The organism is Cereibacter ovatus (assembly GCF_900207575.1).
GTDB classification, from domain to species: domain Bacteria; phylum Pseudomonadota; class Alphaproteobacteria; order Rhodobacterales; family Rhodobacteraceae; genus Cereibacter_A; species Cereibacter_A ovatus.
This window is the reverse complement of the sequence record NZ_OAOQ01000002.1, coordinates 114,587-336,865: the sequence shown is the minus strand read 5'-3', so window position 1 is coordinate 336,865 and position 222,279 is coordinate 114,587. Positions and strand designations below refer to the sequence as shown.

Annotated in this window: 233 protein-coding genes, 3 tRNA genes, 1 other RNA gene, 1 pseudogene and 2 riboswitches (1 of these 240 running past the window's edge); of the genes and pseudogenes, 72 read left to right on the top strand and 166 right to left on the bottom strand. The window is 66.6% G+C overall.

Translation table 11 applies throughout. The annotated features are described in order from the left end of the window. The 4 genes in view from CRO07_RS03885 to dapF are tightly spaced (at most 30 nt apart) and all read right to left on the bottom strand, a layout consistent with a single transcriptional unit that may run on beyond the window. Positions 1-944, bottom strand: partial view of a murein hydrolase activator EnvC family protein gene (locus CRO07_RS03885; protein WP_097029365.1) — the 5' portion only. It extends 169 nt beyond the left edge of the window; 944 of the gene's 1,113 nt are visible here — the first part of the coding sequence; it begins with the start codon at positions 942-944; its stop codon lies beyond the left edge, outside the window. Further along, positions 941-2,461, bottom strand: a complete 1,521-nt coding sequence (gene gpmI, locus CRO07_RS03880; RefSeq protein WP_097029364.1) for a 2,3-bisphosphoglycerate-independent phosphoglycerate mutase — start codon at positions 2,459-2,461, stop codon at positions 941-943. Before gpmI ends, CRO07_RS03885 begins: the two co-directional genes overlap by 4 nt. A 30-nt stretch (positions 2,462-2,491) precedes the next feature. Then, positions 2,492-3,769 carry a tRNA (N(6)-L-threonylcarbamoyladenosine(37)-C(2))-methylthiotransferase MtaB gene (gene mtaB / locus CRO07_RS03875; protein WP_097029363.1) on the bottom strand — a complete coding sequence of 426 codons (1,278 nt, stop codon included), beginning with the start codon at positions 3,767-3,769 and terminating at the stop codon, positions 2,492-2,494. Further along, positions 3,766-4,602 carry a diaminopimelate epimerase gene (gene dapF / locus CRO07_RS03870; protein ID WP_097029362.1) on the bottom strand — a complete coding sequence of 279 codons (837 nt, stop codon included), beginning with the start codon at positions 4,600-4,602 and terminating at the stop codon, positions 3,766-3,768. Before dapF ends, mtaB begins: the two co-directional genes overlap by 4 nt. A gap of 145 nt (positions 4,603-4,747) precedes the next feature. Between dapF and CRO07_RS03865 the strand changes: the two genes are divergently transcribed. Further along, positions 4,748-4,822 (top strand) — tRNA-Lys (locus CRO07_RS03865). 376 nt (positions 4,823-5,198) lie between these two features. Further along, positions 5,199-5,291: pseudogene (locus CRO07_RS19570) on the top strand (transposase domain-containing protein); the annotation flags it as partial. A gap of 188 nt (positions 5,292-5,479) precedes the next feature. Here the strand turns inward: CRO07_RS19570 and CRO07_RS03860 are convergent. Next, the gene (locus CRO07_RS03860; RefSeq protein ID WP_097029361.1) at positions 5,480-5,737 is read right to left on the bottom strand and encodes a hypothetical protein; all 258 of its coding nucleotides are present in this window, start codon (positions 5,735-5,737) and stop codon (positions 5,480-5,482) included. A gap of 280 nt (positions 5,738-6,017) precedes the next feature. Here CRO07_RS03860 and CRO07_RS03855 point away from each other — a divergent pair, with 280 nt between their 5' ends. Then, on the top strand, positions 6,018-6,299 hold the full coding sequence (locus tag CRO07_RS03855; protein ID WP_204839982.1) for a hypothetical protein: 282 nt from the start codon (positions 6,018-6,020) through the stop codon (positions 6,297-6,299). Further along, positions 6,296-6,607: a hypothetical protein gene (locus tag CRO07_RS03850; protein ID WP_097029359.1), complete on the top strand. Its 312-nt coding sequence runs from the start codon at positions 6,296-6,298 to the stop codon at positions 6,605-6,607. Before CRO07_RS03855 ends, CRO07_RS03850 begins: the two co-directional genes overlap by 4 nt. Positions 6,608-6,713: 106 nt before the next feature. Here the strand turns inward: CRO07_RS03850 and CRO07_RS03845 are convergent. From CRO07_RS03845 to proS, 6 genes are all read right to left on the bottom strand, one after another. Further along, positions 6,714-6,789, bottom strand: a tRNA-Thr gene (locus CRO07_RS03845). 395 nt (positions 6,790-7,184) lie between these two features. Further along, positions 7,185-9,500, bottom strand: coding sequence for a Tex family protein (locus CRO07_RS03840; protein ID WP_097029358.1), 2,316 nt, complete (start codon positions 9,498-9,500; stop codon positions 7,185-7,187). A gap of 58 nt (positions 9,501-9,558) precedes the next feature. After that, entirely contained in the window at positions 9,559-9,948 is a 390-nt protein-coding gene (locus CRO07_RS03835) for a cytochrome C (RefSeq protein WP_097029357.1), read from the bottom strand. Positions 9,949-10,013: 65 nt separating this feature from the next. Beyond that, positions 10,014-10,688: an ABC transporter ATP-binding protein gene (locus CRO07_RS03830; RefSeq protein WP_097029356.1), complete on the bottom strand. Its 675-nt coding sequence runs from the start codon at positions 10,686-10,688 to the stop codon at positions 10,014-10,016. Continuing rightward, a complete protein-coding gene (locus CRO07_RS03825) occupies positions 10,681-11,967 on the bottom strand; it encodes a lipoprotein-releasing ABC transporter permease subunit (RefSeq protein ID WP_097029355.1) in 1,287 nt (428 codons plus the stop codon). Before CRO07_RS03825 ends, CRO07_RS03830 begins: the two co-directional genes overlap by 8 nt. Before the next feature lie 150 nt (positions 11,968-12,117). Continuing rightward, the gene (gene proS, locus CRO07_RS03820) at positions 12,118-13,455 is read right to left on the bottom strand and encodes a proline--tRNA ligase (RefSeq protein WP_097029354.1); all 1,338 of its coding nucleotides are present in this window, start codon (positions 13,453-13,455) and stop codon (positions 12,118-12,120) included. A 162-nt stretch (positions 13,456-13,617) separates the two neighbouring features. Between proS and CRO07_RS03815 the strand changes: the two genes are divergently transcribed. The 10 genes from CRO07_RS03815 to cobD all read left to right on the top strand — a co-directional run bounded on the left by CRO07_RS03815 (position 13,618) and on the right by cobD (position 23,961). Beyond that, positions 13,618-14,691, top strand: coding sequence for an AI-2E family transporter (locus tag CRO07_RS03815; protein ID WP_097029480.1), 1,074 nt, complete (start codon positions 13,618-13,620; stop codon positions 14,689-14,691). After that, positions 14,688-15,368 (top strand): DnaA/Hda family protein, encoded by a 681-nt coding sequence (locus CRO07_RS03810; RefSeq protein ID WP_097029353.1) that lies wholly within the window; start codon positions 14,688-14,690, stop codon positions 15,366-15,368. The genes CRO07_RS03815 and CRO07_RS03810 overlap by 4 nt, the downstream gene beginning before the upstream one ends. Before the next feature lie 55 nt (positions 15,369-15,423). Next, positions 15,424-17,610 (top strand): RNA degradosome polyphosphate kinase, encoded by a 2,187-nt coding sequence (locus CRO07_RS03805; protein ID WP_097029352.1) that lies wholly within the window; start codon positions 15,424-15,426, stop codon positions 17,608-17,610. A gap of 61 nt (positions 17,611-17,671) precedes the next feature. After that, positions 17,672-19,213 carry a Ppx/GppA family phosphatase gene (locus CRO07_RS03800; RefSeq protein WP_097029351.1) on the top strand — a complete coding sequence of 514 codons (1,542 nt, stop codon included), beginning with the start codon at positions 17,672-17,674 and terminating at the stop codon, positions 19,211-19,213. Next, positions 19,210-19,686 carry a GNAT family N-acetyltransferase gene (locus CRO07_RS03795; RefSeq protein ID WP_097029350.1) on the top strand — a complete coding sequence of 159 codons (477 nt, stop codon included), beginning with the start codon at positions 19,210-19,212 and terminating at the stop codon, positions 19,684-19,686. Before CRO07_RS03800 ends, CRO07_RS03795 begins: the two co-directional genes overlap by 4 nt. Before the next feature lie 31 nt (positions 19,687-19,717). Then, on the top strand, positions 19,718-20,401 hold the full coding sequence (locus CRO07_RS03790) for a molecular chaperone DjiA (RefSeq protein WP_097029349.1): 684 nt from the start codon (positions 19,718-19,720) through the stop codon (positions 20,399-20,401). 1 nt (position 20,402) lies between these two features. Next, a complete protein-coding gene (locus CRO07_RS03785; RefSeq protein WP_097029348.1) occupies positions 20,403-21,422 on the top strand; it encodes an endonuclease/exonuclease/phosphatase family protein in 1,020 nt (339 codons plus the stop codon). A gap of 41 nt (positions 21,423-21,463) precedes the next feature. Continuing rightward, a riboswitch (cobalamin riboswitch) is annotated at positions 21,464-21,665 on the top strand. 65 nt (positions 21,666-21,730) lie between these two features. Then, positions 21,731-22,114, top strand: a complete 384-nt coding sequence (locus tag CRO07_RS03780; RefSeq protein ID WP_097029347.1) for a hypothetical protein — start codon at positions 21,731-21,733, stop codon at positions 22,112-22,114. Further along, positions 22,114-22,956, top strand: coding sequence for a propanediol utilization protein (locus CRO07_RS03775; protein ID WP_097029346.1), 843 nt, complete (start codon positions 22,114-22,116; stop codon positions 22,954-22,956). The genes CRO07_RS03780 and CRO07_RS03775 overlap by 1 nt, the downstream gene beginning before the upstream one ends. 12 nt (positions 22,957-22,968) lie before the next feature. Beyond that, on the top strand, positions 22,969-23,961 hold the full coding sequence (gene cobD / locus CRO07_RS03770; RefSeq protein WP_097029345.1) for a threonine-phosphate decarboxylase CobD: 993 nt from the start codon (positions 22,969-22,971) through the stop codon (positions 23,959-23,961). Here cobD and pqqE read toward each other — a convergent pair. The 13 genes from pqqE to CRO07_RS03705 all read right to left on the bottom strand — a co-directional run bounded on the left by pqqE (position 23,925) and on the right by CRO07_RS03705 (position 34,548). Then, on the bottom strand, positions 23,925-25,061 hold the full coding sequence (gene pqqE, locus CRO07_RS03765; RefSeq protein WP_097029344.1) for a pyrroloquinoline quinone biosynthesis protein PqqE: 1,137 nt from the start codon (positions 25,059-25,061) through the stop codon (positions 23,925-23,927). The genes cobD and pqqE overlap by 37 nt on opposite strands. Next, positions 25,061-25,357: a pyrroloquinoline quinone biosynthesis peptide chaperone PqqD gene (gene pqqD, locus CRO07_RS03760; RefSeq protein WP_097029343.1), complete on the bottom strand. Its 297-nt coding sequence runs from the start codon at positions 25,355-25,357 to the stop codon at positions 25,061-25,063. The genes pqqE and pqqD overlap by 1 nt, the downstream gene beginning before the upstream one ends. Beyond that, positions 25,354-26,121, bottom strand: coding sequence for a pyrroloquinoline-quinone synthase PqqC (pqqC, locus tag CRO07_RS03755; RefSeq protein ID WP_097029342.1), 768 nt, complete (start codon positions 26,119-26,121; stop codon positions 25,354-25,356). The genes pqqD and pqqC overlap by 4 nt, the downstream gene beginning before the upstream one ends. Beyond that, a complete protein-coding gene (gene pqqB / locus CRO07_RS03750) occupies positions 26,118-27,020 on the bottom strand; it encodes a pyrroloquinoline quinone biosynthesis protein PqqB (protein ID WP_097029341.1) in 903 nt (300 codons plus the stop codon). Before pqqB ends, pqqC begins: the two co-directional genes overlap by 4 nt. Before the next feature lie 17 nt (positions 27,021-27,037). Next, positions 27,038-27,118, bottom strand: coding sequence for a pyrroloquinoline quinone precursor peptide PqqA (gene pqqA / locus CRO07_RS03745; RefSeq protein WP_002720979.1), 81 nt, complete (start codon positions 27,116-27,118; stop codon positions 27,038-27,040). 102 nt (positions 27,119-27,220) lie between these two features. Next, the gene (locus tag CRO07_RS03740) at positions 27,221-28,225 is read right to left on the bottom strand and encodes a LysR family transcriptional regulator (RefSeq protein ID WP_097029340.1); all 1,005 of its coding nucleotides are present in this window, start codon (positions 28,223-28,225) and stop codon (positions 27,221-27,223) included. Positions 28,226-28,388: 163 nt separating this feature from the next. Continuing rightward, on the bottom strand, positions 28,389-29,099 hold the full coding sequence (locus CRO07_RS03735; RefSeq protein WP_097029339.1) for a NapC/NirT family cytochrome c: 711 nt from the start codon (positions 29,097-29,099) through the stop codon (positions 28,389-28,391). A gap of 22 nt (positions 29,100-29,121) precedes the next feature. Continuing rightward, positions 29,122-29,568 (bottom strand): nitrate reductase cytochrome c-type subunit, encoded by a 447-nt coding sequence (locus CRO07_RS03730; RefSeq protein ID WP_097029338.1) that lies wholly within the window; start codon positions 29,566-29,568, stop codon positions 29,122-29,124. 21 nt (positions 29,569-29,589) lie between these two features. Further along, the gene (napH, locus tag CRO07_RS03725) at positions 29,590-30,501 is read right to left on the bottom strand and encodes a quinol dehydrogenase ferredoxin subunit NapH (protein ID WP_097029337.1); all 912 of its coding nucleotides are present in this window, start codon (positions 30,499-30,501) and stop codon (positions 29,590-29,592) included. Next, entirely contained in the window at positions 30,498-31,292 is a 795-nt protein-coding gene (napG, locus tag CRO07_RS03720) for a ferredoxin-type protein NapG (protein ID WP_097029336.1), read from the bottom strand. The genes napH and napG overlap by 4 nt, the downstream gene beginning before the upstream one ends. A gap of 1 nt (position 31,293) precedes the next feature. After that, positions 31,294-33,783: a nitrate reductase catalytic subunit NapA gene (gene napA / locus CRO07_RS03715; RefSeq protein WP_097029335.1), complete on the bottom strand. Its 2,490-nt coding sequence runs from the start codon at positions 33,781-33,783 to the stop codon at positions 31,294-31,296. Positions 33,784-33,796: 13 nt separating this feature from the next. Then, a complete protein-coding gene (locus CRO07_RS03710) occupies positions 33,797-34,057 on the bottom strand; it encodes a chaperone NapD (RefSeq protein WP_097029334.1) in 261 nt (86 codons plus the stop codon). Next, positions 34,051-34,548 (bottom strand): ferredoxin-type protein NapF, encoded by a 498-nt coding sequence (locus CRO07_RS03705; RefSeq protein WP_097029333.1) that lies wholly within the window; start codon positions 34,546-34,548, stop codon positions 34,051-34,053. The genes CRO07_RS03710 and CRO07_RS03705 overlap by 7 nt, the downstream gene beginning before the upstream one ends. Positions 34,549-34,957: 409 nt before the next feature. Here CRO07_RS03705 and CRO07_RS03700 point away from each other — a divergent pair, with 409 nt between their 5' ends. Further along, a complete protein-coding gene (locus CRO07_RS03700; protein ID WP_097029332.1) occupies positions 34,958-36,403 on the top strand; it encodes a cobyric acid synthase in 1,446 nt (481 codons plus the stop codon). A gap of 67 nt (positions 36,404-36,470) precedes the next feature. Continuing rightward, on the top strand, positions 36,471-36,836 hold the full coding sequence (locus CRO07_RS03695; protein WP_097029331.1) for an AAA+ family ATPase: 366 nt from the start codon (positions 36,471-36,473) through the stop codon (positions 36,834-36,836). Here CRO07_RS03695 and gltX read toward each other — a convergent pair. Beyond that, entirely contained in the window at positions 36,833-38,161 is a 1,329-nt protein-coding gene (gene gltX, locus CRO07_RS03690) for a glutamate--tRNA ligase (protein WP_097029330.1), read from the bottom strand. The two genes, CRO07_RS03695 and gltX, sit on opposite strands and share 4 nt — an antisense overlap. A 163-nt stretch (positions 38,162-38,324) precedes the next feature. Between gltX and CRO07_RS03685 the strand changes: the two genes are divergently transcribed. Next, positions 38,325-38,735 carry a metallopeptidase family protein gene (locus CRO07_RS03685; protein ID WP_097029329.1) on the top strand — a complete coding sequence of 137 codons (411 nt, stop codon included), beginning with the start codon at positions 38,325-38,327 and terminating at the stop codon, positions 38,733-38,735. A gap of 219 nt (positions 38,736-38,954) precedes the next feature. Here CRO07_RS03685 and CRO07_RS03680 read toward each other — a convergent pair whose 3' ends face one another. The 14 genes from CRO07_RS03680 to CRO07_RS03615 form a co-directional block, all read right to left on the bottom strand. After that, positions 38,955-39,671, bottom strand: a complete 717-nt coding sequence (locus CRO07_RS03680; RefSeq protein ID WP_097029328.1) for an ABC transporter permease — start codon at positions 39,669-39,671, stop codon at positions 38,955-38,957. Beyond that, entirely contained in the window at positions 39,668-40,351 is a 684-nt protein-coding gene (locus tag CRO07_RS03675; protein ID WP_097029327.1) for an ABC transporter ATP-binding protein, read from the bottom strand. The genes CRO07_RS03680 and CRO07_RS03675 overlap by 4 nt, the downstream gene beginning before the upstream one ends. Then, positions 40,348-41,274: an ABC transporter substrate-binding protein gene (locus CRO07_RS03670; RefSeq protein WP_097029326.1), complete on the bottom strand. Its 927-nt coding sequence runs from the start codon at positions 41,272-41,274 to the stop codon at positions 40,348-40,350. Before CRO07_RS03670 ends, CRO07_RS03675 begins: the two co-directional genes overlap by 4 nt. Next, on the bottom strand, positions 41,271-42,074 hold the full coding sequence (gene thiD / locus CRO07_RS03665; RefSeq protein ID WP_097029479.1) for a bifunctional hydroxymethylpyrimidine kinase/phosphomethylpyrimidine kinase: 804 nt from the start codon (positions 42,072-42,074) through the stop codon (positions 41,271-41,273). Before thiD ends, CRO07_RS03670 begins: the two co-directional genes overlap by 4 nt. Beyond that, entirely contained in the window at positions 42,071-42,682 is a 612-nt protein-coding gene (gene thiE / locus CRO07_RS03660; RefSeq protein ID WP_097029325.1) for a thiamine phosphate synthase, read from the bottom strand. The genes thiD and thiE overlap by 4 nt, the downstream gene beginning before the upstream one ends. Beyond that, positions 42,679-43,467, bottom strand: a complete 789-nt coding sequence (thiM, locus tag CRO07_RS03655) for a hydroxyethylthiazole kinase (RefSeq protein WP_097029324.1) — start codon at positions 43,465-43,467, stop codon at positions 42,679-42,681. Before thiM ends, thiE begins: the two co-directional genes overlap by 4 nt. Positions 43,468-43,511: 44 nt before the next feature. Then, positions 43,512-43,609, bottom strand: a riboswitch (TPP riboswitch). A gap of 50 nt (positions 43,610-43,659) precedes the next feature. After that, complete coding sequence (locus CRO07_RS03650; RefSeq protein ID WP_407919619.1) at positions 43,660-44,109, bottom strand: transglycosylase SLT domain-containing protein; 450 nt, start codon at positions 44,107-44,109, stop codon at positions 43,660-43,662. Positions 44,110-44,223: 114 nt separating this feature from the next. Then, positions 44,224-45,210: a UDP-glucose 4-epimerase GalE gene (gene galE, locus CRO07_RS03645; RefSeq protein ID WP_097029322.1), complete on the bottom strand. Its 987-nt coding sequence runs from the start codon at positions 45,208-45,210 to the stop codon at positions 44,224-44,226. Further along, positions 45,203-46,525 (bottom strand): UDP-glucose dehydrogenase family protein, encoded by a 1,323-nt coding sequence (locus tag CRO07_RS03640; protein ID WP_097029321.1) that lies wholly within the window; start codon positions 46,523-46,525, stop codon positions 45,203-45,205. The genes galE and CRO07_RS03640 overlap by 8 nt, the downstream gene beginning before the upstream one ends. 65 nt (positions 46,526-46,590) lie before the next feature. Further along, a complete protein-coding gene (locus tag CRO07_RS03635) occupies positions 46,591-47,502 on the bottom strand; it encodes a DMT family transporter (RefSeq protein WP_235840922.1) in 912 nt (303 codons plus the stop codon). A gap of 42 nt (positions 47,503-47,544) precedes the next feature. After that, positions 47,545-48,147: a LysE/ArgO family amino acid transporter gene (locus tag CRO07_RS03630; protein WP_097029320.1), complete on the bottom strand. Its 603-nt coding sequence runs from the start codon at positions 48,145-48,147 to the stop codon at positions 47,545-47,547. Positions 48,148-48,157: 10 nt separating this feature from the next. Continuing rightward, positions 48,158-48,904 carry a YebC/PmpR family DNA-binding transcriptional regulator gene (locus CRO07_RS03625; RefSeq protein WP_097029319.1) on the bottom strand — a complete coding sequence of 249 codons (747 nt, stop codon included), beginning with the start codon at positions 48,902-48,904 and terminating at the stop codon, positions 48,158-48,160. Between the two features lie 74 nt (positions 48,905-48,978). Next, positions 48,979-50,757: an SLC13 family permease gene (locus tag CRO07_RS03620; RefSeq protein WP_176504478.1), complete on the bottom strand. Its 1,779-nt coding sequence runs from the start codon at positions 50,755-50,757 to the stop codon at positions 48,979-48,981. 137 nt (positions 50,758-50,894) lie between these two features. Then, positions 50,895-51,704, bottom strand: coding sequence for a TIGR00282 family metallophosphoesterase (locus tag CRO07_RS03615; RefSeq protein ID WP_097029317.1), 810 nt, complete (start codon positions 51,702-51,704; stop codon positions 50,895-50,897). An 86-nt stretch (positions 51,705-51,790) separates the two neighbouring features. Between CRO07_RS03615 and CRO07_RS03610 the strand changes: the two genes are divergently transcribed. Next, positions 51,791-54,190 (top strand): ligase-associated DNA damage response DEXH box helicase, encoded by a 2,400-nt coding sequence (locus CRO07_RS03610; RefSeq protein ID WP_097029316.1) that lies wholly within the window; start codon positions 51,791-51,793, stop codon positions 54,188-54,190. Between the two features lie 138 nt (positions 54,191-54,328). Then, positions 54,329-55,021: a ligase-associated DNA damage response endonuclease PdeM gene (pdeM, locus tag CRO07_RS03605; RefSeq protein WP_097029315.1), complete on the top strand. Its 693-nt coding sequence runs from the start codon at positions 54,329-54,331 to the stop codon at positions 55,019-55,021. On the opposite strand, the gene CRO07_RS03600 is transcribed toward pdeM, so the two are convergent. The 15 genes from CRO07_RS03600 to ybgC all read right to left on the bottom strand — a co-directional run bounded on the left by CRO07_RS03600 (position 54,985) and on the right by ybgC (position 69,287). Continuing rightward, positions 54,985-55,701 carry a LytTR family DNA-binding domain-containing protein gene (locus CRO07_RS03600; RefSeq protein ID WP_097029477.1) on the bottom strand — a complete coding sequence of 239 codons (717 nt, stop codon included), beginning with the start codon at positions 55,699-55,701 and terminating at the stop codon, positions 54,985-54,987. The two genes, pdeM and CRO07_RS03600, sit on opposite strands and share 37 nt — an antisense overlap. 110 nt (positions 55,702-55,811) lie before the next feature. Continuing rightward, on the bottom strand, positions 55,812-56,702 hold the full coding sequence (gene folD / locus CRO07_RS03595) for a bifunctional methylenetetrahydrofolate dehydrogenase/methenyltetrahydrofolate cyclohydrolase FolD (protein WP_097029314.1): 891 nt from the start codon (positions 56,700-56,702) through the stop codon (positions 55,812-55,814). Then, complete coding sequence (locus CRO07_RS03590; protein ID WP_097029313.1) at positions 56,699-57,016, bottom strand: chorismate mutase; 318 nt, start codon at positions 57,014-57,016, stop codon at positions 56,699-56,701. Before CRO07_RS03590 ends, folD begins: the two co-directional genes overlap by 4 nt. A gap of 75 nt (positions 57,017-57,091) precedes the next feature. Further along, complete coding sequence (locus CRO07_RS03585) at positions 57,092-58,765, bottom strand: formate--tetrahydrofolate ligase (RefSeq protein WP_097029312.1); 1,674 nt, start codon at positions 58,763-58,765, stop codon at positions 57,092-57,094. 75 nt (positions 58,766-58,840) lie between these two features. Further along, the gene (locus CRO07_RS03580; RefSeq protein WP_097029311.1) at positions 58,841-59,470 is read right to left on the bottom strand and encodes a hypothetical protein; all 630 of its coding nucleotides are present in this window, start codon (positions 59,468-59,470) and stop codon (positions 58,841-58,843) included. A gap of 55 nt (positions 59,471-59,525) precedes the next feature. Next, positions 59,526-60,335 (bottom strand): methyltransferase domain-containing protein, encoded by an 810-nt coding sequence (locus CRO07_RS03575; RefSeq protein WP_097029310.1) that lies wholly within the window; start codon positions 60,333-60,335, stop codon positions 59,526-59,528. Beyond that, positions 60,310-62,211, bottom strand: coding sequence for an ATP-dependent zinc metalloprotease FtsH (gene ftsH / locus CRO07_RS03570; protein WP_097029309.1), 1,902 nt, complete (start codon positions 62,209-62,211; stop codon positions 60,310-60,312). The genes CRO07_RS03575 and ftsH overlap by 26 nt, the downstream gene beginning before the upstream one ends. 77 nt (positions 62,212-62,288) lie before the next feature. Further along, positions 62,289-63,512, bottom strand: coding sequence for a tRNA lysidine(34) synthetase TilS (gene tilS / locus CRO07_RS03565; RefSeq protein WP_097029308.1), 1,224 nt, complete (start codon positions 63,510-63,512; stop codon positions 62,289-62,291). After that, positions 63,512-64,336, bottom strand: a complete 825-nt coding sequence (gene ybgF, locus CRO07_RS03560; RefSeq protein ID WP_097029307.1) for a tol-pal system protein YbgF — start codon at positions 64,334-64,336, stop codon at positions 63,512-63,514. Before ybgF ends, tilS begins: the two co-directional genes overlap by 1 nt. Positions 64,337-64,340: 4 nt before the next feature. Beyond that, a complete protein-coding gene (gene pal / locus CRO07_RS03555; RefSeq protein WP_097029306.1) occupies positions 64,341-64,883 on the bottom strand; it encodes a peptidoglycan-associated lipoprotein Pal in 543 nt (180 codons plus the stop codon). An 82-nt stretch (positions 64,884-64,965) separates the two neighbouring features. Then, complete coding sequence (gene tolB / locus CRO07_RS03550; protein ID WP_097029305.1) at positions 64,966-66,297, bottom strand: Tol-Pal system beta propeller repeat protein TolB; 1,332 nt, start codon at positions 66,295-66,297, stop codon at positions 64,966-64,968. 69 nt (positions 66,298-66,366) lie between these two features. Then, positions 66,367-67,602, bottom strand: a complete 1,236-nt coding sequence (locus CRO07_RS03545; protein ID WP_097029304.1) for a cell envelope biogenesis protein TolA — start codon at positions 67,600-67,602, stop codon at positions 66,367-66,369. A 10-nt stretch (positions 67,603-67,612) separates the two neighbouring features. Further along, positions 67,613-68,083, bottom strand: coding sequence for a protein TolR (gene tolR / locus CRO07_RS03540; protein ID WP_097029303.1), 471 nt, complete (start codon positions 68,081-68,083; stop codon positions 67,613-67,615). Positions 68,084-68,086: 3 nt separating this feature from the next. Continuing rightward, a complete protein-coding gene (tolQ, locus tag CRO07_RS03535) occupies positions 68,087-68,785 on the bottom strand; it encodes a protein TolQ (RefSeq protein WP_097029302.1) in 699 nt (232 codons plus the stop codon). A 112-nt stretch (positions 68,786-68,897) separates the two neighbouring features. Beyond that, positions 68,898-69,287, bottom strand: coding sequence for a tol-pal system-associated acyl-CoA thioesterase (gene ybgC, locus CRO07_RS03530; RefSeq protein WP_097029301.1), 390 nt, complete (start codon positions 69,285-69,287; stop codon positions 68,898-68,900). 288 nt (positions 69,288-69,575) lie between these two features. Here ybgC and CRO07_RS03525 point away from each other — a divergent pair, with 288 nt between their 5' ends. The 5 genes from CRO07_RS03525 (at position 69,576) to CRO07_RS03505 (ending at position 73,812) form a co-directional block, all read left to right on the top strand. After that, positions 69,576-69,848 (top strand): hypothetical protein, encoded by a 273-nt coding sequence (locus CRO07_RS03525; protein WP_235840921.1) that lies wholly within the window; start codon positions 69,576-69,578, stop codon positions 69,846-69,848. A 306-nt stretch (positions 69,849-70,154) separates the two neighbouring features. Next, positions 70,155-71,282 carry a DNA polymerase III subunit delta' gene (locus CRO07_RS03520; RefSeq protein WP_097029299.1) on the top strand — a complete coding sequence of 376 codons (1,128 nt, stop codon included), beginning with the start codon at positions 70,155-70,157 and terminating at the stop codon, positions 71,280-71,282. Between the two features lie 3 nt (positions 71,283-71,285). After that, positions 71,286-72,080: a TatD family hydrolase gene (locus CRO07_RS03515; protein WP_097029298.1), complete on the top strand. Its 795-nt coding sequence runs from the start codon at positions 71,286-71,288 to the stop codon at positions 72,078-72,080. Continuing rightward, positions 72,080-72,877, top strand: a complete 798-nt coding sequence (locus CRO07_RS03510; RefSeq protein ID WP_097029297.1) for an MBL fold metallo-hydrolase — start codon at positions 72,080-72,082, stop codon at positions 72,875-72,877. Before CRO07_RS03515 ends, CRO07_RS03510 begins: the two co-directional genes overlap by 1 nt. Further along, entirely contained in the window at positions 72,874-73,812 is a 939-nt protein-coding gene (locus tag CRO07_RS03505) for an AEC family transporter (RefSeq protein ID WP_097029296.1), read from the top strand. Before CRO07_RS03510 ends, CRO07_RS03505 begins: the two co-directional genes overlap by 4 nt. On the opposite strand, the gene CRO07_RS03500 is transcribed toward CRO07_RS03505, so the two are convergent. The 3 genes from CRO07_RS03500 to hemC all read right to left on the bottom strand — a co-directional run bounded on the left by CRO07_RS03500 (position 73,797) and on the right by hemC (position 78,445). Next, positions 73,797-76,469, bottom strand: coding sequence for a DUF2339 domain-containing protein (locus tag CRO07_RS03500; protein ID WP_097029295.1), 2,673 nt, complete (start codon positions 76,467-76,469; stop codon positions 73,797-73,799). The two genes, CRO07_RS03505 and CRO07_RS03500, sit on opposite strands and share 16 nt — an antisense overlap. A gap of 79 nt (positions 76,470-76,548) precedes the next feature. Continuing rightward, positions 76,549-77,310, bottom strand: coding sequence for a BUD32 family EKC/KEOPS complex subunit (locus CRO07_RS03495; RefSeq protein WP_097029294.1), 762 nt, complete (start codon positions 77,308-77,310; stop codon positions 76,549-76,551). 202 nt (positions 77,311-77,512) lie between these two features. Continuing rightward, positions 77,513-78,445 carry a hydroxymethylbilane synthase gene (gene hemC, locus CRO07_RS03490; protein ID WP_176504477.1) on the bottom strand — a complete coding sequence of 311 codons (933 nt, stop codon included), beginning with the start codon at positions 78,443-78,445 and terminating at the stop codon, positions 77,513-77,515. Positions 78,446-78,557: 112 nt separating this feature from the next. Here hemC and hemE point away from each other — a divergent pair, with 112 nt between their 5' ends. Together hemE and CRO07_RS03480 are read left to right on the top strand one after the other, a co-directional pair. Beyond that, entirely contained in the window at positions 78,558-79,589 is a 1,032-nt protein-coding gene (hemE, locus tag CRO07_RS03485) for a uroporphyrinogen decarboxylase (protein ID WP_097029293.1), read from the top strand. Positions 79,590-79,685: 96 nt separating this feature from the next. Beyond that, entirely contained in the window at positions 79,686-80,282 is a 597-nt protein-coding gene (locus tag CRO07_RS03480) for a hypothetical protein (protein ID WP_176504476.1), read from the top strand. A 19-nt stretch (positions 80,283-80,301) separates the two neighbouring features. Here CRO07_RS03480 and hemF read toward each other — a convergent pair whose 3' ends face one another. Next, a complete protein-coding gene (gene hemF / locus CRO07_RS03475; protein WP_097029291.1) occupies positions 80,302-81,174 on the bottom strand; it encodes an oxygen-dependent coproporphyrinogen oxidase in 873 nt (290 codons plus the stop codon). Between the two features lie 98 nt (positions 81,175-81,272). On the opposite strand from hemF, the gene CRO07_RS03470 reads away from it, so the two are divergent. Continuing rightward, the gene (locus CRO07_RS03470) at positions 81,273-81,686 is read left to right on the top strand and encodes a hypothetical protein (RefSeq protein ID WP_097029290.1); all 414 of its coding nucleotides are present in this window, start codon (positions 81,273-81,275) and stop codon (positions 81,684-81,686) included. Here CRO07_RS03470 and CRO07_RS03465 read toward each other — a convergent pair. The 4 genes from CRO07_RS03465 to clpS all read right to left on the bottom strand — a co-directional run bounded on the left by CRO07_RS03465 (position 81,683) and on the right by clpS (position 85,786). Further along, complete coding sequence (locus CRO07_RS03465) at positions 81,683-82,492, bottom strand: SDR family NAD(P)-dependent oxidoreductase (RefSeq protein ID WP_097029289.1); 810 nt, start codon at positions 82,490-82,492, stop codon at positions 81,683-81,685. The two genes, CRO07_RS03470 and CRO07_RS03465, sit on opposite strands and share 4 nt — an antisense overlap. A 12-nt stretch (positions 82,493-82,504) precedes the next feature. Then, positions 82,505-83,506, bottom strand: a complete 1,002-nt coding sequence (locus CRO07_RS03460) for a class I SAM-dependent methyltransferase (protein ID WP_097029288.1) — start codon at positions 83,504-83,506, stop codon at positions 82,505-82,507. Between the two features lie 284 nt (positions 83,507-83,790). Beyond that, positions 83,791-85,194 carry a hypothetical protein gene (locus tag CRO07_RS18370; RefSeq protein WP_204839981.1) on the bottom strand — a complete coding sequence of 468 codons (1,404 nt, stop codon included), beginning with the start codon at positions 85,192-85,194 and terminating at the stop codon, positions 83,791-83,793. 271 nt (positions 85,195-85,465) lie between these two features. Continuing rightward, positions 85,466-85,786, bottom strand: coding sequence for an ATP-dependent Clp protease adapter ClpS (gene clpS / locus CRO07_RS03450; RefSeq protein ID WP_407919618.1), 321 nt, complete (start codon positions 85,784-85,786; stop codon positions 85,466-85,468). A gap of 193 nt (positions 85,787-85,979) precedes the next feature. Between clpS and CRO07_RS03445 the strand changes: the two genes are divergently transcribed. Next, on the top strand, positions 85,980-86,693 hold the full coding sequence (locus CRO07_RS03445; protein WP_097029287.1) for an HAD family hydrolase: 714 nt from the start codon (positions 85,980-85,982) through the stop codon (positions 86,691-86,693). A gap of 181 nt (positions 86,694-86,874) precedes the next feature. Further along, on the top strand, positions 86,875-88,302 hold the full coding sequence (locus tag CRO07_RS03440; RefSeq protein ID WP_097029286.1) for a serine hydrolase: 1,428 nt from the start codon (positions 86,875-86,877) through the stop codon (positions 88,300-88,302). A 142-nt stretch (positions 88,303-88,444) separates the two neighbouring features. Here the strand turns inward: CRO07_RS03440 and ccoS are convergent, their stop codons facing one another. The 8 genes from ccoS to ccoN form a co-directional block, all read right to left on the bottom strand. Then, the gene (ccoS, locus tag CRO07_RS03435; RefSeq protein WP_097029285.1) at positions 88,445-88,603 is read right to left on the bottom strand and encodes a cbb3-type cytochrome oxidase assembly protein CcoS; all 159 of its coding nucleotides are present in this window, start codon (positions 88,601-88,603) and stop codon (positions 88,445-88,447) included. Then, positions 88,603-90,816 carry a heavy metal translocating P-type ATPase gene (locus CRO07_RS03430; protein ID WP_097029284.1) on the bottom strand — a complete coding sequence of 738 codons (2,214 nt, stop codon included), beginning with the start codon at positions 90,814-90,816 and terminating at the stop codon, positions 88,603-88,605. The genes ccoS and CRO07_RS03430 overlap by 1 nt, the downstream gene beginning before the upstream one ends. A 4-nt stretch (positions 90,817-90,820) precedes the next feature. Continuing rightward, complete coding sequence (locus CRO07_RS03425) at positions 90,821-91,279, bottom strand: FixH family protein (RefSeq protein ID WP_097029283.1); 459 nt, start codon at positions 91,277-91,279, stop codon at positions 90,821-90,823. A 1-nt stretch (position 91,280) separates the two neighbouring features. Beyond that, the gene (ccoG, locus tag CRO07_RS03420; protein ID WP_097029282.1) at positions 91,281-92,714 is read right to left on the bottom strand and encodes a cytochrome c oxidase accessory protein CcoG; all 1,434 of its coding nucleotides are present in this window, start codon (positions 92,712-92,714) and stop codon (positions 91,281-91,283) included. A gap of 226 nt (positions 92,715-92,940) precedes the next feature. Next, on the bottom strand, positions 92,941-93,819 hold the full coding sequence (ccoP, locus tag CRO07_RS03415) for a cytochrome-c oxidase, cbb3-type subunit III (RefSeq protein WP_097029281.1): 879 nt from the start codon (positions 93,817-93,819) through the stop codon (positions 92,941-92,943). Beyond that, a complete protein-coding gene (locus tag CRO07_RS03410) occupies positions 93,816-94,019 on the bottom strand; it encodes a cbb3-type cytochrome c oxidase subunit 3 (RefSeq protein WP_097029280.1) in 204 nt (67 codons plus the stop codon). The genes ccoP and CRO07_RS03410 overlap by 4 nt, the downstream gene beginning before the upstream one ends. A gap of 10 nt (positions 94,020-94,029) precedes the next feature. After that, the gene (gene ccoO / locus CRO07_RS03405; RefSeq protein ID WP_097029279.1) at positions 94,030-94,755 is read right to left on the bottom strand and encodes a cytochrome-c oxidase, cbb3-type subunit II; all 726 of its coding nucleotides are present in this window, start codon (positions 94,753-94,755) and stop codon (positions 94,030-94,032) included. A gap of 13 nt (positions 94,756-94,768) precedes the next feature. Beyond that, entirely contained in the window at positions 94,769-96,376 is a 1,608-nt protein-coding gene (gene ccoN, locus CRO07_RS03400; RefSeq protein WP_097029278.1) for a cytochrome-c oxidase, cbb3-type subunit I, read from the bottom strand. Between the two features lie 194 nt (positions 96,377-96,570). On the opposite strand from ccoN, the gene CRO07_RS03395 reads away from it, so the two are divergent. After that, a complete protein-coding gene (locus CRO07_RS03395) occupies positions 96,571-97,419 on the top strand; it encodes a universal stress protein (RefSeq protein ID WP_097029277.1) in 849 nt (282 codons plus the stop codon). Between the two features lie 76 nt (positions 97,420-97,495). Here the strand turns inward: CRO07_RS03395 and fnrL are convergent, their stop codons facing one another. After that, on the bottom strand, positions 97,496-98,242 hold the full coding sequence (gene fnrL / locus CRO07_RS03390; RefSeq protein WP_097029276.1) for a transcriptional regulator FnrL: 747 nt from the start codon (positions 98,240-98,242) through the stop codon (positions 97,496-97,498). A gap of 62 nt (positions 98,243-98,304) precedes the next feature. On the opposite strand from fnrL, the gene hemN reads away from it, so the two are divergent. After that, the gene (gene hemN, locus CRO07_RS03385; protein ID WP_097029275.1) at positions 98,305-99,660 is read left to right on the top strand and encodes an oxygen-independent coproporphyrinogen III oxidase; all 1,356 of its coding nucleotides are present in this window, start codon (positions 98,305-98,307) and stop codon (positions 99,658-99,660) included. On the opposite strand, the gene CRO07_RS03380 is transcribed toward hemN, so the two are convergent. The 6 genes from CRO07_RS03380 to CRO07_RS03355 all read right to left on the bottom strand — a co-directional run bounded on the left by CRO07_RS03380 (position 99,621) and on the right by CRO07_RS03355 (position 107,300). Continuing rightward, on the bottom strand, positions 99,621-100,868 hold the full coding sequence (locus CRO07_RS03380; RefSeq protein WP_097029274.1) for a glycosyltransferase: 1,248 nt from the start codon (positions 100,866-100,868) through the stop codon (positions 99,621-99,623). The two genes, hemN and CRO07_RS03380, sit on opposite strands and share 40 nt — an antisense overlap. Beyond that, positions 100,865-102,466: an ABC transporter ATP-binding protein gene (locus tag CRO07_RS03375; protein ID WP_097029273.1), complete on the bottom strand. Its 1,602-nt coding sequence runs from the start codon at positions 102,464-102,466 to the stop codon at positions 100,865-100,867. The genes CRO07_RS03380 and CRO07_RS03375 overlap by 4 nt, the downstream gene beginning before the upstream one ends. Continuing rightward, positions 102,463-103,569, bottom strand: a complete 1,107-nt coding sequence (locus CRO07_RS03370; protein ID WP_097029272.1) for an ABC transporter permease — start codon at positions 103,567-103,569, stop codon at positions 102,463-102,465. The genes CRO07_RS03375 and CRO07_RS03370 overlap by 4 nt, the downstream gene beginning before the upstream one ends. A 1-nt stretch (position 103,570) precedes the next feature. Next, positions 103,571-104,659: a microcin C ABC transporter permease YejB gene (locus CRO07_RS03365; RefSeq protein ID WP_097029271.1), complete on the bottom strand. Its 1,089-nt coding sequence runs from the start codon at positions 104,657-104,659 to the stop codon at positions 103,571-103,573. A gap of 16 nt (positions 104,660-104,675) precedes the next feature. After that, complete coding sequence (locus CRO07_RS03360) at positions 104,676-106,616, bottom strand: extracellular solute-binding protein (RefSeq protein WP_097029474.1); 1,941 nt, start codon at positions 106,614-106,616, stop codon at positions 104,676-104,678. Between the two features lie 156 nt (positions 106,617-106,772). Continuing rightward, positions 106,773-107,300, bottom strand: a complete 528-nt coding sequence (locus tag CRO07_RS03355; RefSeq protein WP_097029270.1) for a c-type cytochrome — start codon at positions 107,298-107,300, stop codon at positions 106,773-106,775. 120 nt (positions 107,301-107,420) lie between these two features. Here CRO07_RS03355 and CRO07_RS03350 point away from each other — a divergent pair, with 120 nt between their 5' ends. Then, positions 107,421-108,254, top strand: a complete 834-nt coding sequence (locus tag CRO07_RS03350; RefSeq protein WP_097029269.1) for a prephenate dehydratase — start codon at positions 107,421-107,423, stop codon at positions 108,252-108,254. Between the two features lie 137 nt (positions 108,255-108,391). Here the strand turns inward: CRO07_RS03350 and CRO07_RS03345 are convergent, their stop codons facing one another. The 3 genes from CRO07_RS03345 to nudC form a co-directional block, all read right to left on the bottom strand. Beyond that, positions 108,392-109,549, bottom strand: coding sequence for a hypothetical protein (locus CRO07_RS03345; RefSeq protein ID WP_141400039.1), 1,158 nt, complete (start codon positions 109,547-109,549; stop codon positions 108,392-108,394). 121 nt (positions 109,550-109,670) lie between these two features. Further along, positions 109,671-110,144, bottom strand: coding sequence for an SRPBCC family protein (locus tag CRO07_RS03340; protein ID WP_097029267.1), 474 nt, complete (start codon positions 110,142-110,144; stop codon positions 109,671-109,673). A gap of 42 nt (positions 110,145-110,186) precedes the next feature. Further along, positions 110,187-111,137: an NAD(+) diphosphatase gene (nudC, locus tag CRO07_RS03335; RefSeq protein ID WP_097029266.1), complete on the bottom strand. Its 951-nt coding sequence runs from the start codon at positions 111,135-111,137 to the stop codon at positions 110,187-110,189. 157 nt (positions 111,138-111,294) lie between these two features. Between nudC and ffs the strand changes: the two genes are divergently transcribed. Beyond that, an RNA gene (gene ffs / locus CRO07_RS03330) (signal recognition particle sRNA small type) lies at positions 111,295-111,393 on the top strand. Positions 111,394-111,447: 54 nt separating this feature from the next. Here ffs and CRO07_RS03325 read toward each other — a convergent pair. Beyond that, positions 111,448-113,583 carry a capsular polysaccharide biosynthesis protein gene (locus CRO07_RS03325; RefSeq protein ID WP_097029265.1) on the bottom strand — a complete coding sequence of 712 codons (2,136 nt, stop codon included), beginning with the start codon at positions 113,581-113,583 and terminating at the stop codon, positions 111,448-111,450. 169 nt (positions 113,584-113,752) lie between these two features. Here CRO07_RS03325 and CRO07_RS03320 point away from each other — a divergent pair, with 169 nt between their 5' ends. The 3 genes from CRO07_RS03320 to recR are packed head-to-tail and all read left to right on the top strand — an operon-like array spanning position 113,753 to position 116,451. After that, positions 113,753-115,492, top strand: a complete 1,740-nt coding sequence (locus CRO07_RS03320; RefSeq protein ID WP_097029264.1) for a DNA polymerase III subunit gamma/tau — start codon at positions 113,753-113,755, stop codon at positions 115,490-115,492. A 13-nt stretch (positions 115,493-115,505) separates the two neighbouring features. Beyond that, on the top strand, positions 115,506-115,850 hold the full coding sequence (locus CRO07_RS03315; protein ID WP_097029263.1) for a YbaB/EbfC family nucleoid-associated protein: 345 nt from the start codon (positions 115,506-115,508) through the stop codon (positions 115,848-115,850). A gap of 1 nt (position 115,851) precedes the next feature. Beyond that, positions 115,852-116,451, top strand: coding sequence for a recombination mediator RecR (gene recR / locus CRO07_RS03310; RefSeq protein WP_097029262.1), 600 nt, complete (start codon positions 115,852-115,854; stop codon positions 116,449-116,451). A 384-nt stretch (positions 116,452-116,835) separates the two neighbouring features. Here the strand turns inward: recR and CRO07_RS03305 are convergent, their stop codons facing one another. Next, positions 116,836-117,597 (bottom strand): DUF1013 domain-containing protein, encoded by a 762-nt coding sequence (locus CRO07_RS03305; RefSeq protein ID WP_097029261.1) that lies wholly within the window; start codon positions 117,595-117,597, stop codon positions 116,836-116,838. A 120-nt stretch (positions 117,598-117,717) separates the two neighbouring features. Here CRO07_RS03305 and CRO07_RS03300 point away from each other — a divergent pair, with 120 nt between their 5' ends. After that, the gene (locus CRO07_RS03300; RefSeq protein ID WP_097029260.1) at positions 117,718-118,350 is read left to right on the top strand and encodes a ribonuclease T2 family protein; all 633 of its coding nucleotides are present in this window, start codon (positions 117,718-117,720) and stop codon (positions 118,348-118,350) included. Between the two features lie 252 nt (positions 118,351-118,602). Here the strand turns inward: CRO07_RS03300 and CRO07_RS03295 are convergent, their stop codons facing one another. Further along, entirely contained in the window at positions 118,603-119,589 is a 987-nt protein-coding gene (locus CRO07_RS03295) for an NAD(P)H-quinone oxidoreductase (RefSeq protein WP_097029259.1), read from the bottom strand. Positions 119,590-119,599: 10 nt separating this feature from the next. Further along, on the bottom strand, positions 119,600-120,289 hold the full coding sequence (locus CRO07_RS03290; protein WP_097029258.1) for a COQ9 family protein: 690 nt from the start codon (positions 120,287-120,289) through the stop codon (positions 119,600-119,602). 110 nt (positions 120,290-120,399) lie between these two features. Between CRO07_RS03290 and rpsU the strand changes: the two genes are divergently transcribed. From rpsU to CRO07_RS03270, 4 genes are all read left to right on the top strand, one after another. Further along, on the top strand, positions 120,400-120,606 hold the full coding sequence (gene rpsU / locus CRO07_RS03285; RefSeq protein WP_002720900.1) for a 30S ribosomal protein S21: 207 nt from the start codon (positions 120,400-120,402) through the stop codon (positions 120,604-120,606). A 200-nt stretch (positions 120,607-120,806) separates the two neighbouring features. Then, the gene (locus CRO07_RS03280; protein ID WP_097029257.1) at positions 120,807-121,505 is read left to right on the top strand and encodes a phosphatidylserine decarboxylase; all 699 of its coding nucleotides are present in this window, start codon (positions 120,807-120,809) and stop codon (positions 121,503-121,505) included. A gap of 36 nt (positions 121,506-121,541) precedes the next feature. Continuing rightward, complete coding sequence (gene pssA / locus CRO07_RS03275) at positions 121,542-122,243, top strand: CDP-diacylglycerol--serine O-phosphatidyltransferase (RefSeq protein ID WP_235840920.1); 702 nt, start codon at positions 121,542-121,544, stop codon at positions 122,241-122,243. 26 nt (positions 122,244-122,269) lie between these two features. Next, positions 122,270-122,884 (top strand): class I SAM-dependent methyltransferase, encoded by a 615-nt coding sequence (locus CRO07_RS03270; protein WP_097029255.1) that lies wholly within the window; start codon positions 122,270-122,272, stop codon positions 122,882-122,884. Positions 122,885-122,923: 39 nt separating this feature from the next. On the opposite strand, the gene CRO07_RS03265 is transcribed toward CRO07_RS03270, so the two are convergent. Both CRO07_RS03265 and mscL read right to left on the bottom strand, forming a co-directional pair. Then, positions 122,924-123,382, bottom strand: coding sequence for an Lrp/AsnC family transcriptional regulator (locus CRO07_RS03265; protein ID WP_097029254.1), 459 nt, complete (start codon positions 123,380-123,382; stop codon positions 122,924-122,926). A 263-nt stretch (positions 123,383-123,645) separates the two neighbouring features. Continuing rightward, entirely contained in the window at positions 123,646-124,089 is a 444-nt protein-coding gene (gene mscL / locus CRO07_RS03260) for a large conductance mechanosensitive channel protein MscL (RefSeq protein WP_097029253.1), read from the bottom strand. A gap of 114 nt (positions 124,090-124,203) precedes the next feature. Here mscL and CRO07_RS03255 point away from each other — a divergent pair, with 114 nt between their 5' ends. Then, complete coding sequence (locus CRO07_RS03255) at positions 124,204-124,899, top strand: glutathione S-transferase N-terminal domain-containing protein (protein WP_097029252.1); 696 nt, start codon at positions 124,204-124,206, stop codon at positions 124,897-124,899. A 72-nt stretch (positions 124,900-124,971) separates the two neighbouring features. On the opposite strand, the gene CRO07_RS03250 is transcribed toward CRO07_RS03255, so the two are convergent. Continuing rightward, positions 124,972-125,526: a TlpA family protein disulfide reductase gene (locus tag CRO07_RS03250; RefSeq protein WP_097029251.1), complete on the bottom strand. Its 555-nt coding sequence runs from the start codon at positions 125,524-125,526 to the stop codon at positions 124,972-124,974. Positions 125,527-125,548: 22 nt separating this feature from the next. Here CRO07_RS03250 and argH point away from each other — a divergent pair, with 22 nt between their 5' ends. The 6 genes from argH to CRO07_RS03220 are packed head-to-tail and all read left to right on the top strand — an operon-like array spanning position 125,549 to position 131,450. Beyond that, positions 125,549-126,964: an argininosuccinate lyase gene (gene argH / locus CRO07_RS03245; RefSeq protein WP_097029250.1), complete on the top strand. Its 1,416-nt coding sequence runs from the start codon at positions 125,549-125,551 to the stop codon at positions 126,962-126,964. After that, positions 126,961-127,113 carry an argininosuccinate lyase gene (locus tag CRO07_RS03240; RefSeq protein WP_097029249.1) on the top strand — a complete coding sequence of 51 codons (153 nt, stop codon included), beginning with the start codon at positions 126,961-126,963 and terminating at the stop codon, positions 127,111-127,113. The genes argH and CRO07_RS03240 overlap by 4 nt, the downstream gene beginning before the upstream one ends. 2 nt (positions 127,114-127,115) lie before the next feature. Next, complete coding sequence (locus CRO07_RS03235; protein ID WP_097029248.1) at positions 127,116-127,328, top strand: hypothetical protein; 213 nt, start codon at positions 127,116-127,118, stop codon at positions 127,326-127,328. Position 127,329: 1 nt separating this feature from the next. After that, positions 127,330-127,647: a DUF2834 domain-containing protein gene (locus tag CRO07_RS03230; RefSeq protein WP_097029247.1), complete on the top strand. Its 318-nt coding sequence runs from the start codon at positions 127,330-127,332 to the stop codon at positions 127,645-127,647. A gap of 19 nt (positions 127,648-127,666) precedes the next feature. Further along, positions 127,667-128,932 carry a diaminopimelate decarboxylase gene (gene lysA / locus CRO07_RS03225; protein ID WP_097029246.1) on the top strand — a complete coding sequence of 422 codons (1,266 nt, stop codon included), beginning with the start codon at positions 127,667-127,669 and terminating at the stop codon, positions 128,930-128,932. A 28-nt stretch (positions 128,933-128,960) separates the two neighbouring features. Further along, the gene (locus CRO07_RS03220) at positions 128,961-131,450 is read left to right on the top strand and encodes a TIGR02302 family protein (RefSeq protein WP_097029245.1); all 2,490 of its coding nucleotides are present in this window, start codon (positions 128,961-128,963) and stop codon (positions 131,448-131,450) included. Positions 131,451-131,658: 208 nt separating this feature from the next. Here the strand turns inward: CRO07_RS03220 and CRO07_RS03215 are convergent, their stop codons facing one another. Next, a complete protein-coding gene (locus CRO07_RS03215; RefSeq protein ID WP_097029244.1) occupies positions 131,659-132,696 on the bottom strand; it encodes a zinc-ribbon domain-containing protein in 1,038 nt (345 codons plus the stop codon). A gap of 164 nt (positions 132,697-132,860) precedes the next feature. Here CRO07_RS03215 and CRO07_RS03210 point away from each other — a divergent pair, with 164 nt between their 5' ends. From CRO07_RS03210 to CRO07_RS03200, 3 genes are read left to right on the top strand one after another with little or no spacing between them, the layout of a single operon-like run. Then, positions 132,861-133,532: a cell division ATP-binding protein FtsE gene (locus tag CRO07_RS03210; protein ID WP_097029243.1), complete on the top strand. Its 672-nt coding sequence runs from the start codon at positions 132,861-132,863 to the stop codon at positions 133,530-133,532. Next, positions 133,529-134,431 (top strand): cell division protein FtsX, encoded by a 903-nt coding sequence (locus CRO07_RS03205; RefSeq protein WP_097029242.1) that lies wholly within the window; start codon positions 133,529-133,531, stop codon positions 134,429-134,431. Before CRO07_RS03210 ends, CRO07_RS03205 begins: the two co-directional genes overlap by 4 nt. Continuing rightward, positions 134,431-135,159 carry a lysophospholipid acyltransferase family protein gene (locus CRO07_RS03200; RefSeq protein ID WP_097029241.1) on the top strand — a complete coding sequence of 243 codons (729 nt, stop codon included), beginning with the start codon at positions 134,431-134,433 and terminating at the stop codon, positions 135,157-135,159. Before CRO07_RS03205 ends, CRO07_RS03200 begins: the two co-directional genes overlap by 1 nt. An 85-nt stretch (positions 135,160-135,244) precedes the next feature. Here CRO07_RS03200 and CRO07_RS03195 read toward each other — a convergent pair whose 3' ends face one another. From CRO07_RS03195 to mobA, 3 genes are read right to left on the bottom strand one after another with little or no spacing between them, the layout of a single operon-like run. Beyond that, positions 135,245-135,832 carry a GNAT family N-acetyltransferase gene (locus CRO07_RS03195; RefSeq protein ID WP_097029240.1) on the bottom strand — a complete coding sequence of 196 codons (588 nt, stop codon included), beginning with the start codon at positions 135,830-135,832 and terminating at the stop codon, positions 135,245-135,247. Further along, positions 135,829-137,190 carry a molybdopterin-guanine dinucleotide biosynthesis protein MobB gene (locus CRO07_RS03190; protein ID WP_097029239.1) on the bottom strand — a complete coding sequence of 454 codons (1,362 nt, stop codon included), beginning with the start codon at positions 137,188-137,190 and terminating at the stop codon, positions 135,829-135,831. The genes CRO07_RS03195 and CRO07_RS03190 overlap by 4 nt, the downstream gene beginning before the upstream one ends. Further along, a complete protein-coding gene (gene mobA / locus CRO07_RS03185; protein ID WP_097029238.1) occupies positions 137,187-137,768 on the bottom strand; it encodes a molybdenum cofactor guanylyltransferase MobA in 582 nt (193 codons plus the stop codon). The genes CRO07_RS03190 and mobA overlap by 4 nt, the downstream gene beginning before the upstream one ends. Positions 137,769-137,859: 91 nt before the next feature. Between mobA and CRO07_RS03180 the strand changes: the two genes are divergently transcribed. Beyond that, complete coding sequence (locus CRO07_RS03180) at positions 137,860-138,567, top strand: AzlC family ABC transporter permease (protein WP_097029237.1); 708 nt, start codon at positions 137,860-137,862, stop codon at positions 138,565-138,567. Continuing rightward, on the top strand, positions 138,564-138,893 hold the full coding sequence (locus CRO07_RS03175; protein WP_097029236.1) for an AzlD domain-containing protein: 330 nt from the start codon (positions 138,564-138,566) through the stop codon (positions 138,891-138,893). Before CRO07_RS03180 ends, CRO07_RS03175 begins: the two co-directional genes overlap by 4 nt. Here the strand turns inward: CRO07_RS03175 and CRO07_RS03170 are convergent. The 4 genes from CRO07_RS03170 to CRO07_RS03155 all read right to left on the bottom strand — a co-directional run bounded on the left by CRO07_RS03170 (position 138,890) and on the right by CRO07_RS03155 (position 142,510). Continuing rightward, the gene (locus CRO07_RS03170) at positions 138,890-139,504 is read right to left on the bottom strand and encodes a hypothetical protein (protein WP_097029473.1); all 615 of its coding nucleotides are present in this window, start codon (positions 139,502-139,504) and stop codon (positions 138,890-138,892) included. The two genes, CRO07_RS03175 and CRO07_RS03170, sit on opposite strands and share 4 nt — an antisense overlap. A gap of 33 nt (positions 139,505-139,537) precedes the next feature. Beyond that, positions 139,538-139,723: an aa3-type cytochrome c oxidase subunit IV gene (locus tag CRO07_RS03165; protein WP_097029235.1), complete on the bottom strand. Its 186-nt coding sequence runs from the start codon at positions 139,721-139,723 to the stop codon at positions 139,538-139,540. A gap of 67 nt (positions 139,724-139,790) precedes the next feature. Then, positions 139,791-140,825, bottom strand: coding sequence for an MBL fold metallo-hydrolase (locus CRO07_RS03160; protein WP_097029234.1), 1,035 nt, complete (start codon positions 140,823-140,825; stop codon positions 139,791-139,793). Further along, a complete protein-coding gene (locus CRO07_RS03155) occupies positions 140,822-142,510 on the bottom strand; it encodes an acyl-CoA dehydrogenase (RefSeq protein ID WP_097029233.1) in 1,689 nt (562 codons plus the stop codon). Before CRO07_RS03155 ends, CRO07_RS03160 begins: the two co-directional genes overlap by 4 nt. Before the next feature lie 105 nt (positions 142,511-142,615). On the opposite strand from CRO07_RS03155, the gene CRO07_RS03150 reads away from it, so the two are divergent. Continuing rightward, positions 142,616-143,554 (top strand): L-threonylcarbamoyladenylate synthase, encoded by a 939-nt coding sequence (locus CRO07_RS03150; RefSeq protein ID WP_097029232.1) that lies wholly within the window; start codon positions 142,616-142,618, stop codon positions 143,552-143,554. Here the strand turns inward: CRO07_RS03150 and CRO07_RS03145 are convergent. After that, entirely contained in the window at positions 143,551-144,129 is a 579-nt protein-coding gene (locus CRO07_RS03145; RefSeq protein WP_097029472.1) for a DNA-3-methyladenine glycosylase I, read from the bottom strand. The two genes, CRO07_RS03150 and CRO07_RS03145, sit on opposite strands and share 4 nt — an antisense overlap. An 84-nt stretch (positions 144,130-144,213) precedes the next feature. Between CRO07_RS03145 and CRO07_RS03140 the strand changes: the two genes are divergently transcribed. The 3 genes from CRO07_RS03140 (at position 144,214) to phbB (ending at position 147,154) form a co-directional block, all read left to right on the top strand. Then, positions 144,214-145,041: an EAL domain-containing protein gene (locus tag CRO07_RS03140; RefSeq protein ID WP_097029231.1), complete on the top strand. Its 828-nt coding sequence runs from the start codon at positions 144,214-144,216 to the stop codon at positions 145,039-145,041. A 113-nt stretch (positions 145,042-145,154) separates the two neighbouring features. Continuing rightward, a complete protein-coding gene (locus tag CRO07_RS03135; RefSeq protein WP_097029230.1) occupies positions 145,155-146,330 on the top strand; it encodes an acetyl-CoA C-acetyltransferase in 1,176 nt (391 codons plus the stop codon). A gap of 98 nt (positions 146,331-146,428) precedes the next feature. After that, on the top strand, positions 146,429-147,154 hold the full coding sequence (gene phbB / locus CRO07_RS03130) for an acetoacetyl-CoA reductase (RefSeq protein ID WP_097029229.1): 726 nt from the start codon (positions 146,429-146,431) through the stop codon (positions 147,152-147,154). A gap of 123 nt (positions 147,155-147,277) precedes the next feature. On the opposite strand, the gene CRO07_RS03125 is transcribed toward phbB, so the two are convergent. From CRO07_RS03125 to CRO07_RS03115, 3 genes are all read right to left on the bottom strand, one after another. Next, positions 147,278-147,445, bottom strand: coding sequence for a YdcH family protein (locus CRO07_RS03125; protein WP_097029228.1), 168 nt, complete (start codon positions 147,443-147,445; stop codon positions 147,278-147,280). A 98-nt stretch (positions 147,446-147,543) separates the two neighbouring features. Continuing rightward, positions 147,544-148,305, bottom strand: a complete 762-nt coding sequence (locus tag CRO07_RS03120) for a tRNA1(Val) (adenine(37)-N6)-methyltransferase (RefSeq protein ID WP_097029227.1) — start codon at positions 148,303-148,305, stop codon at positions 147,544-147,546. Continuing rightward, positions 148,305-148,520 (bottom strand): putative signal transducing protein, encoded by a 216-nt coding sequence (locus tag CRO07_RS03115; protein ID WP_097029226.1) that lies wholly within the window; start codon positions 148,518-148,520, stop codon positions 148,305-148,307. Before CRO07_RS03115 ends, CRO07_RS03120 begins: the two co-directional genes overlap by 1 nt. Before the next feature lie 54 nt (positions 148,521-148,574). On the opposite strand from CRO07_RS03115, the gene CRO07_RS03110 reads away from it, so the two are divergent. Continuing rightward, positions 148,575-149,576, top strand: coding sequence for a polyprenyl synthetase family protein (locus tag CRO07_RS03110; protein ID WP_097029225.1), 1,002 nt, complete (start codon positions 148,575-148,577; stop codon positions 149,574-149,576). A 76-nt stretch (positions 149,577-149,652) separates the two neighbouring features. On the opposite strand, the gene CRO07_RS03105 is transcribed toward CRO07_RS03110, so the two are convergent. From CRO07_RS03105 to CRO07_RS03095, 3 genes are all read right to left on the bottom strand, one after another. Next, the gene (locus CRO07_RS03105; RefSeq protein WP_097029224.1) at positions 149,653-150,489 is read right to left on the bottom strand and encodes a 4-(cytidine 5'-diphospho)-2-C-methyl-D-erythritol kinase; all 837 of its coding nucleotides are present in this window, start codon (positions 150,487-150,489) and stop codon (positions 149,653-149,655) included. Then, positions 150,482-152,182, bottom strand: a complete 1,701-nt coding sequence (locus tag CRO07_RS03100) for a tetratricopeptide repeat protein (RefSeq protein ID WP_097029223.1) — start codon at positions 152,180-152,182, stop codon at positions 150,482-150,484. Before CRO07_RS03100 ends, CRO07_RS03105 begins: the two co-directional genes overlap by 8 nt. A 96-nt stretch (positions 152,183-152,278) precedes the next feature. Next, positions 152,279-153,934 (bottom strand): electron transfer flavoprotein-ubiquinone oxidoreductase, encoded by a 1,656-nt coding sequence (locus tag CRO07_RS03095; RefSeq protein ID WP_097029222.1) that lies wholly within the window; start codon positions 153,932-153,934, stop codon positions 152,279-152,281. 281 nt (positions 153,935-154,215) lie between these two features. Here CRO07_RS03095 and greA point away from each other — a divergent pair, with 281 nt between their 5' ends. Beyond that, positions 154,216-154,686, top strand: a complete 471-nt coding sequence (gene greA, locus CRO07_RS03090) for a transcription elongation factor GreA (RefSeq protein WP_176504475.1) — start codon at positions 154,216-154,218, stop codon at positions 154,684-154,686. Between the two features lie 10 nt (positions 154,687-154,696). Further along, complete coding sequence (locus CRO07_RS03085) at positions 154,697-155,671, top strand: hypothetical protein (protein ID WP_097029220.1); 975 nt, start codon at positions 154,697-154,699, stop codon at positions 155,669-155,671. 128 nt (positions 155,672-155,799) lie between these two features. On the opposite strand, the gene CRO07_RS03080 is transcribed toward CRO07_RS03085, so the two are convergent. From CRO07_RS03080 to CRO07_RS03070, 3 genes are all read right to left on the bottom strand, one after another. Beyond that, entirely contained in the window at positions 155,800-156,387 is a 588-nt protein-coding gene (locus CRO07_RS03080) for a Hint domain-containing protein (protein WP_097029219.1), read from the bottom strand. A 69-nt stretch (positions 156,388-156,456) separates the two neighbouring features. Then, positions 156,457-156,771, bottom strand: coding sequence for a DMT family transporter (locus CRO07_RS03075; protein ID WP_097029218.1), 315 nt, complete (start codon positions 156,769-156,771; stop codon positions 156,457-156,459). Next, a complete protein-coding gene (locus CRO07_RS03070) occupies positions 156,768-157,727 on the bottom strand; it encodes an acetyl-CoA carboxylase carboxyltransferase subunit alpha (protein ID WP_097029217.1) in 960 nt (319 codons plus the stop codon). Before CRO07_RS03070 ends, CRO07_RS03075 begins: the two co-directional genes overlap by 4 nt. 231 nt (positions 157,728-157,958) lie before the next feature. Here CRO07_RS03070 and CRO07_RS03065 point away from each other — a divergent pair, with 231 nt between their 5' ends. Next, on the top strand, positions 157,959-158,423 hold the full coding sequence (locus CRO07_RS03065; protein WP_097029216.1) for an AraC family transcriptional regulator: 465 nt from the start codon (positions 157,959-157,961) through the stop codon (positions 158,421-158,423). 216 nt (positions 158,424-158,639) lie between these two features. Here CRO07_RS03065 and CRO07_RS03060 read toward each other — a convergent pair whose 3' ends face one another. After that, positions 158,640-159,596, bottom strand: a complete 957-nt coding sequence (locus tag CRO07_RS03060) for an L-malyl-CoA/beta-methylmalyl-CoA lyase (RefSeq protein WP_097029215.1) — start codon at positions 159,594-159,596, stop codon at positions 158,640-158,642. A gap of 268 nt (positions 159,597-159,864) precedes the next feature. Here CRO07_RS03060 and dgcN point away from each other — a divergent pair, with 268 nt between their 5' ends. The 3 genes from dgcN to CRO07_RS03045 all read left to right on the top strand — a co-directional run bounded on the left by dgcN (position 159,865) and on the right by CRO07_RS03045 (position 162,764). Then, the gene (dgcN, locus tag CRO07_RS03055; RefSeq protein WP_097029214.1) at positions 159,865-160,866 is read left to right on the top strand and encodes an N-acetyltransferase DgcN; all 1,002 of its coding nucleotides are present in this window, start codon (positions 159,865-159,867) and stop codon (positions 160,864-160,866) included. A gap of 72 nt (positions 160,867-160,938) precedes the next feature. Then, complete coding sequence (gene dgcA / locus CRO07_RS03050) at positions 160,939-161,901, top strand: N-acetyl-D-Glu racemase DgcA (protein ID WP_097029213.1); 963 nt, start codon at positions 160,939-160,941, stop codon at positions 161,899-161,901. A 2-nt stretch (positions 161,902-161,903) separates the two neighbouring features. Next, entirely contained in the window at positions 161,904-162,764 is an 861-nt protein-coding gene (locus tag CRO07_RS03045) for a D-amino-acid transaminase (protein ID WP_097029212.1), read from the top strand. 68 nt (positions 162,765-162,832) lie between these two features. On the opposite strand, the gene CRO07_RS03040 is transcribed toward CRO07_RS03045, so the two are convergent. Next, on the bottom strand, positions 162,833-163,570 hold the full coding sequence (locus tag CRO07_RS03040; RefSeq protein ID WP_097029211.1) for an N-formylglutamate amidohydrolase: 738 nt from the start codon (positions 163,568-163,570) through the stop codon (positions 162,833-162,835). A gap of 143 nt (positions 163,571-163,713) precedes the next feature. Between CRO07_RS03040 and pyk the strand changes: the two genes are divergently transcribed. From pyk to pheT, 8 genes are all read left to right on the top strand, one after another. Then, a complete protein-coding gene (gene pyk / locus CRO07_RS03035) occupies positions 163,714-165,159 on the top strand; it encodes a pyruvate kinase (protein WP_097029210.1) in 1,446 nt (481 codons plus the stop codon). A gap of 34 nt (positions 165,160-165,193) precedes the next feature. Then, a complete protein-coding gene (locus CRO07_RS03030) occupies positions 165,194-165,418 on the top strand; it encodes a hypothetical protein (RefSeq protein ID WP_097029209.1) in 225 nt (74 codons plus the stop codon). Positions 165,419-165,530: 112 nt separating this feature from the next. Next, positions 165,531-165,731, top strand: coding sequence for a 50S ribosomal protein L35 (gene rpmI / locus CRO07_RS03025; protein WP_096784616.1), 201 nt, complete (start codon positions 165,531-165,533; stop codon positions 165,729-165,731). A 12-nt stretch (positions 165,732-165,743) separates the two neighbouring features. Beyond that, a complete protein-coding gene (rplT, locus tag CRO07_RS03020) occupies positions 165,744-166,106 on the top strand; it encodes a 50S ribosomal protein L20 (RefSeq protein ID WP_097029208.1) in 363 nt (120 codons plus the stop codon). A gap of 409 nt (positions 166,107-166,515) precedes the next feature. Next, positions 166,516-166,980: a type I restriction endonuclease subunit R, EcoR124 family gene (locus CRO07_RS03015; RefSeq protein WP_097029207.1), complete on the top strand. Its 465-nt coding sequence runs from the start codon at positions 166,516-166,518 to the stop codon at positions 166,978-166,980. 282 nt (positions 166,981-167,262) lie between these two features. Further along, positions 167,263-168,345 carry a phenylalanine--tRNA ligase subunit alpha gene (gene pheS, locus CRO07_RS03010; RefSeq protein WP_097029206.1) on the top strand — a complete coding sequence of 361 codons (1,083 nt, stop codon included), beginning with the start codon at positions 167,263-167,265 and terminating at the stop codon, positions 168,343-168,345. 33 nt (positions 168,346-168,378) lie between these two features. Beyond that, on the top strand, positions 168,379-169,095 hold the full coding sequence (locus tag CRO07_RS03005) for a hypothetical protein (protein ID WP_097029205.1): 717 nt from the start codon (positions 168,379-168,381) through the stop codon (positions 169,093-169,095). A 308-nt stretch (positions 169,096-169,403) separates the two neighbouring features. Beyond that, complete coding sequence (gene pheT, locus CRO07_RS03000) at positions 169,404-171,821, top strand: phenylalanine--tRNA ligase subunit beta (protein WP_097029204.1); 2,418 nt, start codon at positions 169,404-169,406, stop codon at positions 171,819-171,821. A gap of 84 nt (positions 171,822-171,905) precedes the next feature. Here the strand turns inward: pheT and CRO07_RS02995 are convergent, their stop codons facing one another. The 59 genes from CRO07_RS02995 to tuf (CRO07_RS02705) all read right to left on the bottom strand — a co-directional run. Next, positions 171,906-172,562 (bottom strand): DUF1523 family protein, encoded by a 657-nt coding sequence (locus CRO07_RS02995; RefSeq protein WP_097029203.1) that lies wholly within the window; start codon positions 172,560-172,562, stop codon positions 171,906-171,908. A gap of 7 nt (positions 172,563-172,569) precedes the next feature. After that, positions 172,570-172,839, bottom strand: a complete 270-nt coding sequence (locus tag CRO07_RS02990) for a hypothetical protein (protein ID WP_097029202.1) — start codon at positions 172,837-172,839, stop codon at positions 172,570-172,572. A gap of 104 nt (positions 172,840-172,943) precedes the next feature. Then, complete coding sequence (panC, locus tag CRO07_RS02985) at positions 172,944-173,792, bottom strand: pantoate--beta-alanine ligase (RefSeq protein ID WP_097029201.1); 849 nt, start codon at positions 173,790-173,792, stop codon at positions 172,944-172,946. Between the two features lie 55 nt (positions 173,793-173,847). Next, positions 173,848-174,681 (bottom strand): 3-methyl-2-oxobutanoate hydroxymethyltransferase, encoded by an 834-nt coding sequence (gene panB / locus CRO07_RS02980; protein WP_097029200.1) that lies wholly within the window; start codon positions 174,679-174,681, stop codon positions 173,848-173,850. 94 nt (positions 174,682-174,775) lie between these two features. After that, positions 174,776-175,543, bottom strand: coding sequence for a L,D-transpeptidase (locus CRO07_RS02975; RefSeq protein WP_176504474.1), 768 nt, complete (start codon positions 175,541-175,543; stop codon positions 174,776-174,778). 232 nt (positions 175,544-175,775) lie between these two features. Continuing rightward, positions 175,776-176,981: a M24 family metallopeptidase gene (locus CRO07_RS02970; protein ID WP_097029199.1), complete on the bottom strand. Its 1,206-nt coding sequence runs from the start codon at positions 176,979-176,981 to the stop codon at positions 175,776-175,778. Between the two features lie 326 nt (positions 176,982-177,307). Next, entirely contained in the window at positions 177,308-177,676 is a 369-nt protein-coding gene (locus CRO07_RS02965) for a 2Fe-2S iron-sulfur cluster-binding protein (RefSeq protein WP_097029198.1), read from the bottom strand. 209 nt (positions 177,677-177,885) lie between these two features. Further along, positions 177,886-178,674 (bottom strand): amino acid ABC transporter ATP-binding protein, encoded by a 789-nt coding sequence (locus CRO07_RS02960; RefSeq protein ID WP_097029197.1) that lies wholly within the window; start codon positions 178,672-178,674, stop codon positions 177,886-177,888. A 3-nt stretch (positions 178,675-178,677) separates the two neighbouring features. Next, on the bottom strand, positions 178,678-180,012 hold the full coding sequence (locus CRO07_RS02955; RefSeq protein ID WP_097029196.1) for an amino acid ABC transporter permease: 1,335 nt from the start codon (positions 180,010-180,012) through the stop codon (positions 178,678-178,680). Position 180,013: 1 nt separating this feature from the next. Further along, positions 180,014-181,276, bottom strand: a complete 1,263-nt coding sequence (locus tag CRO07_RS02950; RefSeq protein WP_097029195.1) for an amino acid ABC transporter permease — start codon at positions 181,274-181,276, stop codon at positions 180,014-180,016. 148 nt (positions 181,277-181,424) lie between these two features. Continuing rightward, a complete protein-coding gene (locus CRO07_RS02945) occupies positions 181,425-182,441 on the bottom strand; it encodes an amino acid ABC transporter substrate-binding protein (RefSeq protein WP_097029194.1) in 1,017 nt (338 codons plus the stop codon). A gap of 234 nt (positions 182,442-182,675) precedes the next feature. Beyond that, positions 182,676-183,383, bottom strand: a complete 708-nt coding sequence (locus tag CRO07_RS02940; RefSeq protein ID WP_097029193.1) for an ATP12 family chaperone protein — start codon at positions 183,381-183,383, stop codon at positions 182,676-182,678. Continuing rightward, a complete protein-coding gene (locus CRO07_RS02935) occupies positions 183,383-184,420 on the bottom strand; it encodes an RluA family pseudouridine synthase (RefSeq protein ID WP_097029192.1) in 1,038 nt (345 codons plus the stop codon). The genes CRO07_RS02940 and CRO07_RS02935 overlap by 1 nt, the downstream gene beginning before the upstream one ends. Next, the gene (crcB, locus tag CRO07_RS02930; RefSeq protein ID WP_097029191.1) at positions 184,417-184,794 is read right to left on the bottom strand and encodes a fluoride efflux transporter CrcB; all 378 of its coding nucleotides are present in this window, start codon (positions 184,792-184,794) and stop codon (positions 184,417-184,419) included. Before crcB ends, CRO07_RS02935 begins: the two co-directional genes overlap by 4 nt. Before the next feature lie 31 nt (positions 184,795-184,825). Next, positions 184,826-186,136, bottom strand: coding sequence for a replication-associated recombination protein A (locus tag CRO07_RS02925; RefSeq protein WP_097029190.1), 1,311 nt, complete (start codon positions 186,134-186,136; stop codon positions 184,826-184,828). A 29-nt stretch (positions 186,137-186,165) separates the two neighbouring features. Further along, positions 186,166-187,554, bottom strand: coding sequence for a Do family serine endopeptidase (locus CRO07_RS02920; RefSeq protein WP_097029189.1), 1,389 nt, complete (start codon positions 187,552-187,554; stop codon positions 186,166-186,168). A gap of 57 nt (positions 187,555-187,611) precedes the next feature. Beyond that, entirely contained in the window at positions 187,612-188,223 is a 612-nt protein-coding gene (locus CRO07_RS02915; protein ID WP_097029188.1) for an autoinducer binding domain-containing protein, read from the bottom strand. A gap of 265 nt (positions 188,224-188,488) precedes the next feature. Then, on the bottom strand, positions 188,489-188,908 hold the full coding sequence (gene rplQ, locus CRO07_RS02910) for a 50S ribosomal protein L17 (protein WP_097029187.1): 420 nt from the start codon (positions 188,906-188,908) through the stop codon (positions 188,489-188,491). A gap of 106 nt (positions 188,909-189,014) precedes the next feature. After that, positions 189,015-190,031, bottom strand: a complete 1,017-nt coding sequence (locus tag CRO07_RS02905; protein ID WP_097029186.1) for a DNA-directed RNA polymerase subunit alpha — start codon at positions 190,029-190,031, stop codon at positions 189,015-189,017. Between the two features lie 114 nt (positions 190,032-190,145). Next, positions 190,146-190,535 carry a 30S ribosomal protein S11 gene (gene rpsK, locus CRO07_RS02900; RefSeq protein WP_097029185.1) on the bottom strand — a complete coding sequence of 130 codons (390 nt, stop codon included), beginning with the start codon at positions 190,533-190,535 and terminating at the stop codon, positions 190,146-190,148. Between the two features lie 13 nt (positions 190,536-190,548). After that, positions 190,549-190,917 carry a 30S ribosomal protein S13 gene (rpsM, locus tag CRO07_RS02895; RefSeq protein ID WP_097029184.1) on the bottom strand — a complete coding sequence of 123 codons (369 nt, stop codon included), beginning with the start codon at positions 190,915-190,917 and terminating at the stop codon, positions 190,549-190,551. Positions 190,918-191,098: 181 nt separating this feature from the next. Beyond that, positions 191,099-191,749, bottom strand: coding sequence for an adenylate kinase (locus CRO07_RS02890; protein WP_097029183.1), 651 nt, complete (start codon positions 191,747-191,749; stop codon positions 191,099-191,101). Positions 191,750-191,759: 10 nt separating this feature from the next. After that, positions 191,760-193,118: a preprotein translocase subunit SecY gene (gene secY, locus CRO07_RS02885; protein WP_097029182.1), complete on the bottom strand. Its 1,359-nt coding sequence runs from the start codon at positions 193,116-193,118 to the stop codon at positions 191,760-191,762. Positions 193,119-193,217: 99 nt separating this feature from the next. Further along, a complete protein-coding gene (gene rplO / locus CRO07_RS02880) occupies positions 193,218-193,700 on the bottom strand; it encodes a 50S ribosomal protein L15 (protein ID WP_097029181.1) in 483 nt (160 codons plus the stop codon). Positions 193,701-193,883: 183 nt separating this feature from the next. Then, positions 193,884-194,072, bottom strand: a complete 189-nt coding sequence (gene rpmD / locus CRO07_RS02875; RefSeq protein ID WP_097029180.1) for a 50S ribosomal protein L30 — start codon at positions 194,070-194,072, stop codon at positions 193,884-193,886. Between the two features lie 12 nt (positions 194,073-194,084). Further along, on the bottom strand, positions 194,085-194,651 hold the full coding sequence (rpsE, locus tag CRO07_RS02870) for a 30S ribosomal protein S5 (RefSeq protein ID WP_097029179.1): 567 nt from the start codon (positions 194,649-194,651) through the stop codon (positions 194,085-194,087). Positions 194,652-194,662: 11 nt separating this feature from the next. Next, the gene (rplR, locus tag CRO07_RS02865) at positions 194,663-195,022 is read right to left on the bottom strand and encodes a 50S ribosomal protein L18 (RefSeq protein ID WP_097029178.1); all 360 of its coding nucleotides are present in this window, start codon (positions 195,020-195,022) and stop codon (positions 194,663-194,665) included. Positions 195,023-195,033: 11 nt separating this feature from the next. Beyond that, positions 195,034-195,567, bottom strand: a complete 534-nt coding sequence (rplF, locus tag CRO07_RS02860; protein WP_097029177.1) for a 50S ribosomal protein L6 — start codon at positions 195,565-195,567, stop codon at positions 195,034-195,036. A gap of 10 nt (positions 195,568-195,577) precedes the next feature. Beyond that, positions 195,578-195,976 (bottom strand): 30S ribosomal protein S8, encoded by a 399-nt coding sequence (gene rpsH / locus CRO07_RS02855; RefSeq protein WP_097029176.1) that lies wholly within the window; start codon positions 195,974-195,976, stop codon positions 195,578-195,580. Positions 195,977-195,988: 12 nt separating this feature from the next. After that, a complete protein-coding gene (gene rpsN / locus CRO07_RS02850; protein ID WP_097029175.1) occupies positions 195,989-196,294 on the bottom strand; it encodes a 30S ribosomal protein S14 in 306 nt (101 codons plus the stop codon). Between the two features lie 17 nt (positions 196,295-196,311). Beyond that, positions 196,312-196,872 carry a 50S ribosomal protein L5 gene (gene rplE / locus CRO07_RS02845; protein WP_097029174.1) on the bottom strand — a complete coding sequence of 187 codons (561 nt, stop codon included), beginning with the start codon at positions 196,870-196,872 and terminating at the stop codon, positions 196,312-196,314. After that, positions 196,872-197,177 carry a 50S ribosomal protein L24 gene (gene rplX, locus CRO07_RS02840; RefSeq protein ID WP_097029173.1) on the bottom strand — a complete coding sequence of 102 codons (306 nt, stop codon included), beginning with the start codon at positions 197,175-197,177 and terminating at the stop codon, positions 196,872-196,874. Before rplX ends, rplE begins: the two co-directional genes overlap by 1 nt. Next, on the bottom strand, positions 197,177-197,545 hold the full coding sequence (gene rplN, locus CRO07_RS02835; protein ID WP_002722508.1) for a 50S ribosomal protein L14: 369 nt from the start codon (positions 197,543-197,545) through the stop codon (positions 197,177-197,179). The genes rplX and rplN overlap by 1 nt, the downstream gene beginning before the upstream one ends. A 72-nt stretch (positions 197,546-197,617) precedes the next feature. Further along, a complete protein-coding gene (gene rpsQ / locus CRO07_RS02830; protein ID WP_097029172.1) occupies positions 197,618-197,860 on the bottom strand; it encodes a 30S ribosomal protein S17 in 243 nt (80 codons plus the stop codon). Between the two features lie 14 nt (positions 197,861-197,874). Further along, positions 197,875-198,081, bottom strand: a complete 207-nt coding sequence (rpmC, locus tag CRO07_RS02825; protein ID WP_097029171.1) for a 50S ribosomal protein L29 — start codon at positions 198,079-198,081, stop codon at positions 197,875-197,877. A 232-nt stretch (positions 198,082-198,313) separates the two neighbouring features. Continuing rightward, positions 198,314-198,727 carry a 50S ribosomal protein L16 gene (rplP, locus tag CRO07_RS02820; RefSeq protein WP_097029170.1) on the bottom strand — a complete coding sequence of 138 codons (414 nt, stop codon included), beginning with the start codon at positions 198,725-198,727 and terminating at the stop codon, positions 198,314-198,316. A 12-nt stretch (positions 198,728-198,739) separates the two neighbouring features. Next, positions 198,740-199,456, bottom strand: a complete 717-nt coding sequence (gene rpsC / locus CRO07_RS02815) for a 30S ribosomal protein S3 (protein ID WP_097029169.1) — start codon at positions 199,454-199,456, stop codon at positions 198,740-198,742. Then, positions 199,456-199,836, bottom strand: a complete 381-nt coding sequence (gene rplV, locus CRO07_RS02810) for a 50S ribosomal protein L22 (RefSeq protein WP_097029168.1) — start codon at positions 199,834-199,836, stop codon at positions 199,456-199,458. Before rplV ends, rpsC begins: the two co-directional genes overlap by 1 nt. 3 nt (positions 199,837-199,839) lie before the next feature. Further along, positions 199,840-200,118 (bottom strand): 30S ribosomal protein S19, encoded by a 279-nt coding sequence (gene rpsS / locus CRO07_RS02805; RefSeq protein WP_096784574.1) that lies wholly within the window; start codon positions 200,116-200,118, stop codon positions 199,840-199,842. Between the two features lie 3 nt (positions 200,119-200,121). After that, positions 200,122-200,961 carry a 50S ribosomal protein L2 gene (gene rplB, locus CRO07_RS02800; RefSeq protein WP_097029167.1) on the bottom strand — a complete coding sequence of 280 codons (840 nt, stop codon included), beginning with the start codon at positions 200,959-200,961 and terminating at the stop codon, positions 200,122-200,124. Positions 200,962-201,083: 122 nt separating this feature from the next. After that, the gene (locus CRO07_RS02795) at positions 201,084-201,380 is read right to left on the bottom strand and encodes a 50S ribosomal protein L23 (protein WP_097029166.1); all 297 of its coding nucleotides are present in this window, start codon (positions 201,378-201,380) and stop codon (positions 201,084-201,086) included. After that, positions 201,377-201,997: a 50S ribosomal protein L4 gene (gene rplD / locus CRO07_RS02790; protein WP_097029165.1), complete on the bottom strand. Its 621-nt coding sequence runs from the start codon at positions 201,995-201,997 to the stop codon at positions 201,377-201,379. Before rplD ends, CRO07_RS02795 begins: the two co-directional genes overlap by 4 nt. Continuing rightward, on the bottom strand, positions 201,987-202,703 hold the full coding sequence (rplC, locus tag CRO07_RS02785; RefSeq protein ID WP_097029164.1) for a 50S ribosomal protein L3: 717 nt from the start codon (positions 202,701-202,703) through the stop codon (positions 201,987-201,989). The genes rplD and rplC overlap by 11 nt, the downstream gene beginning before the upstream one ends. A gap of 13 nt (positions 202,704-202,716) precedes the next feature. Beyond that, positions 202,717-203,025 (bottom strand): 30S ribosomal protein S10, encoded by a 309-nt coding sequence (rpsJ, locus tag CRO07_RS02780; RefSeq protein WP_002722490.1) that lies wholly within the window; start codon positions 203,023-203,025, stop codon positions 202,717-202,719. Between the two features lie 68 nt (positions 203,026-203,093). Beyond that, positions 203,094-204,269: an elongation factor Tu gene (tuf, locus tag CRO07_RS02775; RefSeq protein WP_097029153.1), complete on the bottom strand. Its 1,176-nt coding sequence runs from the start codon at positions 204,267-204,269 to the stop codon at positions 203,094-203,096. A gap of 74 nt (positions 204,270-204,343) precedes the next feature. Beyond that, on the bottom strand, positions 204,344-206,461 hold the full coding sequence (gene fusA / locus CRO07_RS02770) for an elongation factor G (RefSeq protein ID WP_097029163.1): 2,118 nt from the start codon (positions 206,459-206,461) through the stop codon (positions 204,344-204,346). A gap of 24 nt (positions 206,462-206,485) precedes the next feature. Next, complete coding sequence (gene rpsG, locus CRO07_RS02765) at positions 206,486-206,956, bottom strand: 30S ribosomal protein S7 (protein ID WP_002722484.1); 471 nt, start codon at positions 206,954-206,956, stop codon at positions 206,486-206,488. Between the two features lie 12 nt (positions 206,957-206,968). Then, positions 206,969-207,340 (bottom strand): 30S ribosomal protein S12, encoded by a 372-nt coding sequence (gene rpsL / locus CRO07_RS02760; RefSeq protein WP_002722481.1) that lies wholly within the window; start codon positions 207,338-207,340, stop codon positions 206,969-206,971. A gap of 212 nt (positions 207,341-207,552) precedes the next feature. Further along, positions 207,553-208,479 (bottom strand): DMT family transporter, encoded by a 927-nt coding sequence (locus tag CRO07_RS02755; protein ID WP_097029162.1) that lies wholly within the window; start codon positions 208,477-208,479, stop codon positions 207,553-207,555. Positions 208,480-208,746: 267 nt separating this feature from the next. After that, positions 208,747-212,994, bottom strand: coding sequence for a DNA-directed RNA polymerase subunit beta' (gene rpoC / locus CRO07_RS02750; protein ID WP_097029161.1), 4,248 nt, complete (start codon positions 212,992-212,994; stop codon positions 208,747-208,749). 78 nt (positions 212,995-213,072) lie between these two features. Beyond that, a complete protein-coding gene (gene rpoB, locus CRO07_RS02745) occupies positions 213,073-217,206 on the bottom strand; it encodes a DNA-directed RNA polymerase subunit beta (RefSeq protein WP_097029160.1) in 4,134 nt (1,377 codons plus the stop codon). A gap of 244 nt (positions 217,207-217,450) precedes the next feature. Further along, on the bottom strand, positions 217,451-217,825 hold the full coding sequence (gene rplL / locus CRO07_RS02740) for a 50S ribosomal protein L7/L12 (protein WP_097029159.1): 375 nt from the start codon (positions 217,823-217,825) through the stop codon (positions 217,451-217,453). 69 nt (positions 217,826-217,894) lie between these two features. Continuing rightward, positions 217,895-218,410: a 50S ribosomal protein L10 gene (gene rplJ / locus CRO07_RS02735; protein ID WP_097029158.1), complete on the bottom strand. Its 516-nt coding sequence runs from the start codon at positions 218,408-218,410 to the stop codon at positions 217,895-217,897. 239 nt (positions 218,411-218,649) lie between these two features. Then, positions 218,650-219,348, bottom strand: coding sequence for a 50S ribosomal protein L1 (gene rplA / locus CRO07_RS02730; RefSeq protein WP_097029157.1), 699 nt, complete (start codon positions 219,346-219,348; stop codon positions 218,650-218,652). Positions 219,349-219,351: 3 nt separating this feature from the next. Beyond that, the gene (gene rplK, locus CRO07_RS02725) at positions 219,352-219,804 is read right to left on the bottom strand and encodes a 50S ribosomal protein L11 (protein ID WP_097029156.1); all 453 of its coding nucleotides are present in this window, start codon (positions 219,802-219,804) and stop codon (positions 219,352-219,354) included. A gap of 93 nt (positions 219,805-219,897) precedes the next feature. Next, positions 219,898-220,434 (bottom strand): transcription termination/antitermination protein NusG, encoded by a 537-nt coding sequence (gene nusG / locus CRO07_RS02720; RefSeq protein ID WP_097029155.1) that lies wholly within the window; start codon positions 220,432-220,434, stop codon positions 219,898-219,900. 160 nt (positions 220,435-220,594) lie between these two features. Beyond that, on the bottom strand, positions 220,595-220,789 hold the full coding sequence (gene secE, locus CRO07_RS02715) for a preprotein translocase subunit SecE (RefSeq protein ID WP_097029154.1): 195 nt from the start codon (positions 220,787-220,789) through the stop codon (positions 220,595-220,597). Positions 220,790-220,876: 87 nt separating this feature from the next. Beyond that, a tRNA-Trp gene (locus tag CRO07_RS02710) sits at positions 220,877-220,952 on the bottom strand. A 151-nt stretch (positions 220,953-221,103) separates the two neighbouring features. Continuing rightward, positions 221,104-222,279 (bottom strand): elongation factor Tu (tuf, locus tag CRO07_RS02705; protein WP_097029153.1); only part of this gene is annotated, 1,176 nt, incomplete at its 5' end.

Here is a 222,279-nt window from a genome sequence, read left to right as displayed (position 1 = left end):
GAAACGACCTCGCCCGTCTCACCATAGACGGTCCCCAGCCCCGCCAATACAAGCAGATAGCCGGCGCCGGGTTCAAGGATCATCACATTTCCGTAGTCAAGCAGCGGCCCGCGATAGCGGATCGTCGCCGGCCATGGCGCCGTCACCAGCGCCTGCGGCCGCGTCACCACCACCATGCCCGGACGGCGCACGCCGGCGGCGTCGGCCTCGTTTGCGCGGTGCAGGATCGTGCCCAGCACCGGCAGCGGCAACCGGCCCCGCGCGCCTTCGAAATCCGGTGCCGGCGCGGTGCCGGGGGCGACCGCCGCCAACCCGACGGCGAAAGCCTCCAGCGTGTCGGCGCTTTCCAGCAGACCCTTCAGCACTTCGGGATCGTCGGTGAAGCGGCGCGGCAGATCGACCCGATCCGAGATCGCCTGCGACAGTGCTGTGCGCGCCTGTTGCGCAACCGCCAGCCCCTCGGCCAGCGTCTTGCCGGCGGCGGCCTGCAACTCGCGCAGTTCGCGCATTTCCTGCACCTGCTGGCGCAGCGACTCGGCCTGCGCCAGCAGCGCCGGCGTCACCTCGCTCAGGATCATGCCCGACCGCGCGGTGCCCAAGGGCCCCGCCGGATGCATCAGAAGCAGCGGTCCCGGCCGGGCATCCATCCGCGCCAGCACCCCCAGAAGCTGCGAGACCTCATCCCGTTTGGCTTCCAGCAGCAGTTCCAGCGTCGACTGGCGAATCGCCGCCTGCCGCAGATTTTCGCGCAGCGCCTCAAGCCCCTTTTCATAGGCGCGGATCGTGATGGTCAGCGCGGCCACCCGATCGCGGGCGCCCTCGGCCTTCTGGATTTCGGCCACCGCGTCCTGAAGATCGCGTGCCGCCTGCGCCGCTTCCTCGGCCACGGTGAAGGCATGCACCGGGGCGGCCAGCAGCATCGCAAGGGCAAGCGTGCGGATCATGCCTCGATCAGGCTTTGGCCCGTCATCTCCTCGGGCTGGGGCAGACCCATCAGATGCAGCAGCGTCGGCGCCAGATCGGCCAGCCGGCCGGCGCGCAGCCGTGCCCCCGCGGGGCCGTTGAACAGGATCACCGGCACCGGATTGGTGGTGTGGGCGGTATGCGGGCCGCCGGTTTCCGGGTCCACCATCGTCTCGCAATTGCCATGGTCGGCGGTCACGATCATCGCGCCGCCCGCCGCCTGAACCGCCGCCGTCGCACGGGCAAGGCCGCGGTCGACCTCGGCGCAGGCGGCCATCGCGGCGGCCAGATCGCCGGTATGGCCCACCATGTCGGGATTGGCATAGTTCACCACGATCAGATCATACCCCTGCCCGATCGCCTGCACGAGATGTTCGGTCACATCGGGCGCCGACATCTCGGGTTGCAGGTCATAGGTCGCCACCTTGGGCGAGGCCGCCATATAGCGATCTTCCGCCGGTTCCGGCACCTCTTTGCCGCCGTTCAGGAAGAAGGTGACATGGGGATATTTCTCGGTCTCGGCGATGCGGAACTGCCGCAGGCCCTGTTTGGCCACCCATTCGCCCAGCGTGTTGCGGATCACCTGCTTGGGATAGGCGGTGGACATGAAGGCATCATGGGCCGCCGAATAATCGACCATGCCAAGAAAGGTCGACCATGCCGGCCGCGTGCCGGCGTCATAATCGGCAAAGCCGGGCTGACCCAGACCCGACAGGATCTCGCGCGCACGGTCAGCGCGGAAGTTCAGGCAGAAGAAGCCGTCGTCATCCCGCGCACCGGCATAATCGCCCACCACGGTGGGGGCGATGAATTCATCCGTCTCGCCCCGGGCCAGCGCCTCGGCCACGGCCGAGGCTGCATCGGCGGCATGGCCGCCGCGGGCATGCAGCATCGCATCGCTGGCGCGCTGCACCCGATCCCAGCGTTTGTCGCGGTCCATCGCCCAGTAGCGGCCGATCACGGTGCCGATGCGGGCGCCCGCGGGCAGGTCGCGCAGCAACTGGCCCATGAAGTCGCCGGCCGAGGTCGGCGCCACGTCGCGGCCGTCGGTGATCGCATGGATCACCACCGGCACGCCTTCGGCCGCGATCACCCTGACCGCCGCGATCAGGTGCTGGATGTGGCCATGCACCCCGCCGTCCGAGACGACCCCCATCAGATGTGCCGTGCCGCCCGCAGCCTTCACCTTGGCGATGAAGTCGCGCAGCGCCGGGTTCTGCGCAAAGGTGCCCTCCTCGATCGCCAGATCGATGGCACCAAGATCCATCGCCACCACCCGGCCCGCGCCGATATTGGTGTGACCCACCTCGGAATTGCCCATCTGCCCGCGCGGCAGGCCCACATCGGGGCCATGGGTGATCAGCGTCGCGTTGGGGCAGGTCGCCATCAGCCGATCAAAACACGGCGTATCGGCCAGCGCCACGGCATTGGCCTCGCGGGTTTCGCGAAGGCCCCAGCCGTCAAGAATGCAGAGAACGACGGGTTTCGGTGCGGACATGACAGGGCCTTTCACTGATCTGGCGGGGTTTTACGCCGCAAGGCCCGCCTCGGCAACCACGCCGGTCAGCCGGCCTTCGGCATGGCCGGTGATGGTGGCGGAAATGATCCGACCCTCGGGCAGGTCATGGGCAAAACCGACCTCGGTGAACTGCTCGGTCCGGCCCATGCGCGGGCCTTCCATCAGGACGGGGTGGGTCAGGCCCTGTTGCGCCTGAAGATGTGCCGACAGCCGCAGATCGCCCGCAGCGCGCAGCCGCGCCGCACGCGCGCGGATCACCGGGCCGGCAAGCTGCGGCATCCGGGCCGCCGGCGTGCCCGCACGGGCCGAGAACGGGAACACATGCAGGAAGGTCAGCCCGCAATCATCCACCAGCCGCACCGAGTTTTCAAACGCCGCTTCGGTTTCGGTCGGAAAACCCGCGATGATGTCGGCGCCAAGGACCAGATCGGGGCGCAGGCGCCGTGCCTCGTCGCAGAAACGGATGGCGTCATCGCGCAGGTGGCGGCGCTTCATCCGCTTCAGGATCAGATCGTCGCCATGTTGCAGGCTCAGGTGCAGATGCGGCATCAGCCGCGGCTCGGTCGCGATGGCCTGCATCAGCGCGGGGTCCGCCTCGATCGAATCGATGGAGCTGATCCGCAGACGCGCCAGATCCGGCACCAGCCGCAGGATGCGCAGCACCAGATCGCCCAGCCGCGGCGCGGCCGGAAGATCGGCCCCCCAAGAGGTCAGGTCCACCCCGGTCAGCACCACCTCGGCGAATCCCTTGTCCACCAGCCGCTTGATCTGATCGACCACCACCCCCGCAGGGACGGACCGCGAATTGCCCCGGCCATAGGGGATGATGCAAAAGGTGCAGCGGTGATCGCAGCCGTTCTGAACCTGCACATAGGCGCGATGGCGGCCAAAGCCGTCGATCAGATGGCCGGCCGTCTCGCGCACCGACAGGATGTCATCGACCTGCACCCGTTCGGTCTGGCCGATCAGGTCAGGGGTCATCGCGGCCCATGTGGCGGGCTGCATCTTTTCGGTATTGCCGATCACCCGATCCACCTCGGGCATGGCCGCGAAGGTGGCGGGTTCGGTCTGCGCCGCGCAGCCGGTGACGATGATGGTGGCCTGCGGATTGTCGCGACGCAGGCGGCGGATCTCTTGCTTGGCCTTGCGCACCGCCTCGGCCGTCACGGCGCAGGTGTTCACCACCACCGCATTGTCCACCCCCGCCGCGGCGGCAAGTTCCCTCATCGCCTCGGTTTCATAGGCGTTCAGCCGGCAGCCCAGCGTGGAAAAGACCGGCGCGCTCATGCCTGTGCCATCATCGCGGGGGAAAGACGCCCCTCAAACACAGTGGCCACCGGGCCGGACAGCCAGACGCCATCCTTGCGCCAGTCCACTTCCAGCCTGCCGCCGTCCATCTCCAGCGTGACGCGGCGGCCGGTCAGCCCCCGTTCGGCCGCCGCCACCGCCGTGGCGCAGGCGCCCGATCCGCAGGCCAGCGTGATGCCTGCCCCCCTCTCCCACACCCGCAGGCGCAGGCGGTCGGGGGCGACAAGGCTGGCAAATTCCACGTTGGTGCGCTGGGGAAACAACGGGTGATGCTCGATTTCGGGGCCGCGGGCGGCAAGGTCCACCGCCTCGGCATCGGGCACGAAGAAGATGCAATGCGGATTACCCATGCCCACCGCCGCCGGATCGCCGGCAAGTGGCAGATGGGCCGGGTCCACCGCTTCGGCCAGCGGGATCTCGGACCACAGCCGTTGCGGCGCGCCCATGTTCACCGACACAAGGCCATCCGCGCCCCGCACCGCATGAAGCCGCCCCCGCGCCGTCACCAACGAGACCGCATCGCGCCCAAGGCCCCGCATCACCAGATCGCAGACGCAGCGCGTGGCATTCCCGCAGGCCCCCGCGCGCGATCCGTCCGAGTTCCAGAAATCCAGTTCGAAATCGGCCTCTCCGCTGTCGCGGATCTCGGCCAACTGATCGAACCCCACACCGCGGTTGCGATCGCCCAAGGCCCGCGCCAGCGCAGGCGTCGTCACCGCCCCGCGCCCGCGCGAGTCGATCACCACAAAGTCGTTGCCGGCCCCATGCATCTTCAGGAAGCCAAGCCCAGTGAGTGTGCCCATGTCCATCATGCCGCACCCTATACGACGATCCTGATGTTTTTGCCAGAGCAGGCGAATTTTCTGCGCGATTGGCCCTTGACCCCCCGCAGCCGAGTGCGTAGAGAGCGGCGCAGTCAGGAACGACAGTGACAAACGGTCGATCTGGCGCTGGTGAGGGCGGGTAGCTCAGTGGTAGAGCAGCTGACTTTTAATCAGCTGGTCGTGGGTTCGATACCCACCCCGCTCACCATCTTCTCTATGCTTTACAAGCAGTTGAGGTCGGGCACCCGGTGAAGCCGCCGGAGCAGGCCGCTTTGGGGGACAGCTGGGGGACAAAGCGCCGCCGCTGCGTCAGGCTTCAATCTGGCGGAAGAGAACGCTCCGCAGCAGAATGAACCGAGATTCGGCAGGGAGTATATTATTGGCTCAGGCTTGGGATCACGCAGAAGCCCTCCTGCGGCGCGCTTCGAAATCGGTCAAGATCATACGGGTCACCGGCACGGTCCTCGGATCGCTTCTGCTTGGCGTCGGACAGTTCTTCAAGTCTAGCGTCGTGTGTGTCGCCGACGGTCCGTCCCCCTGCGTGCCGGCATGGGTGGTGGACTCCGCCTATCTGGCATTCTGGTTATCTGAAATCCACCCTCGAAGCCATCGCCGCCGGCCATCCGCAAGGCCGGCTGGACGAGTTGCTCCCGTGGAATTACCAGCCGTCAACCTGAAAACCGGGTGGCCGTCCAACGACGCTTACGATCCGGCTCGCTATGGCCGACTTGATCAGCGCCACGGCGAACGGGAGCGAGGTTCGGGCCAGCAGGATCGCTTGCGCCGAGCCATTCGTCACTCGCTTCCGCGAGGGTGCCAAAACGACATGACGTGAAGGCGGGCCGCTGAGCCCGCCCTTGACGCTTCATCCGGCCGCGCATGCCTGCCGAAGTCGCACCAGTGCTCGGGCAGCCTCCACCGGGTTGTCCGACACGCGCGCCTTGGCCACTTCCACCTCGATCTCCAGCCGCTCGAAGATGGGCAGATAGACCGGATCACGCACCGCCAGCTGCGCGGCCAGCCCCCGCCATGCCTCGATCCGAGCGGTGCTGATGAACCCGCCTGCCCAAGCCTGAGGCTGGAGGCTTGGCTGTCTTGAAGCCGGTTTGCTCGCGGTCGTCATGCTGTCTCTCCTTCTCCAGGTCGCAACCACTGGTGGATCCACGTCCGATGTCTGGACTGCGGGTCCAGCCCAGTCCGTTCCACGCCGCGCTTGCTCAACAACTTCAAGAGCTTCTCGGGCGTGGTTCATCCCGTGGATGGCGTGACTTTGTGTCTCTTTGAGGGCGCCGACGGCTTGCGGGTCGACCGCGACATCGACCACTGCGAAAATGCCTCCCACATCGCCGGGCGCAGCATCCGCCTTGACGTCCTCAGGCCGACAACCCGCCGCGGTCAAGGCGGTGGAACTGGCGCTTGATGGCGACGGGGCGGCGCTGCGCCTTTGCTTGGAGCGTATCGCCCCGCCCCGGCGTGACGCCCCCGTGACCTTCGACTTGCCCCGCATGGAAACCGCCCGCGACGCGGCAACGGCTGCTGGCGCGGTGCTGGAAGCGGTGGCGGAAGGTGAACTAACCCCAACCGAAGGGGCGCATATTATGGAGCTGGTAGAAACCTTCCGGCGCACCCTGGAAACAAGCGAACTAGAAGCCCGCGTGGCGGCACTGGAAGGGGGCGCGACATGACCTTGGGGCGGCGGCTTTCACGGCTGGAAGGCAAGCGGGGCGCTGCTGCGGTAGGGCCTTCCGTGATTTTCCTTTGCGAAGCCGAATCCGGTGAACCCTTGGCCGCGATGCTGATGGGCGGCGGCACGCTGACCCGCGAAGATGGGGAAACGGTGGAAGCCTTCACGGCTCGGGCCAACGCGGGTGGAGCTGGCGCGGTTTTTCTGCCCGACAATGGCCGCGACGCGCTTGCAACCGGCAAAGCACCGCGCTGGGCATCCGGGGCGCTGGTAGAGAAGGCTTTGCGAGAAAAACACGCCCCCGACTGACCCGCCCGAAAGCTTAAGCAAGGCCCAAAGGGTGGATAATTGGGGGGATACACCGAACCCAATATTCTGTTTTGCTCATTTAAAACAGAAGCTTACTTTAGAATTATGGTGCCGCACAAGGGACTCGAACCCCCGACCCATCGCTTACGAAGCGATTGCTCTACCAGCTGAGCTAGTGCGGCGCCGCGGTTCTCATAAACGCTCGGGGCGATCCGCGCAAGGGCCGAAACGCACGCGTGGTTCGGCAAGGCGATGGGCGGCCGAATGTCAGCACGCGCGATCTGGGGGCCACACCGCGGCCCTTGGCCGACGCCGGCCCAGTGGCCTTGCGCCGCCTGATGAACGTGGCTGGCGCCGTGTGACCCCTGCCATCCGCAGGCTGCACACGTTCCGCACACAACACGCGGAACGCCTCGGCCGACCTGCCAGACCCGGGGAAATTGCCCAACCGCAGGGCGTCACATGCCCCATGGCCCGCACATCGCCGCCAACACAGCCGCCGGAAGGGCTCTGGACCGCCACGGGGGGGGCTGCGAACCCACCGCCAAGATTTCCCCGTCGCGGTGTCTGCGCCGTCTCAGGGGCGGCGCAGCCCCTTTAGCGCATCAGCGAAAGCGTTGCCTGCGCTTTCGCGCGGGGCGGCCGACCGGGGCGCGGGCTTGGCGCCCTTGCGGGAAGGCTCGGCGGTGCGGCGCTCGGCGGCCTCGGCACGGGCATCGGCGCTGTCCTTGCGCATGGTCAGGCCGATGCGCTTGCGCGCCACGTCCACCTCGACCACGCGCACCTTCACCACATCGCCCGCCTTCACCACCTCGTGCGGGTCTTTCACGAAACGGTCTGCCAACTGGCTGACATGCACCAGCCCGTCCTGATGCACGCCAATGTCGACGAAAGCGCCAAAGGCCGCGACGTTGGTCACGGTGCCTTCCAGCAGCATCCCCGGTTTCAGATCCGAGATCTGGTCGACGCCTTCGGTGAAGGTCGCGGTCTTGAAGGTCGGGCGCGGGTCGCGGCCGGGCTTTTCCAGTTCCGCAAGGATGTCCTTCACCGTCGGCAGGCCGAAACGGTCGTCGGTAAACTCGGCCGGGTCCAGCGCACGCAGCCGGTGCGGCTCGGCCATCAGGCTGCGCAGGTCGCGCCCGCAGGCGGCGACGATCCGGCGGGCCACGTCATAGGCTTCGGGATGGACGCTTGATGCATCCAGCGGCTCGGCCCCGTTCGGGATGCGCAGGAAGCCGGCCGCCTGTTCGAACGCGCGGGGGCCAAGGCGCGGCACCTTCAGCAGATCGCGGCGCTTCGCAAAGGGGCCATTGGCGTTTCTGTGCGTGACGATCGCCTCGGCCAGCCCCGGCCCCACGCCCGAGACACGCGCCAAGAGCGGCGCCGAGGCGGTGTTCAGATCCACGCCCACCGCGTTCACCGCATCCTCGACCACCGCTTCCAGCGAGCGCCCCAGCCGGTGCTGATCGACGTCATGCTGATACTGGCCGACGCCGATCGATTTCGGTTCGATCTTCACCAGTTCGGCCAAGGGGTCTTGCAACCGCCGGGCGATCGACACCGCGCCACGCAAGGACACATCCAGATCGGGAAATTCCGCCGCCGCCAGCGCACTGGCCGAATAGACCGAGGCGCCGGCCTCGCTGACGATCACCTTCACGGGCTTGGGCGCATCCCCCGGCAGCGCGGCCAGCAGATCGGCCACCATCTTTTCGCTTTCACGGCTGGCGGTGCCGTTGCCGATGGCGATCAGCGTGACGCCATGGGCCCGGATCAGCTTCATCAACTCGATCTGCGCGCCGCGCAGGTCATTCTTGGGCTGGAACGGATAGACCGTCGATGTCGCCAGCAGCTTGCCCGTCGCATCCACCACCGCCACCTTGCAGCCGGTGCGGATGCCCGGATCGATCCCCATCGTGACCTTGCCACCGGCGGGCGCGGCCAGCAGCAGGTCACGCAGGTTGCGCGCGAAAACCCCGATCGCCTCGGCCTCGGCCCGGTCGCGCAACTCGGCCATCAGATCCAGCGTCAACGAGGTTTTCAGCTTCACCCGCCACGCCCACGAAGCCGCCTCGCGCAGCCAGAGATCGCCCGGCCCCCGGCCCGCGGCCTGAAGCGCCATGCCGGCCATCCGCTCGGCCGGGCTGTCGCCTCGGGGGGCGTCGGCGTCCACTTCCAGATCCAGCGTCAGGAAGCCTTCGTTCCGGCCGCGCAGCATCGCCAGAACCCGGTGGCCGGCGGCGGTGGCCCAGCCCTCGGAATGGGCGAAGTAATCCGAGAACTTGGCCCCCTCGGCCTCTTTCCCCTCGACCACCTTTGCGGCGATGCGGCCCACCTGCTTCATATGGGCGCGCAGCCGGCCCAGCAGGTCGGCATTTTCCGACAGCCCCTCGGCAATGATATCCCGCGCGCCGTCCAGCGCGGCCTTCACATCCGGCACGGCATCCGAAAGAAACGCCGCCGCCAGATCGGCGGGCACCGCGGCACGGTCGGCCAGGATCGCCTCGGCCAGCGGGCCAAGGCCGTTTTCCCGCGCGATCATCGCCTTGGTGCGGCGCTTGGGCTTGTAGGGCAGGTAGATGTCTTCCAGTTCGGCCTTGGTCACGGCCTTCGCGACCTGCGCTTCCAGTTCGGGCGTCAGCTTCCCCTGATCGCGGATCGAGCCAAGGATCGTCTCGCGCCGGGCCTCAAGCTCGCGCAGATAGGCCAACCTTTCCGACAGGGTGCGCAACTGCGTATCGTCCAGCCCCCCCGTCACCTCTTTGCGGTAGCGTGCGACGAAGGGCACCGTCGCGCCACCATCCAGCAGATCGATGGCGGCGGAAACCTGATCGGGGCGGGCCCCGATCTCGGCGGCGATCAACAAGGGGATGCGGCGGAGGGCTTGGGTCATGGCAGTCCGGCAGTCGTGAAACGGGAAACCGGACCCTAACGTGACCGCAGACCGAAGGCTAGCGTTGCAGCGTGCGCAGATATTGTTCCAGTTGCACCAGCCGGATCGGCGTCGGCGTCAGGATGCCGTCGCCGCCGTCATAGGGCACCACTTCGCTGTCCAACAGCACGGCAAATTCCGGCATGACGCGCCCGCCGGGCTTGGCATAGCCCCAGATCTGCGCCATCACCCGCGTGCCCGGAAAGGCCCCCTTGTTGCGGGCCGCAAGCGTCGTCAGATCGGCCGGCTTCTGGTCCAGCGTGTCGGCCATGTCGCCGTCGCCCCGCCCGCCATCGCCATGACAGCCCGCGCAAAGCGCCGTGAAATCGGCCCGCGCGGAGGGAATGTCGGGCTGGGCCACACAGGCCGCAAGCGGCAGCAAAAGCCCCAGAACAGCCGCAGATTTCATGGCAACCTCCCTTTTTGTCGACAGAACCACCCCGCCCAGCGGCGGGCCTTGACGCAGATCATGCCTCAGACGACGCGGCCGGCCTCCAGCCGCACCACCCGGTCCATCCGCGCGGCCAGATCCAGATTGTGCGTGGCGATCAGCGCCGAAAGCCCGGTGTGACGCACCAGATCCATCAGCACCCCGAACACCTGATCCGAGGTGCCGGGATCAAGGTTCCCCGTCGGCTCGTCGGCCAAAAGCAGCCGCGGCCCGTTCGCCAGCGCCCGACAGAAGGCCACGCGCTGCTGCTCGCCCCCCGACAGCGCGGCAGGCCGATGCCCCGCCCGCGCGCCCACGCCGACCCGCTCCAGCAGATCGCGCGCCCGCGCCTCGGCCGCGCGCCGGGGGGTGCCATTGGCCAACTGCGGCAGAACCACATTCTCCAACGCGGTGAACTCGGGCAGCAGATGGTGGAACTGATAGATGAACCCCACATCGCGCCGCCGCGCCTCGGTCCGGGCACGGTCGCCAAGCCCGCCCATGGCGGCACCGCCGATCTCGACCACCCCCGCATCAGGTGTATCCAGCAATCCCGCGATATGCAGCAGCGTCGATTTCCCCGCCCCCGAGGGCGCGACCAGCGCCACCACCTCGCCGGCAGCCACCGACAGCGTGGCCCCGCGCAACACCGCGACCTCGCCGGGCTTGCCGCGGTTGTAGGCCTTCGTCAGCCCCCGAAGCCCCAGCATCTCACTCATAGCGCAGGGCCTCGACCGGGTTCATCCGCGCCGCCCGCCGGGCCGGCACCAGCGTGACAACGAAAGACAGCCCCAAGGACAGCGCCACCGCCGACACCACATCCTGAACCTGCAACTTCGCCGGCAGCGCATAGATGCCGCGGATCGACGGATCCCAGACCCCGCCCCCCGCAACATAGTTCACCGCCGAAAAGATCGGATCGATATAGATCGCGAACAGACAGCCCAGCACCACACCGATCGCCGTCCCGATCAACCCGGTCGAGGCCCCGCACAGGAAGAACACCCGCAGGATCGACCCCTCGGTCAACCCCATCGTGCGCAGGATGCCGATGTCGCGGCCCTTGTTCTTCACCAGCATGATCAACCCCGAGATGATGTTCATCGACGCGATCAACACCAGAATCGACAGGATCACGAACATCACATTGTCCTCGATATCCAGCGCCCGCAGGAATGCCCCCGCCGAATCCCGCCAGGTCCAGACCATCGCGCCCGCCCCCGCCGCAGCCATCAGCACCGGCCCCAGATCGTCGACCCTCTCGGGCGCGGCCACCATCACCTCGATCTCGTCGGCCCGACCCTCGCGGTTGAAATAGCTCTGCGCCTCGGCCAGCGGCATGTAGACCCGCGTCCGATCGATGTCATAGCGGCCCGCGGTAAAGACATAGACCACCTCATAGGCCGAGACCCGGGGCGAGGTGCCGAACGCGGTCTTCACCCCATCGGGCGAGATCAGCCGGATACGGTCGCCGACCGTCACCCCCAACTCCTGCGCAACCCCCGATCCGATGGCGATCCCCTCGCCAAACCGGCCAATGTCGCCATAGGCATCCGCCCCGACCCCGACCCGCGGGATCGATGCCAGATCCTCCGACCGCATCCCGAACACCTCGACCCCGGTCGAGGCCCCGCGCCCGGCGGCCATCACCTGCCCCTTCACGACCGGCGCCGCCCGAACCACCCCCGGCACCTGCCGCAACCGCACAGCCACCGCGTCATAATCCTCAAATCCGCGCAGAAGCTGCCCGGTCTCGGCCACCCGCCCTGCGGAATAGACCGAGACATGCGCATTCGCCCCCAGAATCGTGTCGACAAACTCGGCCCGGAACCCCGCCCGCACCGCCAGCGTCGCAATCAGCGCAAAGACCGCCAGCGTGATCCCGATCAGACTGATCCAAGTCATCACCGACACGCCCCCCTCGGCGCGGCGCGCCCGCAGATAGCGCCAGGCGATCATCCATTCGAACGCGGCAAACGGTCTGGTCCGGCTCGCCATGATCCCTGCCCTTCCCCTCCGGCCGCCTCTCGGACAGATCCGGCAAACCCCGATTCGGGCGATGCCATCGCCCTTTCATTCTGGCTCAAATATCCTCGGGGGGTCCGGGGGGCAGACAGCCCCCCGGCGCCGGCCCGGGGTTCCGCCGCCTCAGATCTGCGCGTAGATCTGCGCCAGCCGGTCCACCGCCGCCCCCGCTGACAGCTCCTCGCTCTCGCCGGTGCGCCGGCAGGTCAGCTCGACCTTGCCCGAGGCGATGCCGCGCGGGCCGACGGTGATCCGCCACGGCAGGCCGATCAGATCCATCGTGGCGAATTTCGCCCCCGCCCGCTCGTCGCGGTCGTCGTAAAGCGGCTCCAGCCCCTTGGCCGACAGCTCGCGATACAGCGCCTCGCAAGCCGGATCGGTGGAACTGTCGCCCTGCTTCAGGTTCACGATCCCGACGTGGAAGGGCGTGACACCTTCGGGCCAGATGATCCCCTTGTCGTCGTGGCTGGCCTCGATGATCGCGCCCAGCAGCCGCGACACCCCGATCCCGTGCGACCCCATGTGGACAGGCACGCGGGCCCCGTCGGCGGTGACCACGGTGGCCCCCATCGGTTCCGAATACTTGGTGCCGAAATAGAAGATCTGGCCCACCTCGATCCCGCGCGAGCTCCGCCGACGGTCTTCGGGGATGGCGTTGAAGATCGCCTCGTCATGGGTCTCGTCGGTGCGGGCATAGGGCGTCGTCCATTCCTTGACGATCGCCTCGCATTCCTCGCGGTTGTCATAGTCCACCACGCGGTCGCCGAACTTCAGATCGGTGATCGCGGCGTCATAGAACACTTCCGACTCGCCGGTGGACGCCAGCACAAGGAACTCGTGCGTGTTGTCGCCGCCGATCGGCCCCGAGGCCGCGCGCATCGGAATTGCCTGAAGCCCCATCCGTTCATAGGTCCGCAGATAGCTGACCATGTGGCGATTATAGGCATGGATCGCGCTGTCGAAATCCAGATCGAAGTTATAGCCGTCCTTCATCAGGAACTCGCGCCCCCGCATCACGCCAAAGCGCGGGCGGATCTCGTCGCGGAACTTCCACTGGATGTGATACAGTGTCAGCGGCAGATCCTTGTAGCTGTTCACATGGCTGCGGAAGATGTCGGTGATCATCTCCTCGTTCGTCGGGCCATACAGCATCTCGCGCTTGTGGCGGTCGGTGATGCGCAGCATCTCTTCGCCGTAATCGTCATAGCGCCCCGACTCGCGCCACAGGTCCGCCGGTTGCAGCGTCGGCATCAGCAGCGGGATGTGACCGGCGCGGATCTGTTCCTCATGCACGATCTGTTCGATGCGCTTGAGCACCTTGAAGCCCATGGGCAGCCAGGAATAGATCCCCGCCGCCTGTTGCTTGATCATGCCGGCACGCAGCATGTAACGGTGGCTGACGATCTGCGCCTCTGACGGGTTCTCTTTCAGGACGGGCAGGAAATAGCGGCTCAGGCGCATCGGGGGCCCCTTGTCTTGGCTGTTTGCCAAGCGGTTTAGGATAGGCGGCGGGGGCAGGCAAGCGCCGCCCGCGCCGCGCCGCGCGTTTCCGCCCGGCTTTCCCTTGCAAGGGGCCGCCCCATGGGCCATTTCTGCGGAAAGCAACCAGAGTTCGACAGCACAATGGCCCTTCCTGTCCGCGAACAAGCCAAATGGTGGGGCCTTTCGGCCTTCATCTTCCTGATCGCGCTCTGGACTCTCGGAGACGTGATCCTGCCCTTCATCGTGGGCGGGGCCATCGCCTATTTCCTTGACCCGGTGGCCGACCGGCTGGAGAGGGCGGGCCTCAGCCGGGTTGGCGCGACGGCGGTGATCTCGGTCGTGATGCTGCTGGTGGTGGTGCTGCTGGTGCTGGCGGTGATCCCGACGCTGGTCAGCCAGACCACGGCGCTGATCAACGCGGCGCCGACGATCTTCCGCCAGCTTCACACCTTCCTTCTGGAACATTTCCCCGACCTTGCCGACGAAACCAGCACGGTGCGCCAGACACTGGTGTCCATCGGCGACACGATCAAGCAGCGCGGCGGAGAGCTGGCCAACACGGTCCTGATCTCGGCCTATGGCATCATCAACGCGGTGATCTTCATGGTCGTGGTGCCGGTGGTCAGCTTTTACCTGCTGCTGGACTGGGATCATATGGTGGCCAAGGTCGACAGCTGGCTGCCGCGCGACCATCTGCCCACGATCCGCCGCCTTGCCCGCGAAATCGATCAGGTGCTGGCGGGCTTCGTGCGCGGCCAGATGTCGGTCTGCCTTGTGCTGGGCACCTTCTATGCGGTGGCGCTGATGGCGGTGGGGTTGCAGTTCGGCCTTGTGGTCGGCGCCATTGCCGGCGCGATCACCTTCATCCCTTACGTCGGCGCGCTGATCGGCGGCGCGCTGGCCATCGGGCTGGCGCTGTTCCAGTTCTGGGGCGACTGGCTGTCCATCGGGCTGGTGGCCGGCGTGTTTGCGCTGGGCCAGTTCCTTGAAGGCAATGTCATCACCCCGCGGCTTGTCGGCGGCTCGGTCGGGCTGCATCCGTTGTGGCTTCTGTTCGCGCTGTCGGCCTTCGGATCGCTGTTCGGCTTCGTGGGCATGCTGGTTGCGGTGCCGGTCGCGGCCGCCATCGGCGTCTTTGCCCGCTTCGGTATCCGGCAATACACCGGATCGCGGCTGTATCGCGGCACCCACATCATCACCGAGGACGATCGGTGAAGGGTCAGCTTGCCTTCGATCTGGCCGTGCGCCCGGCGCTGCGCCGCGAGGATTTCTTTGTCTCGCCCGCCAATGCGCTGGCGCTGGCCAGCCTTGACGGCTGGCGCGGCTGGCCGCGCGGCAAGATGGTGCTGGTGGGGCCGTCGGGGTCCGGCAAGACGCATCTGGCCCATGTCTGGGCCGCGCAGACCGGCGCCGATCTGATCCCGGCCGAGGCGCTGGCCGCGACCGATCTGCCCCGTCTGGCGGCCAATGGCGCGGTTGCGGTCGAGGATGCCGACACCATCGCCGGCGACGCCGCCGCCGAAGAGGCGCTGTTTCACCTTCACAACCTGCTGATCGAGTTGGGGGGCGTCCTGCTGATCACGGCGGCCAGCCCGCCGCGCGACTGGGGGCTGTGCCTGCCCGATCTGAAAAGCCGGATGCAGGCCGCCGCCGTCACCCGGCTTGACCCGCCCGACGACGCGCTGTTGTCGGCCATGCTGGTCAAGTTGTTCGCCGATCGCCAGATCGCGGTGCCGCCGACGCTGATCCCGTGGCTGGTGGCGCGGATGGACCGTTCCTGCGACGCTGCCCGCGCGCTGGTGGCGGCGCTGGATGCGCGCTCGCTGGCCGAAAGGCGGCCGATCTCTCGGCAGATGGCGGCCGATCTGCTTGGCGCGTCCGAGAGTGAATGATTGTCATGAACCCATCACAGAAAGCGGGCAAAGCGACCCGACCGAGGCACAGAGCATGACCCCCGCAGATTTCCTGAAATCCCCCTTCCCCGAACCCGTCGCCCTTCCCGACGACGAAATCCACGGCCCGCAGCGGTTCTTCAACCGCGAACTCAGCTGGCTGGCCTTCAACTGGCGCGTGCTGGACGAGGCGTCGAACCCAAGGGTTCCGCTGCTGGAACGGCTTCGCTTCCTGTCGATCTCGGCCACCAACCTTGACGAGTTCTACACCGTCCGCGTGGCGGGCCTTCGGGCGCTGGTGCGGGGCGGCAACCCGATCCCGTCCGAGGATGGCCGCACCCCCGCCGATCAGCTGAAGCTGATCAATGCCGACGCGCGGCGGCTGATGCAGACCCAGCAAAGCGTCTGGAACCGGCTGAAGCGCGAGATGGAGGGTCAGGGGATCTCGATCCTGACCCGGTCAAAGCTGGCGGCGCGCGATCTGAAATTCCTTGAGGAACACTTTATCTCGAAGGTGTTTCCGGTCCTGTCGCCGTTGGCGATCGACCCAGCCCATCCCTTCCCCTTCATCCCCAACACCGGCTTCTGCCTTGGGCTGGAACTGGAACGGGTGTCGGACCGGCGCCAGTTGCAGGCGCTGCTGCCGATCCCGCAGCAGATCCGGCGCTTCATCGAACTGCCCGCAAAACCGGGCGAGCTTCGGTTCCTGCCGCTCGAGGAATTGCTGCTGCTGCATCTGGGGATGCTGTTCCCCGGCTATACCGAGCGCGGCCATTGCGCCTTCCGCGTGCTGCGCGACAGCGATCTGGAAGTCGAGGACGAAGCCGAGGATCTGGTGCGCGAGTTCGAAACCGCGCTGAAGCGCCGCCGCCGCGGCGAGGTGATCCGGATGAAGATCTCGGCCGGCGCGCCGCAGGAACTTCATGCCCTGATCATGGATGAACTTGGCGTCACCTCGGACGAGGTGATCGAGGTGCGCGGCGTGATCGGCATCGCGGATCTGAAGGAACTGGTGATCTCGTCGCGGCCCGATCTGCTGTGGCCGCCGTTCGCGCCGCGGGTGCCCGAACGGCTGGGCGACCACGAAGGCGACATGTTTTCGGCGATCCGGCAAAAGGACATCCTGCTGCATCACCCCTATGAAACCTTCGATCTGGTGATCCGCTTTCTGCAACAGGCGGCCAGCGATCCGAACGTGCTGGCGATCAAGCAGACGCTTTACCGCACAAGCTGGGACAGCCCGATCGTCAGCGCGCTCTGCGAGGCCGCCGAGGCCGGAAAGTCGGTCACCGCACTGGTCGAACTGAAAGCCCGCTTCGACGAGGCCGCGAACATCCGCCAGAGCCGCCGGCTGGAACGGGCGGGCGCGCATGTCGTCTATGGCTTCATGCATCTGAAAACCCACGCCAAGATTTCCACCGTGGTCCGGCGCGAGGGCGACACTCTGGTGACCTATACCCACTATGGCACCGGCAACTATCACCCGATCACGGCGCGGATCTACACCGACCTGTCGTTCTTCACCTGCGATCCGGCGCTGGGGCGCGATGCCACCAAGATCTTCAACTATCTGTCGGGCTATGTGCAGCCGGCGGGGCTGGAAAACGTGGCCATCGCCCCCGTCACCCTGCGCGGCCGCCTGAACGAACTGATCGCAGCCGAAGCAGATCACGCCCGCGCCGGCCGCCCGGCGGAAATCTGGCTGAAGGTCAATTCGATCATCGACCCCGAGTTGATCGACGCGCTTTATGCCGCCAGTCAGGCCGGGGTCAGGGTCAACCTGATCGTGCGCGGCATCTGCGGCCTGCGGCCCGGCGTGAAGGGGCTGTCAGAAAACATCCGGGTGAAATCGGTCGTGGGCCGCTTTCTGGAACACAGCCGGATCGTCTGTTTCGGCAATGGCGCGGGGCTGCCGTCCAAGAAAGCGCGGGTGTTCTTTTCCTCGGCCGACTGGATGGGGCGCAACATGGACCGCCGGGTGGAAACGCTGGTCGAGGCGCTGAACCCCACCGTCAAGGCGCAGATCATCGGCCAGATCATGGCCGCAAACCTTGCCGACGAGGCGCAAAGCTGGCTTTTGCAACCCGACGGCCGCTATCTGCGCCCCTTGGGCGGCCCCGACGAACCCCTGTTCTCGTGCCACGAGTTCTTCATGGAAAACCCATCGCTTTCCGGGCGCGGCACGGCGGGGGCCAAGGATGTCCAGCGGCTTGACATGCTGCGCGATGAGGGGCTGGCTTGACCGTTGACGCGGTGCCGCGCAAAGCCCTTCGCCCCGCGCCCCTTGCAGGAGAGATGATGCCGTGACCGATGCCGCGGACAGCCATGACGAGTTCGGCCCCTTCGGCAGGCCCCTGTTCGAAGACCCCTCGGCCCGCGCCTTGTCGCGCGTCGGCGTGGTGGATGTGGGATCGAACTCGGTCCGGATGGTGGTCTTTGACGGCGCGGCCCGCAGCCCGGCGTATTTCTTCAACGAAAAGATCATGTGCGGGCTGGGGCTGGGGCTGGCCGAAACCAACCTGCTGAACCCCCGCGGGCGCGAACGCGCCCTGGCCGCGCTGAAACGCTTTGCGCTGCTGGCGCGCGGCATGAAGGTCTCGCCCATGACCTGCGTGGCGACAGCGGCCGTGCGCGAGGCCGAGGACGGCCCCGCCTTCCATGCCGAAGTCCTGCGCGAAACCGGCCTGCGGCTGTGGGTGATCGACGGCGACGAGGAAGCCCGGCTGTCGGCGCAGGGCGTGCTGCTGGGCTGGCCCGACGCGCGCGGCATCGTCTGCGACATCGGCGGCAACTCGATGGAGCTGGCCCGGATCGGCGGCGGCAAGGTCGGCGCACGCGAGACATCGCCCCTTGGGCCGTTCCGGCTGCAACAGGTCAAGGGCGGCAAGAAAGAGCGGCAGGCCCATATCGCCAAGATCATCGAAGGGCTGAAGGCCCGGATTCAGCCCGACCGCGACCGGATCTATCTGGTGGGCGGATCCTGGCGGGTGATCGCGCGGCTGGACATGGAACGGCGCAGCTATCCGCTGACGGTGCTGCATGAATACCGGATGCAACCGAAAAGCCTGCTGGAAACGCTGGACTGGATCGAGACCAGCGATCTGGCCGCGCTGCGGGTGCGCACCGGCACATCGCCGGAACGGATGGAACTGGTGCCGCTGGCCACCGAAGTGCTGCGCGAACTGGTGCGCATCTTCAAACCGAAAGAGATCGACGTTTCGGCCTATGGCATCCGCGAGGGGCTGCTTTACGAACAGATGCCGCCCCGCCTGCGCGCCCGCGATCCGCTGATCGAAGCCGCACGGGTGGCCGAGGCGACCTCGGCCCGGGTGCCCGGTTTCGGCAAGAAGCTCTATCAGTTCCTGTCGCCGCTGTTCCGCGATACGACACCCGAACGCGAACGGCTGATCAAGGCCGCCTGTCTGCTGCATGACACCACATGGCGCGCCCATCCCGACTACCGGGCCGAACTGTGCTTTGACAATGCCACACGGGCCAACCTTGGCGGGCTGGACCATCCGGGGCGGGTGTTTCTGGGGCTGGCGCTGTTGCACCGCTACAAGAACTCTCGCTCGGGGTCGCGGCTGGAACCCTTGTTCCGGCTGCTGACCGAAGACCAGATGCGCGATGCCGAGGTGCTGGGCAAGGCGATGCGGTTCGGCTCGATGTTCTCGATCGAAGACCCTTCGGCGGCGGGCAGCCTGAAGCTGATGCCGAAGAAGAAGGTGCTGGAACTGACCCTGACCCCCGAAGGCGCGGCGCTTTACGGCGAGGTGGCACAGGCGCGGTTCAAGTCGCTGGCCCTTGCACTGGGGGCCATGCCGCAGGTCAGGACCGCCGCATGATCCGCCCCGCCACCCCCGAGGATGTGCCCGCGCTGCTGGCGATCTGGAACGCGGAAATCCGCGAGACGCTGGTGACCTTCAACTGGATTGAAAAGACCGCCGACGAGATGCGCGAGATGATCGCCACCCGCCCCGCTTTCCTTGTCGCGGACGAAGGCGCGGGGCCGTTGGGCTTCGCCACCTACACCCAGTTCCGCGGCGGCGTCGGCTATCGCCACACGATGGAACATACGATCATCCTCGGGCCTGCGGCACGCGGTCGCGGGGTCGGCCGGGCGCTGATCTCAGCCATCGAGGATCACGCCCGCGCCGGCGGCGCCCATTCGCTGTTTGCAGGCGTCAGCGCGGCCAATCCCGAAGGCCGCGCCTTCCATGCCGCGGTGGGTTTTGCGGAAGTGGCGGTGCTGCCGCAGGTGGGGCGCAAGGCGGGACAGTGGCTTGACCTTGTGCTGATGCAGAAATTCCTCTCCTGACAGCGGGTTCCCGGGGGGCTATGCTGGCCCCATGTCGATCTGGAGCCGCATCACCGCCGCCGTGTCGGCCCTTGCCACCGGCGAAGGGCTGTCGGTCGTGCTGGACCGCCTGCGCGCCCGGCCCGAACGCTCGGTCGCGTTCACCATTGCGGTGATCGCGCTGGGGGCCAAGATGGCCAAGGCCGACGGACAGGTGACCCGCGACGAGGTGGCGGCCTTTCGCCAGATCTTTGCCATCCCGCCCGGCGAAGAAGCGAACGCCGCCCGCGTGTTCAACCTTGCCCGGCAGGATGTGGCGGGCTTTGACGCTTATGCCCGCAAGATCAAGGGCATGTTCAAGGGCGACGACCGCATCCTTGTCGATCTGCTGGAAGGGCTGTTTCATATCTCGGTCGCGGACGGCCACTATCACCCGCGCGAGGATGCCTTTCTGACCGAGGTCGCACGCATCTTCGGCGTGGGCGATCGCTGCTTTCGCGCGTTGCGCGCCCGGTTCGTCGACACCGCCCCCCGCGATCCTTACGACGTGCTGGGCGTGGCGGCGGATGCCCCGCTGCCCGAGGTGCGCCGGGCCTGGAAACAGGCGGTGCGCAACTGTCACCCCGACCGGATGGTGGCCCGAGGCGTCCCCGAGGAAGCCGTCAGGCTGGCCGAGCGGCGCCTGATCGACATCAACCGCGCGTGGGAAGAAATCAGCGCGAAACAGGCAGCGTAAGATGGCCGCGCGGTTCCGAATCGCAACCTACAACATCGAATGGTTCAACAGCCTGTTTGACGACCGCGGCCGGCTGCTGCCCGACAACGAACTGTCAGGCCGCTATGAGATCACCCGCCGCGACCAGATCGAATCGCTGGGCATCGTCTTCACCGCGATGGATGCCGACGCGATCATGGTGATCGAGGCCCCCAATCAGGGCTCGCGCCGATCGACCGTCAAGGCACTGGAGTCCTTCGCGAAAGCCTTCGAGTTGCGCACCAGCCGCGCCGTCATGGGCTTTGCCAACCCGACCGATCAGGAAATCGCGCTGCTTTATGATCCCGCCCGGATCGAGGCCCGCCACGATCCCTGGCACTCGGCCAGGGCGCCCCGCTTCGACGAGACGTTCCGCTTCGACATCGACGTGGATGCCACCCCCGAATTGATCAGCTTTTCCAAGCCGCCGCTGGAACTCGCCATCCGGGCCGAGGGCCATCCGCTGCGCATGATCGGGGTTCATGCCAAGTCCAAGGCCCCGCGCGGCGCCCGCAGCCCGTCCGAGATGGCCCGGGCCGGCATTCAGAACCGGCGCCAGCAACTGGCCGAATGTGTCTGGCTGCGGCGCCGGGTCGACACGCATCTGGCGCGGCATCAAAGCCTGATCGTGATGGGCGATTTCAACGATGGCCCCGGTCTGGACGAATATGAAAAGCTGTTCGGTCATTCCGGGGTCGAAATCGTTCTGGGCGCCGATGTCCCGCCCGACATGCGCCTGCACGAACCGCACGCCCGGATGGCCCTGACGCAGAAGGTGGGCATCACCCCCAGCACCGCCCGTTTCTGGCTGGCCCCCGACCAGCAGTATTTCGAGGCGCTGCTGGATTTCATCATGGTCTCGCCCGATCTTGCGGCCAAGGCGCCGCACTGGCGGATCTGGCATCCGCTGAACGATCCGAACTGCCTGCGCACGCCCGAGTTGCAGCAGGCGCTGCTTTCGGCCTCGGACCATTTTCCGGTAACGCTCGACATCGACCTGTAGCCCTGCGGCGCGGCGGGACTTGCGCGGCGACAGGGAAAGCCCGATGCTGACCGCGACGGTTCCCGGATCCAGATCCGGGTGAAAAGGGAATGTGGTGCGGGCCCCGGCCCAAAGCCACGACTGCCCCCGCAACTGTAGGCGGTAAGTGCGTCCCATCATGCCCACTGGCACAGGACAGGCCGGGAAGGGCGGGACAAGCGATGACCCGCAAGTCAGGAGACCTGCCGTCATATGTTGACCCCGGGCAGGGTGTCCCGGCGCAAGGGGCTGTCCCTGCGCCTGCCTGCCTTCGCTGCGCGGAGGGCGCGATGATCGTGACGAAGAATGGCCGGACCTACAGTTGCACCCTGTGCCGGCACCGCGGCGAGCCATGCCGCGAAGGGCTTGCGGTGCTGGACCATCTCGGGCGCTCGGTGACGACGGCCGGTGCGCTGCTTCAACCGGGATTCGAGATGCAGGGCTGTGTCCGCCTGTCGGGCTGCGACCGGGCCTGCACCGCGCTGTTCCGGCTGACGCCGGACCGGCTGCACCTGTTCTGCGACATGGAGCCGTCGGACTGGTCGCCCGATCTGGTGGACATGGCCGACCTGTTGCTGGGCGCAGGCGGCAGCGGGCGCCCGGCGCGGGCGCGGCCGGAACCGGCGGCGATGGTCGTGGCGCAATCGGCCCGGTCAGCGGCGGGGTTGCATTGATGCGGCTTGACCGGCTGACCGCGGCCGCGGCCCGCCCCGGCCCGACCGTGCGGGTCGCGGGCCATCTGGGCGAGTTGCTTCAGGGCCGCCTTGGCCCCGACGGCCCGCTGGCGCTTGTCACCCTGCCCTGCCCCAGTCTGGCCGCCGAAGTGCATTGGCACGCGGGCCGGTTGGCGCTGCATCAGCCGGGGGCACGGCTCTTGACGCTGCCGGTGCTGCGCCGGCTGTGCGCAGCGGCGGGGGTATCCCCGCACGGGCGGTTCCGGCTGACGGCCGACATGCCGCCGGGGGGCGGCGCGGGGGCCTCGACCGCGGCGCGGGTGGCGGTGCTGCGCGCGGCGGGCGTGACCGACGAGGACCGGATCGCCCGCGCCTGCCTTGACAGCGAGGGCGCCAGCGACCCGCTGATGTTCACCGATCCCGGCCGGATGCTCTGGGCATCGCGCATGGGGCGGGTGCTGGACCGGCTGCCGCCGCTGCCGCGGATGGACATCGTCGGCGGCTTTCTGGGCCCGGCCTGCCGCACCGATCCCGCCGACCTGCGCTTTCCCGACATTTCCGATCTGGTGGCCGACTGGCGCGGGGCCAATCTGGCGCGGCTGGCGGTTCTTGCCTCGGAATCGGCGGCGCGCTGCCTTGCGCTGCGGGGCCCGGCCCATGACCCGACGCCTGCGCTGGCCGCGCGGCTGGGTGCGCTTGGCTGGGCGATCGGCCATACCGGGCCGGCGCGGGCGCTGATCTTTCCGCCCGGTCAGGCCCCCTTGCCTGCCGAGGGGATGTTGCGCGCGGCGGGCTTTTCGCTCATCACCCGGTTCGGGATAGGTGGACCTTCCCCCGCCTGAACAGAGGACGACATGCGCGATCACGGTGGCAATCTCGATGCGGCGGCGGCCCTCTTTGGCGGCGCGCCCGACGACTGGCTTGACCTGTCGACCGGGATCAACCGCCGCCCCTATCCGATGCCCGCGCTGCCTGCCCGCGCGCTGACCGCCCTGCCCGATGCCGCGGCGCTGGCGGCGCTGACACAGGCCGCCCGCACCGCCTATCGGACCGCAGCGCCGATGCTGGCCGTCGCCGGGGCGCAGGCGGCGATCCAGTTGGTGCCGCGGCTGGCCGCGCCCGGCATGGCGCGCGTGCTGGGGCCGACCTACAACGAACACGCCGCCAGCCTGCGCGCCGCCGGCTGGCGCGTCGAAGAGGTTGCCGACCTGCCCGCACTGGCTGGCGCCGACCTCGCGGTGGTGGTCAATCCGAACAACCCCGACGGACGCCGGCATGAACCCGACGCGCTGAAGGCGCTGCTGCCACGGGTGGGCCGGCTGCTGGTCGATGAAAGCTTCGCCGATCCGGTGCCCGCGCTGTCGCTGACCCCCGAGGCGGGGCTGCCCGGCCTGCTGGTGCTGCGGTCGTTCGGCAAGTTCTATGGGCTGGCGGGGCTGCGGCTGGGCTTCGTTCTGGGCAGCCCAGCCGACATCGACCGGCTGACGGGACTGGCGGGGCCTTGGGCGGTCTCGGGGCCTGCGCTTGTGGCCGGGGCGGTGGCGCTGGCCGACAGAGCCTGGGTCCGGGACACCACCGCCCGGCTTGAAGCCGAGACCCTGCGCCTTGACGCCATCGCCGCCCGCGCCGGCTGGACCCTTGCCGGCGGCGCGCATCTGTTCCGGCTTTACGCCACGCCCGACGCCACCGCCGCGCAGGACCACCTAGCCCGTGCAAGGATCTGGAGCCGGATCTTCCCATGGTCCGACCGGCTGATCCGCCTTGGCCTGCCGGGCGAGGAACCGGAATGGCACCGGCTTGACTCCGCCCTTCAGGCCTCAGGCACCCCGCCCGAGAAGTTGCGGTAAAGGAACCGATCCCCCCCCGTCGCTGCCTCGGTATCCGCCAGCGCAAAGACCTGCGCATGAAGCGGCGACAGCGCGCAGGCCGGGTCGGTCGCCGCGGCATCGCCCGCCAGTGCGAAAGCCTGACAGCGGCAGCCGCCGAAATCCTCTTCGGCATGGGCGCAGCTTCGGCACGGCTCTTTCATCCAGGCCGTGCCGCGATAGCGGTTCAGCGCCTCGGATCGGTGCCAGATCTCGGCCAGCGGCGCCTCGCGCACCGAATCGAACCGCAGGCCGGTGATGGTTTCGGCCGCATGGCAGGGCAGCACCTTGCCCGAGGGCGAGATATTGAAGAACTGCCGCCCCCAGCCCCCCATGCAGGTCTTGGGCCGCACCGCGTAATAGTCGGGGATCACATAATCGATCGCCAGCACCCCGGACAGGCGCGCCTGTGCCTGTTCGACCACCCGTGTCGCTTCGTCCAGTTGCGCGACCGAGGGCATCAGCGCCGCGCGGTTCTTCAGCGCCCAGCCGTAATACTGCACATGGGCCACCTCAAGCCGCTGCGCCCCCATCGCCACCGCCATGTCGACGATCTCGGGCAGTTGGTGCAGGTTCTGGCGATGCATCACCGCATTCAGCGTCAGCGCAAGCCCCGCCGCACGCACCCATTCCGCCGCCTGCACCTTCTTTGCGTGGCCGTCGCGAAAGCCGCCCACCCGGTCGGCAACCGCCGCCGTCGCACCCTGCACGCTGATCTGGACATGCGCCAGCCCCGCTTCGGCCAGTGCCGCGACCCTGGCTTCGGTCAGCATCACCGCCGAGGTGATCAGGTTGGTATAAAGCCCCACCCCGTCGGCATGGGCCACCAGATCCACCAGATCCTTGCGCACCAAGGGCTCGCCGCCCGAAAAGTGGATCTGCAACACCCCCAGCGCCGCCAGCTCGCCCATCACGCGCTGCCATTCGGCGGTGGACAGTTCGCGGCTGGCCTGCTCCATCTCGACCGGGTTCGAGCAATAGGGGCATTGCAACGGGCAGCGATGCGTCAGTTCCGCCAGCACCGCCATCGGGATGCTGTAGGCGGTGGGGGTCTCGGTGTCGGGAAGGGCGCGATCTTCCATCAAGCGACCTGTCTGTCGGTCAGAAAGCCCCGGTCGGACAGGTCTTGCAGCAGGTCCAGCACCTCGCGCGCGATCACGCCGGGGGGGGCCACATATTTCGCCTCAAGCGTGGCGGCGATGCTGGCGATGCTGGCCTGCCCATCGCAAAGCTGAAGGATCTCGACGCAGATATCGTCGGGCGTCATCACCTTTTCCGGCACCAGCAGCATCCAGCGCCCGCGCAGGCCGTCAAAGCGCAGCCTGGCGTGCCGGGCAAGGCTCACGCGGCTGTCGGGGATCAGGACCGCGCGGCTCATCGCATCTCCTCGGGGACGAAGGCGCCGGGGGGGATGTGGCCCAGAACATAGGCATGGTGCAGCGCGTCAAGCTGGGTCCACAGCACCTGGGTCTTGAAGATCAGGGCGTTACAGACCGCCTCGCGCGTTTCGGGGGTGGTTGCATGCGCACGCACATAGCGCAGCGCATAATCGGCATCGCGCGGCGCCTGTGTCAGGCGGCGCTGGAAATAGGCCATCACGCCGGGATTGACGAAATCGTAATGCGCCAGCATCCCCGCGATCCGTTCACGGTGGATGTTCGGCGCGAACAGTTCCGTCAGACACGAGGCGATCGCCTCGAGCGGGGTTTGGTCGCGCACGAAATGCACATAGGCATCCACCGCAAACCGGGTCGCCGGCAGGATGCCTTCGGTCTTTTCCACATAGCCGCGGTCAAGGCCCAGCGCGTCGGTCAGGATCAGCCAGCGTTCAATCCCGCCCTCGGTCGTTTCAGACCCGTCGTGGTCTTCCAGCCGGTGGCGCCATTCGATCCGCGTCGCCCGGTCGCGAAACCGCGAGATCACCACCGCATCCTTCACCGGGATCGAGCATTGGTAATAATAGCGGTTCAGCGCCCAGGCCTGCACCTGCCCCTTGGTCAGCTGCCCGCCATGCAGCAGATGGTGGAACGGGTGGCGGTCGTGATAGCGCGCGGCACCGATTTCGCGCAGGCGGTCTTCCAGCGCATCGGCGCTGTCCAGCGGGCGGGCAGGCGACAGCATCGGGGTCAGGTCAAGGCTCATGCGACAAACTCCGTTCCGGGGATGGGCACGCACCAGCCGGCGCGTTCGACCTCTGCTCTTTCCAGGGAACCCGGGATCAGCACCGGGTTCGAATTGTTGATATGGACGAACACCTTGCGCGCGATGCCCAGGGGTTCCAGCGCCGCCATCGCGCCATCCGGCCCCGAGATCGAGATATGCCCCATCCGCCGCCCGGTCTTTTGTGACAGCCCGGTGCGGATCATCTCGTCATCCGACCAGAGCGTGCCGTCAAAGAACACCAGATCCGCCCCCCGCAGCCGCTGGGCCAGCGCCGGCGTCACCTCGGCGCAGCCCGGCAGGATGAAGGCATGGCGCCCCCCGGCCGACAGATGCAGACCCAGCGTGTCGCCCTCGGCCGCACCTGCGTCCTCGCGGTAAAGCGCGGGCTTGCCGGGGACGGTGAAAGCCCGGACCGTCAACCCCGAAGGCGCCCCGTCCGGCAGCGCCGGCTGGAACGGCACCTCGGGCGCCATGGGCAGGCGCGGCACCAGATCCGCGCGCAGCACGTCAAAGATCGGGTTGGCGGTCAGAACCGCCAGCACGTCGGCATGGGCATGAAGGGCAAAGGGCCAGCCTTCGCGCAGGGTCAGAAGGCCCGCCACGGCATCCACCTCGGCGTTGGTCAGGATCACGCCGGCGATGGGCGAATGGCGCAGGCCGTGCCGTGGTTGCAGCGCCGGTGTATCCAGGATCTGCTGGCGCAGATCGGGCGAGGCGTTGACAAGGAACCAGTTTTCCCCGTCGGCGCTGGCAGCCAGCGCGCATTGGCCGTTGCGCAGCGCAGGCGTGGTGCGGGCGGTTCGGCAGCCTGCGCAGTTGCAGTTCCACTGCGGCAGGCCGCCACCTGCTGCGGAGCCGAGGACAATGATCCGAAGCATCGCAGCAGGCCCCAGGATCACTTGCGCTTGGCGCAGGAATACATGTTGATTTCCATGCCGACCGGGGTCTCGTCGTAACGCGGGGTCTTCCAGGCCATCGGTATCCTCCTCTGTTGCGATGGGGCCGTTTGCAAGCGGCTGTCTTGAAGTATCGGGGGCGCGGCAAAAGGTCGCCACCTATCCTTGCTGATAGGCCCAGCCTATGGGCGGGCCAGCAGCGGCGGCAGCGGCGCGATCGGCGGCAGGCGGATCTCGCGGCCGGCGGCTTGCAGCGCGGCGATCGCCGCCGCGTGGCGGCCCGAACGGTGCTGGGCCGGCTGGATCAGCGCCACGATGCGCCGCGGCTCGATCCCGGCATGGTAAAGCCGCAGCCCCGGTGCGGCGCCCACCGACAAGGCCGGCACGATGCAGACGCCAAGACCCGCGCGCACCATCGACAGCGCGGTTTCAAAACTGCGGACGCGGGCGGTCATGCGGTTCTGCGGCAGCATCTCGGCGAACCAGCTTTCGATGCGGCGGCTGTGCTGGCTGCCGAAAGCGATCTGGATCGAGGCGTTCAGGATCGCCTGATGATCGTCGGACAGGTCCGACAGCCGCGCCACCTTGCCCAGATCCAGCGCCTCGGGCACGGCCAGCACGGTGGGATCGGACATGATCGGGATCTGGATAAAGCCGGTGCTGGCCTCTGCGATCGAGTTCGCCGCCAGAAGCCCGATGTCGACACGGCGGGAATACAGCATTTCCAGCACATCGGCCGGGGCACCTTCCAGCAGATCGCATTCAGTGGTGCCATCCAGATCCATATGGCGCAGCGCCTCGGGCAGGATGGTGCGCAGAAGCGATTCCACCCCCGCAAGGCGCAAGGGATGCCGTGCCCCGCTGACATAGGCGGCCAGCGTATCTTCCAGCTCCTGCATCCCGCGCAGGACCGGCTCGGCCTTGCGCAGCATCAGGATTCCGGCCTCGGTCAGGATCATCCGGTTCGAGCGGCGGGTGAACAGGGCCACCCCCAGCGACTGTTCCAGCCCGATGATCTGCTGCGACAAGGACGGCTGCGCGATGCCAAGGATCTTCGCAGCCCCGGTCAGCGATTGCGACTGCGCCACCGCCCAGAAGGCGCGCAGCTTGCGCAGCGTCAGTTCCGGCCCCGCCTGCGCAACAAGGCGCAGGTCCGGCCCATCCGCGGCGCGTTCCGGCTTTGGCATGTCAGACCCCCCCCGTAGGCAGCCAAGCCTGACAGCAGAACGCCGCGCCGTCATCTCAGCCAAAGGGAGGACAGGCCGGACCGGAAACACCGGTGAACGAAAAAGGGCGGCGCCCCCGCACCGCCCCCACCCCTCTTGTCGATGGCCGGCCGGTCAGCAGGCGTCAGTCAAGCCGGGTTTCGCCCACAAAGGCCGAGACCGCCGCCACCTCTGGCTGGCTTGCGCGCGGGATCACGCCGCGGTTTTCCAGATCGGTGACCACCTCGCGATAGCGGTCGAGATAGTTCGCCGGCAGGTCATGCGCGATGCCCTGATGGCAGTCGATGCAGGTCTTGCCGCCGTCGATGGCCGTCTGGTGATCGGCCGCGGCGCGGTTTTCCTGAAGCGTAAAGTCCATGAAACCGAAGTTGTGACAGTTGCGGCATTCGTGGCTGTCGTTCGACTTCATCCGCGCCCATTCGTTGGCGGCAAGATCGATGCGCTTTTCGTTGAACTTCTGCTCGGTCCAGATCGACTGGGTGACGAAGTGGCCGTAAAGTTCCTTTGATGCCTTGATCTTGCGCAGCATCTTCGGGCCCCACTCTTTCGGAACATGGCAATCGGGGCAGGTCGCCCGCACGCCGGATGCGTTGTTCTGGTGGATGGTGCCCTGATACTCGGCATAGACGTTGTCCTTCATCTCGTGACACGAGATGCAGAACTGTTCGTTGTTGGTCATTTCCAGCGCGGTGTGAAAGCCGCCCCAGAACAGCACGCCGGCAGCGAAGCCGCCGAAGGCCAGAACGCCGACCGAGATCACCCCCGAGGGCGAGGCCAGAAACCGCCAGATCCGGCGCGGAAGGCCCGGTCGGGCGGCAGTGTCAGTGCGTTTCATCGTCGCTCTCCCCTGCCGCGCCTTATTGCCCAAGCGAGTGGAAAAGGTTTTCCACCAGCGCCGGCGCATCGGCCTGCGGAACATGGCACTGGTTGCAGAACCAGCGACGCGAGGCGACGTTTTCGGTCTGGATGCCGTCGCGGTCGGTGTAATGGGTCATCGACAGCGTCGGCGCGCCACGGTTGCCGGCGTTCTTCCAATCGTGGCAGGCAAGGCATTCGTTGGCCCTCATGTCGATCTGATACTTGTCGATCGAATGCGGGATCAGCGGCGGCTGAAGCCGGTAGTTGCGCACGAACCGCTGCTTTTCCTGATGGAACACCGGCTCGACATCCAGTTCCACGTCGGGCTGCACGCCGCGCAGCGACTTGACGCCCGCGCCGGTTTCGGCCGCCGACTGGGCAAGGGCAAGGCCGGCGACAACAATGGCCGGAAGGGCCAGGGCGCCAAGGAAGGCAAGCTTTTTCATGGCTGGGGTCTCCGTGTGATCTTATGCAGCGCGGCGCTGACGGGCCGGCGAAGGGGTGGGGTCTGCCCGGCCCGGCGCGGGGTGGGCGTCGAAACGGTGGGTGAAGCGAAAGACGTCCTGGGCACAGACGTCGATGCAGCGCCCGCAATTGGTGCAGTCGGGCGACAGGATCAGCGGCGTTTCGGCCGTGGTCCCGCGCAGGGCAGGCGTGATGACCGCCATCTCGGGGCAGACGGCGAAACAGTCCATGCAGTCGTCGCAAGCGGCGCGGTTGGCGGCCGAGACACGCAGCACCGATTTCTGCCCCACCAGCCCGTAGAAGGCACCGACCGGGCACAGCCGGCCGCACCAGCCGCGCCGGGCCAGCAGGAGGTCGAACAGGAACACCGCCCCGATCAGCGCCCAGCCCGCGGTCATGCCGAACACAATCCCGCGTTGCAGCATGGTGACCGGGTTCACCAGTTCCCAGGCAATCGTGCCGGTCAGGGCCGATACGGCAAGCACCGTGCCAAGCAGCCACAGCCGGGTGGACGCCTTGGGTTGCCAGCCCTTGGGCAGGCCCAGCCGGGCATGAAGCCAATGCGCGGCATCCGTCACCGGATTGACCGGGCAGACCCACGAACAATAGACCCGCCCGCCCACCAGCGCATAGACCGCCAGCACGATCAGCGCGCCGGTCAGCGCGGTCAGTTCCGGCCAGTGCCCGGCCACCATTCCCTGCAACAGGATCAGCGGATCGGTCAGCGGCAGCACGTCAAAGGTCATCGAACCGGCAAGGTCGCCCTTGACCCACCAGATCCCCGCCCATGGCCCCAGAAGGAAAATGCCCAGAAAGACCGCCTGCGACAGCCGCCGCAGGATCAGCCAGCGATGGGCGCCCAGCCAGCCCTTGCGTCTGACGGCATCCCGGCCGGGGGTCAACTTGTCGGTCATTGTCCTGTCCCCGGCAGTTTCATCAGGGGGGCGAAATCCGGGGCCTCTTCGGGCAGCCGGTCCGGCAGGTCGATGATGCCTTCGACCACCGGGCCGCCCTTGCGTTCCATCTCTTCCCAGCCCAGCCGATAGTGTTCGGCAGCCTTGCCGCGGGCCAGTCGGATCGGCAGCACCTTGATCGTGGCTTCGGGCAGGACGCAGGCCTGTTCGCACTTGCCGCAGCCGGTGCAGTGTTCGGCATGAACGGTGGGCAGAAAGATCGCGTGATGCCCCGAGCGTTCGTTGTGCATCCGGTCCAGCGTGATCGCCTTGTCGATCGCCGGGCAGACGCGATAGCAGACATCGCAGCGCAGCCCCAGCGCGTTCAGGCAGTTTTCCTGATCCACCAGCACCGCCACGCCCATCTTCGCATCGTCGATATCGGTCAGCGCCGGGTCCAGCGCGCCGGTCGGGCAGGCTTTCACGCAGGGAATGTCGTCGCACATCTCGCAGGGGATCTGACGGGCGGTGAAAAAGGGCGTGCCGGTGGCCGCCCCCTCGCCCAGATCGGCCAGCGACAGCGTGTCATAGGGACAGTCGCGCACACACAGGCCGCAGCGGATGCAGGCGGCCAGAAAGTCGGGCTCGTCCAGCGCCCCCGGCGGGCGCAGGGCCTCGGCCGGAAGCGCCCTTGCATCGCGGGCGTAAAGCGCCAGAAGGCTGCCCGCCACCGCGCAGCCGGCCGCCGCCCGTGCCGCATCCGTCAGGAAGCGGCGGCGGTCGATCGGCGGGGCGGGGCGGCGGGGGGCCATGTCAGACGCGCTCCACCTTGCAGGCGCATTTCTTGAAGTCGGCCTCTTTCGAGATCGGGCAGGTCGCATCCAGCGTCAGCTGGTTCACCAGCTGATGTTCGTCGAACCACGGGATGAAGATCATGCCCTTCGGCATCTTGTTGCGGCCGCGTGTCTCGACCCGGCTCAGCATCCGGCCGCGGCGGGTGGTGATCGCGATTTCCTGACCGCGCTTCAGGCCGCGCTCTGCCGCATCTTCGGGGTGCATGAAGGTCACCGCCGACGGGAACGCCTTGTGCAGTTCCGGCACCCGCCGCGTCATCGAGCCAGAGTGCCAGTGTTCCAGCACCCGGCCGGTGCCAAGCCACAGGTCATATTCGGCATCCGGAACCTCGGCCGGCGGCTCGTAGGGGGCGAAGATGATCTTGGCCTTGCCGTCCTTGTTGCCGTAGAAGCGCACGCCCTCGCCGGCCTTCACATAGGGGTCATAGCCCTCGCGGAAGCGGTACAGCGTTTCCTTGCCGTCCACGACCGGCCAGCGCAGGCCGCGGGCCTGATGATAGGTCTGGAACTCGGCCAGATCGTGGCCATGGTCGCGGCCGAAGATGGCGTATTCCTCGAACAGGCCCTTTTGCAGATAGAAGCCAAAGTGCCGGCTTTCGTCGTTCTCGAAGCCTTCGGCGGTCTCGGTCACCGGGAAGCGGTTCACCACGCCATTGGCATAAAGCACGTCAAAAAGCGTGCGCCCGCGCAGTTCGGGCTTCTGGTCCAGAAGCTCGGCCGGCCAGACCTCGTCGGTGGTGAAGCGTTTTGAAAACTCGACAAGCTGCCACAGGTCGGACTTCGCCTCGCCCGGGGCCTGCACCTGCTGGCGCCAGAACTGGGTGCGGCGTTCGGCGTTGCCATAGGCGCCTTCCTTTTCCACCCACATCGCGGTGGGCAGGATCAGGTCGGCGGCCAGTGCGGTCACGGTCGGATAGGGATCGGACACGACGATGAAGTTTTCCGGGTTGCGATAGCCCGGCCAGCCTTCCTCGTTCATGTTGGGCGCGGCCTGCATGTTGTTGTTGCACTGCACCCAGTAGGCGTTGATCTTGCCGTCTTTCAGCATCCGGTTCTGAAGCACCGCATGGGCGCCGACCTTTTCGGGGATGGTGCCCGCGGGCAGGCCCCAGATGTCTTCGGCATGGTGGCGGTGTTCGGGGTTCGTCACCACCATGTCCGCCGGCAGCCGGTGCGAGAACGTGCCCACCTCGCGCGCGGTGCCACAGGCCGAGGGCTGCCCCGTCAGCGAGAACGGCGAATTGCCCGGCTCCGCGATCTTTCCGACCAGAAGGTGGACGTTGTAGCAGTTCGAGTTCACCCAAGAGCCACGGGTGTGCTGGTTGAAGCCCATGGTCCAAAGCGACATGACCTTGCGGTTCGGGTCGGCATATTGCTTGGCCAGCCGTTCCAGCTTTTCAGCCGGCACACCCGACAGCGCGGCGACCTTTTCCAGCGTGTAATCCGCGACGGCGGCCTTGAACTCCTCGAAGGTGATCGGCTCCATGTCGCCGGTGGTCTTGGGGTCCACACCTTCTTCCAGCGCATGGGTCGGGCGCAGGCCATAGCCGATGTCGGTCTTGGTCTTGAAGAACGTCGTGTGCTTGTTGACGAAATCCCAGTTCACCGCATCGGTCTGGATGATGTGGTTCGCGATATAGTTCAGGATCGCAAGGTCGGTCTGGGGCGTGAACACCATGCCGTTGTCGGCCAGCTCGAACGAGCGGTGTTCATAGGTCGACAGCACATGCACCTCGCAGCCCGGTCTGGTCAGGCGCGTGTCGGTCATGCGCGACCACAGGATCGGGTGCATCTCGGCCATGTTCGACCCCCAGAGCACGAAGGTGTCCGCGGCCTCGAGATCGTCATAGCAGCCCATCGGCTCGTCGATGCCGAAGGTGCGCATGAAGCCCGCGACGGCCGAGGCCATGCAGTGCCGCGCGTTGGGATCAAGGTTGTTCGACCGGAACCCCGCCTTCATCAGCTTCGCGGCGGCGTAGCCTTCCCAGATCGTCCACTGACCCGAGCCGAACATGCCGATGGCCTCGGGGCCCTTGGCCTTCAGCGTGGCCTTCCACTTCTCGGCCATGATGTCGAACGCCTCGTCCCACGACACCGGGACAAATTCGCCGTTCTTGTCATAAACGCCATTGGTCTTGCGCAGAAGCGGCGTGGTCAGCCGGTCCTGACCATACATGATCTTGGACAGGAAATAGCCCTTGATGCAGTTCAGCCCGCGGTTCACCGGCGCTTCGGGGTCGCCCTGCGTCGCCACCACGCGGCCCTCTTTCACGCCCACCAGCACCGAACAACCGGTGCCGCAGAACCGGCAGGCGGCCTTGTCCCAGCGCAGTTCGCTGTCGGGCGCGGCGGCGGCGACGGGGGCGGCAAGCGGGATACCGGCGGCCGAGGCCGTCGCCGCGGCGGCGGTCGCCTTCAGGAAGCTGCGGCGCGAGGATGTAAGGGTCATCTGGGATCTCCCGTCAGGAAAGGGTGGCGGGCGCGTCATCGGCGAGCGCCTCGAAATGGTGGTAGGCAAGGGTCACGCCCAGCACGCCGGGGATCTGGTGCAGATCCATGATCTGATCCGAGGCGCGGCGCGTGGCGGTATCCTCGATGGTGACGACGATCCGGCCCGGCTCATGGGCATGAACGGCGCCGCCCTCGGTCGCATCGATGGCCGCGATCACCGCCGGCGTCAGTTCGGGCAGCGTCTGGACGAGACAGCCGCAGATGTTCAGCATGGCCGGATCTCCGAAGTGAGGGGGGAAAGGCTGATCGCCCCGGCGGGACATGGCGCGACGCAGGCGCCGCAGCCGGTGCAGGTCTCGGGGTCGATCACCGGGCGGGCGCGGCCGCCGATCATCGGGCGAAAGCGGATCGCGGCGGCATCGCAGAAATCCTCGCAGGCGCGGCACTGGATGCCATTTGCGTCAAGGCAGGCGGGGCCTGCCTCGGCCCGCCATGGCCATGGCGCCCCCGGCATCAGCGCCCCGGTCGGGCAGGCGCGGGTGCAATCGCCGCAGAAGGTGCAGCCGCCCTCGCGCATGTCCACCACCGGCAACCCTTCGCCGTCGCACAGGATGATCGCCGCACCGCAGGCCCGGGCGCAGTCGCCGCAGCCGGTGCAGGCTTCGCCAAAGGCAAGCCCTGCCAGCGCCCCCGGCGGGCGCGGAACGGCGGTTGCGGTGAATCGGCCGCGCAGAAGATCGCGGCGGGCGGAGGGATCGGTCATCGGACTGGCTGGATAAGGTTCTGGCGTCTTGTCCATTTAGTAAGGGTCAGTTAGCCTGCGACGCGCCGCCGCAACCTTGATCTGCATCAAGGCAACGGTTCAAAGTTGAACGATTCCAGAAGCGATCATTTAACCCTATATTTTCCTGTTTTTTTATCGCCATGGTTGCAACACAGGGACTCAGTCGGCCATGACGCAAGAACCACAGCCGGACCGCCAATCCGGGTGAAATCCCGCCAGCGCGCGGCAAACGATTCTGTCGGAAAAGGAGCCCTGGGCGGCGCTGTGCCGGCAGAACGCCCCCCTTTTTGCAGACCGCCCGCTCTTGGCAAATCGCGGCATAACGGCCAGAACCGCCCCACCGACAGGAGCGCGCGATGAACCGACACCAGCACAAGGGGCACCAGCCATGCCGGCACTGATGATCCAGGGAACCGGCTCGGATGTGGGCAAATCGCTGCTGGTGGCGGGGCTGTGCCGGGCGGCGTTGCGGCGGGGGCTGTCGGTAGCCCCGTTCAAGCCGCAGAACATGTCGAACAATGCCGCCGTAACCGCCGACGGCGGCGAGATCGGCCGCGCGCAGGCGCTTCAGGCCCGCGCCGCGGGGCTGGAGCCGCTGACCGACATGAACCCGGTGCTGCTGAAACCCGAAAGCGATCAGGGATCGCAGGTGATCGTGCAGGGCCGGCGCGTGGGCACGCTGAAGGCGCGCGACTGGTTCGACCGCAAGCCCGCACTGATGGCGCCGGTGCTGGACAGCTTCGCCCGGCTGACGGCCGCGCACGATCTGGTGATCGTGGAAGGCGCCGGCAGCCCGGCCGAGGTCAACCTGCGGACGGGCGACATTGCCAACATGGGCTTTGCACGGGCAGCGGATGTGCCGGTGGTGCTGGCCGGCGACATCGACCGTGGCGGCGTAATCGCGCAGATCGTCGGTACCAGGGCGGTGATCGACCCCGAGGATGCAGCGATGGTCGCGGGCTTTCTGGTCAACAAGTTCCGCGGCGACGTCCGCCTGTTCGACGACGGCTATCGCCTGATCGAGACGCATACCGGCTGGCGCGGCTTTGGCGTGGTGCCGTTCTTTCCGCAGGCGGCGCTGCTTCCGGCCGAGGATGCCCTGGACATGAAGACCCCCACCCGGACCGGGCCGGTCACGGTGGCGTGGCTGGCGTTTTCGCGCGTGGCGAATTTCGACGATCTTGATCCGCTGAAGCAGGAACCGGGGCTGACGGTGGTCATGGTGCGCCCCGGCCAGCCGATCCCGGCCAATGCCGCGCTGGTGATCCTGCCCGGCACCAAATCCACCCGCGGCGATCTGGCCTTTCTGCGGTCGCAGGGCTGGGATGTGGATCTGATCGCGCATCACCGCCGCGGCGGGCGCATTCTGGGGATCTGTGGGGGATATCAGATGCTTGGCCGCAGCGTGGCCGATCCTCTGGGCCTTGAAGGAGAGCCGGGCGTGACCCGGGGCCTTGGCCTTCTGGATGTGGAAACCGTGATGACCCCCGACAAGCGGCTGACACGGATCGCGGCCCGCCATGCGGCGACGGCCGAGGCGATCGAAGGCTATGAGATCCACATAGGCGCCACCGACGGCCCCGACTGCGCCCGCCCTTTCGCCCATGTCGAGGGCCGCCCCGAGGGCGCAAGTTCGCCCGATGGCCGCGTGACGGGCAGCTACCTGCACGGCATGTTCACCTCGGACGGGTTTCGCGCGGCCTTCTTGCGGGCGCTGGGGGCACAGGCGTCGGGGCTGGCCTATGGTGCGGGGGTGGAGGCGGTGCTGGACGCCCTTGCCGACCATCTTGAGGCGCATCTGGATGTGGCGGGATTGCTGGCGCTTGCGCGGTAGGCGCGGGCACTGGCTCTGCGTGCAATCGCCTCTAGGTGAAACGCGGGGGCGGGCTTATATTCGCGGCATGAGATCCTTGGCCGCCCCCCTTGCCCTGTGTCTGTTGCTGTCCCCCGCGCTGGCGCAGGAGGCCCCACCCGACGAATCGGGCGATGTCGAGGATGGATTCAGCCTGCTGGGCGAAGGTATGAACCTGCTGCTGCGCGGCCTGATCGACGAGATGGAACCGGCGATGCGCGACATGGGCGACGCCATGGCCGAACTTCAACCCGCGCTGCGCGATCTGCTGGCGCAGGTCGACGATCTGCGCAACTATCAGGCGCCGGAACGGCTGCCGAATGGCGATATCCTGATCCGGCGCAAGCCCGACGCGCCGCCCCTGCCGGCCCCGCCCCCAAAGGCGGCGCCAGAGGCGCCGGCGATCGACCTTTAACCCTGCTTCGCCCGAACCGTCTGCAACAACGGCATGACATCGGCCATCTCGGGGCCATGCGCCTGCCCGGTCAGCGCCTTGCGCAGCGGCATGAACAAACCCTTGCCCTTGCGGCCCGTCGCGTCCTTGACCGCGGCGGTCCATTGGCCCCAGGTCTCGGAGGTGAACGGCGGCGCAGGCAGCAGCGCCATGGCCTGCGCGATGAACTCGGCATCCTCGGGGTCGATCTGCGGCTCGGCTCCATCGCGGAACAGGGTCCACCAGCCGGCCAGATCGTCCAGCACGCCGATATTGTCCTTGGCCACCCGCCAGAAGGCTTCGGCCAGCGCATCCGGCACCCCCAGCGCGGCAATGCGCCGGGCGACGGTTTCGAACGGCAGGCCCTGAACGAAGTGGCGGGTCAGCGGGAACAGATCCTCGGCGTCGAACTTGGTCGGCGCGGCGCCGAAGGTCGAGACATCGAACCCGGCCAGCAGTTCATCATGCGTGCGGGCCAGTTCCACCGGCTGCGACGAGCCAAGCCGCGCCATCAGCGACAAAAGCGCCATCGGTTCCACCCCGCGGGCGCGCAGATCGCGCAGGCTGAGCGTGCCAAGCCGCTTGGACAGCGCCTCGCCCTGCGGGCCGGTCAACAGCGAGTGATGGGCGAACGACGGCGGCGTGCCCCCCAGCGCCTGCATGATCTGGATCTGGGTGGCGGTGTTCGTCACATGGTCGGCGCCCCGGACGATGAAGGTCACGCCCATGTCGATGTCATCGACCGACGAGGCGAAGGTGTAAAGCACCTGCCCGTCGGCGCGGATCAGCACCGGGTCGGACACGCTGGCGGCATCGATCGAGATCGGGCCAAGGATGCCGTCCGTCCATTCGATGCGCTGCTGATCCAGCAGGAAGCGCCAGTAACCGCCACGCTCGGCACGCAGGCGGGCGCGATCCTCGTCCGACAGGTTCAGCGCCGCGCGGTCATAGACCGGGGGCTTGCCCATGTTGAGCAGCTTCTTGCGCTTCAGGTCGAGATCGGTCGGGCTTTCGAAACATTCATAGAAGCGGCCGGCGCGGCGCAGATCCTCGGCGGCCTCGGCATAGCGGTCGAGGCGGTCGGACTGTTTCTCGATCCGGTCCCAGGTCAGGCCGAGCCATTCGAGATCCTCCATGATCCCGTCGGCATATTCCTGTTTCGAACGTTCGCGGTCGGTGTCGTCGAGCCGCAGAATGAAGGTGCCGCCGGATTTGCGGGCGATCATCCAGTTCATCAGCGCGGTGCGCAGGTTGCCCACATGGATGTAGCCGGTGGGCGAGGGAGCGAAGCGGGTTACGGTGGTCATCGGCGGATCTCCTGCTGGGGTTGCTGTTTCACACGGGCGACGAATTGTCCAGTTCGGGCAGCGGGGCCGGCCGCCGGGGCGCTGCCCCGGACCCCGGGATATTTGGGCCAGAATGAAGGGGGGAGGGTCTGGGATGTGGTGGCGGGCGTGATAGGATGGGGGCATGACACAGGTGGCTGACGGCGCTTGCGCCCCCGATCTTGATCTGCTGGAACGGCTTGCGCGCGAGGCGGTGGCAGGGTTGCCGGACGGTTGCCGCGCATTGGCGGCGGCGGTGGTGTTGCGGATCGCGGACATGCCGCCGGACGAAATTCTGGACGAGATGGGGATCGAGGATCCCTATGATCTGACGGGGCTTTACGAGGGGGTTCCGCTGACCGAGCGGTCGGTGTCGGACCCGCCCGTGCAGCCGGCTGCGATCTGGCTGTTCCGGCGGCCGATCCTGGAGGAGTGGATCGACCGTGGCGATGTCACCCTGGCCGAGTTGGTGACGCATGTCATGGTGCATGAGCTGGCGCATCATTTCGGCTGGTCGGACGAGGATATCACCGCCATCGATCCGTGGTGGGAGTAACCGGGGCGGAGGGGCTGCGGCGATCCGCGCTTTTACGCGACCCTGGCCGGGGCCGGCATGTCATCGCCGCAAGAAAATGCACGGGTGCAGGTGCCCCTGTCGTGTTCGTCGTCTGACAGGCCAGGGACGGTGCGTGCCCTGGAGAGCGCGGGACCGGAGTGATCGTTAAGGAGTTGAACGCCCCCCCGCGGGGGCTGTTTCGGGCGCGACCGGGCGCGGTCACATCTCGAGCCGGCGCAGGGCTGCATCGACGGCGGCGCGAAGTCCCAAGGTCAGCACCGCCAGCACGGCGAGGGCTGCGAACATCAGGTCGGTCTTCATCCGGGCATTCGATACCAGCATCAAATGGCCAAGCCCGGCCGAGGCCCCGACCCATTCGCCGATCACCGCGCCGATCGGGGCATAGACCGCGGCGATCCGCAGGGCGGCGCCCAGATGGGGCAATGCGTGGGGCAGGCGCAGCCAGATCAGCGTGTCGAGCCGCGAGGCCCGCGCCAGCCGGGCCAGGTCGAGGGCTGCGGCCGGGGTGGCGGTCAGCCCGTCGTGCAGCGCCGAGGCCACCGGGAAGACCACGATCAGCACCACGACCGCGACTTTCGCGCCCATACCATAGCCGAGCCACAGCGTCAGGATCGGCGCCAGCGCGAAGACCGGCACCGACTGGCTGGCAACCAGCACGGGGCGCAGCAGGCGGCTGGCCCAGTGCGACAGCGTCATGGCCAGCGCCGCCGCCACGCCCGCCACACAGCCAAGCACCAGCCCGGCCGCGATCTCGGCCGCGGTCACCCCGGCGTTGGCGGACAGCATCGCGGCATTGGCCAGCGCCGCCTCGGCCACCGCGCGGGGGCCGGGCAGGATGAAGGCGGGCACGCCCGTCAGGCTGACGATAGCCTGCCAAAGCCCGATCAGCGCCACGGCCGAGACCAGCGCCTTCATGCCGCAAGCCGCGTCATCAGCGCCTCGTGGGCCGCGGCAAGGCCGGGGCTTGTCAGGGCGCGGGGCGGGGCGGCGGGTGGCAGGGGCATCGGCTCCAGCCGCCCCTCGGCCAGCAGGTGAACGTGATCGCCCAGCCGCAGTGCCTCGGACGGGTCATGCGTCACCAGAAGGACCGCCCGACCCGCCAGCCTTTCGCGCGCCAGATCCTGCATCCGGCGCCGGGTGCCGGCATCCAGCGCCGAGAACGGCTCGTCCAGCAGCGCAAGCGGGGCATCTTCCATCAGCGCGCGGGCCAGTGCCACACGCTGGCGCTGGCCGCCGGACAGGCTGTCGGGACGGCGGTCCGCCATCCCGTCGAGACCGACGGTGTCCAGCAGCGCCCGCGCCCGGGGGGCATCCGGGGCCGTGCCGGCAAGCCGTTGGCCAAGAAGCACATTTCCCAGCACCGACAGCCGCGGTTGCAGCAGATCGTCCTGCGCCATCCAGGCCACCCGCGGCGGCGCCGTCACCCGGCCGTCGAACCGGGTGCCGGTGGGCAGGCCCGCAAGCAGCCGCAGGATCGTGCTTTTTCCCGCCCCCGAGGGGCCAAGCAGGCAGGTCCAGCCCGGGGGCAGATCCAGCCGCACATCGAACAGCACCCGGCCATCCAGCATGGCGCGGCCCCTGATGCCGAAGCTCACCGGGTCAGATCCACCGCGATCTCGGCCACCGCGGGGGCGGCAGGGATCAGCCCCACCTGCTGCATGTAGCGGCCGAAGGCGTCATAGCGCGCCGGGTCCAGTGCGGCGGGATGGGCGGCGAAATGGGGCAGCGTGTCGCCCCATGCCGCTGCGTTCAACGTGTCGTCGACCTCGGGCGACCAGCCGCGGAAGGTCTGCCACGATTCGGCGGGATGGGCAGCGATATGGGCGGCGGCGCGTTCAGTCACGGCAAGGAAGGTCGCGACGGTATCGCGGTTCATCCGCTGTGGATTGGCGACATAGATCAGTTCATCATAGGCCGGCACGCCGTTTTCCTCGGGCAGGAAGCAGCGGCCTTCGCTGCCGGTGGCGGCGATCTGGTGCGGCTCGAAGTTGCGGAAGGCACCAGCGACGGCATCGACCTGACCGGCGGCAAGGGCGGGCGTCAGGGCAAAGTTCACGTTGACAAATTCGACCTCGGACGGCTGGACACCGTTGGTGCGCAGCATGGTGTGCAGCAGCGCCTCTTCGATCCCCGCGACCGAAAAACCCACCTTGCGGCCCTTCAGATCAGACAGCGCCTGCACCGGGCCATCCGCCTTCGCCATCACGCAATACAGCGGATTTTCGACCAGCGTGCCGACGCGCACCAGCGGCAGGCCTTCGGCATGTTGCAGGTAAAGCTGCGGCTGATAGGTGATCGCAAGGTCCGCCGCGCCGGCCGCGACCAGCTTCGGCGGATCGGCGGGATCGGCAGGGGGGATGATCTCGACCGTCAGCCCCGCCTCGGCAAACCAGCCCATTTGCTGGGCCACGATGATCGGCCCATGGTCGGGGTTCACGAACCAGTCCAGCACAAGGCGCAACGGTTCCGCCGCCGCAGGGCCGGGCAACAGCAGGGCAAGCAAGGCAAGGCGTTTCATCGGCGACTCCTGAGCATGGGGAAATGGTCGGTCGGGCCGTGGCCGTGGCCGACGGACAGCCCGTCGGCGGCGGCGATGGCGGCCGAGACATAGGCCTTGGCGGCACGGCAGGCGGCCAAGGCGTCGCCGGTCAGCGCCAGATGGGTGGCGATGGCCGACGACAGCGTGCAGCCGGTGCCGTGGGTGTTGCGGGTGTCGGTGCGGGGTGCCTCCAGCCATTCGGCGCGCGCACTGTCCAGAAACAGGTCGGGGCAATCGGCACCGGCCAGATGGCCGCCCTTCAGGAACACCGCGCGGGGGCCAAGGGCCAGCAAAGCGCGGGCCTGACGCTCCATCTCGGCGCGGTCGCGGGCCTCGGGGCAGGCCAGCAGGTCGGCAGCCTCGGGCAGGTTCGGGGTGACGATGGCGGCCAGCGGCAGCAGCCTTTCCCGCAGCGCGGCCACGGCCTCGGCCGCCAGCAGCCGGTCGCCGCCCTTGGCGACCATCACCGGGTCAAGCACCACCGGCTGCGCACGGCCGGCAAGTTCGGCCTGAACCGTGGCGGTGATCTCGGCGGTGCCCAGCATCCCGATCTTGACCGCATCCACCCGGATGTCATCGAACACCGCACGGATCTGGGCCGCGACAAAGGCGGGCGGGATCAGTTCCACCCCGCTGACGCCGCGGGTGTTCTGCGCCGTCAGCGCAGTCAGCGCCGCCATGGCATAGCCGCCGTTGGCGCTGATCGCCTTGAGGTCGGCCTGAATCCCGGCGCCGCCCGAAGGGTCGGACCCGGCAATCGACAGGATGTTGGGGATCATGCCGCCCCCCATTCCGCGGCCAGCGCCTGCGCCGCCGCCTCTGGATCGGGCGCGGCACCGATGGCCGAGACCACCGCCAGCCCCGAGGCCCCTGCCCGCTTCACCGCCGCCGCATCGCCCGCGCCAAGCCCCCCGATGGCCACCGCAGGCACCGGCGAGGCCGCAACCAGCCGCGCCAGCCCGTCAAAGCCGATCGGCGGCGCATGGTCGGGCTTGGACGCGGTGGCCCGCACCGGCCCGATGCCGACATAATCCACGATGCCCAGCGGCAGCCGCTCGACCTGATCCAGCGCCTCGACCGACAGACCCAGCAGGCGGTCCGGCCCGATCAGGCGCCGCGCCTCGGTCACCGCCAGATCGCCCTGCCCCACATGCAGCCCCGCCGCGTCAGAGGCGAGCGCGACCGTGACCCGGTCATTCACGATCAGCGGCACGCCGGACGGAGCCAGCGCCGCCACCAGCCGGCGCGCCACCGGGATCAGATCGGCATCCGTCGCGTGCTTGTCGCGCAACTGCACCAGCGTGGCCCCGCCCCGCACCGCAGCCAGAACCAGCGCCTCCAGCCCCGCGGCCCCGTCGGGCGTCACGAAATAAAGCGAAAGGTTCATGCCGCCTCCACCCGCGCGCCAAGGGTCAGGTCGTCGGGCGTCATGGCGTGCAGCGCATCGATGAAGGCCGTCTGAAAGCTGGCCGGGCCGCGGGCTGCGCGGGCCGCAATCTCGCCGGCCAGACCGAAACAGGCCAGCGCGGCCACCGTCGCCTCAAGCCGCGGTTGACCCGCGACAAAGGCGCCGACCACCCCGGTCAGCGAACATCCCAGCGCCGTGACCTTCGGCATCAGCGGATGGCCGTTGGCGATGCGGAAGGCCCGCGCGCCATCGGTGACATAATCGACCGGCCCGGTGACCGCGACCACCGCACCCGAGGTCTGCGCCAGACGGCGGGCGGCATCTTCGGCCGCGGCGACGGGATCGGCGCTGTCGGCGCCTTTGCCGCGCGCCGCCGCCCCCGCCAGCGCAAGGATTTCCGAGGCGTTGCCACGGATCACGCCGGGTCGCAGCGCCAGCAGCCGGGCGCCGATGTCGCGCCGGAACGCCGTCGCCCCCACCGCCACCGGATCAAGAACCCACGGCACGCCCGCACGCGCCGCGCCTTCGGCGGCCGCCAGCATCCCTTCGACCCAGCGCGGATCGGGCGTGCCGATGTTGATCGTCAGCGCCTGCGCGATGGCGGCAAATTCCGCCGCTTCCTCGGGGTCATGCACCATCGCAGGCGAGGCACCCGCCGCCAGCAGCACATTCGCCATGACATTCATCGCAACGAAATTGGTGATGCATTGCACCAGCGGCGCCGTCCGCCGCATGGTTGCAAGATAGGCTCCGCCGTCGTCCATCGCTCTCCTTCCGCGGGGGCAGGACGACGGCATGACCCCATGGGGGAAAATGCATCGCGACTTCCTCCGCCAGCATGACCTGGTTCAGGTTCAAAGGGTGCTTCTCAGCCCGGGAATGCCCCGGACGCCCCTGTCACTGACGGAAAGCTAGCGCAAAGTCGCAGCGCGGCGCAAGGCCCGCCGCGCCATGGATCAGCGCAGGCCGGTTTCTTCCAGAAGACCCATGCGCTTGGCTTCGTAGTAATAGCCGCTGCGATACCAGCGGATCGCCTGATCCTCGTTCCCGCGCGCGACCAGCCATGCCCCGCGCAGATATTTGCCGCCATAGGTCAGGTTGGTCCGGGGATCGAGCAGGCTTTCCGGCGCACCGCGATGGCCCATCGTTTTGGCGGTCTGCGGGTTGATCTGCATCAGACCGAAATAAGGCCCGTTGCGCGCGCCGGGATTGTAGCCGCTTTCGTGCCGCACCACGCGATGCAGCAGCGATTCCGGCACCTGATGCAGGCGGGCATAGTCGCTGACCATCCGCATCACCTCGGGTTGGCCTGCCGGCGCGGGGCGTGCGGTGGGTTTCTCGGCACTGCCGCAGGCCGCAACCGCCAGCCCGAGTGCCAGAAAAACGGCGCGCGTCATCCCCATCAGTCCGTCCCCATCGTTCTGCCGTCTCTGCGGCCTGTCAATTCCGCGCGAACGCTGCCAGAGCGCGCAGGGCCGGGAAAGCCCCCTGCGCAGCGATGGGCAGAAACCCGCGCATCATCAGCGGGTGAACGGCGCCGCCTGATGCCAGCGCCACGCATCGGCGATCATGTGCGGCAGGGTCGAGCGGTCAGGCTCCCATCCCAGTTCGCGGATGGCGCGTTCCGATCCGCAGACCAGTGCCGCCGCATCGCCGGGGCGGCGGTCGCCATAGACGATCGGCACCTCGCGGTTGGTGACGGCGCGCGACTGCTCGATCACCTCGCGCACCGAAAATCCGCGCCCGGTGCCAAGGCAGAACACCCGGTTGTCGCCCCCGTCCAGCAGCCGGTTCAGGCCCAGAACATGCGCCTGCGCCAGATCCATCACATGGACATAATCGCGGATGCAGGTGCCGTCGCGCGTGGGATAGTCGGTGCCGAACACCGTCAACGCTGACCGCCTGCCCGCCACCGCATCCAGCATCAGCGGGATCAGGTGGGTTTCGGGGTCGTGCTGTTCGCCCACCTCGGCGTCAGGATCGGCGCCGGCGACGTTGAAATAGCGAAAGATCGTGTGGTTCAGACCGAAGGCCGCACCGAAATTGGTCAGCATCTCCTCGATCGCACGTTTCGAGGCGCCATAGGCGTTGATCGGCCGCTGCGGCGTGTCTTCATCCAGCACCACGCCGTCCTGATCGCCATAGGTGGCGCAAGTCGATGAAAAGACGAAGTTCTTCACCCCATGCGCAACGGTCGCCTCCAACAGGTTCAGCGCGCCGTTCACGTTCACCCGCCAGTAGGTCGCCGGATCGCGCATCGATTCGCCCACCAGCGACAGCGCCGCGAAATGCATCACCGCCACCGGGCGCCATTCCTCCAGTGCGGCGTCGATGGTCGCGCGCTCCATCAGGTCGCCGCGGTGCAGGGGGCCGAACTTCACCGCCTGTTCCCAGCCGGTGGACAGGTTGTCGAAGGTCACGGGCTCGAACCCTGCATGCCGCAACACCTTGCAGGCATGCGCGCCGATATAGCCCGCGCCACCCGTCACCAGAACCCGATCAGCCATTCACCTCTCCTTGGCGGCCAACGCCGACGTAGGCGACAAAGCCGGCCTTCGCCGCATCGGCCGGGGCATAGACGTTGCGCAGATCGGCAAGCCGGGGCTCGGCCATGATGCGGGCCAGCCGGGGCAGATCCAGTGCGCGGAACTCATTCCATTCGGTCAGGATGACCAGCGCATGGGCGCCGTCGGCCGCGGCATAGGCATCGTCCAGCCAGTCCACGCCGGGCAGCAGATGTTCGCCCTCGCGCCGGCCCTCGGGGTCGACCACGCGGACCTTCGCGCCCGCCCCCACCAGCGCCGGCACGATGGTCAGCGAGGGCGCATCACGCATGTCGTCGGTGTTGGGCTTGAAGGTGACGCCAAGGACCGCGATCGTCCGGTCGCGCAAAGTGCCGCCGCACAGATCCTCGATCTTGTCGATCATGCGGCGCTTGATATCGTCATTGACCTTGATGACGGTCTCGACGACCTGGATGGGCGAGGCATGTTCCTGCCCCATGCGGGCCAGGGCCTTGGTATCCTTCGGGAAACACGACCCGCCATAGCCGGGGCCGGCATGAAGGAACTTGTTGCCGATCCGGCCGTCAAGGCCCATGCCCTTCGACACCGCCTTGATGTCGGCGCCCACACGTTCGCACAGGGCGGCGATCTCGTTGATGAAGGTGATCTTGGTGGCAAGGAAGGCGTTGGCGGCGTATTTGATCATCTCGGCGCTTTCCAGCCCGGTGTAGACCACGGGAAAATCGCGCAGGAACAGCGGGCGGTAGATTTCGGCCATGACCTGCTTCGCGCGGTCGGTTTCAAGGCCCACCACCACGCGGTCGGGGCGCATGAAATCATCGATGGCCGCGCCTTCGCGCAGGAATTCGGGGTTCGAGGCCACATCGAAATCCGCCGCAGGATTGGTGGCGCGGATCACCTCGGCCACCTTGCGGTTGGTGCCGATGGGAACAGTCGATTTCGTCACCACCACGGCGTAATGATCCAGCGCACCGGCGATTTCCTCGGCGGCGGCCATGACATAGGTCAGATCGGCGTGCCCGTCGCCGCGCCGGGTGGGCGTGCCCACGGCGATGAACACCGCCTCGGCGCCAGCCAGCGCCTGCGCCAGATCCAGCGTGAAGGACAGCCGCCCCGCCGCCACATTGCGCGCCATCAGCGCATCAAGCCCGGGTTCGAAGATCGGAACGATCCCGGCGTTCAGTTTGGCAATTTTCGCGGGGTCTTTGTCGACGCAGACCACCTCGTGCCCGAAGTCCGAGAAGCAGACCCCCGAGACAAGGCCCACATAGCCCGTGCCGATCATTGCAATCTTCATGGCGGATGCCTTCCTTTCAACCCCGACCTGACTATGCAGGCCGGTTCATGCTGTCAAATTCAACTCTAACCATTCTGGATGACGGCAGAGCTTCGCTGCCGCCGAAGAACCGATTCGCGCCATGTGATGAAGCTGATCGCGCCGATGATGACCGCGCCCCCCAGCAGAACGAACGGGTCAACCCCCTCGGAGAACACAAGCGCGCCCAGCAGCGTGGCCCAGACCAGTTGCAGGAAGGTCACCGGCTGCGTGACCGCCAGCGGCGCCGACGCAAAGGCGCGCGTCATGCAGTAATGGCCAAGCGTGGCAAAGGCCGCGACAAGCGCCAGCCACGCCAATGGCACAGGCCCGACCGGCACCCAGACCAGCAGCGCGAAGGGCAGAAGGCCGATGGTCACCGACAGCGACAGCATACCCACGATGGCCCCCGCCCCGGCCAGATCCGACAGGCGGCGCGCGAACAGATAGCTGCCGGCGAAGAAGGCCGCCGCCCCCAGTTGCGCCAGATGGCCGGGGGCCAGATCGCGCAGGCCGGGGCGCAGCACGATCAGCGCGCCCACCAGCGCCACAAGGATCGCCGCGATGCGCCGGAACGCCAGCCGCTCACCGAAAAACAGCGCCGCCCCCAGCGTCACCAGCACCGGGTTCAGGTAGCCGATGGCCGTCACCTCGGCCACCGGGATGCGGGCCATGGCATAAAACCAGCAGATCACCGCCGCGGTATGCACCGCCCCCCGCAACCCGAACAGCCCAAGCGTGCCCGCGGGCAGACCGCGCCGCAGCAGCTGCACCAGCATCGGCAGCAGGAACAGCACGCCGAAGGCAAAACGGATGAAGGCGCCCTGCGCCGCCGGCAACTCGGTCCCCAGATGGCGCACGATGCCATTCACTGCGACGAAACTCAGCCCCGATCCCAGCATCCAAAGGACGCCCTCCAGCGTGCGGGTCCGGCTTTGCTCGTCGGGTGTGGGGGCCATGGCGTCAATCAATCCGATCCGGGTCACCGCCGCAAGGGCGGATCAGCCCAGCACCAGCCCCACGGCCAGCGCCCACATCGTCAAACCCACCCCCACCTCAAGCACCACCCAGGCCTGCGGCCGGGCGAACAGCGGCGCCAGCAGCCGCGCGCCAAACCCCAGCGCCGAAAAGAACGCAACCGAGGCGGTGGCCGCCCCGATCCCGAACGCGGCCTGATGCGGGGCATGACGGGCCGAGATCGAGCCCAGCAGAACCACCGTATCCAGCCAGACATGCGGATTGGCCCAGGTGAACAGAAGGGCGGTGGCCAGCGTCCGGCCCAGCGGCGCGGACTGGCCTGCGGCGGGGCGAAGCGCCTCGCCCCCTTTCAGCGCCGCGCGAAACCGCAAAGCGCCATAGACGAACAGGAACGCCGCCCCCAGCCAGCGCAGCGCCGGGGCCACCCCCGGCAGCACCGCCGAGACCGCGCCGAAGCCCACAACCCCCAGCCCGATCAGCGCCGCATCCGATAGCGCACACACCGCGACAACCGCAGCCACATGTTCACGCCGCAGACCCTGACGCAGAACGAAAGCGTTCTGCGCCCCGATGGCCAGGATCAGGCTAAGGCCAAGCAGAAACCCGGCAACAAGGGCCGTGCCCATCGGTCAGCCGTCAGGCGTCAAGCTTTGCCGCCACATCCTCGGGGATGTCGAAATTCGCCGTCACGGTCTGCACGTCGTCGTCTTCCTCCAGCGCATCGATCAGCTTCATCAGCTTCGTCGCGGTTTCCAGATCGACATTGGTGCGGTTCTGCGGCTTCCAGACCAGCTTGGCTTCATCGCTTTCGCCCAGCACCTTTTCCAGCGCCTCGCTGACCTCGTTCAGGCTGGTGTCGGCACAGTAGATCCAGTGGCCGTCCTCGTCGGATTCCACATCGTCGGCGCCCGCTTCCAGCGCGGCCATCATCACCGTGTCGGCATCGCCGGCGGCGGGCTTGTAGGTGATCTCGCCCACGCGGTCGAACATGAAGCTGACCGAGCCGGTGGTGCCAAGGTTGCCGCCGAACTTGGTAAAGTAGCTGCGGACGTTGGACGCGGTTCGGTTCACGTTGTCGGTCATCGTCTCGACGATGATCGCGATCCCGTTCGGGCCATAGCCCTCATAGCGGATTTCCGAATAATCCTCGGCATCGCCGCCCTGCGATTTCTTGATCGCACGCTCGATCACGTCCTTGGGCATCGACACGGCCTTGGCCGCCTTCACCGCCAGTCGCAGGCGCGGGTTCTTGTCGGGGTCGGGGTCACCCATCTTTGCGGCGACGGTGATCTCCTTCGCCAGCTTCGAGAACATCTTCGAGCGCAGCTTGTCCTGCTTGCCCTTGCGATGCTGGATGTTCGCCCATTTGGAATGGCCCGCCATGACCCTCTCCGATCCTGTGATATGGGGCGCCTATAGCCCACGGCCCCGGGGGGCCGCAAGCCCGCGTGCCCGCGTCAGAACGGGAAGAACAGCGGGATCAGCAGGCTCATCGCCACCATCATCACGATGTTCAGCGGCACGCCGATCCGCAGGAAATCGGTAAAGCGATAGCCGCCGGGGCCATAGACCAGCGTGTTGGTCTGATAACCGATGGGCGTGGCGAAACTGGCCGAGGCGCCAAACATCACCGCCACGACGAAGGGCCGCGGGTCCACCCCCAGCGACTGGGCCAGCCCGATCACGATGGGGGTCAGGATCACCGCCACGGCGTTGTTGCTGACCACCTCGGTCAGGATCGAGGTCAGGCCATAGACCACGAAGATCAGCGCGAAGGGCGGCAGCCCCTCCATGATCGGGCGCGCCACATCGACGATCATCTGCACCGCGCCGGAATGGTCCAGCCCGGCACCCACCGCCAACATGCCGAAGATCATCGCCAGCAGACGGCCCTCGACATAGCCGAAGGCTTCGTCGGGGTCGATGCAGCGGGTGACAAGGATGATCGCCACGCCGATCATCGACAGGATCACGATCGGCGCCAGATCCAGCGCCGACAGCACCACCACCCCGGCCAGCACCGCCAGCACGATGGGCGCATGACGCCGCCGGTAGGCGCGGTCGGACGGGGTCGAAATGTCGACCACCTGCATTTCCGAGGCCAGCCGGTGAATGTCGGCCTGCGCCCCTTCCAGAAGCAGCGTGTCGCCGACCTGCACCACCAGATCGTCAAGCTGCCGGCCGATGTTCTGGTTTCTGCGATGCGCCGCCAGCACATAGACGCCATAGCGCCGCCGCAGCCGCATCGAACCCAGCGAGCGTCCCACCATGAAGCAGCCCGGGGTGATCAGCACCTCGACCACCTGGGTCTGAACCGAGGACAGCTTGTCGACCAGCCGCAACTCCTTGTTGGCTTGCAGGCTGAGAACCTCGGACATCGGGGTGCGCAGCACGATGCGGTCGCCGGCTTCCAGCACCACCTCGGACAGGGCACGCCGAAGCGAGGTGTCGCCCCGCAGCACGTCGATCACCCGCAGGCTGTCACGCTTGAAGATATCCACATCCTCGACCCGGCGGCCGATCAGCGTGGACCCTTCGGGCACCGCCACTTCGGTAAAGAACTTCATCCGGCTGCGGTCGGTCAGCATCATGCCCATGCTGTCACGGTCGGGAAGCACCCTGCCGGCGAAAAGCCACAGGTAAAGCAACCCGATCCCCGACATGACAAGGCCAAGCGGCGTGATTTCAAAGATCGAGAACGGCTCAAGCCCCGCGGTCCGCGCCACCCCATCCACCAGCAGGTTGGTCGAGGTGCCGATCAGCGTCACCGTGCCGCCGAAAATCGACAGATAGCTCAGCGGGATCATGATCTTGGACGCCGAGATCTTCATCTGCCGCGCGATCTGCATGAAGACCGGGATCATCACCACCACGATGGGCGTGTTGTTCATGAAGGCCGACATGCCGACGATGGTTACCGACAGCACAGCCAGCGTCCGCGCCGGACGCTCGGCCACATGGCGGATCGCGAACTGCGTCACCCAGTCCAGCGCGCCGGTGCGCACCAGACCACCGACGATGATGAACATGGAGGCGATGGTCCAGGGCGCGTTGTTCGACAACACCCCCAGCGCATCGCCCTGCGGCAGGATGCCCAGCACCAGCATCAGCGCCGCGCCCGCGATCGCCGTCACCTCGACCGCGAAGGTCTCGCGGACGAAAAGCACCAGCATCCCCAGCACGATGGCCAGCGCGGCATAGGCCTGAAGCGGTTCCGACAATTCAAGGCCGAACATCATCTCTCCCGTGGCGTCTTCGGGCCTGAATACGGCCCTTTCGGGCGAACTCAAAGGGAATGCTGGGCTTTCCGCCACGATCACGCGGAACGAATGTCCTTAATCGGGCAAAAATCCCGGAACAGGCGTTCGCCCGGTCAGGGGCGCTGCTCTTGCAGGCGTCCACCAAGACGCACCGGCACCACCCGTTCGGCAAGGCCGGTGCGGTCGTTGGTCTCGACATAGACCCCCGACAGGGTGGCTGGACCCGACGCAGGCTCGAACCGGGTCTTGGGCATCTGGGTGATGAAGCGGCGCATCGGCTCGGATTTCTCCATGCCGATCACCGAATCGTAATCGCCGCACATGCCGGCATCGGTCAGATAGGCGGTGCCGCCGTTCAGGATCTGCGCATCGGCGGTGGGAATATGGGTATGGGTGCCGACGACAAGGCTTGCCCGCCCGTCGCACCAATGGCCCATCGCCATCTTCTCGCTTGTCGCCTCGCAATGCATGTCGACGATGGCGGCCTGCACCGAACCGCCCAGCGGCGAGCCCTTCAGCACACCGTCCACGACCGAGAACGGATCGTCGAACGGCCGCTTCATGAACACCTGCCCCAGCGCCTGCACCACCAGCACGCGGCGACCGCCCACGGTGAAGATCCGCGCGCCCTTGCCCGGCGCGGTCTTGGCATAGTTCAGCGGCCGCACGATCCGCGGCTCGGTCTCGATGAACTGAAGCATTTCCTTCTGGTCGAAGGCATGATCGCCCAGCGTCACGCAATCGGCCCCGGCGGCCAGCAGCTTCTTTGCATGGTCGGCGGTCAGGCCGGCCCCGCTCGAGGCGTTCTCGCCGTTGACCACGACGAAATCCAGACCCCATTCCGCACGCAGGGCCGGCAGCCGTTCGGCCACCACCTGACGCCCCGCGCGTCCCATCACATCGCCAAGAAAGAGCAGTTTCATGCCCCCAGCGTTAGGGCCGCCCCGCCCCGAGGGCAAGGGGGAATGCGCCCCTTTCCCAGCCCCCGCCGCCACCCTATCCTTGGCGGATGAGCCGTCTGCCACCCCCCCTTGCCGACTGGATCGCCGCGCGCGGATGGCGGCTGCATCCGCATCAACAGGCGATGCTGGACCGCGCGGACGAACCGTCCCTGCTGCTGGTGGCGCCCACCGGCTGCGGCAAGACGCTTGCAGGATTCCTGCCGACACTGGCCGAACTGGGGCCAAAACCGGGGCCGGGCTTGCACACTTTGTACATTTCGCCACTGAAGGCGCTGGCGGCCGACATCCGCCGCAACCTTGGCGCCCCGATCGAGGGCGCCGGCCTTGCGATCCGGGTCGAGGACCGCACCGGCGACACCGGCGCCCACATCCGCCGCCGCCAGCGCGCCGATCCGCCGCACATCCTGCTGACCACGCCGGAAAGCCTTGCGCTGCTGCTGTCCTGGCCCGATGCGCCGCGGATCTTCGCCGGGCTGCAACGGGTGATCGTCGACGAGATCCACGCGCTGGCCGAGTCAAAGCGCGGCGATCAGCTGATGCTGTGCCTTGCGCGGCTGGAACGGCTGGCGCCCGGCCTGCGGCGGGTGGGGCTGTCGGCTACGGTGGAAGACCCGCCCGCGCTGGGGCGGTTTCTGGCGTGCCACCCGCAGCCCTGCGCGGTGCTGACCGCCGACCCCGGCCCCGATCCCGACATCGCCATTCTGGACACCGAAACCCCGCCGCCCTGGGCCGGTGGTGGCGGGCGCCACGCCATCCCCGAAGTGCTGGATCAGGTCCGCCGCCACCGCACCACGCTGATTTTCCACAACACCCGCGCACAGGCCGAACTGTTCTTCCACGCGCTATGGCTGGCAAACGAGGACGCCCTGCCGATCGGCATCCACCATGGGTCGCTGTCGCGCGAAACCCGCGAACGGGTCGAGGCGGCGATGGTCGCGGGCGCGTTGCGCGCCATCGTCTGCACCGGATCGCTTGATCTGGGGATCGACTGGGGGGATGTCGATCTGGTCATTCAGGTTGGCGCGCCAAAGAACGTGAAACGCCTTGTGCAGCGCATCGGGCGGGCGAACCACCGCTACAACGCCCCGTCCAAGGCGCTGCTGGTACCCGCCAACCGCTTCGAGGTGGTGGAATGTCTGGCAGCCCTTCAGGCCGTGCGCGACCGCACGCTGGATGGCGAACCGCGTGGCCCCGGCCCGCGCGATGTGCTGTGCCAGCACATCCTTGTCACCGCCGCGGCGGGGCCTTTCGGCGCCGATGCGCTTTATGCCGAAGTCACCACCGCCGGCCCCTATGCCGGCCTGTCGCGGCCCGCTTTCGATGCCTGCCTCGATTTCGCAGCCACCGGCGGCTATGCGCTGCGCGCCTATGACCGCTGGCGCCGGATCATGCTGCGCGATGGCCAGTGGCAGTTGCGCGATCCGCGCAGCGCGCAGGCGATCCGCATGAACATCGGCACCATCATCGACACCGAAACGCTCAAGGTCAGACTGCGCGGCCGCGGCGGCGCCCCCCTTGGCGAGATCGAGGAAAGCTTTGCCGCCACCCTGACCCCCGGCGACACCTTCCTGATGGCCGGGCAGGTCGTGCGCTATGAAGGGCTGCACGAAATGACCGTCGAGGTCAGCCGATCCCCCGGCCGCGATCCACGGGTGGCCGTGTTCAATGGAACAAAATTCGCCACATCGACCCTGCTGACCCACCGGATTCTTGACCTTTTCCAACAATCGCGCTGGCCGGATCTGCCTGACCACACCGCCGACTGGCTGGCGCTGCAACGCAAGGTCTCGTGCCTGCCGCGGGCCGACCGGCTGCTGGTGGAAAGCTTTCCCCATGACGGGCGCGAACATCTGGCGATCTATGGCTTTGCCGGACGGAACGCGCAGCAGACGCTGGGCCTTCTTCTCACAAAGAGAATGGAGGAACAGCGCCTTGATCCGCTGGGCTTCGTCGCGACCGATTACGCCACGCTGATCTGGGGCCTTGAGGCGGTGACAGACCCGGCACCGCTGTTCGATCCCACCCGCCTGCGCGACGGGTTGGAGGGCTGGCTGGCCGGCAATGCGGTGATGAAACGGACCTTCCGCGCCTCGGCCACCATCGCCGGGTTGATCGAGCGCAGGCATATGGGCCAGCGCCGCAGCGGGCGGCAGGCCACCTTTTCGTCGGACATCCTTTACGACACGCTGCTGCGCCATGACCCCGGCCACCTGCTGCTGGCCATCACCCGCGAGGAAGCCGAGCGCGGCCTTGTCGATTTCGGCCGGATCGAGGAGATGCTGGCCCGGATCGGCGGCCGGATCGATTGTGTGCGCCTGCCGCGCGTCACGCCGCTGGCGGCGCCGCTGATGCTTGAAATGGGGCGGGTTCCGATCGAGGGCGCCGGCCGCCAACGGCTGATGGAGGATCAGGCCGCCGCCCTGATGGCCGCGGCGGGGCTGGGCTGACCCACGCCCGATGGTCATCCCCGCCGGTGCAGCGGGGCGCAGCCATTTTCAGCTTCATGGCGGTGTGACCCGGACGACGCCGACGCCCGCCGTCGGTCCGGGCTTGCGCCGCACCGGCCGCCGGGGCAGGAACGGGCCATGACAGGCCATCCCTTCACGCTTGCGGGCGCAGCCCTGATCGCCCTGCCCTCTGGCGCGCTGTGGTGGCCGGACCGGCGCCTGCTGTGCGTGTCGGACCTGCATCTGGGCAAGGCGCTGCGCATCGCGCGCCGCGGCGGAACCTTGTTGCCGCCCTATGAAACGCGGGCGACGCTGGCCCGGCTTGATGGCGATATCGAGGCGACCGGGGCGACCGGCGTGCTGTGCCTTGGCGATTCGTTCGACGACCTGGCCGCGGCCGGGACGCTGCCAGAGGACGAACGGCTGTGGCTGCTGCGGTTGATGGCAGGGCGCGACTGGATCTGGGTTCTGGGCAATCACGACCCCGCCCCCACCGGCTGCGGCGGCACCCACCGGGCCGAAGCGCGGATCGGCCCGCTGACCTTCCGCCACATCGCCGAGGCCGAGGCCGAGGCCGAAGTATCCGGCCATTACCACCCGAAATGTGCCCTTGCCGGCCGGGCGCGGCCCTGTTTCCTGCTGGACGAGGCCCGGCTGATCCTGCCCGCCTACGGCGCCTATACCGGCGGCCTCTGGTGCCACGACCCGGCACTGGTTTCGCTGATGCGGCCCGGCGCGCTGGCGATTCTGACCGGGCCAAAGGCGCTTGCGGTGCCGATGCCGCGCACCGCGCCTCAGATCAGGCCACGCTCTTCCAGTTTGTCGCGATGAGCCCGGCTGACCGGGATGCGGCTGCCGTCGGTCAGGATCAGGAACAGCTTTCCCGGCTCGCGCTCGACGCCCGTCACCGCGTCCCACGCCACCCAATGCGAGCGGTGAACCTGCGCGCCCGGCACGCCAAGGGTTTCCTCGATCGCATCGGAAAACCGCATCAGCAGGCTGGAGGGGCCGGCACTGGTCACGATGTCCACATAATGGTCGCGCACCGTGATCGAGACCAGATCGCCGCGGGCCGCGGGGTCCATCCGGTGCAGCAGCCGGGGCTGGCCCTCGGCGGGGGGCGGAAAGTCGTGCAGCCGGAAGGCCGACAGACCCAGACCGGCGCAGAACAGTGCCGGCGCCACCTCGAAAGCGGTGGGTGCGGCCTCGGCCAGCCACAGCCGCAACAGCGCCCAGACCGGCAATGTCAGCAGCCCCGCCACCGACAGCGCAAGCCCCGCGCCGCGGCGCAGGTCGCGCAAGCCCCGCGCCGCAAACCAGACCCGCAGCGCCAGACCGAAGGTCAGCGTCAGCCCGACAAGCGCGCTCCAGAACAGCAGGCGTTCGGGCAGGGACAGGTGGTGATAGCTGCCGAACGGGCCGGAAACGGCCAGCCCGACCGAAAGGGCCGCCCAGACTACCCAGGGCAGCGGGGCGGCAAAACACTGGGAATAAAGGCGTGTGAAGGGCAAGAAAGCCTCCGCCATGACCTGAACGAATGGATCGTCGCTACAGGTCAGGCGAGAGGCATTCAACCCCGCCGTGTGACGCAGGGCAAGCACGGCCCGGCGCGGGGCGCGACTCAGGCGGTCAGGCCCTGCGGCTCGGGCAGGCCATTGGCACGGCAGCAGGCGGTCAGGGTATTGGCCAGCAGGCAGGCGATGGTCATCGGCCCCACCCCGCCCGGAACCGGCGTGATCGCCCCCGCCACCTGCACCGCCGAGGCGAAATCGACATCGCCCACCAGCTTTGATTTGCCGTCGCGCTGAATCCGGTTGATGCCCACGTCGATCACGGTGGCGCCGGGCTTCACATAATCGCCGGTGATCATCTCGGGGCGGCCGACCGCGGCCACAAGGATATCGGCGCCGCGGCAGACCGCCGCCAGATCCTTCGTGCGCGAATGGGCAATGGTGACGGTGCAGCTGTCGCCCAGCAGCAGTTGCGCCATCGGCTTGCCCACGATGTTCGAACGCCCCACCACCACGGCATTCAGCCCCGCAAGCTTGCCCAGATGGTCGCGCAGCATCATCAGGCACCCCAGCGGCGTGCAGGGCACCATGCTTTTCTGCCCCGTCCCCAGCCGGCCGACGTTCGAAATGTGAAAGCCATCGACATCCTTTGCCGGGTCGATCGCATTGATGACCAGATCGGAATTCAGATGCGAAGGCAGCGGCAACTGCACGAGAATGCCGTGAACTTCCGGATCGTCATTCAGCCGCCGGATCAGCGCCAGCAGATCGGCTTCCGATGTCTCGGCCGGCAGCTTGTGTTCGAAAGAGGCCATGCCGACTTCGACCGTCTGCTTGCCCTTGGCGCCGACATAGACCTGCGACGCCGGGTCTTCGCCCACCAGAACCACCGCCAATCCCGGCGTCAGCCCATGGTCGGCCTTCAGCCGCGCCACATGGCCTGCCACCTCTGCCCGCACCCGCGCCGCGAAAGCCTTGCCGTCGATCAGAACCGCCGTCATTCCGTTCCCTCCGAAGGGGCGTCCGGCCCCAGAACCTCTTCCTCGCGGGCGATCGACCAGTCGATCAGGATCCGCCACAGCGTCTCGATCAGCGCGGGGTCAAGGCCCTCGGCCATGGCGCGGACGCGCACGTTGCGCACCACCTCTTCGACGCGCGAATCGATGCGGGCGGGCAGGCCGATGTCGGTCTTGATCTCGGCAGCGCGGTCGATATAGCCGGCGCGGCAGGCAAGCGCGCTGACGATCTGCGCATCCAGCGCGTCGATCATCGCACGCAGCTCTTCCATCGAGTGGCAGTCTTCCGGGGCTCGCACCTTGGTCCTCGTCCGTGGTTCCGGCCCCGGTTTCGGCCAGTGCCCCCCCCAAGGTCAAGGGGGCGAAATGCACCGTCAGAACAGCCCCTCGATCAGACCCTGATCGTTCAGCCGGATCACCTCGGCCGCAGGCGTGCGCGGCAGGCCCGGCATGGTGCGGATCTCGCCGCAGATCGCCACCACAAAGCCCGCCCCCGCCGACAGCCGCACCTCTCGCACCGGGACGGCGTGGCCCTCGGGGGCGCCCAGGATCGCCGGGTCGGTGGTGAAGCTGTATTGCGTCTTGGCGATGCATACCGGCAGCGTCCCGTAACCCGCCGCCTCCCAAGCCCGCAACTGGTCGCGGATCACATGGTCGGCGATCACCTCATGGGCATGATAGATGCGCCTTGCGACCGTCTCCATCTTCTCGAAAAGCGGCATGTCATCGGGATAGAGCGGCGCGAACATCGAAGGCGTCTCGGCCAGTTGCACGACCCTGTGGGCCAGATCCTCGATCCCGGCCGAGCCTTCGGCCCAGTGCCGGCACAGGATCGCCTCGGCACCCTGCGCGGCGACATAGGCACGGACAGCGGCGATCTCGGCTTCGGTGTCGCCGGCGAAATGGTTGATCGCCACCACCACCGGCACGCCAAAGCCCTTCACATTGGCGATGTGACGGCCAAGGTTCGGGCAGCCGCGTTTCACCGCGGCCACATCCTCTTGCCCCAGATCGGCCTTGGCCACCCCGCCGTTCATCTTCAGCGCCCGGATCGTGGCCACCACCACCGCAGCCGAAGGCTTCAGCCCCGCCTTGCGGCACTTGATGTCAAAAAACTTCTCGGCGCCCAGATCCGCGCCAAAGCCGGCTTCCGTCACCACATAATCGGCCAGCCGCAACGCGGTGCGGGTGGCAATGACCGAGTTGCAGCCATGGGCGATATTGGCGAACGGCCCGCCATGGACGAAGGCAGGGTTGTTCTCGATGGTCTGCACAAGGTTCGGCTGCATCGCATCCTTCAGCAGCACCGCCATGGCGCCATCGGCTTTCAGATCACGACAGAACACCGGCGAGCGGTCGCGGCGGTAGCCCACGACGATATTTCCCAGGCGCCACTCCAGATCGGCCAGATCCTCGGACAGGCACAGGATCGCCATGATTTCCGAGGCCACGGTGATGTCAAAGCCGGTTTCGCGCGGGAAGCCGTTGGCGACACCGCCCAGGTTCACCACGATGTCGCGCAGCGCACGGTCGTTCATGTCCATCACCCGGCGCCAGGTGATCCGGCGGGCATCCAGCCCCAGATCGTTGCCCCAGTAGATGTGATTGTCGATCATCGCGGACAGCAGATTGTGTGCTGAGGTGATCGCGTGAAAATCGCCGGTGAAGTGAAGGTTCATATCCTCCATCGGCACGACCTGGGACAGTCCGCCCCCCGCGGCGCCGCCCTTCATGCCGAAGTTCGGGCCAAGGCTGGCCTCGCGGATGCAGATGACCGCGCGCTTGCCGATCCGGTTCAGCCCGTCACCAAGACCCACGGTGGTCGTGGTCTTGCCCTCGCCCGCAGGCGTCGGGTTGATCGCGGTGACAAGGATCAGCTTGCCCTCGGGGCGGCCCTCAAGCCCGCGGATGAAGGTCTGCGAGACCTTGGCCTTGTCGTGGCCGTAGGGGATCAGATCCTCGGCCGGGATGCCCAGCCGGGCACCGATCTTCTGGATCGGCTGCTTCTGCGCCGCGCGTGCGATCTCGATGTCAGTCCGGAACGTCATGCCCCCTCCGTCGCTGCTGCGGGGCGGCTGCGCGCCCCTTTCACCGACCATAGGGCAGGGCAAGCACCGGCTGCGTCAAGCGCGACGTCGGGCGCAGGCGATGGCCTGGATCAGAAGCAGCACGAAGGCCAGTTCCAGCAGCTCCTCGATCCGGCCCGACCGCTGCGCGACGATGGCGGGAACATCGATCCCCAGCGGCGCAAGTTTGCGGTCCAGCCCGTCGATGGATTTCGCCACACCGACGACCAGAATCGCCGCGGCCACCAGCCAGGCGCCGGTTTCGCGCCGGGCAAGCCGGGCCAGCCAGTCGCGCAGGTTCCGCCGCAGCAACGCCCAGACCACCGCAAGGATGACGCCGATCACAAGAATGCCGACGATCTTTTCCGAGAACGGGCCGGGGCCGGTATAGTAGCGCAGCTTCAGCACGCCCTGTTCGGTGAACCGCTTGTCGAAATCCAGTTCGCGCATCGCAAACAGCGCCAGCAGAAGGGGGATGTGCCACGCCGCCAGCCCCGCGCCGAGGCCCCTTGTCCAGAACCAGAACAGGATCGCAAGGCCCAGCAGGATGACAGTCACCATCTCGACCCCGGCGCCTTCCTTGAAGAAGCGGTCGAGACTTTCGAGAAACACCAGATTCCAGCCCAACATGACAAGGGTCAGGGTCGCAGAGGTCGCAAGCACGACCGAAGGACTTGGGGTCTTCATCAACAGACTTCCTTTGCCCGCCAGCGCGGGCTTGTTGAAGATGGGTGGGCCGCGGTTAAACCCGGCCGGTCAGGACAAAGAAACAGCGCCGGAACGGCAACAGCGTTCCACCATCCGGCAGCAGCGGATAGGCCGCCGACAGCGCCGCGTCATAGGCAGCGGCGAAGGTCTCGGCCTCTGAGGGCGAAAGCTTCGCCAGAAACGGCCGCATCGCTGTCGATTCAGTGAAGCGGCGCACCGGATGGGCGCCGTCGGCGGGGCCAAGATGCTGAAGATAGTCGGTCTCCCATGCGTCGACCGCGCCCAGAGGCGACAGGCTGGCCCAGTAGGCCTGAGCGGACGAGACCGGCGGTGCATCTTCGTGCTGGAAACGGTCGGGGAACATGGCGGCGGCGATATCGCGCAGAAATCGGTGCGAGGGCGCCCCATACTGCCGCGGCATCTGCACCGCAAGCACCCCACCCGGCGCCAGACGCCGCGCAAGCTGCGGCATAAGCTGGTCGTGATCGGGCAGCCAATGCAGCGCGGCATTTGAAAAGATCAGCGCCGGCGGGGTTTGCGGCTGCCACTGCGCGATGTCGGTTTCGAAAATCGCATCATAGGCGCCGGTGGCGCGGCCTTCGGCCCGCATCGCGGGCGAGGAATCGACGCCGACGATCCGCCGATCCGGCCAGCGGCTACGCAGCGCCGCCCCGACAGCCCCCGCGCCGCAACCCAGATCCACGACATCGCCGGGCGGCAGATCGCCCACCCGCGTCAGCAGATCCAGCGCGGGTCGCAGACGAAAACCCCGAAACCTGCCATAGGTCTCGGGGTTCCAGTCTGCGCCTGCGCGCAGGTCAGACCGAGGGTTCGAACCCGCCATCCGCCTTGATCACCTTGGGCCGGGTCTTCGGGATCGCCGAGATCGAGCCCCCCCCAACCGGGCGGTCGGTATCGTCGTCGGAATCGATCGGCTCGCCCGCGATGACGCGGCGGATCTGGTCGCCGGTCAGCGTCTCGTATTCCAGAAGGCCCTTGGCCAGCCGTTCGAAATCCTCGGCCTTCTCGGTCAGGATGCGATAGGCAGTCTGATAACCCTCGTCGATCAGGCGCTTCACTTCCGATTCGATCAGCTTCTTGGTCTCGGCCGAGACCGAGAAGCCCGCGGTGTTGCCCTGATAGCCTTCGTGCGCCTCGGCATAGTCGATGTTGCCGACCGCATCCGACATGCCCCAGCGCATCACCATCGCGCGGGCCAGCGACGACGCCTGCTGAATGTCGCCCGCCGGGCCGGAAGACACCGCTTCCTCACCATATTTGATGATCTCGGCGGCCTTGCCGGCCATGGTCATGGCGATCTTCTGCTTGCCTTCGTCCTTGTGCATGTTCAGCCGGTCCATCTCGGGCAGGCTGACCACCATGCCCAGCGCACCACCGCGCGGGATGATCGTGGCCTTGTAGACCGGATCGCACTTGGACAGGTTCATGCCGACGATGGCGTGACCGGCCTCGTGATAGGCGGTCTTTTCCTTCTGGTCGGCGGTCAGCACCATCGAGCGCCGCTCGGCCCCCATCATCACCTTGTCCTTGGCGTTCTCGAAATCTTCCATCGTGACAAAGCGACGGCCGACGCGGGCGGCCAGCAGGGCAGCCTCGTTCACAAGGTTCATCAGGTCGGCGCCGGAAAAGCCCGGCGTGCCGCGCGCGATCAGGCGCAGATCGACGTTCGGCCCCAGCGGCACCTTGCGGGCGTGAACGCCAAGGATCTTCTCGCGCCCCTTGATGTCGGGGTTCGGCACATGGATCGTGCGGTCAAAGCGGCCGGGGCGCAGCAGCGCCGGGTCGAGCACGTCCTTGCGGTTGGTCGCGGCAACGATGATGACGCCTTCGTTGGCCTCGAACCCGTCCATCTCGACCAGAAGCTGGTTCAGCGTCTGTTCGCGTTCATCGTTGCCGCCGCCGATGCCCACGCCACGCGCACGGCCCACGGCGTCGATCTCGTCGATGAAGACGATGCAGGGCGCGTTCTTCTTGGCCTGTTCGAACATGTCGCGGACGCGGCTGGCGCCGACACCCACGAACATTTCCACGAAGTCCGACCCCGAAATGGTGAAGAACGGAACCCCGGCCTCGCCCGCGATGGCACGCGCCAGCAGGGTCTTACCCGTGCCGGGCGGGCCGACAAGCAGCGCGCCCTTGGGGATCTTGCCGCCGAGACGGCTGAATTTCTGCGGGTTGCGCAGGAATTCCACGATCTCTTCCAGCTCTTCCTTGGCCTCGTCGATGCCGGCCACGTCGTCAAAGGTCACCCGGCCGTGTTTTTCGGTCAGCAGCTTGGCCCGGCTTTTGCCAAAGCCCATGGCACCGCCGCGGCCGCCGCCCTGCATCCGGTTCATGAAGAAGATCCAGATCCCGATCAGCACAAGGAACAGCAGCCAGAGCGAGATCAGCGAGAAGAAGCCCGACTGTTCCTGCGCCTCGGCGCGGACCTCGACGCCCTGCGCGATCAGGCGGTCGGTCACTTCCTCGCCCTGCGGCTTGATCGCCACGAACTGCGTGCCATCCTTGCCGCGCACCAGAACCCGTTCGCCATCCAGCGTGACCGAGGCGACCTCGCCGTTGTCGACGCGACCGATGAACTCGGAATAAGAGATGGTGCGCGAACTGCTTGTGGTCTGGCCGCCGCTGAACAGGTTGAACAGCGCCAGTATCAGCAGGAACAGAACCACCCAGAATGCGATGTTTCGCGCGTTACCCACGAATGTCTCCTTGCAGCGTCCCACCGCGGGACGCCCCGCAGCCTTTGCCGCTTAAGATAGAGATTAGCGCGGGTGGTTCAATGCGATAGTAGAGAAAGAAAATCGCCATTGCGCAAGGACTCTGCCTTGGCTGTCCATCCGTTGGCCTTCCCCGCCAGCGGCGCAGCCACAAGAACGTCGCCCAGCCAGACCGCGGGCGAGGCCAGAAGGCTGGTGCGCGGCATCCCCGAGGCCCGCCAGTCCGGGCAGGACAGCAGGCCCAGCGGACCCAGCGCCCGCACCTGTTGCCCTGCGATTTCAGGGCCTTCCAGTCGCCACCTGCCATCCCAAGGCGCATCCGTGGCCGAGACCACACCCCGCACCGCCTGCCATTCGCGGAAGATGCGCAACCCTTCGCGGCGCAGCACAAGGCGGCAGCCGTGCAGTGTCACGCCCCGCCCCTCGGTCAGCCGCGCAGTCGCCTGTGCCAGCGACGGCCCCCGCGGGCCATATTCCGCCGAGGCGACCCACTGCACCGCCTGCCGCAACAGCCGGCGCAAGATCTCGGCCGGCAGGGTCAGCGCCTCGTGACCAAGGATCACATCGCCGCGGTCAAGCGTGACAAGCCGCCCCGCCGCCTGCCGGGTCTGATGATCCAGCGCCGCGCGCACATCGGCCAGATGCCCCGCCACCTGCGCCAGCCGTTCACACCCCAGCCCCAGATCGGCCAGCCCTGCCATGGCCTTGCGGATGCGCACACGATCAAAGGCGGGGTTCTCGTTCGACGGATCTTCGATCCAGCCGGCACCGCGACGGCGCAGATCCTCGCGCAGGTCGTGCCGCGAAAAGCGCAACAGCGGGCGCAGCCACAGCATCCCTTCATGGCGGCGGCGGGCCTGCATCGCGGCCAGCCCGTCCACGCCGGCACCGCGGGCAAGACGCATCAGAAAGGTTTCGGCCACATCGTCACGGGTATGGCCCAGCGCCACCGCATCCAGCCCCGCCGCCCGCGCCCAATCGGCCATCAGCCCGTACCGGGCTCGCCGCGCCTGATCCTGAAGGTTGCCGCGCCCGTCCCAGCCCTGCCAGCGCAGGGTGTCATGCGGCACACCCAGACCCGCGCAGACGCGGGCCACCTCGGCCGCCTCGGCCGCCGCTTCGGGGCGCAGGCCGTGATCCACCGTCACCGCCCGCGCGGCAATCCCGGCCTCGGCCGCCAGATGCAACAGGGCCATCGAATCGCCCCCGCCGGAAACGGCAATGCCCAGGGCCCGCACATCGCCAAGCCCTGGGCCGTTCAGGAACCGCTGCACCAGCGGCATCAGTTGCAGCCAAGCGCCCGCATCGCACCGACAGCCTCTGACGCGGCGGCGCTTCCGGGGAAGCGGGTGCCGACTTCGGCCAGCGTGACGCACGCCTCGGGGGTCTGGCGCAGGTCGCCCAGCGCCCGGCCCAGCTTCAACAGCGCCTCGGGCGCCCGCGGGCCGTTTGGCGACCCCGAAAAGCTTTCCAGATAGGACCGCGCCGCATTGGCGGTTTCGCCCAGACTGCTCAGGGCTTCGCCGCGCAGGTAATGCGCCTCGTAGGTCAGGGGGCCGCCCGTGTAGGTCTCGGCAAAGGTCGCAAAGAGGTCCGCGGCGGTGCGAAAGTCACCTTGACCGAGCACCTCCCGGGCCCGGTCGAAGTCGGCCTGTTCCGAGACGGCCAGCGCCGCCCCACCCGCATCGGCAGCCGGGGCCGGCGCGGGGGTTGCCACTGCGGCCGCGGGCGCCTCGCCGCCCAGCGGCTTGGTCTCGCCAAGGGCGCCGATATCGCAGCCCTCTTCCAGCTCGCAGACACGGAATTCCAGATCGCCCACGCGGTTCGTCCCGTCCTTGACGACGCGGTTGATCTTCAACTCCAACTCTTCGGCCTTGGCGGTGACCTGCGCCAGTGCCGCCTCCATTGTGTCCATCCGTTGAAGCGCCGACCCACCCGCCGCGCCCGAGGTGGCCGCGCCGGTCGAGACAAGTTCCCGCTTCAGGTCGTTGAACTCGGCCTGAAGCTGGCCGAGTTCCGCCTTGATATCGGCCAAGGTCTGCGCCCGGTCCTGAGCCGCCACAGACATTGGCGCCAGCGCAAGGGCTGCGGCCCAGATCAGGCGCATCCGATCAGGCCCCCGCGCCCATCGACAGCACCGTGACGGCGCGCCGGTTCTTGCCATAGCAGTCCTCGGTCGAGCAGACCTCGACCGGGCGTTCCTTGCCATAGGACACGGTGCGCATCCGCGACGGCGCCACGCCCTTGGAAATCAGGTAATCCTGCACCGCCGAGGCGCGACGCGCGCCCAGCGCAAGGTTGTATTCCCGCGTGCCCTGTTCGTCGGCATGACCTTCGATGATGATGGCATAATCGGCGTTCTGCGCCAGCCATTGCGACTGGGTGTCCAGCGTGGCCCGCGCGGTGTCCGACAGCGTGCTTTGGTCCACCGCGAAGAACACGCGGTCGCCCAGCGTCTGCTGGAAATAGGCGATCGAGCGCGGGTCGTTCGCGCCACCCAGCGCGGAACTGTCGATCCCGCCCGCGCCATAGCCACCAAGCCCGCCGGCACCGGCCGCACCACCGGCGCCGCCGGCACCATAGCGGTCGGGGTTGTTACAGGCGGCAAGGCCAAGGACCGCCAGAAGAAGGAGGGCCTTCGGAAGATGCGTCATCGGTTAGTCCTTCTCAGATCGGGCGCGTTGCGGCCGAAGTTAACAGGTTTGGCCGCCGTGGCAAACGGCGGCCGGGGCTCGGTCAGGGCAGAAGCGGCGACCACGCCGGGTCCGAGGCCGCCACGCTCAGCGGCACCCGCTTCAGGTTGCGCCCGGAAATGTCCACCGAATACAGCGCCGGCTGACCGCCCGCCCCCGCGCCTTCGCGGGTGAACATCAGCACGCGGCCGTTCGGTGCCCAGGTCGGGCCTTCATCAAGGAACGAGGCCGTCAGCAGCCGTTCCTCGGACCCGTCGGTGCGCATGACGCCGATGTGGAACCGGCCCTGATGCTGCTTGGTGAACGCGATCAGATCGCCACGCGGCGACCAGACCGGGGTGCCATAGCGGCCCGCCCCGTTCGAGATCCGCCGCGGCTCGCCGCCGCCGGCCGACATGATGTAAAGCTGCTGCCCGCCCGAGCGGTCGCTTTCGAACACGATCTGCCGGCCATCGGGCGAAAAGCTGGGCGCGGTCTCGATCGAGGGCGAATTGGTCAACTGCCGCCGCGTGCCAGACGCGGTGTCCAGCGTGTAGATGTCGGTATTGCCGCCCTGTTCCAGCGAAAAGGCGACCGTGCGGCCATCGGGGGCAAAGCGCGGCGCGAAGGTCATGGTGCCCGGCTGTTCAGCCAGCCCCCGCGACGACAGCGACCCCACATCCATCAGATAAATGCGCGGAAAGCCCGAGGAATAAGAGGTGTAAAGGATGCGGTCACCCTGCGGCGAGAACCGCGGCGCCAGCACGATCGACGAGGAATCCGTCAGATACTGCACATTGGCGCCATCGTAATCCATCACCGCCAGCCGCTTGGCCCGGGCGTTCTTCGGCCCCGTTTCCGACACGAAGACCACGCGGCTGTCGAAATAGCCGCCCTCGCCGGTGATCCGGCTGTAGGCCACGTCGGCCACCTTGTGCGCCATGCGCCGCCAGCCTGCGGCAGAGCCTGCGAATTGCAGCCCCTCGCCCAGCGGCTGGTCCGAGAACACGTCATACAGGCGGAACTTCACCACCACCCGGTCACCCGAGGCCGAGACCGCCCCGGTCAGCAGCGCCTGCGCATTGATCGCCTTCCAGTCGGCATAGGCCACCGGCGCGTCAAAGCTGGTCACCCGGCTGATATGGGCCGAGGCCGGGATCTCGCGGAACAGGCCCGTCCCGGCCAGATCCGAGGCGATCACCCGCGCGATATCCTGCGCCAGTTGCGAGGCCGCGCCATTCTCGGCCACGAAATCCGGCACGGCAAAGGGCAAGGGTTCGATCACGCCTTCGGTGATCTCGATACGCAGCGGGCCATTCTGTGCCGCCGCCGGGACCACGGGCAGCAGCAGCGCCAGCGCAAGGCCCAGCGGGGCAAGGGGTCTGAACAGGGTCATGGAAGCCTCATGCTCTCCGGGTTCGGGGGGACCGGGCACGGGCCCGGAAGCGGGTTGGTCTGGCGTGGGTCATTTCATGCGCATCCCTTCCGGGTTGAACACCATCTCGACATCGCGCCACTGGTCATATTTCTCGGCAGGCAGCGGAAAGCCGCGGGAACCGCAGCGAATGATCGCGCGCCGGGCGGCCTCGAACGCCTGCCGCGCCCCGTCAGCCGAGCCGCCGGAAGAATCGATCATGCGGATCGTGCCGGTTTCGGGCTTGCCGTCCTGCGCGATGGTCATGCCGACGGTGACGGTGGTCTGAAGCGCCTCGGTCGACAGGGCGCCCACGTTCCAGCATTGCTGCACCGCGACGCGGAAAGCATCCTTTTCGCCGCTGGTCATCGGCGGACCCGACCGCGCCGGGGCCGAAGGCGTCTCAGAGGCGGACTCGTCGGCGCCACCACCGGCCAATGCCTCGGCCAGCGCATCGGCCACCGCATCGCGCGATTTGGCAGGCTTTTCAGCCGGTTTTTCGGCAGGCTTCTCGGCCGGTTCCGACGCGGCAGCATCGGACCGGGCAGAGGCGGCCGGCGTGGGCTTGTCCTCGGCCGGGGCGGGCGCGCGGGCGGCTTTCGGCTTCACGCGGGGGCGCACCGAACTGGTGGGGGCCAGTTGCGCCACCTCTTCGGTTTCCGTGGCCTCGGTCACGATTTCGGTCGTGGCCTCTTGCGGGGCGGCGGGGGGCTTTTCCTCGACCACCTGTTCGGCGGGCTTTTCCGCGTCGGGCGTCACCGCAGGCGTCGGAACCTCGGCGATCTCGGCCTCGGGTTCCGGGGCTTCGGCAGGGGTCGGCGCCACCCGCGGCGCGGGCTTGGGCTTCGGACGCGGCGAGCTTTGCGGCACCAGAACCGGCTGCTCGACTTCGGCAAGGGGGGCGACCGGCTCTGGCGCTTCGGCGATTTCGGGCTCGGGCACAGGCGCGATGTCCGGCGCGGTGGGCGCGGCATCGGGCGCGGGCGCGGGTTCCGGCCGCGGTTCGGGCGCAGGGGGGGGCGGCTGTTCCGCCACCGGCTCGGGCGCGGGCGCGGATTCTTCGGGCGGCGGCGCCGGCTGCGGCGGCTCGGCCGAGGGCTGCGGCGGCGCATCCGACGGCGCGGTGGCGGCAGAGGTCATGGCATCGAACTCGGCGCTCGTCATCAGCGAGACCGAGGTGACGGCAACTTCGGGCGCATGATCGGGCCGGAAGAACCAGTCGCCGATCAACAGCCACAGGATCAGGCTGAAATGCCCGATGCCGGAGATGATGACCCCCTTGTTCATGCTGTGGGGCCTAGCCGCCGCTTCCGCCGAAGCTCGGGCCGCCGACATCCGTCACCAGCCCGATGTCCTGAAAACCGCCCCGGTTCAGCGCGCCCATCACCTGCGCCACCCGCTCGTAAGGGATCGAGCCGTCGGCCCGCAGGAACACCTTTTTCGAGGTGCGTTCCGCCGCGATCGCCAGCAGTTTCGGGATCAGATCCGCTTCAGAGGTTTCGGTGGTCTGGATCATCAGCCGGCCATCGGCCACCAGCGTGATCGTCAGGGGTTCTTCCTGCTCGGTCGGCAAGGCATTGGCCGTGGTTTCCGGCAGTTTCACCGGCACGCCCACCGTCAGCAGCGGCGCCGCCACCATGAAGATGATCAGCAGCACCAGCATCACGTCGACAAAAGGCGTGACGTTGATTTCCGACATCGCGGCCGAAGCGCCGCGACGCCGCCCGCGACGACCCCCGCCGCCCTTTTTGATGACCCCCGCGCCCATCTCTCAGGCCGCGTCCAGCTGGCGCGACAGGATGGTGGCGAATTCGTCCGAGAACGCCTCGTATCCGCCGATGATCCGTTCGGAATCGGCGTTCAGCTTGTTGTAGAACACCACGGCCGGGATGGCGGCCACCAGACCGAAGGCGGTGGCCAGAAGCGCCTCGGCGATGCCCGGCGCCACCACGGCAAGGTTGGTGTTCTGCGAGATCGCGATCTGTTCGAAGGCGTGCTTGATCCCCCAGACCGTGCCGAACAGGCCGATGAACGGCGCGGTCGAGCCGGTGGTCGCCAGAAACGACAGGCCCGCGTTCAGCCGTTCGCTTTCCTTGTCGATCGCCACCCCCATCGAACGGTCGATGCGCGACTGCGCCCCCGCGATCAGCCCGCCGTCATGGCGATGACTGCGGCGCCATTCCAGCATCCCGGCGGCAAAGATCTTTTCCGAAGCGCCCTCGGGCTGGGGGCCCAGCCTTTCGAACAGCTCGTCCAGCGGCTCGCCCGACCAGAAAGCGCGGTCGAAGATCGCCGCCTCGCGCCGGGCCTGCCGGAAGCTGATGTGCTTCTGGATGATGATGGCCCAGGACCAGAAGGACATGATGATCAGCGCGATCATCACGAACTTCACCGTAAGGGTTGCACGCGCAAAGAGGGCGAGCATGGAGAAATCAATCTCCTGCGCCATCGCGAGGGTTTCCGTTTCCATCTGCCTGCTCTCTTGGGGCCGTTCTGGGGGCCGTTATTACAGTGATTCTATCCGTCTTTCAGGGGGAATGCCAACACATCTGCGTCAGGTTTCGCGGCCCCCGCGCGGCCTTTCAGGCAAAAGCCCGGCGAACTTCCGCCGGAAGCCGCGCCGCGCGGCCCTGGGCATCCAGGCAGACGATCACCACGCGGGCCGCGAACAGCCGCTCGTCGCCGCGCAGAACGTCCTGATCCAGCACAAGACTTGCCCCCCCGATCGAAACCAGCCGGGTTTCGACCTCCAGCAGGTCGTCGAAACGGGCGGGACGCAGGTAATCGGCCTCGACCCGGCGGACGGCGAACACGATCCCGGTTTCGGCGCGCAGACGGGACTGATCCACCCCCCGCTCTCGCACCCATTCGCTGCGGCCACGCTCGATGAACTTCAGGTAGTTGGCATAGTAGACGATTCCCGCAAGGTCGGTGTCCTCGTAGTAGACTCGCAGGGGAAAACGGTGGCTCATCGTGCACTCCTGCCGGGGAATCGGGCAACGGGCTCGGATAGCGCCACGGACGACGGCAGGCAAGCACATCGCGGAAAAGTCCCGCAAAACCGGCAGGATGCCGCCTTTCTGCGCGCCGGTGCGAGTGTATGCCGCACCTTGGACTGCGGGTTTGTGCGTGAGGACGCCGCAACCCGTGCTAACTTCGGCTCCGCAGGTGCATCCGCATCGTCCCGAGGCGTGTTGCGCGTCTGATCATGAGTTCTATGCCCGTTAGAGGAGAGCACTATGTCTGATATGGAAAAGGCGATGTCGTCGATGCTGGCCGACATGACGCCGAAAAAACTGCCCACCAACGAAGAAATCTTCGGCAAGGGCGCTGAACTCGGCGATGCCAAGGCGATGGGCCTCACCGACATGCTCGACCAGATGACCCCGAAGAAACTGCCGACCAACGAAGAACTGTTCGGTCAGATGGCTGAAATCGACACCACCGCCTTCGACGCGCTGCTGAAGATGATCACCCCCCAGAAGCTGATGTCGTATGAAGACCTCGCCAAGATGTTCGGGATGAAGCTCTGATCTGACGGGCAGACCGGATAAAAGACCCTTCGGGGCCCGAGCGGCCGGCCATTGGCCGGCCTCGTCGGTTCAAGGGCGTGGGTCGCAGCGCGAACAGCGCCATGACGCGAGACGCCGGCCCGTATCGCTTCGCGCGCGAAGCCTTGGGCCTTCCTGACATGACGGCATCCTGTATCGGGCCGCGCCCGCGCCGTCAGACAGTTTTTCCGACATCCCGCCAAGGCGCTTGCAATCGCAGGGCCGCTTGTCCTACCTGCCGCCTGCACGCCCCCGAAGGGCGGCGCGGAAGACAGCCATGAGGGCGCGATGGCACAGCCCGTTCAGGATGAGATCCCCGAACCCGACCGCGTCGAGGGCGCCCCGCACCCGCGCTGCACGACGGGGCTGTTCGGCCATGACCGGGCCGAGGCTGACTTTCTGTCGGCCCATGCCTCGGGAAGGCTGCATCACGGCTGGCTGATTACTGGCCCCCTCGGCGTCGGCAAGGCCACGCTGGCATGGCGGATCGCGCGCTTTCTGCTGGCGCAGCCGCCGGAACAGGGGCTGTTCGCGCCCCCACCCCCGCCATCGCTGGACGTGCCCGCCGATCACCCGGTGGCGCATCGGGTGGCGGCGCTGTCCGATCCGGGGCTGTTCCTGCTGCGCCGGGCGTGGGATCAGAAGGACAAGAAGCTGAAAACCCAGATCACCGTCGATGAGGTGCGCCGGATGAAGGCGTTCTTTTCGCTGACGGCGGCCGATGGCGGGCGGCGGGTGGCCATCGTCGATCCCGCGGACGAGATGAACCCGAACGCGGCCAACGCGCTGCTGAAACTGCTGGAGGAACCGCCGGCGGGCGCGACGCTGCTTCTGGTCTGCCATCAGCCGGCGCGGCTTTTGCCCACGATCCGCTCTCGCTGCCGCGAATTGCGGCTGGGCACGCTGGGGCCTGCGGACATGGCCCGCGCGCTGGACGCCGCGGGCGTCGAGGTCACCGACCCCACCGCCATGGCGGAACTTGCCGGCGGCTCGGCCGGCGAGGCGATCCGTATCGCCAATCTCGACGGGCTGAAGCTGTATCGCGCGCTGGTAACCTTGCTGTCCGGCATCCCCAACCTGGACCGGCCACGGCTGCTGGCCCTGGCCGACAGCGCCGCGGGCAAGGGCGCCGAGCCGCAGTTCGTGCTGATGCTGTCGCTGATCGACCTGTTTCTGGCCCGCCTGGCGCGGGCCGGCACGCTGCGGATCACCCCGCCCGAGGCCGCCCCGGGCGAGGCCGCGCTGTTCGCCCGCCTTGCCCCCGATGCGCAGGCCGCCCGCGGCTGGGCCGATCTGGCGCAGACCCTTGGCAACCGGGCGCGCCGCGGGCGGGCGGTCAACCTTGACCCTGCCGCGCTTCTCATGGATATGGTTCTCAGGATCGACGAGACGGCGGCCCTGCTCGCCTCAAGGTAAGCCATGACGCCCGATATTCCGCAGATCGTCGACAGCCATTGTCATCTGGATTTCCCCGATTTCGAGGGCGAACTGCCCGAGATCGTCGCCCGTGCCCGCGCGGCCGGGGTGGGCCGCATGGTCACGATCTGCACCCGCCTGCGCCACGAACCCCGGGTGCGCGCCATCGCGGAAGCCTATGACGGCGTCTACTACGCCGCCGGCACCCATCCGATGAGCGCGGCCGAAGAACCCATGGCCACGGTTGACGCGTTGGTGGCCCTTGCCGCGCATCCGAAGTTCGTGGGCATCGGGGAAACCGGGCTGGATTACCACTATTCCGCCGACAGCCGCGCCGCGCAGCAGGAAAGCCTGCGCATCCATATCGAGGCCGCGCGCCAGACCGGCCTGCCGCTGATCATCCATGCCCGCGCCGCCGATGACGACATGGCCCGCATCCTGTCCGAGGAACACCGCGCGGGCGCCTATTGCTGCGTCATGCATTGCTTCTCGTCCGGGGCGGAACTGGCGCAGGCGGCGCTGGATCTGGGGTTCTACCTGTCGATGTCGGGCATCGCCGCCTTTCCGAAATCGGCCGAGCTGCGGGCAATCTTTGCCGCCGCGCCGCTGGACCGCATCCTTCTGGAAACCGACAGCCCCTATCTGGCCCCGCCCCCCCACCGCGGCCGCCGGAACGAGCCCGCCTATACCGCCCACACCGCCGCGAAAGGCGCCGAGGTCTTCGGGCTGACCCTGCCCGAGTTCGCCGCCGCCACCTCGGCCAATTTTGACCGGCTGTTTGCGAAGGCCGCCCGCTGATGGCGCGGCTGCGGTTCACCATCCTTGGCTGCGGCTCGTCGGGGGGGGTGCCTCGGTTGGGCGGGCATTGGGGGGAATGCGACCCCGCGAACCCGAAGAACCGCCGCCGCCGCTGTTCCCTGCTGGTCGAGCGGAGCGAGGGGCACGGCACCACCCGCGTGCTGATCGACACCACCCCCGACCTGCATCCGCAGTTGCTGGATGCCGGTGTGGGGCTGCTGGATGCCGTCGCCTGGACCCATGCCCATGCCGATCATGTCCATGGCATCGACGACCTGCGCCAGATCGTTTTCAACATGCAGAAGCGCCTGCCGGTCTGGGCCGATCCGGTCACGCAGGATGCGCTGCTGAACCGCTTTGGTTATGCCTTCGTTCAGCCGCCGGGATCGCTTTACCCGCCGATTCTGGATCTGAACACCATCGACGGCCCGTTCGAGGTCGATGGCGAGGGCGGAAAGATCCGGCTGGTGCCCTTCAGCGTCAGCCACGGCCCGACCGAGGCCTTGGGCTTCCGCATCGGCGATCTGGCCTATCTGCCCGATGTGGTGGCGATCCCGGAAGAAAGCTGGCCGCATCTTCAGGGGCTGCGGATGTGGGTGCTGGACACACTGCGCCGCCGCCCGCACCCGACCCACGCCCATCTGGCGCTGGCGCTGGACTGGATCGCGCGGGCAAAGCCGGAACGCGCGATCCTGACCAACATGCACATCGATCTGGATTACGATGCGCTGGCGGCCGAACTGCCCGCCCATATCAAGCCCGCCCATGACGGTCTGAGCTTCGATCTGGACGCATGAGCGCGCTGATCGACGTCATCCTGCCAGTCTTTCTGGTGATCGGCTTCGGATATGCGGCGGCGCGGGTGGGGCTGATCCCGGACCTTGCGGTGGATGGCATCATGCGGTTCGCGCAGAATTTCGCGGTGCCCTGCCTGCTGTTCTCGTCGATCGCGCGGCTGGATCTGGCGGCGAACTATGACCTTGGGCTGTTCGCCTCGTTCTACGCCGGGGCTTTCATTGGCTTTGCCCTTGGCTTTCTGGGCGCACGGCATCTGTTTCGCCGCCCGCTGGAAGATTGCGTGGCGATCGGCTTTGCCTGCCTGTTCTCGAACTCGCTGCTGCTGGGCCTGCCGATCACCGAACGCGCCTATGGCCCCGACGCGCTGGCGGCGAACTATGCCATCATTTCAATCCATTCGCCGCTGCTGTATGGCTTTGGCATCACCGTCATGGAGCTTGTCCGCTCGCGCGGGATGGGGCTTTCAAAGCCGCGGCTGGCGCGGCAGGTGGTGGTGGCGATCTTCAGCCAGCCGCTGGTGATCGGGATCTCATTGGGCTTTGTGGTGAACCTGTCGGGCATGGTGCTGCCCGGCGCCATCGATGCCGCGGTCGGCATGATGAGCCGCGCGGCCCTGCCCACGGCGCTGTTCGGGCTGGGGGGGGTGCTGCTGCGCTATCGCCCCGAAGGCGACATGAAGGTGATCGCGATGATCTGCGGCCTGTCGCTGATCGTGCATCCGGGTGTGGCCTTTCTGCTGGGGCGCGGGGTGTTCGATCTGGAAACCGCGCAGATCCGGTCTGCCGTGGTGACGGCGGCAATGGCACCGGGGGTGAATGCCTATCTGTTCGCCAACATCTATGGCGTGGCCAAGCGGGTCACGGCCTCGGCGGTGCTGATCGCCACCGCAGGCTCCATCCTGACGATCTGGGTCTGGCTTCAGCTTTTGCCCTGATCCGCCATCGCACGGCGGATCAGCGCGTTCAGCCATGCCATCCCCGCCAGCGCCAGCCCAAGACAGGCAAAGCTGAGAACCCGGACCAGCCCCGACAGCCCCGCGGCATCCCACAGGAACACCTTGGCCACCGTCACGCCGATCACCACCATCGCCAGCCGGCGCAAGGGTTCCGACCGCCGCTGCACCGCCAGCCACAACAGCGCCGCCCCCGCCACCAGCATCGCCAGCGTATAGCTGTAAAGCTCGCCCTGCATGACACCGGGGGCGTCGATCCGCTCGCCCTGCCACAGGCGGCGGATTTCCAGTGCAAGCCACAGGATCGCGAACCCGATCCCCAAAAGCCGCACCGACCGCCGCAACCGCCCCAGCGCCGGCAACAGCGCCCCCGCGATCAGAAGCGCCGCCGGCACCGCATAGGCCAACGCCAGCGAATCAAGGATCGGCGGGCCGATGATGCGCCCGTCGGCCCCCGCCACCAGCGGATTGGCCAGCGTCAGCGACAGCAGCAGCGGCACCGCGGCCAGCAGCGCGGCACCGGCTGCGATCACCCGGCGCAGCAGATCGACGCGGCCGCCATCGCCCTGCACCCGCCAAAGCTGCGCCCCCGCCACCAGCAGCCACGGCACCGCCTGAAGCGTCAGGAACCAGTGTGTCCACTGCGACTGATCGGGCGGAAGGCCGCGCAGGAACAGCACGTTGGTCAGCAGCGCCGCCCAGACCACCACGGCGCTTTCGGCCACCGCTCGCTCGATCCGGCGGCCAGAGGCCAGCAGATGCCGCGCCGCCAGCGCCGCCATGATCGCCCCGGAAAAGGCCACCAGCACATGGCCCAGCGGCGCGATGCCGGCCCAGTCAAGGCCAGGATCGACCACCAGCCGATAGCTGATCGCCGCCACCGCCGCCTGCATGAACCAGCCCATCTCGACCAGCGACAGCCGCCGGTCCAGCCAGACCGCCGTCACCGCCAGCACACCGAAGGCCAGCGTCAGCGCGGCAGCATCCAGCAGCAGGAACAGGGCCAGCGCCACCGCCGACAACGCCGACAGCACCGCCCAGGCCATCGGCCGGCGATCCGCCTGCCCCGCCCAGCGCCACGCCAGCCAGGTCATCAGCCCCGCCACCGCCATCACATGCAAGGCCCAGGGCAGCAGCCCAAGGACCGGCGCGGGAAGCCAGCGAAACTCCAGCAGGGCCGCCGCGACCGGCGCCGCCAGCACCGCCGCCAGCGCCAGTGGCCGCAACAACGCGCCCCGCGCCCGCTGCGCCAGCGCCAGCGTCACCAGACCCGCCAGCAGCAAAAGCACCGAAACGGTGGCGGGGGGGGCGGTTTCGGGCTCTCGCAGCAGGATGGTTTGGGCGGAAAAGACCGCAGCCGACCGCTCGTCGGTCCAGAGTTGGGCAAGGAAGGCCGCGGCGGGCAGGATCGCAAGGTCTCCGATCCCGGGCGCGCGCAGGCTGGCCACCGCCAGCCCCAGTGCCAGCGCGGCCAGTGCAGCAAAGGACCACATGCCGTCCAGCGTCAGCCACAGGGCGAGCGTCGTCGCCACCACCGTGCCGAAGGCCAGCCGCACCGGAAAGGACGGGCTGCCCCCGCCCATCAGCGCGTCAAGGATCGCCGGCGCCTCGTGCTCGGGGATCGGCGCGCGTTCGGGCACCACCACCGCCATCACGGCAAAGCCCAGCAGCGCCAGCGCCCAACCTTCATCCCCGGCGCCGGCCAGCGCCATCAGAAAGGCGCCGCCCATCCCCACCACCAGCGCCAGCACCGAGACCCAGGCCCAGCGGCGAAAGGCATCGACCGCAAGGCCAAGAAAGGCGATCAGCAGGTAATAGGGATAAAGCGCCGCCGTGGCCCCCGATCCGCCCGCCACCAGAAACGGCGCCGCCCCCGCCCCCAGCAGCCCCATGGCGACCAGAAACGGACCGTGACGCCAGCCCAGCACCACCGCGCCCAGCGTCGTCGCCACCAGCCCCGCCAGTGTCAGCCCTGGACCATACAGCGCATAAAGCAACCTCCCGGCGACAATACCGGCATAGACCGAAACGATCCCCGCCGCCGAGAACACCGAGGGCAGGTAAAGGGCCGGCGCGTCCTCGCCCTCGCCGCCCCGCCTGCGCACCCATTCGCCGGCCGCGATCAGGCCAAGGCCGAAGGCCACCGCCGCGGCCACACGCAGCGCAGGCGGCAGCAGGCCCTGCTCGATGCCGTATTGCACGAAGAAGATGCCGGCCAGCGCCAGCGACACCGCCGACAGCGTAAAGGCCCAGTTGGTCCGCAGCCAGACGAACAGCCTCGCCAGCCGGTCGCGGCGCAGGACATAGGGGCGTTCGGGCGCGGGTTCCGCCTGCGTTTCCGGCGCTGGCGCACGATCCCACGGGCCGGCGATCGGCGGCGGGCGGTCGGCGGTCACTGGAAGGGCATCCGACGCGGGCGCAGGTGGTGCAACCGGATCGGGCTGCGGCCGCGCCATCACATCCGGCAATGCATCGGCTGCGGGCGCCGGGCTGCCCAGACGCGCAAGGGCGGCCTCGACCTCGGCCAGCCGCGCGGTCAGCCGCGCCTGCCGCACCAGCAGCACGACCGTCGCCACCGGCGTTCCCACCACAATCGCCAGCGTCAGCAGCGCCAGAAGGATGATCGTGCCCTCGTCCATCGCCAAACCCCTGCCCGCGGCTGATTCCTCGGCCACGATGGCACGGAACGCCTGCGATGGGCAGGCCCTGCGACCGCGGTCAGCGCCGCCGCGCCGAGACGTAGGCCAGCGCCAAAGGCAGCGCCATCAACTCGCGCGAGGCAGGCCGCCGCGCCACCAGTTTCACCGCAGCGGCGGCCGGGGCGACCATCGCCGCCAACAGCGCCATGCGCCGCACCGCGCCCCATGTCCCTTCCGGCGCATGGGCAAGATAGGCGGTCAGCGCCGCGCCTAGCGCCTCATGCGCGCTGCGGTCGGCGCAGAGGCAGGAATGGATGAAGATCAGCACATCCAGCGCGAAATGCCGCTTGCGCCGCCGCCGCATCGCCGTGCGCGACAGGCTGATGAAGCGGACCGTCGTCCCGTCCCAGCAGATCGAGCGCATGGTGGGCCGGCCGTGGGTCACACCCGCGCGATGCAGCCGCGCCAGCGCCTCGCCCGCGGCGGCAAAGGCGGCCTGCCGTTCGCGCGCACAGGTGTCTGCGGCGCGCAGCAGGTGGCGCAGGTTGGCGCCCGCGTCGCGCGTCACCAGCCAGTCGGTGTGACCATCCACCAGCGCCACCACCGGAAGGCCCGCCGCGCCCAGCGCGACGCAAGCCTCGCGTTCGCGGCGCAGCAAGCGGCGCATGTCGCCCTTGCGCTGCCAGTTGCGGTGGGTCGCATCCTCGACCCGCTTCAGCCAAAGCTGATCGCCATCGGGCAAGGGCAGCGGTTTCACCCGGACCGGCGTTTCGCAAAGGGCCGCGGCGATCACCGGCGCGAAGGGATCGGCGGAAGGGGCGGCTGGATCGATCTGTGACATGACCAGAGTCCCGGCGGCTTTGTGCCGTCATGGGATCAGGTTAGCAGCGATCCGCGCCCCGTTGAGGGCGCCTGTTGCCGCACCTTGCGGAAAAATCAGTCACACTTTGAACGGGCGGCCCGGCGGCGAATCCCGGCATGGCCAAGGGATGCGCAACGCCCCGCAAAGCGGCCAGAGCGGGCGCCCGCTCTGGCCGAAAGCCTCAGCGCCAGCTGAAGAAGTCGGCGGGCGCGCGGCCCAGCAGCTCGGACGCCAGTTCGGCCCCCAGCGCCGCGGCATCCGGGATCGGGCCACGGATCTCGCCCGAGATGCATTCGGACCCGTCGGGGCGCAGGATCTCGCCGCGCAGCCAGATCTGGTCGCCTTCCAGCAGGCACAGCCCTGCGATCGGCGTCTCGCACGAACCGTCCAGCTTCAGCAGATAGCTGCGCTCGGCGGCAAGGCGGTGGCCGGTGGGCACGTCATGGATCGCGGCCAGCATTTCCTGCGTGCGCGGATCGTCGATCCGACGCTCGATCCCGATGGCGCCCTGCGCCACGGCCGGCAGCATTTCTTCGTGCTCGATCGCGATGCGCGGCACTTCGGTCATGTTCAGCCGGTTCAGCCCGGCCATCGCGAGGAAGGTGCCCCGCGCCACCCCGTCGGACAGCTTCTTGAGACGGGTCTGAAGGTTGCCACGGAATTCCACGATCTGAAGATCGGGACGGCGGTTCAGCAGTTGCGCGCGGCGGCGCAGGCTGGAAGATCCGACCACGGCGCCCTGCGGCAAATCAGCCAACCCACCTTCAGCGAAGGTGATGAAGGCATCGCGCGTGTCTTCGCGCGGCAGGTAGGTGTCAAGGATCAGCCCATCCGGCTGAAGCGTCGGCATGTCCTTCATCGAATGGACGGCGATATCGATTCCGCCGTCAAGCAGCGCGTCCTCGATCTCGCGGGTGAACAGGCCCTTGCCGCCAATCTCTTTCAGAGGGCGGTCCAAGACCTTGTCACCTGTGGTTTTTATCACCACGATCTCAAATACCTCTTCCGGCAACGAGAACGCGGCCGACAGGCGGCTGCGGGTCTCGTAGGCCTGAGCCAACGCAAGCGGCGAGCCGCGCGTGCCGATCTTGAGGGGTTCAGCGGGGGTGGGCATGGTGTGTGTCATGGCGATTTGGTTAGCGTTGTCCAGTTGCCCTGACAACTCCCCATATTGACATCGGGGGCGCGGCTTGGGAACCAGCACCCAAGCTGAGAAGGAGCACCCCATGACCAAGACGATGCTGCGTGCGCTGCGGGGCGAAACCCTGCCCACGCCCCCGATCTGGCTGATGCGTCAGGCCGGCCGCTACCTGCCGGAATACCGCGCGACGCGGGCCGAGGCGGGCGACTTCCTCTCGCTGTGCTACAACCCGGAACTGGCCGCCGAGGTGACGCTTCAACCGATCCGCCGCTATGGCTTTGACGCGGCGATCCTGTTTGCCGACATCCTGCTTCTGCCGCAGGCCCTTGGTGCGGATCTGTGGTTCGAAACCGGCGAAGGCCCGCGGATGTCCACGATCACCGACATGGCCGGGGTCGAGGCGCTGAAGGGCAAGGACGAGATCCACGACAAGCTGGCCCCGGTTTATGAGACCTGCCGCATCCTCGCCCGCGAACTGCCCGCCGAGACCACCTTCATCGGGTTTGCCGGGATGCCGTGGACGGTCGCGACCTACATGATCGCGGGCCGCGGGTCCAAGGATCAGGCCGCGGCGCACAAGCTGAAGGACACCGACCGGGCGGCCTTTGTCGCGCTGATGGACCGCATCACCGATGCCACCATCGAATACCTGTCGAAGCAGGTCGAGGCCGGCTGCGAAGTGGTCAAGCTGTTCGACAGCTGGGCCGGCTCGCTGAAAGGGCAGGACTTCGAGGATTTCGCCGTGGAACCGGCGCGCAAGATCATCGCGGAACTGAAGGCCCGTCACCCCGGTCTGCCGATCATCGCCTTCCCGCGCGAAGCCGGCGAGGGCTATATCGGGTTTGCCGAAAAGACCGGCGCCGATTGCGTGGCCATCGACAACTCGGTGTCGCCGGAATGGGCGGCCGAGAATGTCCAGAAGGGCAAGACCTGCGTTCAGGGCAACCTTGATCCGAAATACATGGTGACGGGCGGCGACGAACTGGTTCAGGCCACCAAGGGCGTGGTCGAGGCGTTCAAGAACGGCCCGCATATCTTCAACCTTGGCCATGGCATCACGCCGGAAGCCGATCCGGAAAACGTCACGCTGCTGGTCAACACGATCCGCGGCAAGTGATCCATCGGGGGCGGCTCACGCTGCTTTGAGCCGCCCCCGCTTGCCTTGTGCCGCCACAGCGGACAGGCTGACATGACCGACCCTGCCGGAGTTGTCATGCGCACCCTTCTTGCCCTTTTGCTCATGTTGCCCGCACCGGCGCTGGCCAAGCCCGAAGCCTGTCTGACCTCTTTGGAAGGCTTCCCGACCGCGCTGAGCTGGGACACGAAGGATCAAGAGGTTCGCGCCAACCGCTCGATCCGCGAACGCTGGCTGGGGGGCTATGGCGACATCACCTGCCCCGGCTATGTGACGCTGCGCGCGATGACGCCGGGGCTGAATGACCGTGAGCGCGCGGTGTTCTGCCTTCAGTTCGACCGCGAGGCCAACACCTACACCGGCTTTGCCGAAGGCGAGCGCGACGCCTATCTGCATTGCGCCCGGCCCACGGGTGCCTTCTGCCAAAGGGTCAACGATTCGACCGGGGCCGCGCTGTCCATCGCCGGACAGGCGGGACGGGTGGTGAACGGTGTCCGCGCGGTGGAAAACGGCACCGGCGCGGTGATCCTGTCGGGCACCGCGGGTTCGGTCTCGGCGGCGCTGTCCAGCCTTGGCGCCACGGCGCTGTCGGCGGCGACCGCGCCGGCCGCACTGGCCGCTGCCGCCGTCACCGTCGTCGCGGTGGGCGGCGCGGTCTATGTCTGTTCGGAATAGCCCGCCGACCGCCGCCCGATCAGACCCATTTCGCCAGCGGCGGCAGGCTCATCAGCACGGCATCGGCATCATGGCCTGATTCCAGCCCGAACTTCGTGCCGCGGTCGTAGACAAGGTTGTATTCGGCATAAAGCCCGCGATGGATCAGTTGCGCCTCGCGGTCGGCCTCGGTCCAGGGGGTGGCGCGGCGGCGTTCGACCAGCGGCAGGAAGGCCGGCAGGAAGGCGCGGCCCACCGCCTGGGTAAAGGCGAAGTCGGACTCCCATTCGCCCGAGTTCAGATCGTCGTAGAAGATGCCACCGACGCCCCGCGCCCGCCCCCGGTGCGGAATGAAGAAATAGTCATCCGCCCAGGCCTTGAAGCGGTCATAGCAATCGGGTGCGCGCGTGTCGCAAGCCGCGCGCAGGGTGGCGTGGAAATGCGCCGTATCTTCGGGATAGTCGAGACAGGGGTTCAGGTCGGCGCCGCCGCCGAACCACCACGCCTGCGGGGTCCAGAACATCCGCGTGTTCATATGCACCGCCGGCACATGCGGGTTGCGCATATGCGCGACAAGGCTGATCCCCGAGGCCCAGAATCGCGGATCGCTGTCCATCCCCGGCACCCCGCGCGCCGCCATCGCCCGTTGCGCGGGCGCGGCCAGCGTGCCGTGCACGGTCGAGACATTCACGCCCACCTTCTCGAACAGGCGGCCGCCGCGCATCACGCTCATCAAGCCGCCACCCCCACCGCTTTCGCGCTGCGTCTCGCGCAGGGCGAACCGGCCGGGCGGGGGGCCGGCCTCGTCCGGGGCGGTGTCCTCGGCCGCCTCGAACGCGGCCACGATCCGGTCGCGCAAGGCGCGGAACCAGCCCGAGGCGCGGGCTTTGCGCTCGTCCATCGCATCAATCATGCATGTCCCCCATAGCTTTAAGCAAAGGGCTAGCAGCTTTGCCCGCAGCGATCCAGAATCCCTTTGCGACGCGCCGCCAAAGGGCTAACCTCAGCCCCATGAAAGCCCTTGCCCTGCCCCTTCTTCTGCTTGCCACCCTTGCCGCCTGCGGCACGCCGCAGGATCGCTGCATTTCGCGCGCAACACGCGACCTGCGGGTGGTGGACGATCTGATCGCCGAATCGCAGCGCAGCCTTGCGCGCGGCTATGCGTTTGAAGAACGGGTGGATTACCGCCCGGAATGGGTGGAATGCGGCCCGCCTGTCGTGCGCACGCGCAAGAACGGCGACCGGGTGTTCTACCCGGCGCGGCGCTGCTTCGAACAGGTGCCCCATACCGTGCGAGAGCCGGTCGCCATCGACCTTGGCGCCGAGAGGCGCAAGCTGGATCAGCTTCTGGTGAAGCGCCGGCAACTGGCGCGGCAGGCCGAAGCGCAGGTGGCCCAGTGCCGGGCCACCTACCCCGAAACCTAGTAGACCGGGGCCACCGCAGCGTCGATCAGGCTGCGCCCGCCATCCAGCGTCACCACCTGCCCCGTCATGAAGGCCGCAGCATCCGAGGCCAGAAACTGCACCGTTTCCGCGATCTCGGACGCGGCGGCGATGCGGCGCATCGGCGTGCGCTCGGTGATCGCGCTGCGCCATGCCGGCGTGTCCTTCAGCGCGTTCTGAAGGCTGGCACTCATCATCGAGCCGAACGAGACCGCGTTGACGCGGATGCCCCTTGGCGCCAGCGCCACCGCCATCGACCGCGTCATCTGCTCGACCGCGGCGCAACTGATGGAATAGCCCAGCAACTCGGGCTGGGTGCGGCAGGCCGCGATCGAGGACAGGTTGACGACAGCGCCGATCTGCGAGGGCTTTTCCTCGGTCTTCTCGGCCCGCGCGATCATGCGCCTTGCCGTCATCTGCGTCAGCCGCAGGCCGGTCAACAGGTTCTGCTGCAACAGGAATTCCACCGCGTCATCCTCGGGGCACAGCGGGTCCGACGGCAGGATCTGCCGGCTGGCGTTCACAAGGATGTCCACCCGGTCAAAGGCGTCCATCGTGGCCGACAGCAGGTTGGTGATCGTCAGCTTTTCGCGCAGGTCGCCCGCGAACAGGCGCACCGGGCCTTCGGCACGGGCTTCCTCACCGACCTGATCTTCAAGCCGGGCCTCGTCGATGTCGACAAACATCACATTCGCGCCCTTGTCGACGAAATGCCGGGCCACGGCCAGCCCGATGCCGGCGGCAGCGCCCGTGACGATGGCGGTCTTGCCGGCGATGGAAAGTGACATGGTGGTCTCCTGTTACACGTCCGGGCGGCCGGCCTTGCGGGGCCGGGCAGCGCGGACGATCCTGAAGGCGGCATCGCCGCCGATCTCGTCGACCTCGACGAACAGGGTTCGAAGCTCGCGATCATAAGGCAGATGGCGGTTCGCCACCAGCCACAGCACCCCCGCCGGCTGCAACAGCCGCGCGGCGGTGCGCAGGAAGGCAAGGCCAAGGCCGGGGTCGGCCTCGCGTCCGGCATGAAAGGGCGGGTTGCACACCACCACATCGGCGGGCTTCGACAGCCGGAAGCGGGTGGCATCGGCCCAGTGGAAATAGGCGCGCGGATCGGGAATGTTCTGCCGCGCACAGACCAGCGCCGCGTGTTCGGCCTCGACCAGATCCAGCCGCTTGACCGCGCGCCTGTCCAGCACCGTCCGCGCCAGATAGCCCCAGCCGGCACCCAGATCGACCACCCGGCCCGCCAGATCCTTCGGCAGCGCCGCCGCCAGAAGTTCCGAGCCGCGGTCGGGCGCATCGGCCGAGAACACCCCCGGCAGGGTGACGAACCCGCCGTCGATCTCGGTCGGGCGGGCGGCCCAGTCTTCCAGCCCCGGACCGGCGGCAAAGGTGAACAGCTTGCCATGCGCCTTCGACAGCGCGGCCGAAACCGGCAGCCGGGCGGCCAGATCGCGATAGGCGGTCTCGATCCCGTCGGTTTTCTGGCCGTCCACGATCACCGGCCCGCCGTCTGCCACCGAGGCCGCGGCCTCGGCCAGCAGCGCCCGCGCCTCGGCCCGCGCCCGCGGCAGGCAGACCAGCGCCGCGGCATGGCCCGTGCCGCCCTCGGTCGCGACGCGAAAGCCGCGGGCGGCCAGCGCGTCGTGATCGGGGCGAAAGCCCTGCACCAGCAGCAGCCGGTCCTTTGGCAGCGCCGAAAGGTCGTCATCGGCCCGGGGGCGATAGACCACGATGCTGCCGCTGTCGGGCAGGGTGACGGCGCCGCTGTCCAGCGCGAGGGTCAGACGGGCAGAGCGCATGGGACGGCCGCGACGCCCGTTCCTATCCTGTTGAGCAAGACGATTCCCCCTTTGACCCGGAACGACACGCCGTTCACCCGCACCCGCCCCCTTTATCAACAGCCGCGGCGGGGGACAACGCGCGAAGCCGCCCACCCCCGACAGGGCCGGCGGCATCGCGGCACAGAGAATCGTTCACGAACCGGGCGGGGGGGGGGATTCGGCGCGCTTGCCCTGCACGGGCCGATTGCAGCGAACGGACAGATCGGCTGCGACACCACGCGCCGGGCCGCCGTCGTGCGAAGTCAGCCGTTCCGGCCGCCCCCCTTGCCGCCGCCGCCGTTTCCGCCACCGTGGCCGCCGCCGTTCCCACCATGGCCGCCGCCACCGCCGCGGCCTCCGCCATCGCGACCACCGTCGCCGCTACGGCCGCCCGCGCCTTCCCCTTTCGCACCGCCGGCATCCTTCCCTCCGGTCGCGCCGCCGGCACCCTTCCCTCCGCTCGCGCCGCTGGTGTCCTTGCCTCCGCGCGCACCGCTGGCAGCGCCCCTGCCGGACGCCGCCGATGCGCCAGACTTGCCCGGTTCGACGGATGTCCCGGGCCCCGTCGCCCTGCCCTTCCGTCCGGTCGCGACCTCGGCCCGGGCCACCTGTCCGGGAACAGCCTGTCGCGTCCCGATCGGGGACACGGCGCCCCGGTGCGCTGTGGTCTCATCCACCGAGGCGGTCGAAACGGTAACCGTTTTGGATGCGGCCTTACGACCCGCCTTCGCCACGCGCTTCGTCGGGGTCAGCGCCGACAGGAACGGCAGCGTGGCCGGGGCGATGCTGACCGCCAGACAGGACTGACTGCGACACCCCTCGCCGCCGTCCCGACCGCTGGCGATCAGCAACAGGTCGGGCGCACCGCCCCCCGAGGTCTCTGCACGGGCGACGCCGGCCCGTGGCCGCGCGCCCGCCCCCGGCGGGGTGACGGCGAAGGCCACAGGGGCAAGCGGGGCTGCGCGGGATGCCGGCATGTCGGGAAATGGCACCGCCGCCCCCGCCGCCGCGACAGGGGCGGGCCAGACCAGCACCGGCCCCGAGCCGCGATCGGCCCGCGGCAGCGCCTCGGCCAGCGCGGGCAGCGCCAGCAGCGGCACGTTCGGCGCGGCAAGGCGCGCCAGAAGTCCCGGCAGCCTCGGCCAGCCCGCGTCAGACCCGAGCGCCGCAAACAGGCGCGGCGATGCGGCCCAGATCAGCGGCCGGGCAGGTGGCACGGCATCGACCGCAGGCGCAGCCCCCGCCACGGCCACCGGCCCCAAAGCCGACAGCGCCGGCAAGGCCGCTGCCGGATCAGGGCGGCCACCCGGCAGGACAGGACGCGGGTCCGGCAGCGGATCGGCCATCAGATAGCGGATGTCCAGCGCGGTCTCCAGACGGTCGATCCAGCCGCGCGGGGCGGTCTGGGGCGCAAGCGTCAGATCCACGGACGCCGGGCCGTCAGCAACAAGGCTGCCGGAAACGGTGGACAGCAACCGCGTCAAGGGCGCGCCGGCCGTCAACGCAAACCCCAGCGCCAGATAGGCCACAGCGGCGGCACCGACCACCGACACAACGCCCACCCACGGCTTTTGGGGCGCGATCCGGGCAGGGGTGCGCAGGCGCGGGCCTTCCGGCACCGGCGTCAGGGCCAGCCGGCCTTCCAATCCGGGGTGACGCTGTTGCACGCCCAAACCGTGCCCTCCGCTTTGACCAGTCTGGAAATGTCCGACCGCAAGCGAAGATTAACCTTGATTAAGCGGATCCGTTCCCACCCTCTTTGGGATAAACAGGGGGTAGAGCGGCGGATTGTCGCCTATAGGTTGACAATATTCCCCTGCGCAGCGAACCAGCCAAGCCGCGCAGGACCGCGCCGACGGAACAGGCCGCCTGGGGCCATGAACAACCGAAAAAGCCCGCCTGTCGGGCGGGCGTGGAACGGCAATCAGACCGGGTTCCTTATTCCTTTTCCATCGTGCATTGCAGCGGATGCTGATGGCGGCGGGCGAAATCCATCACCTGCGCCACCTTGGTCTCGGCCACCTCGAAGGAAAAGACACCGACCACCGCAAGACCCTTCTTGTGCACGGTCAGCATGATCTCGAACGCCTGCGCATGGCTTAGCCCGAAGAAGCGTTCCAGAACATGAACCACAAACTCCATCGGGGTGTAGTCGTCGTTCAGCAACAGAACCTTGTACAGCGGCGGGCGCTGGGTCTTGCTGCGAGTCTTGGTCAGGATCGACGTATCCTCGCCGGGGGCATCCTTCTTGCCGGACATCTGAAGCGGACGCATGGTCAAGATCAAGGCTCCTGCCGAGGGCGGATTCGCAAGGTTGGACGAGAGCGACAGTATAGCCCATTTTCGTCCCACGGAAAGAGGTCCGCGCCCCGCATCCACCCTTGCCGCGCAAAGCATTTGCCGCAATGGTCCGCGCATCCGGGCCATGCCCGGCCAGCCGACCGGAGGGCGCATGAACGGACGCATCACCACCATCGGATTCGACGCCGACGACACGCTTTGGCAGAACGAGGCGTTCTTTCGCCTGACGCAGGACCGATTCACCGCACTTCTGGCCGATCATGCCAGCGCCGACCACCTGCACGACCGCCTGCTGGCGGCCGAGCGGCGCAACCTTGGCCATTATGGCTTTGGCATCAAGGGCTTCGTGCTGTCGATGATCGAAACCGCCATCGAGGTGACCGACGATCGCGTGCCCGCCCGCGTGATCCGCGAGATCATCGCCGCGGGGCAGGAGATGCTGGCCCATCCGATCGAGCTTCTGCCCCACGCCCGCGATGCGGTCGAGACGCTGGCCGCCGACCATCGGGTGATCCTTGTCACCAAGGGCGACCTGCTGGATCAGGAACGCAAGCTGGCGCAATCGGGGCTGGGAGAGCTGTTTCACGGCGTCGAGATCGTCTCGGACAAGACGCCGGCCGTCTATGCCCGCGTTTTCGCGCGGCACGGCGATGGCGCCGAACGCGGGCTGATGGTCGGCAACTCTTTGAAATCCGATGTTCTTCCTGTGATCGCGGCCGGCGGCGTCGGGGTCTACATTCCCCACGGTCTGACATGGGCGCTGGAACACGCAGACCCGCCCGACGGCCATCCGCGCTATCATACCCTGTCGGATCTGGGCGGGCTGGCGGCGCTGGTGGCCGATCTTGACCGGAATTTCCCATAACTTGAGGTTCTTGGCCAAGGCCGCCCCAGATCTGCGATCCGCGATGGAAAAGGCGCGGTAAAGCCCTTGAATTTCGGGGGTTTTCCAGAATCGTCAGCTGTGCTAGCCTGCCGCGCAGATCAAAGACACCGGACGGTCGCAAGAACCGGCGGGGAACGAGGCAGGCAGAAGGACAGGCGACGTGGCATCGCACCTGGGGCAGTTTGTCCATAAAATCCTATTCGTTGCAGCAGCTTCGGTTCTGGCTGCGCAGGCGGCACTTGCGGCGCCCTATGCGGCCATCGTGATGGACGCCCGAACCGGCGAGACGCTTTACGAAACCAACGCCACCACCCGGCTGCATCCGGCCTCGCTCACGAAAATGATGACGCTTTACATCACATTCGAGGCGATCCAGCGCGGCGAGATCTCGCTCGATACCATGGTGTCGGTGTCAAAGAACGCGGCGGCCGAGCCGCCTTCGAAGCTGGGGCTGCGGCCGGGGCAGCGGATCGCGCTGCGCTATCTGATCCGCGCCGCGGCAGTGAAATCGGCCAACGACGCCGCCACCGCGATCTGCGAAGCGGTGGGCGGGTCCGAGGCCGCCTTTGCCGAGCGGATGAACCGCACCGCCAAGGCGCTGGGAATGCGGCAGTCGACCTTTCGCAACTGCAATGGCCTGACCGCGGATGGCCACCTGTCCACCGCGCGTGACATGAACGTTCTGGGCCGGCGGCTGTTCTTCGATTTCCCGCAGTATTACAACATCTTCTCGCGCCGCACCGCCGATGCGGGCATTGCCACCGTGTCGAATACCAACACCCGTTTTCTGGATGCCTACAAGGGCGCCGACGGGATCAAGACCGGCTATACCTCGCCCGCGGGCTATAACCTGACCGCCTCGGCGCAGCGCGGCAACAAGCGGATCATTGCGACCGTGTTCGGCGGCACCAGCACCGCGCAGCGCAACGCCAAGATGGCGCAACTTCTGGATATCGGCTTCCGCGAGGCGCCCTCGAACGCCAAGGTCAAGCGGCCCGACCCGCCGGCCTATGAGGCGGTGGCGATGGCGCAGGCCGGCGCCCCCGTGGTCAACGACATGCCGGCGGTCGCGCGTTCGCCGCGGCCGCTGCGCAGGCCGGGGTCGGATGCGGCCTATGCCGCGGCAAGCGTTGTCGATGCCATGCAAGGCGGGATCGAAAGCGCGCTGGCCGAAGCCTCGGGCAGCGACCGGCTGGCGATGCAGGTGGCCGAAGCGGTCGCGCTGGATGGTGAGGGATCGGATTCGGGCATGGCCCAGCCGCGATCACGCCCCGAGGTGCAGCTTGCCGCGGCGCGGGCGCCCTCGCCGGTGCCGACCGCACCCGAGATCATCACCCGCATGTCCACTTCGGGCGGTCGGCACTGGGGGGTGAACGTGGGCCGCTATCCGTCGCGCAGTGCGGCCGAACGGCAGTTGATGCAGATCGCACTGGCCGAAAGCGTCGTGCTGGACAGCGGCCTGCGCAAGGTGACCGAGCGGTCGGGCGGGTATGACGCGAATTTCATGGGGCTGACCCAGGATCAGGCCGATCTGGCCTGCCGCAGGCTTCAGGCCCGTGCGATCCAGTGCTTTGCCATCGGGCCGTAACCGGCGGCGAGACAGCAGATGAAAAGCCCGCGGCCAGACCGGCACGCGGGCTTTTTCATGCCTTGTGGGCGCTGGGAAGGAAAGGCCGGTCATCCCGCCGGATGCCCCCCCCCCCGGCGGCCCGAGGGATCGGGCGCGGCGGTCAATCGCGCGGCCGGTCGTCGTAATCGGTCTTGAGGATGCGGTTCGCATCGCCTTCGGGGTCGTCATATTGCCGGGCACGCAGCGACCAGAAGAAGGCGGCAAGGCCAAGCCCGCCCAGAAACAGCGATACCGGAATAAGATAGGCCAGAATATCCATCACTTCACCCGCAAGGCGTTCAGCGAAACGCTGATCGAGGACAGCGACATCGCCAGCGCCGCCGCCAGCGGCGTGGCCAGCCCCACCAGCGCCAGCGGAACCGCGACGACGTTATAGCCGGCCGAGATCAGGAAATTCTCTTTGATCCGCCGGGTCGATTTCACCGCGATCCGCACCGCATCGCCAATGGGGGCAATGTCCTGCCCCAGCAGCACGATGTCCGATGCCACCCGCGCCGCATCCAGCGCCGAAGCCGGCGACACCGAGACATGCGCCGCCGCCAGCGCCGCGGTATCGTTCAGCCCGTCGCCCACCATCAGCACGCGCCGGCCTTCGGCCGTCAGCGCGGCGATGCGGGCGGCCTTGTCCTCGGGGCGGGCACCCGACTGCCACTCTGCGATGCCCAGACGGCGGGCCAGATCGGCCACCGGCGCCTCGGTATCGCCCGACAGCAGCAGGATGCGCTTGCCCTGCGCGGCCAGCACGCGCACCGCCTCGGCCGCGCCGGGGCGCAGGCGGTCGGCAAAGGTGAAGGCGCGCGTCTCCTGCCCCGTCGACAGATAGGTGGCCGTGACCGAAACCGGCGCCGCCCCCACCCAGTCGGCGCGGCCCAACCGCACCACGACGCCGTGGTAGCGCCCCTCGACACCAAAGCCCGGAACCTCGCGCAGATCGTCGATCACGGCGGGGCGGATACCGGCCGCACGGGCAGAGGCGGCGATCGCCAGCGCCAGAGGATGCGAGGACGCCTCGGCCAGTGCCATGGCCAGTTCCAGATCCGGGCGCCGATGCGAGGCAAGGTTGGTCAGATCCGGCGTGCCCAGCGTCAGCGTGCCGGTCTTGTCGAACGCCACGGTATCGACCTCGGCCAGCCGTTCCAGCGCGGTGCCGTGCTTGATCAGAAGGCCGCGCCGGAACAACCCGCCACTGGCCGCCGTCACCACCGCAGGCACCGCAAGACCCAGCGCGCAGGGGCAGGTGATGATCAGAACCGCGGCAGAAATGTTGATCGAGGTGCGCAGATCCCCCCCGGTGATCCACATCCAGACCCCGAAGGCCGAAAACGACAGGATATGCACCAGCGGCGAGTAAAGCCGCGACGCCCGTTCCGCAAGCGAGGTATAGCGCGTCTTGGCGCTTTCCGCGACCGCAACCAGATCGGCCATGCGGTGCAGGGATGAATCGCGCCCCGCCGCGGTCACCCGCACCGTCAGCGGGCCGGTCAGGTTCACCTCGCCGGCCGAAACCACCGTTTCGGGGCCGGCCTGCACCGGCAGGCTTTCGCCGGTCAGAAGCGAGCGGTCGAGTTCGGAAAAGCCTTCGACCACCACCCCGTCCACCGGCATCCGCCCGCCCGGACGCACGCGGATCAGCTCTCCCACCGACAGGTCTGAGATCGGCACTGTCACCTCGGCGCCTTCGCGCAGCGCCACGGCGCGCGGCACTTCCAGCGCGGCCAGTTCTTCGGCCGCGGACCGGGCGACGGCGCGGGTGCGGTGATCCAGATAGCGCCCCGCCAGCAGGAAGAAGGTCAGCATCACCGCCGCGTCGAAATAGGCGTGATGGCCGGAATGAAAGGTCTCAAACAGCGAGATCGACGAGGCCAGGATGATCGCCAGCGAGATCGGCACATCCATCCCCAGCCGCCCGACCCGCAACGCGGCCCACGCGCTGCGGAAGAACGGCTGACCGGCAAAGACCACCGTCGGCAGCGCGATGGCGGCCGAAATCCAGTGGAACAGATCGCGGGTGGCGCTTTCCGCACCCGACCAGACCGCCACCGACAGCAGCATCACGTTCATCATCGAAAAACCGGCGACGCCCAGCCGCATCAGCAGATCGCGGCCCTGCCGGTCGGTCTCGGTTGCGGACAGAAGGCCCGCATCCAGTTCGTGCGCCTCATAGCCCAGACCGGCGAGGGTCTCGATCAACTGATCCGCCGTCACCTCGGGGGCGGCATCGACCGACACCCGGCGCAGGGTCAGGTTGACCCGTGCCGAATGCACGCCGGGCAGCTTTTCCAGCCCGCCTTCCACCGTGGTCATGCAGGCCGCGCAATGCGCGGTCGGCAGCGACAGCACCAGCCGCCCGCCTGCCGGCCCCGCCATCGCCGCCAGCCGTTCGGCCGAAGGCGCGGCAAGACAGGCCGGGCAGGCCGAGGCCCCGCCGACACCATCGGCTTCGGGCAGGTCGATACGCTGCGCAACCGCCACAGGCTTACCCCTGCACGAACAGTTCAAGGCGCTGACGGAACGGCGTTCCCGGCGCCGAGGCCGCCTCGATCTTCAGCATCCACTTGCCGCGGGCCAGATCCAGCGGTGCGCGGAAGGCGCCGTCGGCGCGTGTGAATTCGGGACGGCGGTCCTCGCGCGCTTCGGTGGTGCGGCCCACAAGCACGTCCAGTTCATGCACCGCGGCCGGTCGCCCGGCCGCATCGGTAAAGCGCAGCACCAGTTCGCGGCCTGCCTGATCATACTCGGCCGCCAGCGACCAGCCCAGCGCCTGCTGGGCCGTGCGCTCGGCGTCGAAGGTCTGGCTGGCAACGTAAGAGTTCTGCACCTCCAGCCCGGGGAAGGTCGAGATCGCCTTGAAGGCCATCAGCAGGTTCACCGCGATGATGACACCGAAAGCCCCCACCGTGATCGCCAGCACCTTGCGCCCGGTCATCTCTGCCATGTCAGTTGCCCTTTCCGTTGAAGATGGTTTCGGCGCGGACCCGCTGGCTGGCGGTCAGATCCTCGACCCAGATTTGCAGATCGGTGCGTTCCGATTCGGCCGCCGGTGTGCCCTTGCCCGAGATGATATAGACGCGCTGCGTCATCGTCTCGTTCGCCGGAACGGTGACCACATCGCCGGTCGTGCCCTCCAGCGACAGCACAAGGTCGGCCTCGCTGGCGACGGTGATGCGGTATTGCCGGTCATCGCCCTGCTTGTTGCGCAGCCGCAGGTCATAGGTGTTGCGGATCGAGCCATCCGACAGCGTGACATAGGTCGGGTTGCGCACCGGCGTCAGGTTGATGTCGATGGGCGAACGCAGGAACAGCGCCACCACCAGCGCAATCCCCACCCCGGACCATAGCGCGGTGTAAAGCAGCGTCCGGGTGCGGAACACATGCCGCCAGGCCGAGCGCGGCGTTTCGCCCGCGCGTTCGGCGCGTTCGTCGGTCAGCGCCAGATAGCCGATCAGGCCCCGCGGCTTGCCGATCTTGTCCATCACCTCGTCGCAGGCGTCGATGCACAGCGCACAGGTGATGCAGGCCAGTTGCTGGCCGTCCCGGATGTCGATCCCCATCGGGCAGACGGTGACGCAGGCCATGCAGTCGATGCAATCGCCCTGATCGGGGCTGATCGGCTCGCCCTTTTTCAGCTTGCCGCGCGGCTCGCCGCGCCATTCGCGGTAGGCCACGGTGATGGTTTCCTCGTCCATCATCGCGGCCTGAATCCGGGGCCAGGGACAGGCATAGATGCACATCTGTTCGCGGGCAAAGCCGCCGAAGGCAAAGGTCGTCGCAGTCAGGATGCCGATGGTGATCCAGGCCACCGGATGCGCATCCAGCGTCAGAAGATCCACCAGAAGCGTCGGCGCATCGGTGAAATAGAACACCCAGGCCCCGCCCGTGGCCACGCTGATCAGCAGCCAAAGCGTCCATTTCGTCAGATATTTGCGGAGCTTTTCCCCGTTCCAGCGTTGACGCAGCAGGCGGATTCGGGCGTTTCGGTCGCCCTCGACCCAGCGTTCGACCTGAATGAACAGATCGGTCCAGACCGTCTGCGGGCAGGCATAGCCGCACCAGACCCGCCCCGCCGCCGAGGTGAACAGGAACAGCCCCAGCCCCGCCATGATCAGAAGGCCCGCCACGAAATAGAATTCATGGGGCCAGATCTCGATCATGAAGAAGAAGAAGCGCCGGTTCGCGATGTCGATCAGGATCGCCTGATCCGGCAGGTTCGGCCCGCGGTCCCAGCGAAGCCAGGGCGAGACGTAGTAGATGCCCAGCGTCACGGCAAGGATCCACCATTTCAAGGTGCGAAAGCTGCCGCTGACGCGCTTGGGGAACACGGGTTCCCGCTTGGCGTAAAGGTTGCTTGTTTCTGTATCGGGGCTGGTCACTGCGGACTCCGGCTTCAATCACGTTCCGGGTGCTATCAGACCGACCGACCTGCGCAACTCGACTTCGCGCAAATTACGCATCCGTGATACAACATTCACGGCGCGACAGGCCGCCCGCTTCCTGCCTTCGGCACATTTCAACCCCCCGCACTCGGAACGCACACACTGGGTAGGGGATCGATGCCGGCCCGGGGAACATTGGTCCCCCGGGCCGCTTCATCAACAGTTACTCGCCGCCACCAAGACCGTGGACATAGACCGCAACCGAACGGATGTCGGCTTCGGTCAGACGGACGTTCCAGTTCGGCATCACGCCAAAACGGGCATTGGTCACCGTCTCGGTCAGGGTCTCGCGGTCGCCTCCGTAAAGCCAGATCGCATCGGTCAGGTTCGGTGCGCCGACATCGCGGCTGCCGGTGCCGGCCTCGGTGTGGCAGGCGGCGCAATTCTCTGCGAACACCACCGCCCCTTCGGCGGCCAGCGCCGCGTCGTGGTCCTGCCCCGAGATCGCCAGAACATGCTCGACCACCTGGGCAATCTGGGTGCTGTCCAGAAGCTCGTCCGCGCCAAAGCGCGGCATCTCGGAATAGCGCGCCTCGTCGTTGGTGGTGTTGCGGATGCCGTGGGTCACGGTGAAGTGGATCGATTCGATGTCACCCCCCCAGATCCAGTCATCGTCCAGCAGGTTGGGATAGCCCTGCCCCTGCACGCCCGCCGCACCCGAACCATGGCACTGCACGCAGTTGGTGCGGAACACCGCGGCCCCCGCGTTGGTGGCATATTGCAGCAGTTCGGGATCGGCCGCGATCTGGGTCAGCTCGGTCTCGACCAGCTTCGCCTGGATCGCGGAATTGGCCTCGGCGAACCGCTGCTTTTCGGTTTCCAGATCGCCACGGGTCGAGAAGCCAAGCAGGCCCGGTGTCGCCGCCGAAACCAGCGGCCATGCCGGATAAAGCACCATGTAGCCCGCCGCCCAGGCGATGCAGGCGTAGAAGGTCCACAGCCACCAACGTGGCATCGGGTTGTCGTATTCCTGAATCCCGTCCCAGGAATGGCCGGTGGTCGGCGGCTCGCCGGGCTTCTGTTTCGTCGGTTTCACACTCATTTCCTCGCCTCCTCGGACGCCGATTCCCAATCGTCGCCGGCGGGTTTCCTCTCGTGACGGAAGATGGCGTTCGCCGCATCTTCATGTGCGCGGCGACTGCCGGGGCGCCAGGCCCAGAACACCACGCCCACGAAGAACAGCGTCAGAACCAGCAGCATCCAGCTGTCGGCAAAGCTGCGCAGCAGGCTGTAGGTTTCCATGCCCGCCCCCTTACCGGCTTGCGTCGGGGTTGAAGGTCGAGAAATCGACCATCGTGCCCAGCACCTGAAGATAGGCGACCAGTGCGTCCATCTCGGTCAGTTGCGGCTGGCCGTCAAAGTTGCGCACGGCGGCCTTGCCATAGCGTTCCAGCAGCCCGTCGCTGTCGCCATTCGGATCGGCCTGCACCTTGAAGTCGGCGACGGCGCTTTCCATCATCTCGTCGGAATAGGGTGTGCCGATCAGGCGATGAACCGCCATCGTGTCACCGATATAGCGGCCGTCGATCTCGCGGTTCGACAGGAAGCCGTATTTCGGCATGATCGATTCCGGCACCACCGACTGCGGGTTGGTCAGGTGATCCACATGCCATTCGTCGGAATAGCGTTCCCCCACCCGGGCAAGGTCGGGGCCGGTGCGTTTGGACCCCCACTGGAACGGGTGGTCATACATCGACTCGGCGGCAAGGCTGTAATGGCCGTAGCGTTCGAATTCGTCGCGCATCGGGCGGATCATCTGGCTGTGGCAGACATAGCACCCTTCGCGGATGTAGATGTCGCGACCGGCCAGTTCGAGAGGGGTGTAGGGCCGGACGCCCTCCACCTTCTCGATGGTGTTTTCCAGGTAGAACAGCGGCACGATCTGCACCAGGCCGCCGATGGTCACCACAAGGAAGCTGAAGATCAGCAGCAGCGTGGCGTTGGTTTCAAGGATCTTGTGCTTGTTCAGGATACCCATGGCGTTCCCTTTCTCACTCAGCGGGAACGGCCGTGGCGCGCGTCACCCGTTCGGGTGCCGAGGTCACGGTTTTCCACATATTGTAGCACATGATGAGCGCGCCGGTCAGGTAAAGCACGCCACCGATGCCACGCACCACGTTCATCGGGAACTTGGCCGCCACGGTGTCCGCAAAGGCGTTCACAAGGAAGCCATTGGCGTCGACTTCACGCCACATCAGGCCTTCCATGATCCCCGAAACCCACATCGCCGAGGCGTAAAGCACGATACCGATGGTCGCGAGCCAGAAGTGCCACGACACCAGCGTCAGGCTGTAAAGCCGCTCTTTGTTCCACAGCTTCGGCGTCAGGAAGTAAAGCGCGCCGAAGGTGATCATGCCGTTCCAGCCAAGCGCGCCGGAATGGACGTGGCCGATGGTCCAGTCGGTGTAGTGCGACAGCGAGTTCACCGCACGGATCGACATCATCGGCCCTTCAAAGGTCGACATGCCGTAGAAGCCGATCGAAACCACCATCATGCGGATGATCGGGTCGGTGCGCAGCTTGTCCCAGGCGCCCGACAGCGTCATCAGGCCGTTGATCATGCCACCCCAGGACGGCATCCACAGCATGATCGAAAACACCATGCCCAGCGTCGCGGCCCAGTCCGGCAGCGCGGTGTAGTGAAGGTGGTGCGGGCCGGCCCAGATATACAGGAAGATCAGCGCCCAGAAGTGCACGATCGACAGCTTGTAGCTGTAGACCGGACGCTCGGCCTGTTTCGGCACAAAGTAATACATCATGCCAAGGAAGCCCGCGGTCAGGAAGAAGCCGACGGCGTTGTGGCCATACCACCACTGCACCATCGCATCCTGCACGCCCGAGAACAGCTGCACCGATTTCGAACCAAAGATCGACACCGGAATCGACAGGTTGTTGAAGATATGCAGCATCGCCACGGTGACGATGAACGCAAGGTAGAACCAGTTGGCCACATAGATGTGGGGTTCCTTGCGCTTGATGATCGTGCCCAGGAACACCGCCAGATAGGCGACCCAGACCACCGTCAGCCACAGGTCCACATACCATTCCGGCTCGGCATATTCCTTGGACTGGGTCGCCCCCAGCAGGTAACCCGAGGCCGCCAGCACGATGAACAGGTTATAGCCCCAGAACACGAACCAGGCGAGGTTTCCGCCCCACAGCCGCGCCGCCGAGGTGCGCTGCACCACATAGAAGCTGGTCGCGATCAGCGCGTTGCCCCCGAAGGCGAAGATCACAGCCGAGGTGTGCAGCGGCCGCAACCGGCCAAAGTTCAGATAGCCATGGGCCCAGTCGAAGTTCAGCGCCGGGAAAGCAAGCTGGAAGGCGATGAACACCGCCACCAGAAAGCCCACGACGCCCCAGAAGGCCGTGGCCACCACACCGTAGCGCACAACTCCATCCATATACTCGGATTGAAGCGCGGGCGCGGGGCGGACATCGTCCCCCAACCTGCGAACCTGCCATAGAAAAAGGCCGCCAGCGACCAACATGATCGTGACGGCATTGACCATATATGCAAGGTCGCGCGCGTAGTTGGCGGCGATCGCGGCAAGCAGCGCGATCACGCCGAGCGCGACCAACTTAACATAATCCAACATCTTGCGTCCCTTCGTCTTCGCGGGCCGACGCCTCGGCCTTGGCTAACCGACAGTCCGTCTGTGGCGGCATGTCGCGGATTATGCCTTGATCCATGTCAATGGTTTCCGTCCTGATACTTGATCCGCGTCAAGGAACAAAGCCCCATTCGCTTTCAGGATCCCCCCACGAAAGTTCATCGCCTGGAGGGTGCCTGATGGCCTACAAATCGTTGCTGACGGTGGCCACCTCGCCGGATCGGGTCGAGCCCGCGATCTCGGTCGCGGCACGCCTTGCGCTGGCCGAGGATGCTCATCTCGACGTGCTCGCACTGGGGATCGATGGAACCCAGGTGGCCTATTACAACATGGGCGGCACGGCGGTGGTGCTGCAAATGGCGCTGGAACGCGCCGAACAAGAGGCAAAGGCCGTTGAAAAGGCCGCCGCGGCCGTGCTGGCCGGGCAACCGGCAGGGCTGCGCGCCTCGGTCGAGACGGCGGTGGCGCAGATGGGCGGCCTTGCCGGGCTGGTCGCGCTGCGATCACGCTTTGCCGATCTGGTGGTGGTGGGCCGCCCCTATGGCAAGGGCCGCGGACCCGAGGCCGAGGCCGTGGTCGAATCCGCGCTGTTCGACGGTCAGGCGCCGGTGCTGGTGCTTCCCGACGACCCCGCGCTCAGCCAAAGTTTCGGCGGCCGCGTGGTGATCGCCTGGGACCAGAGCCGCGAGGCGTTGGCCGCGGTGCGCAAGGCCATGCCCTTCCTGCTGAACGCCGAGATCGTGAACATCGTGATCGTCGATCCTTCGGCCCATGGCGCCGAACGGTCAGACCCCGGCGGGGCGCTGTGCCAGATGCTGGTCCGCCACGGGGTGCGGGCCGAGGTCTCGGTGCTGGCCAGAACGCTGCCGCGCATTTCGGACGTGATCGGTCGCCATGTGCGCGACCAGAATGCCGATCTGCTGGTGATGGGGGCCTATGGCCATTCGCGCTTCCGCGAGGCGATCCTGGGCGGGGCCACCCGTGACATGCTGGAACTGGCCGAAGTGCCGGTCCTGATGGCGCACTGACGCTCACTGCGCCGGATCTGCCCGCCCTGACAGGGGCGGGCTTTTTCATGGTCGGTCAGGGCAACGGCGCGGCAGGTCAGACCGGCAGGCCGCCGTCGCTGTCGTCGCCGGCTTCTTCCAGCAGGCGCGCGAAGTCGTTCACGATCACATGGCGCTTGCCTTCCAACGAGATCACCCCGTCGCGTTTCAGCGCCGAGACCTGCCGGCTGACGGTTTCCAGCGTCAGGCCAAGGTAATCGGCCATCTCCTCGCGCGTCAGCGGCAGATCGAAGGTCATCGGCCCCTTCGAATCGCGCAGCTTCAGCGCCGCGTCGCGCCGGGCGATGATGGCCAGCAGGCTTGCGATCTTCTCGCGCGCGGTCTTGCGGCCCAGAAGCAACATCCACTCTCGCGCGGCGTCCAGCTCATCCAGTGTCATTTCGAGAAGTCGCTGCCCGACATGGGGGGTGCGGTGCATCATCTCTTCGAACGGCTTGCGTCGGAAACAACACATCAGCAGATCGGTTGTGGCGGTCACGTCATAGGCCACGGTCTGCCGGCCCGGCCGCCCCACGAAATCCGACGGCAACAACAGGCCCACCATCTGGCGGCGGCCGTCCTCCATCGTCTGGGTCAGCGTGGCGATCCCGGTGACCACCGAGGCCACGAAATCCATCTTGTCCCCGGACCAGATCACCGTCTGGCCAGCCTGATAGCTGCGGTAATACTTGATCTGCTCCAGCGTGCTGAGTTCGTCCGTATCGCAACGCGCGCAGACGGCACGATGCCGGATCGGACAGTCGCCGCAACGGTGGAGAAGGATCGGAACTTCGTGCAGCGACATGCCGGCTTTCCCGCTTGATCTGAATCAAAGCAATAAACAACTTTCGCCCCTAGCGAAAGCCGATGGAGTCGGTTTCTCAACTTGCAAAACTCGGGCTCTTTGACGCCCGCGTTCCCCGCTATACGAGCTATCCGACCGCGCCCCACTTCGGTCCGGCGGTCACGGATCGGCTGTTTGGCGATTGGATTTCGGCGATTCCTTCAGGAACTGCCGTCTCTTTGTATCTTCATGTCCCGTTTTGCAGGCATCTGTGCTGGTTCTGTGCGTGCCGCACGCAAGGCACGAGCACGGACGCCCCCGTGCGCGCATATGCCGCAGCCCTGAAATCCGAAATCGCCCTGCTTCAGACCCGGCTTGCGCCCGGCATCCGGCTGTCGCGGCTGCACTGGGGCGGCGGCACCCCCACCCTGCTGCCCCCCGACCTGATCCGCGAACTGGTCGCCGCCATCCACGACGCGCTGCCGCCCACCGACGAGACCGAATTCTCGGTCGAAATGGACCCGACCGAAATCGACGCGGCCCGGCTGGATGCGCTGTTTCAGGCCGGCCTTGGCCGGGTCTCGATCGGCATTCAGGACTTTGCCCCGGAAATCCAGCAGGCGATCGGCCGGCAACAGGGCTTTGATCTGACCCGCCGTCTGGTCGACGACCTGCGCGAACGCGGGCTGAAATTTCTCGATACGGAAATTCTGGTCGGACTGCCGCATCAGACCGGGCCGCGGCTGGCAGATTCGGTGCAGAAGCTTCTGTCGCTGGCGCCGGATCGGGTGGCGGTTCACCCCTATGCCCATGTGCCGGCGATCTCGCGCCGGCAGCTGATGATCGCGACCGAATCGATCCCCCGCCCCGAGGAACGGCTGGCGCTGTTCAGGACCGCGCAGGATCTGCTGCTGTGGGACGGCTTCCGCCCGGTCGGCATCGACCATTTCGTGCACCCCGGCGACGGGCTGGCCCGCGCGCAGCAGGCCGGCCGGTTGCGGCGCAGCTTTCAGGGCTATACCGATGACCGGGCCGAGGTGCTGATCGGGCTGGGGGCCTCGGCGATCTCGCGCTTTCCGCAGGGCTTTGCGCAGAACGCGCCCAGCACGTCCGACCATCTGAAGGCGATCCGCGGCGGGCATTTCTCGACCGCGCGCGGCCATGTGCTGACCGACGACGACCGCCTGCGTGGCCGGATGATCGAACAGTTGATGTGCGACTTCCGCATCAACCGGGCGCAGATCCTTGCCCGGTTCGCACTGCCGCCCGAACGGCTTGAGGCGATGTTTCAGGCCGCCGCCATGGCCTTTCCGGGCATGGTCGCCATCACCGGCCAAGGGCTTGAGATCACGGAACCCGGCCGCCCGCTGACACGGATGATCGCCCGCCACTTCGACGCCTATGCGCCAGAGGCAGGCCGCCAGACCGCAGGAGCGTGACGCTCGACGAAATCGACCATCCGCGGCAGGCACAGACTGCGCAGGTCATAGCGCGCCTGAACCGTCTGCCGCCCGGCCGCGCGCAGACCCGCATGGCCCGCAGGATCGGCCAGCGCCGCGGTCAGCGTGCGCGACCAGCCCTCGATGTCGAAGAAATCCACCAGCAGGCCGTTCTCGCCATGGCGGATCACCTCTTCGACGGGCGGCGTGCGCGAGCCGACGATCAGCGCACCGGCCGACATCGCCTCAAGCATCGACCATGACAGCACGAAGGGATAGGTCAGATAGGCATGGGCGCGGCTGACCTGCATCAGCGCCCGGAAGCGATCATAGGGCACGCGGCCCACGAAATGCACGCGCGACAGATCGATCCGGTCGCGGACCTCGGACAGAAAGCGGTCTTTCCAGGTCCCGTCGGCGGGCGCGGGGCCATAGCTGACGCCATCGCCGCCCACCAGAACCACCTGCGCGGCAGGCCGCGCCGCCAGCACCGCGGGAAGGGCGCGCATGAAGACGTGATAGCCGCGATAGGGTTCCAGATTGCGGTTGACGAAGGTCAGAACCTCGTCGCCTGCGCGCAACACCCGGCCGTCGGGCAGCGCGAAACTGGCCGCCGGGTCGGGCGCCAGTGTCTGCGTGTCCACCCCGTCATGGATCACCTCGATCATGCGCCGCAGCGGCGGCGGATAGGTCGACGCCTGCCAGAGCGTTGGCGACAGCCCGGCATCGGCATGAAGCAGCGCCTGCCCCAGATGCGCCGCCCTGCCTTGCGCGATCATCACCGCGTCAAAGCCGCGCTTGTCGAACTCGGGGTCGAAGCTGACGTCGTGGCCGGCGCCGCGATAGTAGAACTCGGCGTAGATCAGCAGCTTGGCCGCGGGCCAGACCTCTTTCAGAAACAGCGTCTCGCCCCAGCCGGAATGGCCGAAGATCAGGTCGGGACAATAGCCGTCGCGGTCGCGCAACTGTATGGCGGCGCGGGCCACCGTCACGCCACGGTCGCTGCTTTGGGTGTAGTTGCGCCCCAGCCGCGTGGCCTGCGGATCGGGGGGCGGCACCTCGTGGCGATAGCGCAGCACCGGAATGGGCGAGGGGCGGGTGTTGCCGCCATCGGTCAGGGCGCGGCAGTCGTGACCGCGGCGTTGCAGCTCGGGGGCAAGATGCAGGAACTGCCCGGGAAAGTTCTGGTGGACGAACAGGATCTTCATGGGACCAACGGCGCGGCGCTGCCAAAGGCTGCCGCCAGAAGCGTGCGGGTATAGTCGGTGCGCGGGCGTTCGAAGATCTCGGCGCCTTCGCCGGCCTCGACCACCTCGCCGTCCTTCATCACCAGAACCTTGTGCGACAGCGCGCGGACCACCCGCAGATCGTGGCTGATGAACAGATAGGCCAGCCCCCATTTGCGTTGCAGCGCCCGCAGCAGATCGACGATCTGCACCTGCACCGTCATGTCCAGCGCGCTGGTGGGCTCGTCCAGCACCACGAATTTCGGCCGCAGGATCATCGCCCGCGCAATCGCGATCCGCTGACGCTGGCCGCCGGAAAATTCGTGCGGATAGCGCCCCATCGCCACCGGGTCCAGACCCACCTCGGACATGATCTCGGCCACCATCCCGCGGCGGTCGCGGCCCTTTTCGACGCCATGCACCCCCAGCCCTTCAGCGATGATCTGTTCGACCGTCATCCGCGGCGACAGGCTGCCATAGGGGTCCTGAAACACGATCTGCATGTCGCGGCGCAGATCGCGCAATTGGCCACTGCGGCGGGTGTGGATGGCGTGGCCCATGAAGGCGATCGGCCCGTCCGAGTCGATCAGCCGAAGCAGACCCAGCGCCAGCGTCGTCTTGCCCGATCCGCTTTCGCCCACCACGCCCAGCGTCTCGCCGGCGCGGATCGACAGGGTGGCGCCATTCACCGCCTTCACATGGCCGACGGTGCGGCGCAACAGCCCGCGCTGGATCGGAAACCAGACCCGCAGACCATCGGCACGAACCACCTCGGGGGCGGTGTCGGCAACCGGATCGGGGCGGCCCTTCGGCTCGGCCGCCAGCAGCTTTTGCGTATAGGGATGGACGGGCGCTGCAAAAAGCTGCGCGGCGGGCCCCTGTTCCACGATCTCGCCGCCCTGCATCACGCAGACCCGGTCGGCAATGCGGCGCACCACGCCCAGATCGTGGGTGATGAACAGCAGGCTCAGCCCCTCGCGCGCCTTCAGTTCGGCCAGCAGGTCAAGGATCTGCGCCTGAATCGTCACATCGAGCGCGGTGGTGGGCTCGTCCGCGACCAGCAGATCGGGACCGTTCGCAAGGGCCATGGCGATCATCACCCGCTGGCGCTGGCCGCCCGACAACTGATGCGGATAGGCGCCAAGACGGCTTTCGGGGTCGCGGATGCCGACCTTGGTCAGCAACTCCAGAATCCGCGCCCGCGCCTTGTCGCCGGTCAGCCCCTGATGCAGCGCAAGGCTTTCCCCGATCTGGCGTTCGATCGAGTGCAGCGGGTTGAGCGAGGTCATCGGCTCTTGAAAGATGAAGCTGATGTCGTTGCCGCGCACCTTGCGCAAGGCGGCTTCGGGGGCGCCGACCATCTCGCGCCCGTCATAAAGCACAGATCCGGTGACCTCGGCGCTGTCGGGCAGAAGCGAGACGGTGGACAGCGCCGTGACCGACTTGCCCGAGCCGCTTTCGCCCACCAGCGCCACGGTTTCGCCGCGCCCGACCGAAAAGCTGACGCCCTTCACCGCCTGAACCACCCGGCCGTCCTGCCGGAAGCGGACGGTCAGATCCTTGACCTGCAACACGCTCATCCAAACGTCTTTCGCGGGTCGAAGGCGTCGCGCACGCCCTCGAAGATGAACACCATCAGCGACAGCATGATCGCGAAGGCGAAAAAGGCGGTAAAGCCCAGCCACGGCGCCTGAAGGTTCTGCTTGGCCTGAAGCGTCAGTTCGCCCAGCGAAGGCGCCGACGAGGGCAGCCCGAACCCAAGGAAATCCAGCGCGGCAAGGCTGCCGATGGTGCCGGTGATGATGAAGGGCAGCATGGTCAGCGTGGCGACCATCGCATTGGGCAGCACATGGCGGAACATGATGACCGGATCGGCCACACCCAGCGCGCGGGCCGCGCGGACATATTCGAAGTTGCGCGCCCGCAGGAATTCGGCCCGGACGACGCCGATCAGGCTGGTCCAGCCAAACAGCACCATCAAGCCCACCAGCAGCCAGAAATCCATCTGCCAGATCGCGGCGACGATGATGATGATGTAAAGCGAGGGCGTCGAACCCCAAAGCTCGATCACGCGCTGGAAGATCAGGTCGGTCAGGCCGCCGAAATAGCCCTGCACCGCCCCCGCGGCGATCCCGATGACCGAGGTAAGGAAGGTCACAATCAACGCGAAAGCCACCGACAGCCGGAAGCCATGGATCACGCGCGCCAGCACATCGCGGGCGGTGTCGTCGGTGCCCAGCCAGTGATTGGCGTCGGGCGGCGAGGGCGCGGCGCGGCCAATATCGTTGATCGTATCGTAGCTGTAGGGGATCGGCGGCCACAAAAGCCAGCCCTTTTCGATCGGCGCCCCGCCGACGGTGCCGCCTCGGGCCTCGGCCTCGGTTCCTTCGGGGTCGTCCCAGCAGGCTTCGTGCCCGCCCGAGACGATCAGGCAGCGCACTTCGGGGTCGCGATAGGCGGCCTCGGTCTGGAAATCGCCGCCAAAGGCGGTTTCCGGGTAGAAATGGGTGATGGGGGTGTAGATCGCGCCGCGATAGCCCACCAGAAGCGGCTTGTCGTTGGCGATCAGCTCGGCAAACAGCGACAGGCCGAACAGCACCGTGAAGACGCACAACGACCAGAAGGCGCGGCGGTTGGCCTTGAAGTTGCGCCAGCGGCGCTGGTTCAGGGGCGACAGCGCCATGTCAGCCCCTTGTGCCAAAATCGATGCGAGGGTCGATCCAGACATACATCAGGTCCGACAGGATCCCCATCACAAGGCCCAGCAGGCCGAAGACGAACAGCGTGCCGAAGATCACCGGGTAATCGCGCGCCACCGCGGCCTCGAAACCCAGCCGGCCAAGGCCGTCCAGCGAAAAGATCGTCTCGATGATCAGGCTGCCGCCGAAGAACACCGACACGAACACCGACGGAAAGGACGCGATCACGATCAGCATGGCGTTGCGGAACACATGGCCATAAAGCACCCGCGCCTCGGTCAGGCCCTTGGCCCGCGCGGTCATCACATACTGTTTGCGGATTTCTTCCAGAAAGCTGTTCTTCGTCAACAAGGTCAGCGTGGCAAAGGCGGAAATCGTCGAGGCCAGAACCGGCAGCGCGATGTGCCAGAAGTAATCCACCACCTTGCCCCAGATCGACAGGCTGTCCCAGTTGTCGGATGTAAGGCCCCGCAGCGGGAACCACTGCCAGTAGGAACCGCCCGCAAACAGCACCAACAGCAGGATGGCGAACAGAAAGCCGGGGATGGCATAGGCCACGATGATCGCCCCGCTTGTCCAGGTGTCGAAACTCGACCCGTCCCGAACCGCCTTTCGGATCCCCAGCGGAATCGACACCAGATAGGCGATCAGCGTCGACCACAGCCCCAGCGAGATCGAAACCGGCATCTTTTCCTTCACCAGATCCACCACCGAGATCGACCGGAAATAGCTTTCCCCGAAGTCGAACCGGACATAGTTCCACATCATGTTCAGGAACCGTTCCAGCGGCGGCTTGTCAAAACCGAACTGGCGTTCCAGATCGGCGATGAACTCGGGCGGCAACCCGCGCGAGCCGACATAGCGTTCATCCGCCTGTCCCGCCGTGGCGATATCGCCGCCGGCATCGCCGCCGCCCGCGACGGTCTGGAACACGTCGCCCTGCCCTTCCAGCCGGGCAAGCACCTGCTCGATCGGGCCGCCGGGGACGAACTGGGTCAGCGCGAAGTTGATGACCATGATGCCGAACAGCGTCGGCACGATCAGCAGCAATCGCCGAAGGATATAGGCGCCCATGCGGGGTGCAGCCCTCTTATTGTCTCAAGACGCCCGCATCGCGCAGCGCCTGCGCCTTGTCGGGGTTGAACCACCAGAAGTCCAGTTCTCCCAGCGCGTAGGGCGGAAGTTCCGCCGGATGGTCGAACATGTCGTAATAGGCGACGGTATGGGTCGCCTTGTGCCATTGCGGCACCCAGAACCGTTCCAGCCGCAACACCCGGTCCAGCGCCTTGGTCGCGACCACCAACTCGTCCGAGGTCCTAGTGGCCAGAACCACCTCGATCATGCGGTCCACGGCGGGGCTTTTCAGCCCCATCATGTTGAAGCTGGACACGTCGGCGGTTTCCGATCCGTAATACTGCTTCAGTTCCGACCCCGAGATGTAGTTCGTGCGCGCGTTGCCGGTGGCGATGTCGAAATCATAGCTGGGCGGCCGGGTGCGGCTTTCCATCTGCGCATTGTCCACCCGCGTCATCAGCGCCTCGACCCCAAGGGCCCGCAGGTTTTCCACGAAGGGGTTGATGACACGGTCAAAGGTCTGGCTGTCATTCAGGAACTCGACCCGCAGAACCTCACCCTTGGCGTTGCGGCGCAGGCCGTCGCTGCCCACGGCCCAGCCGGCATCGTCCAGCAGTTTGCTGGCGGCGCGCAGGTTGCCGCGATCCAGCTGACGCGCGCCCGACACGGCCGGGCTGACCGGCGGATCGGTCAGGATGGCGGCCGGCAAAAGACCGTCGTCCACCAGCGGCTGCAACAGCGCGACCTCGGCCGGCGATGGCGGGCCTTCGGCTTCCAGATAGCTGTTTTCCCAGAAGGAATCGATGCGGGTATAAAGCCCGTAGAACAGCGTCTGGTTCGACCATTCAAAGTTGAACACCAGATTCAGCGCCTCGCGCACGCGGGGGTCTTGAAACTTTTCGCGCCGCAGGTTGATCAGCCAGCCCTGCCCGGTGGCCTTGGCCCCCGAGGGCAGGTCCACCTTCTGCACATGGCCGTTCGTCACCGCCGGAAAGTCATAGCCCGTCGCCCACAGGATCGAGGACGCCTCGTTGCGGAACGTGTAGCTGCCGCCCTTGAAGCCTTCGAAAGCGGCGTTGTAGTCGGCGTAATATTCGACGCGGATCGTGTCAAAGTTGTTGCGTCCGCGGTTGATCGGCAGATCGCGGCCCCAATAGTCGGGGTTGCGGCGATAGACCACCGTCTGGCCCACATTCATCCGGTCCAGCACATAGGGGCCCGATCCAAGGAACGGCGTCATGCTGCCTTCCTCAAGATTCAGCCCTTCGCGTTCGTATTGCGCCTTGGACAGCACCGGCAGGCCGCCCACGTCCTGCGGCAGATCACGGGTGGGGATGCCGGGCTTGAAGGTGAACTTCACCCGATGGGGGCCCAGCGCCTCGGCGCTTTCGACCTGCCGGGCAAGGACGGTGCGGAAATCGGTCAGGCCCTTGGCCACGAAGGTCTGATAGGAAAACACCACGTCCTCGGCGGTGACGGGGGTTCCGTCCGCGAACGTCGCCTCGGGGCGCAGGTTGAAGATCACCCAGCTGCGATCCTCGGGATATTCCAGCGTCTCGCACAGCAGGCAATAGGCGGCGCCGATCTCGTCGGCGGTGCCGGTCAGGATCGATTCATACATGACCGACGACAGCGCCGCCGACCGTCCCTTGACCGAATAGGGGTTCATCGAATCGAACCCGCCAAAGGCCCATTCCGATATTTCGCCCCCCTTGGGCGCGTCGGGGTTCACATAGTCGAGATGGGCAAAGCCCGCGGGATATTTCAGCTCGCCAAAGGTCGAGATGCCATGCGCGGAAACGATGGGCTGATCCTGAACCCGATCCTGCCCGCGCGCCGGCAGCGCCGCGGCGGTCACCAGCACAAGACCCAGGCCCCCCAGCAGCCAAGGCCGCACATCGAGCATCGTCGCAGCCGCAACCCCGCCCTGCCCCCGACGCGCCCCACGTCCCGCCATGCCGTTCTCCTTGCCGCGTTCCTCGGGCATCCCCTGCCCGGGGCACATGCTACGGTGCAACGGCGCGCGGCCTCAAGTTGCGATTGCGTGACGGCTGCGGAAAGGCAAAGGCCGCCCCGGGTCAGGGGGCGGCCTGCGGTGCCGGGGCAAGGCCGGTTACTGAAGCGACGACAGGTAAGCCACCAAGTTCGCGCGATCCTGTTCTTTCGCAAGGCCGGCAAAGGTCATCTTGGTGCCCGGAACATGGCCCTTGGGATTGGTGATGAAGGAATTCAGCTCATCCAGCGTCCATGTCGGCGCCGCGGCGGCATGGGCCAGCATCGGCTCGGAATAGGTGAACCCTTCGACGCTGGCCACCGCGCGTTCAACCACGCCATCCAGATGCGGACCCGTCGCGTTGGTGCCGTCGACCTTGTGGCAGGCCGCGCATTTGCCGAACACCTTCTGCCCCGCCGCGGCATCGGCCGCCGCCACCAGATCCACGAAGGGCACGACCTCGGCCGGTTCTTCGTCCGCCGGGGCGGAACTGGCGGTTTCGATCACATAGGCCTGAGCCACGTCGTCGCCATGCCCGCCGACCGAGGTGCCGTAAAGCCCCTGCCCTGCCCAACCCACCAGAAGGAACGCCAGAAGCGCACCGCACCCGGCGCCGACCGCTTTTGTCAGGGTCATCGTGTCGAACATGTCGCATTTACCTCGATATGGGTCCGCGGGACATGTATCCGCTTCTTCCCCGTGCTTTCAAGGTGTAGTAGCGCCCCCGGACGCGCGGGCAACCTTTTTCCGATGACGGAGATCAATCGAATGGCTGGGCGAATCGCATTTCAGGGCGAACCCGGGGCTTACTCGCATCAGGCTTGCCGTCAGGCACGGCCGGCGATGGAGGCGGTTCCCTGCCGCACCTTCGAGGACGCGATCGACCTTGTCCGCTCGGGCGAGGCCGATCTTGCGATGCTGCCGGTTGAAAACTCGACCTATGGCCGGGTGGCCGACATCCACTCGCTTTTGCCCGGATCCGGGCTGCGGATCGTGGACGAGGCCTTCGTGCGCGTTCACATCAACCTGCTGGCGGTGCCCGGCACCCCGATCGAGGCGATCGAGGCCGCCATGAGCCATACGGTCCTGCTGGGCCAGTGCCGCAGCTTCCTGCGCAAGCACGATCTGCGCCCGGTGACGGGGGCGGATACCGCGGGATCGGCCCGGCTGGTGGCCGAAAAGGCCGACCCGAAACTGGCCGCGCTGGCGTCGGAACTGGCGGGCGAGATCTACGGGCTGGACGTGGTCGCCCGCCATATCGAGGACCAGTCGAACAACACCACCCGTTTCCTTGTGATGTCGCGCGAGCCCGACTTTTCCCGCCGCGGGCCGGGCAAGATGGTCACCACCTTCACCTTCCGGGTGCGCAACATCCCGGCCGCGCTTTACAAGGCGCTAGGGGGCTTTGCCACCAACGGCGTGAACATGACCAAGCTGGAAAGCTACATGGTCGGCGGCTCGTTCATCGCGACCGAGTTCTATGCCGATGTCGAAGGCCACCCCGACGACCCGAACGTGACGCTGGCGCTGGAAGAACTGCGCTATTTTACCAGCCAGCACGAAATCCTTGGCGTCTACCCCGCCGACCCCGGCCGCGGCTGAGACCCGAGGCAACCGGCAGCGAAGGCGCACAGGCGGGCCGCCGCAACGGCCCGCGCCTTGGCATGGCCCGGCGCAGCCTTGCGCCACGCAGGCCGCTTGTGGAACCGGGGCCCGCAGGCCGCAACCGGCGCGCGGCATCATCCGCAGGCGGGAAGCCGGGCCTTTGCGCGGGCATCGAAGGCGTCGATCTCGCGCTGAAGTTCGGCCAGCGGTATCTGCGCCACGATGCGGGCGTCGTCCTCAAGGTCTGACAGACCGCAGACCGCGCCGGTATAGCACAGCATCAGCCGCCGCCCGGCCACCTCGAGCAGATAGGCGATGCCGTCGCCGGTGCTCATGCAGACTGCCGCGCCGACGGCCTCGGGGCCGTGCCCGTCGCGCAGCAGAAGCGCCAGCGCCAGCGCCGGCCGCCATTCGCGCGCATGGCGCAGCGCCGGAAGGATATCCGACCGAGAGGCACACAGCGGCTTGCCCGACAGGAAGGCGGCTGCCGCATCCTCGGTCGCAAGGCGGGGGGGCGGGGCGGGCAGCAACCAGAAGGTGGCGTCGAACTCCAGCCCGTAATGCACCGCAGGGTCGCTGGCCTCGATCTTCCACAGCTTCGCCTCGCGCCCCGCGACACGCAGGAACGAGGCCGAACCGATACGGCGCACAAGGCAGACCCCCTTGGGCGACACCAGCCCCGCGGCGGCCAGCCCCACCTGCATCGGCAAGGTCAGCCGCCCTTGCAGCGCATCGACCGCAAAATCCCTGCGCCGGGCCGCGGCCTCGGGGTTGGCCAGCGCGGCGCGGCGCAACCGGCCGTCAAGCGTGCCATCGCGCACCACCTCCAGCACCCGCTGCGCGGCCAGCCATTCGCCCATCATCCGATGAAACTCGCCCAGTTCGCGGCTGGCGAAGAACCGGGTGTCGATCTCGCGGACTGCCTCGGGGGGCGGGCCGCCCGCGGGGGCCGCCGCATGAAGCTGCGCCAGATCGGCGAGGCAGCACGGAAATTCGGTGAAGCCGGCGGCGGTCAGGGCCTCTTGCGTCTGGGCCAGCAGGCCCGGCGCCATACGGGTGGCGAAGGCGAAACGGTCGTGCCCGCCATGCAGCACCTGCGCATAATAGGTGCCGGCCCGGCAGGTCAGCACCGCCGCCTGTGGCAGTTCGTGGTCCAGCCAGAAGCCGGTTTCGCGCATCACGGTCAGGTAACGCTGCACCGCCGTCAGCAAATCGCGCGCCTCGCCCGAGGCGGCCGCCCGGCGCGGGACGATGATCCGGGAAGGCAGGTAGGGACGAAACCAGTTCAACATCAAATCAAACCAAAAAGACCGCCGCGATCCCGGGCGGCCCGCACGGCGGGCGCGGACGACCGGAAAACCATCCAACCTTGGCGGAAATATGGAGCGGATGGGCCCGGACAAGGCCCGCGCCCTAACCGCCCCGATGCGCCCGCCAGCGGTCCTCGATCTCGGCGGCAAGACCGGCCACCCGCTTTTCATAGCGCAGTTGCAGCCGCCCCCGCGCCAGTTTCAACGACTGCACCAGCACACGCGCCCCGATGGTCTGCGGCCGGACCTCGGACACCACGGCGACCCGCGTCCGCAGCGGCGCAAGCTGCACCACATCCAGCGCCAAATGCGCCCTGACCGAAGTGCTCTGGCCTTCGAAGGTCAGCCGCTGGCCCGGCTCGATCGCGGCAAGGCGCAGGTTGATTTCGCGCGGCTTGCCCTGAAAGGCAAAGCGCACCATCCAGCCCATGCCGGGGCCGGCCATCGGCAGACCGTCCAGCCGCTGCACCTCGATCCCGCGGCGCAGCGCGGTGCGTTCCCACAGCACGAAATCCGACAGCACGTCCCAGACGAATTCGGCCGGGGCCTCGACATCCTCGCGCGTGCTGAGTTTCATCGCCGGCCCTTTCGCAACACGCGTCCTGTGGGCCTTCTTGCGTCAATCGCGGATATCCGCAAGCCAGTTGGCGATCAGCGCATGGGCAATCGCGCCCGGACGGGCCGGTTTCACCCGCGGGTGGAGGCCGGCCATCACCGCCACCATTTCCTCGCGAGTGATCCAGAGCGCATCGTCAAGTTCCGCAGGGTCCAGCGTGATCGATTCGGTCTCGGCCCATGCATGGCAGCCGATCATCAACGAGGCCGGAAACGGCCATGGCTGGCTTGTCCGGTATTCGACGCGGCCGATGGTGATGCCGGTTTCCTCCTGCACCTCGCGGCGGACGGCGGCCTCGACCGTCTCGCCGGGTTCGATGAAACCGGCAAGGCAGGAAAACATCCCCTCGGGCCAGCCGGGCGAGCGGCCGACCAGCGCGCGGTTGCCGCGGGTGACCAGCATGATCACCACCGGATCGGTGCGCGGGAAATGCTGCGCGGCGCAGGCCGGGCAGCGGCGCTGCCAGCCGGCCTCGGCCGGGACCGAAGCCGCCCCGCAGGCCGAGCAGAAGCGGTGGCTGCGGTGCCACTGAACCAGCGCCTTGGCGGTGGCGGCCAGTTCCGCGTCGCGCAGGGACAGAAGCAGCATCATCCCGCGCAACTCGGCAAAGCCCATGTCGGGCGGCAGCGCCGGGTGGGTCTGCACCGTGGGATCGAAAAAGCCCGAAGCCACGGCCTCGGCCCCGGCTTCGGGCGCCCAGTCCGAAATGTCGGCGGCAAAACAGGGCGCATCACCGTCAAGGCCCAGAAACACCGCAGGTTCGGCCCCGGCCAGCACGGGATGGCCCGCGCCGACCCAGCCCAGCCGGTCGCCGTGGCACAGCGGCTTGCCACGCCAGACCGGCAGCACCCGCCCGCCTTGCAGCATCGCGACCAGCCCCTCGGCATCGCCGCGCAGCCGCGCCGCCCGATCCAGCCCCGATCCGGCAAAGGCCGGCCTGTCCGCGATGCGCATCGCACCCTCCCTTGCGCGTGGTTCGCCGCAGTCATGCCACGGCGCGCGGCGGCAGGCCATGGGGCGGCGGGCCTGCACCGCCCGGCCCCGGATCGCCGTGGCAGACAATCTGACGGCGGCGCTTGCGAATCCCGCCCCCGGGCCCTATATCGGCCATCGAGAGGTTGGCGCGGGCAGGCGCCTCGCCAACCCGGTCAGGTCCGGAAGGAAGCAGCCGTAACGAGTCCCGTCTGGGTCGATGTCCAGCCTCTCACCCAATCCTTACATCCGCGATGCCTTTGCCGCTGTGCCACCCCGGGCGCTGTCCGGATCAGGTCCGCCTGCCCCACAGCCATGACCGCAGCCCGCGCAGGCGCGTGACCAGCCGTCCGCGCCAGCGCCCGCGCAGCAGCCGGCCGACACGGCCGCGCCGGTGCGCCCTGTCGCGCCACTGCACCAGATCCCGCACCGTCCGCTCGGGCGTGGTGAACAGGCCGGTCCTGCCCGAGACATAGCGCGGATAGGCGATCAGCGCGCCATGGATCAGGTGATCGAGATCAAGCCGTCGGCCCCGGCGCGGGATCGGAACGCGGTCGGTGGTCAGGCCCCAGCCGGCATAGAACGGCTGGCCGTGGCAGGTGACCGGCAGGCCGCGCAACAGCGCCTCGAACCCCAGAAGCGAGGTCAGCGTATGCACCTCGTCGACCTGATCCAGCAGATCCGCGGCGCTGGCCCGATCCAGCACTTCATCGCAAAAGCGCAGGGCAAGGCTTTCATCCGCACCCGCGTCGCGCAGGCCGCCGACCACATCGGGATGTGGCTTGTAAAGGATATGGGCCGCAGGCGCGGCCGCGCGCACCCGGCGCAGCAGGTCAAGGTTGGTCCGGATGTCGGGTGCGCCGCAGCGGATCGAGGCGTCGGATTCGACCTGCCCCGGCACAAGGATCACCCTGACCGCCCCCGGCGGACGGGTCCAGCGGTCGCCGGGCAGATTGTATTTCGTCACCCGCGACGTCACGATCAGATCGCGCAGCGCCCGGGCGCGCTGCCGGGCCGCCTGATCCAGCACGCTGTCCTGAAGGATCCGCTCCAACCGCGAGGGCTGCGCGGGATCGTAGTGGATGCCCAGATCGTCGATCACCCATGACAGCGGCGGCACCAGTTCCGCCCCCAGCCCGGCCGAGCGCAGAAAGCCGTCCTCGACCCGCAGCACGCGGGCCGAAGACGGCAGCCCTTCGGCGCTGCGGCTGCCCCACAGCACCGCGGTGGCACCGGGCGGCACCTGATGCGGATGGCGCAGGAACCGGACCTGCGAGCCTTGCAGAAACCGGCGCAGGATCGGGCGTTTGCGCCGCGGAAAGCCCACGGCATACAGCCGGGCGGGAAAGGCGGCGCGCAGGGCGCGCTGAAGGCCCGCGTGATCCATCGCCCGTTCCGGTGTGGTTTCCGCGCCGGTTTCGGGGTGGCAATAGCGCGGGTAATCGACCAGTGCGGCATGAACAAGCTGCGCCAGATCCGCCGTGCCGCGCCTTGGGCCTTCGTCCTCGGTCAGGCCCCAGCCGGCATAGAACGGCCGGCCAAAGCAGCGCACGCGCCGGCCATGGATCAGCGCCTCGAACCCCACCTGCGAGGTCGCGACATAGACCGCACGCGCGCCCGCGATCAGCGGGGCGATGTGGCCATCGCAGGCCAGAACGGTCACGCGGGGCAAGGCGCGCAGGGCCTCGGGATCGAAATGGCGCCTGCCCGGATCGGACAGGCTGTCGGGATGCAGCTTCACCACCACCCGCAGCCCCGGGTTCTCGCGCAGCGCCGCCATCAGCATCCGGGGAAAGGTGGCGGCATCGGCCCCGCCGCCCGCAATCGACAGATCGCCCGCCACCTGATCGACGACCAGCACATAAGGTTCGGGCGGCACCGCGCAATCGCGGCGGGCGTTGTATTTCGACAGGCCCAGCGCCCGCCAGCGATGGATCAGCCCGCGCGCGCGGGCATCCTGGGCCGGGTCCAGCGGGCGGGCGATCAGGCCGAACAGATCGCTGTCGCTGTCGGCGTCGTAGTGGATGCCCCCCCGGTCGAACACCAGGGACAGCGGCGGGTCGCGCCGGCCGACCGAACGCAGAAATCCGTCCTCGACCAGCAGCAGACCATCGGCGCGATCCCGCAGCGCCCGCGCCCGCCGCCCCGACCGGCGGTTGCCCCACCCCAGGATCAGACGCGGGCGCACCGGCAGCAGCCGGCAGAAATACACCGGCCGCACCCCCAGCAGCCGGCTCAGCACCGGGTCCAGTGCCAGATCCATCGAGGTCGCCGCCACCGCCACCCGACCGCCGCGCAGCCGCGCCCCCAGCAGCCGCACGATCCCTTGCTGCCATTGCAGCGCCTTGTGGCCCCACCGCATCAGCCCGCGGACAGCCGCGGCACCGCGGGCGTGCAACAGGGTCAAGGGCAACAGGGTGGGCGGCATGGCATCTCCGATCCGGGGCGGTCTGCGGCGCGGGCGCGGATCTGTCCAGCGATTCGCGTGGGCATGTCCGGCATCCGGCCGGTGCCGCAGGGACCATTTCGGGGCTTCGGGTGGACGCGGCCCCGCACCCGGCCTAATCTCTGGCTGACCCGAATCCCCCCGAGGCCCGATGTCCGACCACCCCGAGCAAGGTTATCAAGTCCTTGCCCGCAAATACCGCCCCCAGACCTTTGCCGACCTGATCGGTCAGGACGCGATGGTGCGCACGCTGAAGAACGCCTTCGCGGCCGACCGGATCGCGCATGCCTTCGTGATGACCGGCGTCCGCGGCGTGGGCAAGACCACAACGGCGCGGATCATCGCCAAGGGGCTGAACTGCGTGGGCCCCGACGGCACCGGCGGCCCCACGACCGAACCTTGCGGCCAGTGCGAACCCTGCCGCGCCATCGCGGAAGGCCGCCACGTCGACGTGATGGAAATGGACGCCGCCTCGCGCACCGGGGTGGGTGACATCCGCGAGATCATCGACTCGGTCCACTACCGGGCGGCCTCGGCGCGCTACAAGATCTATATCATCGACGAAGTTCACATGCTGTCGAACAACGCGTTCAACGCGCTGCTCAAGACGCTGGAAGAACCGCCCGCCCATGTGAAGTTCATCTTTGCCACCACCGAAATCCGCAAGGTGCCGGTCACGGTGCTGTCGCGCTGCCAGCGGTTCGACCTGAAACGGATCGAACCCGAGGTGATGATCGCCCACCTGACCCGCGTGGCCGCGCAGGAAGGGGCAAGCCTTGCCCCCGACGCACTGGCGCTGATCACGCGGGCGGCCGAAGGCTCGGTCCGCGATGCGATGAGCCTGATGGATCAGGCGATCGCCCATGGCGCGGGCGAGACCAGCGCCGATCAGGTGCGCGCAATGCTGGGGCTGGCCGACCGCGGCCGCGTGCTTGACCTGTTCGACCTGATCGTGAAGGGCGAGGCGGCGGCGGCGCTGGCAGAGTTGTCGGGGCAATATGCCGATGGCGCCGATCCCATGGCGGTGCTGCGCGATCTGGCCGAGATCACGCACTGGCTTTCCGTCATCAAGATCACCCCCGAGGCCGCCGACGATCCGACCACCCCGCCCGACGAACGCGCCCGCGGGCTGGACATGTCCGCACGGCTGCAAATGCGGGTGCTGACGCGGATGTGGCAGATGCTGCTGAAGGCGATCGAAGAAGTCTCGCTGGCGCCCAACGCGATGATGGCGGCCGAGATGGCGGTGATCCGCCTGACCCATGTCGCCGACCTGCCCGATCCCGAAACGCTGATCCGCCGGCTGCAATCGGAACCCCGCCCCACCGCCCCGCCGCCATCGGGCGGCGGTGGCGGGCCGGGCACGGCGCCACGGATGCAGGCGGCGGCGCCGGTGGCGATGATGCCCGCGGGGCCGCAGGCCACAGGCGGCGGCGCCACCGCGCTGGCACTGGCCGAAGGCGCGCCGCTGTGTCAAAGCTTTGCCCAGATGGTCGAGCTGATCCGCCAGAAGCGCGACATGAAGCTGCTGTATGAGATCGAGACCGGCCTGCGCCTTGTCCGCTTCGCCCCCGGCCGGATCGAGTTCGAACCCGCCCCCGAGGCCGCCCCCGATCTGGCGGCGCGGCTGTCGCAGCGGCTTCAGGGCTGGACGGGGCTGCGCTGGGGCGTCTCGGTCGTGTCGGGCGGCGGCCAGCCCACGATCGCGGAAGAGCGCGACAAGGGGCGCCTTGCGGATGAAGCACGGGCAAAGGAAAACCCGCTGGTTCAGGCGGTTCTGACCGCCTTCCCCGGCGCGCGGATCACCGAGATCCGCAAACCGCAGGAAATCGCCGCGGCCGAGGCTTTGCCCGAGGTCGAGGACGAATGGGACCCGTTCGAGGACAGTTAAAAGGAGCAAGGGAATGTTGAAGGGATTGGGTGGACTTGGCGACATGGCCAAGATGATGAAGGCCGCGCAGGGGTTTCAGGAAAAGATGGCGCAGCTTCAGCAGGATCTGGGCGCCATGACGGTGGTGGGCGAATCCGGCGCGGGGCTGGTCAAGGCGACCTCGACCGCCAAGGGCGAACTGACCGGCATCGAGATCGACCCCTCGATCTTCGTCGCCTCGGAAAAGGAAGTGGTCGAGGATCTGATTCTGGCCGCGATCAAGGACGCACAGGCCAAGGCCGCCGACCGCGCCAAGGAAGAGATGGGCAAGCTGACCGAAGGTCTGGGCCTTCCCGCGGGCATGAAGCTGCCGCTCTGACATGACGCAGGCGCCCGGCGACATCGAACGGCTGATCGAGCTGATGGCGCGGTTGCCGGGCCTTGGGCCGCGGTCGGCCCGCCGGGCGGTGCTGATGATGCTGAAGAAGCGGGGGGCGGTGATGGCGCCCCTTGCGCAGGTGATGGCCGAGGTCGCGGCCAGCGCCCGCGACTGCGTCCGCTGCGGCAACATCACCGGCGCGGACCTGTGCGACATCTGCCGCGACGAACGTCGCGCCACCGGCGAATTGTGCGTGGTCGAAGATGTGGCCGACCTTTGGGCGCTGGAACGCGCCGGCGCCTTCCGCGGCCGGTATCATGTTCTGGGCGGCGTGCTGTCGGCACTGGATTCGGTCGGGCCGGACGATCTGCGCATCCCCCAGCTTGCGCGGCGGGTGCGCGACGAAGGCATCGCCGAAGTGATCCTTGCGCTGAACGCCACCGTCGACGGCCAGACCACCGCGCATTACATCGCCGATGTTCTGGCACCTTCGGGGGTGCAGGTCACCTCGCTGGCGCAAGGCGTGCCGATCGGCGGCGAGCTTGACTATCTGGACGACGGCACCATCGGCGCGGCGCTGCGGGCGCGGCGCAGGTTCTGACCCCCGACCGGACCGCCGCAGGGAAAACCGCAGGCGACCAGTGCTTGACAGTCCCCGCGCCAGACATGCACGGCGGCCGGGGTGGCCAACAGCGGGAGTGCCCGGTCTTTACCGCCCCCGTCCCCGGATGCCGAAAACGAGGGATGCGCCCGGCACTTGGCACGGGGGACCGTGCCCTTGTCACGATGCCGGAAACGAAAGGCGTGCCCGGCACCTGACCGGGGGCCGTCCCCTTGTTCCGATACCGGACAGGACGGATGCGCCCCGCACCTGCCGGGCCTGACCGTTCCCCGGTGATGGAAAAGCCGGCGTGACGGCGCCTGATCGCGATGCCGGACATGCAAAGGGCGCCCGAAGGCGCCCTGCGGCAAGATCGGATGGCCCTCAGCGGCGCGGGTCCAGCCCGTCATCCTCGTCCTCGTCCTCATCGTCGCCATGCGGCAGGTTGAAGAACGAATCCGCATCCGAGAAGTCGGCCGGGCGCTTTTCTTCCTCGACGCGGGTGAACTGCTCCAGCCCGGCCAGCCCCGAGGGCATCCGCGGCTCGTCCGGCATCGACAGCGACTGCTCGGTCGAGACCAGTTTCCGCCGTTCGTCATCGCTCATCACCAGACCCTCGGCGGCCTTCTTGCGCGCGGCGGCCTGAACGGCGGTGTCCAGTTCCGACTGACGGCACAGACCCAGCGCCACCGGATCGATCGGCTGGATCGAGCCGATGTTCCAGTGCGTGCGTTCGCGGATCGACTGGATCGTGGGCTTTGTGGTGCCCACAAGCTTGGCGATGGCACCGTCAGACAGTTCGGGATGGAACTTGACCAGCCACAGAATGGCGGCCGGGCGATCCTGCCGCTTGGACAGCGGGGTGTAGCGCGGGCCACGGCGCTTTTCCTCGCCCACGGCGGCGGGGTTGAACTTCAGCTTCAGACGATACAGCGGGTCTTTCTGACCCTTCTCGATCTCGATCTGGTCAAGCTGGTTGTTGGAGACCGGATCGAACCCCTTGACGCCGGGGGCCACGTCACCGTCGGCGATGCCCTGCACCTCAAGCTCGTGCATGCCGCAGAAATCCGCGATCTGCCGGAACGAAAGGGTGGTGTTGTCGATCAGCCAGACAGCGGTGGCCTTGGACATCAGCGGCTTGTTCATCGGACGATCCTTTGCAAATCTTGACCATGCCGGGAAAACGGCTGCGGCCGGGCCGCGTCTTCTCGTTTTCGGGAAGTTCAGGCCGCGTATAAACCCGATCCGTGCGAAGGAAAAGCAAAAATGCGTGTTCTGGCTTTGTGGCTTGCCCTGACCGGCCCCGTTCTGGCCGAAGGGGACGGGGCGGGGAACGACCGGGCGGGGGATTTCAGCCACTACATCCTGGCGCTGAGCTGGCAGCCGACATGGTGCGCGCTGGAAGGCGAGGCGCGCGGCGCCGAGGAATGCAGCTGGGGCCGCGGCTTCACGCTGCACGGGCTTTGGCCGCAGCGCGAGGAAGGCTGGCCTGCGTTCTGCCGCACGGTGGAGCGCGATCCGTCACGGGGCGAGACGGGGGCGATGGCGGATGTGATGGCGCCGGGGCTGGCATGGTATCAGTGGAAGAAGCACGGCCGCTGTTCGGCGCTGCCACCCGAGGCGTATTTCGCGCTGATGCGGGACGCGGTGGCCGCGGTGGCGGTGCCCGGGCCGCTGCGCGACCTGCGAGAGGATATCGAGCTGCCGCCCTCGGTGCTGGAGGACGCCTTCATCGAGGCGAACCCGGGCCTGAGCCCGGACGGCATCACCGTCACCTGCGCCAAGGGCCATATCAAGGAGGTGCGGATCTGCCTGACGCCGGATCTGGCCTTCCGGCGCTGTGCGCCGGACGCGCGGCGCGATTGCGGGCTGGAACGGGCGAAGATGGACCGGCCCTAAGCGGCAGGACGGGGGGCGCTGCCCCCCGAGCCCGCCCATGGGGCGGGAGTGCTTCGCAGCCGCGAAGCACCGTCCCCCCGGGATATTTGGGCCAGAATGAAAGGGAAAGCGGGCTCTGGAATGGCTGGATGTCGATCGTGGATCCGCGTGGGATCGGTACGCCGGCCCGCAGAAGGCGGTCGGGCGCGGATTTTCCGCGGCAGCGCCGGCGAAGGGGGTTCGATGCCCCCTTCGCCGGCCCCCCCGTCCGGGTCACAGGGCGAGGACAATCTTTCCGATATGGCCCGAACTTTCCAGTCGGGCATGGGCGGCGGCGGCCTCCGTCAGGGGGAATTCGCTGTCGATGACCGGGCGCAGCGCGCCAAAGGCCACCATCGGCCAGACGTGGGTTTCGAGGTCGCGGGCGTAGCGGGCTTTTGCCAGGTCGGCCTGTGGGCGCAGGGTCGAGCCGGTGATGGTCAGGCGGCGCATCATCACCTCGGCGAAGTTCAGTTCGGCCTTTGTGCCTTCCAGGAAGGCGATCTGCACAAGGCGGCCTTCGGTCGCCAGGGCCTTCACGTTGCGCGGTATGTAGCTGCCGCCCACCATGTCGAGGATCACATCGGCGCCGCCTTCGGCTTTCAGCACCGCGACGAAATCCTCGGTGCGGTAGTTGATTGCGCGTTCGGCGCCGAGGACTTCGCACGCGGCGCATTTCTCGGCCGAGCCGGCGGTCGCGAAGACGCGGGCGCCCAGCGCCCTGGCCATCTGGATCGCGGTCGTGCCGATACCCGAAGAGCCGCCGTGGACAAGAAACCGCTCGCCCGCTTTCAGCCCGCCGCGCAGCACCACGTTCGACCAGACGGTGAAGCAGGTTTCAGGCAGGCAGGCGGCCTCGCGCAGGTCGAGCCCCTCGGGGATCGGCAGCGCGTGGTCGGCGGGTGTCACCGCATAATCGGCATAGCCCCCGCCCGGCAGCAACGCGCAGACCCGGTCGCCCACCGCCCAGCGGGTGACGCCGGGGCCGATGGCTGCCACCTCGCCCGCGGCCTCAAGGCCCGGCAGCGGCGAGGCGCCGGGCGGCGGCGCATAGGCGCCCGCCCGTTGCAGTGCGTCGGGGCGGTTCACGCCGGCATAGGCCACGCGGATCAGGATCTGGCCGTGGCCCGGCACCGGGACGGGAAGCGTGCAGGGCCGAAGCACCTCGGGGCCGCCGGGTTGGGAAATCTCGACGGCGCGCATGGTTTCGGGCAGGGACAAGGCTTTCTCCTTAGCAGTGGCTGCGGCCGGGCATGTCGGGCGCGGCCGTGGGCGCATGGACGCGGCGCATCATCATCCGAGGGCCGGCCGTCATGGCGCGCAGCAGGGGGTTGCGCTGCGCCTCGGTCTTGAATTTCTCGAACCGCAGCACGTCGGCGATGCGGCGGTCGAGGAATTCCCATGTCGCATAATGGCCGGGGCTGTCGTCGCCCAGCCAGTAAAGCACGGTCGCCGCATAGACCGCCGACAGCGTCGCGCGTTTGGTATACCAATTCACATCGCGCGATTCGTCGCCCAGCGCCTTCCAGATCCGGTCGGCCGTGCCCCAGACCGCGCGGGCGCCGTCAGAGGCATGTTGCGGCAGGCTGAACAGGGTCGAGCCGCGGCGGACCAGTTCCTTGTCCTCGCAGGCTTCCAGCCGGAAGCGGATCAGCGCCGCCACCCGTTCGGAATAGCGCATCGCCCCCAGATCGGCAGCCGCCGCCTTTTCCAGCATCTTTTCGTCGCCGCGGTGATGGTAGGCCAGCGCCAGATCGACGCCCCCGCGGGGAAACAGTGCCCGCGCCAGCCCCGGCGCCACGCCCGAATCGCGCACCGCCTCGCGCAGCGTCGTCTCGGACCAGCCATCGAAGGGCACATGGATCAGTGCCGCATCGAGGATCGCATCGCGTGCCTTTTCGTTTCCGTCCCGAGTGTCCATCGCGTTTCCTTTCCGGTTCCCTGTGCGGTGGACAAGCCACCTTCTGTCTGATATAGGCGCCCGACCTGCTTAATCTTGCAACTCTAACTTAGGAAGGTGGTGACAACCACATGCAGGTCAGCGTCCGCGACAACAACGTCGAACAGGCCCTTCGGGCCTTGAAGAAAAAGCTCCAGCGCGAAGGCGTGTTCCGCGAAATGAAGCTCAAGCAGCATTTCGAGAAACCCTCCGTCAAGCGCGCCCGCGAGCAAGCCGAAGCGGTCCGCCGTGCGCGCAAACTCGCGCGCAAGAAGGCGCAACGCGAAGGCGCTCTTTAAGACGTCAGCGCGAAGCTGGGCGGGGCTTGCCTCGCCACCATCGGACCCCCGTCGCGCAAGTGTCGGGGGTTTTCCTTTCCCCGGGTGCGGCAGTCGCGCGCAGCGTCGATCTGCCACCAAGGGTTGCAATGGCGGGTGCGAATGGTTTTATCCCGCCATTGAACGTTCGGGCCCGGACCCTGTCAGAAGGCATTTCCGCGATGGCAATCGACATGCTCTCCACTTTCATCAAGCCGATGCACCGAGAGGGCTTCAAATTCGTCGGCATCTTCGCCGCCGTGACGCTGATCCTGTTCCTGATCTGGGAACCCCTCGGCTGGATCGGGGTGGGCCTTACCGTCTGGTGCTACTACTTTTTCCGCGATCCAGTCCGCGTCACTCCCACGCGCGAAGGGCTGTTCGTCAGCCCGGCGGATGGCGTGATTTCCCTGATCGAACCCGCGGTTCCGCCGGAAGAGCTGGGCCTGGGTCCGGCGCCGATGACCCGCGTTTCGGTGTTCATGAACGTGTTCAACTGCCATGTGAACCGCGCGCCCATCGGCGGCACGGTGACGGCGGTGGCCTACCGGCCGGGCAAGTTCCTCAATGCCTCGCTCGACAAGGCCAGCGTCGACAACGAGCGCAACGGTCTGGCGATCCGGCTGGCCGACGGGCGCCAGATCGGCGTGGTCCAGATTGCGGGCCTCGTTGCGCGCCGCATCCTGTGCGAGGTGAAAGAGGGCACGGTGCTGGCCACCGGCGAGCGGTTCGGGATGATCCGGTTCGGCTCGCGCGTCGATGTGTATCTGCCCGATGGCGTTCAGCCGCTGGTCTGCCTTGGCCAGACCATGATCTCGGGCGAGACGGTGATCGCCGACCTGACCAGCCCGGAGACGCGCCGCACCGGCGCGGCCGCCTGAGCCATGCCGCGGTCCGAGCGGAGCCTGCCTCTGTTGATGCTGCTGCCGAACCTTGTGACCATCACGGGGCTTTGCGCGGGGCTGACAGCGATCCGCTTCATCATGGTGGAACGCTACGACATCGCCGCCATGCTGATCGTCTTTGCCGCCGCGATCGACGGCCTTGACGGGCTGATCGCGCGGCGGCTGAACGCGCAGTCGAACTTCGGCGCGGAACTTGATTCGCTGTCGGATTTCCTGAACTTCGGCGTGGCACCCGGGCTTCTGGTGTTCCAGTATGCGCTGGCGGGCACCTACAGCACGAACTGGGTGTTCGTGCTGGTCTACACGATCTGCGGCTGCCTGCGGCTGGCGCGCTTCAACATCAACCGGGATGCACCGCTGCCGGCAGGGGCCAAGCCGCAGTTCACCGGCGTTCCGGCGCCGGGTGGCGCGCTTCTGGCGCTGTTGCCGCTGTTCATGTCGCTTCAGGGGATCGTGGATGCATCCGCCTTTCCGCTGGCTTACGGGATCCATCTGGCGGTTGTAGGGTTGTTGATGACAAGCCGGATCCCCACCCTTTCGCCAAAGGCGCTGCGGATTCCGCGCGACAAGGCGATTTTCGTGCTGGTCGGCACTGTCGTCGTGATCGGCCTTCTGGTCACGCGGTTCTGGCTGCTGATGACGCTTTTCGGTCTCGCCTATGCGGGCGTCACCATGATGTCGATTGTGAACTACCTTCGCCGCTGGCGCGGCTGAACCCCAAACGGAAGAAGGACGGACGCATGGAACTTGACGCGGTCAGCCGAAGCTACAAGCGGTGGGCGCCCATCTACGATTTCAGCTTTGGCAAGGTAAGCGAAAGCCCCCGGCGCCGCACCGCCAGCCATGTGAATGCCCGCGGTGGGCGGGTGCTGGAAGTGGGCGTGGGCACTGGCCTGTCGCTGCCGCTGTACAGCCGCCGGGTCGAGGTGACGGGCATCGACTTCTCGCATGACATGCTGGCCAAGGCGCGCGAAAAGGTCGATGAGCTGGGCCTGAAGCCGGTGAAAGAGCTGCGCCAGATGGATGCGCGCGAACTCGACTTCCCCGACGAGACCTTCGACACCGTGGTGGCGATGTTCCTCGTGTCGGTCGTGCCGGAACCCGAGCGGGTGGTCGCGGAAATGGCCCGCGTCTGCAAGAAAGGCGGCGAGGTCGTGCTGGTGAACCATTTCGCCCGCGAAAAAGGCCCGCTGGCCGCCGTCGAAAAGGCACTGGCCCGGTTCGAGAACACCCTGGGCTGGCACAGCGACTTCGCGATCGAGCGGGTGACGGGCGATACCCGGCTGAAGGTGATCGACAAGGCGCCGATGGGCCCCGGCGGAATCTTCACCTTCCTGCGCTTCCAGCGCGTGTGACACCCGGCAGGCCGCCCCGGTGCGGGCGGCCGCCGCATCTCAGACCGGGATGGCCGTGGTCTTGAACACGGTTCTCAGCGCAAAACTGGAATGCATCTGCGCCACGCCCGGCAACCGGGTCAGATGCTGGCGATGGATGCGGGCGAAATCCTCGGTATCCTGCGCCACCACCTTCAGCAGATAATCCGCCGTCCCCGCCATCAGGTGACATTCCAGAATGTCGGGCACTCGTGCCACCTCGCGCTCGAAGGCATCCAGCACCTCGTCCGCCTGCCCCTGAAGCGTGATCTCGACAAAGACGGTGGTGGGCCGCGCCAGTTTGCGTGCATCCAGAAGCGCGACATAGCCGGCGATAAAGCCCTCTTCCTCCAGCCGCTGCACCCGGCGATGACAGGCCGAGGGCGACAGGTTCACCCGTTCCGAAAGCTCTGCGTTGGTGATCCGGCCCTGCTTCTGAAGCACGGTCAGGATTCGCCGGTCTGTCGCGTCAAGGTCCATTCGCGTGCAATCTTCTTCGGTCAGTGTCGGGATCCGGCACAGAAGCTATCGCGCGCCCGCGCCGCCGTCACCAGTATTTCCGGGCAGATGGCCTGCTTGCCCCCGGGGCGGCGCCTGAACGCGGCCAAAGGCCAACAGCGGCCGTTCGCCCCGCCTCCGCTTGGCCGGGCGCAAGAGCGCGGCTGTGGCGTGGCCGCCCCCATGCCGCGCGCCGGGCATCGACATGCCGCCAGTCACCGCATCCGGCGCTGCGGCCCTGAACCCTAGCCTGCCGCCCGCGCCCTCAACAGGTCGCGGATCTCGGCCAGAAGCTGCTCCTGCGTCGGGCCTGCCGGCTCGGCGCCGGCCTTGGCCGCGTCTTTGTGCAGCGCCGCATCCTTCACGCGGTTGACCAGCTTGACCAGCAGGAACACCACCCAGGAAATGATCAGGAAATTGATCAGCGCCGTGATGAAGGCACCATAGGCGAACACCGGCGCCCCGGCCGCCTTCGCCGCCGCAAGACTGGTGAACTCACCCTCGCCCAGATTGACGAACAGATTGGAAAAATCGATCCCCCCGGTCACCAGCCCGATCACCGGATTGATCAGATCCGCCACAAGACTTGAAACGATGCCGGTGAAAGCCGCACCAATGATGATGCCCACCGCCATGTCCATCACATTGCCCTTGGCAATGAACGACCGAAACTCCTCCAGAATGGCCATGCAGCTCTCCCTCGATCCGCCGGCTCCGACCCGGCCGGGACATCATGCCACAGCCGCACTTGCGTTCCGAGCAGTGATGCGCCACCCTCGCCCCTCCCCTGACAGAGTTCCGCCATGACCGCCGATCTTTCCGCCTTCCCGATCACCCGCCGCTGGCCGCCGCGCGACCCGCAGGCGATCCAGCTCTATTCTCTGGCCACCCCGAACGGCGTGAAGGTCTCGATCGCGCTGGAAGAAACCGGCCTGCCCTATGACGCGCATCTGGTGGATTTCGACCGCAAGGACCAGTTCACCCCCGAATTCCTGTCGCTTGCCCCCAACAACAAGATCCCCGCGATCCTTGACCCCCACGGCCCCGGCGGCCAGCCCCTCGCATTGTTTGAAAGCGGCGCAATCCTGATCTATCTGGCGGAAAAGACCGGCCAGCTTCTGCCAGAGGCCCGCCGCTACGACGTGCTCCAATGGCTGATGTTCCAGATGGGCGGCGTCGGGCCGATGTTCGGCCAACTCGGCTTTTTCCACCACTTCGCCGGAAAAGAGATCGCAGACCCCCGCCCGAAGGAACGCTACCGCGCCGAGGTCGAACGCCTGCTCAAGGTGCTCGACGCCGCGATGGACGACCGCGAGTGGATCACGGGCGACTATTCCATCGCAGATATCGCGATCTGCCCCTGGCTCAGAACGCTGCGCGACTTCTACCGCGCCGCCGACATCGCCGGCTGGGACAGACTGCGCAACGTCCCCGGCTGGCTCGACCGCTTCCTTGCCCGCCCCGCGGTCCAGCGCGGCCTGCTTCAACCCGCCCGCTGACCCGCGCCCGCGCTTTCATTCTGGCAGAAATATCCCCGCCGGAGGCTCCTGCCCCCGGCGAGGGTCGCGACATCAGCGGATCATCGCCCCCAGCACCGCCAGCGCCTCGGGCGCGTCCCATTCGGCATCGCCGATCAGCCGTGCCACCTCGCGGCCCTCGGGGTCCAGAACCAGCGTCACCGGCAAGCCCATCACCCCGATCTGCCGCGCCAGCCCCGATTTCGGATCGCGCAGCGCCGTCAGCCGCGTGACCCCGGCCTCGTCAAAGAACCGCGTGATCGCGGGCACCGCATTGCGCCCGGTGGCGATTGTCACCACCGCCAGCCGCTCACCGCCCATCGCCGCCTCCAGCCGGTCAAGCGAGGGCATCTCTTGCCGGCAGGGCGCGCACCATGTGGCCCAGAAATTCGCCACCACCCATTGGCCGCGCCAGTCCGAAAGGCTCTGCGGCGCCTCGTCCAGGCCCAGCAGGCCCACATCCGGCAGGGGCTTCGGCTCGGGATGGATCACCAGCTTCTTCATGTCGCCCGACAAAAGCGCCGCCGCCTCGGCCGGGCCTGCCATTGCCGCGCCGTTTGCACCGAAGGTCAAGGCCGTGTAGATCACGGCAAACAGCACACGCAGCATTTCACCTCCCCAAAGGCTTCCCATGTCCGACGCTTCCACGACCCCTTCCGCCGCCAACGCCATGTGGGGCGGGCGCTTCGCCGCGGGGCCCGATGCGATCATGCAGGCGATCAACGCCTCGATCGGCTTCGACCAGCGGCTTTACGCGCAGGACATCCGTGGCTCGCGCGCCCATGCCGCGATGCTGGCGGCGCAGGGCATCCTTACCCCTAAAGATGCCGAAGCGATCGGGGAAGGTCTTCTCACGGTGTTGTCAGAGATCGAAGCCGGAGATTTCCCCTTCCGGGTCGAACTGGAAGACATCCACATGAACGTCGAGGCCCGGCTGAAGGATCTGATCGGCGAGCCCGCCGGCCGTCTTCACACCGCCCGCTCGCGCAACGATCAGGTCGCGGTCGATTTCCGGCTGTGGGTGCGCGACCAGTGCGACGCCGCCATCACCGGAATCGAGGCGCTGATGCAGGCCTTCGTCGCGCAGGCCGAGGCGGGGGCCGGCTGGGTGATGCCGGGCTTTACCCATCTGCAAACCGCGCAGCCGGTGACATGGGGCCACCACATGCTGGCCTATGTCGAGATGCTGGCCCGCGACCGTTCGCGCTTTGCCGATGCCCGCGCCCGGATGAACGAATGTCCGCTGGGGGCGGCGGCACTGGCGGGGACGTCCTTCCCGATCGACAGGCACATGACGGCGGCGGCGCTTGGCTTCGACCGACCGACGGCCAACAGCCTCGATTCGGTCAGCGACCGTGACTTCGCGCTGGAATTCCTGTCGGCTTCGGCGATCTGCGCCATGCACCTGTCGCGCTTTGCCGAGGAACTGGTGATCTGGTCCTCGGCGCAGTTCCGCTTCGTGCGGCTGTCGGATCGCTGGACCACCGGATCTTCGATCATGCCGCAGAAGAAGAACCCCGACGCGGCGGAGCTTCTGCGCGCCAAGCTGGGCCGGGTGCTGGGGGCGGCGGTGGCGCTGTTCACGGTGATGAAGGGCCTGCCGCTGACCTATTCCAAGGACATGCAAGAGGACAAGGAACAGGTCTTCGACGCGGCCGACACGCTGATGCTGGGCCTTGCCGCGATGACGGGCATGGTGGCCGACATGCAGGCCAACCGTGACGCGCTGGCGGCCTCGGCGGCGTCGGGGTTTTCCACCGCGACCGATCTGGCCGACTGGCTGGTGCGCGAACTGGGCCTTCCGTTCCGCGAGGCCCATCACGTCACCGGCACGCTGGTCGCCATGGCCGAGGCACAGGGCTGCGACCTGCCCGACCTGACGCTGGCCGACATGCAGACCGTCCACCCCGGCATCCGGCCGGACGTGTTCGCCGTTCTGGGGGTGGAAAACTCGGTTCGCAGCCGCACCTCTTACGGCGGCACCGCACCCGACAATGTCCGCGCGCAGGTGGCGCGCTGGAAAGAACATCTGGGGATGACCGCATGATCCGACCGCTGATCCTTGCCACCCTGCTCCTGGCCGGTTGCGGCGTGGATGGCCCGCCGCTGAAGCCCGGCACCGATCAGCCGATGGCGGTGAAGCCGGGCCTGTCCATCGGCGGCACGGCCGAATTCGGCATCCGGAAGGGCGGCTGACCATGCGGGCGCTGACGGTGATCCTGACGCTGGCGGCCTGCACCCCCTCGGCGCCGCATGTCGGCGTGGGGGTGGGCGTGGGGCCGGGCGGAACCACCGTCACGCCCCACATCTCGACCCGTTACGGCCCGGCCAGCGTCGGCGTCAGCCCGTATGGCGCCTCGGTCGGCACCAGTATCGGCAATCTTGGCCTGGCCCTTGGAGGAGCATTCTGACATGACCCCGCTGCGCATGATCTTCCTTGCCCTTGCGATCTGGGGCGCCACCCATCCGATGTATCACTTCATCAGCTACATGTGGCAGACCGGCGAAGGCTTCGGCGGCATGATCGATGCGTGGTATGTCAATGCCTCGACCACCGGCCTTGTCTGGGATCTGACCATCGCGGCCATCGCGCTGACGGTCTGGATTCTGGCGGAAACCTTCCAGACCCGCGACTGGCGCCGCCTGCTGGCCATTCCGGCGATCTTCCTGATCGGCGTCTCGTGCGGGCTGCCGCTTTACCTGTTCCTGCGGTCGCGCCCCGCGGCCTGACCCCCTTCCCCGAGAGATCATGGACCATTTCCTTTACCGCACCGGAAGCCTCCACGCCGAGGATGTCCGCCTGTCCGACATCGCGGCCACCGTCGGCACCCCGTTCTACTGCTATTCCACCGCGACGCTGACGCGCCACTACCACCTGTTCACCGAGGCGCTTTCACCGCTGCCGCACATGGTCTGCTTCGCGATCAAGTCGCTGTCCAATCTGGCGGTTCTGAAGGTGCTGGGCGATCTGGGCGCGGGGATGGATGTGGTCTCGGGCGGGGAATACCGCCGCGCGCGGGCGGCCGGCGTGCCGGGCGACCGCATCGTGTTTTCCGGCGTCGGCAAAACCCGCGAGGAGATGCGGTTGGCGCTGGAAGGCGGCATCCGCCAGTTCAACGTCGAATCCGAACCCGAAATGCGGGCACTGTCCGAGGTGGCGACCGCGATGGGGCTGCGCGCGCCCATCGCGGTGCGGGTGAACCCCGATGTCGATGCCCGCACGCACGAGAAGATCGCGACCGGCAAGAAGGAAAACAAGTTCGGCATCCCGATCGCCCGCGCCTCCGAGGTCTATGCCGAGGCCGCCCGCCTTCCCGGGCTTGAGGTGGTGGGAATCGATGTCCACATCGGCTCGCAACTGACCAAGCTGGAACCGTTCGAACAGGCCTATCTGAAGGTGGCCGACCTGACCGGCCGCCTGCGCGCCGAGGGCCACGAGATCCGCCGGCTGGATCTGGGCGGGGGTCTGGGCATCCCCTACACCCGCTCGAACGAGGCGCCGCCGCTGCCGCTGGATTACGGCGCGCTGATCAAGCGCACCGTGGGCCATCTGGGCTGCGAGATCGAGATCGAGCCGGGCCGGCTGATCGCGGGCAATTCCGGCGTGCTGGTGGCGCGCGTGATCTATGTGAAGGAAGGCGAGGGCCGCGATTTCCTGATCCTTGACGCGGCGATGAACGATCTGGTGCGGCCGTCGATGTATGGCGCGCATCACGACATCGTGCCGCTGGACGAACCCGCGCCCGCAACCGAGCCCCGGCCCTATGACGTGGTGGGTCCGGTCTGCGAAACCGGCGACACCTTCGCCAAGGCCCGCCCCCTGCCCCCCATGGCCGAGGGCGATCTGGTGGCTTTCCGATCCGCCGGGGCCTATGGCGCGGTGATGGCGTCGGAATACAACACCCGACCGCTGGTGCCCGAAGTGCTGGTGAAGGACGATCACTTCGCCGTCATTCGCGCGCGGCCGACGTTTGACGAAATCCTGAAGCGCGATAGCATCCCCGAATGGCTGTGACGCGCACAGCCTGTTTCAGGCGAGGCGCATGGCACAAGACCCCGACCCCGCGACCGAAACCGCCCTTCGCCGCCTGATCTGGCCGCTTCGGCTGACATGGGCGGGGCTGTGGGCGGAACGGCTGGTAAGGGCGTTCTGGCACCTGTGGTCGGTGCTGGCGGCGACGCTGGCGGCGCTGGTGCTTGGGCTGCACGATCTGGCGCCGGCGGGCTGGGTGCGGGGCGGGCTGATCGCGGCGGGTCTGGGTGGTCTGGCGGCGCTGATCTTCGGGCTGCGCGCCTTCCGCCACCCCCGGCGGGCCGAGGCGCTGGCGCGGCTGGATGCCTCGCTTCCCGGGCGGCCGATCTCGTCGATGGCGGACCGGCAGGCGATTGGCGCGGGCGATGCGTGGTCGCGTGCGATCTGGGCCGCGCATCAGCGCCGGATGGCCGAACGTGCGGCACGGGCGCGGCCGGTGGCCCCTGACCTGCGGCTGGCGCGGCGCGATCCCTTTGCGCTGCGCTATCTGGCGCTGACGGCGCTGGTGGTGGCGGGGCTTTTCGGCTCGGTCTGGCGGGTGGGATCGGTGGCGGGGCTTGGCCCCGGCGGGGCCGAGGCGATGGTGGGGGGCCCAAGCTGGGAAGGCTGGGCGCAGCCCCCCGCCTATACCGGCAAGCCCGCGCTGTATCTGAACGACATTTCCGCACCCGACATCACCTTGCCCACCGGCAGCCGCATCCAGCTTCGCCTTTATGGCGAGATCGGCGCCCTTGGCGTGACCGAGACCGTCTCGGGCCGTCCCGCGGGCGATCCGGTGCCCGGCCCGGCGCAGGATTTCGACGTGACACGCAGCGGTCAGGTCGAGATCGACGGCCGCGGTGGCCGGGTCTGGCAGGTGGTGGCGCTGCCCGACAGCCCGCCCGGCATCGCAGCCCAGGGCCCGATGGACCGCGAAGCCGACGGCCGGATGAAGCTGGGCTTCACCGCGCAGGACGATTACGGCGTGACCGGCGGGCGGGCGGCCATCTCGCTGGATCTGGCGGCGGTCGACCGCCGCCATGGCCTTGCCCGCGATCCCGAACCGCAAGAGCCGGTGGTGCTGGATCTGCCGCTGCCAATTTCGGGTTCGCGCACAGAATTCACCGAAGTGCTGGTCGAGGATCTGTCGAAACATCCCTTCGCCAATCTTCCGGTCATCATCAACCTTTCCGTCACCGACGCCGCCATGCAGGACGGCGTGGCCGCGCCGCTGCACGTCGTGCTGCCGGGACGGCGCTTCTTCGATCCGCTGGCCGCGGCGCTGATCGAATTGCGCCGCGATCTGCTGTGGACGACGGCGAACGGCCCGCGCAGCGCGCAGATCCTGAAGGCCGTGACCCATGCCCCCGAAGGACTGTTTCGCAAGGAAGCCGCCTTTCTGCGCACCCGTGTCCTGTTGCGCCGGCTGGACGCCGAGGCCGCGACCCTGACCCCCGCCGCCCGCGACGAGATTGCCGAACAGCTTTGGCAGATCGCGCTTCTGGTGGAAGAGGGCGATCTTGCGTCGGCGCTGGAACAGTTGCGCCGCGCGCAGGACCGGCTGAACGAGGCGATCCGCAACGGCGCCTCGGCCGACGAGATCCAGAAGCTGATGGACGAGATGCGTCAGGCGCTTGAAACCTACATGCGCGAACTGACCGAGGAAGCCCGGCGCAACCCCGATCAGCAGCCGTCCGAAAACCGGCAGATGATGGAGTTGTCGGGCGATCAGTTGCAGCAGATGCTGGACAAGCTGCAAGAGTTGATGGAGCAGGGCCGGATGGCCGAAGCGGCCGAGCTGATGGAAATGATGCGTCAGCTGATGGAGAACATGCAGGTCACCATGGGCGAGGGGCAGGGTCAGGGGCCGGGCAGCCAATCGATGCGCGACCTGTCCGACACGCTGCGCGATCAGCAGGGCCTGTCCGACGATGCCTTCCGCCAGTTGCAGCAGGGCCCGAACGGTCAGCAGGGCGAAGGGCAGCCCGGGCAAGGCCAGCAGGGCGAAGGCCAGGACGGCCGCAGCCTGGCCGAGCGTCAGCGCGATCTGCGCAACCGCCTGAACGGGCTGGACGACAGCCAGCTTCCCGGTCAGGGCAGCGAGCGCGGCGAAAGCGGTCGCCGCGCGCTGAACGATGCCGGCCGCGCGATGGAGGATGCCGAACGCGCACTGCGCGACGGCGACCTGCCCGGCGCGCTTGACCGGCAGGCCGAGGCGATGGAGGCCCTGCGTGAAGGGATGCGCGACCTGGGCGAGGCCATGGCCCAGGAAGGCCGCCAGCAGGACGGGCAGGCGCAGGGCGAAGCCTTCGGCCGTGCCGATCCGAACAGCCAGCGCGATCCCCTGGGCCGCGAACCGGGTGAGACCGGCCGCATCGGATCGGATCGCAACATGCTTCAGGGCGAAGATGTCTATCGCCGCGCGCAGGATCTGCTGGACGAGATCCGCCGCCGCAGCGGCGACCAGTCCCGCCCCGAGATCGAACGCGACTATCTGCGCCGGCTTCTGGACATGTATTGACGCGGGGTGCCCCCCGCGGCCCGCACCAGCAAGGCAGATCGCGAACGACACCCGCATTTGGAACGTCCAACGGCGAGAGATGCCTTGTATCGCGCCGCCCCCCGGCCGCTGGCGTCGCACCCGGCGGGTCCGAAACCGCAGCACAGGACCGCCGGCTGGGCCTGAACGCAACCGCGCCGGTCGGATCGTGGATGGGCCCGATCGCGCCTTAGCGGTCCGAGGCGGAACGCACCACCTCGACCGCCGCGCCAAGCAGCCGGTCAAGCAGCAGCCGCGCCTCGTCGGCCATGCGCATGAAGGCGCGCAGCGCAGGCTCGGCGCCCGGCATTTCCTGCGCAAGACGCGGCGCCATGACGTAAAGCGTGGCAATCCCCAGCGCGATCACGATCATCAGCATGAACCCCGCCCGATAGGCCGCCCGCGACGGCCGCGGCACATGCCCCGCCACCATCTCCGCCGCCGGGGAATGGCCATCGGCAGGCCGCAGGGTCGAGTTGATTTCTTCGATATCCGGCAGCAGCGCCCGGCGCGGCCGCGGCCCGACGGGATGGGGGTCGGGATCGGGATCGGGATCGGCCTCGGGCAGAACCGCCGGCTCTGCGATGGGTTGCAGCCGTGGCCGAAGCTCGGGCCAGGGGTCTGTTGCGCCTGCGGCCTGCGTCACGGCAGCGGGCATGGCCGCAGGCGGATCAGCCGGCGCAGGCTCTGCGACCGGCATGGCCACAGGCGTATCAGCCAGCGCGGGCTCTGCGACGGGTGTGACCGCAGGCGTATCAGCCGGCATGGGCTCTGCGACGGGTGGCGGCGCGGCGGGACCGGCGTCGCCAGCAGCCTCGATCCCAAGCGCCTCGCGCCGGCGCTGCTCGGCCTCGCGCAGGGCTTCTTCGCGCAGGACGGCCAGCAGGCTGCCGTCCAGACTGCGGCTGGGCGGAACAACCACCGGGGCGGCGGGGGGGACCTCGTCCGGCCCGTCGTCCTCATCCTCGGGCAGGGGCGCGTCGCGCAGGAAAGAGGGGTCCACCGGCGCGGGGGGCTCGGGCAGCGATGCCGCGGGCGGGGGGGCCGCTTCCGGCCAGGATGTGGGCGTGACAGGCGGACGGGCCAGCGGATCTGGCCCCGCCACCACGCCGGGGGCATGAAACCAGCCATGGCCGCAGTTCGAACACTGCACGTCGCGGCCTTCCGGCGGGATCGCCGCATCGGACACTTCGTATTGCGCATTGCAATTCGGACAGATCAGCCGCATGTCCCGTTCCCGCCCCGTGCCCGTAGTTTTGCGGCATCTTGTAGCAACGATGCCGCCCCCATCCAAGCCTTTGTGGCCCGGCGCTTCTTCAAGCCCGATTGAAACCGGGCCCGACCTGCGTAGACTGCCCGCGCATCCGCGGGATGACTGAGGGAGAACCGGGCGTGATCGCCTTCGACAATGTCGCCTACAGCTACGGCGGGGGAGAGTTGCTCTCGGACGTATCGCTGCGCCTTACGCCGGGGTCGTTCCACTTCCTGACCGGGCCTTCGGGCGCGGGCAAGTCGACCTTCCTGAAACTGTGCTATGCCGAACTGCTGCCCACCGCAGGCCGCGTCACGATCTTCGACCGCGAGGTGCGCGGTCTGGACCGCGACGAGGTGGCGCGGATGCGCCGGCGTATGGGGGTCGTGCATCAGGATTGCCAGTTCCTCGACCATCTGCCGATCGCGGCGAACGTTACGCTGCCGCTGGCGGTGTCGGGCCGCGACACGAGCGCGCAGGATCTGGCCGACCTGCTGGCATGGGTCGGGCTGGGGCAACTGGCCGATGCGCTGCCGCCGTCGCTGTCGGGGGGCGAACGCCAACGCGCGGCGGTGGCGCGCGCCATCATCATGTCGCCCGATGTGGTGCTGGCCGACGAACCCACCGGCAACCTTGACTGGGACATGTCGCTGCGGCTGTTGCGCCTGCTGGTCGAACTGAACCGGATGGGGAAAACCATCCTTGTCGCCACCCATGACCTGAACCTGATCCGCAACGCCAAGCAGCAGGTGGCGGCGCGGGTGCTGCGGATCTCGAACCGGCGGGTGCAGCTTGCGGGGGCCGACCTGTGAGGATCACCGACCTTCTGGCCGAGCTGCGCCAACCCGACCGGCAGGCCGACCGCGTCGTGCCACCTTCAGGCCACACCGCATGGCTGACCTCGTTCGTGGCCGGGACCATGGCCTTTCTGGCGGTGTTTGCGCTGGCACTGTCCCTGGCGGCGGGGCGCCTTGCCGACCGCTGGTCCGAGGCGCTGGAGCGCACCGCCACCATCCGCATCTCGGCCCCCGAGGAACAGATGGAGACCCAGACCCGCGCCGTCCTTGCGGTGCTGGAGACGACGCCCGGCATCGGCTCGGCCCGCGCCCTGACCGACGCGGAACAGCAGGCCCTGCTTGCGCCGTGGTTCGGAGCCGACCTGCCGCTGGATACGCTGCCGATTCCGCGGCTGGTCGAGCTGCACGAGGAAGGCGAAGGCTATGACGCCGAGGGCCTGCGCCAGCGGCTGGCCGCCGAGGCGCCGGGCGCGGTGCTGGACGATCACCTGCGCTGGCGTCAGCCGCTGGCGGTGGCGGCGTCCCGGTTGCGGCTGCTGGGCGGGGCGTCGATCCTGCTGATTCTGGCCAGCATGGCGGCGATGATCACGCTTGCGGCCAATGCCTCGCTTGCGGCCAATGCGCAGGTGATCCGCGTCCTGCGCCTTGTGGGGGCGCGCGATATCTATATCGCCCGCGCCTTCGTGCGCCGCTTCACCCTGCGCGCCCTGACCGGCGCCGGTGTAGGCGCGCTGGCGGGAATGGCGGCGGTGACGCTGCTGCCCTCGGCCGAGGCCGCGGGCGGTTTCCTGACGGGCCTTGGCTTTCAGGGCGCGGGCTGGTTCGTGCCACTGTTGCTGCCGCCCATCGCCGGCACCGTCGCCTTCTTCGCCACCCGCGCCGCCGCCCTTCGCAAACTCAAGGAACTTACCTGATGCGCTACGCGCTGCAATGGACGCTGTCCCTTATCTTCAACATCCAGATGTATGTCTCGATGATCGTGATCGCGCTGGTGTTCACGCCGCTGGTGATCATCGACCGCAAATGGACGCTGGTCTGGATGAAGGCGTTCGCGCACTGGGCACGGTTCTCGGCGCGCTGGATTGTCGGCCTGAAGACCGAGGTCCGCGGCGAGGTGCCCACAGGTGCCGTGCTGATCGCCTCGAAGCACCAGAGTTTCCTTGATTCCATCACGCTGGTCTCGGTCCTGCCGGCGCCCCGCTTCGTGATGAAGAAGGAACTGAGCTGGATTCCGCTGATGGGCTGGATGGCGCTGCGGGCGGGGTTCATCCCGGTCGATCGCGGCAGGCGCGGGGCGGCGATCAAGAAGATGATGGCCGATGTCGAAAAGGGCCGCGAGACAGCCGGGCAGTTGATCATCTATCCGCAGGGAACCCGCGTCGCGGCGGGGGCGGCCGCGCCCTACAAGATGGGCACGGCGGTGCTTTATGGCCAGTTGGGCCAGATGTGCCATCCGGTTGCGACCAATGTCGGCGTGTTCTGGCCGCGCCATGGCGTCTATCGCAAGCGCGGCACCGCGGTGATCGAGTTCCTGCCCCCGATCGGGCCGGGCCACACCGCCGCCACCTTCATGGTGGAACTGGAACAGGCGATCGAGGGCGCCTCGAACCGGCTGATCGCGGAAGGGCGTGGCCGCGACTGAACGCCCGCGGCCCTGCCCGGGCGGCGCGCGGGCCGATCGCCCGCATCGGCCCCGGCTCTGTCCGTTCGCGAAGGGGCAGGCCGGATCAGCGCACCTGACGGACCATGGTGATCGCGGCCTTGAAGCCAAAGATCAGGCTGAGCGCGCCGATGGCATGGCTTTGGGTCGCGACGAAGCCCAGCCGTTCATACAGCGCACGGGCACGCCAGTTGCTGTCCACCACATCAAGGCGCACGGCGCTGTAGCCGCGCCGGATCGCCTCGGCGCAGATCTCGGCCAGAAGGGCGGTGCCGATGCCATGGCTGCGCACCTCGCGCGCGACGCAGATCCCGTCGAGAAGGAACCGCTCGTTGTCGACATCGCCCTGCAACAGCCGCAAAAGCGCAGCCCGCCACAGCCCGCCCCAACGGCCATAGACCGCGCGCATGTCGGCGCTGGTGCCGCCGGCAAACCCGCCCGACGGCGTCTTGAACCCGGCCAGCCCCACAAGGCGGCCGTGTTCGTCCAGCGCGGCAATGGCATGGTCGGCGCGCATCACCCGTTCCAGAAAGACCAGCGCCAAAGGTTCGGGGCCCATCACGCGCGACAGCTTGCCGCCGAACGCCTGCCAGTAAAGTTCCGCCGCCCGGCGGCGGTCCGCGGCAGACAGGCCATACTGAAGCGAGACGTTCATATCAGCGCCAGCCGCAACTGATCGGCATGGCCGGTGCCAAGAATCCAGCCCTCTTCGGCCCGGCCGGGCCAGTCGGGCACATCGGCCAGCAGATCGGCCAGGGCGCCATCGCGGGCCAGCCGCCACAGCGATCGCGCCATCAGGCGGACCTGCGCGGAATCCTTGATCTCGCCTTCGCGCATGGCCTTGGTGATCTGGGGGCCCAGCAGCGAGGGATAGATCTCGGCCACCACAAGCGGCGCGGTGGCGGGATCGAACGGCCAGACCGCGGCGCCAAAACGCCGGCGAAGCCGCGCAATCACCGGCAGGCCCAGCAGGGCCTGCGACCCGACCGAGCCGGTGGTGTAAAGCTTCCAGACCGGATGCGCCTTGGGCACGGACAGTTCGACCCGGCGGCGTTCCGCGATGCCCAGCGCCTCGTGGTCGCACAGCTTGCGTTCCGGCAGATCCGGCAGGTCAAGCCCTGACGGCCGGCCCCAGAACGGGCCAAAGCCCGCGAACTGGCGGTTGATCGTCTGGGCAAGCTGGAAGCGGTTGTTGGCATTGTCCGGGCCATCCTCGACCCGCGCTTCCAGCCATTCCCACACCGCAGGGGCCCAGGCTTCACCGACCAGCCGTGGCGCGAACCCCGCAGGATAGCCCATCGGAAAGTCGAACCCCGCCAGCACCCGCCGCCCCGCCGCCAGTTCGAAGGCAAAGAGATCGTTCAGATGCGCCTCGGCATCGGCGCGGGTGCGGTGATAGCTGACGGTTTCGCCCAGGGGGCTGGCCACCCCGATCCAGATCGCATCCGACGACGGCTTGCGCGGCGACGGCACCGAGGCCCCCGACCAGTCCACCGCAATCACCGTATCGAACCCCGACCGGATCAGCCCGGTTTCGGTCAGGACGAACTCGGCCAGACCGGCGGCATCCTCGGGGTGAAACAGCGGCAAGGGCTGCGCCGCAAGCGGGGCCTGCCCCGGTTCGGCCGCCATCGCGCGGATCGTCGGGTCGGCGGGCTGTCCCGCATCGCGGCCCGGAAGCAGCGCGATCTTGGGATGAGGCTCGCGGCGGTAGCCATCGACCAGCACCAGATCGACTGGCGCCATCCGGGCCAGCAGGGCATGCAGATCGGGCTCGGCGCCCAGATGGTCACGCAGCAGCATGAAGCGATCGGCCGAAGCCAGCACCACCTCGGACGCCCCGGCCGAGCGGTAGCCCTGCACCGGGCGGGCGGGCTGGCCCATCGCGGCCTCGGGGGACAGATGCCGGACGGTCGAGACACTGAAGCCGCGCCCGGCAATGGCCGCCACCAGCCGTTCCGTCAGTTCGGCCCGGCCCGCATCCGTGCCGCCCACAATCCCGAAGATCTTCATCCGTCCATCCGCACCATCGTTTCCGCCCGCGCCAGATCGTCAGGCGCGTTCAGGTTGAGGAAAGCGTTTGCGTCGGAAAATCCAGCCCGTGCGGCCCCATGCCGCGCCGCAAAGCCCATGACGCGCGCCTCGCCCGCCGCAAGCCATGCCGCAAGATCGTCTGCCAGTGCCACGGGCCAAAGACCGCAGGCCGGGTGGGTGCGCCCGCCGGCCTCGGCCACGGCGGCACCGCCGTCGCCGGCCAGCCACAGCCGCGGCACCAGATCGCCCGGCAGGAACGGCGTGTCGACCGGAACCGAGACCACCGCATCCGCCCCCGCCGCCCTGGCCCAGCGCAGGCCCGCCAGCACCCCCGACAGCGGCCCCTGCCGCGCCTGATCGGCCAGAACCGGCAACCCGAATCCGGCAAAGCGCGCGGGATCGCCATTGGCGCTGATCGCCAGTTCCTCGACCTGCGGGCCCAGCCGGTCGATGGCGTGGGCGATCAGCGGCCGGCCCGCAAGGGGCAGAAACGCCTTGTCCACGCCCCCCATGCGCCGGCCTTCGCCGCCGGCAAGGATCAGACCGTAGATTCTCATCCGCCTCTCCGATTGCATCCCCGTGACAGAACGCCTAAGCGCAAGTCGCGCGATGGTAAACCCGCGCGCAGCCAGCCGAAGGTTCCCGCCCATGTCGCCCCGCCGCTCTGCCTTTTTGCGCGGATTGTTTTCCGCCCTGCCCTTCATGCTGGTGATCGCACCGTTCGGTCTGTTGTTCGGCGTTGTCGGCACCGAAGCCGGGCTGAACATCGTCGAGGTCATGGGATTCTCGATCATCGTGATCGCGGGGGCGGCGCAGTTCGCGGCGGTGCAGATGCTGGCCGACAATGCGCCGACGGTCATTATCCTCGCGACCTCGCTGGCGGTGAACCTGCGGATGGCGATGTATTCGGCCTCGCTGACACCGCATCTGGGGCAGGCGCCGGTGGGGCTGCGCGCGCTGATGGCCTATTGCCTTGTCGATCAGACCTATGCCGCGGCGATGATCGACTATGAGAAAAACCCCCACCAGTCGCCGGGCGAAAAGATCGCCTTCTTCTTTGGCGCGGTGTTGCCGGTCTGCCCGCTGTGGTATGTCGCGACCTATGTCGGCGCGCAGGTGGGAACCGCAATCCCGCCCGAGTTCGCGCTGGATTTCGCGGTGCCGATCACCTTCCTTGCGATGATCGCGCCGATGCTGCGCACAGTGGCGCATGTCGCGGCGGCGGGGGTGTCGATCGCGCTGTCGCTGGCGCTGGCCTTCGTGCCCTACAACGGCGGCTTGCTGGTGGCGGCGGCGGCGGCCATGGCCACCGGCGCCTGGATCGAGGCCTGGACGGATCGGAGACGCGCGACATGATCGAGGATACCGCACAGGTCTGGATCGTGATGATCGTGCTGGGCTTGGGCACGTTCCTGCTGCGATTCTCGTTTCTGGGCATGATCGGCAGCCGGCCGATGCCGCTGTGGGCGCTGCGCCTGTTGCGCTACACCCCGGTGGCGGTGCTGCCGGGGCTGGTGGCGCCGATGGTGCTGTGGCCGACCGCGACAGGCGGCGAGACCGACCCCGCCCGACTGGCCGCCGCCTGTGCGGCTGTGGCGATGGGGCTTCTCAGCCGCAACGTCTTTGCCGCGATCTTCGCGGGGGCGGCGGCGCTTTACCTGACGCCCTGGCTGCTGGGCTAGTTCAGCCGCGGATCGCCCGCCTGCACGATCAGCACGCCGTGGTTGTCATCGGCATCGTCGTCGCGGATCATCCGGGTCTTGACGCCGGGCAGTTCGGCGAAATCGGCCATCAGCCGGTTCGGATACCAGGTCGGGCCGACCGGCTCGAACCCCGGCACGCCATCCAGGATCTTCGAGACCGACCGCGCGCAGTTGGCCTTGGGCACCGCGCCATAGGCCATCGCCCGGCGCGCCACCATGTCGGCCACCTCGACCGGCACCTGAACCGTCTGCTCGTGCACGTCAAACGTCTCGCGCGCGTGGTAGTCGATGTAGAAATCGACCATTTTCGGCGTCACCCCGAAATGGACATCATTGCGTTCCGGCAGGCGCGGGTGGCGCCATGTTCCCGCGGGGTCGAACATCACCACCTGCGAGCCGTTGATGAGAAGCCCGGTATGGGCCCCGCCGCCGCCCTTCACCCGCGTGACGGTGTAAAGCGTGATCGAGCCCGGCTGAGGCGAGACGAAATGCGCCGCCGCAACCTGGTGATCGGGGGCCCAGACCGGCTCGGCGGTGGTGCCGCAGGCGGCAAGCGCCAGACAGGCGGCGCCTAGAAGATGGTGTCGCATCATGTGTCCCGTGGGGCGCCGCGGTCGGCCCTTTCAGGCGTTGGCCAGCGCAAGAAAGATAAGGACCGCAAGGATGACCGCCACCGCCCGGCCCACCAGCCGCAGAAAGCCCGCAAAGGTTCTTTGCTGCTGCGTGATGTCCATCGTGCCGGGCACATGCCCGTGCGCGCCGTGCGAATGGTCGGTTCGGCCCCCGATCCCGGTGTGATTGTCCGCCATCTATCCGATCTCCCCCGGTCTGTCACGCCCGCGCCGCGGCCCGAAAGCCCCGGTGCGCCGGCGCGCCTCAGCCGGGTCGACCGCGCCAGAGCCATTCGCCCCCCGGCCCGCGCTCGCGTGCGATGTCGCCCCGCAACCAGAGATGGTTGAGATGCGCCACCGCCTCGACCAGCCCCATGCCATAGGCCTGACCCTGAAGCTCGCGTCCGAACAGCGGAAGGAAACACTGAACGGCGGTGCGCGGTTCCCCAAGATGGGCGCGAAGCCGGTCCAGCGCGCCTTCGTGGTTGTCGATCATCTGGCGCAGGCGCAGCGGCAGGCCGGTGAAGGGCAGCTTGTGGCCGGGCAGGATCAGCAGATCGTCGCGCGCATGGGCCTGAAAGGCGCGGCAGGATGCCAGCCATTCGGCCAGCGGATCGGCCTCGGGTTCCGAGGCATAGACGCCGATGTTGGCGGAAATGCCGGGCAGCAGTTGATCGCCCCCCAGAACCAGAGCGTCATCAAGGCTCCAGAGTGTGGCATGTTCCGGGGCGTGGCCGTGGCCCACCCGGACAATCCAGCGCCGCCCGCCCGCGGTCAGCACATCGCCCTCGACGATGCGGGTAAAGCCCAGCGGCAGCGGCGCCACCATGTCCGAGAAGTTGAACGGCCGTTCCGTGGCCCGCTGGGCCAGCATGTCGGCCGGCATCCCGGCGCCCCGCCAGAAGGCCAGCGTTTCCGCCGTGGGCAGGGGCTGCACATCCAGCACCAGCATCCGCGCATAAAGCCACGAGGTCCGCGTGGTCACCAGTTCCGCCCCCATCGACTGGAACCAGCCGGCAAGGCCCACATGGTCGGGGTGGTAATGGGTGACGATCACGCGCCGGATCGGCCGCCCCTGCAAAGGCCCGGCCATCAGCCCCTGCCAGATCGCGCGGCCGCGGCGGCTGTCAAAGCCGGTATCGACCAGCGTCCAGCCGTCACCGTCATCCAGCGCAAACACGTTCACATGATCCAGCTGCATCGGCAGCGGCAGGCGCAGCCACAGCACGCCCTCGGCCAGCGGCACGGCTGCGCCTTCGGGCGGAGGGATCTCGAACGGCGTGCGGATCGGCGCGGTCACGCCGCCAGATCCTCGGGCGACAGCGCGTAAAGCCCGTCCGCCCCCTCGCGCACCTGTGCCAGCAGTGCCGCATGTTCCGGCAGCAGGCGGCGGATCGCGACCCGCGCCAAGGGTTCGCGCGCCGGATCGGCAATCGCCGCGGTCAGGTGGAAATGGGCACCCAGCACGCGGGCGAAGGCGCGCAGATAGGGCACGGCGCCGGCGTAGCGGTCCTGCATGTCCTGCGCGATCAGGGTTTCGGTCGCCTCGCGCAGGGCTTCGGACGCGGCCCAGACATCGTTGGCCAGGTCGGGCAGCGTGTGGCGGGCGGTTTCGGCGGCGTCCTCGATTTCCTGCATCAGGCGGAAGGCGGCCTCGCCTCCGTCCATCATCTTGCGGCCCACCAGATCCATCGCCTGTATGCCGTTGGTGCCTTCGTAAATCGCGGTCACCCGCACATCGCGCATGAATTGCGCGGCACCCGTCGCCTCGATGAAGCCGGTTCCGCCATGGACCTGCACCCCCATCGAGGCGACCTCGATCCCCACATCGGTGCCGAAGGCCTTGGCGATCGGCGTCAGCAGTGCCGCCCGTGCCGCCCATTCGGCCGAGCCGGTGGCCCGCCCCATGTCCAGCGCCACCGCACAGGCCAGCGCGATGGCCCGGGCCGAGAAGGTCTCGGCCTTCATCACCGCCAGCATCCGCCGCACATCGGCATGATCGACGATCGTGCCCGCCCCGCCCTGCCGGCGTTCCAGCGCATAGGCCAGCGCCGCCTGCGTCGCGGCCTCGGCCACGCCCACGCCCTGCACGCCGACGCCAAGGCGGGCGTTGTTCATCATCGTGAACATCGCGGCCATCCCGCGGTGCGGCGCCCCCACCAGCCAGCCCCGCGCAGCGTCGAACTGCATGACCGCGGTGGGCGAGCCATGCAGGCCCAGCTTGTCTTCCAGGCTGACCACGCTCACGCCGTTGCGCGGCCCCGGATTGCCTTCGGCATCGGGGATGAATTTCGGCACCATGAACAGGCTGATGCCGCGGGTGCCGGGCGGGCCGTCGGGCAGCCGGGCCAGCACGAGGTGGCAGGTGTTGGCGATGAAATCGCTGTCGGCCCAGGTGATGAAGATCTTTTGTCCGGTGATGGCATGGGTGCCGTCGCCCAGCGGCTCGGCCCGGGTTCTGACCGCGCCCACATCCGATCCGGCCTGCGGCTCGGTCAGGTTCATGGTGCCGTTCCACTCGCCCGAGATCAGCCGGGGCAGATACAGCGCCTTGATCTCGTCGCTTGCGTGATGTTCCAGCGCCTCGATCTGGCCCTGCGTCAGCAGCGGGTTCAGATGCAGCGACAGGCAGGCGCCGGCCATCATCTCGTTCACGGCCGTCGTCACGGTCAGCGGCAGACCCATGCCGCCATGGGCGGGATCGGCCGAAATCCCGACCCAGCCGCCTTCGGCAATGGCGCGATAGCCCTCGGCAAAGCCGGGTGGCGTGCGGACCACGCCGTTTTCCAGCCGCGCGGGATGCAGATCGCCCGGCCGTTGCAGCGGCGCCAGCACTTCCTCGCACAGTTTGCCGGCTTCGGACAGCACGGCCTCGACCGTCTCGGCCGAGCTTTCGGCAAAGCGGTCGGTGGCGGCAACCTGATCCAGCCCGACCACATGGCGCAGAAGGAAGCGAAAGTCGGCCAGCGGGGCGCGATAGGGCATGGGAACCTCCGGGAAGGCGCGCCTTGGCAAACCGGCGGGGCGCGGCTAAGTCAGCGGAAGCCTACCCTACCCGCCCCCATCCTCAAGCTCAACGCTGCGTCACAGATGACCAAGACCCGCCTGCTTGCCCCGACCCCCGAAGGGATCGCCGAGGCCGCCCGCCTGCTGGCCGGCGGCGGCCTTGTCGCCTTCCCGACCGAGACGGTCTACGGCCTGGGCGGGGATGCGCGCGACGACCGGGCGGTGGCGCGGATCTTCGAGGCCAAGGGCCGGCCGCGGTTCAACCCGCTGATCGTGCATCTGCCGGATCTGGATACCGCCCGCCACTATGCCCGGTTCGATGCCGCGGCCGAACGGGTGGCGGCCGCGTTCTGGCCCGGGCCGCTGACGCTGGTGCTGCCGCTGGGTCAGGCGCCACTGTCGCCCCTTGTGACGGCGGGGCTGGGGTCGGTCGCGATCCGGGTGCCGGCGCATCCCCTGGCGCGCGATCTGTTGCGGGCGTTCGGCGGGCCGGTGGCCGCGCCTTCGGCCAATCCGTCGGGCCGGGTCAGCCCGACCCGCGCCACCCATGTGCTGGACGGGCTTTCCGACCGGATCGAGGCGGTTCTGGATGGTGGCCCCTGCGCGGTGGGGGTGGAGTCGACGATTCTGGGGCTGGACGGCCCGCCCCGCCTGCTGCGCCCCGGTGGCCTGCCGGTCGAGGCGCTGGAAGATTGCCTGGGCCAGCCGATCCTGACCGGCGGCGATGCCGCCCGGCCCAGCGCGCCGGGTCAGCTGGCCTCGCATTATGCGCCGGGGGTAGCGGTGCGGCTGGGGGTGCAGGCGCCGAAGCCGGACGAGACCTTTCTGGGTTTCGGGCCTTCGGGGGGCGATCTGAACCTGTCGCCCTCGGGCGATCTGGTCGAGGCGGCGGCGAACCTGTTTCACATGCTGCGCGAAGCCGACGGGCTGGACCGCCCGCTGGCGGTGGCGCCGATCCCCGAAAAGGGCCTTGGCCGCGCGATCAACGACAGGCTGCGGCGGGCGGCGGCGCCCCGCCCCTAGCCCAGCGCGGCGCAGCGGTCGTGCGCCATGCAGGTCACGAGATGGTCGTTCACCATGCCCGTGGCCTGCATGAAGGCATAGGTGATCGTCGGCCCGCAAAAGCGAAACCCGTGTGCCTTCAGGTCTTTGGAGAGGGCCCGGGCAGCGGCGCTTTCGGTCGGGATCTCGGACATGGCGGCAAAGCGGTTCTGCACCGGGCGGCCATCCACATGCCGCCACAGGAAATCCGAAAAACTTTCCCGCTCCTCGATCGCCAGAAAGGCGCGGGCATTGCCGATTGTGGCCTCGATCTTGCCACGGTGGCGCACAATGCCGGCGTCCGTCAGCAGGCGGGCGACCTCGGGCTCACCCCAGCGGGCAATGATGGCGGGATCAAAGCCAGCAAAGGCGGCACGAAATGCCTCGCGTTTTCGAAGAATGGTGATCCATGACAGGCCGGCCTGAAACCCGTCCAGCATCAGTTTTTCCCATAAGGCACGGGGATCGCGTTCGGGCATTCCCCATTCGCAATCGTGATAAGCGACATAAAGCGGGTCGCTTCCGCACCATGCACAACGGATGGGGGTCACATCCAAAGGAATATCAATCCGAAAGTTCACTTTGAGTTTACTCTCATGATGGCAATCTGTCATCGGATTCGCTCGCAGAAGGCGTAAAGCATGGGACAGGAACGCAGGCTGGATACGACCATGATCGGCAGCCCGCTTGATTTCGCTATCAGCGAGATTGATCGCCAGACCATGCGCATGGTCGAACAGGCGCTTCATGCCGACCGGCTGCTTCTGGCCTGGCAGCCGGTGGTTCTGACCAAGGATACGAAAAAGACCATCTTCCACGAAGGACTTATCCGTGTGCTGGATGAAACCGGCCGCACCATCCCCGCGGGCGATTTCATGGCGGCGGTGGAAATGCAGGAACTGGGCCGGCTGATCGACTGCGCCTCGCTTCAGATGGGGCTGACGGCGCTGGCACGGAACCCGGGGCTGCGGCTGTCGATCAACATGTCGGCGCGATCCATCGGCTATACGCGCTGGATGTCCACGCTTCATGCCGGGCTGCGATCGAACCCCAGGGTGGGCACGCGGCTGATCCTTGAGATCACGGAAAGTTCGGCCATGCAGGTGCCCGAACTGGTCGTGGCCTTCATGGACGAGTTGCAGCGCGAAGGGATCTCGTTCGCGCTGGACGATTTCGGGGCGGGGTTCACCGCCTTCCGCTATCTGAAGGACTTCTTCTTCGACATCATCAAGATCGACGGCCAGTTCATCCGCAACATCCATTCCGACCCCGACAATCAGGTTCTGACGCAGGCGATGCTGTCGGTCGCGCGCCACTTCGACATGTTTACCGTCGCGGAATCGGTCGAAACCGCCGAGGAAGCGGAATGGTTGCGTCAGGCCGGGGTGGATTGCATGCAGGGCTATCTGTTCGGCGCCCCGCGCACCCAACCGCTATGGAGCACGGACAGCGCCATGATGACCGCCTGACCTTGCGTCACGTCCTTGGCGCAAACATCTTGCGCTTGCCCCCCGCGGTGCTTACGAAAATTTCTGCGTAGCGGCGGAGAAGCCCCTCTGCCGGCACAAGGGAGAGGAACGACATGACCAACGTGGTAATCGTCTCGGCGGCGCGCACCGCCGTGGGCAGTTTCAACGGCGCCTTCGCCAACACGCCCGCGCATGAACTGGGCGCGGCGGTGATCGAAGCCGTGATCGCCCGCGCTGGCATCGACAAGGCCGACGTGAGCGAGACCATCCTCGGCCAGGTCCTTACCGCCGGTCAGGGCCAGAACCCGGCCCGTCAGGCCCATATCCGCGCCGGCCTGCCCAAGGAAAGCGCCGCCTGGAGCATCAATCAGGTCTGCGGCTCGGGGCTGCGCTCGGTCGCGCTGGCGGCGCAGCATGTGCAACTGGGCGATGCCGCCATCGTCATCGCCGGCGGGCAGGAAAACATGAGCCTTGCCCCCCATGTCGCGCATCTGCGCGCTGGCCAGAAGATGGGCGATCTCAGCTTCATCGATTCGATGATCAAGGACGGGCTGTGGGATGCCTTCAACGGCTATCACATGGGCCAGACTGCCGAAAACGTCGCCAACCAGTGGCAGATCAGCCGCGACATGCAGGACGAATTCGCCGTCGCCAGCCAGAACAAGGCCGAGGCCGCGCAGAAGGCCGGCAAGTTCGTCGACGAGATCGTGCCCTTCGTCATCAAGACCCGGAAGGGCGATGTAACTGTGGATGCCGACGAATACATCCGCCACGGCGCCACACTGGACGCGATGGCCAAGCTGCGCCCCGCCTTCGCCAAGGATGGCACCGTGACCGCGGCCAACGCCAGCGGCATCAACGACGGCGCGGCGATGGTTCTGGTGATGAGCGCGGACGAAGCCGAAAAACGCGGCCTGACCCCGCTGGCGCGGATCGCATCCTATGCGACGGCCGGGCTTGATCCGTCGATCATGGGCGTCGGCCCGATCCACGCCAGCCGCAAGGCGCTGGAAAAGGCCGGCTGGAAGGTCGGCGATCTGGATCTGGTCGAGGCGAACGAGGCTTTCGCCGCGCAGGCCTGCGCGGTGAACAAGGACATGGGCTGGGATCCGTCGATCGTGAACGTGAACGGCGGCGCCATCGCCATCGGCCACCCGATCGGCGCCTCGGGTGCCCGTATCCTGAACACGCTCTTGTTCGAGATGAACCGCCGCAGCGCCAAGCGTGGCCTTGCCACCCTGTGCATCGGCGGCGGCATGGGCGTCGCCATGTGCCTGGAACGCCCCTGATCCTTTCGCAGATGCAGAAAATGGGGGCGCAATTTTATTGCGCCTCCTGTTTCATTTGGATAACAGTCTTTCACAAGCAGTCTTGCTGAGGAGGAATCATGTCGAAAGTTGCTCTGGTCACCGGCGGGTCGCGCGGCATTGGCGCCGCGATCTCGATCGCACTGAAGAACGCGGGCTATACCGTCGCCGCCAATTACGCCGGCAATGACGAGGCCGCCGCCAAGTTCACCGCCGAGACCGGCATCAAGACCTACAAGTGGTCCGTCGCCGATTACGACGCCTGCGCCGAGGGCATCGCCAAGGTCGAGGCCGATCTGGGCCCGGTGGCCGTGCTGGTCAACAACGCCGGCATCACCCGCGACGCGATGTTCCACAAGATGACCCGCGACCAGTGGAAAGAGGTGATGGACACCAACCTGTCCGGCCTGTTCAACATGACCCATCCGCTCTGGAACGGGATGCGCGACCGCAAGTTCGGCCGTATCATCAACATCTCGTCGATCAACGGCCAGAAGGGTCAGGCGGGTCAGGCCAACTATTCGGCGGCCAAGGCGGGCGATCTGGGCTTTACCAAGGCGCTGGCGCAGGAAGGCGCACGCGCCGGCATCACCGTGAACGCGATCTGCCCGGGCTATATCGGCACCGAAATGGTGCGCGCCATCGATGAAAAGGTTCTGAACGAACGCATCATCCCGCAGATCCCGGTCGGCCGTCTGGGCGAACCCGAGGAAATCGCGCGCTGCGTGGTGTTCCTTGCCGCCGACGATGCGGGCTTCATCACCGGCGCCACGATCACTGCGAACGGCGGCCAGTATTTCGCCTGATGCCTTGCAGGGCGGGGCCGCGCGGAAACCCTCCGCGCGTGCCTTTTGTTGATGTCGGGAACTCAACCCAAGGTTTAGGCCCTTGGCACAGGCGCTGGCGGCCCTCGCCAGCGCCGATTCGCGTCAGGCGTCGGACAGCCGCGCGATTTCTTCCTTTAGCTTCAGTTTCTGTTTCTTCATCTCGGAGATCTTGAGGGGGTCGGTGGCAGGGTTTCGCTGAGCTTTCTCTACATTTTCCGAGAGCCACTCGTGCTTGCGGCGCAGTTCCTGCAGATGCGAAGCGACAGTCATTCTCGTCCTCCTGTGCATGATCCGAGTGTCATCAGTTCATCACAAAGGACGAGTCGTGTCACGCAAAGTCGGATGCTTTGGCGGTGTTCCACCAAGGATCAGCACAACCCCTGCGAGAGCGCGCCACCGTCCCGAAGGATGTGGGCCGCGGCGGGGGTAAAGCTGTCTCGGTCGCCCTCGTGCTGGGCGCCTTCATGCAGCACGAAGGGCGCCAGAAGCCGGAAAGGCGCGCGACCGCCCTTGCGGGATTGAAGGATAACCCTTTTCGCCCCCCGCCCCGGCCGCGCCTGCAAAGGCAACACCACGGTCGACCCCATGCGCGCATCAAGGGCCGAGAGCGCATCCGGCAGGCGATCCGCCCCAAGAATCAGCGACAAAATGCCGCGGGGTGCCAACCTGCGAACCGCCGCCTCGACCCACAGGGAAAGCGGCGTCTCCTCGCGCAGCGCACGTTCGCGCCCCGGATCGGCCGCCCCGGTGCCACCGCCCGCCGGATAATAGGGCGGATTCGCGATCACATGGTCAAAACTGTGGCGCAGATCTTTCGGCATTTCGGTCAGATCGCCCTCGACCACGGTCAGCGACAGCCCATTGCGCGCCGCATTGCCCCTCGCAAGGGCGGCATAGGCGGGTTGCAGCTCCAGACCCGACAGATGCAGCCCCGGAACCCGCGACGCCAGACAAAGGCTTGCCACACCCGCACCACAGCCCAGCTCCAGCACGGTTTGCCCCGGGCGGGCGGGCACGGCGGCGGCCAGAAGCACCGGATCAGTGGCGGCGCGATAGCCGCGCCGCGGCTGCCATACCCGCAGCCGGCCACCCAGAAAGCCGTCGTCGGTCAGATCGTCGGGGCCGAACATCAGGGCGTGGTCTCGATACCGTTGTCGGCCATCACCCGGCAGGCCCGCGCCCAATCCGCTTCCGGGACAAACAGACGCCGCGGCAATATGCCGATCGAGCCTTCAAGGACGCTCATGTGGACGTCCACCGGAAAGGCGTCTATATCCTCGCCCTGAAGGAGCGCGGTTGCGAAAGCGATGATCGTCGGGTCGGTCGTGCGCAGCAGTTCCTTCATGGCGGGGACATTGTCGGCAACGCTTCGGTTTGTCGAGCAGGTTGCAGGAACGGGATGGCATTGGACGAGGTTTCGCAAAAACCGCACGAGCGGCTGGCCAGCTGGCTGGCCGAGGACATGGCGGCCGTCAACGCGCTGATCCGCGAACGGATGGCGTCGAAACACGCCCCCCGCATCCCCGAGGTGACGGCGCATCTGGTCGAGGCCGGCGGCAAGCGCCTGCGCCCACTGCTGACGCTGGCGGCGGCGCGGATGTGCGGCTATGGCGGGCCCTATCACGTCCATCTGGCCGCCACGGTCGAATTCATCCACACCGCCACGCTTCTGCATGACGATGTGGTGGACGAAAGCCACCGCCGCCGCGGCAAGCCCACGGCCAACCTTCTGTGGGACAACAAATCCTCGGTTCTGGTCGGCGACTATCTGTTCGCCCGCAGCTTTCAGCTGATGTGCGAGACCGGCTCGCTTCGGGTGATGGACATTCTGGCCAATGCCTCGGCCACGATCTCGGAAGGCGAGGTGTTGCAGCTGACCGCGGCGCAGGATCTGCGCACGACCGAGGACATCTATCTGCAAGTGGTGCGCGGCAAGACTGCGGCGCTGTTTGCCGCCGCGACCGAGGTCGGCGGCGTGATCGCGGGCGTCGAGCAGGAACAGGTCGATGCGCTGCACGCCTATGGCGATGCGCTGGGGATCGCGTTCCAGATCGTCGACGACCTGCTGGATTACGGCGGGGTCGATGCACAGATCGGCAAGAACACCGGCGACGACTTCCGCGAACGCAAGCTGACACTGCCGGTCATCAAGGCGGTGGCGAAGGCCGATCTGGCCGAACGCGACTTCTGGGTTCGCGTGATCGAAAAGGGCGACCAGCGCGACGGCGATCTGGCCGAGGCCCATGCGATCATGGCCCGCCATGGCGCGATGGAGGCCGCCCGCGCCGATGCGCTGCACTGGGTCGATGTCGCCCGCACCTCTTTGACCAAGCTGCCGGAACACCCGCTGCGCGACATGCTGCACGATCTGGCGGATTTCGTGGTCGAACGGATCGCCTGAGCGGAGGCTGCCCGGAACAAATGAAAAGGCGGGCCCGGCGCCCGCCTTTTTCATATGCCCGATCCGTCCTATGTGATCAGCCGGTCATCCGGGCCGCTTCCACCCACCAGCCCGGTTCCTGCGCGGCAAGGCGGGCCGCACCGGCGCGGGCGGCGCCTTCATCCGCGAACAGGCCGAAGCAGGTGGCGCCCGATCCCGACATCCGCGACAGAAGGCAGCCGGGCAGCGCGGCCAGCGCCTGTTTCGTCCGGGCGATGTCTGGCGCAAGGGCGATGGCGGAGGCTTCCAGATCGTTGCGCATGGTCGCCAGAAAGGCGGCCAGATCCGCGGCCGATGCAAATGCGGGCAAGACATCGGGCATCGGCGGGTTGTCCCGCCGCGTCAGCGCCTTGAACACGGGCGGCGTCGGCACCGAGACGCCGGGATTGGCCAGCACCATCCAGGCCGCGGGCAAGGGATGATCCAGCGGGGTCAGCACCTCGCCCACGCCCCCCATCCGCACCGCACGCCCGGCCAGACAGACCGGCACATCGGCGCCCAGCTTCAGCACCGCAGCGGGGGCAGGCAGCGGCACCTGCCACAGCGCCGCCAGCGCCACCAGCGCAGCCGCGGCGTCGGCCGATCCGCCCCCGATCCCCGAGGCCACCGGCAGCCGCTTGTCCAGCGTCAGCCGCGCCCCCTGCCCGCCCATCGCACGGGCGGCACGCAGCACCAGATTGTCGTCGGCCACCGGCAGCGCGCCGGCCTGCGGACCGACAATCTCCAGCGTCAGGCGGTCGGCGGGTTCGGCCCGGACGGTGTCGCCAACCGCGGCGAACACCACCAGCGAATCAAGCAGATGATAGCCGTCGGCGCGCTGTCCGGTGACGTGAAGGGTCAGGTTGATCTTGGCTTGGGCGAAGGCTTCAGTCATTCTTGCTTTCGGCAACTGCGAGGGGCTTGGCACCTTCCGCGGCAAGGACCGCATCCAGACCGACGTCCAGCTTGCGGCGGATACGCTCGGCCTCTTTTTCCGCGGGATCGAAGGACAGCGCACGGCGCCACTGGAAGCGCGCTTCCAGCTTGCGCCCCACCGCCCAGTAGACATCGCCCAGATGGTCCGTCACGATCGGATCGACAGGTTCCAGCAGCGAGGCCTTTTCCATCGGCACCACCGCATCCTGATAGCGGCCAAGCCGGAAATAGGCCCAGGCAAGGCTGTCGATGATATAGCCGCTGTCGGGCCGGGCCAGAACGGCGCGCTGGATCATGCCCAGCGCCTCGTCCAGATTCTCGCCTCGGTCGACGAAGGAATAGCCAAGATAGTTCAGAACCTGCGGCTCGTCGGGGTTCAACTTCAGCGCGCGGCGCATGTCGGCTTCGGCCTCGGTCCACTGGTTCAGCCGTTCGTGGCAGATGCCGCGGCTGTAATACAGCGGCCAGTGCTGGCTTTCGGGCTTTTCCACCCGCGCCAGCGCCGCGTCATAGGCGCTGACGGCGTCGGCATAGCGTTCCTCGCGGCGCAAGGCATCGCCCAGCGCCAGATGCACCTGCATCAGATCGCCCCGGCTGCGGGCCAGCCCTTGCAGCACCTCTAACGCGGCATCGGTGCGGCCATCGGCGCGCAGGCTTTCGGCGCGGCCGATCTCGGCCACGAAATACATCGGGTCCGTTGGCGGGATGCGGGCATAGGTTTCCGACGCAAGCTGGTGCTGGGCCTGACCGGCCAGAAGCTGCGCCGACAGCAGCAGCGCCTCGGTGTGGTCGGGGCGCAGGAAGGTCGCGGTGCGGGCGTAAAGCAGGGTCGAGCCATCGTCGACCTCGCCGCTGAGCGCGCCGGCGAGAAGGAAGAAGATCTCGGCCATGCCCTCGGTGGCGTTGCGCGCAACGTCATAGTCAAGCGTGTCGCCCGCGATCAGCCGCGCCTTCAGCGCGTCGATCCCGGCATCGGCATCGGTGCCGAAGCTGCGATCCAGCATCTCGACCGCGGCGGCGTTGCGGTCCAGCTGGCTAAGGATCTGCGCATGTGCGATCGAGCCGCGCCGCATCACCCGCAAGCCGTTGCCGTCGCCGCCGGACAGGATCTTGTCGGCGCCTTCGAAATCGCCGGCGGCGGCAAGGGCCAGCGCCTTGTGATACAGGCCGAAGGGCTCGAACCCGTCGGCTGCGGCCAGCTGGTCGAAGGCGGTCAGCGCCTCGGACATGCGGCCGGCGCCGAACTCGGCCCAGGCGGCGGCCAGCCGGTCGACCAGCGGCCCCAGCCCGGAGGCGCCGCCCTGAAGAATGGCCGCGAAATCGCCGCGCCGCGCCCGGTCGGCCAGCAGCACAAGCCGCGCCGGCTGACTTTGCGCCCCATCGGCGGCAAGACGTTCGGCCAGCGGCACCGCCTTTTCGATCTCGCCCAGCGAAAAGACCGAGATCAGCGCGCCTTCGATCAGGCCCTGATTGGACGGATCCGCCAGAAGCGCCCGGGTATACCATTCGCCCGCAGCGCGGTAATCGCTGTGGATGCCGGCCACACGGGCCGCAAGATAGGCGCCGGGGTCGCCATCCTGGGACTGGGCCGCCGCGGGCAGCAGCCCCGCAAGGGCCAGGGCCAGAAGGGGGCGCGTGAAAAGCTTCGCCATGGGATCTCGCCTTTGGGTGTCACGCCACGCTAGCCTTGGCCCCGGGCCAAGGCAATGCAGGCGCGGCCGGAACGGCGCCGCTCGCGGAAATGTCAGTCACATGTTGGGATAGTTCGGCCCGTCGCCGCCCTGCGGCGTGGTCCAGGTGATGTTCTGACTGGGATCCTTGATGTCGCAGGTCTTGCAGTGCACGCAGTTCTGGAAGTTGATGACGAACCGCGGCTCTTTGCCGGCTTCCGACACCACCTCATAGACGCCGGCCGGGCAATAGCGTTGCGCGGGTTCCGCGAACTGCGGCAGGTTCACCGAAATCGGCACCGACGGATCTGTCAGCTTCAGATGCGCGGGCTGGCTTTCCTCGTGATTGGTGAACGAAAAGGCGACGTTGGTCAGCCGGTCGAAGGACAGCACGCCGTCGGGCTTGGGGTAGGTGATCGGCGCGAACATTTTCGCCGGCTGGGTGTCCTTGGCATCGGTCTTGTGGTGCTTCATCGTGCCGAAGAACGAGAAGCCGAACAGGCTGTTCGTCCACATGTCCAGCCCCCCCAGCGCCATCGAGGCATAAAGCCCCAGATGCGACCAGATCGGCTTGACGTTGCGCACCTTCCACAGATCCTGACCGATCGGCCCCTTGCGGACCTCTTTTTCATAGGCGGTCAGCTCGTCGCCCTGCCGGCCATCCTTGATCGCGGCAAAGGCGGCCTCGGCCGCGGCCTTGCCCGACAGCATCGCGTTGTGGTTGCCCTTGATGCGCGGCACGTTGACCATGCCGGCCGAACAGCCCAGCAGCGCGCCGCCCGGGAACACCATCTTCGGCAGCGACTGGATCCCGCCTTCGCTGATCGCGCGCGCGCCATAGGCCACGCGTTTGCCGCCTTTCAACAGCTCGGCCACCATCGGGTGATGCTTGAACCGCTGGAATTCGGCATAGGGATAGAGGTGGGGGTTCTCGTAGTTCAGGTGCACCACAAGGCCGATGAACACCTGATTGTTTTCAGCGTGATAGATGAAAGACCCGCCACCTGCGTTCTTGCCCAGCGGCCAACCCATCGTGTGCCAGATCCGGCCGGGCTTGTGCTTCTTGGGGTCGATCTCCCAGATTTCCTTCATGCCAAGGCCGTATTTCTGCGGGCCATAACCGTCACGAAGGTTGAACTTTTCCATCACCTGCTTCGACAGCGAGCCGCGCACGCCTTCGGCCAGCAGGACATATTTGCCCAGAAGCTCCATTCCCGGCTCGTAGTTCGGGCCGGGGGTGCCATCGGCATTCTTGCCGAACTCGCCCGCGACGACGCCCCGAACCTCGCCCGCATCGCCATAGACCAGTTCCGAACAGGACATGCCGGGGAAGATCTCGACCCCAAGTTCCTCGGCCTGGGTTGCCATCCAGCGGCAGACATTCCCCATCGAGACGACATAATTGCCGTGGTTGTCCATCAACTTGGGCACCGGCCAGGACGGCAGCATGGTCTGCCCCGCCTCGGTCAGCAGGAAGAAGTGATCCTCGACCACGGGGGTATTCAGCGGCGCGCCCTTTTCCTTCCAGTCGGGGATCAGCGCGGTCAGCCCCACCGGGTCCAGCACCGCACCCGACAGGATATGGGCGCCGACCTCGGACCCTTTTTCCAGCAGCACCACGGACAGATCGGGATCAAGCTGTTTCAGACGGATCGCGGCCGACAGGCCCGACGGCCCCGCCCCCACGATCACGACATCGTATTCCATCTGCTCGCGGGCGATCTGATCGGTCATCAAGCGGTCCTCTGGCGGGCGTAGGGCGGAACACCCGGGGCTGGAAAGGGCGGTTAAGACATTCAACCGTTCCTGCAACATGCATGGCGCAAGGTCAATCATGACGCCACGCGCCGACCGCCGCGATGCCGCGACAAATGCCGCAACTGCGCGGTGGCCCGCCGGGCGGGCAAGGTGGCTCTTGCAATTGCGGTTCCCATCGGCTTGGGTGCGGGCAAGACAATCTCTGAAGGTCATGGCCCCGACCGGGCCGTGGCTTTCTGTTTTTCTGGGTGAGGCCGATGGAAAAGATTCCGATGACGCGCGCGGGCTTCAATACGCTCGACGACGAACTCAAGACGCTGAAAACCATGGAGCGTCCGGCCGTCATCCGTGCCATCGCCGAGGCGCGCGAGCATGGCGACCTGTCTGAAAACGCCGAATACCACGCCGCCCGCGAAAAGCAGAGCTTCATCGAAGGCCGGATCAAGGAACTTGAGGCGATCCTGTCGCTGGCCGAGGTGATCGACCCGTCGCGGCTGTCGGGCTCGATCAAGTTCGGCGCCACGGTGACGATCCTTGACGAGGAAACCGAAGAGGAAAAGACCTACCAGATCGTGGGTGAAGCCGAAGCCGATATCGAGGCAGGCCTGCTGAACATCCGCTCGCCGCTGGCCCGCGCGCTGATCGGCAAGGACGAGGGCGACTCGATCGAGGTCAAGACCCCGGGCGGCGAGCGCGGCTACGAGGTGGTCTCGGTCCGCTTCATCTGAGGGCCGAGCCATGACCGAGCCGCAGGAAAACTCACTCGGCGTAGGGCTTTACACGCGCGAGCGGCTTGCTGCGATGACCCCGGTCGAGGCCGCTGCCGGCGGCATCGGGCTGGTCTGGACGCTGGGCGTGGCGCTGCATCTGCTGGTGGGCGGCGACGGCGGGTTCTGGGCCCATGCGCTGGCCATCGTCGCGGTCGCGCTGCCGTTGGCGATCACGGTGGCGATGGTGCTGATCCTGCGCACCATCCGCCAGTTGCGATCCGAAAACGAGCGTCTGGGTCTGGCCGTCGACGCGATGCGCAAGGCGCATCTGGCCAGCCAGCAGGCCAGCGCGGCGCGCGTGGCGCTGGAAAAGCGGGTCGAGGATCTGGCGGCCGCCCTGCATCAGGCCGAGGTGCAGCTGGAATATGTCCTGCTTGACCCGCCCGCCACCGCACCGACCGCCCCCCGGCGCGAGGCCGGCCCGGACGATCAGCCGGCGCTGGCGCTGGATGCGCCACGCCGGATGCGGATGCCGCTGTCGGTGGCCGACCTGATCCGGGCGTTGAACTTCCCCGAAAGCCCCGATGATGCGGCGGGCTTCCGCGCCCTGCGCCGCGCGCTGGAAGATCACGCCACGCAAAAGCTGATCCGTGCGGCCGAAGATGTGTTGACGCTGCTCAGCCAGATCGGCCTGTTCATGGAGGATCTGGCCCCCGACCGTGCCCGCCCCGAAATCTGGCGCCGCTTTGCGGCGGGCGAGCGCGGCCGGACGATCTCGGATCTGGGCGGCATCCACGACAAGGACGCGCTGGCGGCGGTCGCCACCAAGATGCGCGAAGATCCGGTGTTCCGCGATGCGGCGCACCATTTCCTGCGGGCGTTCGACCGGACCTTCTCGCAGGTCGAGACCGGCGCCACCGACGCCGAGGTTGCCGAAATTGCCGGCACCCGCACCGCCCGCGCCTTCATGCTGCTGGGCCGCGCCGCCGGCACATTCGACTGACCACCGGGGCGAATTGCGTCAAGCGTCTGGCGGGCTACCCCGCTGCATCGCCTTTGACTCTCCGCACCGGGTGCGCGTGACGCCAAGCGTCTGGCGGGCAGCCCTGTCGACTGGCAGCCCGCACGGTCTCACCCGCGCCGAAGCGGCCCTGTCGCGGGCCACGCCCCGGCATACGGCCGGATCGCGGGCGCGCGCCGCGCATCGGCGAACAGGCGCGGCCGGGCGGCGGCCTCGGCCAGCAACGCCTCGACCTGCACGACTTGCGGCCGGTCGAACAGAAGCCACACCACCGGCCGCGATGCCACGGGCGGCGATTGCCGGATGCCGGCACCGTTCAGCAGGGCATGAACGGGCACCAGAACCTCATCCGCGGCGCCCGGCCCATCCTGCCAGCCGCCAAGGCAGATCCGGTGCCAGGGCGAAAGGACCAGCGTGCGTTCGGGCACCCCCGCGCCCAGCGCATCGGCGGCAAGGGTCACGGGCCAGTCGTCTGCCCCGGCCATCGATTCGCCGTGCAACAGACCGACACGCGCCTCGGCCACGGCTGCGGCGCCGTCGCGGGTCCAGACCGGATCGCCGGGGCGAAGATCGCCGGCAGGCCGCGCCCCCGAAGGCGTCAGAAGATTCGCATCGGCGGGAAAGCAGGCACAGCAGCCGGCCCGACCCGCGGCCCAGCGCAGGTCAGGTGCAAATTCCGTAAATTTTTCCAGATACATGGCTGCCCCCCGTTGCGGGATCAGCTTCGCAGCAAGCGATTAAGGTCCGCTTACCGGCCCCTGGCCCAGTCAGGCCAGTTTCAGCGCGACGATCCCGGCCACGATCAGCGCGATCCCGGCGATTCGCAGCGGCGAGACGGGTTCCCCGAACAGGGCCATGGCCAGAAGCGCGGTGCCCACGGTGCCGATCCCCACCCAGACCGCATAGGCGGTGCCGACCGGCAGGATGCGCATCGCAAGGCTCAGCAGCCAGAAACTGGCCACTGCGCCGATCAGCGTCAGGATGCTGGGCACCGGCCGGGTAAAGCCGTCGGACCATTTCAGCCCCAGCGCCCAGCCGGTCTCGAACAGACCGGCCAGAACCACCAGCAGCCAGGGACTCAAGCAGCCAGACCCTTCGAGCCCATGTCGAGGAACTTGTTCCGGCGGTCCTTGATCAGCCAGTCGGGCTTGCGGCCGGTCAGCTCTTTCAACATCATCTCGATCGCCTTGCCGACGGCTTCGACCGTCTCGCGCCGGCCGCGTTGCGCGCCGCCCAGAGGTTCCTTGATGATGCGGTCGATCACGCCCAGCTTGTGCAGATCCTGCGCGGTCAGGCGCAGCGCCTCGGCGGCCTCGCGCATCTTCTCGGCGTCCTTCCACAGGATCGAGGCGCAGCCCTCGGGCGAGATCACCGAATAGACCGAGTGTTCCAGCATCGCGATCCGGTTCGCGGTCGCCAGCGCCACCGCCCCGCCAGATCCGCCTTCACCGATCACCACCGTCACCATCGGCACGGCCAGTTCCAGACATTTCTGCGTTGCCCGCGCGATGGCCTCGGCCTGACCGCGCTCTTCCGCGCCCTTGCCGGGATAGGCGCCGGGGGTGTCAACCAGCGTGATGACCGGCAGCCGGAAGCGGTGCGCCAGATCCATCAGCCGGATCGCCTTGCGATAGCCTTCGGGCCGGGCCATGCCGAAGTTGCGTTCGATCCGGGTCTTGGTGTCGTGGCCCTTTTCCTGCCCGATCACCACCACCGGATTGTCGTTGAACCGCGCAAGGCCGCCCATGATCGCGTGATCGTCGGCAAAGTTCCGGTCGCCGGCCAGCGGGGTGTAATCGGTGAACAGCCCCTCGATATAGTCCTTGCAATGCGGCCGGTCGGGGTGGCGGGCCACCTGACATTTCCGCCAGGGGGTCAGATCCTTGTACAGATCCTTCAGCAGCGTCTCGGCTTTCTTGTCGAGGGCGGCGGCCTCTTTCTCGACGTCCATCTCCTTGTTGCCCCGCGCAAGGGCGCGCAGCTCCTCGGCCTTGCCCTCGATCTCGGACAGCGGCTTTTCGAATTCGAGATAGTTCATCGCGGACACTCCGTGCGGACCGGCACGGTATATGCAGCCGGGCGGGGGCAATTGCAACACAAGGACCGGGACGCGCCGCCGCAGGTCATCCCGCCCAGACGAAAGATTACCGCGGCGTCAATCGGATCAGCGCCGGAAGATAGCCCGCCCCGGTCAAAGTGCCACACACGATTGCGCCGGAAAATGGCGCAGGATCAACAGACAGTCCGTGACGAGTTGAGGAGTCAGGCCATGTATGAAGTGCATATCAGCGAGAAGCCGCCGCGCCGTCTTGCCGCCCTGCCCCACACCGGATCGTTCGAGGAGATCGGCGCCACCTTCGGCCAGACCTGCCAGCTTCTGGAAGAACGCGGCCAGCTGGGTCGGGCCGGCTGCATGATCGGCGTCTATTGGGACAATCCGATCCTTGTGCCACCGGGCGGGCTGCACAGCCATGCCGGCATCGACATCCCCGCCGACATGGCGGTGGACCCGCCGCTGGAAGAAGTGCGCCTGTCAGGCGGGCGCCATGCCGTGCTGCGCTACAAGGGGCCCTATTCCGGGCTGGGGTCGGCCTACCGCTACCTTTTCGCGAACTGGCTGCCACAGAACCACGAACTGCAAGGCGAAGGTCCGGTGATCGAGATCTATCGCAACGCCTCGATGGACACGCCTTCGGACCAGTTGGTGACGGAAATCTGCGTGCCGCTGCTGTAACGCCCCCCACAGCCGGGCCAGGGTGTTCGGCCCAGCAGCAGACAGGCCCACAGCGACCGGGCCCACAGCGACGGATGGCAAGGCGGCCCCGCAGGGCGCCGCCCCCCGCCAACAACGGCAACGCCCCGGACCATGGCCCGGGGCGCGCGTCCTCCCGAATTGCTGCGGCGGGCCTCCCTTCCCTTCGCAGCGCCGGTATTCCCTTGGCGTATTCTCTCAGGCCGAGATCATTTCCGCCTGTCTTACGATCACTTCTGCCTGTTTGATCGACGCGATGTCAACGAGTCTTCCCTTGTAGACCGTCGCGCCTTCGCCCCGGGCCTTGGCAGCCTCCATCGCGGCGAGAATTTCGCGCGCCTCGGTCACAGCCTTTTCCGACGGGGTGAAAACCTCGTTGGCCAGCGCCACCTGCTTGGGATGGATCGCCCATTTGCCGACCATGCCCAGCGTGGCCGAACGGCGGGCCTGCGCACGGAAGCCCTCGTCGTCGGAAAAGTCTCCGAACGGGCCGTCGACAGGCAGGATGCCATGGGTGCGGCAAGCCGCAACGATGGCTGCCTGCGCCCAGTGCCACGGGTCCGACCAATGCCTGTGGCCCTCGTGCAGCATGTAATAGTTTTCCTGGGTCCCGCCGATGCCGGTCGTCTGCATCCCCATGCTGGCCGCAAAATCCGCGGCCCCAAGGCTCATGGCCTGCAAGCGCGGCGACGAGGCGGCGATTTCCTCGACATGCGCGATACCGGCCGCCGATTCGATGATGACCTCGAAGCTGATCGGCTTAGTCCGGCCCTTCGCCCGCTCGATCGCGGTCACCAGCGCGTCCACCGCATAGACGTCTGCCGCACAGCCGACCTTGGGGATCATGATCTGGTCCAGCCGGTCGCCGGCCTGTTCCAGCAGATCCACCACGTCGCGATACCAGAACGGCGTGTCCAGCCCGTTGATCCGCACCGAGAGGTATTTCTTCCCCCAGTCCAGCGTGTTGATCGCCTCGATGATATTGGCGCGGGCCTGCGCCTTGTCGTCGGGCGCCACCGAATCTTCCAGATCAAGGTTGATGACATCGGCCGCCGAAGCCGCCATCTTCTCAAACAGCGCCGGCCGCGAGCCGGGCCCGAAAAGCTGGCAACGGTTGGGACGGGCAGGAGGCGTGGGCTGGATACGGAAGCTCATCAGTCTCTCGGCAATGATGTTTCTTTGGATGGTTGCATTTCGTTAGATTATTGCGCGGCGCTTCGCAAGATCTTTTCGCATCCGCAGAACCGATGCCGCTGCGGCAGCAAAGCTTGCGCTTATTGCCCGCAACGTCGTCATTTTCCCCGAAAAACCGATCAATCATCGAAGAAAAATGCGCCAAAGCGCCAAAGCAGCGCAGAGATCGCGATGCAATTCGCCGCAATGCCGCGCATCATCCTGTCCAGCCAACCCCGGAGAGACCCAGATGATCCAGACCCCCTACCTGCTGTTTCTTGGCGATGCGCCAGACCCTCTTGCGGCCAAGGTCGCGCAGGGCATCAAGGACTGGCGCCCTGAATTTGCGGTCGGGCAATACCGGATGGAAGGCTGCAAGGCCGACATGGGCCTGCCGGACATGACGCTGGCCGAGGCGAAGGCCGCCGGCTGCAAGACGCTGGTGATCGGCGTGGCGAACCGGGGCGGCGTGATTTCGCCCGGCTGGAAGAAGGTGCTGGTGGCCGCGCTTGAAGACGGATTCGATCTGGCTTCGGGGCTGCACAACCTGCTGCGCGACGAAGAGGATCTGGCCGCCGTCGCCCGTGCCTGCGGGCGCGCGCTGCATGATGTGCGCGTGCCCGAGGTGGATTACCCGATCGCCAACGGCCGCAAGCGCACCGGCAAGCGGATGCTGGCCGTGGGCACCGATTGCTCGATCGGCAAGATGTATACCGCGCTGTGTGTCGACAGGGAAATGCGGGCGCGCGGGCTGAACGCCACCTTCCGCGCCACGGGGCAGACCGGCATCCTGATCACCGGCGACGGCGTGCCGCTGGATGCGGTGGTGGCCGATTTCATGGCCGGCGCGGTGGAATGGCTGACGCCCGACAACGATCCCGACCACTGGGATCTGATCGAGGGTCAGGGCTCGTTGTTCCATGTCAGCTATTCCGGCGTCACGCTGGCGCTGATCCACGGCGGGCAGCCCGACGCGCTGATCATCTGCCACGAACCGACGCGCGCCCACATGCGCGGCCTGCCCGACTACCGGCTGCCCAGCATCGAACAGGTGCGCGACGCGGCGCTGGCAATGGCGCGGGTGGCGAACCCGGCCTGTGTCGCGGTGGGCTGCGCGGTGAACACGCAGGCGCTGTCGGATGCCGAGGCGCTGGCCTGCTGCGCCGAGATCGAGGCCCGGACCGGCCTGCCCACCGTCGATCCGTTCCGCCATGGCGCGGGCCGTCTGGTCGATGCGCTGATGGCGGTATAGCCTGCACCGAAGCCCCGCGATCCTCTTGCGGGGCTTTTCCGCGACACTGCCCGCCCGCGCGAAGGAGCCGCCATGATCACCGTCACCCCCGAAAGCTTCCGTCTGGCCGAGGTTTTCACCATCTCGCGCGGGTCGCGCACCGAGGCGCGGGTTCTGACCGTCACGGTCAGCCTTGGCGGCATCACCGGGCGCGGCGAATGTGTGCCCTATGCCCGCTATGGCGAGACGCTGGACAGCGTGGCGGCCCAGATCGCCACCCTGCCCGACACCCTGACCCGCGCCGATCTGCAAAGCCTGCTGCCTGCGGGGGCCGCAAGGAACGCCGTCGATTGCGCGCTGTGGGATCTTGAGGCGAAGGCCACGGGCAAGCGGGTATGGGATCTGCTGTCGCTGGCCGCCCCGCAACCGCAGATCACCGCCTTCACCCTGTCGCTGGACACCCCCGAACGGATGCGCGCCGCGGCGGCAAAGAACGCGCACCGGCCGCTTCTGAAGATCAAGCTGGGCACCCCCGACGACATGCCCCGGCTAGAGGCCGTGCGCGCCGGCGCGCCCGCCACGACGATCATCGTCGATGCCAACGAAGGCTGGACCGCCGAGGTCTATGCCGCTCTGGCCCCGCATCTGATCCGGCTGGGCGTGGCGCTGGTGGAACAGCCGCTGCCCGCCGGGCAGGACGGGATGCTGGCCGAGATCGCCCGCCCGCTTCCGGTCTGCGCCGACGAAAGCTGCCACGACCGCCACTCGCTGCCCGACCTGAAGGGCAAGTATGACGTGGTGAACATCAAGCTCGACAAGACCGGCGGCCTGACCGAGGCGCTGGCGCTGAAACAGGCCGCGCTGGCGGAAGGCTTCGGGCTGATGGTGGGCTGCATGGTCGGCAGTTCGCTGGCGATGGCGCCGGCCACGCTGGTGGCGCAGGGTGCGGCTTATGTCGACCTTGACGGCCCGCTGCTTCTGGCAGAAGACCGCGATCACCCGCTGGTCTTCGATCAGGCCGGCATCCACCCGCCATCCGCCGCACTCTGGGGTTGAACATGAGCCGCACCGTCTATGTGAACGGGGACTATCTCCCCGAGGAAAACGCCACCGTCTCGATCTTCGACCGGGGCTTTCTGATGGCCGATGGCGTCTATGAGGTGACGTCGGTCCTTGGCGGCAAGCTGATCGACTTTCCGGGCCATGCCGCGCGGCTTGCCCGTTCGCTGGCGGAACTGGAAATGACCAACCCGCTGACCGCGGACGAATTGCTGGCGATCCACCGCGAACTGGTGGCGCGGAACGGGATCGACGAAGGCATGGTCTATCTTCAGATCACCCGCGGCAACCCCGGCGACCGCGACTTCGCCTTCCCGCCCGCCGATACCAAGCCGACGGTGGTGCTGTTCACCCAGTCGAAACCGGGTCTGGCCGACAATCCGGTGGCGAAGGTCGGCATCAAGGTGATCTCGATCCCTGACATCCGCTGGGGCCGGCGCGACATCAAGACGGTGCAGCTGCTGTATCCGTCGATGGCAAAGATGGCGGCGAAAAAGGCCCATGTCGACGACGCATGGTTCGTCGAGGATGGCATGGTGACCGAAGGCACGTCGAACAACGTCTATATCGTCAAGGGCGGCAAGATCGTCACCCGCGCCCTGTCGAATGACATCCTGCATGGCATCACCCGCGCCGCGGTGCTGCGCTTTGCCCGCGAAGCGCAGATGGAGGTCGAGGAACGCGCCTTCACCATCGACGAGGCCAAGGCCGCCGACGAAGCCTTCTTCACCTCGGCCTCGGCTTTCGTGATGCCGGTGGTCGAGATCGACGGCGCCGCCGTGGGCACCGGCACCCCCGGCCCCGTCGCCGCCCGCCTGCGCGAAATCTATCTGGACGAAAGCCGCAAGGCCGCGGTCTGATCCGACCCCGTCCGATCCCACGACAAGGGGCGGCTTCGGCCGCCCCTTCGCATTCGGGCCGGCGCGGATTACCCGGCGAGAGTGTCGAGAACCTCGGTCAGGATCGGGGCCAGCCGGTCGGCCCATGCGATCTGTTCGTCTTCCGTGCGGATCAGGTCGTGGCGCAATTCGATCAGCGTGTTCAGCCGGCCCCGTTGCAGCGCGTGCCGGTCGATGGAATCGCCGGGCAGATGGCCCAGATAGGGCTGGTTGTCGCCCACGCAGAGGTCGGGCTCGGCCCGAAGCCGGTCGATCAGCGCAAGGCTGAAGCGGTCGTCCCGCGGCGAATGCAGGATGCCGATGTGCCACGGCCGCGGGCCGCGCCCTTGCAGCCGCGGGGTAAAGGAATGAATCGCCACGATCACCGTATCGGCCCGCCGCGCCGCCAGCCGGGCCAACGCCGCGTGATAGGGCCGGTGCAGCAGATCCAGCCGGTGCGCCACCTCGGCCGCGTCGACATGGCGGTTCGCGGGAATGATGGTGCCATCGTAAAGCCGCATGACCAGCGTCGGGTCCAGCTCGCCCCGGTTCGGATCGATCACCAGCCGCGAAAAGGTCGACAGGATGCACGGCCCGTCCAGCCGCGCCGCCAGCGCCCGCGCCACGCCCGCCGCCCCCAGATCATAGGCGATGTGGCGGCCCATCTCGGCCGCCGGCAGACCCAGATCGCCGCCCGCAACCTGCACCGGCACCCGGTTCGAGGCATGATCGCAGGTAACCAGCCAGCGCGAGGGGCGGTCGGCCCCCACGATCTCGAAGGCGCTCATCGGGGTCTCCTGTCACGTCGCTGTCAGAGGTTCGATTTAGAACGCAATCGGAAAAAGCGCCAGTTGCCGCGCCCCGGGGTTTGGGCCATAGAAGGAATGGCCCACCACGACATTGACGAATAAAGACAAGGAAACGAGGCAGGATGAGACGCCTTCGCAATGTAAAGATCGTGGCCACCCTTGGGCCGGCCTCCAACGATTACGCTACCATCCGCGCGCTGTTCGAAGCCGGCGCGGATGTGTTCCGCCTGAACATGAGCCATGGCACGCATGACGAGCTGCGCGCCCGCCATGCCATCCTGCGCCAGATCGAGGCCGACACCGGCTCTCCGGTCTGCATTCTGGCCGACCTTCAGGGGCCGAAGCTGCGGGTGGGCACCTTCGCCAGCGGCTCGGTCGAGCTTGAGGATCGGGCGATGTTCCGGCTGGATCTGGACCCTACGCCGGGCAACGGCCAGCGCGTGAACCTGCCCCACCCCGAGATTTTCGCAGCCCTCGAACCCGGCGCCACGCTTCTGGTGAACGATGGCAAGATCCGGCTTCAGGTGAAGGACTGCGGGCCGGATTACGCCAACTGCATCGTGACGGTGGGGGGGACGATCTCGAACCGCAAGGGCGTGAACGTACCCGATGTGCTGCTGCCCTTGGCCGCGCTGTCGGAAAAGGACCGCCGCGATCTGGAATTTGCCTGCGAACTTGGCGTGGACTGGCTGGCGCTGTCCTTCGTGCAGCGCCCCGAGGATGTCGAGGAAGCGCGCAAACTGGCGCGCGGCCGGGCGGCGATCCTGTCGAAGATCGAAAAACCCTCGGCAGTGAAATCCTTTGACGCGATCCTTGCCGTGTCCGACGGGATCATGGTGGCGCGCGGCGATCTGGGGGTGGAACTGCCGGTGCAGGCGGTGCCGCCGATCCAGAAACGCCTTGTGCGTGGCGCGCGGGCGGCGGCCAAGCCCGTGATCGTGGCGACGCAGATGCTTGAATCGATGATCGATTCGCCGATGCCAACGCGGGCGGAAATCTCTGACGTGGCCACCGCGATCTATGAAGGCGCCGATGCGGTTATGCTGTCGGCCGAATCCGCCGCCGGTTCCTATCCGATCGAGGCGGTGACGACCATGAACAACACCGCCATCTCGGTCGAAAGCGACCCGACCTACCGCGATATCATCGAGGCCAGCCGCACCGCCAAACGCGCCTCGGTGCCCGATGCCATCGTGGCCGCCGCACGCGAGATTGCGGAAACCACCCCGATCAAGGCGATCTGCTGCTTTACCCAGACCGGCAACACCGTGTCGCTGGTGGCGCGCGAACGGCCACGGGTGCCGATCCTGGCCCTGACCCCGCTGGTCGAAACCGCCCGCCGGCTGAAGCTGACATGGGGCACCCATTGCGTGGTGACCGAGCCGCAGGAACGCTTCAAGGGGGCGGTGATCTGCGCCGCCCGCGCCGCGCTGTCCTATGGCTTTGCGCAGGAAGACGAACAGATCGTGGTGGTTGCGGGTGTGCCCTTCAACGTCCGCGGCACCACCAACATCCTGCGCATCGCGCCCTGCGACGAGCGGTTGATCTACAGCGGCGACCCGGAGTAGGCTTCGCCCGTTCCGTAAGGCACGGAGGGCGGGTATGGACGGTGATCTTCTGCTGGTCCTTGGCCTTGTGATGGGGGCGGTGGCCGTCCCCTCGCTGCTGTCGGCATGGAACGACGGGCGCCCGCCGCGCGCGGGCGCCGTGGCCATCCTGATCGCGGGAACGCTGGTCGCGCTGGCGCTGCGTTCGCGCCCCGGCGGCTATCAGATCGAAGAGATCCCACAGGTCTTTGCGCGCGTGATCGGGCCTTATCTGCGCTGAATCCGCTTGCACAGCCGGCCGCGCCCGCCTATAGCCCGCCTCTCACACCCGCACGGCCGGCCGAAGTGGCATGCCGAGTCGTGCTTGACCCACTCGTTAAGAGGAGATGGAAATGCCCAAGATGAAGACCAAGTCCGCGGCGAAGAAGCGGTTCAGCTTCACCGCCACCGGCAAGGTGAAGGCCGGCCCCGCCGGCAAGCGCCACGGCATGATCAAACGCTCGACGAAATTCATCCGGGACGTCACCGGGACCATGGTCCTGTGCGATTCCGACGCGAAAATCGTCAAGAAATACATGCCCTACGACCGGTAAGGAGAGCTTCACATGTCCCGCGTCAAGTCCGGCAAGGTCACGCACGCCCGCCACCGCAAGGTCATCAAGGCAGCGAAGGGCTACTACGCCGCCCGCTCCACCAACTTCCGCACCGCGACCCAGGCCGTCGACAAGGCCAACCAGTATGCGACCCGCGACCGCAAGGCCCGCAAGCGCAACTTCCGCGCGCTGTGGATTCAGCGGATCAACGCCGCCGTCCGGCTGTTCGACATCGAAATGACCTATTCGCGCTTCATCAACGGTCTGGCGAAAGCCGGGATCGAGGTGGACCGTAAGGTTCTGGCCGATCTGGCCGTGAACGAGCCCGAGTCGTTCAACGCCATTGCCGCGCAGGCGAAAGCCGCGCTGGCCTAAGGCGTTTCAGAACTGCCCAAAAACCCGTGCCATCCTGTGGCTCATTCCGGGTTTTGGGGCACAACTGCCGCGGCTGCCGAGAGATATCTCGGCAGCCGTTTGATTTTATGGGTCTATTCATCGGCTCATCGCATGCGGATGGCGGGAGTTTTGCCCCGCCGCAACACTGACCAGAATAACCGCCGCGGGACTTTCGCGCCGTCCGAGACGGCCGATATACCGAGCGACCCGACGGGGTCATCTTCAACCGAAGGCATGAAAAACCGGAGGCGGGCGGCAACCGTCGCAAGGCAAAGCCGTCGGGTTTTCGGATCATCCATCGGCCCTGCAACGGCAAGGCCGGCGCCGGCGTCTCGATCTTTCTGGATCACCCGGCGCAGAAGGAGCCGACATCCTCTCGCTGCTTGCCTTGATCGCCAACGCCCAGGGCGCCGCCGGCAAAGAGAACCCCGCCGACCTGGCGGCCCGCCGACGCACCATCATCGACATCCCGGCGAACGATCCGCGGATGCGCAGCAATCGGGAACTCATCGAAGAGCTCATCGCGAGCTACCTGCCCGGCCTGAGGACCACCCAAGGGGCAAGGGATGCCGTCGAAGGCTTCTGGACAGAACGGCGCAAAGCCGCTTTTGACCATATGGTTGCCGACGAGAACCCGGAGCGGGGTGCGTTTGGCAAGCTGGTTGCCGACGACCAGTTCTCGGGCAATGACCCTATGACCGACGATGTCGTGGCAAGCCTGAAAGCGCCGCCGAGTGTCTTGAAGCGGACGTCGGCCGCGGCAAGGAGTTGCAGCAGTTCGCCAGCTTCCTTGAGACCGTCGATGAAGGCATCGGTGACATTGGCGACACCTGACGCACAGCGCCAAGCCTGATCCGGGTTCCGCAACGCGAGACGCCAAAGGGACGAAGACGCTTGCACCTGCGATCCTGTGTGACCGCAGGCGCTTGTGGCGGAATGGTGCGCGAAGGATGCAGCGCCCTTTTCTTTGCGTCAGGCTTTGATGACGACCGCAAACCTCACCGTGCTCGGCCGTCATGTCCCGGATTCCGGAATGGGCCAGCCTCAGGCGCGGGGATTTTTCATGCGCGGCGCTGCTCTGGACAAACCGGCCCCGTCTCGGTAGCACCCGCTCAACCCGCACCGGAGGCTGACCATGACCGCGCTCGACACGCTCAGAGGCAAATATATCGAGGCCATCGCCGCCGCCGCCGATGAGGCCGCACTGGAAGACGTGCGCCTTGCCGCGCTGGGCAAGAAGGGCGAGATCAGTCTGAAGATGCGCGAACTGGGCCAGATGTCGCCCGAGGAACGCCAGACCGTCGGCGCGGCGCTGAACCGACTGCGCGACGAGTTGGACGCCAGCCTGCGCGCCCGCAAGGCGGGGCTGGCCGATGCGGCGCTGGATGCGCGGCTGAAGACCGAATGGCTGGATGTGACGCTGCCCGGCCGCCCGCGGCGGATGGGCACGATCCATCCCGTTTCGCAGGTGATGGCCGAACTGACGGCGATCTTCGCCGACATGGGCTTCGCCGTGGCCGAAGGGCCGCAGGTTGAAAGCGACTGGTTCAACTTTGACGCGCTGAACATCCCGCCCGAGCATCCGGCGCGGCAGGAGCATGACACCTTCTTCATGGCGCGGGCGCCGGGCGATGCCCGCCCGCCGCATGTGCTGCGCACCCATACCTCGCCGGTGCAGATCCGCGCCATGCAGGCGCAGGGCGCACCGATCCGGGTGATCGCGCCGGGCCGCGTCTACCGCATGGACATGGACCAGACCCACACGCCGATGTTCCATCAGGTCGAGGGGCTGGCGATCGACCGCGACATCTCGATGGCCAACCTCAAGTGGGTGCTGGAAGAATTCTGCCGCGCCTTCTTCGAGGTGCCGAGTGTCGAGCTGCGCTTCCGCGCCTCGCATTTCCCCTTCACCGAACCCTCGGCCGAGGTCGACATCCGCTGTTCCTGGGAAGGCGGCCAGTTGAAGATCGGCGAAGGCGACGGCTGGCTGGAAATCCTGGGATCGGGAATGGTGCATCCCAAGGTGCTGGCCGCGGCCGGTGTGAACCCCGACGAATGGCAAGGTTTCGCCTTCGGCATGGGCATCGACCGCATCGCCATGCTGAAATACGGCATCCCCGATCTGCGCGCCTTTTTCGAAAGCGACCTGCGCTGGCTGCGTCACTATGGCTTTGCCGCTTTGGACATGCCTGATCTGGCAGGTGGCCTTTCACGCTGATACCCTGACCGGATCTTGGTAAAGGGTCCGGTCATGTACACCGTCCAACAAATCGTCACCGTTCAGAACATCATCCCGGCGACGCTTGTCGTCTGGTATTTCGCCGCCGTCTATTATCTGGAGCTGCGCCGCCAGTTCAGATACCCCGAATATCCCGCCGCTTCGCGCTATCCGATGTGGCGGAAACGCTTCCAGCTTTACGCCCAGCTTCAGGCCACAGCGCCCGGCAATGTCACCGACCGCAGCCCCGAGGCGCAAGAGGTGCTGCAAGCCTTCCTGCGCAAGGTCGAGATCCGCAGCGCCACGCTGGTCGCGCTTTGGGCCGTCGTGATCGGCGCGGTGGTGACACTCGCCTTCACCCTGCCGAGCTGGCAGCCGGGCCGTCTGCTGCTGATCGCGCTGGCCGTGGCCTGCATCCCCTTCGTTCTGCGCCTTGCGCTGGGGATCGCACAGGTCGACCAGATCGCCGCACACAAGGTTCTGACCAATGCCGCCGACGATGCCACCGCGGCACGCCGGCTTCAGGATCAGCTGATCGAGGATCTGTATAACAAGGAACTGGCGTTCCGGTTCTCGGCCTCGGGCTTCCGGGTGCTGATGATGGTTCTGCTGCTGCTGACGGCGGGCTATCTGTCGACCTACATCGACTGGGCCGCCGTGGCCGCCTGGCTTCCCGATCTGACGATGCCGAAGGTTTCGGTTCCTGACCTGAAACTGCCTGATCTGTCGGGCTTCTCCTTCAAACTGTAAGACATCGGTCCGGCGGCCTGACCGCCGGATGCCGCAGGACGTTCAGCCTGCCGTTCCGTCCGGAGCGGCAGGCTGTATAACAACAGAAGCCCCGTCAGCGCCATCAGCAGGCACAGACGAAAGGTGCTGGTGGGCACGCGGTCCTTCGGGGGCTTCAGTGAACAGGTCATGGCCCTGTCTACCGCGCGAATCTATCGAAAGGGTTGATGCCCGCGCGGAAGTGCCCGCCGTCGTTCCGGCACCCCGGCCTTCCCCTTCCCGCCCGTTTGCGCTAAGGCCGAGCCGCAACAATTCCGAGGGGCGCGCCGATGAAATTCACCCTGTCCTGGCTGAAGGATCACCTCGAAACCGAGGCCCCGCTGGATGAGATCGCGACCGCGCTGACCGATCTGGGTCACGAGGTCGAAGGTATCGACGACCCCGCACGCACGCTGGGCGCCTTCCGCATCTGCCGCGTGATCGAGGCCCAACCCCATCCCAACGCCGACCGTCTGCGCCTGTGCCGGGTCGAGACCTGGCCCAAAGGCCCCGATGCGCCCTCGGAAGAGGTGCAGGTGGTCTGCGGCGCGCCGAACGCCCGCACCGGCCTGATCGGCGTCTTTGCACCCGTGGGCACCCATGTCCCCGGCACCGGCGTCGATCTGAAACCGGGCGTGATCCGCGGTGTCGAATCGAACGGGATGCTGTGTTCGGAACGCGAACTGATGCTGTCGGACGACCACAACGGCATCATCGACCTGCCCGAGGACGCCCCGCTGGGCGCCCGTTTCATCGACTGGCGCGGGCTGAACGATCCGGTGATCGAGGTGAAGATCACCCCGAACCGCCCCGATGGTCTTGGCGTGCGCGGCCTTGCGCGCGATCTGGCGGCCCGCGGTCTGGGCCGGCTGAAGCCGATGGCGATCGAGCCGGTCGCCGGCCGGTTCCCCTCGCCGGTCGGCGTGGCGATCAGCGACGAACTGAAGGCGCGCGGTTGCCCCCTGTTCGCCGGCCGCACCATCCGGGGCGTGAAGAACGGCCCCTCGCCCGAGTGGCTTCAGACCCGGCTGAAGGCGATCGGCCTGCGCCCGATCTCGGCGCTGGTGGACATTACCAACTTCTTCACCATCGGCCTGAACCGGCCGCTGCATGTGTTCGATGTGGCGAAGATCCGGGGGGGCTTGCGCATCCATGCCGCCACGGGCGGCGAGGAACTGCTGGCGCTGGACGGCAAGACCTACACGCTGCGCGCCGGCCAGATGCTGATTTCCGATGACGAACAGCCCGAATCGCTGGCCGGCATCATGGGCGGCGAGCTGTCGGGCTGCACCGAGGACACGACCGAGGTGTTCCTTGAATCCGCCTACTGGGATCCGATCACCATCGCCGCCACCGGCCGCGCGCTGAAGATCAATTCCGACGCCCGCTATCGGTTTGAACGCGGGGTGGACCCGGCCTTCACCCTGCCGGGGCTGGAACTGGCGACGCGGATGATCCTGGATCTGTGCGGCGGCGAGCCCTCTGAGGTGGTGATGGATGGCGCGGTGCCCGACACATCGCGCGCCTATCGGTTCGATCCCAGGCGCGTGGTCAGCCTTGTCGGCATGGACATCCCCGAAGCCGAACAGCGCGCCACGCTTGAGGCGCTTGGCTTCACGCTGGCGGGCGAGATGGTCACCCCGCCCAGCTGGCGCCCCGATGTGCAGGGCGAGGCCGATCTGGTCGAGGAAATCGCCCGCGTCGCCTCGTTGACCAAGCTGGAAGGCAAGCCCCTGCCCCGCGCGCAGGCGGGTGTGCCAAAGCCGATCCTGACCCCCGTGCAGGTGCGCGAACAGGCGGCACGGCGGACGCTGGCGGCGCTGGGCTACAATGAATGTGTGACCTACAGCTTCATCGACGAAGGCGCGGCCACGCTTTTCGGCGGCGGCTCTGACGCGGTGCGGGTCGAGAATCCGATCTCGTCCGAGATGACCCACCTGCGCCCCGACCTGCTGCCGGGCCTGCTGCGGGCGGCGGCGCGCAATCAGGCGCGCGGCTTCATGGATCTGGCGCTGTGCGAGATCGGCCCCGCCTTCCACGGCGGCGAACCGGGCGAGCAGCATCTGCAAGCGACGGGCCTTCTGGTCGGGGCCTCGGCGCCGCGCGATCCGTTCGGCTCGCGCCGTCCGGTGGATGTCTATGACGCCAAGGCCGATGCCGAGGCGGTTCTGGCCGCCATCGGGGCACCGGCAAAGATGCAGATCACCCGCAAAGTGGCCGGCTGGTGGCATCCGGGGCGGTCCGGCGTGATCGGTCTGGGGCCGAATGTGCTGGCCACCTTTGGCGAGCTTCACCCGAAGATCCTGCGCGAGATGGATGTGAAGGGGCCTGCGGTGGCCTTCACCATCCTTGTCGCCAATGTCCCCCTGCCCAAGATCAAGACGCCGACGCGGCCCGCGCTGCGGCAGGCCGATCTTCAGGCGGTCGAGCGCGATTTCGCCTTTGTTGTGGATCAGGGCGTCGAGGCGCTGGCGCTGGTCAATGCCGCGCAGGGCGCCGACAAAACGCTGATCGACAGCGTGCGGGTGTTCGACCAGTTCACCGGCGACAAGGCCGAAGCGCAGATGGGCCCGGGCAAGAAATCGCTGGCGATCTCGGTCCGGCTGCAACCGACCGACAAGACCCTGACCGACAAGGATATCGAGGCGGTTTCGGCCAAAATCATCGAAAAGGTCGCCAAGGCCACCGGCGCCACGCTGCGCGGCTGACAGACAAAGGCCGGGGAAGGCATCCCCTCCCCGGCCTTTGTCCGCATGTCCCGAACGATCCCCTGACGCGGGCGGGGTCGCGGGTCAGTTCCGCAACGATCGCACCCAAGCCTTGAACCGGCCCATGCTGGTGCGCGCCCGCTTGCGCGCCAGATCGCTTTGCGCATCCCAGGCGTCGCCCAAATCCTCAAGCGCCGGATCGATCGTGCGTTCCCGGAACTGCGCCCACATCTTGTAGCCAAGCCAGACCAGAAGCCCCAGGGTCAGGAAGAACAGGATGTTGAACCACGGCATCACCGTCGCATCCGGCCCGTCCACCTGTTCCAGCTTCACCGCGTTGGGGAAGATGGTGAACAACTGGTTGCGCCAGCCATAATGCGTGACCGCAACCCAGCGCGGATCTGCCCCGGTCGAGGTCAGGTCAGTGGCCATCGCCTGAACGTCAAAGCTGTTGACCTTGAAATAGGGCGGCCAGCCCCATCCGGTATCCTCGTTGCGGTAGACCATGGTCTTGCCGTCGGGGAAGATCGCCTGAATGAACTTCACATCCCGACTGCTGGACGAGGCCGCATTGGTCCCGGCATCGGGCGAGGCAAAGAACCAGCTGTTCTCGCCCAGATCCATGCGCTGGGTGTTGGTGCCGACAATGCGCACGATGTCGGTCTGCGGCAGGGTGTAGTGCAGGAAGGCCCCGACCAAAAGCGCGACAAGCGCCGGGAGTGTCCACTTCAGGTAACGCATCACAACCTCACGAGAAATTGTGGATCCAGAACAGAACCACAAACAAAACCTGCGGCACGAGATAGACGACAAGCGCAAGCCTGATCCGCAGGCGCGGCCCGTAATCGTTCATGCCGGCTTCGATATAGTCCTCGCGGCGGCCTTCACCATCCCCCGCGTCGTATTCCTTCTCCAACGCCTCGCGACGGAGCGAACGAAGATAGACCAGAAGCAGCAGGAAAATTGCGGTCTGCACCACAAGGCCCAGCAAGGCAAGGCGCAGGAACCCCAGGATCATGGCCATCCTCCTTCCGCGGCGAAGCCTGCGCATTGTAGCGCGGGGCACATCGCCCCGGCATCGGGCAGATGGCCGCGCCGGTGACGCGCGCGGCCGCCGTCGGATCAGACCGCGATATTGTCGATCAGACGCACGCCGTCCAGCGTGGCTGCGACCAGAAGCCGGGCCGCGCCATCCAGCCGATCCACCGGCATCAACCCCTCGGCCGAGCGCAGGTCGAGGTAATCAACCGAATCGTAGCCCGCGGCCAGAACGGCGGCACGGGCGGCCACCAGCGCCTCGGGGATCGGGGTTCCGGCACGCAGCGCCACGGCGGCAACGTCCAGCGCGCGATAGAGCGCGGGCGCGCGGGCGCGGGCCGCAGGCGACAGCCGGACATTGCGCGACGACATCGCCAGCCCGTCCGCCTCGCGCACGGTGGGGCAGCCGACGATGGCGACGGGGATGTTCAGATCGGCCACCAGCCGCCTGACCACCATCAGTTGCTGCCAGTCCTTTTCACCAAAGAAGGCGCGGTCGGCCATGGTCATGCCAAACAGTTTGGCCACGACCGTCGCCACACCGTCGAAATGCCCGGGCCGGTGTGCGCCTTCCAGCGGTTCGCTGACCCCGGCAACCGACACCGTCGAGGCAAAGCCCGGCGGATAGACCTCATCTGGGGCAGGCGCAAAGACCGCGTCCACGCCAAGCCCCGCCAGCATGGCGGCATCGCGATCCTCGGTCCGGGGGTATTTCTCAAGGTCCGAAGGGTTGTTGAACTGCCGCGGGTTCACGAAAATCGTGACGATCACCCGGTCGCTGTCGGCACGGGCCAGACGGGCAAGGCTCAGGTGGCCTTCGTGCAGGGCGCCCATGGTGGGCACGACGCCAACGGTTTGGCCCGCGCGCTTCCACAGACCGACGAGGGCGCGCAGCTCGGCAACCGTGCGCAGGATCGGCGGCGGGGTCACCATGCGCGCCCCATCATGGGGGGGCAAGGCCATACGCGGATCGGAACCATGTCGGACATCACGGCTTTTCGCCCTTCAATTCGTCAGGAAACACATGTTCGGGGCCGGGGAAGCGGCGGGCGCGGACCTCGGCGGCATAGGCGGCGATGGCCTCGTCGGCGGCATGGCCAAGCTCGGCGTAGCGTTTCACGAACTTCGGACGGAAGTCGGTGAACAGGCCCAGCATGTCGTCCAGCACCAGCACCTGCCCATCGCAGCCGGCCGAGGCGCCGATGCCGATGGTCGGGATCTCCAGCGCGCTGGTGATGCGGCGCGACAACCCGTCCGGCACCTTTTCCAGCACGACCGAGAACGCCCCCGCCGCCTCGACCGCCTGCGCATCGGCCATCACCCGGTCGGCATCCGCACCACGGCCCTGCACCTTGTAGCCGCCCAGCGCATTCACCGCCTGCGGGGTCAGCCCGACATGGGCCATCACCGGGATGCCACGATCGACCAGAAAGCGGATCGTCTCGGCCATGTGCCGCCCGCCTTCCAGCTTCACCGCGGCGCAGCCGGTTTCGGCCATCAGGCGACGGGCATTGGCAAAGGCCTGCGCGGGGCTTTCCTCATAGCTGCCAAAGGGCATGTCGATGACCAGCATCGCGCGCGAGGTGCCGCGCGCCACCGCCTGCCCGTGCAGGATCATCATCTCAAGCGTGACACCAAGGGTCGATGGCAGGCCATGGACCACCATCCCCAGACTGTCCCCGACCAGCGTGATGTCGCAATGCTGATCCACCAGCCGCGCCATCGGCGTGGTATAGGCGGTCAGGCAGACAAGGGGTGCGCCGCCCTTGCGGGCACGGATGTCGGCCGCCATCACCGGGCGGACAGGGCTGTTCGCGCTCATCGCTTCTTGTCTCCCCCCAGAGCAACATTGCGAGGCATATAGCGGCCAAGTGCCGAAGAAGCCAGCAGATCCTTGCCAACCGCCGCCGCCGCCGTCAGTTGGCGGCAGCCATCACGATCTCATCGGCGGGGGTCTCGGGCGCGGGGCCCTGAACGATGCGGCCGTATTCGTCCTCGTGGAACGGGCCTTCCAGTTCCAGCGACTCGGATTCTGTGCGGACCTTGACGGCGGCGCCGACCTCTACCCGGTCGTAAAGGTCGATGGCATCCTGATTGAACAACCGGATGCAACCCGCCGAGGTGGCATGACCGATCGAGGCGTTCTGCACCGTGCCATGGATGCGAAAGCGGGTGTCCTTGCCGCCGCGGTACAGATACAGCGCCCGCGCGCCCAGCGGATTGTCCAGCCCGCCCGGCAGGCCCGCGGCATAGTCGCCATACATCTCGGGCTGGGTGCGCAGCATGTTGGCGGTGGGCTGCCACGACGGCCATTCGCGCTTGGCGCCAACCTTGGCACTGCCGCGGAAGGCCAGCCCCTCTTTGCCCACCGCAATGGCATAGCGCATCGCGCGGCCGTTCTCCATCACATGATACAGCCGGCGCGCGAAGGTATCGACGACGATGGTGCCGGGCGCCTCGGGGCCGGCATAGTCGACCTCGGTCCGGATGTTCTGTTCGGTCAGATATTTCGCCGCGACCGGCTCGATGAAGAACTCGCCGTCCTGGATGCCGGGATACAGCGGATGATGCCGCCCCGTCACGCTCGGCGCCTGCCCACAGGCGGCAAGGAACGGAAGAAGGGCGAAAAGCACGAGGGAGAGAATGCGGCCGGTCACGGTCAACCCTGTTCTGGAAATCTGCATGTCAGATCCGCCACGCCCCGCCGCCCCCGTCAAGGCCCGGCGGACGGAAAGAACCCGGGCGTGTCCTTGCCGCGCCACCTTGCCCGCTGCCGCCCGCAGGGACGACAGCAGTGACCGGAGGATCGCCGCCCCCGCGACAGCCGGGGCGCGGCACACCGCTGCGGTCACCGAAACGCCCGGGGGGAAGTGCCCGCCCCCCCGGCCGCGACCCCGGCGAAATCCGACGCCGGGATCAGCCGACGATGTTGAAATCGGGGCCGTAGGGATAGCCGGTGATGTTCTCGGCGCCATCCTCGGTGATGACAAGGATGTCATGCTCGCGGTAGCCGCCGGCACCGGGTTGGCCGTCGGCGATGGTCAGCATCGGCTCCATCGAGATCACCATGCCGGGTTCCAGCACCGTGTCGATATCCTCGCGCAGTTCCAGCCCGGCTTCGCGGCCATAGTAATGCGACAACACCCCGAACGAGTGGCCGTAGCCGAAGGTGCGATAGCGCAGCAGGTCGCGCTCGGCCAAAAAGGCGTTGATCTGCGCGGTGATCCCGGCGCAGTTGGCGCCCGGTTTCAGCAGGCTCATGCCGTATTCGTGGGCTGCGACATTGGCCTGCCAGATCTTCAGGCTGGCGGGATCGCAGTCGGCCACGAACATCGTCCGTTCCAGCGCAGTGTAATAGCCCGAAATCATCGGAAAGCAGTTCAGCGACAGGATATCGCCGCGCTGAAGCGCCCGGTTCGTCACCGGGTTGTGCGCGCCGTCGGTGTTCAACCCCGACTGGAACCACACCCATGTGTCGCGGTATTCGGCATCCGGGAAGCGGCGGGCGATCTCGGATTCCATCGCGTCGCGCCCTGCCATGGCGATCTCAAGCTCGGTCGCGCCCACCTTCACCGCGTCGCGGATGGCATGGCCGCCCACATCGGCCACCTGCGCGCCATGGCGGATCAGCGCGATCTCGGCCGGGGATTTGACCATGCGCTGCGCCATGGTTCCGGGGGCGATGTCCATGCCGCGAACCGGCTTCAGAAAGGCGTTCAGCTTTTCCGCCTGCACCATGGTCAGGTGGTCGGCCTCGCAGCCGATGGCGCGGCCGGTGCCCGTCACCTGCGCCACCGTGCGCCAGAAATTGTCGCGTTGCCAGTCGGTGTAGGTGATGTTGTCGGCCACGCTGCGGCGCCACGGCTGGCCCGCGTCGATCCCCGCGCTGACGGTCACGCAATCGGTGGGCGTCACCACACAGGCATAGGGCCGCCCGAACGAGCAATACAGAAAGCCCGAGTAATAGGCCACGTTATGCATCGAGGTCAGCACCACCGCATCCAGCGAGTGCATCTCCATCAGGTCGCGCAGACCTTCCAGACGGGCCTGATATTCTTCGGGGGCGAAGGGCAGCGCGGCCTTGGCGCCATTGTGAAAGCGATAGTTTTCGGGGCGTTCCATTTCGGACCTCATCACAAAGGGCCCGATGCCGGACCCTGAAAGAGTCCCGGCGTACAGGACGGATACGGGGGTATGCCCCCCCCGCAAGCACCGGAAGGGCTGCCCCTTCCTCGCGGCGACGCCATCGCCGCGTGTGCGCTGCTCCTGCCCCGAAGGGCTGCCCGCGCCCCGGCGGGGGCGCAAGACGAAGGTTTGCCCCTACGGGCGTGCAAGGCATGTCTTTTTCCCGTCAGGGAATGGAAGACGACGCCTTGCCCTTGTGGGACGCAAGAGTTGATCTTTCATCCCGCAGGCGCCTGCGTCCTGTCAAGCGCCTTCGGCACGGATCAGGCGCCGCCGGGTTCGCCAGTGAAGCTGACCGTCACATCCTCGTCGCGGGCGATGAACTGGCAGGCCAGACGATAGCGCGGTGGCATGTCGCGCACCTCGGCATCCTCGATTTCGGCGGCGGTGATCTTGCCCAGTTCCCGCAGTTTCGCCTTTTCCTTCTCGGTCAGGTGGATACCCTTCTTCACCGAAGGCTCTGCATAGGTCACCTCGATCAGGCAAGAGGCGCAGTTGCCGTCCTTGCAATCGAAGGGGATCGGGATCCGGTGTTCCTCGGCAAGCGCGAGGATCGTCTTGGTGTCGCCGGCGACGGCATAGACCGTCTTCTGCTCGTGCATGATCGGCGACGAAAAGGTGATGTTTGCCATGTGACGCGTCCCTCTGTGGCCGCCCGTCCGCCTCCCTGCGGAGCGGGCGAGGCTCCTCCGTGACGGAACGATAGCAAGCGCGGACGCACATGCCGCCCCCGGCCGCCGTCGCAGGCACCACAGCGGGCAACAGCCGGTATCTGCCGGTTTTCAGGGCAAACTGCCGAAACGGGCGCGATCCCCCGGCACGGCGCCCAATCTTGCGGCAGTCAGTGACCGAGGATTTGACTCAGGAACAGCTTGGTCCGATCGCTGCGCGGGTTGCGGAAGAACTCGGCCGGTTCGTTCTGTTCGACGATCTGGCCCTGATCCATGAAGATCACCCGGTTCGCTACCGCCTGCGCAAAGCCCATCTCATGCGTGACGCACAGCATGGTCATGCCTTCTTCGGCCAGTTCGATCATGGTGTCGAGAACCTCTTTGATCATCTCGGGATCAAGCGCCGAGGTGGGTTCGTCAAACAGCATGATCCGCGGCTTCATGCACAGCGACCGCGCGATGGCCACCCGCTGCTGCTGGCCGCCTGACAACTGGCCGGGGTATTTATGCGCCTGTTCCGGGATCTTCACCTTTTTCAGGAAGTGCATCGCCACTTCGTCGGCCTCGCGCTTCGGCGTCTTGCGGACCCAGATCGGCGCCAGCGTGCAGTTTTCCAGAATCGTCAGATGCGGGAACAGGTTGAAGTGCTGGAACACCATCCCGACTTCGGACCGGACCTTGTTGATGTTCTTCAGGTCGGATGTCAGTTCGATCCCGTCCACCACGATCTTGCCGGACTGGTGTTCCTCCAGCCGGTTGATACAGCGGATCAGCGTGGACTTGCCGGACCCCGACGGGCCGCAGATCACGATCCGCTCGCCCTTGTGGACGGTCATGTCGATGTCGCGCAGGACGTGAAAGCTGCCATACCACTTGTTCATCCGGCTGATCTGGATCGCGACCTCATCGCTGACCTGCATATGGCTGCGGTCGATCCTGCGGTCGATGACTTCGGACATGGGCTACTCCTGGCGGTGGTCGGTCTTCAGCCGGCGTTCGAGATGCATCGAATAGCGCGACATGGCGAAGTTGAAGATGAAGAAGATGGCGCCGACGAAGATGTAAGGCTCCCAGTAGATCCCCTTCCAGTCGGTCGAGGCGCGCACGGCGTCGGTGATGCCCTTCAGCGGGTCAAGAAGCCCCACGAACACCACCAGCGTCGTGTCCTTGAACATGCCGATGAAGGTCGAGACGATGCCGGGGATCGAGATCTTCAGCGCCTGTGGCAGGATGATCAGGCGCTGCGCCTTCCAGTAGTCCAGCCCCAGCGCGTCGGCGGCCTCGTACTGGCCGCGGGGAAGGGCTGCCAGACCGCCGCGGATCACCTCGGCGATATAGGCCGCGGCGAACAGCGTCACCATGATGATGACGCGCAGGATGATGTCGAAGGTCGTCCCCGGCGGCAGAAAGTAGTTCAGCAAGAGCGAGGCCGTGAACAGCAGCGTGATCAGCGGCACGCCGCGGATGAACTCGATGAACGAGACCGCCAGCGTCTTGATCAGGAACATGTCCGACTGCCGGCCCAAGGCCAGCATGATCCCAAGCGGCAGCGACAGCGCGATCCCGGCAACGCCGATGGTGATGGCCAGCACGAAGCCGCCAAACTTGTCGGACCGGACCTGCTCCAGCCAGAACGGCACCTCGCGGCCGACAAGGCCCGTCAGATCGCGCGACAGATCGCCCGCAAAGAGCAGCCACCACAACACCGGCAGCAGAACCGCCGCAGCGACCGCCGGAATGGTGCCAAAGCGGTGCAGCAGCGCAAAGGCAGCCCAGCCCAGCCCGAAGCCCGCCGCCACCGTCAGCGGCAGGAACAGCGACCCGCCCCACAGCAGCCAGAACGCCACGAAGGGATAGGCCACGCTGAACCACAACAGTTTTTTCGGCACGCGGGCGAACAGCACCGGCGCCAGCGCCACGAACAGCAGCGCAAAGGCCAGCGTCGGCCGCCAGTAAAGGTGCTGCGGATAGAAACCGAACAGGAACTGCGTCCAGCGTTCGCGGATCACGGCCCAGCAGGCGCCGGTGGCGCCCTCGCCCCAGCGGTCGGTGATGATCTGGCGGCACTGGGTCAGGTTGTCGGCAGACCAGACCGAATGGGCCAGCCACGGCACGATTCCCTGCAACAGATACCAGACCGCCCCGATCCCCAGCAGCGTCAGCGCAATGTTCAGCGGCCCCGAGAGCAGGTTCTCGCGCAGCCAGCGCAGGGCGCCGGCCTGACTTGCCGGGGGCGGCGCGGGCGGCAGCATCGTGTCGCGCACGAAGGGCACGGTCTGGGCGGGGGTGTCGCTCATCTCACCGCTCCTTCAGCTTGACCGAGGCGTTGTAGACGTTCATCGCCCCCGAGATCAGCAGGCTGATCGTCAGATAGATCAGCATCATCAGCAGCACACATTCCAGCTCTCGTCCGGTCTGGTTCAGCGTGATGCCGCCCAGCGTGCCGCGCAGGTCAAGATAACCCACGGCGATGGCCAGCGACGAGTTCTTGGTCAGGTTCAGATACTGCGAGATCAGCGGCGGGATGATGACCCGAAGCGCCTGCGGCAAGATCACAAGGCTCATGGTCCGCCCCGGGCGCAGGCCCAGCGCAAAGGCCGCTTCGGACTGCCCGCGCGAGATCGCCATGATCCCGGCACGCACGATTTCGGCAATGAAGGCGCCGGTATACAGCGACAGCGCCAGCCACAAGGCCATGAACGAGTTTGAAACGTTGATGCCGCCGACGAAGTTGAAGCCTTTCAGCCCGGGATATTCCAGATGGAACCCAAGGCCCAGCAGCACCGCCACCGGCAGCCCCACCAACAGCAGCAGCGACGACCACCATGTGGCCGGCCGGATGCCGGTGGCGTTCTGGATGCGGGTGGCGCGGGCCTTCACCATCCGGTTCAGCCACCAGCCCAGCACGGCCGCCGCAATCACCGCGATCACGTCAAGGTTGACGTAAAACAGGCCCAGATTCAGCCAGCCCAACTCGCGGCTGAAGACCGGGTTGGGCACCGCGGTATAGCGGTTGGTTACCGCGATCGCGTCCAGAAACATCGACTGGCTGGCGATCCCGGTTTCGGGGTTGGGGCGGAAGGCGTTGGGCGCCGGCGTCGCCTCGGTAAAGACGGCGTAGATCAGGATGATCCACAGCAGCAGCGGAATGTTGCGGAACAGTTCGACATAGGCGGTCATCAGCCGCCCGACCAGCCAGTTCTTCGACAACCGCAAGACGCCGACCAGAACCCCGATCACCGTGGCGGCTAGACACCCGAGAAACGCCACCAGAAGCGTGTTCAGCAGCCCCACCAGCATGGCCCGGCCATGGCTGCTGTCGTTGGTGTATTCGACCAGCCGCTGGCTGATGTCATACCCCGCCCGGTTCCACAGGAAGCCGAAGTTGAAATCCTTGCCGAGAGCCGCAAGGTTGCGGATCGTGTTGTCCACCAGCCAGGCGGCGCCGGCCATGAACAGCATGAAGACGAAGACCTGAATGGTCAGCGAACGATACCGCGTATCGTATAGCAACATACTGAGCCGAAAGGACTCTTTCGGCGCGTCCGGGACGTTGGCCATCGGAATTCCCCATTGATTGGATCGCGGGGCCGGTCAAGCCGGCGGGTTGGCGTCGTTGCGCCCCTCGCGTCCTGTCGTTGCATCCGCGCCGCCCCCTTGATGCGGCGCGCGACGAAAAAGGGCGCCCCTGAGGGCGCCCCGTGTCAGATCAACGGAACGGCGGCGCGTAAAGCAGGCCGCCCTGCGTCCATTGCGCGTTCAGGCCGCGGGCCAGACCGATCGGGGTGGCCTCGCCGATGGTGGCGGCAAAGATCTCGCCATAGTTGCCGCCCACCGCGATGGCGCGCTTGGCCCAGCCCTTGTCCAGCCGGATCATCGGCCCCAGATCGCCCTCGACGCCCAGCAGGCGACGGATTTCCGGGTTCGGCGAAGACGCCGCCAGTTCGTCCATGTTGGCCGAAGTCACCCCGTATTCCTCGGCGGCGATCAGCGCATTCAGCGTCCAGCGAACGATGTCGGTCCATTCGTTGTCGCCGTGGCGCGTGGCCGGCCCAAGCGGCTCTTTCGAGATGATCTCGGGCAGGATGATGTGGTTTTCCGGATCGGCAAAGGCCGCGCGGGTCGAGGCAAGCCCCGAGGCGTCGGTGGTATAGGCGTCGCAGGCGCCGGCGGCATATTGCTGTTCGCCCTCGGCGTTGGTCTCGATCGCGACCGGGGTATAGCTGAGGTTGTTGATCTTGAACCAGTCGGCAAGGTTCAGTTCGGTCGTGGTGCCGGTCTGGATGCAGACGGTGGCGCCATCCAGTTCCTTGGCCGAGGTCACGCCCAGATCCTTGCGCACCATGAAGCCCTGACCGTCATAGTAGTTCACACCGATGAAATCGAGCTTCAGGTCTGTGTCGCGCGAAAAGGTCCAGGTCGAGTTGCGGGCCAGCACGTCCACCTCGCCCGAGGCAAGCGCGGTAAAGCGGGTCTGCCCGGTCGTCGGCACGAACTTGACCTTGCTGCCGTCTCCCAGCACCGCCGCGGCGACCGCCCGGCAGAACGAGACGTCGAAGCCGGTCCAGTTGCCGTTGGCATCGGGGAGAGAAAAGCCCGTCAGGCCGGTGGAGACACCGCAGTTCAGCTCGCCCCGTGCCTTTACATCATCGAGCGTCGCCGCCGACGCAACGCCAGCAGCAAGGCCCGCCGCGGTCAGCGTGCCAAGAAAGACGGATTGTTTCATACGTACCTCTTCCTGATTGCCGCCCGGATTCACAGGCGGATCCTTGCTCATCCCCGATGTTACGGAGACGCATTTTGCCGAGGATACCATCCTCGCGGTAGCCGTCAGTGTCGACCGAAGGCGTTTGAAACGTCAAGTCAAACCGGAAATCTGCCGGATTTTGCAGCAAATTAACCCGATTGCGAATCGCTTATGCGCGTTTGCGACGCGGGCATGGCGGAACGGCGGGGGGTGTCACCCGCACAATGCAAAGAATCGCGCAGCATGCAGGAACGCCTCGCGACGGCAGGCTTCGACCTCGGCGGCCTCGTCATCCTCGCCCCATTGTTCGCTTTGCCAGCTTTCGTCAACGCGCGAGACGGCCCAGCCGTCCTCGGCGGTCAGCCGGCCGTCGATCACCGCCAGCGCGATCACCAGAGACCCCGAGATCGCCACAAGATCGTGAAACGCCGCCAACTGGAACGGCGACAACGCATGAACCCGCGCCGCCAGACGCGACAGGCTTTCGCCGGGCTGCGCCTGCGGGATCACCCCCACCGTCGCATGAAGCGGCGCCGACAGCGCCCGGGCCGCCCAGTCCAGCAGCGGATCCCAGGCATCCGCCTGCCGCTGGGTCAGCGCCGCGGGCGCGGCGGCGCGATAACACAGCAGATCGGTTTCGCCATAGGCGGCCAGCATCTCGGCCACCTCGTCGAACTGCACCGCCACCTTGTCCAGTGCGGAATTGGCCGACCGGGTGAAGGGCATGGTTTCGGGGCGCACCGTGCCGTCTTGCGCCTGCCATTCCGCGGCAATCGCCTCGGCCAGCGGGCGCGACGGCAGGATCAGCGGCGTCTTGGCCGGGGTTCGGACCGGGCGCCCGTCAAGGGTGACGCGAAAACCTGCGCCCTCGGGCACGACCACAGCCTGTTGCCAGAAGCGTTTTGCCGTCCAGCCCGCCATCAGCGCCCCCCGAACGGATCTTCCGGCACATCGCCTTCCTTCCAGTCCAAGAGCTTCCAAGTCTTGACCATGTGCGGCGGCAGCGGCGCGGTAAAGGTGACGGGTTCCTTGCGGATCGGATGTTCCACGGTCAGGCTGCGGGCGTGCAGATGCAACTTGCGGCTGATCTCGCCTCCCAGATTGGCGCCCCAGCCATCGCCCAGATTCTCTTGCCCCGAGCCGCCGTATTTGCCGTCGCCCACGATCGGGTGGCCCAGTTCGGCCATGTGGGCGCGCAACTGATGCGTGCGCCCGGTGATCGGCGACAGTGCCATCCATGCGCAACGGGTGCCAAGGAACCAGAGCGTGAAGAAATCGGTCTGCGCCCGCTTCGCCTCGGGGTAGTCCGCGACCTTGGCGGGGTGGATGCACAGCATCTTTTCGCCCTCGCCGCCGCGGCCGTGCCCCGGCGCCTTCATCAGCGCATATTTGATCGAGCCCTGCTTGGGGGTCGGCACCCCGGCGACCAGCGCCCAATAGATCTTGCGGGTGTTCCTGTGCCGGAAGCTTTCCGACAAGGCCCGCGCCACCCGATCGGTGCGCGCCAGAACCAGCACGCCGGACGTATCCTTGTCCAGCCGGTGAACCAGCTTCGGGCGTTCCTTGTAGCCGAACTTCAGCGCCTCGGTCAGGCCATCCACATGCCGCTCGCCCTGACCCGAGCCGCCCTGCGAGGGCAGGCCCGCCGGCTTGTTCAGCACGATGATGTCATTGTCTTTATAGATCACGCAGTCCTGGATCATCTGCTCGTCGGACTTGGTGATCCTCGGCGCATCGGGACGCGGCGCGTCAGGATCGGGCAGCGGCGGAACGCGGATTTCCATCCCCTCGGCCACCCGGTCGGACGCCTTGGCCCGCGCGCCATCCACCCGGACCTGCCCGGTGCGGCACATCTTTTCCACCGCGCCTTGGGTCAGATGCGGAAAGCGGCGCTTGAACCAGCGGTCCAGCCGCTGTTCGCCTTCATCGGCGGTCACCTTCAGAAGTTGCACGCTCATGCAAAAACGCTCCTCATCGCGGCCATGCCCGCAAACATTGCCACCAATGACAGCACCACCGAGCCGCCCACATAGACCGCAGCCAGCCCCACCTGCCCACGTTCATAAAGCGTGACCGCATCCAGCGAAAACGCCGAAAAGGTGGTGAAGCCGCCAAGGATGCCGGTCATCAGGAACGGCGCGAAACGGTTGCCGCCCTTCATCGCCAGCACCAGGACCAGAACCCCCATCAGGAACGATCCAAGGATGTTCACCGTCATGGTTCCCACCGGAAAGCCAGCCCCGAACAGCCGCATCGAGGCGACATTGACGAGGTAGCGCGCCGACGCGCCCAGCGCCCCGCCCAGCGCCACTTGAACAAGAGAGGTCATCATCGCGTCTCTGTGTGCCCTTGCCGGTTGGTTGTCAACCGCCCTGCCGCCGTGCCCGCAGCTTTGCGAAATAGTCCACGCGCTTCTTCAACTCGCGTTCGAAGCCGCGTTCCTGCGGCAGATACCAGACCGGGCGCTTCATGCCTTCGGGGAAGTAGTCCTGCCCGGAAAAGCCATCCTCGGCGTCGTGGTCATAGGCATAGCCCGCGCCATAGCCGATGTCCTTCATCATCCTGGTCGGCGCGTTCAGGATATGTTTCGGCGGCGGTTCCGATCCGGTCTGCCGCGCTGCCGCCCGCGCGGCCTTGTAAGCCACATAGACCGCGTTCGATTTCGGGGCGAGCGCAAGGTAAACCAGCGCCTCGGCCAGCGCCAACTCGCCCTCGGGCGAGCCAAGACGTTCATAGCTCTGCCATGCCTCAAGGCAGATCCCCTGCGCCTGCGGATCGGCAAGGCCGATATCCTCGACCGCCATCCGGGTGATGCGCCGGGCCAGAAAGCGCGGGTCTTCGCCGCCCTCGAGCATCCGGGCGAACCAGTAAAGTGCGGCATCCGGGTCCGATCCCCGCACCGATTTGTGCAGCGCCGAGATCAGGTTGTAATGTTCCTCGCCGGACTTGTCGTATTTGGCCGCGCGCCGCATCAGCCGGGTGGCCAGTTGATCGCGGCTCAGGGAACCGGCCACGCGCCACGCCATCACCTGCTCGACCAGATTGAGCAGCGCCCGGCCGTCGCCGTCGGCCATTTCCAGCAGCGCCTCGCGCGCGGGGCCATCCAGCGGCAGGGCGCGGCCAAGGTCATGCTCGGCCCGTTGCGCAAGACGTTCCAGATCCGCCAGCGTCAACCGCTCCAGCACGATCACCTGCGCCCGCGACATCAGCGCGGCGTTCAATTCGAAGCTGGGGTTTTCGGTGGTGGCGCCGACCAGAAGGATCGTGCCGTCTTCCATGTGCGGCAGGAACCCGTCCTGCTGCGCCTTGTTGAAACGGTGGATCTCGTCCACGAACAACAGCGTCCCCTGCCCGTTCTGACGCCGCAGCCGCGCAGCTTCGAACACTTTGCGCAAGTCGGGCACGCCGGTGAAGATCGCGGAAATCTGCACAAAGGCCAGATCGGTTTCCTTTGCCAGCAGCCGCGCGATGGTGGTCTTGCCCACACCGGGCGGCCCCCACAGGATCAACGAGGACAGGCTGCGCGATGCCAGCATCGCGCCCAGCGGGCCGTCGGCTGACAGCACCTTGTCCTGCCCGATCACCTCGGCCAGCGCCTTGGGCCGCAGCCGGTCGGCCAGCGGGCGGGGCGCCTCGGGGGCGGATTGGGCGGGGCTGTCGAACAGATCGGACATGGCCCCAACCTACGCCCGCCGGCGCAGGGTCACAACCGGAAGCGCAGGCGCAACGACTGGCCGTCGCGCAGCACATCCACCTGCCACCAGCGCACCCGTTCGCGCGCCGCGATCAACAGATCGCGCGGGCGCTGGATCTCTCGGCCGTTGACCTCGCGCAGGATGTCGCCGGGACGCAGGCCGGCACGGGCGGCAGGGCCATCCACCGCGCGCACCACCACCCCCGCGACCGAAAACGGCAGACCCATCTCGGCCGAGACCGCGGGATTGATCCGCTCGACCGTCAACCCGGCCAGCACCGATTCGCGCAGCGTCAACGTCTCGCGGTCCGGGCGGTCGGGCGGGGCCACCAGCGCCACCACCGCCTGTCGGGGCTTGCCGTCGCGCAGGAAGGTCACCGTGGCCTCGCCGCCCAGACCCATCGCAGACAGGCGGAACATCACCTCTTGCGGGCTGTCGGTGCGCTGACCGCCCAGGGACAGGACCACGTCGCCCGCGCGCAATCCGGCGGCGCGGAACGGGCTTTCCTCGTGCAACTCGGTCAGAATCACGCCCTCTGGGCGCGCGATGCCCATCGCCGCGGCCAGGGCCGCATCGACCGCCTGCCCGTTCACCCCGGCCCAGGGCCGGCGGAACCGGCTTTCCCCCGCCTCGGCCTGCGCCAGAAAGCTGCGCACCAGATTGGCCGGAATCGCAAAACCGATCCCGTTCGATCCGCCCGACTGGGTCAGGATCGCGGTGTTGATCCCCACCAGCTGCCCGGCGACATCCACCAGCGCGCCGCCCGAATTTCCCGGATTGATCGCGGCATCGGTCTGAATGAAATAGCCCCGCCCGCCGTCGATCGACAGCCCGGACCGCGCCAGCCCCGACACGATCCCCTGCGAAACCGTCTGCCCGACCCCGAACGGGTTGCCGATCGCCAGCACCAGTTCGCCCACCTCGATCCCATCCGAATCGCGCAGCGCCAGATGCGGCAGGTCGCTGGCGTCACGCAGCTTCAGAATCGCCAGATCGCTGTCCTGATCGGACAGCATCACCTCGGCCTCGTATTCGCGGCGGTCGTTCAGCACCACGCGGATCGCATCCGCCTGCCCCACGACATGAAAGTTCGACACCACCACCCCATCGCCCGAAACGATCACCCCCGAGCCCAGCGAGTTCTGCACCCGCGGCTGCCGCCGGCCGAAATCGCGAAAGAACTGGTCAAAGAACGGATCGGCGGCGAAGGGGCTGACACGCTCTTCCACCACCCGCGTGGCGTAGATGTTCACCACCGCCGGCGCAGCCGCCCGGACCACGGGCGCAAAACTCAACGAGATCTGCGCCGCCGATTCGGGGACGCGCGTCTCGGCCGGGACTGCGACCGGCAGGGCAAAGGCTATGGCAGTGGCAACGGACAGGAAACGGTGGCGCATCGGAACCTCAAGAACCCGCGGCCGGAATGTAAGCCGCGGCGCCGCCGGTGCAAGCGCCTAGATCAGCCGCGAATCCTTGGCGCGCTGGATCGCCTCGGCCGTGGTGCGCGCGCCAAGGCGCTGCCGCGCGCTGACCAGCCGCGCCTTCAGCGCGCTTTCCGAAATCCCAAGCTTCAGCGCCGCCGCGGCATGACGATCGCCATTGGCGATACACCGCAACGCCTCGACCTGGGCTGTAGTCAATTCCTCGGCCGGTTCGGTCGCCGCATGCAACCTTTGAATGAGATGATCCAGTTGCTGCATCTCTCCATCGGTGAATTCGCGATCGGACCGGGCGAAATTGCCCAGACTGCGGGACCGGCTTGGGCCGAACGCGCAGGTCACACCATACCTCAGATCGAATTGCGCAGCGGCAGAAAATACCCCACGCGGGTCGCAATCGACGAAATCACGCCAACGGCGAACCCCGGTATTGGCAAAACCCCAGAGCACCGTGGGATCGTGAATGACGAACCCCTGCTCGGTGTAATAGTCAAGCCAGTCCTGACAGTAGCCATGCAACACGACAAGCGGCGACGCAAACCGGATATGAAGCCCGATGAAATGCCCCGAAGGGGCGATCAGCTGCACCTGCCCGATTTCAAGATCAAGTTTCGAGTTTATTGCCATTCGAGAAACAACACGCTGGATGGGGACGGCTTCGCCGAAACTGCCGGCCGGGGAATTAACGAAAACATCACCCGAACGAGACGTATTTATTCAAATTCAATAATGCGAAATTATAGGCGTTTTTGCAATGGAGAATCCGAGGCCCGACCCTCTCTCTTTACGGGAAAACCCATCCATTCGGCGCAAAACGCGAAAATCCGAAGCCCCAAAATGAAAAAGCCCGCCTTTGAAAAGGCGGGCACTTCAACCGGCGATGTGACCGGAATTATTCTTCGACAGCCTCTTCCGCGGCGGTGCGGGCCTTGTCGGCGGCGCCTTTCGCGCTCGGGTCGCGATCGACGAATTCGATGATCGCCATCGGCGCCATGTCGCCATAGCGGAAGCCGGCCTTCAGCACACGGACATAGCCGCCAGCGCGGTTGGCATAACGCGGGCCGAGGATCGCGAACAGACGCTCGACGTGGCGATCTTCTTTCAGCTGCGCCGCAGCCTGACGGCGGGCGTGCAGGTCGCCGCGCTTGGCCAGCGTGATCAGCTTTTCGATGATCGGACGCAGTTCCTTGGCCTTGGGCAGAGTGGTCTTGATCTGCTCATGTTCGATCAGCGAACCGGACATGTTGGCGAACAGCGCCTTGCGATGTTCGTGGGTGCGGTTCAGACGGCGGTAGCCGCGAGCGTGACGCATGATGGTCTCCTAGTCACATTTTGCTTTGTCTGGCCGTTCGTGCGTTGCGGACGGCGTCGTTGGGGCGGATTGCCCGGGGGGTAGAAAGGGGGCCGAAGCCCCGCCTTCAGAACTGGTCCTCGAAACGCTTGGCGAGGTCTTCGATGTTTTCCGGCGGCCAGTCCTCGACATCCATGCCAAGGTGAAGGCCCATGCCCGAAAGCACTTCCTTGATCTCGTTCAGCGATTTGCGGCCGAAGTTCGGCGTGCGCAGCATCTCGGCTTCGGTCTTCTGGATCAGGTCGCCGATGTAGACGATGTTGTCGTTCTTCAGACAGTTGGCCGAACGGACGGACAGTTCCAGCTCGTCCACCTTCTTCAGCAGAAGCGGGTTGAACTCCAATCCGTCTTCCACATCGTGACGGGTGGCCGACTCAGGCTCTTCGAAGTTGACGAAGATCGACAGTTGATCCTGAAGGATGCGCGCGGCATAGGCCACGGCGTCTTCCGGGGTCAGGCCGCCGTCGGTTTCGACGCGCATGGTCAGCTTGTCATAGTCCAGCACCTGCCCCTCGCGGGTGGGCGTGACTTCATAGCTGACCTTCTTGACCGGCGAATAGATCGCATCGATCGGGATCAGGCCGATCGGCGCATCCTCGGGGCGGTTCTTGTCGGCGGCGACATAACCCTTGCCGGTGTTCACGGTCAGTTCCATGAACACATCGGCGCCTTCGTCGAGGTGGCAGATCACATGATCCTTGTTCAGGATCTCGATCCCGTTGGAATCCGAGATGTCGCCCGCGGTCACGACGCCCGGACCCTTGGCCGAAATCGACAGGCGCTTCGGCCCTTCGACTTCCATCTTGATCGACACGCCCTTGAGGTTCAGCACGATGTCGGTGACATCCTCGCGGACACCGGCGACGCTCGAGAATTCGTGCAGCACGTTGTCGATCTGCACCGACGTGATGGCGGCGCCTTGCAGCGACGACAGCAGCACCCGGCGCAGCGCGTTGCCAAGGGTGAGGCCGAAGCCGCGCTCAAGCGGTTCGGCGATGACGGTGGCGACGCGGGCCGGATCGGCGCCCGGCTTGACGACCAGCTGCGTCGGCTTGATCAGCTCGGCCCAGTTCTTGTGGATCATGCGTTTGCCTCCATACCTGTCGCCAGCCCATGTCCGTAAGCCAGCAACGCCCGAGGATCGGAACAAGAGGATCGGGCCGCGCCCAAGGCACGGCCCGATCCTATGAAAATCGCGTCAGACGCGGCGACGCTTCGGCGGACGGCAGCCGTTGTGCGCCATCGGCGTCACGTCGCGGATCGAGGTGATGTTCAGCCCGGCAGCGGCCAGCGCACGCAGCGCCGATTCGCGGCCCGAACCCGGACCCTGCACTTCGACCTCGATGGTCTTCATGCCGTGCTCGGCGGCTTTCTTGGCCGCATCCTCGGCCGCCATCTGGGCGGCGTAGGGGGTCGACTTGCGCGAGCCCTTGAAGCCCATCGTGCCGGCCGACGACCACGAGATCGCGTTGCCCTGCACGTCGGAGATCAGGATCTTGGTGTTGTTGAACGAGGAGTTCACATGAGCAACGCCAGCGGCGATGTTCTTGCGTTCCTTGCGCTTCATGCGGGTCTTGTCACGTGCCATGTCTCAGCGCCCCTTATTTCTTCTTGCCAGCGATGGCTTTCGCCGGGCCCTTGCGGGTGCGGGCGTTGGTATGGGTGCGCTGGCCGCGAACCGGCAGGCCGCGACGGTGACGCAGGCCGCGGTAGCAGCCAAGGTCCATCAGACGCTTGATGTTCATCGAGGTTTCGCGACGCAGGTCGCCCTCGACGGTGCAGTTCGCGTCGATGTATTCACGGATCGCCAGCACTTCGGCGTCGGACAGGTCATTCACGCGACGGGCCTGATCGATGCCCACGGCATCGCAGATCTGCGCGGCAGTGAAGGGGCCGATGCCCGTGATGTAGGTGAGCGCGACGGGAACGCGTTTCCCGGTCGGGATGTTGACGCCAGCAATACGTGCCAAACGTTTCTTCCTTATGTTGCGGTCCCGTAATTCCAGGACCTTTTTTCACAACCACCGGAGCCGGCAGTCGCTCCGGACTGTTCGCTGCGCAGACCCGAATGGCCCGTGCAAGGCGATTCCCTTGCGGGACGCCGTGATCTATGGGGTTTTCACCCGCCCGTCAAGGGCGGATGCAAAGTCGTCAGGCCTTGTCAAGCACCTTCGAGATCGCAGCCGAAACCTCGTCCATCTCGGCCAGGCCGTCGACCGACGAAAGCTGCCCCTTGGCATAGTAGTAGCCAATCAGCGGCGAGGTTTTCTTGTAATATTCCATCAGACGCTTCTGAAGCGCCTCTTCGGTGTCGTCGGCGCGGCGGCGCAGATCGGTCCCACCGCAGACATCACAAACCCCGTCCTGGGCGGTGGGGCGGGTCTCATCGTGATAGACCGCACCGCAGGCGCCGCAGGAATACCGGCCGGTGATGCGGGCCACCAGAGCCGCATCATCCACCTGCATCTCGATCACCGCACCCAGCCCCTGCCCCATCTGGGCCAGAAGCTGCCCCAGCGCGTCGGCCTGCTTAAGCGTGCGCGGGAACCCGTCGAAGATGAAGCCGCCCGCCGCCGGCGTTCCCAGCTTCTCGCGGATCAGCCCGATCACGATATCGTCGGTGACCAGTTCGCCGCGGTCCATCACCTCGGCCGCGCGGCGGCCCATCTCCGAGCCGCTCGTCTTGGCCTCTCGCAGCATGTCGCCAGTCGACAGCTGCACCATGCCGCGGCTTTCCTCAAGCCGCTTCGCCTGAGTGCCCTTGCCCGCGCCGGGCGGCCCCAGAAGAATCACATTCACCATAACCGTTCCCTCAGCGGCGGGTCGGAGCCTTCGCTCCGGTCCGCTTCCTCCCCCGCAGTTGCGACCGCTCGATCAGACCTTCATACTGATGCGCAAGCAGATGCGACTGAACCTGATTGATCGTGTCCATCGTCACCGACACCACGATCAGAACCGACGTCCCCCCGAAATAGAAGGGGATGCCCAACTGGTTGCGCAGAACCTCGGGCAGAAGGCAGACGGCCGCAAGATAGGCCGAGCCCAGCACGAGAACCCGGTTCACCACATATTCAAGATATTCCTCGGTCTTCTTCCCGGGGCGGATGCCCGGAATGAAGCCGTTCTGGTTCTTCAGGTTCTCGGCCACGTCATCCACCTTGAACGCGACGTTCGCGGTGTAAAAATAGGCGAAGAACACGATCATCGAGGCGAAGAACACCAGATACAGCGGCTGACCGGGGCCGAAATAGGCCAGGATCGTCGACATCACCGGCCCGGTCTGCGCGCCCGAGAACGTCGAGATCGTCACCGGCAGCAAGAGCAGCGACGAGGCGAAGATCGCCGGGATCACGCCCGCCGGGTTGACCTTGACCGGCAGGTGGCTCGATCCGCCGTCATAGATCTTCATGCCGACCTGACGGCGCGGATACTGGATGTGGATCTTGCGCAGCGCGCGCTCCATGAACACGACGAAGGCGATCACCGCCACCACCATCACGATCACGCCGACGATCACCGCAGGGCTGATCGCGCCCGAGCGGCCCTGACTGAAGAACTGCGCCAGCGCGGCCGGGATCTCGGCCACGATGCCGACGAAGATGATCAGCGAGATGCCGTTGCCGATGCCGCGGGCGGTGATCTGCTCGCCCAGCCACATCAGGAACATCGTTCCGCCGACCAGCGTGATGACGCAGGCCGCACGGAAGAACATCCCGGGGTCCGTGACCAGATCGCCGGCTTCAAGGCTCATGGCGATACCCCAGGCCTGGAAGGTCGCCAGGAACACCGTGCCGAAGCGGGTATACTGGTTGATCTTCTTGCGGCCCTGTTCGCCCTCTTTCTTCAGCTGTTCCAGCTTCGGGACCATCGAGGCCATGAGCTGGACGATGATCGAGGCCGAAATATAGGGCATGATGCCAAGCGCAAAGATGCCCATCCGGCTGATCGCCCCGCCGGTGAACATGTTCAACATACCACCGATGCCGGCGGTGGCCGTGTCCATGAACTCGCGCAGCGCCGAGCCGTCGATCCCCGGCACCGGGATGTAGGTGCCAAGACGGTAGACCATCAGCAGACCGATGGTGAAGAAGATGCGTTGGCGAAGGTCGGTGGCCTTGCCGAGGGCGCCCCAACTCAGGTTCGCCGCCATTTGCTCTGCAGCAGATGCCATGCCGGTCTCTCTCATGACGGCGCCGCCGATCCGTTCTCCGGGTCGGCGGCGCGGGAAAACTCGCAGGTGATGTATGCGCCCGAAGGCGCCGCCACAACCTTATTCTGCGCTGTCCGCCGCGACCGGAGCGGTCAGCGTGATCGATCCGCCGGCCTTCTCGATGGCTTCCACCGCCGCCTTCGAGGCGCCGGCAACGGTCAGGGTCAGCTTCGCGGTGATCTCACCCTTGGCCAGCACGCGGATGCCGTCACGCTTGTGCGAGGTCACACCCGCCGCGACGATCGCGTTTTCGTCGATCGGCTGGCTGGCGTCCAGCTTGCCGGCGTCGACGAACTTCTGGATCAGGCCCAGGTTGACGACCGCATATTCCTTGCGGTTGGGCTTCGAGAAGCCGCGCTTCGGCAGACGCCGATAAAGCGGCATCTGGCCGCCTTCATAACCACCCAGAGCCACGCCCGAACGCGATTTCTGGCCCTTGATACCACGGCCGGCAGTCTTGCCCTTGCCCGAACCCGGGCCGCGCGCCACGCGCTTTTTCTTGCGGGCTGCGCCTTCGTTGTCGCGAAGTTCGTTCAGTTTCATGTCGCTATCTCCTGACCGGAATCCCTCCGCCAGCGACGGAAGAAGGGAACACGGCGTTTCTTGTTCATGGCAAGGGGACATGCCCCCCCGGATCGGCGCAAAGAGTCACCCATCCGTGCGCCTGTTATGTGGAAAGGGCGCCCGGTGCAAGCCCGCGCGCCCCCTGATCGTCAAAGCCCGGCCTTAGCCGCGCTCTTCGATGATCTGAACCAGATGCGGGATCTTGGCCACCATGCCGCGGATCGACGGCGTGTCTTCCAGTTCCCGGGTCCGGTTCATCTTGTTCAGCCCGAGTCCCTTCAGGACCGCGGTCTGCACGGCCGGGCGGCGCGCCGCCGACCGGACCTGCTTCACGATGATCGTTTTCGCCATGCTGCGGACTCCTTACGCTTCCGCCACTTCGGCTTCAGGCTTCTTCAGGATGTCGGCCACCTTCTTGCCGCGACGCTGCGCGACTTGCCGGGGGCTCGATTCCCGCTTCAGACCATCCATCGTGGCGCGGATCATGTTGTAGGGGTTCTGCGAGCCCAGCGATTTCGCCACCACGTCCTGGATGCCAAGCATCTCGAACACGGCGCGCATCGGGCCGCCCGCGATGATGCCGGTGCCGGGGACGGCAGCGCGCATCACGACCTTGCCGGCGCCATGGCGGCCTTCCTGGTCATGGTGCAGCGTGCGGCCGTCGCGCAGCGCAACGCGGATCATCTGGCGCTTGGCCTGCTCGGTCGCCTTGCGGATGGCTTCCGGCACTTCCTTGGCCTTGCCCTTGCCGAAGCCGACGCGACCGCGCTGGTCGCCCACCACCACGAGCGCCGCAAAGCCGAAGCGTTTGCCGCCCTTCACGGTCTTGGACACGCGGTTGATCGCCACCAGACGATCGGCGAATTCCGGGTTCTCGTCGCGCGGCGCACGGTCGTCGCGACGTTCCCGGCGGTTCTCTCTCTCTGCCATCGTCTTACTCCTCAGAACTTCAGGCCGCCTTCACGGGCAGCATCGGCCAAAGCCTTGATCTTCCCGTGAAAGAGGAAACCGCCGCGGTCGAAGTAGCATTCTTCGATCCCGGCTGCCTTCGCCCGCTCGGCGATCGCACGGCCGATGGCCGCCGACGCCTCGACGTTGTTCTTGCCGACGAAGCCCAGATCCTTTTCCAGGGTCGAGGCCGCGGCCAGCGTCACGCCGTTCGCGTCGTCGATCAGCTGTGCGCTGATGTTCTTGCTCGAGCGATGGACAGACAGCCGAAGCCGCCCGTTCGCCGAGGCCTTCAGTTTGTTCCGGACGCGCAGGCGGCGCTTGAGGAACAGCTCTCTTTTCGTGTTCGCCATTGTCGCGCCCCTTACTTCTTCTTGCCTTCCTTGCGGAAGATGAACTCGTCCTTGTAGCGGATGCCCTTACCCTTGTAGGGCTCGGGACGACGCCAATCGCGGATGTTCGCCGCAACCTGACCGACGAGTTGCTGATCGATGCCCTCGATCGTGATCTCGGTCTGCTTCGGGGTGGCGACGGTGACGCCGGCCGGAACCTCGAAGTTGACGTCGTGGCTGTAGCCGAGCGACAGCTTCAGGACGTTGCCGGCCATCGCCGCGCGGTAACCCACGCCGCTGATTTCCAGCTCTTTCTTGAAGCCAGTGGTCACACCGATCACCAGATTCTCGACCTGAGACCGGACCAGGCCCCACTGCTGACGCGCGCGCTTCGAAGTGCCGCGCGGCGTCACACGGACCTGACCCTCTTCGAGGGCAATCGTCACATCGTCGGTCGCGTGGAAGTTGCGGGTGCCTTTCGGGCCCTTCACTTCGATCGACTGACCCGAGACCGAGGCCGTCACACCTTGCGGCAGCGGAACGGGTTTCTTGCCAATACGAGACATTTGACCCTCCTCAGAACACGGTGCAAAGCACTTCGCCGCCAACATTGGCAGAGCGAGCACTTGCATCGGACATGACGCCTTTCGGCGTGGAGATGATGGACACACCCAGGCCGTTACGGACGCTGGGCAGATCCTTGGTCGCCATGTAGACGCGGCGGCCGGGCTTGGACACGCGCTTGAGTTCGCGAATGACCGGAGTGCCCTCGAAGTATTTCAGCGAGATGACCAGTTCGCCCTGGCCGTTCTCGGTTTCCTTCTTCTCGTAGCCGCGGATGTAGCCTTCGGCAGACAGAACATCCAGCACCCAGGCGCGCAGCTTCGAAGCCGGCGTCGAGACGGTGGACTTGCCGCGCAGTTGCGCGTTGCGGATGCGGGTCAGCATATCGCCGAGCGGATCGTTCATCGACATATCCCGATCTCCTTACCAGCTCGACTTCACCATGCCGGGGATCTGACCGAACGAGGCCAGTTCACGCAGCATGATCCGCGAGAGTTTCAGCTTGCGGTAGAACGCATGCGGGCGGCCCGTCAGCTGGCAGCGGTTATGAATCCGCGTGGCCGACGAGTTGCGGGGCAGGCCGGCCAGTTTCAGCTGCGCCTTGAAGCGCTGCTCCATCGGCAGGTCCGCGTTGGTGGTGATCTCTTTCAGCGAGGCGCGCTTGGCAGCAAACTTCTGCACCATCTTCGCGCGCTTGATCTCGCGTTCGATCATGGATTTTTTCGCCATATCTCTCTCTCCCGCGATCAGCTGATGAACGGCATGTTGAACTGCTTCAACAGCGCCTTCGCTTCCGCGTCGGTCTTCGCGGTGGTGCAGATGATGATGTCCATGCCGAGAACCTCGTCGACCTTGTCGAAGTTGATCTCGGGGAACACGAACTGCTCTTTCAGGCCCATCGCGTAGTTGCCGCGGCCATCGAACGAGTTGCCCTTGACGCCGCGGAAGTCGCGGACGCGCGGCAGCGCGATCGTGATCAGACGGTCGAGGAATTCATACATCCGGTCGCCGCGCAGCGTGACCTTGCAGCCCAGCGGCATCTGTTCGCGGACGCGGAAGCCGGCGATCGACTTCTTGGCGTGGGTCACGACGGCCTTCTGGCCGGCGATCAGCGACAGTTCTTCCGCAGCGGTCTTGACTTTCTTGGTGTCCTTGACCGCCTCGCCGACGCCCATGTTCAGGACGATCTTGTCCAGACGCGGGATCTGCATGTCGTTCTTGTAGCCGAACTGCTCTTTCAGCGCCGCACGAACCGTGGACACATAAGCCGCTTTCAGCCGCGGGGTGTAGTTGGTCTGGTCGAGCATCAGATGACGTCCCCCGTGGTCTTGGCATAGCGGACCTTCTGCTCGCCTTCCATGCGGAAGCCGACGCGGGTCGCCTTACCGTTGGCGTCGATCAGCGCGAGGTTCGACAGGTCGATCGGCATCGCCTTGGCGATCCGGCCGCCCTGCGAGGTCGGGGTCTGCTTGGTGTGGCGGATGGCAAGGTTCACGCCCTCGACGACGGCCTTGTTGGCCTTCGGCATGACGGTGGTGATTTCACCCTGCTTGCCCTTGTCCTTGCCGGCGAGCACGACGACCTTGTCGCCCTTCTTCAGCTTGGCGGCCATCAGAGCACCTCCGGAGCCAGCGAGATGATTTTCATGAAGTTCTTGGCACGCAGCTCGCGCACGACCGGCCCGAAGATACGGGTGCCGACGGGTTCGCCCTGGTTGTTCAGGATGACGGCGGCATTGCGGTCGAAACGGATGGTGGTGCCGTCTTCACGACGGACTTCTTTGGCGGTGCGAACGACAACGGCCTTGCGGACGTCGCCCTTCTTCACGCGACCGCGCGGGATGGCTTCCTTGACCGACACCACGATGATGTCGCCGACGCTGGCGTAGCGGCGGTGGGAACCACCCAGAACCTTGATGCACTGAACTCGGCGGGCGCCAGAGTTGTCAGCGACATCCAGATTGGTCTGCATCTGGATCATTTGGTTACTCCCGACCTTTGGGGACCGCTTCTATCCCGCGGCCCCAGGGTTTCGTTGCAGGACGGACGGACTTCAGGCCGAGACGGCTTCGGTCACGACCCTCCAGCGCTTGGTCTTCGAAATCGGCGCGCATTCCTCGATGCGGATCACATCGCCGACCTTGAATTGGTTAAGCGGGTCATGGGCCCGGTATTTCTTCGACTGGCGAACCGTCTTTTGCAGCAGCGGGTGCTTGAAGCGACGCTCGACCAGAACCGTCACGGTTTGTTCGTTCTTGTCGCTGGTCACGGTGCCTTGCAGGATGCGTTTGGGCATGGCTCGAGCTCCTCTCAGTTCGCCGCGGCCGAAGCGGCCATCTGGTTCAGGACCGTCTTGATGCGGGCAACGTCGCGACGGACGACACGCATGCGGGCGGTGTTCTCGAGCTGGCCGGTCGCCTGCTGGAAGCGCAGGTTGAAGGCTTCTTTCTTCAGCGCGACAAGCTGGTCGCGCAACTGGTCCGGCGTCTTGGACCGAAGTTCCTGGGCGGTGGTCATCGCCTCGTTCCTTTCTCAATCACCAGAGGGCCCCTGACCTTGATGCAGGGTCACCTTGAGTCTGGTGGATCAATGACAAATCCACGAATCCGGTCGCCAGGAATCCGCAGGATGCAGCCTGCTACAGGAGGACGTCCCCGGAAGCAAGCACTGAATCGCGTCCCGGTCCCGCGGCAGAAAAAGGCCCCCGCCGCGGTTGCGACGGGGGCCCGATTCGTGCGCGGCGCGGCGCTTACCAGTCTTCGCGCGCCACGACCCGGGTGGTGACCGGCAGCTTCATCGCGCCAAGGCGCAGGGCCTCGCGGGCGATGATCTCGGACACGCCGTCGATCTCGAACATGATCCGGCCCGGTTTCACCTTGGCGGCCCAGAAGTCGACCGACCCCTTGCCTTTACCCATCCGAACCTCGGTCGGCTTCGACGTGACCGGGGTATCCGGGAACACGCGAATCCAGACCCGGCCCTGACGCTTCATGTGGCGGGTGATCGCGCGGCGGGCCGCTTCGATCTGCCGCGCGGTGACGCGCTCGGGCTCGGTGGCTTTCAGGCCGAAGCTGCCGAAGTTCAGCAGAAAGCCGCCCTTCGCTTCGCCGTGGATGCGGCCCTTGTGCTGTTTGCGGAACTTGGTCCGTTTCGGTTGCAGCATCTTATTGCTCCCTTACGCGCGTTCGCGGTCGCGGCGCGGCGGCCGCGGCGCGGCGCCTTCCTGGGCTTCCGAATGCCGGCGATCATGCGCCTGCGGATCGTGCTCCAGGATCTCACCCTTGAAGATCCAGACCTTCACCCCGATGATCCCGTAAGGGGTCGTGGCTTCCGAGGTCGCGTAATCGATGTCGGCGCGCAACGTGTGCAGCGGCACGCGACCTTCACGATACCATTCGGTCCGCGCGATCTCGGCGCCGCCGAGACGGCCCGCGACGTTGACCCGGATCCCGAGCGCACCGATGCGCATGGCGTTCTGCACGCCGCGCTTCATCGCACGACGGAAGGACACCCGACGCTCCATCTGCTGGGCGATCGACTCGGCCACCAGTTGCGCGTCCAGTTCCGGCTTGCGGATCTCGACGATGTTCAGGTGAAGCTCGGACTTGGTGAAGGCCGCCAGCTTCTTGCGCAGCGTCTCGATGTCCGCACCCTTCTTGCCGATGATCACGCCCGGACGGGCGGTGTGGATCGTCACGCGGCACTTCTTGTGCGGACGCTCGATGATCACCTTCGACACGCCGGCCTGCTTGGCGTAGTCGTGGATGAACTCGCGCATCTTGAGGTCTTCCAGCAGCAGGTTGCCATAGTCTTTCGACTCGGCGAACCAGCGGCTGTCCCAGGTGCGGTTGACCTGAAGGCGCATGCCGATCGGATTGACCTTCTGACCCATTACGCAGTCTCCCCGACTTGCTTCACCTTGATCGTGAGCTCGCTGAACGGTTTCATGATCTTGCCGAACCGGCCGCGGGCGCGCGGACGGCCGCGCTTCATCACGAGGTTCTTGCCGCAATAGGCTTCGGTCACCACGAGTTCGTCCACGTCCAAGCCGTGGTTGTTCTCGGCGTTGGCGATGGCCGACTGAAGGCACTTCAGCACGTCCTGGCTGATGCGCTTCTTCGAGAAGGTCAGGTCGGCGATCGCCTTGTCCACCTTCTTGCCGCGGATCAGCGCGGCGACGAGGTTGAGCTTCTGCGGCGAGGTGCGCAGCATCTTCGCCTTCGCGAAAGCCTCGTTTTCGCCCACGCGGCGCGGGTTCTTTTCCTTGCCCATGGATTACTTCCTCTTCGCTTTCTTGTCGGCGGCGTGACCGTAATAGGTCCGGGTCGGCGAATATTCACCGAACTTCTGGCCGATCATCTCCTCGGTCACGTTGACCGGGATGTGTTTCTTGCCGTTGTAGACGCCGAAGGTCAGACCGACGAACTGCGGCAGGATGGTGGAGCGACGCGACCAGATCTTGATCACTTCGTTCTTGCCCGACTCGCGCGACTTTTCTGCCTTCTTCAGCAGGTAGCCGTCGACGAAGGGGCCTTTCCAGGTAGAACGTGCCATGGTTTAGCGCCCTTTCTTCTTCGCGTGACGCGAGCGGACAATCAGCTTGTCCGAAGCCTTGCTCTTGCGGGTGCGGTTGCCCTTGGTGCCTTTGCCCCACGGGGTGACCGGGTGACGGCCGCCCGAGGTGCGGCCTTCGCCGCCGCCGTGCGGGTGGTCGATCGGGTTCATCGCAACGCCGCGGACGGTCGGGCGAACGCCCTTGTGACGCATCCGGCCGGCCTTGCCGAAGTTCTGGTTCGAGTTGTCGGGGTTCGACACCGCGCCAACGGTCGCCATGCACTCCTGACGGACCATCCGCAGTTCGCCCGAGGACAGGCGGATCTGGGCATAGCCGCCGTCACGGCCGACGAATTGCGCATAGGTGCCGGCGGCGCGGGCCAGCTGGCCGCCCTTGCCCGGCTTCAGTTCAACGTTGTGCACGATCGTGCCGATCGGCATCCCCGAGAACGGCATCGCGTTGCCCGGCTTGACGTCGGTCTTTTCGCCGGCGATCACGCTGTCGCCCACGGCCAGACGCTGCGGCGCGAGGATATAGGCCAGTTCGCCATCCTCATAGCGCACCAGCGCGATGAACGCGGTCCGGTTGGGGTCGTATTCGATCCGCTCGACCACGGCCGGCATGTCGAACTTGCGACGCTTGAAATCGACGATGCGGTAGAGCCGCTTCGCCCCGCCGCCCTTGTGCCACATCGTGACGCGTCCGGTGTTGTTCCGTCCGCCGGTCTTGACAAGGCCCTCGACGAGGGTCTTGACCGGGCGGCCTTTCCACAGCTCCGAACGGTCGATCAGAACCAGCCCACGCTGGCCAGGCGTCGTCGGTTTGTACGACTTGAGTGCCATGCTTCCTGTCTTCCGTCAGCTAAAGGACCACGTTGGGTCCGGTACAGGGCTCCGAAGATCCCCAGATGATAAAAATCCGCGGCCCCGGAAAACCCGGGGCCGCAAGATTCGTGGGCCTTCTATCAGAGGCCCGTCGTGACGTCGATGGTGTTTCCTTCCTCAAGCGTCACATAGGCTTTCTTGCGGTCCGAGCGCACGCCGGGGCGGCCCTTGAACTTCTTGGTCTTGCCCTTGGTGATGGTGGTGTTCACCGCCTTCACCTTGACGCCGAAGATCGATTCCACCGCTTCCTTGATCTGCGGCTTGGTCGCGTCCATCGCCACCGCGAAGACAACACCATTGGCCTCAGAGGTCATGGTGGCCTTCTCGGTGATCACCGGCTTGCGGATCACGTCGTAATGTTCGGGTTTCGCGGTCATTTCAGCCGGGCCTCCAGAGCTTCGACACCCGCCTTCGTGATCACCAGCGTGTCACGCTTCAGGATGTCATAGACGTTCGCCCCGATCGACGGCAGCACATCGACGCCTTCCAGGTTGCGCGCGGCCTTGGCGAAGTTCTCGTTGATCTCGGCACCGTCGATCACCAGAACACGCTTCCAGCCAAGCTCCTTGACCGCCTTGGCAAGCAGCGCGGTCTTGGCTTCGGTCAGAGCGATGTCCTCGATCACAATCAGGTTGCCGGTCGTGGCTTTCGACGACAGCGCATGCTTCAGCCCCAGCGCCCGGAACTTCTTGTTCAGGTCGTGGGCGTGGCTGCGCGGTGTCGGGCCCTTGTAGACGCCACCGTGACGGAAGATCGGCGCCTTCTTGGACCCGTGGCGAGCGCCGCCGGTGCCCTTCTGGCGATAGATCTTCTTGGTCGAGTAGCTCACGTCCGACTTGCCCAGCACCGAGTGGGTGCCGGCCTGGGCTTTCGCCCGCTGCCAGCGCACGACGCGGTGCAGGATGTCGGCGCGCGGCTCAAGGCCGAAGATCGCGTCGTCGAGTTCAATCGAGCCCGCGGGGCTCGCGTCCAGCTTGATGACTTCAGCCTTCATTGCTTTCGCCTCCAACGGAGGTTTCCAGAACCGCCGTGCGGATCGCCGCCGGACGGATCGCTTGTTCCGGCACCGGCTTCTTCACGGCATCCTTGATAGTGACCCAGCCGCCCTTGGAACCGGGAACGGCGCCCTTCACCATGATCAGGCCGCGGTCGCTGTCGGTGCGCACCACTTGCAGGTTCTGCGTGGTCACACGGGCAGCGCCCATGTGGCCGGCCATCTTCTTGCCCTTGAACACCTTGCCGGGGTCCTGGCACTGGCCGGTCGAGCCGTGCGAACGGTGGCTGATCGACACGCCGTGCGAGGCGCGCAGACCGCCGAAGTTGTGCCGCTTCATCGCGCCGGCAAAACCCTTACCGATCGAGGTGCCGGCGATGTCCACGAACTGACCCGCAAAGTAGTGGTCAGCAGTGATCTCGGCACCGACGTCGATCAGGCAGTCCGGCGTGACGCGGAATTCGGCGATCTTGCGCTTGGGCTCCACATTCGCTTTCGCGAAGTGGCCGCGCATACCGGCCGAGGTCCGCTTGGCCTTGGCGGTGCCCGCACCGAGCTGGACGGCGGTGTAGCCATCCCGCTCGGCCGTGCGCTGCGCCACGACCTGAAGCGAATCGAGTTGAAGGACGGTCACGGGAACCTGTTTCCCGTCCTCAAGGAACAGCCGGGTCATGCCCAGCTTCTTGGCGATAACACCAGAGCGCATCTTCGTGGACCCCTCAAACCTTGATCTGAATGTCCACGCCGGCCGCGAGGTCGAGCTTCATCAGCGCGTCCACGGTCTGCGGGGTCGGATCGACGATGTCGAGAAGACGCTTGTGCGTCCGGATTTCCCACTGGTCACGCGACTTCTTGTCGATGTGCGGACCGCGGAGAACGGTGAACTTCTCGATCTTGTTCGGCAGCGGAATCGGGCCGCGCACTTGCGCGCCGGTCCGCTTGGCGGTGTTCACGATTTCCTGGGTGCTGGCATCCAGCACCCGGTAATCGAAGGCTTTCAGCCTGATGCGGATAGTCTGACCTTGCATTTCAATGCCCTCGGGCTTGGCGGGAAACGGGGGGGCGTGGTGTCCCCCCGCCCCTCTGCCAATTGCAATTACGCGATGATTTTCGAGACGACGCCTGCGCCGACGGTGCGGCCGCCTTCACGGATGGCGAAGCGCAGTTTTTCTTCCATGGCGATGGGGGCGATCAGTTCGACGTTGAACTTCAGGTTGTCGCCCGGCATCACCATCTCGGTGCCTTCCGGCAGTTCCACCGTGCCCGTCACGTCGGTCGTGCGGAAGTAGAACTGCGGACGGTAGTTCGCGAAGAACGGCGTATGACGGCCGCCTTCCTCTTTCGTCAGAATGTAGGCCTCGGCCTCGAACTTGGTGTGCGGCTTCACCGAGCCGGGCTTGCACAGCACCTGGCCGCGCTCGATCCCGTCGCGGTCCACACCGCGCAGCAGAAGGCCCACGTTGTCGCCCGCTTCGCCCTGGTCGAGCAGCTTGCGGAACATCTCGACGCCGGTGCAGACCGTCTTCTTGTTCGGGCGGATGCCGACGATTTCCAGTTCCTCGCCGACCTTCACCACGCCGCGCTCGATCCGGCCGGTGGCAACCGTGCCGCGGCCCGAGATCGAGAACACGTCTTCGACCGGCATCAGGAACGGCTGGTCCACGGCGCGGGCCGGGGTCGGGATGTATTCATCCACCGCCGCGATCAGCGCGCGGATCGAATCCTCGCCGATTTCCTTCTCGGTGCCGTTCATCGCGTGCAGCGCCGAACCCTTGATGATCGGAATTTCGTCGCCGGGGTAGTCGTAGGACGACAGAAGTTCACGGATCTCCATCTCGACCAGTTCGAGAAGTTCCGGATCGTCCACCTGGTCGACCTTGTTCATGTAGACGACCATGTAGGGAATGCCCACCTGACGGCCGAGCAGGATGTGCTCGCGCGTCTGCGGCATCGGGCCGTCGGCCGCGTTCACCACCAGGATCGCGCCGTCCATCTGCGCCGCGCCGGTGATCATGTTCTTCACATAGTCGGCGTGGCCGGGGCAGTCGACGTGCGCATAGTGACGCGATTCCGATTCATACTCGACGTGCGCGGTCGAGATCGTGATCCCGCGGGCCCGCTCTTCCGGCGCGCCGTCGATCTGGTCATAGGCGCGGAACTCGCCGAAATACTTCGTGATCGCAGCCGTCAGCGTCGTCTTGCCGTGGTCAACGTGGCCAATCGTGCCGATGTTGACGTGCGGTTTGTTACGTTCAAACTTTGCCTTTGCCATGATGGCCTCCTGAGACTTTCGCGGGTGGGGAGCACCCTACGGGGTGGGTAGGGTGGGCTGAACGCCCACCGCGCTTATGCGTATTTCTTCTGGATCTCGTCCGAGATGTTCTGCGGCACCGCATCGTAATGGTCGAACGACATCGAGAACACGGCCCGGCCCGACGACATCGAGCGCAGCGTGTTGATGTAGCCGAACATGTTGGCCAGCGGCACGAAGGCGTTGATCACGTTGGCGTTGCCGCGCGTGTCCTGCCCCTGCACCATGCCACGACGCGAGGTCAGGTCGCCGATGATGCCGCCGGTGTATTCTTCCGGGGTCACCACTTCGACCTTCATGATCGGCTCGAGCAGCTTCGCGCCGGCCTTCTTCAGGCCTTCACGCATGCCGGCCCGCGCCGCGATCTCGAACGCCAGTACCGACGAGTCGACATCGTGGAAGGCCCCGTCGATCAGCGCCACGCGGAAGTCGATCACCGGGAAGCCGGCCAGCGGGCCCGAGTCCATGACCGACTTGATGCCCTTTTCGACGCCGGGGATGTATTCCTTCGGCACCGAACCGCCCACGATCTTCGATTCGAACGAGTAGCCCTCGCCCGGCTCGGTCGGGGTGATGACAAGCTTCACGCGCGCGAACTGCCCGGTGCCCCCGGTCTGTTTCTTGTGCGTATAGTCGATCTCGGCTTCGCGCGAGATGGTCTCGCGGTAGGCCACCTGCGGCGCACCGATGTTCGCCTCGACCTTGAACTCGCGTTTCATGCGATCCACGAGGATGTCGAGGTGAAGTTCACCCATGCCCTTCATGATCGTCTGCCCCGACTCGAAGTCGGTTTCGACGCGGAAGGACGGGTCTTCAGCGGCCAGACGCGCAAGGGCGATGCCCATCTTTTCCTGGTCGGCCTTGGTCTTCGGCTCGACGGCGATCTCGATCACCGGCTCGGGGAAGGTCATGGTTTCCAGGACGACCTGATGGTTCGGGTCGCAGAGGGTGTCGCCGGTGGTGGTCTCTTTCAGGCCGGCCAGCGCGATGATGTCGCCCGCGAAGGCTTCGTCGATCTCTTCCCGGTTGATGGCGTGCATCATCATCATCCGGCCCACACGCTCGCGCTTGCCCTTCGTCGAGTTGACCATCTGGTCACCCTTCTTGAGCACGCCCGAATAGAGACGGGTGAAAGTGAGCGAGCCCACGAAGGGGTCGTTCATGATCTTGAACGCCAGCGCGGCAAAGGGCTGCGCATCATCGGCCGAGCGCGGGATGTTCCGCGTCTCGGTCTCGTCGCCCGGCAGGAAGCCCATGTAGGCCGGCACGTCCATCGGCGACGGCAGGTAGTCGATCACCGAGTTCAGGACCGGCTGCACGCCCTTGTTCTTGAACGCGGACCCCGCGGTCACCGGAACGAAGGCCATGCTGAGGCAGCCCTTGCGGATCAGCTTCCGCAGGGTCGGAACGTCGGGCTCGGTGCCTTCGAGATAGGCTTCCATCGCCTCGTCGTCCTGCTCGACGGCGAGCTCGATCAGCTTGCCGCGCCACTCATCGGCTTCCGCCTTGAGCGAGTCACGGATGTCGCGGATTTCCCACGAGGCCCCGAGATCCTCGCCAAGATAGACCCACTCCTTCATCGTCACGAGGTCGATGATGCCTTCCAGCTTGTCTTCCGAGCCGATCGGCAGGGCGATCGGGGCCGGAGTGGCGCCGGTGCGGTCCTTGATCATCTTCACGCATTTGAAGAAGTCGGCGCCGATCTTGTCCATCTTGTTGACGAACACGATCCGCGGAACCTTGTAGCGGTCAGCCTGCCGCCAGACGGTTTCCGTCTGCGGCTCGACGCCGGCGTTGGCGTCCAGAAGGCACACGGCCCCGTCGAGAACCGCCAGCGAGCGTTCGACTTCAATGGTGAAGTCGACGTGGCCGGGGGTGTCGATGATGTTGAAGCGGTGCTTCGGGGTCTGCGGGGTCTTGCCATCCTCGGTGCGCTCCCAGAAGGTCGTGGTCGCGGCCGAGGTGATGGTGATCCCCCGCTCCTGCTCCTGCTCCATCCAGTCCATGGTCGAGGCGCCCTCATGCGTCTCGCCCATCTTGTGGTTCTTGCCGGTGTAGAACAGGATCCGCTCGGTCGTCGTCGTCTTGCCGGCGTCGATGTGAGCCATGATCCCGAAGTTGCGGTACAGCTCGAGGGGGTATTCGCGTGCCATCCAGGTGGTCCTCAGGCTGAAGGGTTACCAGCGGTAATGGCTGAACGCCTTGTTCGCGTCGGCCATCTTGTGAGTGTCTTCGCGCTTCTTCACGGCCGTCCCGCGGTTGTTGCAGGCATCGGCCAGTTCGGCGGCGAGACGCTCTTCCATCGTGTTCTCGTTGCGCTTGCGCGCGGCGGTGATCAGCCAGCGGATCGCAAGGGCCTCACGGCGCTCGGTGCGGACTTCGACCGGAACCTGGTAGGTGGCCCCGCCGACGCGGCGCGAGCGCACTTCGACCGAGGGCTTCACGTTGTCGAGCGCCTCGTGGAAGGCTTCCAGCGGCTCGCGCTTCAGACGGGTCTGAACCCGGTCGAGCGCGTTGTACACGATGGATTCCGCGACCGACTTCTTGCCGTCGATCATCAGATTGTTCATGAATTTGGTCAGCACCGTATCGCCAAACTTGGCGTCGGGCAGGATTTCGCGCTTTTCGGCTGCGTGACGACGGGACATACCCGGATCTCCTTATTTCGGACGCTTCGCGCCGTATTTCGAACGGCGTTGACGACGATCTTTGACACCCTGGGTATCGAGGACACCGCGCAGGATGTGGTAACGCACGCCGGGAAGGTCTTTCACGCGGCCGCCGCGGATGAGCACGACGGAGTGCTCTTGCAGGTTGTGCTTTTCGCCGGGGATGTAGGAGATCACCTCGAAGCCGTTGGTCAGGCGGACCTTGGCGACCTTACGCATAGCGGAGTTCGGCTTCTTCGGCGTCGTGGTGTAGACGCGCGTGCAGACGCCACGCTTCTGCGGGCAGGACTCCAGGTGCTGCGACTTGGAGCGGACTCGTTTCGGCTCCCGCGGCTTGCGGATGAGCTGTTGGATCGTTGGCATTCACGTTCCCCGTGTTGCAACCCGTTTCATTCACGCCTGCCCGGATCCGGTCGGGGGGCGCCGTTCACGGCATTTGTTCATCACAAACACCAAAACCGCGGACGTCCCTTTGGCGGGGACGACGCGGTGGAATTCCAGAGGATCGGGGCGCAGGGCCCGGATCATGACCACATCAGTTCATTGGACGTGACCGCGGCCGCGAAGACCGCAGGTCAGGTAGGCGGCGTATAGGGGGAGTCGCGGGGGATGTCAACAGATGCTTCCTTCCGCGCCCGTTGCCCCCTTGCCTCGCGCCACAGCGTGAAGATGCCGGTGGCGGCAACGATGGCCGAGCCGAGAAGCGTCGCCCCATCCGGCAGATTGGCAAACATCAGCCAGCCCAGACCGATGGCCCAGATCATCGCGGTGTAGCGGAACGGCGAGACAAAGGCGATGTCCCCACCGCGCATCGCCGCCACGATGAACAGATAGCCCACGATCAGCGCCACAGCCGCGCCCAGGATCAGCCCGCCTTGCGCGCCCGTCACCGGCAGCCAGCCGGTCGCCGCCGTGCCGGCAAGCCCCATAACCGTAACCGCCGCCGAAGTCCACAGCGCGACCGTCGCCGAAGGCACCCCCGCCCCAAGCCGCCGCGTCGACAGATCCCGCGCCACCACGCAGGCGACAGACGCCAACCCCAGCAGCGACCAGACGCTGAAGCCTTCGGCCCCCGGCCGCACGATCAGAAGAACCCCACAAAAACCGATCAGAATCGCGGTGAGCCGCCGCCATCCCAGCGGCTCGCGCAGGAACAGGGCCGCGGCCAGGGTCACCGCCAACGGCAGGGATTGCAGAATCGCCACCAGATTGGCCAGCGGCAGCACCATCAGCGCCGACAGATAGGTGATGGTGGCCAGAAGATCCGCCCCCGCACGGATCGACAGCAGCTTGCGGTCGGGCGCCGGCAGTCGCCACCGCAATCCGCCCACCACCCCACCGTAAAGCAAAAGCAGCGGCAGCGTGATCAGACCACGCAAGGCGATGGCCTGAAACAGCGGCATGGTCTGGGTTACGGCCTTCATCAGCGCGTCGTTCACGGTGAAGGCCGCCATCGCCACCGTCATGGCGACAGCGCCGCGCAAATTGTCCGAGAGCTGCATGGAACCTCCGTCTGTGCAGGAAGGCTATCCGGCACAAAAGGCGGGGAAAAGGGCGGAACCACCCGAATGGCGGCGTGGTCCCGACCCAAACCGCAAGAATGGACCCAAGCCGACCGCAAAGCCGCGCAGGGGCAACCGTCCGGCCCGAACCGGGGCAAGCAACCAGACCTGCCGTCGGCGTGGCCCGACAGGCGTAGGAACCGACCCCGCCAAAGAATAAGGCCCCCGCGCCTTTCGGTGCGGGGGCCTTGTCTCAGACGCGGACGATCACTCGTCGCGGCTTTCCACCGTCTCGACCAGACCCGAATCCTCGGGGCCAAGGTCGATCACCTCGTCGACGGGGGCTGCCAACGCCGCAGCGGCCTCGGCCTCGGCGCGGCGGGCGTCGATCACGATCTGGTCGCGGTCATGCGCGATCTTCTTGACGCGCGAGGTCGCCCCGCCCGTCCCGGCCGGGATCAGCCGGCCGACGATCACGTTCTCTTTCAGCCCGACCAGCTTGTCGCGCTTGCCCTGAACCGCGGCTTCGGTCAGCACGCGGGTCGTTTCCTGGAACGAGGCCGCCGAGATGAAGCTGCGGGTTTGCAGCGACGCCTTGGTGATGCCGAGCAGGATCGGTTCGGCATGGGCCGGACGCATCCCGTGTTGGTTGGCCTTGTCGTTGACCTCGTCCAGTTCGGCCTTGTCGACATGCTCGCCCTTGAGCAGCGTGGTCTCGCCGGAATCAAGCACTTCGAATTTTTGCAGCATCTGCCGCACGATGACTTCGATGTGCTTGTCGTTGATCTTCACGCCTTGCAGTCGATAGACCTCCTGCACCTCGTCGATCATGTAGTTCGCCAGCGCCTCGACCCCCATGATCCGCAGGATGTCGTGCGGAGCCGGGTTGCCGTCCATGATATAGTCACCCTTCTGCACGAAGTCGCCTTCCTGCACCGGGATGTGCTTGCCCTTGGGCACCATGTATTCGACGGCCTGAAGCGTCTCGTCCACCGGCTCGATCGTGATGCGGCGCTTGTTCTTGTAGTCCTTGCCAAAGCGCACATAGCCGTCGTTCTCGGCGATGATGGCATGATCCTTCGGGCGACGGGCTTCGAACAGTTCCGCCACGCGGGGAAGACCCCCGGTGATGTCCTTGGTCCGGGCGCCTTCGCGCGGGATACGCGCCACCACGTCGCCGGCGCGGACGGCCTGACCATCCTCGACCGACAGAATGGCCTCGACCGACATCGGATACGAGATCGGGTTTCCGGCCTCGTTGCGCACCGGATCGCCGGTTTCCGGGTTCATCAGGATCACTTCCGGCTTCAGATCGCCGCCCTTGGGCGCCGAACGCCAGTCGGACACGATCTTCTGCGTCATGCCGGTCGCTTCGTCGGTATCCTCGCGGACCGAAATGCCCGAGATCAGATCCACGAACCGCGCCACACCGTCCTTTTCGGCAATGATCGGCAGGGTGTAGGGGTCCCATTCGAACAGGCGGTTGCCACGCTTGACCACCTGCCCGTCCTTGACGTGGACCTTGGCGCCATAGGTGATCTTGTGGGTCGCGCGTTCCTGACCGGCCTCGTCGATGATGGCGATCTGCATGTTGCGGCCCATGACGATCTGATCGCCCACGGCGGTTTCAAGGATGTTGGGGTTGCGGAACTCGATCCGGCCCTCCTGGCTGGCTTCAAGGAACGACTGCTGACCGCCCTGCGCGATGCCGCCGATGTGGAACGTCCGCATCGTCAGCTGCGTGCCGGGTTCACCGATCGACTGCGCGGCGATGATGCCGACCGCCTCGCCGATGTTGACCAGCGTGCCGCGGGCAAGGTCGCGCCCGTAGCACATGGCGCAGACGCCTTCTTCGGCCTCGCAGGTCAGCGGGCTGCGGATGCGCACCAGCGCCACGTTCGCCTGATCGATCAGGTCGGCGCGGCGTTCGTCGATCAGCTCGCCCTTGGCGACCACCACTTCATCGGTGCCCGGAACAAGGATGTCCTCGGCCGCGACACGGCCCAGCACACGTTCGGACAGCGGGCTGACCACTTCGCCTTCGTTCACCGCGGCCGAGGCCGTGATCGCATTCTCGGTGCCGCAATCGTGGCTGCGCACGATGCAGTCCTGCGCCACGTCCACCAGACGCCGCGTCAGGTAACCCGAGTTCGCCGTCTTCAGCGCGGTGTCGGCCAGACCCTTCCGGGCGCCGTGGGTCGAGTTGAAGTATTCAAGAACGGTCAGACCTTCCTTGAAGTTCGAGATGATCGGCGTCTCGATGATCTCGCCGTTCGGCTTGGCCATCAGGCCGCGCATCCCGCCCAACTGCTTCATCTGCGCGGGCGAGCCCCGCGCGCCCGAGTGGGACATCATGTAGACCGAGTTCGGCTCTTTCTCGGCGCCGGCATCGTCATACCGGACGGCCGAGATCTCGGCCATCATCTCACCGGCCACCTTGTCCGAGCATTTGGACCAGGCGTCGACAACCTTGTTATACTTCTCGCCCTGAGTGATCAGGCCGTCCATATACTGCTGTTCGAACTCTTTCACCTGCTCGCGAACGTCGTTCACGATCGGCCATTTGGTGTCCGGGATCAGCATGTCGTCCTTGCCGAACGAGATGCCGGCCTTGAACGCCTCGCGGAATCCCATGCCCATGATCTGGTCGCAGAAGATCACCGACTCTTTCTGGCCGCAGTAGCGGTAGACGGTGTCAATGACGTTCTGAACGTCCTTCTTCCGCAGAAGCCGGTTGACCAGTTCGAACGGCGCCTTGGCGTTCAGCGGCAGAAGGTTGCCCAGCCGCAGGCGGCCCGGCGTGGTCTCATACCGCTTGATGACCTCGTTGCCTTCGTCGTCGATCTGCTTGATCCGGGCGATGATGCGGGCGTGCAGATGCACCTCGCCGGCGGCAAGGGCGTGTTCCACTTCCTCGACCGAGGCGAAGGCCATGCCCTCGCCCTTCATGCCCTTGCGCTCCATCGTGGTGTAATAGAGGCCAAGAACCATGTCCTGCGACGGCACGATGATCGGCGCACCGTTGGCGGGCGACAGCACGTTGTTCGTGGACATCATCAGCACGCGCGCTTCCAGCTGGGCTTCCAGCGAAAGCGGAACGTGAACGGCCATCTGGTCACCGTCGAAGTCGGCGTTGAACGCCGAGCAGACCAGCGGGTGAAGCTGGATCGCCTTGCCTTCGATCAGGATCGGCTCGAACGCCTGAATGCCCAGACGGTGCAGCGTCGGCGCGCGGTTCAGCAGCACCGGATGCTCGCGGATCACCTCGTCAAGGATGTCCCAGACCTCGGGGCGCTCTTTCTCGACCAGCTTCTTCGCCTGTTTGACGGTCGAGGACAGGCCCTTCGCCTCAAGCCGCGAATAGATGAACGGCTTGAACAGTTCGAGCGCCATCTTCTTCGGCAGGCCGCACTGGTGCAGCTTCAGCTCCGGCCCGGTCACGATGACCGAACGACCCGAAAAGTCCACGCGCTTGCCAAGCAGGTTCTGGCGGAACCGGCCCTGCTTGCCCTTCAGCATGTCGGACAGCGACTTCAGCGGACGCTTGTTGGTGCCCGTGATGACGCGGCCGCGGCGGCCGTTGTCGAACAGCGCGTCGACGGCTTCCTGAAGCATCCGCTTTTCGTTCCGGACGATGATGTCCGGCGCGCGCAGCTCGATCAGCCGTTTCAGACGGTTGTTCCGGTTGATGACGCGGCGATACAGGTCGTTGAGGTCCGACGTGGCAAACCGGCCGCCGTCCAGCGGGACCAGCGGGCGCAGTTCCGGCGGGATCACCGGCAGCACGGTCAGGATCATCCACTCCGGCCGGTTGCCCGACTCGAGGAAGGATTCAACGATCTTCAGCCGTTTGATGATCTTCTTCGGCTTGAGTTCGCCCGTCGCCTCTTTCAGCTCTTCGCGCAGCGTCTCGGCGGTCTGCTCCAGATCGATCGCCGACAGCATCTCGCGGATCGCCTCGGCGCCGATGTTGGCGGTGAAGGCGTCGGCGCCATACTGGTCCTGCGCGTCAAGGAACTCTTCCTCGGTCATCAGCTGGCCGTAGGTCAGGTCGGTCAGGCCCGGCTCGATGACGACGTAGTTTTCAAAGTAAAGGATACGCTCCAGATCGCGCAGCGTCATGTCCAGCATCAGGCCGATGCGCGACGGCAGCGATTTCAGGAACCAGATATGCGCCACCGGCGCCGCCAGTTCGATATGGCCCATGCGTTCGCGGCGCACCTTTTGCAGCGTGACTTCCACGCCGCATTTCTCGCAGACGACGCCGCGATACTTCATGCGCTTGTATTTGCCGCAAAGGCATTCGTAGTCCTTGATCGGCCCGAAGATCCGGGCGCAGAACAGGCCGTCGCGCTCGGGCTTGAAGGTCCGGTAGTTGATGGTCTCGGGCTTCTTGATCTCGCCATAGGACCACGAAAGGATCCGTTCCGGCGAGGCGAGCGAGATCTTGATCTCGTCGAAGGTCTTGACCGGCACAACCGGGTTGAACGGATTGGTCGACAGTTCCTGGTTCATTTCCTGTTCCCTGAAAGGAGGTTGCGGTCGAAGAACGGGGCGCTTCCCCGGGCCGAAGCCCGAAGAAGCGCGCGGCCGTTATTCTTCATCCGCATCCAGGAGTTCCATGTTGAGGCCAAGGCCACGCACTTCCTTGACAAGCACGTTGAACGATTCCGGCACGCCGGCCTCGAAGTTGTCTTCACCCTTGACGATGGACTCGTACATCTTGGTGCGGCCCGCCACGTCGTCCGACTTCACGGTCAGCATTTCCTGAAGCGTGTAGGCGGCGCCGTAAGCCTCCAGCGCCCAGACCTCCATCTCACCCAGACGCTGGCCACCGAACTGCGCCTTGCCGCCCAGCGGTTGCTGGGTCACCAGCGAATACGGCCCCGTGGAACGCGCGTGCAGCTTGTCGTCGACAAGGTGGTGCAGCTTCAGCATGTACTTGACGCCCACGGTGACGGGACGGGCGAACTGCTCGCCCGTGCGGCCGTCAAACACGATGGACTGCCCGCTTTTGTCAAAGCCCGCACGGCGCAGCGCGTCGTTCACGTCCGGCTCTTTCGCGCCGTCGAAGACCGGGGTCGCGATCGGCACGCCCTTGGTGACGCGGCTGGCCATTTCAACCAGATCCTCGTCATCGCGGTCAGCGAACGCGCCCTCATAGGTTTCGTCGCCATAGGCCAGACGCATGGCTTCCTTGACCGGGGTCAGGTCGCCCGAGCGGCGATACTGCTGCAACGCCTCGTCGATCTGGATGCCCAGACCGCGCGCGGCCCAGCCCATGTGGGTTTCCAGAATCTGCCCGACGTTCATCCGCGACGGCACGCCCAGCGGGTTCAGCACCAGATCGACATGGGTGCCGTCGGCAAGGAACGGCATGTCCTCGATCGGGACCACCTTCGAGATGACGCCCTTGTTGCCGTGACGACCGGCCATCTTGTCGCCCGGTTGCAGCTTGCGCTTCACCGCCACGAACACCTTGACCATCTTCATCACGCCCGGAGGCAGGTCGTCGCCGCGGCGGACCTTTTCCACCTTGTCCTCGAAGCGGTGATCAAGCGCGCGTTTCTGCGCCTCGAACTGCTCGTGGAGCGCCTCGACTTCCTTGGCGTCGGCTTCTTCCCCAAGGGCAAGCTGCCACCACTGCCCGCGCGACAGCGTGGACAGCAACTCGTCGTTGATCTCGGACCCGGCCTTGATGCCTTTCGGCCCTTTCACGGCGACCTTGCCCATGATCAGCGTCTTGAGCCGCGAATAGATGTTGCGCTCAAGGATCGCGAGTTCGTCGTCGCGGTCGCGGGCGAGGCGTTCGACTTCCTCACGCTCGATCTGAAGCGCGCGTTCGTCCTTGTCGACGCCGTGGCGGTTGAAGACCCGAACTTCAACGATGGTGCCATAGGCCCCCGGCGGCAGCCGCAGCGAGGTGTCGCGCACGTCCGACGCCTTTTCGCCAAAGATCGCACGCAGCAGCTTTTCTTCCGGCGTCATCGGGCTTTCGCCCTTCGGCGTGATCTTGCCCACGAGGATGTCGCCCGGCTGCACTTCGGCACCGATATAGACGATGCCGGCCTCGTCGAGGTTGCGCAGGGCTTCCTCGCCGACGTTCGGGATGTCGCGGGTGATCTCTTCCGGCCCAAGCTTGGTGTCGCGGGCGGCGACCTCGTATTCCTCGATGTGGATCGAGGTATAGACGTCGTCGCGCAGGATACGCTCGGAGATCAGGATCGAGTCTTCATAATTGTAGCCGTTCCACGGCATGAAGGCCACGACCACGTTCCGGCCAAGGGCCAGTTCGCCCATGTCGGTGCAGGGGCCGTCGGCCACCACCTCGCCACGCGCCACCACATCGCCCACCTTCACCAGCGGGCGCTGGTTGATGCAGGACGACTGGTTCGACCGCTTGAACTTGCGCAGACGGTAGATGTCGACGCCCGGCTCGCCGGGTTCCAGCATCTCGGTCGCCCGGACCACGATCCGGGTGGCGTCCACCTGATCGATCACGCCGGCACGCCGCGCCATGATGGCCGCGCCACTGTCACGCGCCACCACGGCCTCGATCCCCGTGCCCACGAAGGGCGCATCGGATTGCAACAGCGGCACCGCCTGCCGCTGCATGTTCGAGCCCATCAGCGCACGGTTGGCGTCGTCGTTTTCAAGGAACGGGATCAGCGAGGCCGCAACCGATACAAGCTGCTTCGGCGACACGTCGATCAGGTCGATCGCATCGGCCGGGTTCAGCATGAATTCGCCGGCCTTGCGCGACGAGATCAGGTCTTCCGCGAACCGGCCTTCCTCATCCTGCGACGCGTTGGCCTGCGCCACAGTGTGGCGCATTTCCTCGGTCGCCGACATGTAGACGACCTCGTCGGTCACCTTTCCGCCGATCACCTTGCGGTAGGGGGTCTCGATGAAGCCGTATTTGTTCACCCGCGCGAAGGTCGCGAGGCTGTTGATCAGACCGATGTTCTGGCCTTCCGGCGTCTCGATCGGGCACATCCGGCCGTAGTGGGTCGGGTGAACGTCGCGAACCTCGAAGCCGGCACGTTCGCGGGTCAGACCGCCCGGCCCCAGCGCCGACAGACGCCGCTTGTGGGTGACTTCCGACAGCGGGTTGGTCTGGTCCATGAACTGCGACAGCTGCGACGAGCCGAAGAACTCGCGCACCGCGGCCGCGGCCGGCTTCGCGTTGATCAGGTCCTGCGGCATGATCGTGTCGATCTCGACCGAGGACATCCGCTCCTTGATCGCGCGCTCCATGCGCAGCAGGCCGACGCGATACTGGTTCTCCATCAGCTCGCCGACCGAGCGCACCCGGCGGTTGCCGAGGTGGTCGATATCGTCGATCTCGCCCTTGCCGTCGCGCAGTTCGGTCAGCGCCTTGATGCAGGCGATGATGTCGTCGCGGTCCAGCGTGCGCTGGGTGTCGGGCTTGCCCAGATCCAGACGCATGTTCATCTTGACGCGGCCGACGGCCGACAGGTCATAGCGTTCGCTGTCGAAGAACAGCGTGTCGAAGAGGTTCGACGCGGCCTCGACGGTCGGCGGCTCGCCCGGGCGCATCACGCGGTAGATGTCCATAAGCGCGGTGTCGCGGCCCATGTTCTTGTCCGCCGCCATGGTGTTGCGGATGTAGGGGCCGACGTTGACGTTGTCGATGTCCAGCACCGGAATGTCGGTGATGCCCTGATCGAGCAAGAGCTTCAGCGTGCCGCCCTTCACCTCGCCGTCGCGGTCATACTCCATCGTCAGTTCGTCGCCGGCTTCGACCCAGATCTCGCCGGTTTCCTCGTTGATGATGTCGCAGGCGACATAGCGGCCGACGATGTGATCGAACGGCACCAGAAGCTCGGTGATCTGGGCGTCGTCGATCCATTTCTTGACCATCCGCGGCGTGGCTTTTTCGCCCGCCTTCAGGATGACCTCGCCCGAGGCCGCATCCACCAGATCATAGCTCGGACGGGTGCCGCGCACACGCTCGGGGAAGAACCGGGTGACCCAGCCGCGGTTCTTCTGATACTTGAAGTCGACCGTTTCGTAATAGGCATCCATGATGCCTTCCTGATCCATGCCAAGCGCATAGAGCAGCGTCGTCACCGGCAGCTTCCGGCGGCGGTCGATGCGGGCGAACACGATGTCCTTGGCGTCGAATTCGAAGTCAAGCCACGAACCGCGATAGGGAATGATCCGGCAGGCGAACAGCAGCTTGCCCGAGGAATGGGTCTTGCCCTTGTCATGGTCGAAGAACACGCCCGGAGAGCGGTGCATCTGGCTGACGATCACGCGTTCGGTCCCGTTCACGATGAACGTGCCGTTCGCGGTCATCAGGGGCATGTCGCCCATGTAGACGTCCTGCTCCTTGATGTCCTTGACCGAACGGGCCCCGGTGGTCTCGTCGACATCGAACACGATCAGACGCAGGGTCACCTTCAGCGGGGCGGCATAGGTCATGTCGCGCTGCTGGCACTCGTCCACGTCATACTTGGGCTTCTCCAGCTCGTATTTCACGAACTCGAGCACGGCGGTCTCGTTGAAGTCCTTGATCGGGAACACCGACTGAAAGACGCCCTGGATGCCTTCGCCATCGGCAGCCTTCGGCCCGTCGCCGGACTTCAGGAACAGATCGTAAGAGGATTTCTGAACCTCGATCAGGTTCGGCATCTCCAGGACTTCCCGGATCTTGCCATAATACCTGCGGATACGTTTCTGGCCAACGTAGCTCTGAGCCATGCTCGAAGTCACCTTTCGTTTTCGCGGGCGCACGGACCGTCGGGCCACGGGCATGCGCCGCTTGCGAAGCAGGGGGTGAGGTCCCATTCACGCCCGCCGTCCCACCGGCGGGCTCCCGAACCTCGAACCGCGCCTTGGAAGGGGCTTCGCAGCGAAGCCTCTTCCGAGACAGGTTCGGCTGGGCCCGACTATCCGTCGGACCCAGCCCGTTTTCAACCTCTGGATGCGCGAGGCATCCGCCGGATTACTTCAGCTCGACTTTCGCGCCGGCTTCTTCCAGCTTTTTCTTCATGGCTTCGGCGTCGGCCTTCGAAGCGGCCTCTTTCACCTTGCCACCGGCTTCCACCAGATCCTTGGCTTCTTTCAGGCCAAGACCGGTGATCGCGCGCACTTCCTTGATCACGTTGATCTTGTTGGCGCCGGCGTCGGTCAGGACGACGTCGAACTCGGTCTTTTCTTCTTCGGCCGGGGCGGCAGCCGCGGCCGGGCCGGCCATCATGACGGCGCCACCGGCGGCCGGCTCGATGCCGTATTTGTCTTTCAGGATGGTCTTCAGCTCTTGGGCTTCGAGCAGGGTCAGACCAACGATGTCTTCGGCGAGTTTGTTCAGATCAGCCATTTTCTGTTCCGTTCTTCAAGATGGGGTCCAACATGGTGGGCGACAACCCACGCAGGTCGACGAGATTGCTCAAGCGGCTTCCCGCTCCTCCAGGGTGGAGAGGATGCCGGCGATGTTAGAAGCAGGTGCGCCAATGGCCCCGGCGATGCTCGACGCGGGCGCACCGATGCACGACACGATCTGAGCGATAAGCTCTTCGCGCGACGGCATGGCGGCCACGGTTTTCACACCGGCCTGGTCCAGGATCGTGTCGCCCATTGCCCCGCCGAGAATCACGAACTTGTCGTTCTTCTTGGCATAGGCATCCGCAACCTTCGCCGCAGCGACGGGGTCCTCGGAATAGGCCATCACGGTCATGCCCGTCAGCAGATCAGCCATGTTTTCACAGGGTTGACCAGCAAGGGCGATCTTGGCGAGCTTGTTCTTGGCAACGCGAACGGACCCGCCAACGGCACGCATCTGCGCGCGCAGGTCCTGCATCTGAGCAACCGTGACGCCTGCGTAGGCCGCAACCACGACCACGCCAGAGCTTGCGAAGATCTGGCCGAGTTCCTCGACCACTTTCTCTTTCTGGGCTCTATCCACAGTTTCACTCCAAGTTTGGGGGTTTCCCCCCGGCTCACTTCTGCCCCGCAAGCGGGGCGTTCGGGTCCGCGATGTGGTCCCGAGCCAAGATCCTGCGAGTCGCCCCGGAAATCTGTCTCGTTCCCCATCTCAGGCAGGAGATTAAGGGGTTACCCCCACCCGCCGTCTCGGACAGGACGGGGCGTCGCCGCCCCGCCATCCCGTGCCCGAAAGCACGGAAATTCTTCAGTGGCCCAGCCTCAGTGGCTGGCGGCCGACGACAGGTCGACCGAAACGCCCGGTCCCATGGTCGAGGACAGCGACACCTTCTTCACATAGGTGCCTTTCGCCCCCGCCGGCTTGGCGCGGGTCACGGCTTCCACGAAGGCGCGGACGTTCTCGGCCAGCTTGTCGGCCTCGAACGAGATCTTGCCGACGCCGGCATGGATCACGCCCGCCTTCTCGACCTTGAACTGCACCTCGCCGCCCTTGGCGTTACCGACGGCACCCGCCACATCCATCGTCACCGTGCCGACCTTGGGGTTCGGCATCAGGTTGCGAGGACCGAGGATCTTGCCCAGACGGCCGACGAGCGGCATCATGTCCGGGGTCGCAATGCAGCGATCGAACTCGATCTTGCCGGACTGGATGGTTTCCATCAGGTCTTCGGCGCCGACGATGTCGGCACCGGCGGCCTTGGCCTCATCGGCCTTGGCACCGCGGGCGAACACCGCCACGCGCACGGTCTTGCCCGTGCCGTTCGGCAGAGTGACGACACCGCGCACCATCTGGTCAGCGTGACGCGGGTCGACACCCAGGTTCATCGCCACTTCCAGCGTCTCGTCGAACTTCGCCGAGGCCGCGCCCTTGATCAGCGCAACCGCATCCTCGACCGAGATCAGATCCTTGCCGACAAAGGCTTCACGCGCCGCGCGCGTCCGTTTTCCAACCTTGGCCATGACTTACCCCTTGACCTCGATGCCGCAGGACTTGGCCGAGCCAAGGATGATCTGCATCGCCGCTTCGATGTCGTTGGCGTTCAGATCCTTCATCTTCGCTTCAGCGATCTTGCGGATCTGCGCGACGGTCACGGTTCCCGCGACGTCGCGGCCCGGCTTGGCCGAACCCTTGGCGCGGTTGCGCTTGCCCACCGGCGGAAGGCCCGCGGCCTTCTTCAGCAGGAACGAGGCCGGAGCGGTCTTCAGCTCGAGGCTGAACGACTTGTCCTGGTAATAGGTGATGATGACCGGGGTCGGGGTGCCCGGCTCCAGATCGGCGGTCTTCGCGTTGAATTCCTTCACGAAGGCCATGATGTTCAGGCCGCGCTGACCCAGCGCCGGACCGACCGGCGGGGACGGGTTGGCTTGCCCCGCCTTCACTTGCAGCTTGAGGCTGCCGATAATCTTCTTGGCCATCTGGCCTCTCCTCTGTCACCACCCCCGAAGGGGCAATTTAGTGGTCCGGTTCGTCACGCCCTCAGGGCGCGCTCGCCTCCCACGATCGCCACGTCAGATGCCACCCTTGGCAACCTGCGTGAATTCCAGCTCGACCGGGGTCGCCCGGCCAAAGATCGAGACAGTCACCTTCAGACGCGAATGATCCTCATCCACATCCTCGACCATGCCCGAAAAGCCTTCGAACGGGCCATCGGTCACTTTCACCGTCTCACCCACATCATAGCGGATCAGGCTGCGCGGCTGCGCCTCGCCTTCCTCGACCCGGTTCAGAATGGTGTTCACTTCCGAATCGCGCATCGGCATCGGCTTGCCCTGCGGCCCAAGGAACCCCGTCACCCGGTTGATCGAGGAAATCAGGTGATAGCCGCGGTTCGACATTTCCATGTGAACCAGCACATAGCCCGGCATGAAGCGCCGCTCGGACGTGACCTTCTTGCCGCGCCGGACCTCGATCACCTCTTCGGTGGGGACCAGCACTTCGTCGATCTCATCCTGCAACCCGGCGTCCGCCACGGCCGTCCGGATCTGCTCGGCAACCTTCTTCTCGAAATTCGAGAGAACGCTTACCGAATACCAACGTTTCGCCATGCCTCGACCACCTCTTCGCGCGGGGATTTCCCGCCTCATCCGGCGAACCTGCGTCCGCCCCCAGAACAAAAAACAGCGCGCAACCCGAATCGCTGCGCGCCGGCCCTTGCCAAGTCACCGCCCGATTACAGGCAGCCCCCCCGTCAATCAAGCGCAAATGTCAGAAGAAGGTCAGCAGCAGGCTCAGGCCCTGACGGATGCCGAAATCGACCAGCGAGAAGAAGGTCGCCGTCAGCGCCGCCATCACGAAAACCATGACGGTGGTCAGCACCACCTCGCGCCGCCCCGGCCAGGTCACCTTCGAGACCTCGCTGCGCACCTGCGAAATGAACTGGAACGGGTTCGCCTTGGCCATCGTCTCGTCCTCTGGAAGCGTCGCGCGGCAGATACGCCGTCGGCGGCGAAAGTTCAAGGCGTCAGGCGATGTCGCGCGGAAAAGGCTTGGCAGGAGTTGGGGGACTCGAACCCACGACCCTCGGTTTTGGAGACCGATGCTCTACCAACTGAGCTAAACTCCTAAGCCTGCCCGCGAGGTAAGACAGCAGCGGCGCGAATGCAAGCCCGAATTTACGCCCTCGCGCGAATGCGATACGCCGCCGCAGGCCGGTCCGAACAAGCCAAGGGCGCGCGGATCTCTCCACGCGCCCTGCCCCGCCGATCCGAACCGGATCAGGCGATGATTTTCGAGACGACGCCTGCGCCGACGGTGCGGCCGCCTTCACGGATGGCGAAGCGCAGTTTTTCTTCCATGGCGATGGGGGCGATCAGTTCGACGTTGAACTTCAGGTTGTCGCCCGGCATCACCATCTCGGTGCCTTCCGGCAGTTCCACCGTGCCCGTCACGTCGGTCGTGCGGAAGTAGAACTGCGGACGGTAGTTCGCGAAGAACGGCGTATGACGGCCGCCTTCCTCTTTCGTCAGAATGTAGGCCTCGGCCTCGAACTTGGTGTGCGGCTTCACCGAGCCGGGCTTGCACAGCACCTGGCCGCGCTCGATCCCGTCGCGGTCCACACCGCGCAGCAGAAGGCCCACGTTGTCGCCCGCTTCGCCCTGGTCGAGCAGCTTGCGGAACATCTCGACGCCGGTGCAGACCGTCTTCTTGTTCGGGCGGATGCCGACGATTTCCAGTTCCTCGCCGACCTTCACCACGCCGCGCTCGATCCGGCCGGTGGCAACCGTGCCGCGGCCCGAGATCGAGAACACGTCTTCGACCGGCATCAGGAACGGCTGGTCCACGGCGCGGGCCGGGGTCGGGATGTATTCATCCACCGCCGCGATCAGCGCGCGGATCGAATCCTCGCCGATTTCCTTCTCGGTGCCGTTCATCGCGTGCAGCGCCGAACCCTTGATGATCGGAATTTCGTCGCCGGGGTAGTCGTAGGACGACAGAAGTTCACGGATCTCCATCTCGACCAGTTCGAGAAGTTCCGGATCGTCCACCTGGTCGACCTTGTTCATGTAGACGACCATGTAGGGAATGCCCACCTGACGGCCGAGCAGGATGTGCTCGCGCGTCTGCGGCATCGGGCCGTCGGCCGCGTTCACCACCAGGATCGCGCCGTCCATCTGCGCCGCGCCGGTGATCATGTTTTTCACATAGTCGGCGTGGCCGGGGCAGTCGACGTGCGCATAGTGACGCGATTCCGATTCATACTCGACGTGCGCGGTCGAGATCGTGATCCCGCGGGCCCGCTCTTCCGGCGCGCCGTCGATCTGGTCATAGGCGCGGAACTCGCCGAAATACTTCGTGATCGCAGCCGTCAGCGTCGTCTTGCCGTGGTCAACGTGGCCAATCGTGCCGATGTTGACGTGCGGTTTGTTACGTTCAAACTTTGCCTTTGCCAT

Coding starts and splice junctions, on each gene's coding strand:
- gpmI (WP_097029364.1), bottom strand. CDS start 2,461: ATGTCCGCACCGAAACCCGTCGTTCTCTGCATTCTTGACGGCTGGGGC.
- mtaB (WP_097029363.1), bottom strand. CDS start 3,769: ATGAGCGCGCCGGTCTTTTCCACGCTGGGCTGCCGGCTGAACGCCTAT.
- dapF (WP_097029362.1), bottom strand. CDS start 4,602: ATGATGGACATGGGCACACTCACTGGGCTTGGCTTCCTGAAGATGCAT.
- CRO07_RS03860 (WP_097029361.1), bottom strand. CDS start 5,737: ATGACGACCGCGAGCAAACCGGCTTCAAGACAGCCAAGCCTCCAGCCT.
- CRO07_RS03850 (WP_097029359.1), top strand. CDS start 6,296: ATGACCTTGGGGCGGCGGCTTTCACGGCTGGAAGGCAAGCGGGGCGCT.
- CRO07_RS03840 (WP_097029358.1), bottom strand. CDS start 9,500: ATGACCCAAGCCCTCCGCCGCATCCCCTTGTTGATCGCCGCCGAGATC.
- CRO07_RS03835 (WP_097029357.1), bottom strand. CDS start 9,948: ATGAAATCTGCGGCTGTTCTGGGGCTTTTGCTGCCGCTTGCGGCCTGT.
- CRO07_RS03830 (WP_097029356.1), bottom strand. CDS start 10,688: ATGAGTGAGATGCTGGGGCTTCGGGGGCTGACGAAGGCCTACAACCGC.
- CRO07_RS03825 (WP_097029355.1), bottom strand. CDS start 11,967: ATGGCGAGCCGGACCAGACCGTTTGCCGCGTTCGAATGGATGATCGCC.
- proS (WP_097029354.1), bottom strand. CDS start 13,455: ATGCGCCTGAGCCGCTATTTCCTGCCCGTCCTGAAAGAGAACCCGTCA.
- CRO07_RS03815 (WP_097029480.1), top strand. CDS start 13,618: ATGGCCCTTCCTGTCCGCGAACAAGCCAAATGGTGGGGCCTTTCGGCC.
- CRO07_RS03805 (WP_097029352.1), top strand. CDS start 15,424: ATGACCCCCGCAGATTTCCTGAAATCCCCCTTCCCCGAACCCGTCGCC.
- CRO07_RS03795 (WP_097029350.1), top strand. CDS start 19,210: ATGATCCGCCCCGCCACCCCCGAGGATGTGCCCGCGCTGCTGGCGATC.
- CRO07_RS03790 (WP_097029349.1), top strand. CDS start 19,718: ATGTCGATCTGGAGCCGCATCACCGCCGCCGTGTCGGCCCTTGCCACC.
- CRO07_RS03785 (WP_097029348.1), top strand. CDS start 20,403: ATGGCCGCGCGGTTCCGAATCGCAACCTACAACATCGAATGGTTCAAC.
- CRO07_RS03780 (WP_097029347.1), top strand. CDS start 21,731: ATGATCGTGACGAAGAATGGCCGGACCTACAGTTGCACCCTGTGCCGG.
- CRO07_RS03775 (WP_097029346.1), top strand. CDS start 22,114: ATGCGGCTTGACCGGCTGACCGCGGCCGCGGCCCGCCCCGGCCCGACC.
- cobD (WP_097029345.1), top strand. CDS start 22,969: ATGCGCGATCACGGTGGCAATCTCGATGCGGCGGCGGCCCTCTTTGGC.
- pqqE (WP_097029344.1), bottom strand. CDS start 25,061: ATGGAAGATCGCGCCCTTCCCGACACCGAGACCCCCACCGCCTACAGC.
- pqqD (WP_097029343.1), bottom strand. CDS start 25,357: ATGAGCCGCGCGGTCCTGATCCCCGACAGCCGCGTGAGCCTTGCCCGG.
- pqqC (WP_097029342.1), bottom strand. CDS start 26,121: ATGAGCCTTGACCTGACCCCGATGCTGTCGCCTGCCCGCCCGCTGGAC.
- pqqB (WP_097029341.1), bottom strand. CDS start 27,020: ATGCTTCGGATCATTGTCCTCGGCTCCGCAGCAGGTGGCGGCCTGCCG.
- pqqA (WP_002720979.1), bottom strand. CDS start 27,118: ATGGCCTGGAAGACCCCGCGTTACGACGAGACCCCGGTCGGCATGGAA.
- CRO07_RS03740 (WP_097029340.1), bottom strand. CDS start 28,225: ATGCCAAAGCCGGAACGCGCCGCGGATGGGCCGGACCTGCGCCTTGTT.
- CRO07_RS03735 (WP_097029339.1), bottom strand. CDS start 29,099: ATGAAACGCACTGACACTGCCGCCCGACCGGGCCTTCCGCGCCGGATC.
- CRO07_RS03730 (WP_097029338.1), bottom strand. CDS start 29,568: ATGAAAAAGCTTGCCTTCCTTGGCGCCCTGGCCCTTCCGGCCATTGTT.
- napH (WP_097029337.1), bottom strand. CDS start 30,501: ATGACCGACAAGTTGACCCCCGGCCGGGATGCCGTCAGACGCAAGGGC.
- napG (WP_097029336.1), bottom strand. CDS start 31,292: ATGGCCCCCCGCCGCCCCGCCCCGCCGATCGACCGCCGCCGCTTCCTG.
- napA (WP_097029335.1), bottom strand. CDS start 33,783: ATGACCCTTACATCCTCGCGCCGCAGCTTCCTGAAGGCGACCGCCGCC.
- CRO07_RS03710 (WP_097029334.1), bottom strand. CDS start 34,057: ATGCTGAACATCTGCGGCTGTCTCGTCCAGACGCTGCCCGAACTGACG.
- CRO07_RS03705 (WP_097029333.1), bottom strand. CDS start 34,548: ATGACCGATCCCTCCGCCCGCCGCGATCTTCTGCGCGGCCGATTCACC.
- CRO07_RS03700 (WP_097029332.1), top strand. CDS start 34,958: ATGCCGGCACTGATGATCCAGGGAACCGGCTCGGATGTGGGCAAATCG.
- CRO07_RS03695 (WP_097029331.1), top strand. CDS start 36,471: ATGAGATCCTTGGCCGCCCCCCTTGCCCTGTGTCTGTTGCTGTCCCCC.
- gltX (WP_097029330.1), bottom strand. CDS start 38,161: ATGACCACCGTAACCCGCTTCGCTCCCTCGCCCACCGGCTACATCCAT.
- CRO07_RS03685 (WP_097029329.1), top strand. CDS start 38,325: ATGACACAGGTGGCTGACGGCGCTTGCGCCCCCGATCTTGATCTGCTG.
- CRO07_RS03680 (WP_097029328.1), bottom strand. CDS start 39,671: ATGAAGGCGCTGGTCTCGGCCGTGGCGCTGATCGGGCTTTGGCAGGCT.
- CRO07_RS03670 (WP_097029326.1), bottom strand. CDS start 41,274: ATGAAACGCCTTGCCTTGCTTGCCCTGCTGTTGCCCGGCCCTGCGGCG.
- thiD (WP_097029479.1), bottom strand. CDS start 42,074: ATGATCCCCAACATCCTGTCGATTGCCGGGTCCGACCCTTCGGGCGGC.
- thiE (WP_097029325.1), bottom strand. CDS start 42,682: ATGAACCTTTCGCTTTATTTCGTGACGCCCGACGGGGCCGCGGGGCTG.
- thiM (WP_097029324.1), bottom strand. CDS start 43,467: ATGGACGACGGCGGAGCCTATCTTGCAACCATGCGGCGGACGGCGCCG.
- galE (WP_097029322.1), bottom strand. CDS start 45,210: ATGGCTGATCGGGTTCTGGTGACGGGTGGCGCGGGCTATATCGGCGCG.
- CRO07_RS03640 (WP_097029321.1), bottom strand. CDS start 46,525: ATGAAGATTGCAATGATCGGCACGGGCTATGTGGGCCTTGTCTCGGGG.
- CRO07_RS03635 (WP_235840922.1), bottom strand. CDS start 47,502: ATGGCCCCCACACCCGACGAGCAAAGCCGGACCCGCACGCTGGAGGGC.
- CRO07_RS03630 (WP_097029320.1), bottom strand. CDS start 48,147: ATGGGCACGGCCCTTGTTGCCGGGTTTCTGCTTGGCCTTAGCCTGATC.
- CRO07_RS03625 (WP_097029319.1), bottom strand. CDS start 48,904: ATGGCGGGCCATTCCAAATGGGCGAACATCCAGCATCGCAAGGGCAAG.
- CRO07_RS03620 (WP_176504478.1), bottom strand. CDS start 50,757: ATGTTCGGCCTTGAATTGTCGGAACCGCTTCAGGCCTATGCCGCGCTG.
- CRO07_RS03615 (WP_097029317.1), bottom strand. CDS start 51,704: ATGAAACTGCTCTTTCTTGGCGATGTGATGGGACGCGCGGGGCGTCAG.
- CRO07_RS03610 (WP_097029316.1), top strand. CDS start 51,791: ATGAGCCGTCTGCCACCCCCCCTTGCCGACTGGATCGCCGCGCGCGGA.
- pdeM (WP_097029315.1), top strand. CDS start 54,329: ATGACAGGCCATCCCTTCACGCTTGCGGGCGCAGCCCTGATCGCCCTG.
- folD (WP_097029314.1), bottom strand. CDS start 56,702: ATGACGGCGGTTCTGATCGACGGCAAGGCTTTCGCGGCGCGGGTGCGG.
- CRO07_RS03585 (WP_097029312.1), bottom strand. CDS start 58,765: ATGACGTTCCGGACTGACATCGAGATCGCACGCGCGGCGCAGAAGCAG.
- CRO07_RS03580 (WP_097029311.1), bottom strand. CDS start 59,470: ATGAAGACCCCAAGTCCTTCGGTCGTGCTTGCGACCTCTGCGACCCTG.
- CRO07_RS03575 (WP_097029310.1), bottom strand. CDS start 60,335: ATGGCGGGTTCGAACCCTCGGTCTGACCTGCGCGCAGGCGCAGACTGG.
- tilS (WP_097029308.1), bottom strand. CDS start 63,512: ATGCCGCTGGTGCAGCGGTTCCTGAACGGCCCAGGGCTTGGCGATGTG.
- ybgF (WP_097029307.1), bottom strand. CDS start 64,336: ATGCGCCTGATCTGGGCCGCAGCCCTTGCGCTGGCGCCAATGTCTGTG.
- pal (WP_097029306.1), bottom strand. CDS start 64,883: ATGACGCATCTTCCGAAGGCCCTCCTTCTTCTGGCGGTCCTTGGCCTT.
- tolB (WP_097029305.1), bottom strand. CDS start 66,297: ATGACCCTGTTCAGACCCCTTGCCCCGCTGGGCCTTGCGCTGGCGCTG.
- CRO07_RS03545 (WP_097029304.1), bottom strand. CDS start 67,602: ATGAACAAGGGGGTCATCATCTCCGGCATCGGGCATTTCAGCCTGATC.
- tolR (WP_097029303.1), bottom strand. CDS start 68,083: ATGGGCGCGGGGGTCATCAAAAAGGGCGGCGGGGGTCGTCGCGGGCGG.
- tolQ (WP_097029302.1), bottom strand. CDS start 68,785: ATGGAAACGGAAACCCTCGCGATGGCGCAGGAGATTGATTTCTCCATG.
- ybgC (WP_097029301.1), bottom strand. CDS start 69,287: ATGAGCCACCGTTTTCCCCTGCGAGTCTACTACGAGGACACCGACCTT.
- CRO07_RS03525 (WP_235840921.1), top strand. CDS start 69,576: ATGTCGTCGATGCTGGCCGACATGACGCCGAAAAAACTGCCCACCAAC.
- CRO07_RS03520 (WP_097029299.1), top strand. CDS start 70,155: ATGGCACAGCCCGTTCAGGATGAGATCCCCGAACCCGACCGCGTCGAG.
- CRO07_RS03515 (WP_097029298.1), top strand. CDS start 71,286: ATGACGCCCGATATTCCGCAGATCGTCGACAGCCATTGTCATCTGGAT.
- CRO07_RS03510 (WP_097029297.1), top strand. CDS start 72,080: ATGGCGCGGCTGCGGTTCACCATCCTTGGCTGCGGCTCGTCGGGGGGG.
- CRO07_RS03505 (WP_097029296.1), top strand. CDS start 72,874: ATGAGCGCGCTGATCGACGTCATCCTGCCAGTCTTTCTGGTGATCGGC.
- CRO07_RS03500 (WP_097029295.1), bottom strand. CDS start 76,469: ATGGACGAGGGCACGATCATCCTTCTGGCGCTGCTGACGCTGGCGATT.
- CRO07_RS03495 (WP_097029294.1), bottom strand. CDS start 77,310: ATGTCACAGATCGATCCAGCCGCCCCTTCCGCCGATCCCTTCGCGCCG.
- hemC (WP_176504477.1), bottom strand. CDS start 78,445: ATGCCCACCCCCGCTGAACCCCTCAAGATCGGCACGCGCGGCTCGCCG.
- hemE (WP_097029293.1), top strand. CDS start 78,558: ATGACCAAGACGATGCTGCGTGCGCTGCGGGGCGAAACCCTGCCCACG.
- CRO07_RS03480 (WP_176504476.1), top strand. CDS start 79,686: ATGCGCACCCTTCTTGCCCTTTTGCTCATGTTGCCCGCACCGGCGCTG.
- hemF (WP_097029291.1), bottom strand. CDS start 81,174: ATGATTGATGCGATGGACGAGCGCAAAGCCCGCGCCTCGGGCTGGTTC.
- CRO07_RS03470 (WP_097029290.1), top strand. CDS start 81,273: ATGAAAGCCCTTGCCCTGCCCCTTCTTCTGCTTGCCACCCTTGCCGCC.
- CRO07_RS03465 (WP_097029289.1), bottom strand. CDS start 82,492: ATGTCACTTTCCATCGCCGGCAAGACCGCCATCGTCACGGGCGCTGCC.
- CRO07_RS03460 (WP_097029288.1), bottom strand. CDS start 83,506: ATGCGCTCTGCCCGTCTGACCCTCGCGCTGGACAGCGGCGCCGTCACC.
- clpS (WP_407919618.1), bottom strand. CDS start 85,786: ATGTCCGGCAAGAAGGATGCCCCCGGCGAGGATACGTCGATCCTGACC.
- CRO07_RS03445 (WP_097029287.1), top strand. CDS start 85,980: ATGAACGGACGCATCACCACCATCGGATTCGACGCCGACGACACGCTT.
- ccoS (WP_097029285.1), bottom strand. CDS start 88,603: ATGGATATTCTGGCCTATCTTATTCCGGTATCGCTGTTTCTGGGCGGG.
- CRO07_RS03425 (WP_097029283.1), bottom strand. CDS start 91,279: ATGGCAGAGATGACCGGGCGCAAGGTGCTGGCGATCACGGTGGGGGCT.
- ccoP (WP_097029281.1), bottom strand. CDS start 93,819: ATGAGTGTGAAACCGACGAAACAGAAGCCCGGCGAGCCGCCGACCACC.
- CRO07_RS03410 (WP_097029280.1), bottom strand. CDS start 94,019: ATGGAAACCTACAGCCTGCTGCGCAGCTTTGCCGACAGCTGGATGCTG.
- ccoO (WP_097029279.1), bottom strand. CDS start 94,755: ATGGGTATCCTGAACAAGCACAAGATCCTTGAAACCAACGCCACGCTG.
- ccoN (WP_097029278.1), bottom strand. CDS start 96,376: ATGTTGGATTATGTTAAGTTGGTCGCGCTCGGCGTGATCGCGCTGCTT.
- CRO07_RS03395 (WP_097029277.1), top strand. CDS start 96,571: ATGGCCTACAAATCGTTGCTGACGGTGGCCACCTCGCCGGATCGGGTC.
- fnrL (WP_097029276.1), bottom strand. CDS start 98,242: ATGTCGCTGCACGAAGTTCCGATCCTTCTCCACCGTTGCGGCGACTGT.
- hemN (WP_097029275.1), top strand. CDS start 98,305: ATGGAGTCGGTTTCTCAACTTGCAAAACTCGGGCTCTTTGACGCCCGC.
- CRO07_RS03380 (WP_097029274.1), bottom strand. CDS start 100,868: ATGAAGATCCTGTTCGTCCACCAGAACTTTCCCGGGCAGTTCCTGCAT.
- CRO07_RS03375 (WP_097029273.1), bottom strand. CDS start 102,466: ATGAGCGTGTTGCAGGTCAAGGATCTGACCGTCCGCTTCCGGCAGGAC.
- CRO07_RS03370 (WP_097029272.1), bottom strand. CDS start 103,569: ATGGCGCTGTCGCCCCTGAACCAGCGCCGCTGGCGCAACTTCAAGGCC.
- CRO07_RS03365 (WP_097029271.1), bottom strand. CDS start 104,659: ATGGGCGCCTATATCCTTCGGCGATTGCTGCTGATCGTGCCGACGCTG.
- CRO07_RS03360 (WP_097029474.1), bottom strand. CDS start 106,616: ATGGCGGGACGTGGGGCGCGTCGGGGGCAGGGCGGGGTTGCGGCTGCG.
- CRO07_RS03355 (WP_097029270.1), bottom strand. CDS start 107,300: ATGTTCGACACGATGACCCTGACAAAAGCGGTCGGCGCCGGGTGCGGT.
- CRO07_RS03350 (WP_097029269.1), top strand. CDS start 107,421: ATGGCTGGGCGAATCGCATTTCAGGGCGAACCCGGGGCTTACTCGCAT.
- CRO07_RS03345 (WP_141400039.1), bottom strand. CDS start 109,549: ATGTTGAACTGGTTTCGTCCCTACCTGCCTTCCCGGATCATCGTCCCG.
- CRO07_RS03340 (WP_097029267.1), bottom strand. CDS start 110,144: ATGAAACTCAGCACGCGCGAGGATGTCGAGGCCCCGGCCGAATTCGTC.
- nudC (WP_097029266.1), bottom strand. CDS start 111,137: ATGCGCATCGCGGACAGGCCGGCCTTTGCCGGATCGGGGCTGGATCGG.
- CRO07_RS03325 (WP_097029265.1), bottom strand. CDS start 113,583: ATGCCGCCCACCCTGTTGCCCTTGACCCTGTTGCACGCCCGCGGTGCC.
- CRO07_RS03320 (WP_097029264.1), top strand. CDS start 113,753: ATGTCCGACCACCCCGAGCAAGGTTATCAAGTCCTTGCCCGCAAATAC.
- CRO07_RS03315 (WP_097029263.1), top strand. CDS start 115,506: ATGTTGAAGGGATTGGGTGGACTTGGCGACATGGCCAAGATGATGAAG.
- recR (WP_097029262.1), top strand. CDS start 115,852: ATGACGCAGGCGCCCGGCGACATCGAACGGCTGATCGAGCTGATGGCG.
- CRO07_RS03305 (WP_097029261.1), bottom strand. CDS start 117,597: ATGAACAAGCCGCTGATGTCCAAGGCCACCGCTGTCTGGCTGATCGAC.
- CRO07_RS03300 (WP_097029260.1), top strand. CDS start 117,718: ATGCGTGTTCTGGCTTTGTGGCTTGCCCTGACCGGCCCCGTTCTGGCC.
- CRO07_RS03290 (WP_097029258.1), bottom strand. CDS start 120,289: ATGGACACTCGGGACGGAAACGAAAAGGCACGCGATGCGATCCTCGAT.
- rpsU (WP_002720900.1), top strand. CDS start 120,400: ATGCAGGTCAGCGTCCGCGACAACAACGTCGAACAGGCCCTTCGGGCC.
- CRO07_RS03280 (WP_097029257.1), top strand. CDS start 120,807: ATGGCAATCGACATGCTCTCCACTTTCATCAAGCCGATGCACCGAGAG.
- pssA (WP_235840920.1), top strand. CDS start 121,542: ATGCTGCTGCCGAACCTTGTGACCATCACGGGGCTTTGCGCGGGGCTG.
- CRO07_RS03270 (WP_097029255.1), top strand. CDS start 122,270: ATGGAACTTGACGCGGTCAGCCGAAGCTACAAGCGGTGGGCGCCCATC.
- CRO07_RS03265 (WP_097029254.1), bottom strand. CDS start 123,382: ATGGACCTTGACGCGACAGACCGGCGAATCCTGACCGTGCTTCAGAAG.
- mscL (WP_097029253.1), bottom strand. CDS start 124,089: ATGGCCATTCTGGAGGAGTTTCGGTCGTTCATTGCCAAGGGCAATGTG.
- CRO07_RS03255 (WP_097029252.1), top strand. CDS start 124,204: ATGACCGCCGATCTTTCCGCCTTCCCGATCACCCGCCGCTGGCCGCCG.
- CRO07_RS03250 (WP_097029251.1), bottom strand. CDS start 125,526: ATGCTGCGTGTGCTGTTTGCCGTGATCTACACGGCCTTGACCTTCGGT.
- argH (WP_097029250.1), top strand. CDS start 125,549: ATGTCCGACGCTTCCACGACCCCTTCCGCCGCCAACGCCATGTGGGGC.
- CRO07_RS03240 (WP_097029249.1), top strand. CDS start 126,961: ATGATCCGACCGCTGATCCTTGCCACCCTGCTCCTGGCCGGTTGCGGC.
- CRO07_RS03235 (WP_097029248.1), top strand. CDS start 127,116: ATGCGGGCGCTGACGGTGATCCTGACGCTGGCGGCCTGCACCCCCTCG.
- CRO07_RS03230 (WP_097029247.1), top strand. CDS start 127,330: ATGACCCCGCTGCGCATGATCTTCCTTGCCCTTGCGATCTGGGGCGCC.
- lysA (WP_097029246.1), top strand. CDS start 127,667: ATGGACCATTTCCTTTACCGCACCGGAAGCCTCCACGCCGAGGATGTC.
- CRO07_RS03220 (WP_097029245.1), top strand. CDS start 128,961: ATGGCACAAGACCCCGACCCCGCGACCGAAACCGCCCTTCGCCGCCTG.
- CRO07_RS03215 (WP_097029244.1), bottom strand. CDS start 132,696: ATGCGGCTGATCTGTCCGAATTGCAATGCGCAATACGAAGTGTCCGAT.
- CRO07_RS03200 (WP_097029241.1), top strand. CDS start 134,431: ATGCGCTACGCGCTGCAATGGACGCTGTCCCTTATCTTCAACATCCAG.
- CRO07_RS03195 (WP_097029240.1), bottom strand. CDS start 135,832: ATGAACGTCTCGCTTCAGTATGGCCTGTCTGCCGCGGACCGCCGCCGG.
- CRO07_RS03190 (WP_097029239.1), bottom strand. CDS start 137,190: ATGAAGATCTTCGGGATTGTGGGCGGCACGGATGCGGGCCGGGCCGAA.
- mobA (WP_097029238.1), bottom strand. CDS start 137,768: ATGAGAATCTACGGTCTGATCCTTGCCGGCGGCGAAGGCCGGCGCATG.
- CRO07_RS03180 (WP_097029237.1), top strand. CDS start 137,860: ATGTCGCCCCGCCGCTCTGCCTTTTTGCGCGGATTGTTTTCCGCCCTG.
- CRO07_RS03175 (WP_097029236.1), top strand. CDS start 138,564: ATGATCGAGGATACCGCACAGGTCTGGATCGTGATGATCGTGCTGGGC.
- CRO07_RS03170 (WP_097029473.1), bottom strand. CDS start 139,504: ATGCGACACCATCTTCTAGGCGCCGCCTGTCTGGCGCTTGCCGCCTGC.
- CRO07_RS03165 (WP_097029235.1), bottom strand. CDS start 139,723: ATGGCGGACAATCACACCGGGATCGGGGGCCGAACCGACCATTCGCAC.
- CRO07_RS03155 (WP_097029233.1), bottom strand. CDS start 142,510: ATGCCCTATCGCGCCCCGCTGGCCGACTTTCGCTTCCTTCTGCGCCAT.
- CRO07_RS03150 (WP_097029232.1), top strand. CDS start 142,616: ATGACCAAGACCCGCCTGCTTGCCCCGACCCCCGAAGGGATCGCCGAG.
- CRO07_RS03140 (WP_097029231.1), top strand. CDS start 144,214: ATGGGACAGGAACGCAGGCTGGATACGACCATGATCGGCAGCCCGCTT.
- CRO07_RS03135 (WP_097029230.1), top strand. CDS start 145,155: ATGACCAACGTGGTAATCGTCTCGGCGGCGCGCACCGCCGTGGGCAGT.
- phbB (WP_097029229.1), top strand. CDS start 146,429: ATGTCGAAAGTTGCTCTGGTCACCGGCGGGTCGCGCGGCATTGGCGCC.
- CRO07_RS03125 (WP_097029228.1), bottom strand. CDS start 147,445: ATGACTGTCGCTTCGCATCTGCAGGAACTGCGCCGCAAGCACGAGTGG.
- CRO07_RS03120 (WP_097029227.1), bottom strand. CDS start 148,305: ATGTTCGGCCCCGACGATCTGACCGACGACGGCTTTCTGGGTGGCCGG.
- CRO07_RS03115 (WP_097029226.1), bottom strand. CDS start 148,520: ATGAAGGAACTGCTGCGCACGACCGACCCGACGATCATCGCTTTCGCA.
- CRO07_RS03110 (WP_097029225.1), top strand. CDS start 148,575: ATGGCATTGGACGAGGTTTCGCAAAAACCGCACGAGCGGCTGGCCAGC.
- CRO07_RS03105 (WP_097029224.1), bottom strand. CDS start 150,489: ATGACTGAAGCCTTCGCCCAAGCCAAGATCAACCTGACCCTTCACGTC.
- CRO07_RS03100 (WP_097029223.1), bottom strand. CDS start 152,182: ATGGCGAAGCTTTTCACGCGCCCCCTTCTGGCCCTGGCCCTTGCGGGG.
- CRO07_RS03095 (WP_097029222.1), bottom strand. CDS start 153,934: ATGACCGATCAGATCGCCCGCGAGCAGATGGAATACGATGTCGTGATC.
- greA (WP_176504475.1), top strand. CDS start 154,216: ATGGAAAAGATTCCGATGACGCGCGCGGGCTTCAATACGCTCGACGAC.
- CRO07_RS03085 (WP_097029220.1), top strand. CDS start 154,697: ATGACCGAGCCGCAGGAAAACTCACTCGGCGTAGGGCTTTACACGCGC.
- CRO07_RS03080 (WP_097029219.1), bottom strand. CDS start 156,387: ATGTATCTGGAAAAATTTACGGAATTTGCACCTGACCTGCGCTGGGCC.
- CRO07_RS03070 (WP_097029217.1), bottom strand. CDS start 157,727: ATGAACTATCTCGAATTCGAAAAGCCGCTGTCCGAGATCGAGGGCAAG.
- CRO07_RS03065 (WP_097029216.1), top strand. CDS start 157,959: ATGTATGAAGTGCATATCAGCGAGAAGCCGCCGCGCCGTCTTGCCGCC.
- CRO07_RS03060 (WP_097029215.1), bottom strand. CDS start 159,596: ATGAGCTTCCGTATCCAGCCCACGCCTCCTGCCCGTCCCAACCGTTGC.
- dgcN (WP_097029214.1), top strand. CDS start 159,865: ATGATCCAGACCCCCTACCTGCTGTTTCTTGGCGATGCGCCAGACCCT.
- dgcA (WP_097029213.1), top strand. CDS start 160,939: ATGATCACCGTCACCCCCGAAAGCTTCCGTCTGGCCGAGGTTTTCACC.
- CRO07_RS03045 (WP_097029212.1), top strand. CDS start 161,904: ATGAGCCGCACCGTCTATGTGAACGGGGACTATCTCCCCGAGGAAAAC.
- CRO07_RS03040 (WP_097029211.1), bottom strand. CDS start 163,570: ATGAGCGCCTTCGAGATCGTGGGGGCCGACCGCCCCTCGCGCTGGCTG.
- pyk (WP_097029210.1), top strand. CDS start 163,714: ATGAGACGCCTTCGCAATGTAAAGATCGTGGCCACCCTTGGGCCGGCC.
- CRO07_RS03030 (WP_097029209.1), top strand. CDS start 165,194: ATGGACGGTGATCTTCTGCTGGTCCTTGGCCTTGTGATGGGGGCGGTG.
- rpmI (WP_096784616.1), top strand. CDS start 165,531: ATGCCCAAGATGAAGACCAAGTCCGCGGCGAAGAAGCGGTTCAGCTTC.
- rplT (WP_097029208.1), top strand. CDS start 165,744: ATGTCCCGCGTCAAGTCCGGCAAGGTCACGCACGCCCGCCACCGCAAG.
- pheS (WP_097029206.1), top strand. CDS start 167,263: ATGACCGCGCTCGACACGCTCAGAGGCAAATATATCGAGGCCATCGCC.
- CRO07_RS03005 (WP_097029205.1), top strand. CDS start 168,379: ATGTACACCGTCCAACAAATCGTCACCGTTCAGAACATCATCCCGGCG.
- pheT (WP_097029204.1), top strand. CDS start 169,404: ATGAAATTCACCCTGTCCTGGCTGAAGGATCACCTCGAAACCGAGGCC.
- CRO07_RS02995 (WP_097029203.1), bottom strand. CDS start 172,562: ATGCGTTACCTGAAGTGGACACTCCCGGCGCTTGTCGCGCTTTTGGTC.
- CRO07_RS02990 (WP_097029202.1), bottom strand. CDS start 172,839: ATGATCCTGGGGTTCCTGCGCCTTGCCTTGCTGGGCCTTGTGGTGCAG.
- panC (WP_097029201.1), bottom strand. CDS start 173,792: ATGGTGACCCCGCCGCCGATCCTGCGCACGGTTGCCGAGCTGCGCGCC.
- panB (WP_097029200.1), bottom strand. CDS start 174,681: ATGAGCGCGAACAGCCCTGTCCGCCCGGTGATGGCGGCCGACATCCGT.
- CRO07_RS02975 (WP_176504474.1), bottom strand. CDS start 175,543: ATGCAGATTTCCAGAACAGGGTTGACCGTGACCGGCCGCATTCTCTCC.
- CRO07_RS02970 (WP_097029199.1), bottom strand. CDS start 176,981: ATGGAACGCCCCGAAAACTATCGCTTTCACAATGGCGCCAAGGCCGCG.
- CRO07_RS02965 (WP_097029198.1), bottom strand. CDS start 177,676: ATGGCAAACATCACCTTTTCGTCGCCGATCATGCACGAGCAGAAGACG.
- CRO07_RS02960 (WP_097029197.1), bottom strand. CDS start 178,674: ATGTCCGAAGTCATCGACCGCAGGATCGACCGCAGCCATATGCAGGTC.
- CRO07_RS02955 (WP_097029196.1), bottom strand. CDS start 180,012: ATGAGCGACACCCCCGCCCAGACCGTGCCCTTCGTGCGCGACACGATG.
- CRO07_RS02950 (WP_097029195.1), bottom strand. CDS start 181,276: ATGGCCAACGTCCCGGACGCGCCGAAAGAGTCCTTTCGGCTCAGTATG.
- CRO07_RS02945 (WP_097029194.1), bottom strand. CDS start 182,441: ATGAAACAATCCGTCTTTCTTGGCACGCTGACCGCGGCGGGCCTTGCT.
- CRO07_RS02940 (WP_097029193.1), bottom strand. CDS start 183,383: ATGGCGGGCTGGACGGCAAAACGCTTCTGGCAACAGGCTGTGGTCGTG.
- CRO07_RS02935 (WP_097029192.1), bottom strand. CDS start 184,420: ATGAGCGTGCAACTTCTGAAGGTGACCGCCGATGAAGGCGAACAGCGG.
- crcB (WP_097029191.1), bottom strand. CDS start 184,794: ATGATGACCTCTCTTGTTCAAGTGGCGCTGGGCGGGGCGCTGGGCGCG.
- CRO07_RS02925 (WP_097029190.1), bottom strand. CDS start 186,136: ATGTCCGATCTGTTCGACAGCCCCGCCCAATCCGCCCCCGAGGCGCCC.
- CRO07_RS02920 (WP_097029189.1), bottom strand. CDS start 187,554: ATGCGCCACCGTTTCCTGTCCGTTGCCACTGCCATAGCCTTTGCCCTG.
- CRO07_RS02915 (WP_097029188.1), bottom strand. CDS start 188,223: ATGGCAATAAACTCGAAACTTGATCTTGAAATCGGGCAGGTGCAGCTG.
- rplQ (WP_097029187.1), bottom strand. CDS start 188,908: ATGCGTCACGCTCGCGGCTACCGCCGTCTGAACCGCACCCACGAACAT.
- CRO07_RS02905 (WP_097029186.1), bottom strand. CDS start 190,031: ATGATCCACAAGAACTGGGCCGAGCTGATCAAGCCGACGCAGCTGGTC.
- rpsK (WP_097029185.1), bottom strand. CDS start 190,535: ATGGCACGTGACAAGACCCGCATGAAGCGCAAGGAACGCAAGAACATC.
- CRO07_RS02890 (WP_097029183.1), bottom strand. CDS start 191,749: ATGGTGAATGTGATTCTTCTGGGGCCGCCCGGCGCGGGCAAGGGCACT.
- secY (WP_097029182.1), bottom strand. CDS start 193,118: ATGGCATCTGCTGCAGAGCAAATGGCGGCGAACCTGAGTTGGGGCGCC.
- rplO (WP_097029181.1), bottom strand. CDS start 193,700: ATGAAACTGAACGAACTTCGCGACAACGAAGGCGCAGCCCGCAAGAAA.
- rpmD (WP_097029180.1), bottom strand. CDS start 194,072: ATGGCGAAAACGATCATCGTGAAGCAGGTCCGGTCGGCGGCGCGCCGC.
- rpsE (WP_097029179.1), bottom strand. CDS start 194,651: ATGGCAGAGAGAGAGAACCGCCGGGAACGTCGCGACGACCGTGCGCCG.
- rplR (WP_097029178.1), bottom strand. CDS start 195,022: ATGGCGAACACGAAAAGAGAGCTGTTCCTCAAGCGCCGCCTGCGCGTC.
- rplF (WP_097029177.1), bottom strand. CDS start 195,567: ATGTCTCGTATTGGCAAGAAACCCGTTCCGCTGCCGCAAGGTGTGACG.
- rpsH (WP_097029176.1), bottom strand. CDS start 195,976: ATGTCGATGAACGATCCGCTCGGCGATATGCTGACCCGCATCCGCAAC.
- rpsN (WP_097029175.1), bottom strand. CDS start 196,294: ATGGCGAAAAAATCCATGATCGAACGCGAGATCAAGCGCGCGAAGATG.
- rplE (WP_097029174.1), bottom strand. CDS start 196,872: ATGCTCGACCAGACCAACTACACCCCGCGGCTGAAAGCGGCTTATGTG.
- rplX (WP_097029173.1), bottom strand. CDS start 197,177: ATGGCCGCCAAGCTGAAGAAGGGCGACAAGGTCGTCGTGCTCGCCGGC.
- rplN (WP_002722508.1), bottom strand. CDS start 197,545: ATGATCCAGATGCAGACCAATCTGGATGTCGCTGACAACTCTGGCGCC.
- rpsQ (WP_097029172.1), bottom strand. CDS start 197,860: ATGCCCAAACGCATCCTGCAAGGCACCGTGACCAGCGACAAGAACGAA.
- rpmC (WP_097029171.1), bottom strand. CDS start 198,081: ATGACCACCGCCCAGGAACTTCGGTCCAAGACGCCGGACCAGTTGCGC.
- rplP (WP_097029170.1), bottom strand. CDS start 198,727: ATGCTGCAACCGAAACGGACCAAGTTCCGCAAACAGCACAAGGGCCGC.
- rpsC (WP_097029169.1), bottom strand. CDS start 199,456: ATGGGTCAGAAGGTCAATCCGATCGGCATGCGCCTTCAGGTCAACCGC.
- rplV (WP_097029168.1), bottom strand. CDS start 199,836: ATGGGCAAGGAAAAGAACCCGCGCCGCGTGGGCGAAAACGAGGCTTTC.
- rpsS (WP_096784574.1), bottom strand. CDS start 200,118: ATGGCACGTTCTACCTGGAAAGGCCCCTTCGTCGACGGCTACCTGCTG.
- rplB (WP_097029167.1), bottom strand. CDS start 200,961: ATGGCACTCAAGTCGTACAAACCGACGACGCCTGGCCAGCGTGGGCTG.
- CRO07_RS02795 (WP_097029166.1), bottom strand. CDS start 201,380: ATGACCGCGAAACCCGAACATTACGACGTGATCCGCAAGCCGGTGATC.
- rplD (WP_097029165.1), bottom strand. CDS start 201,997: ATGAAGGCTGAAGTCATCAAGCTGGACGCGAGCCCCGCGGGCTCGATT.
- rplC (WP_097029164.1), bottom strand. CDS start 202,703: ATGCGCTCTGGTGTTATCGCCAAGAAGCTGGGCATGACCCGGCTGTTC.
- rpsJ (WP_002722490.1), bottom strand. CDS start 203,025: ATGCAAGGTCAGACTATCCGCATCAGGCTGAAAGCCTTCGATTACCGG.
- tuf (WP_097029153.1), bottom strand. CDS start 204,269: ATGGCAAAGGCAAAGTTTGAACGTAACAAACCGCACGTCAACATCGGC.
- fusA (WP_097029163.1), bottom strand. CDS start 206,461: ATGGCACGCGAATACCCCCTCGAGCTGTACCGCAACTTCGGGATCATG.
- rpsG (WP_002722484.1), bottom strand. CDS start 206,956: ATGTCCCGTCGTCACGCAGCCGAAAAGCGCGAAATCCTGCCCGACGCC.
- rpsL (WP_002722481.1), bottom strand. CDS start 207,340: ATGCCAACGATCCAACAGCTCATCCGCAAGCCGCGGGAGCCGAAACGA.
- CRO07_RS02755 (WP_097029162.1), bottom strand. CDS start 208,479: ATGCAGCTCTCGGACAATTTGCGCGGCGCTGTCGCCATGACGGTGGCG.
- rpoC (WP_097029161.1), bottom strand. CDS start 212,994: ATGAACCAGGAACTGTCGACCAATCCGTTCAACCCGGTTGTGCCGGTC.
- rpoB (WP_097029160.1), bottom strand. CDS start 217,206: ATGGCTCAGAGCTACGTTGGCCAGAAACGTATCCGCAGGTATTATGGC.
- rplL (WP_097029159.1), bottom strand. CDS start 217,825: ATGGCTGATCTGAACAAACTCGCCGAAGACATCGTTGGTCTGACCCTG.
- rplA (WP_097029157.1), bottom strand. CDS start 219,348: ATGGCCAAGGTTGGAAAACGGACGCGCGCGGCGCGTGAAGCCTTTGTC.
- rplK (WP_097029156.1), bottom strand. CDS start 219,804: ATGGCCAAGAAGATTATCGGCAGCCTCAAGCTGCAAGTGAAGGCGGGG.
- nusG (WP_097029155.1), bottom strand. CDS start 220,434: ATGGCGAAACGTTGGTATTCGGTAAGCGTTCTCTCGAATTTCGAGAAG.
- secE (WP_097029154.1), bottom strand. CDS start 220,789: ATGGCCAAGGCGAACCCGTTCCAGTTCATTTCGCAGGTGCGCAGCGAG.